Source organism: Methylomonas sp. 2BW1-5-20 (genome assembly GCF_052474515.1).
This window is the reverse complement of record NZ_CP184127.1, coordinates 1,728,560-1,959,245: the sequence shown is the minus strand read 5'-3', so window position 1 is coordinate 1,959,245 and position 230,686 is coordinate 1,728,560. Positions and strand designations below refer to the sequence as shown.

General features: G+C 51.3%; 186 protein-coding genes, 1 tRNA gene and 3 pseudogenes (2 of these 190 cut by a window edge). 102 read left to right on the top strand and 88 right to left on the bottom strand.

What is annotated here, in order from left to right:
* From bioD to ACH50O_RS08815, 7 genes are all read left to right on the top strand, one after another.
* A protein-coding gene (gene bioD / locus ACH50O_RS08845; protein ID WP_446811652.1) for a dethiobiotin synthase crosses the window boundary here: on the top strand, positions 1-494 show its 3' portion. Its footprint begins 202 nt before the window's first position; the window shows 494 of its 696 coding nt (coding positions 203-696); its start codon lies beyond the left edge, outside the window; its stop codon occupies positions 492-494.
* 54 nt (positions 495-548) lie between these two features.
* Positions 549-944: a bacteriohemerythrin gene (locus ACH50O_RS08840; RefSeq protein ID WP_446811651.1), complete on the top strand. Its 396-nt coding sequence runs from the start codon at positions 549-551 to the stop codon at positions 942-944.
* A 253-nt stretch (positions 945-1,197) separates the two neighbouring features.
* Positions 1,198-2,328, top strand: coding sequence for a cytochrome c oxidase subunit II (gene coxB, locus ACH50O_RS08835; RefSeq protein WP_446811650.1), 1,131 nt, complete (start codon positions 1,198-1,200; stop codon positions 2,326-2,328).
* Between the two features lie 53 nt (positions 2,329-2,381).
* On the top strand, positions 2,382-3,998 hold the full coding sequence (gene ctaD, locus ACH50O_RS08830) for a cytochrome c oxidase subunit I (protein ID WP_446811649.1): 1,617 nt from the start codon (positions 2,382-2,384) through the stop codon (positions 3,996-3,998).
* Between the two features lie 12 nt (positions 3,999-4,010).
* A complete protein-coding gene (locus ACH50O_RS08825; protein ID WP_446811648.1) occupies positions 4,011-4,157 on the top strand; it encodes a hypothetical protein in 147 nt (48 codons plus the stop codon).
* Positions 4,154-4,696, top strand: a complete 543-nt coding sequence (locus tag ACH50O_RS08820; protein WP_446811647.1) for a cytochrome c oxidase assembly protein — start codon at positions 4,154-4,156, stop codon at positions 4,694-4,696. The genes ACH50O_RS08825 and ACH50O_RS08820 overlap by 4 nt, the downstream gene beginning before the upstream one ends.
* 11 nt (positions 4,697-4,707) lie before the next feature.
* Entirely contained in the window at positions 4,708-5,583 is an 876-nt protein-coding gene (locus ACH50O_RS08815; RefSeq protein WP_446811646.1) for a cytochrome c oxidase subunit 3, read from the top strand.
* A 64-nt stretch (positions 5,584-5,647) separates the two neighbouring features.
* On the opposite strand, the gene ACH50O_RS08810 is transcribed toward ACH50O_RS08815, so the two are convergent.
* Positions 5,648-5,908, bottom strand: coding sequence for a twin transmembrane helix small protein (locus ACH50O_RS08810; RefSeq protein WP_446811645.1), 261 nt, complete (start codon positions 5,906-5,908; stop codon positions 5,648-5,650).
* Positions 5,909-5,996: 88 nt separating this feature from the next.
* Here ACH50O_RS08810 and ACH50O_RS08805 point away from each other — a divergent pair, with 88 nt between their 5' ends.
* The 6 genes from ACH50O_RS08805 to ACH50O_RS08780 are packed head-to-tail and all read left to right on the top strand — an operon-like array spanning position 5,997 to position 11,367.
* Positions 5,997-6,740 carry an SURF1 family protein gene (locus ACH50O_RS08805; RefSeq protein ID WP_446811644.1) on the top strand — a complete coding sequence of 248 codons (744 nt, stop codon included), beginning with the start codon at positions 5,997-5,999 and terminating at the stop codon, positions 6,738-6,740.
* Complete coding sequence (locus ACH50O_RS08800) at positions 6,733-7,320, top strand: hypothetical protein (RefSeq protein WP_446811643.1); 588 nt, start codon at positions 6,733-6,735, stop codon at positions 7,318-7,320. The genes ACH50O_RS08805 and ACH50O_RS08800 overlap by 8 nt, the downstream gene beginning before the upstream one ends.
* Positions 7,321-7,325: 5 nt before the next feature.
* Entirely contained in the window at positions 7,326-9,290 is a 1,965-nt protein-coding gene (ftsY, locus tag ACH50O_RS08795) for a signal recognition particle-docking protein FtsY (RefSeq protein ID WP_446811642.1), read from the top strand.
* 19 nt (positions 9,291-9,309) lie between these two features.
* Positions 9,310-9,966 (top strand): cell division ATP-binding protein FtsE, encoded by a 657-nt coding sequence (ftsE, locus tag ACH50O_RS08790; protein ID WP_446811641.1) that lies wholly within the window; start codon positions 9,310-9,312, stop codon positions 9,964-9,966.
* 2 nt (positions 9,967-9,968) lie between these two features.
* Positions 9,969-10,931, top strand: a complete 963-nt coding sequence (gene ftsX, locus ACH50O_RS08785; RefSeq protein WP_446811640.1) for a permease-like cell division protein FtsX — start codon at positions 9,969-9,971, stop codon at positions 10,929-10,931.
* A 37-nt stretch (positions 10,932-10,968) separates the two neighbouring features.
* Positions 10,969-11,367 carry a YcgN family cysteine cluster protein gene (locus tag ACH50O_RS08780; RefSeq protein WP_446812129.1) on the top strand — a complete coding sequence of 133 codons (399 nt, stop codon included), beginning with the start codon at positions 10,969-10,971 and terminating at the stop codon, positions 11,365-11,367.
* A 94-nt stretch (positions 11,368-11,461) separates the two neighbouring features.
* Here ACH50O_RS08780 and ACH50O_RS08775 read toward each other — a convergent pair whose 3' ends face one another.
* From ACH50O_RS08775 to ACH50O_RS08765, 3 genes are read right to left on the bottom strand one after another with little or no spacing between them, the layout of a single operon-like run.
* Positions 11,462-11,821: a hypothetical protein gene (locus tag ACH50O_RS08775; protein WP_446811639.1), complete on the bottom strand. Its 360-nt coding sequence runs from the start codon at positions 11,819-11,821 to the stop codon at positions 11,462-11,464.
* A gap of 2 nt (positions 11,822-11,823) precedes the next feature.
* Positions 11,824-12,009: a hypothetical protein gene (locus ACH50O_RS08770; protein ID WP_020482122.1), complete on the bottom strand. Its 186-nt coding sequence runs from the start codon at positions 12,007-12,009 to the stop codon at positions 11,824-11,826.
* Positions 12,006-12,314, bottom strand: a complete 309-nt coding sequence (locus ACH50O_RS08765) for a hypothetical protein (RefSeq protein ID WP_446811638.1) — start codon at positions 12,312-12,314, stop codon at positions 12,006-12,008. The genes ACH50O_RS08770 and ACH50O_RS08765 overlap by 4 nt, the downstream gene beginning before the upstream one ends.
* Before the next feature lie 349 nt (positions 12,315-12,663).
* Here ACH50O_RS08765 and ACH50O_RS08760 point away from each other — a divergent pair, with 349 nt between their 5' ends.
* Together ACH50O_RS08760 and ACH50O_RS08755 are read left to right on the top strand one after the other, a co-directional pair.
* Complete coding sequence (locus ACH50O_RS08760; RefSeq protein ID WP_446811637.1) at positions 12,664-13,293, top strand: DUF47 domain-containing protein; 630 nt, start codon at positions 12,664-12,666, stop codon at positions 13,291-13,293.
* A gap of 10 nt (positions 13,294-13,303) precedes the next feature.
* Positions 13,304-14,416, top strand: a complete 1,113-nt coding sequence (locus tag ACH50O_RS08755) for an anion permease (RefSeq protein WP_446811636.1) — start codon at positions 13,304-13,306, stop codon at positions 14,414-14,416.
* A 111-nt stretch (positions 14,417-14,527) separates the two neighbouring features.
* On the opposite strand, the gene ACH50O_RS08750 is transcribed toward ACH50O_RS08755, so the two are convergent.
* Positions 14,528-15,067 carry a gamma carbonic anhydrase family protein gene (locus tag ACH50O_RS08750; RefSeq protein ID WP_446811635.1) on the bottom strand — a complete coding sequence of 180 codons (540 nt, stop codon included), beginning with the start codon at positions 15,065-15,067 and terminating at the stop codon, positions 14,528-14,530.
* An 80-nt stretch (positions 15,068-15,147) separates the two neighbouring features.
* Between ACH50O_RS08750 and ACH50O_RS08745 the strand changes: the two genes are divergently transcribed.
* Both ACH50O_RS08745 and ACH50O_RS08740 read left to right on the top strand, forming a co-directional pair.
* Positions 15,148-16,158 carry an SPFH domain-containing protein gene (locus tag ACH50O_RS08745; protein WP_446811634.1) on the top strand — a complete coding sequence of 337 codons (1,011 nt, stop codon included), beginning with the start codon at positions 15,148-15,150 and terminating at the stop codon, positions 16,156-16,158.
* Between the two features lies 1 nt (position 16,159).
* Positions 16,160-16,831: a TFIIB-type zinc ribbon-containing protein gene (locus ACH50O_RS08740; RefSeq protein ID WP_446811633.1), complete on the top strand. Its 672-nt coding sequence runs from the start codon at positions 16,160-16,162 to the stop codon at positions 16,829-16,831.
* On the opposite strand, the gene ACH50O_RS08735 is transcribed toward ACH50O_RS08740, so the two are convergent.
* From ACH50O_RS08735 to ACH50O_RS08710, 6 genes are all read right to left on the bottom strand, one after another.
* The gene (locus ACH50O_RS08735) at positions 16,815-17,423 is read right to left on the bottom strand and encodes a chorismate--pyruvate lyase family protein (RefSeq protein WP_446811632.1); all 609 of its coding nucleotides are present in this window, start codon (positions 17,421-17,423) and stop codon (positions 16,815-16,817) included. The two genes, ACH50O_RS08740 and ACH50O_RS08735, sit on opposite strands and share 17 nt — an antisense overlap.
* A gap of 3 nt (positions 17,424-17,426) precedes the next feature.
* On the bottom strand, positions 17,427-19,514 hold the full coding sequence (gene recG / locus ACH50O_RS08730; protein ID WP_446811631.1) for an ATP-dependent DNA helicase RecG: 2,088 nt from the start codon (positions 19,512-19,514) through the stop codon (positions 17,427-17,429).
* A gap of 42 nt (positions 19,515-19,556) precedes the next feature.
* Positions 19,557-19,952: a RidA family protein gene (locus ACH50O_RS08725; RefSeq protein ID WP_036274748.1), complete on the bottom strand. Its 396-nt coding sequence runs from the start codon at positions 19,950-19,952 to the stop codon at positions 19,557-19,559.
* Position 19,953: 1 nt separating this feature from the next.
* Complete coding sequence (locus ACH50O_RS08720) at positions 19,954-22,137, bottom strand: RelA/SpoT family protein (RefSeq protein WP_446811630.1); 2,184 nt, start codon at positions 22,135-22,137, stop codon at positions 19,954-19,956.
* Positions 22,138-22,142: 5 nt separating this feature from the next.
* Positions 22,143-22,382: a DNA-directed RNA polymerase subunit omega gene (gene rpoZ, locus ACH50O_RS08715; protein ID WP_446811629.1), complete on the bottom strand. Its 240-nt coding sequence runs from the start codon at positions 22,380-22,382 to the stop codon at positions 22,143-22,145.
* A 472-nt stretch (positions 22,383-22,854) separates the two neighbouring features.
* On the bottom strand, positions 22,855-24,306 hold the full coding sequence (locus ACH50O_RS08710) for a M48 family metalloprotease (protein ID WP_446811628.1): 1,452 nt from the start codon (positions 24,304-24,306) through the stop codon (positions 22,855-22,857).
* 127 nt (positions 24,307-24,433) lie between these two features.
* On the opposite strand from ACH50O_RS08710, the gene tusD reads away from it, so the two are divergent.
* From tusD to ACH50O_RS08650, 12 genes are all read left to right on the top strand, one after another.
* Complete coding sequence (gene tusD, locus ACH50O_RS08705) at positions 24,434-24,823, top strand: sulfurtransferase complex subunit TusD (protein WP_446811627.1); 390 nt, start codon at positions 24,434-24,436, stop codon at positions 24,821-24,823.
* 6 nt (positions 24,824-24,829) lie between these two features.
* Positions 24,830-25,186 carry a sulfurtransferase complex subunit TusC gene (tusC, locus tag ACH50O_RS08700; RefSeq protein ID WP_446811626.1) on the top strand — a complete coding sequence of 119 codons (357 nt, stop codon included), beginning with the start codon at positions 24,830-24,832 and terminating at the stop codon, positions 25,184-25,186.
* A gap of 93 nt (positions 25,187-25,279) precedes the next feature.
* Positions 25,280-25,867, top strand: coding sequence for a PilZ domain-containing protein (locus ACH50O_RS08695; protein ID WP_446811625.1), 588 nt, complete (start codon positions 25,280-25,282; stop codon positions 25,865-25,867).
* Positions 25,868-25,939: 72 nt separating this feature from the next.
* Positions 25,940-26,908, top strand: a complete 969-nt coding sequence (birA, locus tag ACH50O_RS08690) for a bifunctional biotin--[acetyl-CoA-carboxylase] ligase/biotin operon repressor BirA (protein WP_446811624.1) — start codon at positions 25,940-25,942, stop codon at positions 26,906-26,908.
* Positions 26,905-27,645 carry a type III pantothenate kinase gene (locus tag ACH50O_RS08685; RefSeq protein ID WP_446811623.1) on the top strand — a complete coding sequence of 247 codons (741 nt, stop codon included), beginning with the start codon at positions 26,905-26,907 and terminating at the stop codon, positions 27,643-27,645. The genes birA and ACH50O_RS08685 overlap by 4 nt, the downstream gene beginning before the upstream one ends.
* Positions 27,642-28,394 carry a hypothetical protein gene (locus tag ACH50O_RS08680; RefSeq protein WP_446811622.1) on the top strand — a complete coding sequence of 251 codons (753 nt, stop codon included), beginning with the start codon at positions 27,642-27,644 and terminating at the stop codon, positions 28,392-28,394. The genes ACH50O_RS08685 and ACH50O_RS08680 overlap by 4 nt, the downstream gene beginning before the upstream one ends.
* 213 nt (positions 28,395-28,607) lie before the next feature.
* Entirely contained in the window at positions 28,608-29,210 is a 603-nt protein-coding gene (locus ACH50O_RS08675; RefSeq protein WP_446811621.1) for a hypothetical protein, read from the top strand.
* 358 nt (positions 29,211-29,568) lie between these two features.
* Positions 29,569-30,138 (top strand): hypothetical protein, encoded by a 570-nt coding sequence (locus tag ACH50O_RS08670; protein ID WP_446811620.1) that lies wholly within the window; start codon positions 29,569-29,571, stop codon positions 30,136-30,138.
* Between the two features lie 262 nt (positions 30,139-30,400).
* Positions 30,401-30,526 carry a hypothetical protein gene (locus ACH50O_RS08665; protein WP_446811619.1) on the top strand — a complete coding sequence of 42 codons (126 nt, stop codon included), beginning with the start codon at positions 30,401-30,403 and terminating at the stop codon, positions 30,524-30,526.
* A gap of 545 nt (positions 30,527-31,071) precedes the next feature.
* Positions 31,072-32,082: a hypothetical protein gene (locus ACH50O_RS08660; RefSeq protein WP_446811618.1), complete on the top strand. Its 1,011-nt coding sequence runs from the start codon at positions 31,072-31,074 to the stop codon at positions 32,080-32,082.
* A gap of 174 nt (positions 32,083-32,256) precedes the next feature.
* The gene (locus ACH50O_RS08655; protein ID WP_446811617.1) at positions 32,257-34,527 is read left to right on the top strand and encodes a cytochrome c peroxidase; all 2,271 of its coding nucleotides are present in this window, start codon (positions 32,257-32,259) and stop codon (positions 34,525-34,527) included.
* 144 nt (positions 34,528-34,671) lie between these two features.
* Positions 34,672-35,472: a hypothetical protein gene (locus tag ACH50O_RS08650; protein ID WP_446811616.1), complete on the top strand. Its 801-nt coding sequence runs from the start codon at positions 34,672-34,674 to the stop codon at positions 35,470-35,472.
* A gap of 13 nt (positions 35,473-35,485) precedes the next feature.
* Here ACH50O_RS08650 and ACH50O_RS08645 read toward each other — a convergent pair whose 3' ends face one another.
* The 4 genes from ACH50O_RS08645 to ACH50O_RS08630 form a co-directional block, all read right to left on the bottom strand.
* Positions 35,486-36,457, bottom strand: a complete 972-nt coding sequence (locus ACH50O_RS08645) for a 2-hydroxyacid dehydrogenase (RefSeq protein ID WP_446811615.1) — start codon at positions 36,455-36,457, stop codon at positions 35,486-35,488.
* Positions 36,458-36,509: 52 nt separating this feature from the next.
* Entirely contained in the window at positions 36,510-37,349 is an 840-nt protein-coding gene (locus ACH50O_RS08640; RefSeq protein WP_446811614.1) for a hypothetical protein, read from the bottom strand.
* A 141-nt stretch (positions 37,350-37,490) separates the two neighbouring features.
* Positions 37,491-38,015, bottom strand: coding sequence for a hypothetical protein (locus tag ACH50O_RS08635; protein ID WP_446811613.1), 525 nt, complete (start codon positions 38,013-38,015; stop codon positions 37,491-37,493).
* A 342-nt stretch (positions 38,016-38,357) separates the two neighbouring features.
* Positions 38,358-39,524: an aminotransferase class V-fold PLP-dependent enzyme gene (locus ACH50O_RS08630; RefSeq protein ID WP_446811612.1), complete on the bottom strand. Its 1,167-nt coding sequence runs from the start codon at positions 39,522-39,524 to the stop codon at positions 38,358-38,360.
* 215 nt (positions 39,525-39,739) lie between these two features.
* Here ACH50O_RS08630 and ACH50O_RS08625 point away from each other — a divergent pair, with 215 nt between their 5' ends.
* The 4 genes from ACH50O_RS08625 to ACH50O_RS08610 all read left to right on the top strand — a co-directional run bounded on the left by ACH50O_RS08625 (position 39,740) and on the right by ACH50O_RS08610 (position 47,288).
* Positions 39,740-40,693, top strand: coding sequence for an HpcH/HpaI aldolase/citrate lyase family protein (locus tag ACH50O_RS08625; protein ID WP_446811611.1), 954 nt, complete (start codon positions 39,740-39,742; stop codon positions 40,691-40,693).
* 126 nt (positions 40,694-40,819) lie between these two features.
* Entirely contained in the window at positions 40,820-42,037 is a 1,218-nt protein-coding gene (locus ACH50O_RS08620; RefSeq protein ID WP_446811610.1) for a malate--CoA ligase subunit beta, read from the top strand.
* 24 nt (positions 42,038-42,061) lie between these two features.
* The gene (gene sucD, locus ACH50O_RS08615; protein WP_446811609.1) at positions 42,062-42,949 is read left to right on the top strand and encodes a succinate--CoA ligase subunit alpha; all 888 of its coding nucleotides are present in this window, start codon (positions 42,062-42,064) and stop codon (positions 42,947-42,949) included.
* A 118-nt stretch (positions 42,950-43,067) separates the two neighbouring features.
* Positions 43,068-47,288 (top strand): DEAD/DEAH box helicase, encoded by a 4,221-nt coding sequence (locus tag ACH50O_RS08610; protein WP_446811608.1) that lies wholly within the window; start codon positions 43,068-43,070, stop codon positions 47,286-47,288.
* A gap of 48 nt (positions 47,289-47,336) precedes the next feature.
* Here ACH50O_RS08610 and ACH50O_RS08605 read toward each other — a convergent pair whose 3' ends face one another.
* Complete coding sequence (locus ACH50O_RS08605; protein WP_446811607.1) at positions 47,337-47,666, bottom strand: hypothetical protein; 330 nt, start codon at positions 47,664-47,666, stop codon at positions 47,337-47,339.
* Positions 47,667-48,122: 456 nt separating this feature from the next.
* Here ACH50O_RS08605 and ACH50O_RS08600 point away from each other — a divergent pair, with 456 nt between their 5' ends.
* The 3 genes from ACH50O_RS08600 (at position 48,123) to ACH50O_RS08590 (ending at position 52,174) form a co-directional block, all read left to right on the top strand.
* Positions 48,123-50,273: an adenosylcobalamin-dependent ribonucleoside-diphosphate reductase gene (locus tag ACH50O_RS08600; protein ID WP_446811606.1), complete on the top strand. Its 2,151-nt coding sequence runs from the start codon at positions 48,123-48,125 to the stop codon at positions 50,271-50,273.
* A gap of 101 nt (positions 50,274-50,374) precedes the next feature.
* Positions 50,375-51,064: a TSCPD domain-containing protein gene (locus tag ACH50O_RS08595; protein WP_446811605.1), complete on the top strand. Its 690-nt coding sequence runs from the start codon at positions 50,375-50,377 to the stop codon at positions 51,062-51,064.
* Positions 51,065-51,142: 78 nt separating this feature from the next.
* A complete protein-coding gene (locus ACH50O_RS08590; RefSeq protein WP_446811604.1) occupies positions 51,143-52,174 on the top strand; it encodes a S1 family peptidase in 1,032 nt (343 codons plus the stop codon).
* Positions 52,175-52,760: 586 nt separating this feature from the next.
* On the opposite strand, the gene ACH50O_RS08585 is transcribed toward ACH50O_RS08590, so the two are convergent.
* The 4 genes from ACH50O_RS08585 to ACH50O_RS08570 form a co-directional block, all read right to left on the bottom strand.
* On the bottom strand, positions 52,761-53,078 hold the full coding sequence (locus ACH50O_RS08585; protein ID WP_446811603.1) for a hypothetical protein: 318 nt from the start codon (positions 53,076-53,078) through the stop codon (positions 52,761-52,763).
* A 249-nt stretch (positions 53,079-53,327) separates the two neighbouring features.
* Positions 53,328-54,020: a hypothetical protein gene (locus ACH50O_RS08580; protein ID WP_446811602.1), complete on the bottom strand. Its 693-nt coding sequence runs from the start codon at positions 54,018-54,020 to the stop codon at positions 53,328-53,330.
* Positions 54,021-54,838: 818 nt separating this feature from the next.
* Positions 54,839-56,125 carry an esterase gene (locus tag ACH50O_RS08575; RefSeq protein ID WP_446811601.1) on the bottom strand — a complete coding sequence of 429 codons (1,287 nt, stop codon included), beginning with the start codon at positions 56,123-56,125 and terminating at the stop codon, positions 54,839-54,841.
* Between the two features lie 614 nt (positions 56,126-56,739).
* A complete protein-coding gene (locus tag ACH50O_RS08570) occupies positions 56,740-57,078 on the bottom strand; it encodes a transposase (protein WP_446811600.1) in 339 nt (112 codons plus the stop codon).
* 770 nt (positions 57,079-57,848) lie between these two features.
* Between ACH50O_RS08570 and ACH50O_RS08565 the strand changes: the two genes are divergently transcribed.
* A complete protein-coding gene (locus ACH50O_RS08565; protein ID WP_446811599.1) occupies positions 57,849-58,523 on the top strand; it encodes a response regulator in 675 nt (224 codons plus the stop codon).
* A gap of 137 nt (positions 58,524-58,660) precedes the next feature.
* On the opposite strand, the gene ACH50O_RS08560 is transcribed toward ACH50O_RS08565, so the two are convergent.
* The 3 genes from ACH50O_RS08560 to ACH50O_RS08550 all read right to left on the bottom strand — a co-directional run bounded on the left by ACH50O_RS08560 (position 58,661) and on the right by ACH50O_RS08550 (position 62,895).
* On the bottom strand, positions 58,661-60,526 hold the full coding sequence (locus ACH50O_RS08560; RefSeq protein ID WP_446811598.1) for a hybrid sensor histidine kinase/response regulator: 1,866 nt from the start codon (positions 60,524-60,526) through the stop codon (positions 58,661-58,663).
* 162 nt (positions 60,527-60,688) lie between these two features.
* Positions 60,689-61,984, bottom strand: coding sequence for a hypothetical protein (locus ACH50O_RS08555; RefSeq protein ID WP_446811597.1), 1,296 nt, complete (start codon positions 61,982-61,984; stop codon positions 60,689-60,691).
* The gene (locus ACH50O_RS08550; RefSeq protein ID WP_446811596.1) at positions 61,981-62,895 is read right to left on the bottom strand and encodes an ABC transporter ATP-binding protein; all 915 of its coding nucleotides are present in this window, start codon (positions 62,893-62,895) and stop codon (positions 61,981-61,983) included. The genes ACH50O_RS08555 and ACH50O_RS08550 overlap by 4 nt, the downstream gene beginning before the upstream one ends.
* A gap of 383 nt (positions 62,896-63,278) precedes the next feature.
* Here ACH50O_RS08550 and ACH50O_RS08545 point away from each other — a divergent pair, with 383 nt between their 5' ends.
* The 3 genes from ACH50O_RS08545 (at position 63,279) to ACH50O_RS08535 (ending at position 68,227) form a co-directional block, all read left to right on the top strand.
* Positions 63,279-64,289: an isocitrate/isopropylmalate dehydrogenase family protein gene (locus tag ACH50O_RS08545; RefSeq protein WP_446811595.1), complete on the top strand. Its 1,011-nt coding sequence runs from the start codon at positions 63,279-63,281 to the stop codon at positions 64,287-64,289.
* An 81-nt stretch (positions 64,290-64,370) separates the two neighbouring features.
* Complete coding sequence (gene acnB, locus ACH50O_RS08540) at positions 64,371-66,929, top strand: bifunctional aconitate hydratase 2/2-methylisocitrate dehydratase (RefSeq protein ID WP_446811594.1); 2,559 nt, start codon at positions 64,371-64,373, stop codon at positions 66,927-66,929.
* Between the two features lie 110 nt (positions 66,930-67,039).
* Positions 67,040-68,227 carry a DUF484 family protein gene (locus ACH50O_RS08535; protein ID WP_446811593.1) on the top strand — a complete coding sequence of 396 codons (1,188 nt, stop codon included), beginning with the start codon at positions 67,040-67,042 and terminating at the stop codon, positions 68,225-68,227.
* On the opposite strand, the gene galE is transcribed toward ACH50O_RS08535, so the two are convergent.
* The 5 genes from galE to ACH50O_RS08510 all read right to left on the bottom strand — a co-directional run bounded on the left by galE (position 68,224) and on the right by ACH50O_RS08510 (position 73,926).
* Positions 68,224-69,267: a UDP-glucose 4-epimerase GalE gene (gene galE, locus ACH50O_RS08530; RefSeq protein ID WP_446811592.1), complete on the bottom strand. Its 1,044-nt coding sequence runs from the start codon at positions 69,265-69,267 to the stop codon at positions 68,224-68,226. The two genes, ACH50O_RS08535 and galE, sit on opposite strands and share 4 nt — an antisense overlap.
* Before the next feature lie 15 nt (positions 69,268-69,282).
* Positions 69,283-70,140, bottom strand: coding sequence for a tRNA 2-thiocytidine(32) synthetase TtcA (ttcA, locus tag ACH50O_RS08525; RefSeq protein WP_446811591.1), 858 nt, complete (start codon positions 70,138-70,140; stop codon positions 69,283-69,285).
* Between the two features lie 46 nt (positions 70,141-70,186).
* Positions 70,187-71,407, bottom strand: coding sequence for a beta-ketoacyl-ACP synthase I (gene fabB, locus ACH50O_RS08520; RefSeq protein ID WP_446811590.1), 1,221 nt, complete (start codon positions 71,405-71,407; stop codon positions 70,187-70,189).
* Positions 71,408-71,417: 10 nt separating this feature from the next.
* Positions 71,418-71,933 (bottom strand): 3-hydroxyacyl-[acyl-carrier-protein] dehydratase FabA, encoded by a 516-nt coding sequence (fabA, locus tag ACH50O_RS08515; protein WP_301670843.1) that lies wholly within the window; start codon positions 71,931-71,933, stop codon positions 71,418-71,420.
* A 76-nt stretch (positions 71,934-72,009) separates the two neighbouring features.
* Positions 72,010-73,926 (bottom strand): transglycosylase SLT domain-containing protein, encoded by a 1,917-nt coding sequence (locus tag ACH50O_RS08510; RefSeq protein ID WP_446811589.1) that lies wholly within the window; start codon positions 73,924-73,926, stop codon positions 72,010-72,012.
* Between the two features lie 247 nt (positions 73,927-74,173).
* Between ACH50O_RS08510 and ACH50O_RS08505 the strand changes: the two genes are divergently transcribed.
* Positions 74,174-75,826 (top strand): ABC transporter ATP-binding protein, encoded by a 1,653-nt coding sequence (locus ACH50O_RS08505; RefSeq protein ID WP_446812128.1) that lies wholly within the window; start codon positions 74,174-74,176, stop codon positions 75,824-75,826.
* Positions 75,826-76,656: a PHP domain-containing protein gene (locus ACH50O_RS08500; RefSeq protein ID WP_446811588.1), complete on the top strand. Its 831-nt coding sequence runs from the start codon at positions 75,826-75,828 to the stop codon at positions 76,654-76,656. Before ACH50O_RS08505 ends, ACH50O_RS08500 begins: the two co-directional genes overlap by 1 nt.
* Positions 76,657-76,668: 12 nt before the next feature.
* On the opposite strand, the gene ACH50O_RS08495 is transcribed toward ACH50O_RS08500, so the two are convergent.
* From ACH50O_RS08495 to ACH50O_RS08465, 7 genes are all read right to left on the bottom strand, one after another.
* A complete protein-coding gene (locus ACH50O_RS08495) occupies positions 76,669-79,509 on the bottom strand; it encodes an EAL domain-containing protein (protein ID WP_446811587.1) in 2,841 nt (946 codons plus the stop codon).
* Position 79,510: 1 nt separating this feature from the next.
* Entirely contained in the window at positions 79,511-81,655 is a 2,145-nt protein-coding gene (locus ACH50O_RS08490; RefSeq protein WP_446811586.1) for a two-component system response regulator, read from the bottom strand.
* 2 nt (positions 81,656-81,657) lie between these two features.
* Positions 81,658-84,402 carry a response regulator gene (locus ACH50O_RS08485; RefSeq protein WP_446811585.1) on the bottom strand — a complete coding sequence of 915 codons (2,745 nt, stop codon included), beginning with the start codon at positions 84,400-84,402 and terminating at the stop codon, positions 81,658-81,660.
* A gap of 34 nt (positions 84,403-84,436) precedes the next feature.
* A complete protein-coding gene (locus ACH50O_RS08480; protein ID WP_446811584.1) occupies positions 84,437-85,084 on the bottom strand; it encodes a YfiR family protein in 648 nt (215 codons plus the stop codon).
* A gap of 16 nt (positions 85,085-85,100) precedes the next feature.
* Positions 85,101-87,164 (bottom strand): TonB-dependent receptor plug domain-containing protein, encoded by a 2,064-nt coding sequence (locus tag ACH50O_RS08475; protein ID WP_446811583.1) that lies wholly within the window; start codon positions 87,162-87,164, stop codon positions 85,101-85,103.
* A 12-nt stretch (positions 87,165-87,176) separates the two neighbouring features.
* Positions 87,177-89,144 (bottom strand): TonB-dependent receptor plug domain-containing protein, encoded by a 1,968-nt coding sequence (locus tag ACH50O_RS08470; protein ID WP_446811582.1) that lies wholly within the window; start codon positions 89,142-89,144, stop codon positions 87,177-87,179.
* Positions 89,145-89,402: 258 nt separating this feature from the next.
* On the bottom strand, positions 89,403-90,161 hold the full coding sequence (locus ACH50O_RS08465) for a TSUP family transporter (RefSeq protein WP_446811581.1): 759 nt from the start codon (positions 90,159-90,161) through the stop codon (positions 89,403-89,405).
* A 358-nt stretch (positions 90,162-90,519) separates the two neighbouring features.
* Between ACH50O_RS08465 and ACH50O_RS08460 the strand changes: the two are divergent.
* Together ACH50O_RS08460 and ACH50O_RS08455 are read left to right on the top strand one after the other, a co-directional pair.
* Positions 90,520-91,766 (top strand): annotated as a pseudogene (locus tag ACH50O_RS08460) (IS256 family transposase).
* Between the two features lie 39 nt (positions 91,767-91,805).
* Positions 91,806-92,009, top strand: a pseudogene (locus ACH50O_RS08455) (transposase); the annotation flags it as partial.
* 263 nt (positions 92,010-92,272) lie between these two features.
* Here ACH50O_RS08455 and ACH50O_RS08450 read toward each other — a convergent pair.
* Entirely contained in the window at positions 92,273-93,214 is a 942-nt protein-coding gene (locus ACH50O_RS08450; protein WP_446811580.1) for an outer membrane protein, read from the bottom strand.
* A gap of 444 nt (positions 93,215-93,658) precedes the next feature.
* Here ACH50O_RS08450 and ACH50O_RS08445 point away from each other — a divergent pair, with 444 nt between their 5' ends.
* On the top strand, positions 93,659-94,078 hold the full coding sequence (locus ACH50O_RS08445; RefSeq protein WP_446811579.1) for an HNH endonuclease signature motif containing protein: 420 nt from the start codon (positions 93,659-93,661) through the stop codon (positions 94,076-94,078).
* A gap of 74 nt (positions 94,079-94,152) precedes the next feature.
* On the opposite strand, the gene ACH50O_RS08440 is transcribed toward ACH50O_RS08445, so the two are convergent.
* Entirely contained in the window at positions 94,153-95,565 is a 1,413-nt protein-coding gene (locus tag ACH50O_RS08440; RefSeq protein ID WP_446811578.1) for an efflux transporter outer membrane subunit, read from the bottom strand.
* Between the two features lie 499 nt (positions 95,566-96,064).
* Here ACH50O_RS08440 and ACH50O_RS08435 point away from each other — a divergent pair, with 499 nt between their 5' ends.
* From ACH50O_RS08435 to ACH50O_RS08420, 4 genes are all read left to right on the top strand, one after another.
* On the top strand, positions 96,065-97,672 hold the full coding sequence (locus ACH50O_RS08435) for a ShlB/FhaC/HecB family hemolysin secretion/activation protein (protein ID WP_446811577.1): 1,608 nt from the start codon (positions 96,065-96,067) through the stop codon (positions 97,670-97,672).
* A gap of 18 nt (positions 97,673-97,690) precedes the next feature.
* On the top strand, positions 97,691-99,946 hold the full coding sequence (locus tag ACH50O_RS08430; RefSeq protein WP_446811576.1) for a CHAT domain-containing protein: 2,256 nt from the start codon (positions 97,691-97,693) through the stop codon (positions 99,944-99,946).
* Positions 99,943-103,287, top strand: a complete 3,345-nt coding sequence (locus tag ACH50O_RS08425; RefSeq protein ID WP_446811575.1) for a beta strand repeat-containing protein — start codon at positions 99,943-99,945, stop codon at positions 103,285-103,287. The genes ACH50O_RS08430 and ACH50O_RS08425 overlap by 4 nt, the downstream gene beginning before the upstream one ends.
* Positions 103,288-103,434: 147 nt before the next feature.
* Complete coding sequence (locus tag ACH50O_RS08420) at positions 103,435-104,184, top strand: DUF928 domain-containing protein (RefSeq protein ID WP_446811574.1); 750 nt, start codon at positions 103,435-103,437, stop codon at positions 104,182-104,184.
* Between the two features lie 45 nt (positions 104,185-104,229).
* Here the strand turns inward: ACH50O_RS08420 and ACH50O_RS08415 are convergent, their stop codons facing one another.
* From ACH50O_RS08415 to ACH50O_RS08395, 5 genes are all read right to left on the bottom strand, one after another.
* Complete coding sequence (locus tag ACH50O_RS08415; RefSeq protein WP_446811573.1) at positions 104,230-106,137, bottom strand: CHASE2 domain-containing protein; 1,908 nt, start codon at positions 106,135-106,137, stop codon at positions 104,230-104,232.
* A gap of 19 nt (positions 106,138-106,156) precedes the next feature.
* Positions 106,157-106,870 (bottom strand): Crp/Fnr family transcriptional regulator, encoded by a 714-nt coding sequence (locus ACH50O_RS08410; RefSeq protein WP_446811572.1) that lies wholly within the window; start codon positions 106,868-106,870, stop codon positions 106,157-106,159.
* Between the two features lie 291 nt (positions 106,871-107,161).
* Complete coding sequence (locus ACH50O_RS08405; RefSeq protein WP_446811571.1) at positions 107,162-107,527, bottom strand: hypothetical protein; 366 nt, start codon at positions 107,525-107,527, stop codon at positions 107,162-107,164.
* 16 nt (positions 107,528-107,543) lie between these two features.
* A complete protein-coding gene (locus ACH50O_RS08400; RefSeq protein WP_446811570.1) occupies positions 107,544-108,011 on the bottom strand; it encodes a hypothetical protein in 468 nt (155 codons plus the stop codon).
* 378 nt (positions 108,012-108,389) lie between these two features.
* Entirely contained in the window at positions 108,390-108,863 is a 474-nt protein-coding gene (locus ACH50O_RS08395; protein WP_446811569.1) for a DUF6538 domain-containing protein, read from the bottom strand.
* Positions 108,864-109,121: 258 nt separating this feature from the next.
* On the opposite strand from ACH50O_RS08395, the gene ACH50O_RS08390 reads away from it, so the two are divergent.
* The gene (locus tag ACH50O_RS08390; RefSeq protein ID WP_446811568.1) at positions 109,122-110,324 is read left to right on the top strand and encodes a tyrosine-type recombinase/integrase; all 1,203 of its coding nucleotides are present in this window, start codon (positions 109,122-109,124) and stop codon (positions 110,322-110,324) included.
* Here the strand turns inward: ACH50O_RS08390 and ACH50O_RS08385 are convergent.
* Complete coding sequence (locus ACH50O_RS08385; protein WP_446811567.1) at positions 110,316-111,431, bottom strand: Fic family protein; 1,116 nt, start codon at positions 111,429-111,431, stop codon at positions 110,316-110,318. The two genes, ACH50O_RS08390 and ACH50O_RS08385, sit on opposite strands and share 9 nt — an antisense overlap.
* Positions 111,432-112,086: 655 nt before the next feature.
* Here ACH50O_RS08385 and ACH50O_RS08380 point away from each other — a divergent pair.
* The 8 genes from ACH50O_RS08380 (at position 112,087) to ACH50O_RS08345 (ending at position 120,922) form a co-directional block, all read left to right on the top strand.
* Positions 112,087-112,209, top strand: a complete 123-nt coding sequence (locus tag ACH50O_RS08380; protein ID WP_446811566.1) for a hypothetical protein — start codon at positions 112,087-112,089, stop codon at positions 112,207-112,209.
* Between the two features lie 906 nt (positions 112,210-113,115).
* Positions 113,116-114,162, top strand: coding sequence for an integrase domain-containing protein (locus tag ACH50O_RS08375; RefSeq protein ID WP_446811565.1), 1,047 nt, complete (start codon positions 113,116-113,118; stop codon positions 114,160-114,162).
* Entirely contained in the window at positions 114,146-114,466 is a 321-nt protein-coding gene (locus tag ACH50O_RS08370; RefSeq protein ID WP_446811564.1) for a hypothetical protein, read from the top strand. The genes ACH50O_RS08375 and ACH50O_RS08370 overlap by 17 nt, the downstream gene beginning before the upstream one ends.
* Before the next feature lie 149 nt (positions 114,467-114,615).
* Positions 114,616-117,546: a UvrD-helicase domain-containing protein gene (locus ACH50O_RS08365; protein WP_446811563.1), complete on the top strand. Its 2,931-nt coding sequence runs from the start codon at positions 114,616-114,618 to the stop codon at positions 117,544-117,546.
* Between the two features lie 55 nt (positions 117,547-117,601).
* Positions 117,602-118,477, top strand: a complete 876-nt coding sequence (locus tag ACH50O_RS08360; protein WP_446811562.1) for a glycerol kinase — start codon at positions 117,602-117,604, stop codon at positions 118,475-118,477.
* A 195-nt stretch (positions 118,478-118,672) separates the two neighbouring features.
* Positions 118,673-120,061 (top strand): hypothetical protein, encoded by a 1,389-nt coding sequence (locus ACH50O_RS08355; protein ID WP_446811561.1) that lies wholly within the window; start codon positions 118,673-118,675, stop codon positions 120,059-120,061.
* Positions 120,054-120,392 (top strand): STAS-like domain-containing protein, encoded by a 339-nt coding sequence (locus tag ACH50O_RS08350; protein ID WP_446811560.1) that lies wholly within the window; start codon positions 120,054-120,056, stop codon positions 120,390-120,392. The genes ACH50O_RS08355 and ACH50O_RS08350 overlap by 8 nt, the downstream gene beginning before the upstream one ends.
* Positions 120,393-120,397: 5 nt before the next feature.
* Positions 120,398-120,922 carry a hypothetical protein gene (locus ACH50O_RS08345; RefSeq protein WP_446811559.1) on the top strand — a complete coding sequence of 175 codons (525 nt, stop codon included), beginning with the start codon at positions 120,398-120,400 and terminating at the stop codon, positions 120,920-120,922.
* 303 nt (positions 120,923-121,225) lie between these two features.
* Here ACH50O_RS08345 and drmC read toward each other — a convergent pair whose 3' ends face one another.
* The 7 genes from drmC to drmD form a co-directional block, all read right to left on the bottom strand.
* Complete coding sequence (drmC, locus tag ACH50O_RS08340; RefSeq protein WP_446811558.1) at positions 121,226-122,029, bottom strand: DISARM system phospholipase D-like protein DrmC; 804 nt, start codon at positions 122,027-122,029, stop codon at positions 121,226-121,228.
* Positions 122,030-123,865, bottom strand: a complete 1,836-nt coding sequence (gene drmB, locus ACH50O_RS08335) for a DrmB family protein (protein ID WP_446811557.1) — start codon at positions 123,863-123,865, stop codon at positions 122,030-122,032.
* Between the two features lie 10 nt (positions 123,866-123,875).
* Positions 123,876-127,400, bottom strand: coding sequence for a DISARM system helicase DrmA (drmA, locus tag ACH50O_RS08330; protein WP_446811556.1), 3,525 nt, complete (start codon positions 127,398-127,400; stop codon positions 123,876-123,878).
* An 11-nt stretch (positions 127,401-127,411) separates the two neighbouring features.
* Entirely contained in the window at positions 127,412-127,825 is a 414-nt protein-coding gene (locus tag ACH50O_RS08325; protein WP_446811555.1) for a type II toxin-antitoxin system VapC family toxin, read from the bottom strand.
* Positions 127,813-128,052, bottom strand: coding sequence for a hypothetical protein (locus ACH50O_RS08320; protein ID WP_446811554.1), 240 nt, complete (start codon positions 128,050-128,052; stop codon positions 127,813-127,815). Before ACH50O_RS08320 ends, ACH50O_RS08325 begins: the two co-directional genes overlap by 13 nt.
* A 24-nt stretch (positions 128,053-128,076) precedes the next feature.
* Positions 128,077-131,823 carry an Eco57I restriction-modification methylase domain-containing protein gene (locus ACH50O_RS08315; RefSeq protein ID WP_446811553.1) on the bottom strand — a complete coding sequence of 1,249 codons (3,747 nt, stop codon included), beginning with the start codon at positions 131,821-131,823 and terminating at the stop codon, positions 128,077-128,079.
* 296 nt (positions 131,824-132,119) lie between these two features.
* Positions 132,120-135,275, bottom strand: coding sequence for a DISARM system SNF2-like helicase DrmD (gene drmD / locus ACH50O_RS08310; RefSeq protein WP_446811552.1), 3,156 nt, complete (start codon positions 135,273-135,275; stop codon positions 132,120-132,122).
* Between the two features lie 729 nt (positions 135,276-136,004).
* Here drmD and ACH50O_RS08305 point away from each other — a divergent pair.
* Genes ACH50O_RS08305 through ACH50O_RS08290 form a run of 4 tightly spaced genes read left to right on the top strand, consistent with a single transcriptional unit; the run spans position 136,005 to position 139,067 of the window.
* The gene (locus tag ACH50O_RS08305) at positions 136,005-136,247 is read left to right on the top strand and encodes a helix-turn-helix transcriptional regulator (protein ID WP_446811551.1); all 243 of its coding nucleotides are present in this window, start codon (positions 136,005-136,007) and stop codon (positions 136,245-136,247) included.
* Positions 136,240-136,683: a hypothetical protein gene (locus ACH50O_RS08300; protein ID WP_446811550.1), complete on the top strand. Its 444-nt coding sequence runs from the start codon at positions 136,240-136,242 to the stop codon at positions 136,681-136,683. Before ACH50O_RS08305 ends, ACH50O_RS08300 begins: the two co-directional genes overlap by 8 nt.
* Positions 136,676-138,559 carry a DUF927 domain-containing protein gene (locus ACH50O_RS08295; protein WP_446811549.1) on the top strand — a complete coding sequence of 628 codons (1,884 nt, stop codon included), beginning with the start codon at positions 136,676-136,678 and terminating at the stop codon, positions 138,557-138,559. Before ACH50O_RS08300 ends, ACH50O_RS08295 begins: the two co-directional genes overlap by 8 nt.
* Positions 138,540-139,067: a hypothetical protein gene (locus tag ACH50O_RS08290; protein WP_446811548.1), complete on the top strand. Its 528-nt coding sequence runs from the start codon at positions 138,540-138,542 to the stop codon at positions 139,065-139,067. Before ACH50O_RS08295 ends, ACH50O_RS08290 begins: the two co-directional genes overlap by 20 nt.
* A 22-nt stretch (positions 139,068-139,089) precedes the next feature.
* Here the strand turns inward: ACH50O_RS08290 and ACH50O_RS08285 are convergent, their stop codons facing one another.
* Genes ACH50O_RS08285 through ACH50O_RS08275 form a run of 3 tightly spaced genes read right to left on the bottom strand, consistent with a single transcriptional unit; the run spans position 139,090 to position 142,435 of the window.
* Positions 139,090-139,971, bottom strand: coding sequence for a plasmid partitioning protein RepB C-terminal domain-containing protein (locus ACH50O_RS08285; RefSeq protein WP_446811547.1), 882 nt, complete (start codon positions 139,969-139,971; stop codon positions 139,090-139,092).
* Positions 139,968-140,870, bottom strand: a complete 903-nt coding sequence (locus ACH50O_RS08280; protein WP_446811546.1) for a plasmid partitioning protein RepB C-terminal domain-containing protein — start codon at positions 140,868-140,870, stop codon at positions 139,968-139,970. Before ACH50O_RS08280 ends, ACH50O_RS08285 begins: the two co-directional genes overlap by 4 nt.
* Positions 140,867-142,435 carry a recombinase family protein gene (locus tag ACH50O_RS08275; protein ID WP_446811545.1) on the bottom strand — a complete coding sequence of 523 codons (1,569 nt, stop codon included), beginning with the start codon at positions 142,433-142,435 and terminating at the stop codon, positions 140,867-140,869. Before ACH50O_RS08275 ends, ACH50O_RS08280 begins: the two co-directional genes overlap by 4 nt.
* A 272-nt stretch (positions 142,436-142,707) precedes the next feature.
* Here ACH50O_RS08275 and ACH50O_RS08270 point away from each other — a divergent pair, with 272 nt between their 5' ends.
* A complete protein-coding gene (locus tag ACH50O_RS08270) occupies positions 142,708-143,034 on the top strand; it encodes a hypothetical protein (protein WP_446811544.1) in 327 nt (108 codons plus the stop codon).
* Between the two features lie 323 nt (positions 143,035-143,357).
* Here the strand turns inward: ACH50O_RS08270 and ACH50O_RS08265 are convergent.
* Positions 143,358-143,447 (bottom strand) — tRNA-Ser (locus ACH50O_RS08265).
* Between the two features lie 168 nt (positions 143,448-143,615).
* On the opposite strand from ACH50O_RS08265, the gene ACH50O_RS08260 reads away from it, so the two are divergent.
* The 5 genes from ACH50O_RS08260 to fae all read left to right on the top strand — a co-directional run bounded on the left by ACH50O_RS08260 (position 143,616) and on the right by fae (position 148,066).
* Entirely contained in the window at positions 143,616-144,626 is a 1,011-nt protein-coding gene (locus ACH50O_RS08260) for an ATP-grasp domain-containing protein (RefSeq protein ID WP_446811543.1), read from the top strand.
* Positions 144,627-144,631: 5 nt separating this feature from the next.
* Complete coding sequence (mch, locus tag ACH50O_RS08255) at positions 144,632-145,615, top strand: methenyltetrahydromethanopterin cyclohydrolase (RefSeq protein WP_446811542.1); 984 nt, start codon at positions 144,632-144,634, stop codon at positions 145,613-145,615.
* Between the two features lie 87 nt (positions 145,616-145,702).
* The gene (locus ACH50O_RS08250) at positions 145,703-146,605 is read left to right on the top strand and encodes an ATP-grasp domain-containing protein (RefSeq protein WP_446811541.1); all 903 of its coding nucleotides are present in this window, start codon (positions 145,703-145,705) and stop codon (positions 146,603-146,605) included.
* Positions 146,599-147,465, top strand: a complete 867-nt coding sequence (locus ACH50O_RS08245; protein ID WP_446811540.1) for a triphosphoribosyl-dephospho-CoA synthase — start codon at positions 146,599-146,601, stop codon at positions 147,463-147,465. The genes ACH50O_RS08250 and ACH50O_RS08245 overlap by 7 nt, the downstream gene beginning before the upstream one ends.
* Before the next feature lie 85 nt (positions 147,466-147,550).
* Positions 147,551-148,066 carry a formaldehyde-activating enzyme gene (gene fae / locus ACH50O_RS08240; protein ID WP_033158126.1) on the top strand — a complete coding sequence of 172 codons (516 nt, stop codon included), beginning with the start codon at positions 147,551-147,553 and terminating at the stop codon, positions 148,064-148,066.
* Positions 148,067-148,122: 56 nt separating this feature from the next.
* Here the strand turns inward: fae and ACH50O_RS08235 are convergent, their stop codons facing one another.
* Complete coding sequence (locus tag ACH50O_RS08235) at positions 148,123-148,806, bottom strand: HisA/HisF-related TIM barrel protein (RefSeq protein WP_446811539.1); 684 nt, start codon at positions 148,804-148,806, stop codon at positions 148,123-148,125.
* Positions 148,807-148,826: 20 nt separating this feature from the next.
* Between ACH50O_RS08235 and ACH50O_RS08230 the strand changes: the two genes are divergently transcribed.
* From ACH50O_RS08230 to ACH50O_RS08210, 5 genes are all read left to right on the top strand, one after another.
* Positions 148,827-149,816, top strand: a complete 990-nt coding sequence (locus ACH50O_RS08230) for an ATP-grasp domain-containing protein (protein ID WP_446811538.1) — start codon at positions 148,827-148,829, stop codon at positions 149,814-149,816.
* 8 nt (positions 149,817-149,824) lie between these two features.
* Positions 149,825-150,871, top strand: a complete 1,047-nt coding sequence (locus ACH50O_RS08225) for a hydantoinase/oxoprolinase family protein (RefSeq protein WP_446811537.1) — start codon at positions 149,825-149,827, stop codon at positions 150,869-150,871.
* Positions 150,872-150,950: 79 nt separating this feature from the next.
* The gene (pabB, locus tag ACH50O_RS08220; RefSeq protein WP_446811536.1) at positions 150,951-152,324 is read left to right on the top strand and encodes an aminodeoxychorismate synthase component I; all 1,374 of its coding nucleotides are present in this window, start codon (positions 150,951-150,953) and stop codon (positions 152,322-152,324) included.
* On the top strand, positions 152,321-152,887 hold the full coding sequence (locus tag ACH50O_RS08215) for an amino acid kinase family protein (RefSeq protein WP_446811535.1): 567 nt from the start codon (positions 152,321-152,323) through the stop codon (positions 152,885-152,887). Before pabB ends, ACH50O_RS08215 begins: the two co-directional genes overlap by 4 nt.
* Positions 152,880-153,539, top strand: a complete 660-nt coding sequence (locus ACH50O_RS08210) for a DUF2959 domain-containing protein (RefSeq protein WP_446811534.1) — start codon at positions 152,880-152,882, stop codon at positions 153,537-153,539. The genes ACH50O_RS08215 and ACH50O_RS08210 overlap by 8 nt, the downstream gene beginning before the upstream one ends.
* A 1-nt stretch (position 153,540) precedes the next feature.
* On the opposite strand, the gene ACH50O_RS08205 is transcribed toward ACH50O_RS08210, so the two are convergent.
* Positions 153,541-153,975, bottom strand: coding sequence for a DUF6694 family lipoprotein (locus ACH50O_RS08205; RefSeq protein WP_446811533.1), 435 nt, complete (start codon positions 153,973-153,975; stop codon positions 153,541-153,543).
* A gap of 115 nt (positions 153,976-154,090) precedes the next feature.
* Between ACH50O_RS08205 and ACH50O_RS08200 the strand changes: the two genes are divergently transcribed.
* Both ACH50O_RS08200 and ACH50O_RS08195 read left to right on the top strand, forming a co-directional pair.
* Positions 154,091-155,830 (top strand): GTPase, encoded by a 1,740-nt coding sequence (locus ACH50O_RS08200; protein ID WP_446811532.1) that lies wholly within the window; start codon positions 154,091-154,093, stop codon positions 155,828-155,830.
* Positions 155,811-157,394, top strand: coding sequence for a GTPase (locus ACH50O_RS08195; RefSeq protein WP_446811531.1), 1,584 nt, complete (start codon positions 155,811-155,813; stop codon positions 157,392-157,394). The genes ACH50O_RS08200 and ACH50O_RS08195 overlap by 20 nt, the downstream gene beginning before the upstream one ends.
* Positions 157,395-158,108: 714 nt before the next feature.
* Here the strand turns inward: ACH50O_RS08195 and ACH50O_RS08190 are convergent.
* Positions 158,109-162,371 (bottom strand): response regulator, encoded by a 4,263-nt coding sequence (locus tag ACH50O_RS08190; protein ID WP_446811530.1) that lies wholly within the window; start codon positions 162,369-162,371, stop codon positions 158,109-158,111.
* A 773-nt stretch (positions 162,372-163,144) separates the two neighbouring features.
* On the bottom strand, positions 163,145-168,307 hold the full coding sequence (locus ACH50O_RS08185; protein ID WP_446811529.1) for a response regulator: 5,163 nt from the start codon (positions 168,305-168,307) through the stop codon (positions 163,145-163,147).
* A gap of 739 nt (positions 168,308-169,046) precedes the next feature.
* Between ACH50O_RS08185 and ACH50O_RS08180 the strand changes: the two genes are divergently transcribed.
* The gene (locus tag ACH50O_RS08180; RefSeq protein ID WP_446811528.1) at positions 169,047-169,241 is read left to right on the top strand and encodes a hypothetical protein; all 195 of its coding nucleotides are present in this window, start codon (positions 169,047-169,049) and stop codon (positions 169,239-169,241) included.
* A gap of 81 nt (positions 169,242-169,322) precedes the next feature.
* Here the strand turns inward: ACH50O_RS08180 and ACH50O_RS08175 are convergent, their stop codons facing one another.
* From ACH50O_RS08175 to ACH50O_RS08165, 3 genes are read right to left on the bottom strand one after another with little or no spacing between them, the layout of a single operon-like run.
* The gene (locus ACH50O_RS08175) at positions 169,323-170,828 is read right to left on the bottom strand and encodes a cbb3-type cytochrome c oxidase subunit I (protein ID WP_446811527.1); all 1,506 of its coding nucleotides are present in this window, start codon (positions 170,826-170,828) and stop codon (positions 169,323-169,325) included.
* The gene (locus ACH50O_RS08170) at positions 170,829-171,431 is read right to left on the bottom strand and encodes a c-type cytochrome (protein ID WP_446811526.1); all 603 of its coding nucleotides are present in this window, start codon (positions 171,429-171,431) and stop codon (positions 170,829-170,831) included.
* Entirely contained in the window at positions 171,424-171,762 is a 339-nt protein-coding gene (locus tag ACH50O_RS08165; RefSeq protein ID WP_446811525.1) for a hypothetical protein, read from the bottom strand. The genes ACH50O_RS08170 and ACH50O_RS08165 overlap by 8 nt, the downstream gene beginning before the upstream one ends.
* A 109-nt stretch (positions 171,763-171,871) precedes the next feature.
* Here ACH50O_RS08165 and ACH50O_RS08160 point away from each other — a divergent pair, with 109 nt between their 5' ends.
* On the top strand, positions 171,872-172,330 hold the full coding sequence (locus tag ACH50O_RS08160; RefSeq protein ID WP_446811524.1) for an Rrf2 family transcriptional regulator: 459 nt from the start codon (positions 171,872-171,874) through the stop codon (positions 172,328-172,330).
* 59 nt (positions 172,331-172,389) lie between these two features.
* Here the strand turns inward: ACH50O_RS08160 and ACH50O_RS08155 are convergent, their stop codons facing one another.
* The 3 genes from ACH50O_RS08155 to ACH50O_RS08145 form a co-directional block, all read right to left on the bottom strand.
* Positions 172,390-173,028: an MBL fold metallo-hydrolase gene (locus tag ACH50O_RS08155; RefSeq protein WP_446811523.1), complete on the bottom strand. Its 639-nt coding sequence runs from the start codon at positions 173,026-173,028 to the stop codon at positions 172,390-172,392.
* 68 nt (positions 173,029-173,096) lie between these two features.
* Complete coding sequence (odhB, locus tag ACH50O_RS08150) at positions 173,097-174,278, bottom strand: 2-oxoglutarate dehydrogenase complex dihydrolipoyllysine-residue succinyltransferase (protein ID WP_446811522.1); 1,182 nt, start codon at positions 174,276-174,278, stop codon at positions 173,097-173,099.
* A complete protein-coding gene (locus ACH50O_RS08145; RefSeq protein ID WP_446811521.1) occupies positions 174,268-177,111 on the bottom strand; it encodes a 2-oxoglutarate dehydrogenase E1 component in 2,844 nt (947 codons plus the stop codon). Before ACH50O_RS08145 ends, odhB begins: the two co-directional genes overlap by 11 nt.
* Before the next feature lie 140 nt (positions 177,112-177,251).
* On the opposite strand from ACH50O_RS08145, the gene ACH50O_RS08140 reads away from it, so the two are divergent.
* Together ACH50O_RS08140 and ACH50O_RS08135 are read left to right on the top strand one after the other, a co-directional pair.
* The gene (locus ACH50O_RS08140) at positions 177,252-177,956 is read left to right on the top strand and encodes a DUF2914 domain-containing protein (RefSeq protein WP_446811520.1); all 705 of its coding nucleotides are present in this window, start codon (positions 177,252-177,254) and stop codon (positions 177,954-177,956) included.
* Positions 177,957-178,018: 62 nt separating this feature from the next.
* The gene (locus ACH50O_RS08135) at positions 178,019-178,336 is read left to right on the top strand and encodes an H-NS histone family protein (protein ID WP_446812127.1); all 318 of its coding nucleotides are present in this window, start codon (positions 178,019-178,021) and stop codon (positions 178,334-178,336) included.
* Between the two features lie 9 nt (positions 178,337-178,345).
* On the opposite strand, the gene ACH50O_RS08130 is transcribed toward ACH50O_RS08135, so the two are convergent.
* From ACH50O_RS08130 to nadB, 4 genes are all read right to left on the bottom strand, one after another.
* Positions 178,346-179,122, bottom strand: a complete 777-nt coding sequence (locus ACH50O_RS08130; protein ID WP_446811519.1) for an alpha/beta fold hydrolase — start codon at positions 179,120-179,122, stop codon at positions 178,346-178,348.
* Positions 179,115-180,131 carry a M14 family zinc carboxypeptidase gene (locus ACH50O_RS08125; protein ID WP_446811518.1) on the bottom strand — a complete coding sequence of 339 codons (1,017 nt, stop codon included), beginning with the start codon at positions 180,129-180,131 and terminating at the stop codon, positions 179,115-179,117. The genes ACH50O_RS08130 and ACH50O_RS08125 overlap by 8 nt, the downstream gene beginning before the upstream one ends.
* A 14-nt stretch (positions 180,132-180,145) precedes the next feature.
* Positions 180,146-181,867 carry a lysophospholipid acyltransferase family protein gene (locus ACH50O_RS08120; RefSeq protein ID WP_446811517.1) on the bottom strand — a complete coding sequence of 574 codons (1,722 nt, stop codon included), beginning with the start codon at positions 181,865-181,867 and terminating at the stop codon, positions 180,146-180,148.
* A gap of 252 nt (positions 181,868-182,119) precedes the next feature.
* A complete protein-coding gene (gene nadB, locus ACH50O_RS08115) occupies positions 182,120-183,775 on the bottom strand; it encodes an L-aspartate oxidase (protein ID WP_446811516.1) in 1,656 nt (551 codons plus the stop codon).
* Positions 183,776-183,903: 128 nt separating this feature from the next.
* Between nadB and rpoE the strand changes: the two genes are divergently transcribed.
* The 11 genes from rpoE to ACH50O_RS08060 all read left to right on the top strand — a co-directional run bounded on the left by rpoE (position 183,904) and on the right by ACH50O_RS08060 (position 195,426).
* Positions 183,904-184,494 (top strand): RNA polymerase sigma factor RpoE, encoded by a 591-nt coding sequence (rpoE, locus tag ACH50O_RS08110; protein WP_446811515.1) that lies wholly within the window; start codon positions 183,904-183,906, stop codon positions 184,492-184,494.
* A 10-nt stretch (positions 184,495-184,504) separates the two neighbouring features.
* Complete coding sequence (locus tag ACH50O_RS08105) at positions 184,505-185,008, top strand: sigma-E factor negative regulatory protein (RefSeq protein ID WP_446811514.1); 504 nt, start codon at positions 184,505-184,507, stop codon at positions 185,006-185,008.
* Between the two features lie 4 nt (positions 185,009-185,012).
* Positions 185,013-185,957 carry a MucB/RseB C-terminal domain-containing protein gene (locus ACH50O_RS08100; RefSeq protein WP_446811513.1) on the top strand — a complete coding sequence of 315 codons (945 nt, stop codon included), beginning with the start codon at positions 185,013-185,015 and terminating at the stop codon, positions 185,955-185,957.
* Positions 185,958-186,000: 43 nt separating this feature from the next.
* Positions 186,001-187,404, top strand: coding sequence for a DegQ family serine endoprotease (locus ACH50O_RS08095; protein ID WP_446811512.1), 1,404 nt, complete (start codon positions 186,001-186,003; stop codon positions 187,402-187,404).
* A 13-nt stretch (positions 187,405-187,417) separates the two neighbouring features.
* On the top strand, positions 187,418-188,326 hold the full coding sequence (cysK, locus tag ACH50O_RS08090) for a cysteine synthase A (RefSeq protein WP_446811511.1): 909 nt from the start codon (positions 187,418-187,420) through the stop codon (positions 188,324-188,326).
* Positions 188,327-188,369: 43 nt separating this feature from the next.
* Positions 188,370-189,626, top strand: a complete 1,257-nt coding sequence (locus ACH50O_RS08085; RefSeq protein WP_446811510.1) for a hypothetical protein — start codon at positions 188,370-188,372, stop codon at positions 189,624-189,626.
* A complete protein-coding gene (locus ACH50O_RS08080) occupies positions 189,619-190,680 on the top strand; it encodes a hypothetical protein (protein WP_446811509.1) in 1,062 nt (353 codons plus the stop codon). The genes ACH50O_RS08085 and ACH50O_RS08080 overlap by 8 nt, the downstream gene beginning before the upstream one ends.
* Positions 190,667-191,395, top strand: a complete 729-nt coding sequence (locus tag ACH50O_RS08075; protein WP_446811508.1) for a hypothetical protein — start codon at positions 190,667-190,669, stop codon at positions 191,393-191,395. The genes ACH50O_RS08080 and ACH50O_RS08075 overlap by 14 nt, the downstream gene beginning before the upstream one ends.
* Before the next feature lie 213 nt (positions 191,396-191,608).
* Positions 191,609-192,136, top strand: a complete 528-nt coding sequence (locus ACH50O_RS08070) for a hypothetical protein (RefSeq protein ID WP_446811507.1) — start codon at positions 191,609-191,611, stop codon at positions 192,134-192,136.
* Between the two features lie 354 nt (positions 192,137-192,490).
* A complete protein-coding gene (locus ACH50O_RS08065; protein ID WP_446811506.1) occupies positions 192,491-193,777 on the top strand; it encodes an HD-GYP domain-containing protein in 1,287 nt (428 codons plus the stop codon).
* Complete coding sequence (locus ACH50O_RS08060) at positions 193,774-195,426, top strand: ATP-binding protein (RefSeq protein ID WP_446811505.1); 1,653 nt, start codon at positions 193,774-193,776, stop codon at positions 195,424-195,426. The genes ACH50O_RS08065 and ACH50O_RS08060 overlap by 4 nt, the downstream gene beginning before the upstream one ends.
* Before the next feature lie 401 nt (positions 195,427-195,827).
* Here the strand turns inward: ACH50O_RS08060 and ACH50O_RS08055 are convergent, their stop codons facing one another.
* Positions 195,828-196,037, bottom strand: a complete 210-nt coding sequence (locus ACH50O_RS08055) for a hypothetical protein (RefSeq protein ID WP_446811504.1) — start codon at positions 196,035-196,037, stop codon at positions 195,828-195,830.
* Between the two features lie 414 nt (positions 196,038-196,451).
* On the opposite strand from ACH50O_RS08055, the gene ACH50O_RS08050 reads away from it, so the two are divergent.
* A complete protein-coding gene (locus tag ACH50O_RS08050; RefSeq protein WP_446811503.1) occupies positions 196,452-196,658 on the top strand; it encodes a hypothetical protein in 207 nt (68 codons plus the stop codon).
* Entirely contained in the window at positions 196,655-199,315 is a 2,661-nt protein-coding gene (locus ACH50O_RS08045) for a hypothetical protein (protein WP_446811502.1), read from the top strand. The genes ACH50O_RS08050 and ACH50O_RS08045 overlap by 4 nt, the downstream gene beginning before the upstream one ends.
* A gap of 376 nt (positions 199,316-199,691) precedes the next feature.
* Here the strand turns inward: ACH50O_RS08045 and pntB are convergent, their stop codons facing one another.
* On the bottom strand, positions 199,692-201,080 hold the full coding sequence (gene pntB / locus ACH50O_RS08040) for a Re/Si-specific NAD(P)(+) transhydrogenase subunit beta (protein WP_446811501.1): 1,389 nt from the start codon (positions 201,078-201,080) through the stop codon (positions 199,692-199,694).
* 10 nt (positions 201,081-201,090) lie between these two features.
* Positions 201,091-202,647 carry a Re/Si-specific NAD(P)(+) transhydrogenase subunit alpha gene (locus tag ACH50O_RS08035; RefSeq protein ID WP_446811500.1) on the bottom strand — a complete coding sequence of 519 codons (1,557 nt, stop codon included), beginning with the start codon at positions 202,645-202,647 and terminating at the stop codon, positions 201,091-201,093.
* Between the two features lie 158 nt (positions 202,648-202,805).
* Here ACH50O_RS08035 and ACH50O_RS08030 point away from each other — a divergent pair, with 158 nt between their 5' ends.
* Genes ACH50O_RS08030 through ACH50O_RS08015 form a run of 4 tightly spaced genes read left to right on the top strand, consistent with a single transcriptional unit; the run spans position 202,806 to position 206,330 of the window.
* Positions 202,806-203,732 carry a GGDEF domain-containing response regulator gene (locus ACH50O_RS08030; RefSeq protein ID WP_446811499.1) on the top strand — a complete coding sequence of 309 codons (927 nt, stop codon included), beginning with the start codon at positions 202,806-202,808 and terminating at the stop codon, positions 203,730-203,732.
* A gap of 3 nt (positions 203,733-203,735) precedes the next feature.
* Positions 203,736-204,662: a hypothetical protein gene (locus ACH50O_RS08025; protein ID WP_446811498.1), complete on the top strand. Its 927-nt coding sequence runs from the start codon at positions 203,736-203,738 to the stop codon at positions 204,660-204,662.
* Positions 204,659-205,321, top strand: a complete 663-nt coding sequence (locus ACH50O_RS08020) for an HAD family hydrolase (RefSeq protein ID WP_446811497.1) — start codon at positions 204,659-204,661, stop codon at positions 205,319-205,321. Before ACH50O_RS08025 ends, ACH50O_RS08020 begins: the two co-directional genes overlap by 4 nt.
* Positions 205,322-205,370: 49 nt before the next feature.
* Complete coding sequence (locus ACH50O_RS08015; protein WP_446811496.1) at positions 205,371-206,330, top strand: beta-ribofuranosylaminobenzene 5'-phosphate synthase family protein; 960 nt, start codon at positions 205,371-205,373, stop codon at positions 206,328-206,330.
* 8 nt (positions 206,331-206,338) lie between these two features.
* Here the strand turns inward: ACH50O_RS08015 and soxZ are convergent, their stop codons facing one another.
* Together soxZ and ACH50O_RS08005 are read right to left on the bottom strand one after the other, a co-directional pair.
* Positions 206,339-206,650 carry a thiosulfate oxidation carrier complex protein SoxZ gene (gene soxZ / locus ACH50O_RS08010; RefSeq protein WP_446811495.1) on the bottom strand — a complete coding sequence of 104 codons (312 nt, stop codon included), beginning with the start codon at positions 206,648-206,650 and terminating at the stop codon, positions 206,339-206,341.
* Positions 206,651-207,112 carry a thiosulfate oxidation carrier protein SoxY gene (locus ACH50O_RS08005; RefSeq protein WP_446811494.1) on the bottom strand — a complete coding sequence of 154 codons (462 nt, stop codon included), beginning with the start codon at positions 207,110-207,112 and terminating at the stop codon, positions 206,651-206,653. It lies immediately after the preceding gene.
* 26 nt (positions 207,113-207,138) lie between these two features.
* On the opposite strand from ACH50O_RS08005, the gene ACH50O_RS08000 reads away from it, so the two are divergent.
* Positions 207,139-207,429, top strand: a complete 291-nt coding sequence (locus ACH50O_RS08000; RefSeq protein ID WP_446811493.1) for a hypothetical protein — start codon at positions 207,139-207,141, stop codon at positions 207,427-207,429.
* A 95-nt stretch (positions 207,430-207,524) separates the two neighbouring features.
* On the opposite strand, the gene ACH50O_RS07995 is transcribed toward ACH50O_RS08000, so the two are convergent.
* From ACH50O_RS07995 to nagZ, 3 genes are read right to left on the bottom strand one after another with little or no spacing between them, the layout of a single operon-like run.
* Entirely contained in the window at positions 207,525-208,265 is a 741-nt protein-coding gene (locus ACH50O_RS07995) for an S-methyl-5'-thioinosine phosphorylase (RefSeq protein WP_446811492.1), read from the bottom strand.
* Positions 208,262-208,807, bottom strand: coding sequence for a hypoxanthine-guanine phosphoribosyltransferase (locus tag ACH50O_RS07990; protein ID WP_446812126.1), 546 nt, complete (start codon positions 208,805-208,807; stop codon positions 208,262-208,264). The genes ACH50O_RS07995 and ACH50O_RS07990 overlap by 4 nt, the downstream gene beginning before the upstream one ends.
* Positions 208,800-209,816, bottom strand: coding sequence for a beta-N-acetylhexosaminidase (nagZ, locus tag ACH50O_RS07985; protein ID WP_446811491.1), 1,017 nt, complete (start codon positions 209,814-209,816; stop codon positions 208,800-208,802). Before nagZ ends, ACH50O_RS07990 begins: the two co-directional genes overlap by 8 nt.
* Positions 209,817-209,878: 62 nt before the next feature.
* Here nagZ and ACH50O_RS07980 point away from each other — a divergent pair, with 62 nt between their 5' ends.
* Positions 209,879-210,286, top strand: a complete 408-nt coding sequence (locus tag ACH50O_RS07980; RefSeq protein WP_446811490.1) for a flagellar basal body-associated FliL family protein — start codon at positions 209,879-209,881, stop codon at positions 210,284-210,286.
* Between the two features lie 109 nt (positions 210,287-210,395).
* Here ACH50O_RS07980 and ACH50O_RS07975 read toward each other — a convergent pair whose 3' ends face one another.
* The 5 genes and pseudogenes from ACH50O_RS07975 to ACH50O_RS07955 form a co-directional block, all read right to left on the bottom strand.
* Positions 210,396-211,520 (bottom strand): ABC transporter permease, encoded by a 1,125-nt coding sequence (locus ACH50O_RS07975; RefSeq protein ID WP_446811489.1) that lies wholly within the window; start codon positions 211,518-211,520, stop codon positions 210,396-210,398.
* A gap of 2 nt (positions 211,521-211,522) precedes the next feature.
* Positions 211,523-214,278, bottom strand: a pseudogene (rbbA, locus tag ACH50O_RS07970) (ribosome-associated ATPase/putative transporter RbbA).
* Positions 214,275-215,333: an HlyD family secretion protein gene (locus ACH50O_RS07965; protein ID WP_446811488.1), complete on the bottom strand. Its 1,059-nt coding sequence runs from the start codon at positions 215,331-215,333 to the stop codon at positions 214,275-214,277. Before ACH50O_RS07965 ends, rbbA begins: the two are co-directional and overlap by 4 nt.
* A gap of 85 nt (positions 215,334-215,418) precedes the next feature.
* Complete coding sequence (locus ACH50O_RS07960) at positions 215,419-216,825, bottom strand: efflux transporter outer membrane subunit (RefSeq protein WP_446811487.1); 1,407 nt, start codon at positions 216,823-216,825, stop codon at positions 215,419-215,421.
* A gap of 246 nt (positions 216,826-217,071) precedes the next feature.
* Positions 217,072-217,500, bottom strand: a complete 429-nt coding sequence (locus ACH50O_RS07955; RefSeq protein WP_446811486.1) for an HIT domain-containing protein — start codon at positions 217,498-217,500, stop codon at positions 217,072-217,074.
* 328 nt (positions 217,501-217,828) lie between these two features.
* Between ACH50O_RS07955 and ACH50O_RS07950 the strand changes: the two genes are divergently transcribed.
* Positions 217,829-219,193, top strand: coding sequence for an autotransporter outer membrane beta-barrel domain-containing protein (locus ACH50O_RS07950; RefSeq protein ID WP_446811485.1), 1,365 nt, complete (start codon positions 217,829-217,831; stop codon positions 219,191-219,193).
* Between the two features lie 73 nt (positions 219,194-219,266).
* On the opposite strand, the gene mepA is transcribed toward ACH50O_RS07950, so the two are convergent.
* From mepA to ACH50O_RS07930, 4 genes are all read right to left on the bottom strand, one after another.
* Positions 219,267-220,127 carry a penicillin-insensitive murein endopeptidase gene (gene mepA, locus ACH50O_RS07945; RefSeq protein WP_446811484.1) on the bottom strand — a complete coding sequence of 287 codons (861 nt, stop codon included), beginning with the start codon at positions 220,125-220,127 and terminating at the stop codon, positions 219,267-219,269.
* 37 nt (positions 220,128-220,164) lie between these two features.
* The gene (locus ACH50O_RS07940) at positions 220,165-221,301 is read right to left on the bottom strand and encodes an acyltransferase family protein (protein WP_446811483.1); all 1,137 of its coding nucleotides are present in this window, start codon (positions 221,299-221,301) and stop codon (positions 220,165-220,167) included.
* 117 nt (positions 221,302-221,418) lie between these two features.
* Positions 221,419-222,807 (bottom strand): ATP-dependent RNA helicase DbpA, encoded by a 1,389-nt coding sequence (dbpA, locus tag ACH50O_RS07935; RefSeq protein WP_446811482.1) that lies wholly within the window; start codon positions 222,805-222,807, stop codon positions 221,419-221,421.
* Between the two features lie 162 nt (positions 222,808-222,969).
* Positions 222,970-223,662, bottom strand: coding sequence for a hypothetical protein (locus ACH50O_RS07930; protein WP_446811481.1), 693 nt, complete (start codon positions 223,660-223,662; stop codon positions 222,970-222,972).
* Positions 223,663-223,764: 102 nt separating this feature from the next.
* Between ACH50O_RS07930 and ACH50O_RS07925 the strand changes: the two genes are divergently transcribed.
* On the top strand, positions 223,765-224,565 hold the full coding sequence (locus ACH50O_RS07925) for an arylamine N-acetyltransferase family protein (protein ID WP_446811480.1): 801 nt from the start codon (positions 223,765-223,767) through the stop codon (positions 224,563-224,565).
* An 11-nt stretch (positions 224,566-224,576) separates the two neighbouring features.
* Here the strand turns inward: ACH50O_RS07925 and ACH50O_RS07920 are convergent, their stop codons facing one another.
* The 3 genes from ACH50O_RS07920 to ACH50O_RS07910 form a co-directional block, all read right to left on the bottom strand.
* On the bottom strand, positions 224,577-225,212 hold the full coding sequence (locus ACH50O_RS07920; protein ID WP_446811479.1) for a class I SAM-dependent methyltransferase: 636 nt from the start codon (positions 225,210-225,212) through the stop codon (positions 224,577-224,579).
* Positions 225,213-225,593: 381 nt separating this feature from the next.
* Positions 225,594-227,468: a hypothetical protein gene (locus tag ACH50O_RS07915; protein WP_446811478.1), complete on the bottom strand. Its 1,875-nt coding sequence runs from the start codon at positions 227,466-227,468 to the stop codon at positions 225,594-225,596.
* Between the two features lie 875 nt (positions 227,469-228,343).
* A complete protein-coding gene (locus ACH50O_RS07910; RefSeq protein WP_446811477.1) occupies positions 228,344-228,820 on the bottom strand; it encodes a hypothetical protein in 477 nt (158 codons plus the stop codon).
* Positions 228,821-229,155: 335 nt separating this feature from the next.
* On the opposite strand from ACH50O_RS07910, the gene ACH50O_RS07905 reads away from it, so the two are divergent.
* Both ACH50O_RS07905 and ACH50O_RS07900 read left to right on the top strand, forming a co-directional pair.
* Complete coding sequence (locus ACH50O_RS07905; RefSeq protein ID WP_446811476.1) at positions 229,156-229,614, top strand: hypothetical protein; 459 nt, start codon at positions 229,156-229,158, stop codon at positions 229,612-229,614.
* A 1-nt stretch (position 229,615) separates the two neighbouring features.
* Positions 229,616-230,686, top strand: partial view of a toll/interleukin-1 receptor domain-containing protein gene (locus ACH50O_RS07900; protein WP_446811475.1) — the 5' portion only. 336 nt of this gene lie beyond the right edge of the window; 1,071 of the gene's 1,407 nt are visible here — the first part of the coding sequence; the start codon lies at positions 229,616-229,618; the stop codon falls past the right edge of the window.

The following is a 230,686-nucleotide window of genomic DNA, read 5'->3' as shown; positions in this document are numbered from 1 at the left end:
CGTACGACCGGATCAATCCTTATGCATTCGAGCTTGCGGTTTCTCCGCATTTGGCTTGCGGCGACGTAGAAGTCAGGCTGGAGGTTATCGGCGACGCCTTTGACCGGTTGCGGCAACAAGCCGATATCGTGTTGGTGGAAGGTGCCGGCGGCTGGTATTCGCCGTTGAGCCGGACGCTGGATAATGCGGCACTCGCCCATGCCTTGGGTTTGCCGGTGATTTTGGTGGTCGGTATCATGCTGGGTTGCATCAATCACGCGCGCCTGACTGTTCAGGCTTTACGGCAGAGCGGTTTGCCGTTTGCCGGTTGGGTTGCCGTGCAAATTGTCGAAGTTATGCCCGGGTTCGAGAGCAATCTGGATTTTTTGCGGGAAGTGATCGATGCGCCGTTGATAGGAGTTTTGCCGCATTCGGCCAATGCCGATTTTGAAAGTCTGGCAACGCATTTAAGTCTGCCAAACTGGCGGAAATTTGATTTACATCAAAATATTTGACCGGCAGATGTTCAGAATGACGACTCCATTACAAAAACAACCAGGAGACGTTTTATGGCTTTAATTACTTGGACTGCGGCTCAGTATGGCACTAATGTCGGATTTGCCGACCAAGAACATCAAACCTTGTTCGGTTTGTTGAATAAACTGTACGATGAAGCCACGGGTGGCGCTGCGCGCGCTACTGTTGGCGCTTCGCTGGATGCTCTGATTGCCTATGTGGTCGATCACTTCGCGCATGAAGAAAGGGAAATGGTCGCTAAAGGCTTTGGCGGTTACGATCGTCATAAAGCCGAACACGAAGCGCTAATCGGTATCTGTGCGGATTTGCAGAAAAAATTTCATGCCGGCGAGGCGGAAGTGACCGAAGATGTCGGGCAATTGGTGAAAAGCTGGCTGGATAACCATATTCCAAAATTTGATATGGCATATTCGGATGCGTTGAAGTAGTGACAGCTTAAAAAACCGTCCCTATCAGATGGTAAAAGGCTTGCGAGCAGCGATGCTCTCAAGCCTTTTTTATGTTTATTTTTTACAAACGGGAAAACCTCTTCTGGTCTGCCGGTGAGTCATGGGTTAAAATTACCCAGTTAATTTATGATAATTATCAGTAAAAGGAATTGTGGCCTGCTTTGTGTGGTGCGACAAGATTACGAAGATATAACGCATACAAGTTTATAACTACTAATGGGGAGGCTGCTCCGTGAAGAAAACAAAGCAACTGCTCGCTTGTCTGGTCTTGATGGCTTTGGGCCTGGGGACTGCGCATGCGGACTATACACTCAACCTGATGAAGGGCGTGACGCAACTCAGTAACGAGCTTTACGATTTGCACATGCTGATTCTGTGGATCTGCGTGTTTATTGGGATCGCGGTGTTCGGCACTATGTTTTACTCGATTTATCATCATCGTAAATCAAAGGGTCATAAAGCCGAGCAGTTTCATGAGAATACGACTGTCGAGATTATCTGGACCATCATCCCCACGCTGATTCTGGTGGGTATGGCGATTCCCGCAACCAAGGCCGTTATCGATCTGGATAAGGTGCAGGATTCCGAGATGAGCATCAAGGTCACCGGTAAACAATGGTATTGGGAGTACGAATACTTGGATAGCGGTGTACATTTCGAAAGCCATTTAGACGAGGCTAGCGAAAAAACGCACCGGGTTAGCACCATGGATCCGCGTAACGTTCCCAACTATTTGTTGAACGTCGACAAGCCGCTGGTAGTACCGGTCGGTAAGAAAATCCGCTTCCTGTTTACAGCGGCCGACGTGATTCACTCCTGGTGGGTACCGGATTTGGGTTGGAAAAAAGATGCTAACCCCGGTTTCATCAATGAAGCTTGGACTTCTGTCGACAAACCCGGTACTTACCGCGGCCAATGTACCGAGCTTTGCGGTCGCGACCACGGTTTTATGCCGGTGGTAGTGATTGCGATGGAGCAGGATCAATACGATGCTTGGGTAAAAGCGACTTTGGATAAGCAAAATCAGAAGCCTGACTTGAGCGATCAAACCCGCAATACGCTGATGGCAAAAGGCGAGTCTGTTTATCTGAAAAACTGCGTGGCTTGCCACCAAATCGATGGTAACGGTATCTCCGGTTGGTTCCCCGCTTTAAGAGGTAGCGCCAAAGTCACCGGCAATATGGATCAGCTGATCGGTTTTATTCAGGCAGGTACCAGCAAAATGCCGGCGTTCAAAAAATTGCCGGATGATGAATTGGCGCAGCTGATTACTTACATCAGAAATGCGCCGGCATTGGGTAACAACGTGGGCGATGAGATTCAGCCTAATAAAATCACACCCAAATGGGACGATGATGAGTAATTCACCGATTTTCGCGATCAACTCATTTTCTAATTTTTGCTGAGGTATAAAGTATGACTGCTGTCGTAGCTGAACATGATGATCATCACGATCACCACGATCACGGCCCTGAAAAGGGCGTTTTACGGTGGATATTCACCACCAACCACAAAGATATAGGCACCTTGTATCTGGTATTCGGTCTGATAATGTTTTTTGTCGGCGGTACCATGGCTTTGATCATTCGTTCGGAATTATTCGAGCCGGGTCTGCAATTTGTCGATCCCAACTTTTTTAACTCGATGACCACCATGCATGCCTTGGTGATGGTATTCGGCGCGGTCATGCCGGCTTTCGTCGGCTTAGCCAACTGGATGATTCCGATGATGATCGGCGCGCCGGATATGGCTCTGCCGCGGATGAACAACATGAGCTTCTGGATGTTGGTGGCCGGCGTGTTGTTGTTGGCCAGCACTTTGTTCATGGAAGGCGGCGCACCTGCCGGTGGTTGGACTTTGTATCCGCCGTTGGTGTTGCAAACCGGTAAAGCGTTTCCGTTTGCGATCTTCTCGGTGCATTTGCTGGGTATATCTTCGATCATGGGTGCGATCAATGTCATCGCGACCATTTTCAATATGCGTGCGCCCGGCATGACGTTAATGAAAATGCCTTTGTTCGTCTGGACTTGGTTGATCACTGCGTTTTTGTTGATCGCTATCATGCCGGTATTTGCCGGTGCGGTAACCATGTTGCTGACTGACAAATTCTTCGATACCAGCTTCTTCGATGCAGCTGGCGGCGGTGATCCGGTGTTGTATCAACATATTTTCTGGTTCTTCGGCCACCCTGAAGTGTATGTGATGATTCTGCCGACCTTCGGTGTGGCTTCCACCATCATTCCGGTATTTGCCCGTAAGCCTCTGTTCGGTTATGCCTCGATGGTGTATGCGACTGGTGCGATTGCGTTCCTGTCTTTCATCGTTTGGGCTCACCACATGTTTACCGTGGGTATGCCTGTGGCCGGTGAGTTGTACTTCATGTACGCTACCATGCTGATCGCGATTCCGACCGGGGTGAAGGTGTTCAACTGGACCGCGACCATGTGGAAAGGCTCGATGACGTTCGAAACGCCTATGCTGTTTTCGATTGCGTTTGTGGTGCTGTTCACAATGGGTGGTTTCACCGGTTTGATGATGTCGGTGGCGCCGGTGGATTTTCAATACCACGATACCTATTTCATCGTCGCCCACTTCCATTACACCTTGGTACCTGCGTCCATTTTCATCCTGATGGCTGCCGGTTATTTCTGGTTGCCTAAATGGACCGGCAATATGTACAACGAGAAAATCGGCAGACTGCATTTTTGGTTGTCGGCAGTATCGGTGAACATCTTGTTCTTCCCGCAACATTTCTTGGGTTTGGCTGGCATGCCGCGCCGTATCCCTGATTATGCGATTCAATTCGCAGATTGGAATATGGTGTCCAGTATTGGTGCCTTTATCTACGGTTTCAGCCAGTTGTTGTTCGTATATATCGTCATCGACACTATTCGTGGCGGTACTGGTGAAAAAGTCAGTGATGAGGTTTGGGAAGATGCCAGCAAACACAGTTTGGAATGGACTGTGCCTTCGCCTGCACCGTATCACACCTTTACGACACCGCCGGCAAGAATCCCTACCGAGCATTTTTAATGCTTAAAATGAGTGAACGAGACGCGTCATGCCTTTGTGCATGGCGTGTCGGGTAACGATATGGACACAAAAAAGAAAAACATTTTGACGGCTGTGGTACTGACTGCGATTGCTTTAACCATATACGTATTCGCGGTACTTAAGGCCATCTCGCAATGAGCGATGATCTAGGCCAAAAGAATGCCAAGCTGGTCCGTAAACTGGCTTTGGTTGCGGTGGCTATGTTCGGGTTTGGTTATGCTTTAGTACCGCTTTACGATGTGCTTTGTGATTTGACCGGTTTGAACGGGAAGGTTGCGGGTCAAGCTGTACAGGAAACCGAGTATGTAGTGGATAAGAGTAGGGAGGTGACTGTGGAGTTTCTCACGTCCTTAAACGAATCGACGCCTATGCTGTTCCGCTCCGAGGTGAAAAGTATGAAAGTGCATCCGGGTGAATACTACACGGTTAATTTTTATGCCAAGAATAACACTGATAAACCAATGATTGCCCAAGCTATACCCAGCATTACGCCGGGATTGGCGGCGGAATTTTTTAAAAAAACCCAGTGTTTTTGCTTTACCGAACAAACGTTTGCGCCTAACGAAGAAAAAACCATGCCGGTCCGATTCGTTGTCGAACCGAAGTTGCCCGATCGCTATAAGACCGTCACGCTTGCATACACTTTTTTTGATAACACTAACATCAGTAAAAAATAGAGGGGAAGGATATGTCTACACACGATAGTTATTACATACCGCATAAAGCTGTGTGGCCGGTCATGGCTACCGGCGGCCTGATGATGACGCTAGCCGGTTTTGCCAATCATCTGAACGGTTCGTCGATAGGTCCCGGCATGATGCTCACCGGCTTTGTGATATTTCTGGTGATGCTGGGCTTGTGGTTCGCTTTGCAGTCCACCGAGAGCGAATCCGGTATGTATAATCACGGCGTCGGTATTTCTTATCGTATGGGCATGATGTGGTTCATTTTTTCCGAAGTCATGTTTTTCGCGGTATTTTTCGGTGCCTTGTGGTACACCCGGAATATCTCTGTGCCGCATTTAGGCGAAGGCGGCATGCTTAGTGGTCCGGGGCGTTCTACTCACGATGTGTTGTGGCCGGCTTTCGAAGCGGTATGGCCGACTAACGGTCCAGGTAAGGTCGGCGGCGATTTCGAACCCATGGGCGCGTTCGGTTTGCCGTTCCTGAATACCTTGTTACTGTTATCTAGCGGCGTAACCTGTACTTGGGCGCATCACGGCTTGCTGGCAAAAAATCGCAGTCAGCTGATCAAAGGGTTGCTGGCTACTGTTGGCCTAGGCTTTTTGTTTGTGGCTTGCCAAGCAACCGAGTATTACGAAGCCTATCACGAAATGGGTTTGACATTGGGTTCCGGTATTTACGGTTCAACCTTTTTCATGTTGACGGGTTTCCATGGTTTCCACGTTTGCGTCGGAGCGATTATTCTATCCGTCGTTTTGTTCAGAAGTTGGAAAGGTCATTTCACCCCGGAAAACCACTTCGCTTTCGAAGCGGCTGCTTGGTATTGGCATTTTGTCGACGTGGTCTGGTTGGGGCTGTTCGTGTTTGTCTACATGATGTAAAACCGGTAGGCTAAGCCCTAAAAAGCGCGATCTTTGCGGATCGCGCTTTTTTTTTGTCGAATTATCAGGGTTGCGAGTTTGCGGCTGATAGATTTGGGTTGGAGTGAATACGTGTACCGATACCGTGCGGTTGAATCAAACCGCTGGCATAGGCAATAAACAGCAAAATGAACAAAGCCAGCGATATGCCGATACGAGTGGTCAAAGCTTTTGCGGTTTTACGCGAATCGTCGTCGCCCTTATGTTTAACGATATGAAACAGCGCCGAACCGAGACTAATGACTATGGCCAGGAATGCAACGATAGTGAGTGTTTTGATAAACATTGGGGAGCTTTAATAAATAAAAACCGGCATTCTGGACGATTAGATTACGCTTGCCAATAGCGCATATTCAAAGCAGGAGTTATTACGTATGATCAAATTTAGTATTTTCGGTACCGAATTCCGCAGCTCACTACCGGCTTTGGCGACTTATTTGCTACTGACGGGTGTGTTGTGCAGCTTGGGGTTTTGGCAGCTGAGTCGAGGCGAGCAGAAGAAAATTTTGCTGGCGCAACAACAACAGGCCGTTAGCGCGGCAGCGTTGGACTTGAATCGACAATCCGAAATCGACAAAGAAGCCTTGCGCTACCGGCCGGTATTGGTGACGGGACATTACGATACTAGTCATCAGATTTTTATCGACAATCAGATGTTGGAAGGGAAACCCGGTTATTTGGTTTTAACGCCGTTTTTGCCCGATGGCGGTCAACCCGGCATATTAGTCAATCGCGGCTGGGTCGCCTTAGGCGCTTCGCGCGAGGTCTTGCCTGATATCGCAATCAATTCGGCCATTCAACGAGTGCAAGGTAGAATCAACAATTTCCCCGAGCCGGGCTTGAAGTTGAAGGGGGCGGAAATTCCGGGGGAGCGTTGGCCGGTCCGAGTGCAAATTATCGATAGCAAGCTGCTGGCGGACAAATTGGGTTATGCATTAGCCAATTACCAGATAGAGCTGGACTCGACACAGCCCGAAGGCTATCAACGGCAATGGAAAATTGCCGTCGCAATCCCGCCTGAAAAACATCTAGCCTATGCAGTACAATGGTTCGGTTTGGCGCTGACGTTAACAGCTCTGTTTATTTGGATTAGTAGTCGAAAAACACCACGTGGATAATCAATATAAAAAAAATCGTATCACCATCGTAGTGATATTCGCCATGTCCATTATTCCGTTCGGAATAGCTTGGTTTCTGGCGAAAAACCCTGACATCGTTAAGCTAGGCACTAATCACGGCGTGTTGATCGCTCCGCCGCAAGTAACGGAAGCGGAAGAGTTTGCGGGATACGACGCCTTTTCCGCCGAGAATATGCGCGAACTGAAAGGGCACTGGGTTTTAATCAATCCCGTGCCTCGTGATTGTAGTGAAACCTGCCGGGATGCGTTGTACAAAACCCATCAACTGACGTTGATGATGGGTAAGGACATTGCCCGGATTCGGCGACTGGCGCTGCTGTTCGACAAAGTGTATCAGCTGCCTGCCGAATGGCGCGACGACGGTCGTTTATTAAAAGCCTTGCCGGCCTCATCGTTGCGGGAAAAGTTAAATAAGTTAAGTGCGCAGGCCTTGCCGGAAGGCATGCTGTTAATTATGGATCCGTTAGGGAACCTGATGATGCAATACGCCCCAGGCTACGATCCTTACAAAGTCAAAAACGACTTAGGCAAGTTACTCAGAATTTCACAAATCGGTTAAGAAACATGTTCAGAAAATTGACCCTGTGCTGCGCGTTTCTGGCGCTGCTCGTTATCGTCGTTGGCGCTTATGTCCGACTAACCCACGCCGGCTTGGGCTGTCCGGATTGGCCGGGCTGTTACGGCAAGGCCTTCGTCAGCGATAGCGCGGAATTTAAAGCCGATGCCGCTGCCGGATTCCCCCAATACGCCGTAGATACCGCAAAAGCCTGGAAAGAGATGACTCACCGCTATTTGGCGGGCGGCCTGGCGGTACTGGTGTTGAGTTGGTTCGGCTTGGCGTGGCGGGAAAAACCGCGTTTCCCCGCAGTGACGCTGACCTTACTGGTATTGCTGTTGATTGCCGGTCAAGCCGGTCTCGGCATGTGGGCAGTAGCATCGGGTACGCGACCCGGCGTGGTAACGGCGCATTTATTACTGGGCTTTTTCACTTTTTGGACGATAGGTTGGAGTTACTTACGTTTGAACCCCGCTGCCGAGTTAAGGCCGGTCAGATCCGGCCCGCTGGCATTTACCGGTCTGGCTATTCTGGTGTTGCTGATCCAGATTTTGTTGGGTGGTTGGGTGAGTAGTAACTACGCTGGCTTGGCCTGTAGCGATTTCCCGCGTTGCAACGGTAGCTGGTTGCCGAATGCCGAATATCCGAGCATTCTTGATCCGTTCCGGGATAGCGGTTTATCGGCGGATGCAAAAAGCGCGATACAGGCGTTACATCGAGTGCTTGCCGGATTGACTTTCATCGTATTAAGCGGATTGATGTTGTCGGCCACTTCCGAGCGTTATCCGAAGCCGGTACGTTTGGCCGCCAATATACTCAGTCTGCTGTTACTGCTGCAGATAGTGTTGGGGATTTTTAGCGTCAAATACCAGCTGCCCTTGGCATTGGCTGTCGCGCATAACGCAGTTGCGGCACTAATGATGCTGCCCTTGCTTGCAATTTTATTCTACAGTCGATATCGCACTGGCGCCGACGGTGAAAGTTCGGTCGGCGAAGTTGAATCTTATACCGCCGAGCAGGTACCGGAAAAAGTTTCGCAGCTAAGCAGTCAAGATTCGCTATACCTGCGTTTAACCAGTCAGCTGAAAAAGACCCGTAGCGGTCTCGGCGGCGTGCTTAGCAGTTTGGCATTCGGGCAAAAAGCGGTTACCAAGGAGCTGCTGGCGGATATCGAAGCCCAATTGTTGATGGCCGATATGGGCATCGAAACCACCACGCTCTTAATCAAACAACTTACCGATAGTCTGGAGCGCGATCAACTCAGTGACGGCAAGGTGCTGAGCCAAACCTTAAAGCAAAATTTACTAGCCATGTTGGAACCGTGCAGTTTGCCGCTGCAAATTCCGCAGCAAGAGGGGCCGTTTGTGATTCTGGTGGTGGGTGTTAACGGTGCCGGCAAAACGACCTCAATCGGTAAACTGGCCAAACGCCTGCAACAACAGGGGCATAGCGTGATGCTGGCGGCGGGCGACACCTTCAGAGCCGCAGCGGTGGAACAGTTACAAACCTGGGGCGAGCGTAACGATATACAAGTCGTGGCGCAACATACCGGTGCAGACTCCGCGTCGGTGATTTTCGATGCCTTGCAGTCCGCCAAAGCCAAAGGGGTGGATGTGTTGATTGCCGATACCGCCGGACGTTTGCATACCAAGTCCAACCTGATGGACGAATTGAAAAAAATCAAACGCATCATGACCAAGCTCGATGAGTCGGCGCCGCACGAGGTGTTGCTGATACTGGATGCCGGTACCGGGCAAAATGCCTTGTCGCAGGCTAAACTATTCAACGAAGCGGTGGAATTGACCGGTATCGCCTTAACCAAGCTGGACGGTACCGCCAAGGGCGGCATTATTTTCGCGCTGGCTAATCAACTGCATATTCCAATCCGCTTTATCGGGGTGGGCGAGCAGATTGACGATTTGCAGGATTTCAACGCGCAAAACTTTGTCGATGCCCTGTTTGTTCAAGAATGAAGCTTAAAAGATTGATTTTATGTTGAGATTCGAGCACGTATGCAAGCGTTATCCGGACGCCGGGGAGGCGTTAACCGACGTCAGTTTTCACTTGCAACGCGGCGAAATGGCATTTTTAACCGGCCGTTCCGGTGCAGGCAAGAGTACGTTGTTGAAGTTGATCGCGATGATGGAACAATGTACGCGCGGTACTGTGTCCTTGGACGGCCAAGACATTAGCCGGATCAGCGAGCGCAAGATTCCTTATATACGGCGCAATTTGGGCCTGATTTTTCAGGATTACAAACTGCTGAACGATAGAACCGTGTTTGATAATGTGGCTTTGCCGTTGGTGGTGTCGGGTTATAACCATCAGGAAGTGGCGCGGCGGGTAAGGGCATCTCTGGATAAAGTCGGGCTTTTGGGTAAGGAAAGGAAGCATCCCTTGGCGCTGTCCGGCGGGGAGCAACAACGTGTAGGTATTGCCCGCGCCATTGTCAATAAACCCAAGTTAATTTTGGCCGACGAGCCGACCGGAAACTTGGATCCGGATCTTTCCGCCGAAGTCATGTTCATGTTCGAGCAATTCAAGCAGGTCGGCGTGACGGTGTTGATAGCCAGCCACGATATAGAGCTAATTAATCATCTCGGCCATCGCGTGTTGACGCTTGATAAAGGCCATTTGATAGCGAGCTGACAATGAAACATAATCACCGCAAACAAGCAGGTAGCCGCTTAGTTGAATTGTTTCACGCCTATTTGCTTAATCATGCTCACGGTCTGTTTTCTAGCCTGGGTCGTTTAAGCCGCACGCCATTCACTTCGACGATGACTATCTTAGTGTTGGCTATTGCCATTTCTTTGGCAAGCAGCTTTTACATCGTCGTTGCCAATATCCAGCAATTGACCGGCAATCTGGAGTCCAGCAATCAAATGTCCTTGTTTCTGCACGATAACATTACCGATGCGGCCGGGCAGAAACTTGCCGAGCAAATACAACAAAACGGTAGTGTCGTCGAAGTTAAATTTATCAGCAAAAAACAGGCGTTGGAGGAATTTAAAACCAATAGCGGATTTAGCGACGCTTTAAATGCGCTGGAACGCAACCCCTTGCCGAGCGTGATTCAGGTCGTGCCGAAAAACGCGCTGGAGAGTAACGAAGACATCGAAAAATTAATGACCGATTTTAAACAATTCCCGCAAGTCGATTTCGTGCAGGTCGATATGCAATGGGTGGCGCGTTTGCAAACTATCATGTTGATTGCAGGGCGCGGGGTGTTGCTGGTCAGTTTGTTATTGGGTTTCGCGGTGACTTTTATTACCGGCAATACCATACGTTTGGAGCTGCAAAACCGGCAGGATGAGGTATTTATATCCAAATTAGTGGGTGCTACCCATGCTTTTATTCAGCGCCCTTTTTTATACACCGGCTTTTGGCTGGGGTTTATCGCAGGGTTTCTGGGTTGGTTGATCGTAACGATTATGTTGTTAATTCTGGAAACACCTGTCGAGAAACTATCGACCTTGTATAACAGTTCCTTCGAGCTGCTGTTTTTGAGTTTTTCGGAATTCGTCTTGTTATTGATGATCTCGTCGGTGCTGGCGGTAGTCGGTTCATGGGCGGTGTTACATTACCAACTGCGTCAACTCAAACCTCAATAAAATCGTGAAATTCTGGGAAACGAAGACCCTGGCGCAAATGAGCACGGAAGAGTGGGAGTCGCTCTGTGATAACTGCGGTAAGTGTTGTTTGAATAAGCTGGAAGACGAAGACACCGGCGAAATAGCCTTCACCAGCGTGGCTTGCGATCTGATCGATTTGGAAACTTGCCGCTGCACCCGTTACAGCGAACGCTGCACATTGGTGCCGGAATGTATCGATTTGAAACAGCACGACTTCGCCGAATACAACTGGTTGCCGGCGACCTGCGCGTACCGCTTGTTAACCGATGGTGAACCTTTGCCAAGCTGGCATCCCTTGCTAACCGGGACTAACGAATCGGTGAAAGAGGCGGGCGTGTCTATCGGCAGTTATGCGATCAAGGAATCGCAGGTTACCGATCTGGAAGATCATATTATCGAATGGTTGCAGCCCTGAATAAGGGCTGGCTGGGCCGCCGGTAACCTTCGTTTTCCGGCGGCGACAGGTGTGAAGTATCCGGGATGCTTATCCCTTGGATGCGGCTTTTAGCTTATCCTTTGCCGGGCAGCATTCCTACCGTGCCTGGTTTGATCCGTTTACAACTGACAACGACATCTTGCTGACGGCATTTTGCTTCCTCTGGGTTGCTGCAGGTGTCGCAAACCGTATTGCCGGTGCTTTTGACTTCATCGACATGCCAGCCATAGCCTTGGGATTGGCAGAACTTCTTGCTGAATCTGTCGATATTGTAATGCTTGGAAGCATTTTCCTTGGCTTTGCCTTCAACTTGGCAATGCTCCGGTGCCAAGGTATTTGCCATTATGTCGCGGTAAATATATTCGGTGGCCTGAACTGGGCTGACTAACAAAAGCGATGCAAACAGCGTACCGATAAAAGTTGTTTTAATCATAATTAATCCTCGCGGTTGCCGATGACACGGATATTCATTAAACGGTTTTCTTCGGCAATTTGATCTTTGATGGGCGCAAATTTTTCGTTTTCGCTCATCTTCACCGCCAGGATGGCGCCAACGACGACTGCCGTAGCCAACACCACATACAACACGAAGTTATCTTTTTCTTGTTTTACTTCTGTCATGGTTTTACCTCTTGAAATAGTAAATCGGCCAGCGCCGAACCGAAATTTAAATAAAAGACCTGATTGCCCAACACCCGGGGCCGGCACTGATTTGACGTCCGCCGAATCTTCCCTATCGATGCGACGTGCCGGTTTGGCCGTGCCGTATCGTATTTAAGGTTGAAAGGCTTGAGTTCATCAGTCAGGGTTTGCTTTACACCTCCACGGAAGGAGTAATCGGCCAGATAAAAAAGGGCTTTTGGCATTGTCGATTCTCCATTATGGTAGCGAATCGAAACAATAAAAGAAACGAGCGGACTTGTCAAACAAATATCGTATCAATATTAAAAGCTTGACAATGTTTAAGCAAGGAATTCCTGATTTACGGATTTGGAGTTTGCCGGTTTTCGCAAAACCTTCATCTTGGAGTAACCGGGTAGCAAACGGTAATTCGCTTGAGTTACAGTCTTTGACCATAACTTGCTGCATATGCGCGATTCTTAGTTGCCGTCACGCAAGGTTGCATACATCTGCCGCGCTGAGTCTGGCGGGGACTGCATGTTTTAAAATTGCGTAATAAGCCTTGGCTGGTTGAGAACGCAATTTTACTGCGCTGTTATGCGATAATTAGCGGAATTGATAAAGGCCTTTGGGCTACTAAATAAAGGAAACACCATGTTCTCACTGCAAACCATCTTCGGCAAAGGCGATAAATTTTATGGTTTACTTGAAGCGAGTGCCGAGTCGGCGTGTTCGTCGGCCAAAGCCTTAATCGAGCTTCTTAGCCCTGCCGCCACGCAACAATCGCTAGAAAAATTCAAACAAGCCCGCCGCCGAGAAAAAGATTTGTTTGCGCAAATCAGCGAGGAGTTAGTCAATACCTTTGTTACTGTGTTGGACCGAGAAGATATTGAAGCGCTGAATGGCGCGCTGTATAAAATTCCTAAAGTCGTGGAAAAATTTGCGGAACGTTACACGTTGGCGTCGGGACGTATCGGCGATGTGGATTTCAGTAGTCGCGCGGCTATGCTGGAGCAGGCATGCCAAGTACTGGCGCAAATGGTTGGACAGTTGCGGAAAGGCATGGATTTGGACGAGGTGAAGCGATTAAACGATCAGTTGCAAACGATTGAAGCTCAAGCCGACGATCAAATACTTGAATTGTATCGAGACGTCTATGCCAATGAATCCGATCCGATTCGTTATCTGGTCAAAACCAATTTATTTGAAATCCTCGAAAAAGCTATAGATCGCTGCCGCGATGCCGGTAATGTCGTTTATCACATTGTCTTAAAAAATTCATAACAGGATTGTCATGCTGACATTGCTTTTGCTGGTTGTTCTCGCAGCGCTGGTATTCGAGTTTGTCAACGGATTCCACGACACCGCCAACTCGATTGCGACCGTGGTTGCCACTAAGGTATTAACCCCCACTCAAGCGGTCATCCTCGCCGCCGTGACTAATCTGGTTGGCGCATTATCCGGGACTGCCGTAGCCAAAACCATATCATCCGGATTGGTCGATACCGGCGTGGTCAACATCACCTCCGAAGTTTTGATCTGCGCGTTGGTCGGGGCTATTATTTGGAATTTAATTACGTGGGCCTTGGGGTTGCCGTCTTCTTCCAGCCATGCTTTGATTGGCGGCTTATGCGGGGCGGCATTGGCGGCGGGAAATAATAATCCCGACGTGCTGATATGGTCGAAAACCGCATTAGTCTGGACAGAAAATAAAGGCTTGCTATGGAAAGTAGTGATCCCGATGATCAGTTCGCCGGTTGCGGGTTTTACGCTGGGTATTTTTATCATGGGTTTATTGATGGCGATTATTAGCGGGATGAATTCCGCGGGTGGTCTGATGGCGCGAATGGCGCGGCCGAAGTGGGTCAACGTAGTATTCGGCAAGGCGCAACTGTTGTCGGCGGGCTATATGGGATTTGCGCACGGCAGCAACGATGCGCAAAAAACCATGGGTATTATTGCCTTAGCCATTTTTACGGCAAACAACGCCGGCACGCTCGATCAGTTGCCGCAATGGGCCGAGTTTCTCAAGCCGGATGGCGGAGAAAAAGATATCGATACCTGGGTGGTATTTACCTGCGCGCTAGTGATGGCACTTGGCACATCGGTAGGCGGTTGGAGAATTATCAAAACGCTGGGTCACAAAATGGTCAAACTACACCCGATAAACGGGTTTGCGGCGGAAACCAGCTCGGCAACGATTCTATTGACTGCGGCCCATTTCGGTATGCCGGTTTCCACCACGCACAGCATCTCCACCGCGATTATGGGAGTGGGCTTTGCCAAGAATCCCTACACGCTCAAGCTTTCCGTAATTGAACGGATTATCTGGGCGTGGATTTTGACGATTCCCGCTGCGGGCGGTGTTGCCTGGGGTATGGTGAGTTTGTTGTTTTTATTACACTAAAGAAAGTCGAAACCCCTTATTCCCTATTCAAGTAGCCGATTTTTTAGAAAATAACAAATCTGCAGCCGCTCTTACATTAACGCCTTTCTACAGGCAATAAACCACAGGTGTTTACGGAGCGGAAGGCGATAGATAATCGTTTTTCAAGCGCACATAATGTTTGGCCGAATATTCCAGAAAAGCTTTTTCCTCATCGGTCAATGCCCGCATTTGCTTGGCTGGGGCGCCGACATATAAATATCCGCCCTCCAGCTTTTTGCCTGGCGGTACCAATGCCCCGGCACCCAGCATGACATAGTCTCCAAGTTCGGCATCGTCCATCACAATCGCGCCGATGCCTATCAGGCAATAACTTCCTATTGTGCAAGCGTGTATCACTGCTCGGTGGCCTATGGTGACGCCTTTGCCTATCGTTAAAGGATGTCCTTGCGGCGAATAATCGCCGGCGTGGGAGACATGTAAAACCGCGCCGTCCTGAACGTTAGTACCGTCGCCGATGCTGACGGCTTCCACATCGCCGCGTATCACCGTGGTTGGCCAGACCGATACATCGTCGCCGATTGTCACATCGCCGATCACGACCGCTGCTGCGTCGATATACACGTTTTTGCCGACTTTTGGTTGTTTGCCTTTATATGTTCTGATTGCCACCGCAACTCCCGTTTTTTGCCATAATTAAACCGCGATGTTACGCAATTAATCGATTCTTCTCCAGTCCAGCGAGGGTAGTAATGGCATTCATAGACGGTATCAAACGGCAACTGCGTTCGGTTATCGAATGGGAAAATCCCGATCCGGATCTGTTGTTGGCGCAATGGACTGAAAATGGCGACGAAATCAAAAATGCCTCCAAACTGATCGTCGGTCCGGGGCAGGGCTGTATTTTCGTGTATCAGGGTCAGGTCAAGGGGGTTATCGAAGACCAGTGCATGATCAATCTGGAAACCGATAACGTACCGTTCTGGACCACGATCAGGAAATTCATGCAGTTTTTTGAGAGTGAGCACAAGGTAGGGATTTATTTCTTCCGCAAAACCAAGATTCTCGATCAGAAGTGGGGTACTACCTCGCCAATCAAATATCAGGACCCTAAATATCATTTCCCGGTCGCTTTAAAAGCTTATGGCAACTATAGCTATCAGATAGCCGACCCCGGGGATTTCTTCGTGAATATCGTCGGCAGCCATAACCAAATGCGCATAGACGATTTCCGCAATATTCTCTCGGCGCGGATCATCAATCCCATTTCCGATTATCTGGCGGAATGTCAGCATAGCTTCGCCGACATCGATGCCAATCGCGACGAAATAGCTCGGGGCATAGCCATTAAACTGGCGATCGTGTTTCGCAAGTTGGGTTTTAGCATTAGCGATTTTCGCATCGAAGGGACCGATTTCGACGAATACACCTTGCGCCGTATCAATCGTATTGCCGATCTGACCGCTGAAGCGCAAGCCGCGCAAGCGGTGGGTCTGGATTATGCCAAGGTGCAACAGTTGGATGCTTTGCGCGACGCAGCGCGCAACGAGGGTGGCGGTGCCGGTCTTGGCATGGGGATGGGGGCCGGCATTGGCTTGGGGCAAGGCATGGCGCAATCACTGGGCGCGACAACTAATCAGGCCGCAGCTGACAGTAATCAAACTGTCGCCAAGCTCACCGAGTTGAAACAGTTGTTTGACGCGCAGCTGATTAACGAAGCCGAATACGCCGCCAAGAAACAACAAATATTGGCTAAGTTTTAGCATGGCCAACTGCACGAGTTGTTCCGCGCCGTTACCAGTCAATACGCAATATTGCAGTTATTGCGGGGTCCGCAATGATATCGACTTGCAGGGCAAGCACGATTATCAAGTGATTGACTCCACCACTGAGCGGGTTTGCCCTGAATGCGCAAAAATCCTGCAAACCATTAATCTGGATGCCGCCGGTTCCTTGCATATAGAGCGTTGTGCCACCTGTTACGGCTTGTTTTTCGATCCCGGTGAAATAGAAACATTGCTGGATAGCGCGGTAGCGCCGGTCGTTACCGTTAATTTAGAGCTGCTGAGCAACATCAATCAGGACCGTTATCCGCAAAATGCCACTGTAAAATATCTTAAATGTCCGGTGTGCCAGGTGTTAATGAACCGGGTGATCTACGGCTACCGCAGCGGTGTGATTATCGACCAATGCAGAAGCCATGGCATCTGGCTGGATGGTGGACAGATCAGCCACCTGTTGGAATGGAAAAAAGCCGGCGGCCAGATCTTGACTCAGCAAAAAATCGCTGCCAAACAAGAAAAAGCCAGTTCCGAGCAATTCAAAAAGGCCTTTCGGAAAGACTATTCACGGCCGCAACAAAGCTACGGCGAACAAAGCGTTGATGGGGATTTGGTGGCGTCGGTAGCGGAAGTACTATTCAAGATTTTTGAATAAACGACTTAGCTGTTTCCGGCAGGTGTTCAACTGCCGGCGCCAGCACCGCAGGTAAAAAAAACTCTGCCACCAGCAACGGTTGCCGATGGATCGCGTAAACCGTGCGACGCCCCCAAGTAGCATCTTCAACACCAACCGCCGTTTGCAGACCTGGCGACCAAATGCCGCTGTCGGCCCGGCTAAATTGCCGCTGACGGCGCTCCAAATCCGGATAGGCGAAAATCACTTCGCCCAACGGCCGGGTGCCGAGGTGAGATAGATTACGGTGGGCGATTTCTATCGTGGGTTCAGGCAGAATAGTGCGGGCCAGCACCAAAGGCACGCCATTGGCATGTAACATCACTTCGCGGATCAATTGATAGCGGCACGGCGGCAAGCCCAGTAGTCGGCATTCGTCTATGAAAGCTGGCTTCCAGCGGTGGAATAACACTTTTACGCCGAAACGGTAGCCATGTATGTCGCGCAGACGTTTGGTCAACGAACCAGTTTCATTGAGCCAGGATTGCAGATCGTTCGGTAATTGCCGTTGGCTGCTCTGTTCGTGGCTTTTCCAGATTGGCGGGCGGCTGAATAAAAAACTTTTGTCGGGCAAGCGCTAAACCTCGGCGTAATGGCGGGTATGGCCGATCCAGCGTTGGATCAGCGGTTGAATGGCGTCTGGGTGGTGGCGATGGATTAATTGCGCGGCGGCCGGGATCAGTTCCAGCAAGTCGCTGTCGCGGCTTAAATCGGCGATTTTGAACTGAATCTGCCCGGTCTGGCGGGTGCCCATTACTTCGCCGGGGCCGCGTAATTCCAGGTCTTTTTCGGCGATGACGAAGCCGTCGTTGCTTTCTTTCAGGATAGCCAGACGTTGCTTGCCGGCTTGGGAGAGTGGTGACTGATATAACAGCAAGCAATAGCTATCCTGATCGCCGCGTCCAACTCGACCGCGTAGTTGATGCAATTGCGACAAGCCTAAACGTTCCGGGTTTTCGATGATCATCAGGCCGGCGTTCGGCACGTCCACACCCACTTCTATCACGGTGGTAGCGACTAATAAATCGCACTCGCGATCTTTGAACGCTTGCATCACCGCGTCTTTTTCAGCGGCTTTCATGCGGCCATGCACCAGACCGACGCGCACGTTCGGCAGAGCTTGGCACAGATAAGCGGCGGTTTTCTCGGCGGCTTCGCATTGCAGAACTTCGGATTCCTCTATCAAGGTGCAGACCCAATAGGCTTGGCGTTGCTGTGCGACCCAATGCTCGATACGGCCGATTACTTCTTTCCGGCGTTCCGAGGAAATCACACTGGTGGCGATGGGTTTTCGTCCCGGCGGTAACTCGTCGATGATGGAAATGTCCAGGTCGGAATATTGCAGCATCGCCAGCGTGCGAGGAATGGGCGTGGCGGTCATGATCAATTGATGCGGACGTAATCCGCCATGCTGGCCTTTTTCGCGCAGGGCCAAGCGCTGATGGACACCGAAGCGGTGCTGTTCGTCGATGACGATTAAGCCCAGCTTATGAAAATGCACGCTGTCTTGAAATAGCGCGTGCGTGCCGATCACGATATTGGCCGAGCCGTTCGTCAGGGCGTCTAAAGTGGCTTGCCGGGCTTTACCTTTCAATTGGCCGGTCAGAAACAGCACTTGGTGGCCGGTTTCGGTGAACCATAGGCTGAAGTTACGAAAGTGCTGTTCGGCCAATAATTCCGTGGGCGCCATGATTGCGACTTGATATCCCGAGTTCAGCGCCAGCAAACTTGCCAGAGCCGCCACCACGGTCTTGCCGGAACCAACGTCGCCTTGAACTAGACGCAGCATGGGTTGTGCTTTGCGGCAATCGCTTTCAATTTCGGCGCTGACCCGTTGTTGCGCACCGGTCAACTGAAACGGCAAGCCTTGCAGGAACGCCTGTTTGGCAGAGGTGTTTATTTCGAAAACCGGCGACTGCCAGCTTTTATAAGCCAATTTGCCTTGCAGCAGCGCCAGATGGTGGGCCAAAAACTCTTCAAACACCAGGCGTTTTAACGCGGGCAGGGAGCCGCCGCTGATGATTTCCGCCGACAAATGCGGTGGCGGATTATGCAGGGTTTGCAGCGCGTCGTTCAGGGAAGGGTAGTCATGCGCCGCCAACAAATTGTTGGGCAGCCAATCTGTGATCGCGCTGTCGCTTGCTAAACATAGCGTTAACGCCTGTTTGATAGCTTTACGGAGCGTAGATTGGGAAATGCCTTCGGTCAGCGGGTAAACCGGCGTCAGTGTAGTTTCCAGTAGTTGCTCGGCGGCAGAAACGATTTTGTATTCCGGATGCACCATCTCCAGGCCGTTGTAGCCGTAACGAATTTCGCCGAAACAGCCGATTAGGGTGCCGGGTTTAAGTTGTTGGCTTTGTTGGACGGTGAAGTGAAAAAAACGGATCGACAAACTACCGCTGTCGTCGGCGATGCGGCAAATCACGCTGGGGCGACCGCGCTGGATGCTGTCGGTGAATTCCACCGTGCCGCAGACCAACGTGGTCATGCCCGGTAATAAGTGGGATATGGGCACGATGCGGCTGCGATCCTGGTAACGCAAAGGCAGGTGGAATAATAGGTCTTGCAGGGTATGGATGCCCAGTTTTTCCAGGCGGGCGGCGGATTGTGAACCGATGCCTGTCAGCGTGGTGACAGGCTGTTTATGCGGTTCCGGATGATTCATGAATACTCAAATGAGGCGAGTTAAAACGCCCCTCGGACTGGATCAGTAGTATTCGTTGCGCAATACCATCACGCCGTCCATTTCCACGCCAACGCCTTTGGGTAGTGCCGCAACGCCAATCGCGGCACGGGCCGGGTAAGGTTGGCTGAAATATTCGGCCATGATTTCGTTGACGATAGGAAAGTTGGTTAAATCGGTCAGAAATACATTAAGTTTGACGATGTCGTTGAAGTCGCCGCCGGCGGCCTCGGCGACTGCTTTCAGGTTATCGAATACGCGGCGAATGTGCACAGCGATGTCACCGTCCACGACTTGCATGGTTTCCGGGTCAAGCGGGATTTGTCCGGATAAATAAACTGTCTCGCCGACTTTGATGGCTTGCGAATAGGTGCCGATGGCTTGCGGTGCAAGAGGTGTCGAGATAATTTCCTTGTTCATGCTATGCCTTGATGCGAGTAATTTTTAAAACGATGGAGAGTTTTTTTAGTTTGCGAATGATATTGGCAAGATGTACGCGATCCTTCACGGCCAGGGTCAGCAAATCTACCGAAACGCGGTCGTCTTGACTGACCACGGTAATGTTTTCGATATTGGAATCCATGCTGGAGATGGTCGAGGCGATGGTGGCCAACGAGCCGCGTTGGTTTAACAATTCGATACGAATTTCGGCGGGGAATTCGCCGCTGGCTTCCGGGCTCCATTCTACATCCAGCCAGGTAGTCTGTTTTTTTCTGACTTCGTTGCTGTTACGGCATTCGTGATGATGGACGACGATACCTTTGCCGGGATTGAAGAAGCCGATAATCGAGTCGCCCGGAATCGGCCGGCAGCATTTGGCCAAGCTGACGACGATGCCCTCGGTGCCTTTGATGATTAAAGGGGTTTTATGCGTGGATTCGTTGTCGTCGAGTTTGACGGCTGCGTTGACGTCTGTTTGGCTAATGCGTTTAGCCACCAGGAAGGGCATGCGATTGCCCAGACCAATGTCTTCCAGCAATTCGTTCATCGAGTGTTTTTTCAAGACCTGCAACACCTGGATGATGCGGGTGTTATCGACATTTTCCAGCTGAATGTTCAGACTCTGCAATTCTTTTTCCAGCAAGCGGCGGCCAAGATTGATCGCTTCTTGTTGGTTGAAGTTTTTTAGGTAGGCACGGATGCAGCTGCGGGCCTTGGCTGTGGTGACATAGTTCAACCACAATGGATTCGGTCTGGCCCAGGTGGCGGTGATTACTTCCACCGTCATGCCGTTTTCCAGCTTGGTTTGCAGCGGCACCAGTTTCTTGTCGATGCGCGCGGAAATACAGGCGTTGCCGACATCGGTATGCACCAGATAAGCAAAATCGACGATGGTCGCGCCGCGCGGCAGTTTGATGATCTTGCCCTTGGGGGTAAACACGAAAACTTCTTGAGGGAAAAGATCGACTTTTAAGTTATCGATGAATTCCAGCGAATCGCCGGCGGATTTTTGGATCTCCAATAAATCGCGCAGCCATTCGTTGGCGCGGGCCTGAATGGTTTCGCTTTTATCGTTGTCGGATTTATATAGCCAGTGTGCAGCAATCCCCGATTCAGACAGACGATGCATTTCGTGGGTGCGAATCTGAATTTCGATAGGCACGCCGTAAGGGCCTATCAAGATTGTATGTAGAGACTGATAGCCGTTGGCTTTGGGTAGTGCGATGTAGTCCTTGAAGCGGCCGGGTACCGGCTTATATAAATTATGTACGCAGCCTAAAGCCCGATAACAGTCGTCGACTTGTTGGCAATAAATCCGGAAGGCGTAGACATCGAAAACATCGGTAAAGGAAATGCGTTTGCTGAGCATTTTTTGATAAATGCTGGCGATGTTTTTTTCGCGGCCGGCGACGGCCCCATCCAAGCCGGCCTCTTTTAGCCGGTTTTGGATTGCATTCTGGATGGTGTCGATAATTTCCTTGCGGTTACCGCGCGACTTTTTCACGGCATTGTTGATGGCCGTGAAACGGTTGGGGTAGAGCGCTTTGAAACCCAGCGATTCCAGTTGATGCCGCACGTCGTTCATGCCCAGCCGATTGGCGATCGGGGCGTAAATTTCCAGCGTTTCCTTGGCGATGCGGCGTTTTTTGTCGACCGGCATGTTGCCCATGGTTTGCATATTGTGCAAACGGTCGGCGAGTTTCACGACAATTACTCGCAGGTCTTGCGCCATCGCCAGAAACATTTTTCTGACGTTTTCCGCCTGTGCTTCGGCGCGGGAGCGGCTGTCGATTTTCGAAAGTTTGGTGACGCCGTCGACCAGTTCCGCAACTTCCGAACCGAACTGTTCGCCCAGTTGCTCCTTGCTGATAGGTGTGTCTTCGATTACGTCGTGCAATATCGCAGCCATGATGCCATGGTGGTCCATGTGCATGCTGGCCAACGTAATCGCCACGGATACCGGATGGCAGATATAGGCTTCGCCGCTTCTGCGGAACTGCCCGGAATGTGCGGCCGCGCCGAAATGATAGGCGCGGACGACATCGTTGATTTGTTCTTGGTCGAGATAGCTGCGCAGGACTTCGCAGAGCTGGTGAAGAAGTTTTTCTTCAGGATGCTCGATAGCAGGTAGCGAAGGAGCTGGTTTGACAGCTATCTCGGGCATGTGGCTTAGATTTCCAGATGGGTTTCCGAAACGTATCCGGTGCGATGCAAACGGTCGATGTTTTCTTCGTTGACAAAGCCCGCGGCTATTTCGCGCAACGCTAGTACGGTATCTTTGTCTTTGCCGCGCGGTATGAATTCATCGGCGCCTTTTTCCAGTTGCCGTGCTCGCTTGCTGGCGAGTAACACCAATTTGAAACGGTTTTCCACATTTTCTAAACAATCTTCAACGGTAACGCGTGCCATGATTAAACCTTGATCTGAGTTTGCGGGGGAGCTTTGCCCGACAGACTGTAACAGTATCGAGCGAAGAAGGCTGGATTATAAAATAAATGGCTGGCTTAGGCCAATCGGGCGGCTGCCTAAGAGTAGGCCGAGATAAAACGGCAGGCAATAAAAAGCCCGCTATGCGCGGGCCCGTCCTGTTTGTTGTAATTATTATTGTAGTTATGTTGGACGCCTGCCTAGGGCAGTTTAGTCAAGCAGTTACTGTTTTATTGTTATTATTATCAGCCTTTTTCACAGGCCGCTTCCCTCCCCCTCAAAGATGCAACCGGTTAAGGTTGAATGCACTCCGTAAAAGGTGGGCGAAGTTTATTTTAAAAAAAACCGGGTGTCCAACAAAAAAAGCCAATTTTTTTTGAGAAATGGTTTCGGCTCGAAAATAATTTTTTTAAACAAAAGCTTAGCAACAATCAGAGTTGTCTAATGTTTAAAATTAGCGTTCCACTCGGCGCGCTTCTTCTTCGCTTAAATAGAAATTTAAGCGTTCGTTAAGAATTGCCTGAAGTTGAAAACTCAGGTTGGTTTCTTGTTTGGCCAGTCTGATTTGCATGATTGCCGCTTCTGTTTCGCCATTGGCGTAATAGTATTCGGCCATATAACGGTGCGATTCGCCGGGTTGTTTGAGATCGGCGAAGATCTGCGCCAGCAGCTCATAATAAAAAGGTTGTTCTTTTTGACTGTCGGATAAGCTTTGCAACACTTGCTTGGCGTGCTGTGGCTGAGCGGTTTTTATCAAACTGCGGGTGTATTCGATTTTGACGGCATCGTTGCTAGGAAAACTGGCAATAGCCTTTTCGTATAATTTACCTGCTTTCTCGTATTCGTGGGCTTCCATGGCGGTTCGCGCTAACGCGGCAATATATTGCGGTTGCTCGGGATATTGCTCCGTCAGTTTTTGAAAGATTTCGCTAGCCGCAGGGTATTGCTGGGTTTCCAATTGCACCAAGCCCATACCGTATCTGGCTACGGCTCGTTGTTCCGGAGTACCTTGCATTTCCAGCGTTGTGAAATGTTGCATTGGCGTGCGTTTGTCTTCAGCTGATATCACGGTGAGTTTGGCCTTGGTCAACAAATAGGCCAAAGAGTCCGGATATTGCCGATAAGGATAGATTTCGGCTCGACCTCGGGTATCGGCGACACGGTTTTCAGAAACCGGGTGAGTCCTTAAAAATTCCGGTACGCCCTTGCCGTAATAACGCGTGGATTGCTGTAGACGTTCGAAAAAAGTCGGCATGCTGCGCGGATCGTAATTGGCGCCGGCCAAGGTTTGCATACCCACACGGTCGGCTTCCTTTTCGTGGTCGCGAGTAAAATCGATCTGAAACTGAATATTGCCGGCTTGTATCGCCATCAATGCCGCTTGACCCATGTTCGGCGATTGGGTGCCGATCAAAATGGCCGCCAGCGTCGCGGCGACGGTAGGAATCGACATTTTGCTGGCTTTTTCAATCGATCGATAGAGGTGTCGTTGGGTAACGTGCGCAATCTCGTGAGCCATAACGGAAGCCAATTCACTTTCCGCTTCCGTCAATAGAATCAGGCCCGAGTTGACGCCGATATAACCGCCGGGGCCGGCGAAGGCGTTAATGTTGGGATCCATCACCACGAAAAAATGAAAAGGATTGGATGGTGTATCGCTGTGGGCGGCTAATTGCCGGCCTATGGTTTGAATATATTGCTGAATTTCCACATCCTGATTGATCTCGGCTTGTTGGTGCAAGTTTCGAAAAAAAGCCTCGCCGAATTCCTTTTCCTGAAGCGGCGAAATTAATGCGCCGGCGGAATCGCCCATGTCGGGCAGTTGGATTTTTTCGATGTCCACCGCACTCGGTTGTGTGGAGTACAGGATTAGGCCTAGGCTAAAAATGAGGGGCTTAAGTTTCATGGGGGCTGAGACCGGAAGCTGTAAAGTTGGTTCAATTGCAACGCGATTTGCAGCAAAAACGGGCACGTCGGGCAGGCTCGTATTAAAATGCGGCGAATGCTTAGTTTATTGATTATTTTACAGCGCGATGAAGTACGCCGTACAAGTTAATGCCAGTCCTTACGCCAGCAACGCCGGCTACAACGCCTACCGGTTTATCGAGGCGGCATTGCTGGCGGATCACCAAGTATTGCGCGTGTTTTTTTATAAGGAAGGCATCTATCATGCTTTTCGCTATGCAACCCCACCTGAGGATGAATTGCAGTTTGGGCAAAACTGGTCGCAACTTGCGGAGCGGTATGGATTGGATTTGGTGGTGTGTATCTCCGCAGCTCAGCGCCGAGGCTTGTTGTGTCGCGACGAAGCCGTAAGGCAAGGGAAGCGGGACGACGATTTGGCGCCGGGGTTTCGCATAGCGGGGCTAGGTCAATGGTTGGAGGCGACTTTGCTGGCTGATCGTTGCATTGTATTCGGTTGAGAAAGTATGAAACGCTATCTGTTTATCATGCGTCGGCCGCCGCACTGCGGCAGTCATCTACAGGAAACCCTGGATGTGATTTTGACGGCGGCAGCCTTCGATCAGCAGGTGGCTTTGCTGTTTGCGGACGAAGCCGTATTGCAATTGAAAACACATCAAGGTGCGGATGGAATGGCGCTGAAAGATACCTTGGCCATTTTTAAGGCTTTACAGATTTACGACGTCAATGATTTGTATGTGGAACAAGAGTCTTTACATGCCGCTGGACTGGATACTGACAATTTGATTTTGCCGGTCAGCATTTTGCCGCGCCGGGAAATTAAACACTTGATGCGCGGTTACGATGTGATTGTTCCGGATTAAAATCGCAGGATTGCCCTGTCAGGGGCACTTATTAAGCTAAAATTCTTGGCTTGGAATATATAACTCACCAAATGTACTGAGGAAGAACGTACCATGGCGGATGAAATTGAAGAAAAAAGGCGCTATTTCCGGGTCAACGACACGATAAATCTGCTGCATAAAGTCATCGATAAAAAAAATGTAAACGCCTTGAGCCATGTTTCCAACGACGTGCTCGGGAATTGCTCGTTGACGGCGGCCCTCGACGTGTTGACTCAAGAGTCGCGTATGCTGTCGCCGCGCTTGGAGCGCCGCGATCCGGAAATGTTCGAATATTTGAAAATCATCGACACCAAGATCAATCTGATTGCCCAAGCGCTGAGTGCGCAAAACGAACAATTCTCCGAACATGACACTCGAGAGGTGAGTCTTAGCGCTACCGGCCTGGCTTTTAGCAACGATATAGCCATAGCTGTCGGCGAGCTCTTGGAATTACGTATGCTGTTGACGTCGTGCATGGCTGTGATCGTTGCCTACGCCCGAGTGGTGCAATGCAAGGATATTTCGGATGACAACCCGGAACGACCGTTTGCTATTTGTGTTGAATATGTCAATTTGACTGATGACGATAGAGAGTTATTGATCAAACATGTCATCAAAAAGCAGTTGCAACAATTGCGGGACAAAAACGAAGTTGGCTAACGGTTTGCATATTTACAGGCTGGTCGGTGGCATTTACGGCAGGCTGATGCCTTGATCTCTCCAAAACTCAAAATGCTTTTACAGGCTCTGGCCGACGGCCGATTCCATTCGGGGACCGAGTTGGCTCAGTTACTTGGCATTAGCCGTTCCGCTGTTTGGAAACAACTAAGCGCCTTATCCGAATTGGGTGTCGAGTTGCTGGCAGTGTCTGGTAAGGGGTATCGTTTGCAACGTCCCTTACAGCTACTAAATCTCCAGCAGATTGAGCAACATCTTGATGCACGTGCCCGGCAACTGCTTGGACAACTGGAAATTCACGACCAAATTCATTCAACCAACGCGCACTTGCTTGAGTCGGCACGATTGGGGGGCGATAGCGGTCTGGTGTGTCTGGCCGAGCAGCAAACTGCCGGCAAGGGGCGGCGCGGGCGACAGTGGGTTTCGCCGTTTGGACACAATATCTATTTATCCGTTTTATGGCGCTTTCAAGGCGGACCGGCAGCAATAGCCGGCCTGAGTTTGGCTGTGGGTGTGGCGGTAGTGCGCGTTTTGCGAAGTTTAGGGGTTACCGATGTCGGCCTGAAATGGCCGAACGATATTTATTGGCGGCAACGTAAATTGGCCGGCATTTTAATCGAAGTTTCCGGGGAGAGCAGTGGACCGTGCCATGCGGTGATGGGTTTGGGCTTAAACGTGTATCTGCCGGAGCAACAAGCGGAAAGCATAGAGCAGGACTGGGTCGATTTGCACAGTATCCTGGCCGAATTCGCTCACGGAAAACGCAACCGCTTGATTGCCGAGCTTTTAAATCAGCTGCTACCAATACTTGCCGACTACGAAGTGCGTCCGTTGGCGCATTATATTGAGGAATGGCGACGTTACGATTGCATGCAAGGTAAGCAAGTGAATATTTTCATGGCCGAACAGGTGTATAGCGGCGTGGTGAGCGGGATCGATGAGCAGGGACTGCTGTTGTTAAAACAGGAAGGCGGCCAAAATCGTGCGTTTGCGTCCGGCGAAGTAAGCTTTAGACAATCATGATTTTATTGATCGATATTGGTAATTCGCGTCTGAAGTGGGCTCTGGCAGATGCAAGTGCAATTCGGCCCACAGTTTTCATGGATTATCGGCAATTTGGTTTTCTCGATCATTTGCGGCAACTTTGGCGCGATCTCGACGTTCCCCGACAAATGGCGATAGCTTCGGTAGCGGAACCAAAGATGGCCTTGCTACTCATCGAGTTGGCTCGGAGTCTTTGGCCGCGCATCGATGTAATTAGTCCCAGAGCTTCGGTTGCGGCGTTTGGGGTGAGAAACGCTTACAGTCAACCTGAAAAATTGGGCGTGGACCGTTGGCTGGCCTTGCTGGCAACCCACTGTGAGTACGCCGGTGATTATTGTATTGTCGATTGCGGTACTGCTATTACCGTCGATTTTATCGACGCCGATGGGCTGCATCGGGGTGGATTGATTAGTCCGGGATTGGTGTTAATGAAAAAGGCGCTTACCCAAAATACCGCTGCTTTGCCATTTAGCGATACCATGCCCGATACCAGACTTGCTTGCGCCACTGAACCGGCGATCAACAATGGTAGTCTGTTGGCGGCTGTAGGCTTAGTGGAAGCCGCGTTACAGCGGCAGCCGCGCACTTACCGTCTGATTTTAAGTGGAGGTGATGCGGAGACCGTTGCCGAACAATTGTCCGTTCCTTCTATCATTGACCACAATCTGGTCTTCAAAGGTTTGCTTTGCTATAGCCAAAAACAAACCGCCGTATGAAAGCGCTGTTTTTTCTCGTTTGTTTGTTGAATATATGGTTTTTTTTCTGGGAGCTCCATAATGGTGCGTTCACGCCGCCTCAAGAACCGCAAACTGGCGTACCCAGTTTATTACTGGTGAGCGAAAGGGAAACGGCAAGGCGCGGAACGGAAATTTCTCGACACCTAGATAGATCCGTAATCGAATGGCAAACCAAGCTGATTACCGACATTTCGCAACGATTAGATTCGCCCCGTGATCAGTATTTACTTGCAAATGCTAAACGAATAGTCCAGCCGAGCGCCGCCGTTCAGCATGCGCCGCCTCCCGATAAATGCTACGAAGCCGGTCCATTTAACGATCCGGCGGAATTGCAGCGTTGGGCCAGCACCGAGCATTTAAAGCTGTTCAAGCCGATTTATAAAAGCTCGGTAACAGCTAGTGATTTTCAGGTTTATTACCCTGCGGCAAAAGACAGCGAGCAAACACGTATCAATAAACTGATGTTGCAAGCTAAAGGTTTTACCGATATTTGGACTGTGATTGATGGTGAGATGAAAGGCGCGATATCGTTGGGTGTTTTCAACGATAAGCAGCGAGCAATGTTGTTTAAAACTCAGTTGGCTGAGCGCGGCATCAAGGCCGAAATCCGGCAGCGCACTAAAACTCGAGAGGAGCTGTTTATTCGATTTATGGCCGGTGCGTTAGTTTCGCCTAAGCCTTCGTATGTAAATTTACCGGCTGCCGATTGTGAAAACGCCCTGAAATAGTGCCGTTTGTCATCCAAGTGTAAAAAACAGCGTAGTAAGTGTCGGTTAAATTTACGATTTCCAAAGGCTATATTTCTATGTAATTGATAATAAATAGTTTTTATTATGGCATGGTATTTGTATGATAACGAGCGGGCTGGTATGGTTTGTATACCAACCCCCCTTCGTAGCCGATATTGAGGAACAATTTCGGCTACAAAGTAAGGTGGTCAAATGGATGACCGTTTGTTAACGTTAAATAAATGGGGAAAATCAATGAAGATGATTTTATCTTTAAAACACTGGGCTGCGATTTGCCTGTTTGCTGTTTCAACCGCTAGTTCCGCTAGCGTTTGGGCGCCTACAAGCAATGTTGCTTCTTTTTTTGCGACTAATTTACTGGGTCAACCTGTATTTACTGGTACGTTTGGTATTTTTGAAGATACTGCCGATATCAGCCAAGGCAATTTTGTCGTGTCATTTACAGGGTTCGATGCAGTCACATTTACCGCTAATGGTGGAAATTATGATGTGTCGACATTGTTCTCCAAAAATACCGGTCAATTATCCGGGTCAAGTAGCTTTAAAATAGGTTACCTGTCCAATACCGGTTGGAAATCGGAGTTGTTCAATTCGGATGAAGTTGAGCCGTTCATTACTTTTGGTTTTGGAACCGGCAATAGCTTTAATAATTTGAAGCTATTGGTCGCGGCTGGAATTCAAGCGGTTGAAAGCCCGATAACGGCAGTGCCTCTCCCTGCATCTGTATGGATGATGACTAGCGCTCTGTTGGGTTTGCTCTACACAGGACGCCGTAAAGCTGTAGTTAATGCCTAATTGATTAGGCATTGAGCCGGGGGTAGCGGTTTCCGTTACTCCCGGCTTTTTTATGCGCGATGCAAATTCGCCCGGCTTTAACGCGCCAAGTTGGTGATTTTTACCCGATAACGGCGGAATCAGCCCGAATTCTGTCGGAAAAATTTACAAATATCGTGTTCTTAATTTGGTAACTTATTGAAATCATGATATTAATATGGTTGGCATATTTTTTGTTAGGTATATACTGAGCTAATGCGGGATTTTTGTTAACACCGCTCCCCCTGCTCTGTCTTCGATGTTTATAAACATCAGATGCTATAAAGCGACCAAAAGGATGGTCGTTTGTTAACGTTAACTTGCAAATTGGGCGAAATCAATGAAACCGATTTTATCTTTAAAAACATGGCTTGCTGTTTGTTTGTTCGCCGTATCCGGTACTAGTTTTGCTAGTGTTTGGGCGCCGAGCGATGGAAATAGCAATTTCTATCCTGATACGGCATCGTCGTTTCCATTTTACTCATCGGATACTTTTGGTATTTTTGAAGACAATGTAAATTTAAGTACAGACGCTCCCGTGCTAACTTTCACTGGAGCTGCTTCAGTGACGTTTGCTGCCATTGGTGCGAATTACTCGGTAACTAGCGGCTCGAGTACTGGTACATTGTTAGGTTCAAGCAATTTTCAATTGGCTTGGTGGTCTGGGTCGAGTTGGAAATTTGAGATTGAAAGTCTTGTTCACCCACTTGGCAATGTATTGCTGTTTGCTAATACGTTGAATCCGAGTAAACAAGATATTCATAGACTGCTTGCGGTTGACATAGTGCGTTCACATGCGACTTCGGATGGTCCAAGCGCAGTACCTCTGCCGGCTTCCGTATGGATGATGACCAGCGCGCTGTTGGGACTGTTGTACACGGGCCGTCGTAAAACTGCGGTTAGTGCTTAATTGTTAGATTGATTAAGCCGGGTGGCGATTTTCGCCACCCGGCTTTTTTTATGCCCGAAAATTTATGGTGGGATATTGTAAAAGTTATTCTAAATCAAAGTATTGTTGGATTTTAGAGCGTGCTTATTAGCAAAATTGCAGTCTTTGAAAGAACGCTAAACCAATCAGCCAATGAATTAATCTTTCTTTTTATAGGGAAAATGCGTGATATGCCATATTAGTGCGGGAAATCACCGGACGTTGTCGATTTTCGGCGATTTGCATGAAATGGCTGTTATCAGAAGAGGAACTTGCCAATGAATACATTTTGTACCGTCAAATTCGGTTTAAAAGCCCGGATTTTAAAGCCGATTCAATTGCTGGCGCATTTTTGGGAGTGTGTTCTTAAATAATTGGACATGCCCCGTGTTCAGTTATAGGGCGCTCGCTAGCTGGATTCGGTTGTAGGCTTCGTGCCTCAGGCTAGTTCGGCAGTTATTGGCATCTGTTGTCGAAATCTTTAGCGAATATCCGTTTACATTATGTGAATAAATGCTTTGCAGAAGTCAATAATTCATTTTATTCAATTGCTTATCAGCCGCTGCGCTGAAATATCTTTCCCATTTTGCGGGGCTTTTCCGTTTAGATACATATGCCGCGCTAAATGCGTTTTTATGTGAAGGCGTTGAAAAAGAAATGCTTAGATATGACAAAAAACATAGTTTAATTGTGTGCTTTTTTATCTTATTGATTTTAAACAATTATAAATAGGCATGATGTTTGCTTTTGTGTTGTTGCAATTGAAAGCGTAGTTGTCGTTGCCGGGAAAAAGCCAAACCTGCCGTGAGGAGGATGCGGAAAATCAGGGGTCTTGCCTCAAAGAGCGCCTGATCGCCCCTAAGGGAATGATCTACAGAAAGTTCTAACATCATATGAGGCAAGTAAATGATAGGCATGCAAAAAAATAAATTGCGTAAATCCATTTTGGCAATATTAGGCGTATCGGCAATGGCCGGCTATTCCAGTCAAGCTGCGGCGATCAGCCCCGCTACACTACCGGTATTGACCGCAGGCAGTACGGATATTTTGCAATCGTTATCCGGTGTCCCGGCCACCAACCTAGCGCCGAAAAGGGCTTGGTCCGACTACGGCACGAATTTCAATTATGGTTGGACGCACACGGCAGCATTCAGGATATTTCAAGTCGGCAATGCTGCGGATATCGCAAGCGGTGCGCGTTTTGACGTGACGGTGGATTTGCAGGCCAAAACAGGAGTTACCACGGGCGCTGCATTAAATCCGGTTGCGCCGATGAATTCGCCTGCTTTCTCTATTTGGACCAGTGGTACGAATCCGCTAGTTACGGGTGCCGCCACAGGTAGCGGTTACGGCCATGAATGGAGTCAAGTACGCGGCGCTCTTGATGGCGGCGTAGCGGGTTTTGATAGAGAAGCCGTCGATCCGAGTTTGGGAAGCAATGGCTGGCTAGGCTCGGGCGGTGGCGGAAATCTGGTCGATGGTCACGACGGCTGGATTGGGTATGCGAATGCGGGCTATTCGTTTACCAACGGCGACGGCGATAAAGTTCAAGGCCGATTGGCTGGTGCCAGCAATCCGACCAATATCGGTCAATATGGTGGCGGGGCCGGCGATCCGCTCAACGGTCAGGCTTTGACCAATGTCAACGGTTCTTCCCCATACGTTTACACTGGTTTTGCCACTTTGAGTGCGGGGAATGCCGCTTTGAGCTTGACAGGCTTAAAGGCGGGCTATTACTTGATCGGTTGGGCCGGCGCTTGCGCGGATGATAATGCAAATGGGCAAAATTGCAGTGCGGCCGCGCCACAAGCCTATAAGTTGACAATCAGCAATAATGGTTTGACGACAGTACCTGTCCCAGGAGCGGTCTGGCTGTTCGGTTCCGCTGTGCTTGGCATGGTGGGCTTCGGGCGCAGGAAAATCTGAGTCGCCTAATCCAGGGGCAAACATTGGGTTTGCCCCCTTTCTGCAAATTCGAACGCATCCCAAACGCCGAGCTTTCCGTTAGGGAGGCGGCACGGAACGTTAGACTGGATATGTTAAACGGCGTCGAGAAATTCACGAGCTCGAAATGCTGCCTGCTTACCCCCCAAGAGGTAAATGATGAAATTAAAGTTCAAACTCTTAGTGCTACTGGGCGGATTGTTCCCGACGTTACCGGTATTTGCGCATGGCCCCGTGCCGGTATCGTTGCACAATGTGCCGGTACCGCCAGTTCCGGGTCTTTTGGACGGGGCCGATCCTATCGTCATCAATAAAACGGCTGCCATAGCGTTAGGTAAGGCTTTGTTTTGGGATGTGAATGTCGGTAGCGACGGTATGGCTTGCGGTTCCTGTCATTTTCATGCCGGCGCCGACGGCCGCATCAAAAACCAGATTAATCCCGGCGCAAAAAGCGCGCTTCCAAGTGGACAAACGTTCGACACCTTACGCTCCGGTAGCGGGGGGCCGAATCACGTGCTCAGCGCGGCCGATTTTCCCTTGCATCGTTTTACCGATCCCACGGATAAATTCAGCGCCATCGATTTTACAACCGACGATGTGGTTGCGTCGTCGGGGACATTCAGCGGCCAATTCTTAAATGCCCCGCGGTTCACCGGTAACGACGACGAATGTAGCCGAAGCGCCGATTCGGTGTTTCACGTGAACGGCGTAGGTATGCGCCGGGTGGAACCTAGAAATGCGCCGACTGTGATAAATGCGGTTTTCAATCACCGGAATTTTTGGGACGGTCGCGCCAATAATATATTTAACGGCAGTAGCCCCTGGGGCGAGCGCGATCCTGGTGCCGGCGTTTGGGTTAAGGTCAATGCCCGAACTGTGTCCAAACAAAAACTGCATTTAGAAAATTCATCGCTGGCTTCGCTGGCGACCGGCCCCGGACTGAGCGACACCGAAATGAGTTGCAGGCAACGCAAGTGGCAGGATGTCGGGCGTAAATTGTTATTGCGTCAGCCTTTGCAAAATCAGAAAGTACATAACGAAGACAGCGTTTTGGGGCCGTTGAGTGCAAGTACCGTAGGCAGTTTAAAAAACGGTTTGAATACAACATACAAAAATCTGATTTCCCAGGCGTTTAACCAGAAATATTGGGCATTTAGCGGTATAGGTCCGTTTGGCGCGCCTGCCGGCCAAACGCCTTACAACCAGATGGAAGCGAATTTTTCCATGTTTTTTGGTTTGGCTTTGCAGCTTTATCAGTCAACCTTGATCTCAGACCAATCGCCTTTCGATTTAAGTCCATTGGATGCGAATTTACGTCCGACCTGGACCAATGTGGTTGGTGCGACGCCTGCCGAGACTGCGGCAAAGCGGGCCCAATTAACGCGGGGCGGCAATCTGTTTTTCAATAACCACTGTAATCTCTGTCATACCGGGCCTAGCATGAGTCTGGCGGCCGTTGCCGCCAATGCCGCCTTGTTGACGCCGACCGCCGGAGCCACATTCGGACCGCCCGCCACGCCGATAGCTTACGGCCCGAACGCCTTTGGGCCGGGATATGCCGCCAAGGCCGCGGGTATGACGCAATATGTGAACGTGGTGACCCGCGACTACAATGTGGATATTACGCCAGTGTTGATGGATTTAGGATTTGTGAACACTGCCGTCGGCGATCCGAATGCGGATCCTGGTATAGGCGGCGTTGACGATTTTGGGAATCCGTTGTCGTTCAGCGCGCAATATATCGATTACTTGTTGGATAACGCCGCTGGCGTTCATGATGCCGCTGTTAAAAATGTGAGGTCCTGCGATTTCATTGCCAGTCTGGCCATACAAACGGATTCTCCGGAATTTTATTACTTCACAACGGCCGACGGCTTGATTGCCGATGGTAGTCGAGAAGGGACATTGCGTAATCAAAATTGCGCCGACCCGGCGACAGCCTTCATTCCTAGCGTGGCGGCCGCACGGGCCGGAGTGTCGGGGCCGAAAATGGCGTTTGCCACCAAGGCCGCGTTTAAGGTGCCTACCCTGCGCAATATCGAGTTGACCGGGCCTTACATGCACAACGGCAGCATGGCAACCTTGGAGCAGGTGCTGGAGTTTTATGCGCGGCAAGGCAACTTCTACAACGAAAATCTGCATTTTCAAGTTAGTGGTATTTCTTCGTCGGTGAATTCGCCAGCCAACCGCGCCGATCTTATTGCTTATTTAAAATCGTTTACCGACGAACGTGTGCGTTATCAAAAGGCGCCGTTCGATCACCCCGAGGTCCTGGTGCCGCATGGCCAGATTGGCGATGAGCAATTCGTCACGCCGGGCAATCCGTTACACGCAGATCTTGCAAAAGACGAAACGCTCGTGGTGCCGGCGGTTGGCGCGAACGGTACAGTTGATCCGGTGCTGCCTTTCGAGCGACTGTTGCAGTAGCGATTTCTAAGTTGCCGGTCCTCTCTTTACGGTGTATCCGCCCGAGGAAGAGCGGCGATTTCAAACAAAACTGGGAGGATGGACTGCGCGGGATAAAGTTGACTTTGCCCGCGAGCGCCTCCAAATATCTAAAAGGATAGGTTTATGAATGTTTTTACCAAACAAACCAAGACGACTTTCTTGGCGTTGGGTTTCGGTCTGCTCGGGTCCGGGGGGGCACTTGCCAGCAGCACCTTTAACAGCTCGGCTGCCTTAACTTTTGTTATCGATGGTATCGAAAATCAGACTAATCCGGGTAGTTTGACGGGGCTGGAAATACTCGGAACCTTCGATCAAATAGACGCGCCCGGTTATGCCGGCGGCGATTATTCCCTGGTCGGTATTGTCGGCGACGGGCAGGTGAAGGCTAATAATCCGGCAATTGCTCAAGCCGGCGGATTTTCTAAAACCTTTACCGTTAGCGGCATCGTGTCGAACGGATCTATCGATTCTCATCATTTGGGCTGGTATGGTTTGACATTCCAAAACACAGGGATCGACGTCTATACGATCAGCGCGCATTTCGATTATGAGTTGCATGCCGGCATCGGCGGCGAGAACGGCTTTAGCAGCGTGACCGTCGATTATTTTAATGAAGATGGCCTGTTATTGTCGGGATACGATAGTGCGGATGCGGCGTTTATTGCGCCGAATGTGTTGAAATCCGGTACATCCGGCCTGTTTAACTTTAGCTTAGCGGCTGGCGCGTTCGAGGGTCTTTATGCCGATGTGGTTATCGATGCCCATTTACAAGCCTCGCCGGTTCCGCTGCCGGCAGCCGTTTGGTCGTTCTTGGCAGGGTTGTTGGGTATTTTAAAGATGAAAAAACGTGCAGCCGATGCATCAGGACTCGATCAAAAACTGGAGGCTAAATTCACTGCTGGTGCTAAAGGATGGTCGCAGTAAAATTTGTTCGAACCTAAGCCACGCGATCGGGCAGGGCTTTGCCGCTGAAAAACGCGGCCAGGTTTTCGAGCACCTTTTCGCCCATCGCCGTGCGCGTCGAAATTGTGGCGCTGCCTAGGTGGGGGAGTAGGGAGGCATTGTCCAGTGTCAAAAAGCCGGGATCTATATCCGGTTCGCCTTCGTAAACATCCAGACCGGCGCCGGCAATACGTTTTTCTTGCAAGGCTTTGATCAAGGCCTTGCTGTCCACTACATCGCCGCGCGCGGTATTAATTAAATGCGCAGTCGGTTTCATTAATTTTAAGGTTTGTTCGTTAATCAGATGTCGTGTCTCGTTGCCGCCTGGGCAATGCAAGGACACGTAATCGCAATTCGGTAACAGTTCTTCCAAAGTATTGCAGCGCACCGCCTTTAACTCGTCGACGATGGCTTGTTCCGCCGGGCTGGGTTTGAGGTACAGAATCTTCATACCGAAGCCATGATGGGCTTTCCGCGCCATGGCTTGGGCGATGCGGCCGAAGCCGATTAATCCCAGGGTGGCGCCGGTGACGTCGCTGCTCATCATATGTGTCGGGCACCAGCCGGTCCAGGCGCCGGCGCGCACCAATCTGTCGCCCTCGGCGCCTCGGCGCGCGGACATCAGTAGTAAGGTCATCGCGATATCGGCGGTGCTTTGCGTCAATACGCCAGGGGTGTTGGTAACGATCAGGCCTTGCTGTTTAGCGACGGCAATATCGATATGGTTATAACCCACGCCAAAATTACCCAGAATTTTGCAGCGCTTATTTGCGACATTCAGCACCTCGGCCGGCAGCGAATCGCAAACGCTGGGACATACCGCATCGTAATTTTGCAGCGCGGCTTTAAATTCATCGGCGCTGAAAGGGTGGTCGTCGGCATTCAGCGCGACATCGTAAAGCGCTTGCAATTTAGTTTCGACGCCCGCCGGCCAGCGGCGGCTAAGCAGGACTTTGGGTTTGCTCATCGGATTACCTATCGTAAAAACACTGTTCGCGTTTAAGCTTAAACTGGGTTCCTCAAGGGTCGACGGCCGGGTTGGAACGGGTGATCCCGCCGCTGCCGTGGTCGCGGTCATAAGCCCTCAATCGGGCGGCGCGCAGGTTGTTAATGCTGGCGATGTTTTGATCGTGCTGCTGTAAAGACCTTTGCCGTTGTAGCGTTAAGTGTTGGTCTTGCTGTTCTTGCAAGGCCATCGCCATGGCCGGTTTTTGATATTGCAGTTCGAGTTTGCGTTCGGCGAGGTTTTGTTCCTGATCGCGCGCTTCTATGTTCAGATGTTTTTCCAATAAATCCAGGTTGCGCGCCTGATTTTGCAATTGCTGCTGGCTTAGCAATTTGGCGTCGTCCAACTGTTGCTGGCTGAGTCGAAGCTCGTTTTCCTGGCGTTTTGCTTCTTGCTCTTGTTGTTGCTGGGTGGCTATTTGCTGATTATCGTGCAGCAATTGTTCTTGTCGGCTTTTTATAGTCTCGGTGGCGGCAAGCAACTGGGCGGTCTGAATATGCTCGCGTTCGGCTTGTTGCTTGCTTTGTTCGTTATTGTGATAAATCCACGACGCTATCGGAAACAGTAACAGGAGGGCAATAGCCGTTCTTTGCAACCAAGGGGTCGCGAAATTGCGGTGAGATTCAATTTCAACGGGCTGTATACGGCTGGCAGCCAGTTTACGATCATAGGCGATGCGCCGACTCGTATCGGATAGGATCACAAAGGCTTCGCGCGCCCGGTTCAGGGTATCGAGCGCGGAGTCGTCTCCGCGTTTTGCCCAATGTCGCTCCATATCCTTGAACGCGCGATGAATTTGCTGATCGTTGGCGGACTCGGGAATGTTTAACAGTTGATATAAGGTTTTTGCCATTTTCGCATCTCCCAACGCTTATCGTCTAATGATCGGGAGATAGTCGGCGGATCCCCTGAAAATGCCGGTGCTGAATCAGCCGCCGGCATTGGGGACTATAAAGAATTGAAATTCGAAGCGCAAATACCCGGTAAAAAATTGTTAATCAGTCGCGATTACCGGCTTCGCTCGGCGTCTCCGTATCATCGCTAGCGTACCCAGTATGCAACCTAAAACAAACCAAGTGAGCGTGGCTAGCGGCATCGACGATAAACTCCTGTCACCAGCCGCAACGCCGATCTGCATGCTCGGGTGTTCGTCGGCCGCTTTTTCCAGTAGCAATTGATAGCCGATGTCGGGGATAAACGACCAAGCCCCGCTACTGATGGCGGGATAATTCATTACCGACCAATTCACCGATCGGTCGTAGTCAATCTCGTTGTAATTTTGCCGGTTCGATAAAGGGGTGGGAGTGGCCATGGCCAAGCAATTCTCAATATCGCCGCCGCTATGCTTGCCGGTAGCATTGGAGGATTGCCAGCATAGTGCTTGTTTGAACAGGTCCGAACTCGGTGCCTGACTGGCGTTTAGCAAAGTTAGGCTATGGGTTTCGGTAGGATTCCGCTCATCGAGTTCCGCATGAGCAGGCTCGGCCAGTAATGCAAGTAGTAACAGGCTGTGTCTCATGATTTTCTTCCTCGCTATGGAATGAAAATATAACTCGAGATTATTTTTAGCAAATATAAGGCCGCTTCTAATAAAGCTATTTAATTTAGAGGGTTAGGATTTTTCTGGTCGTTTTTTGATGCTGAAAGACGGAGTTTTTGAGGTATTTTGGTGCAACAGACGAGTGTTTTTGGTGCTATTCGTGCAGATCGAGAGGCCCGTCTTGCGATTTTAGGCGTGGCAAACGGAAACTGTATCGCATGTAGGAGGTGAGGGCGATCAAGCCAATTAGCGAAAGAATCGCGGTTAGATCTCATGATTGGGGCTGGCAAGCTTAAACTCGCCAGCCCCGTTACGCGGGCGTTATTTTGCTGTCGAGCGGTAGTATTCGACAGCCGCAGCCACGCCGCTGCCTGGTTTAATGTCGAAGCCGTTATCAAGCATAGCCATTTCCACGCCGGCAATTGCACCCAGCAAGGAAACGTCATTCATATCGCCGACATGACCGATGCGGAACACTTTGCCGGCCACTTCGCTCAGACCGGCGCCCAGCGAGATGTTGTATTTGTTGTAAGCGGTGCTAATGACGTGGCGGGCATCCTTGTCGGCGGGTACCACGATTGCGGTGACGGTATCGGAATCCCAACCTGTTTGCGCGCAGGTTTGCAAACCCCAGGCCGCAACCGCGCGGCGCACGCCTTCACCCAAGCGGTGGTGGCGGGCATAAACGTTTTCCATGCCTTCTTCCAGCAACAATTCCAGTGCTTTACGCAGGCCATACAGCATTGGGGTAGAGGGTGTATATGGGGTGTAGCCGTCTTTATTCGATGCAGCCATATCTTTCAACGAAAAGAAAGAACGCGGAAAATTGCTGTTATCGATAGCAGCCAGCGCTTTTTGGCTAAAGCCCAGAATCGCCAATCCGGCCGGCAACATAAAGCCTTTTTGCGATCCGGCGATGCTGGCGTCCACGCCCCATTCGTCTTGACGGAAATCCAGGCTACCGATGGAGCTGACGCCATCAACGAAGAGCAGGGCAGGATGGCTGGCCGCGTCCAGCGTTTTGCGCACACCTGGGATGTCGCTGGTTACACCGGTTGAAGTTTCATTATGTGTTGCCAGAATCGCTTTGATTTCGTGGTTTTTGTCTTCTTTCAGGCGCGCTTCCAGGTGATCCAGCGGAATGCCCTTACCCCATTCGACTTGGTGGATTTCCACGTCAAAGCCCAGTTTTCTGGAGGCTTCGGCCCACAAGTGGCCGAACTGACCGAAACGGTAAATCAAAACCTTGTCGCCCTGGTTCAAACAGTTGGTCATCGCCACTTCCCAGCCGGCGGTACCGGTGGCGGGAAACACGAAGCATTGGCCGGTCTCGGTGCGGAACACTTTTTTCAGATCTTCCAGAATGGGGCTCAGCAGTTTGGGGAAAATCGGCGAGCGGTGATCTTCCATCGGCACATGCATCGCGCTCAGAATTTCATGAGGGGTATTGGTTGGCCCTGGAACAAAAAGGTGATTGCGACCTGCCATCTGGTTTCTCCTAGATCGGTGATATTGAATGAATCGGTGAAAATCGCGGGATGGTGCCACATTAGCCGGGATTCGGCAAGTCGTTTACCGGCTCGAACCGGCTGCGAAGCAGACAAGCGCAATTGACATTGCAGGCTCTGAAAGTAAAATGACGTGTTCTTTAATCCATGCTCGGCGCGGCTTCTTGGCCGGCCAACCAACCGAAGGAAACATAAATGAGTCACACACTTTACGAAGCCAATGCCCAACGCGTGCAACGTTGCGAATTGGCGGTACCGGGTTCCAGCCCGGAAATGTTCGAAAAAGCCCTGAAAAGCGGTGTGGACTTTGTATTTCTCGATCTGGAAGATGCAGTTGCTCCCGACGATAAACTGCAAGCGCGAAAAAACGTGATTCAGGCTATCAACGATCTGGACTGGAAAGGTAACGGTATCACCCTGTCGGTGCGCATCAACGGTCTGGATACCCAATACATGGTGCGCGATGTGGTCGATCTGGTCGAACAAGCCGGCGCTAAAATCGATACGCTGTTGATTCCTAAAGTCGGCGTCTACGGCGACGTTTATATGGTGGACGCTATGTTGACCCAACTGGAAATGCAGGAAGGCCTGAAAAACAAAATCGGTATCGAATGCCTGATTGAAACCGCTCTGGGCATGGCCAATGTCGAAGACATCGCCAAGCAGGGCGCCATCGGCGGCCGGGTGGAAGCCTTGCATTTCGGCGTTGCCGATTATGCCGCCAGCAACCGGGCGCGTACCGTCAACATCGGCGGTTTGAATCCCGATTACCCCGGCGACCAATGGCATGCGGCGATCAGCCGTATGACGGTGGCTTGCCGTGCTTATGGCCTGCGTCCTATCGACGGCCCATTCGGCGACATCAAAGACCCGGAAGGTTACAAAGCCGGCGCCCGCCGTGCCGCCGCATTGGGTTGCGAAGGCAAATGGGCGATTCATCCCTCGCAAATTGCTTTGGCCAACGAAGTATTCACCCCGCCGGCCGCGGAAGTCGAAAAAGCCAAACGCATCCTGGTTGCGTTGCAGGAAGCCGCCGCCCAAGGTAAAGGCGCTGCTGCGCTGGACGGTCGCTTGATCGATGCCGCTTCCGAACGGATGGCTAATAATATCGTCCGTGCCGCCGAGGCGATTGCCGCGAAAACCCGATAAAAATTATGTAGGTTGGGTTCACCCTACTGGCGTAAAAGCGTAGCGTAACCCAACATTTAATGCCTTCGTGTTGGGTTACGGCTGACGCCTAACCCAACCTACATTTCAAAAATCACGAGAGAGTCCATGGACATTCATGAGTACCAAGCAAAGCAGCTATTGGCCGACTACGGCGTAAAAATAGCCGATGGCGGTCTGGCCTACAGCCCGGAAGATGCGGTGCAACGCGCCCGCGAAATCGGCGGTCACGTCTGGGTGGTTAAGGCGCAGATCCATTCCGGGGCGCGTGGCAAGGCCGGCGGTATCAAGATTTGCAAAACCCACGACGAAGTCAGCGATGCTGCTGAGTCTTTACTGGGTAAAAAATTGGTGACCCACCAAACCGGTCCGGCCGGTAAGCAATGCTTGCGCCTCTATGTCGAGGCCGGTACCGATATTGCGAAGGAATTGTATTTCAGCCTGCTGATCGATCGCGCTCAGGAGCGTATCGTCATGGTCGGTTCCGCGCAAGGTGGTATGGAAATCGAAGATCTGGCGGAGAATAACCCGGATGCGATCAAAAAAATCTATATCGAACCTGCTGTAGGTCTACAGGACTTCCAGGCTCGGGAAATGGCGTTTGCCTTGGGCCTGCACGCCGATCTGATCCCGCAAGCGGTGAAACTGATTCAAGGTTGCTACCGTGCCATGCGCGAATTGGATGCCAATATGGTCGAAATCAATCCGCTAGTCATCACCGGCCACGATGAATTGATCGCACTGGACGCGAAAATGGGCTTCGACGATAACGCCTTGTTCCGCCGGCAAAAAATATCGGAGTTGCGCGACAAGTCGCAGGAAGATCCTCGGGAAATGGCGGCTGCTGACCGCGGCTTGAGTTACGTCGGACTGGACGGCGACATTGGGTGCATGATCAACGGCGCCGGTCTGGCGATGGCGACGATGGACATGATCAAACTGGCGGGCGGCGAGCCGGCCAACTTCCTGGACGTGGGCGGCGGCGCTTCCGCAGAACGTACCGAAAAAGCCTTTAGGATGGTATTGCAGGACAAAAACGTCAAAGCCATGCTGGTTAACATCTTTGCCGGTATCAACCGTTGCGACTGGATTGCAGAGGGTGTGGTGCATGCTGTGAAAAAAATCGATATGCAAGTGCCGCTGGTCGTGCGTTTGTCCGGTACCAATGTCGAGGAAGGTCGCAAAATCATTGAAGAGAGCGGTTTGCCTATCATCACGGCGGACACCTTGGCGGAAGCCGCCGAGAAAGCGGTACAAGCACGTAACGAAGTAGTCGCCGGTCGCTACCAGCCCCCCGCTTCACGCGACACTGTTACATCTCTGTAAGGCGCGCAAGGTAAAGGAATTCAAATGGCAATTTTTATCGATAAACAAACCCGCATCATCGTTCAAGGTTTCACCGGCAAGATAGGCAGCTTCCACGCCCAGGAAATGATCGACTACGGCTCTAATGTCGTTGGCGGTATTACGCCGGGCAAGGGCGGCCAAACCCACTTGGACCGTCCGGTATTCAATACCGTAAAGGAAGCCGTGGAACAAGCCGGCGCGGAAGCCAGCATTGTGTTCGTGCCGCCCGCTTATGCGGCCGACTCGATCATGGAAGCCGCCGAAGCCGGCATCAAATATTGCGTGTCGATTACCGACGGTATTCCGACCCAGGACATGATGAAAGTTAAAATCTTCCTGAGCAAATTCCCCAAGGAGAAACGCATGGTGCTGACCGGCCCCAACTGCGCCGGCACCATCAGTCCGGGTAAATCCATGCTGGGCATCATGCCGGGGCACATTTACATACCGGGCAATGTCGGTATCGTCGGCCGTTCCGGCACTTTGGGCTATGAAGCTGCCGATCAAATGAAAGCGCTGGGCATCGGCGTATCGACTTCGGTCGGTATCGGCGGCGACCCGATTAACGGCAGCTCGCACCGCGACATTCTGGAAAAGTTCGAACAAGATCCGGAAACCAAAGTCGTGGTGATGATAGGCGAGATCGGCGGCCCGCAAGAAGTGGAAGCCGGTATCTTCGCGAAAGAACACATGACTAAGCCGGTGGTGGCTTATATCGCCGGATTAACCGCACCCAAAGGCCGGCGCATGGGGCATGCAGGGGCGATTATTTCCTCGGTTGGCGAGTCTGCCGCGGAAAAAGTCGAAATGCTGAAAGACTTGGGCGTGATCATTTCGCCAACGCCGGCGGCGATGGGCGAAACAGTAGCGAAAGTATTGGCCAAACTGTAATTTCTTCTCGCTGCAAAAAGCCCGCTTCGGCGGGCTTTTTTATGTGTGCCGATTTCAGGTTCTTTAGCTTGCCCGGCCAAGCTGGTAACATCAACGCTTTTGTCGTTTTGCCGGAATCATGCAATCTTCACGTTTACTCGAACGCCTTAAAACTTATCGGACACTGACGGCCGAGCAACAAATTATTTTGAAGGTGCTTGCGGTCTATTACGGCTATAGCTCGCTGATCAATTTGGCCAAATGTCTGGCGAGTTTGGGGATCAGGGAAGGCGATAAAACCCTGAAATCCGAAGCCGTCAAAGCCCGCTTAAAACCGCTGATCAAAGAAGGTTTGCTGGAAGAAAACGTCAAATCGGGCGGTACCCGCTGCTGCCGTACGCTGGCCGAAGTACTTACCCGGCAAGCCGTTGTCGACAAGGAATTTGACTTGTTTGCCGGTGCGGTGCAGATGCAAAATCCACCCGGCCTCGGTTATTACCGCTATAGCACCGTGGACGATTGCATCCGCGAAGCGCGCATTCAGTTTTATCGTGGCGATTACGCTAAAGTCGACGAATGTCTGGAATCCGGTGCGCATTATTTAGGCAAGCTGCCGCCGGTTAATGAACTTTATCTGTCGTGGTTTTTGAACCCGCTGGATGTGGCCTGGTTCACCACTCATCATCCGCAATTATTGTTGGGCCTGGCGGGTTTCTCGGGTTTGCATCAACTGCTGTATCTGTATGCCGACCAAAAGTTGGATAATTTTTTACAGCAGTTGCTGTTTGTCGGCCAGGGTATGCAACAAGAACTGCTGAATCGCATCGCCCTGGAGTTGCGCTTATTGCGCGGCGAATGGGACGAGGTCGAGCAGTTGGTAACGGATCAGGACGATCCGGAACTGCAAGCCATCACGGCCGCGTTGGTTTTTTTACGCGGCGATTATGCAGCGGCCGTTAACCGCTTCGAAGCCGCCTTGCTGCGGCTGCGAAAATCGTCCGGCCAACGTACCGCCTATTTTTGCGGCTTGGCGGGAGTGTTTTATCCGCTGGCTATCCTGAAAAACAACGATGCCAAACAACGCGCCAAACTCGGTACCTTGATCAACCAGGCGATCAAGGCCGACAATTATTGGTTGGGCGTTTACCACCAACTGGCTTTGTTCCAGCGCTTTTTACAGGGCGATTTATCGCTGCGCGATCAATTATTGACCACGGATTTAAACTATAAAATCGGTAGCGGTTATCGGGAAAGCGGCTCCCCGGATACCGTGCACACGCCGCCGTTATTGCTGCATGTGTTTTTGGCCCTGATCAAATTTTGGGTTAAAGCCGATCAATTCAATCATGTCACACCGCTCAGCCAAAAACTCTATCGGCATTTGTTGGACAACGGTTATCGCTGGCCGGCGGCGGAATTGGCGAAAATCTTCACCAGCATCGAACCGTCCCGTTCCATGCAATGGGATTGCGGTTTTTTCGAGGCGCGGCCGGCATTGGCGGATTTGTTCGCCAGCCGTCCCGATTGGGATCTGGCCTTGGATGCCTTATTAAACCTGCCGAAAACGGAAAAGAAAGCCGACAGTGCCGTACAAAGCGATAAGCCTACGCGATTGGTTTGGCTGCTGAGCTACGACGATGCCAGCCATCAGCTGGATATCGAGCCGCGCGAACAGAAACAGCAAGCCAAAGGGGGCTGGAGCAAGGGTAGGGCGATTGCGTTGAAGCGCTTGGCGCACGAAACCGAAAGCTTCGATTACTTGACCGAGCAAGACCTTAAACTTTGTTCGCATATCAAAGAGTATCGCGATAGCGGCTGGTACGGTAGCGGTACTTATTTTGAATTCGACAACAGCATGCCGCAAGCGTTGTTGGGGCATCCCCTCTTATTTTGGGCCGATGCCGCGGAAGTCAGGGTGGAAGTGGTCAAGGGTGAAGCCGAACTGCGGGTGAAAAAACTGGAAGGCAGCGATAAGATCAAAATCAGTCTGGAGCCCGTGCCCGGTTACGAGCAAAAATTTTACGTGACCAAGGAAACGCCGACGCGGCTGAAGGTGCTGGAATTCTCCACCGACCATCATAAAATCTTTGCGGTGCTTGGCGCCAAGGGCCTGGAAGTGCCGGTGTCGGCGCAAGACCGGGTGTTGCAAACCCTGACCAGTATTTCCGGCCTGTTGACGGTACATTCGGATATCGGCGGCAGTTCCAGCAGCGCCGAGCAAGTTCAGGCCGACGCCACGCCGCGCGTGCATTTATTACCCTGGGGCGAAGGCCTGCGAGTGGCGATGTTGATCCGGCCGTTCGCGACCGGCGGCGCCTATTATCAGCCCGGCCACGGCGGCGAAAGCGTGCTGGCTGAAATCGACGGCCGCCATTGTCAGGCCAAACGCGATCTGGCTCTGGAAAAACAGCGGGCGCAGACGGTTTTGCAAGCCTGCGACGTGTTGGAGCAGGCGGAGCGCGATGGCGCCGGCGATTATTTGCTGGACCAGCCCGAACAATGTCTGGAGCTGCTGCTGCAATTACAGGCATTGCCCGCCGAGCAAGCCGTATTGGAATGGCCGGAAGGCGTCAGGTTTCGGCTGTTAGGGCAAACCAACGGCAGCGGCTTTAGCATGCAAATCAAGCGCGACAACGACTGGTTCGCGTTGCAAGGCGAATTGCAGGTTAACGAAGATACCGTTATCGAAATCCAGCAATTGCTGGGTTTATTGAACAATCGCGAAGGCCGCTTCCTGAAATTGCAGGATGGCCAGTTCATCGCCTTGACCGAAGAGTTTCGCCGCCGCCTCGATGATTTACGGGCCTACGCCGATTTGCACGGCAAGAAAGTTCGGATCAATCCATTGGCGGCCCTGACGCTGGAAGACTGGCAGGACGAGGCCGGATTCAAGGCCGATAAACATTGGCAAGCGCACATGCAACGGCTAAAGGACTCGCGCGATTATCAACCCAAAGTGCCGTCCACCTTTCAAGCCGAATTGCGCGACTATCAAATGGACGGATTTCGCTGGTTGGCGCGTCTGGCGCGCTGGGGCGTTGGCGCGTGTCTGGCCGACGACATGGGCTTGGGCAAGACCGTGCAAGGTTTGGCTTTGCTGGTGGACCGCGCGCCTAATGGTCCCAGTTTGATCGTCGCCCCAACCTCGGTGTGCATGAACTGGGAAAACGAAGCCGGCCGCTTTGCACCAACGCTAAACCCGCAAATTCTGGGCAGCGGCGACCGCCAGCGCTTGCTGGACAATTTAGGACCCTATGATTTGCTGATTTGCAGCTACGGCTTGTTACAGCAGGAACAAGTCGCCGAAATGCTGGCGAAAATCCAGTTTCAGACCGTGATTCTGGACGAAGCGCAGTGGATAAAAAATATCGCCACCCGCCGTTCGCAAGGGGCGATGAATCTGCAAGCCGAGTTTAAACTGATCATGACCGGTACGCCGCTGGAAAACCATTTGGGCGAGCTGTGGAATTTGTTTCGTTTCATCAATCCGGGCTTACTGGGCTCTTTGGAACAGTTCAATCAACGCTTCGCCGGCCCTATCGAACGCGACCGCAGCCAGGAAGCACGTTATCAGCTGAAAAAGTTGATCCAGCCTTTTATCTTGCGCCGCACCAAAACCCAGGTATTACAGGAATTACCGCCGCGCACCGAAATTCCGATTTATGTCGAACTCAGTAGCGAGGAAATGGCCTTTTACGAAGCCTTGCGCCGGGAAAGTCTACAAGCCTTGGCCGGCGCCGAGGCGCCGCCGGGGCAAAAGCAGTTACAAATTCTGGCGGCTATCAGCAAATTGCGCCGCAGTTGCTGCAACACCTTGCTGGCTAATTCCGCAGTTTCCCTACCCAGCAGCAAGCTGGCGGCGTTCGGCGACATCGTCGACGAATTGCTGGATAACAAGCACAAAGCCCTGGTGTTCAGCCAGTTTGTCGATCACCTGCAATTGATTAAAAACTATATCGAGCAGCGCGGGATTCGTTATCAATATCTGGACGGCAGTACGCCGGCCAAAGACCGCCAGCAGCGAGTAGACGCGTTTCAGCGCGGCGAGGGCGAGTTGTTTCTTATCAGTTTGAAGGCCGGTGGTGTGGGCTTAAATCTGACCGCAGCGGACTATGTGATTCATATGGACCCCTGGTGGAATCCGGCCGTGGAGGATCAGGCCTCGGATCGGGCGCACCGCATGGGCCAACAACGGCCGGTGACCATCTACCGGATGATTGCGAAAAATACCATAGAGGAAAAAATCGTCGCGCTGCATAGTCACAAGCGCGATTTGGCCGATAGTTTGTTGGATGGCGCCGATATTAGCGGCAAAGTCTCTGCCGACGAGTTGTTGAATTTGATGAAAGGCGAAAACTAAGCAGGCAAAAAAATCCGGCTGTTACGCCGGATTTTTTTAAACCAGAGATTAGTCCCGTCTTAAATTATGCTTCTTGCGGGCGATATTGCGGCTGGCTTTATTTTGTTGATGGGTCAGGCGGGTTCTTTCTCCCGCAGTCACCACGCCGTCAGCTTTCGCGGCTTCTTCTTGGCGCTCGATGCGCATTTGTTGGTGTTCCAGGCGGCGTTCTTCACGGTCGGTTAATGCCCCGGATGCTTCGCCTTGTTCAATGCGTCTTTCCTGGTTTGCCTGACGCTGGTCGATGCGCGGCGTTTCCAGGCCGGCGTAGCAAGGCTGTGCCAAGCCGATAGATGCCAGCAACGCGCTCGACAGTAAAAATTTGCTGATGTTATTCATGTGTGCCTCGGTAATGTAATTTTAGGTTGCCAACCTCATCCTCAAGCCGGGATTTTGCAATCCGCTGCAAGCAGCTGGCGAACTCATTTTAGTCAGAAATATTAAGCATGCCTTAAACCCTGAAGTCTTATCGGTATCCGCTGCAGAGATAGGCCGTTTGAGCGGCAAATTGTTGCGCGCTTGCCGGGTGTCCGGGGGGTATCCGCGTCAATTTGAAATTAAGTGCCGGCGCTAACTCCTTGAGTTAAAAAAACAAAGCCCTAAGCGGGGCTTTTTAGTAAAAATATCCTGCTGACAACACAATATGTTGTGCTAGAATTTTCCTATAAACACTATATGCAGTATAAGGCTGCGCTGCGGTGTTTTCGATTTTAATCCAATAAAAATTAGTATCTTAGCCGTGTCGGCGCGGCGCTACAGCCAAATAACCATTCAACTAGAAAAGGGAATCCACGAATGACCGCAAAACTTCATGTTGTGACGCAAAACACCACCGAAATCCCGCTACAAAGTGCTTCCCTGGATATTTGGGACAGCAAATACCGCTTAAAAACCAAGGACGGCAAAGCTATCGACGACACCATCGACGACACCTACAAGCGCGTCGCCAAGGCTCTGTCCAGCGTCGAAAAAACCAAAGCGCTACAAGAAAAACACTACAAGGAATTTTTGTGGGCCCTGCGCAAAGGCGTGATTCCGGCCGGCCGTATCGTCTCCAATGCCGGCGCGCTGGAACACAAACCGGCTACCTCCACCATCAACTGCACCGTATCCGGCATCATCGAAGACTCGATGGACGACATTCTGCATAAAGTCCACGAAGCCGGTTTAACCTTAAAAGCCGGTTGCGGGATCGGTTATGAGTTTTCCACCTTGCGGCCGCGCGATGCTTACGTATCCGGCGCCGGCGCTTATACTTCCGGCCCGCTGTCGTTCATGGATATTTACGACAAGATGTGCTTCACCGTCTCGTCCGCCGGCGGCCGCCGTGGCGCGCAAATGGCGACATTCGACGTGGCGCATCCGGACGTGGTGGACTTTATCCGCGCCAAGCGCGAAGACGGCCGCTTGCGTCAGTTCAACCTTTCATTGTTGATCACCAGCGAATTCGTGGAAGCGGTGAAAAACAACGGCCAGTGGCCGCTGTCTTTTCCGATCACGGAGCGGGAAGCCAATGTCGATAAACTGGACTTAACCGATACCGGCAAAGTCGTCTGGCGTGATCTACCCAATAAAAAGGGCTATGTTGTCAACGACGCCGGCCTAGTGGCATGCCGTATCACCAAAGTCATGCCGGCGCGCCGCTTGTGGGACATCATCATGTCTTCCACCTACGATTACGCCGAACCGGGCTTCATCCTGATCGACAAGGTCAACGAGATGAACAATAACTGGTTTTGCGAACATATCCGCGCCACCAACCCCTGCGGCGAACAGCCTTTGCCGCCTTACGGCAGCTGTCTGCTCGGCTCGATCAATCTGACCCGCTTCATCGATAAACCCTTTACCAAGGAAGCCAGCTTCGATTGGGAAGGCTACCGCAAAACCATCCGCATCTTTACCCGGATGCTGGATAACGTCGTCGAGATCAACGGCCTGCCTTTGGAAAAACAACGCGAAGAAATCATCGGCAAACGCCGTCACGGCATGGGTTACTTGGGTTTGGGTTCCACCATCACCATCCTGGGCATGAAATACGGCGATGAAGAATCCCTGGAATTTACCGAACAAGTCACCAAGGAATTAGCTATCGAAGGCTGGAAAGCCGGCCTGGAACTGGCCAAGGAAAAAGGCCCGGCGCCTATCATGGACCAGCTATTCACCGTTACCGGCGAAATGCTGCATAAACGCCCGGAAATGAAAGCCGACGGTTACAAATTGGGCGACCAAGTGCCGGGTAAAGTGCTGCACGCCAAATACAGCCGTTACATGCAAAAAGTCGCGCAGGAACAACCGGAACTGGTTGCGGAACTGGCCGAAGTAGGCTGCCGCTTTACCCACCACAGTTCGATCGCGCCGACCGGCACCATCTCGCTGTCCCTGGCCAACAATGCCAGCAACGGCATAGAGCCCAGTTTTGCCCACCATTATTCGCGCAACGTGATTCGCGAAGGCAAAAAATCCAAGGAAAAAATCGACGTATTTTCCTTTGAATTGCTGGCTTACCGTCATCTGGTCAACCCGGAAGCCATGCCCTATAGCGAAGATCCAGACCAGCAATTGCCGGCTTACTTTATCTCCGCCGACGAAGTCACGCCGAAACAGCACGTCGACATCCAGGCCGCTGCCCAGCGCTGGATCGATTCATCCATTTCCAAAACCGCCAACGTGCCGACCGATTATCCGTATGAAGACTTTAAGTCCATCTACGAATATGCCTATGACCAAGGTCTGAAAGGCTGCACCACCTTCCGCTTTAACCCGGAAGTGTTCCAGGGCGTGTTGGTGAAGGAGTCCGATCTGGAAAACACTACCTACCAATTCACATTGGAAGACGGCCATGTAGTGGAATTTAAAGGCAATGAAGAAGTGGAATACGACGGCGAAATCCATACCGCCGCCAACTTGTTCGATGCCTTGAAAGAAGGCTATTACGGCAAGTTTTGATTTTTAAAAAATGTAGGTTGGGTTAGGCGCTAGCCGTAACCCAACACGACGGCGTTTAATGTTGGGTTACGCTAACCCAACCTACAGATTACGGAATACCCATGACCCTACACAAAATCAACAAAAAAATCGTCAGCTACAAAGTGCTGACCAAAGAAAACCTGGAAGCGGCGGCGCAGGCCGAAGCGGAAGTGGCAAAACCCTCGCTGGAAGAAATGCACGAAAATCTGGCGCGCCCGGAGATGCTGCTCGGCTCCACCTATAAGATCAAAACCCCGCAGTCCGAGCATGCCCTGTATATCACCATCAACGACATCATCCTGAATGAAGGTACGGTGCACCAGGAACGCCGGCCTTATGAAATCTTCATCAACTCCAAAAACATGGAGCATTTTCAGTGGGTGCTGGCGCTGACCCGCTTGATTTCGGCGGTGTTCCGCAAGGGCGGTGACGCTACCTTTTTGGTGGAAGAAATGAAAGCGGTATTCGACCCGCAAGGCGGTTATTTCAAAAAAGGCGGAGTATTCATGCCGTCCCTGGTCGCCGAGATCGGCCACGCCATCGAATCGCACATGAAACACATCGGCATGATCAAGCCGGAAAAACTCAGCGATCACCACCAGCAATTGCTGGACGAAAAGCGCCGGGAATTCGAAGCCCAGCATGGCGCGTCGGAAGGGCAGGCGTTTCCTGAGAAGGCTGTTTTATGCAACAAGTGCAGCACCAAGGCGATGGTGTTGATGGATGGGTGTATGACTTGTTTGAATTGTGGGGAGTCGAAGTGTGGGTGATGTAGATTCCATCATTACGCGGCTTGGCAGAGTAACTAGGTATTGAACGCTAAAACGTAACAATTTAAGAAAGTAACTATGCAATGTGATTGGCAACTCGACAACCCTCACTTCTTTCAATTTGGTAGCGGAGTATCGCGCACGATAGTCAGGCTTGCGCGCGAATGTCTTCCCGAGTTTTTAGAAATGTTTCCAATGCAGTATGGCTGGGAGATGAGGTGTTATTGTAGTGATAGCTGGTTTGCTGCCAAAATCACTAGCAATCGTGGTTCTTCTATTCCCTCTATCAATGAGTTTAGTCAAACCGAAATGACAACAATTCGGGAGCTTCTTCCTTTTAGGCCAAGACGGCACAACGAGCTATCTGAGATTCTAGGTTCTGATTGGTTTAACAATGATGTATTTACTTATATTGGCCCGTTTCAAGCGTCAAAGGCATGCTATCAAGATGTATGCCAACATCTCATGGATTGGCTGAACACTTACGTCGTTCCAGACATTGAAAAATGGAATCGTTTACGTGTGATGAGGGCCATACCTGAGGCTCCCCAGTTTAATATTGAACTGATACGGAAACATTTATGGGTTCTAGAATGCGAGGATTCACTCAGTCAAGGTACGGCGTTTTCATTGGAGGGTGTAGGACTTGTTACATGTGAGCATGTACTCGGACCTAAAACTCACGCTTTTCGACCATCGGATTACAATACAAAGTTTCCAGTTCGCATAGTTGCTGCAAATAGAGATATTGACTTGGCTGTTATCAGCATTGATCCTTTACCCGTCGATGGGCTAAGTAAAGGAACGTCAGACAATTTAAGTGAGATGGATCACTTAGCCGTTACGGGGTTTCCAAATTATCGTATAGGTGACTCAGGGGTAATATCTCCAGGTTTGGTTATTGGGTTTCGAATATCTTCAGGTATTCGGCGGATACTGACAAATGCACCAATTGTTGCTGGTGCGAGCGGTGCGCCAGTTTTGGATAAGGGCAATAATGTTGTCGGTATTGCTGTAACCGGTTCGGATAGTATTGCTACTGCTCACAATACAGAAAAGCATGGAATTATTCCCATTGATGCAATCAAGTTTCTTGGATTAGCTGGGTAGGGTGGGCACGGTTTTTGTGCCCACGCGTAATTAAAAGCTTGCATGAATATTGTTTCGCTATCGCGAAGCCCGATTTAATGCCGGTTCGCGGACCGGCAACCGCGATACTTTTCTTTGCTTGTCCAAAGAAAAGTATCCAAAAGAAAAGACACCCGAATGCCGCTTGTTTCCTGCGCTCCTCGCTTTTGCCGAGGGTTTTCGGAATGGGCTTCCTGCCCCTCCGAAAACGAGCGACATCCCTGCCGCTCCCCTGCGGGCTGTTCTCGACAAAAGCTCCGGTGCTCGGCGCGGCATACGGGACAAAACCAACCCCCTTGAAGATTCCTCGTTCCCATGCGCTGCGTGGGAACGTTGGGCTTGCCGGCGCTGCGGGCCTAATCGCCGCGGCTTAATCATGGTTACCACTCGCCGAGCGGTAACCATGAAAAGGTCGGGCTGGTAACTAAGCTCCGGCTTGGTTACTTGGTCTTGGAAGCTCTGGCTTCCCAATCAAATCAACGAAAGCTGGAGCTTTCAAGATGGTGTTCCCAAACTGGAGCTTGGGAACTAGGGCAAAGAATTTGCCAATATCGCAGTATTTATACAATTAGTGCCCATATCCACCAATTTGCATACCACTCCAGCCAGTAAAAAATAAGATAAATAAAGCAACGCATGAATATAGGATAAAATTAAAATACCTTGCTGTATCTGAAGCCATTGGGTCGATTAATACAGAAAATGCTCCAGCCAAAAAAGCTAATAAACCAACTAACGCCACTGAGCCTTCCACAAGATTTCTTGATGGATTATCGAATAACTTTCCGTAAAGAGAAAAACAGTATCCGGCAAGTATCGGTGCCCATAACGGAGAACTAAATGCTGCAAATCGCAATATAGAGGTCAAATAATTATGATTCTTCATGCTGTGTTAAAGTCCACATAAGTTCAATTGTCGGTAGCATACTCGGATGAATATTTCCGGCTTGGTTACTCGGTCTTGGAAGCTCTAGCTTCCAGATCAAATCAACGAAAGCTGGAGCTTTCAAGATGGCGTTCCTAAACTGGAGTTTGGGAGCTAGGGCAAGGAAACGTCCATGAAATGTCCTATTTTCCTGCGCTCCTCACTTTTGCCGCTCTCCCATGGGCTAGCTAAGTCTCAAACGAGACGCTGTTAAGCGTTTTTTAGACTGTTTTTCCTGGTCCAACCGGCTAGCAGTGCTGCGAATGGCCAGATGAGGTTGGGAATGGGCACTGGACTGGCTTCGATATGATAGAGATAGCCACCTGTGAACTGTGTCGGTGTCGTCGGTTGATGGCCGTCGAAAACGATTTTATCGTCTAATAGTTGACCGCTAAGTGCCGAGATCGCGCCGGTGTTGGTACCTGAGCAACTGGAATCAGGGCCTAGAGGTTGTGAACATACGCCGTTGCTGCCAACGAAGGCGCTAAATCCAAAAACGCTGCTATAGAATCCGGGGAATTGGAAGCCGCTCGGCAACCCATTAGTGGTGAGCTGAGGATTGACGAACCGCAGCCAGTCCGAGGTATACAGATAAATGTCTTGATTTCCCGGGTCTTCGCCGCCTTGCTGATAAGTCCACCAGTAATGGAGAAACTCGACATCGAAGGTGCCTGCCAAAGATCCCAGTTGGGTTGGTTGCGAAGTAAGATTGCCGTTTTCGTCGAAGCTCAATACACCAGAGGAGTAACTTAGCTCAGAGGTATTGGTATCTATCGCGTAATGTCTGGTGACGGTATCGATTCCGGAATCGACTATCACGATGGCCTGTACTTTGGCGACTGGCGCTAAAATCATTGCCAGCGCGTATAAAGCTGGCTTCATGCCATTAAACCGCATACTCATGTTATTTCTCCAAGTTTTATTGTAAATACAGGGGCTCAAGGCAACTGATGATGGAGTATAGATTTTGATAGCTAGGATCGTCAATACGCGTGAGAATTGATGTTAAGAATTCTGGCGGTTTATTTTCTGGCTTGAGATGCAGACCCCAAGGGTGGGCACGGTTTTTGTACCCACGCGGGATTACCGGTTTGGATCAATAATGATTCGCTACCGCGAAGCCTGATTTAACGCCGGTTCGCGGACCGGCAACCGCGATACTTTCGCTACGAAAACCATTCCTGGTTTTCGCCCTTCGGGCCAGCCTATCGGCTGTTCAAATTCGCTCCAGGCGAATTTGTGCGTCGCCAAAAGAAAGTATCCAAAGAAAAGGCGACCCGAATGCCGCTTGAATCACTCGGCACATCCACGTGCCTCGCCCTTCGGGTGCAAAGCATGCAAATCGGCTATCCTGCCGATTTGTCCTGCGCTCCTCGCTCTTGTGCCCCGTGGGTATTTGCCGAGGGTTTTCGGGGGGGCTTCCTGCCCCTCCGAAAACGAGTGGCATCCCTGCCGCTCCCCTGCGGGCTGTTCTCGTCAAAAGCTCCGGTGCTCGGCGCGGCATACGGGGGAACTCCGTCCCAACTCATCAGTTTTGGGCTGGTAACCAAGCCCTGGCTTCCCGGTCATTTCAACGAAAGTTGGAGCTTCCAAGATGGCGTTCCCAAACTGGAGTTCTGAACCAGGGCAACTGGCAAATGGCCGTGGATGTGTTGAACGAATTCATTCGGCACACCCTGTGCCGAGACTAACACGGCATCTCCAATCTCTTTGGCTTTCCTTCAATCCTCAGTAGAAAGCCCTATCAATTGCCGAATAAATTCATTAACGTTTTCATTGAAAACATCGTTGTGGTCGGCAATGATTTCTTCCGCTACCCGGATATTCAGATAAGGATTTTGCGGATTGGTATTATTCAGATGCGTCAGTACATTTGAACCGAATTGGGTGGAACCGCCTGGGGTTTGGGTACTCCAGATGTTTTTAATGTTCTCGTAGCTTGCTAGTCTCATATTGGTTTCTTGCGCCAACGGTGTCAAGGTGTGGGTGATCAGTGGCAGATAATGGCCCACGGTATTTCTGTCGGCTTCACCTTCATCTAGGGCCAGCGGGTGTTTGCAGTCGTTGCGTTCGATGTTGTGATGGGTTTCGAAAACTGTGGAAAATACCCGGCCCAGCGGAAACAAAATGCCGGTGGCGTCGTCCGCTTCTGAAGTCAAAATCGTTAGACGCGGCACTTGTTCCGGGAAGTAGCTGCATCGGGCTTGTGCCAGGTCGTAAAACGGTGAGTATCTCAGTGCTTCGAAGGCCGGATTAAGTAGCACGACTAAATCGCCGAAGCCTTTGGCAGTGTCGGTAGAACCTTTGCCCTCCTGGCTGTCGACGAATCGGCTGGCGAGAATCTGTGAGGTTGCGCTAAAAACGACAGCACCGCCAAAACTGTGGCCAATAACAACCAGCCGACTTTTAATCGAAGGCTTCATTGAATTACGCACGTTGGCGATTTCTTCCAGTTTGATCAAAAGTTCGCTAATACCAAGATAACCCACATCCTGGGCTGTGCTTTTGCGGTCCCAGAACGTCATATAGTTGAACGGTGGGACGTCGATCGATTCGCCTCGCCAGCCGATGTAAACCCCGGCAATTTTGCGGGCAGGTCGTCTCAGGGTTTTGCTGCGCTGATTTTCGACTTCGCTGAGCTTGGCCAGGTTATTCTTGAAACTTTCGATATTCGGATCACCTGGGCGTGCGTTGTGGTGCCAACCGTGTACGAACACGGTCAGTAAAACGCTCTCCTTGCCGGCTTTTTCGTACAGCGTGTCCAGCAAGGCTTGCATTTGCTTGCGGTCGCGCATTTGGCCTTGGTCGTCGATTTCAACGAAACCCAGGGTGTATTCGTTTTCCGCACCGGGATTGTATAGGTGTAGGGAGTTTCGTTCGCAGGCATTGTTCGAAGAAACACTACACGGTTCGTAAATGCTGCGATAAATTTCGTTGGATGCGCATCCACTCAGTAGAGTTGTTATGCAGATCAGGATTTGTAATGTATTTATTTTTATTAGGTTCATGAGCGCTTCCGGTTGATTGGGAAAAATGCCGATTGCGGACTCGGCATTCGAAAAGTCTAGCGCAGACAAGCATAAACCGTGGATGGAAATTAGCTTATTTCTATCATTCCCATTTGTTATTTTTGGAAATAACGTAAGGCTACTTGAGCTTGCTGATCAAACACTAATAATGCCGAATAATAGTGGATGCTTCGCAGAGTGAAATGCAGCAAATGGCGGCTAAACTTCGCTAAACGGTCCATCATAGTAAACTACCAAATCCCTGCGCAGATACAGTTCTGGCAGGAAAGGCACGGCTTTTGAGCACACGGGACCTTGTTGGCTTGTAACAATAATGATTTGCTGGCAACGTTAAGAGCAGTAAACGCCAAACGGCTGATTAGGCGCCATGTTCATTCTTGAGCCGCCAAAATAATGCTTCCCGCCGCTTCCCGCGCAATCGACTTCCCAGGACGCATTCTCTGGCGTTAATTTTACATTGGAGATAGCGTTGATCTCGCAATGCAGAGCGCTTTTTGAAACTTGAATGAGATTGGGGGCTGTCGTGGTGCATCCGGCAAGTAACGCGGCGAGTAAAATGGCTGTGAAATATACTGCTCATAAAGCAAGTATTGTCACTGGCCAGCATATTGACATTCTGGGTGCCTGAAGAAAGATTTCACGATATCCGGGAGTTTCTGTAAGCGATGCATGGCAGATTGAACGAGTTTCTTTAATTCGATTTTATTTTCCGGCATCTGCTTGGCAACACGTGGCTTGATATAGCCCCAAACCTGTTCATCCGGATTGAGTTGTGGCGCGTAGGGTGGCAGAAAAACCAACTGCAAACGGCCTTGCTGTTGCTCCACAAAAGTTTTCACAATCTTAGCCTTGTGAATCGGATGGCCGTCGACGACCAAGATGATCGGCTGTTCTGCACCGCGCAGCAGACGTTTCAGAAATTCGACAAACACGTCGGCTGTGACGTTGCCTTGGTTAGATTATTTATGCAATAGTTAAGATATTGATCGTAACCTTGATTTTTGGGGTCCCCGGAAAATTCAACTATCGATCTGGCTTGGTAACCGCAGGTATCTTTAAAAAATAAGCTACTAATATTTCTGGTTGAACCTTCAAGCAAAGATTTGCCCCAATGCTGTCCATCAGGAGCGCGATAGTTTTGGCATTCGGCGGTTCTAAACAATGGGTCCACCCTCGCATGAGATGCGGCGGGATCATATAGATGTTCGTCTATTACGGCGCAGCCGCCCATGGTTATTACATTCAGTATTAATGAAGCTAAGGCGACAAGTTTTTTATTGGATGCCATTTTTATAATGTGTTTTTTATTGTTTGAATGATGCTAATAACTATTCAGCGAGTTTTCGTTTTCACCTGTTGCCGGCTTCGAAAAAAGGCTGCCGTCGAGCCGAAACCTGGTTCTCAGTCAAGGTGTTCCAAGTCCGTCACCCCACGACAGTAGGCAAGTTGGAGGTGTGGCCGTTAACCATTGACCTGGAATCAAGGTTTTGCGTAGCGGCTTGACGGCTCTGAATCTCTAGTCTTTTTGCATCGTTAGTCAAAACCCTCCGGTCAGACGTCGCTGTGACTTGGCTCGAATTTTCCGGAAACCAGCGCTGTATAGCCAGTTGCTTTTCGTACCAGTACAAACGTACTGGTACGGTAGCCATTTATCCCCGTTACAATATAACCCGCACCGATTTAAGCCGGCCTTTATACGCTTATGAACGTCCTTCTCATTGATGACCATTTTTGTGCCCGCGAGGGTGTGGCGTGTTTGTTGAAGCTAATCATCCCTGAGTTACAAGTATTCGAAGCTGAGAGCTTTGACGATGGGTTGCTGTTGGCTAAGCAAACGCCGTTGAATCTGGTCATGTTGGATGTGCAGTTACCCGGCAAAGACGGGTTGACAGGCTTGACGGAATTGAAGGCAGCCTTTCCGGATTTGTGTGTGGTGATGTTTTCCGGGCTGGAGGAAAGGGAGTTGGTATTCCGGGCGCTACGTTTGGGAGCAATGGGGTTTATCGTCAAGACGGTGTCTCGGCAGGTGTTTGTCGATGCGTTGCGGGACGTATTGGCAGGCAAGGTGTATTTGCCGGCGTCGGCGGTGGGGTTGCAACCTATCGTTGATTTGCCCGCTGGTGGCGTTACACAGCTGCCCAACGTAACCGATTCGGCCAGTGTAGGTCTGACACCGCGAGAGTTCGAGGTGTTGACTTGGTTGGTGCAAGGGATAGGCAATAAGCAGATTGCCCGGCAATTGGGTATCGAAGAGCAAACCGTGCGCAATCATTTGCGGCCGATTTATCAAAAATTTGGTGTTGCTAAGCGCACTGAGTTGTTGGTGAAGGTGTTTGAGCGGGGGATTGTGTTTGGGAAGCCGGGGGTGGGGAATTGAAGCACTCGGCAACCGCTCCCTGCGTTGTCCTACCTCCCGTATCCATGCAAGCGTCCATCAGGCGCTTAACTTAACGACATTGGGAATTGACGGCGGCGGGTTAAAATTTGTGGGTGTGATTGCCCCCAAAGAACCCGTTAGCGGGCCGACTCGCTGCTTTTATCGCAGGAAGATTTGGTTATCTGCATGGTGTTAGCCATGGCATCCATCAGGGTTGTGGCGCCGGCGGGTTTGCGCAGAATAGCGGTGTGTGGCGGCAGCATGGTTTTCTCGTGGTCCGAGATGGCGCGGGCGGATAGAATCATGGTCGGTACCGGTCCGCAAGCGGAGTGAACCGCAGCGATGACGTCATGCGCGGTTTCGCGGTTGCCCAGATAAAAGTCGGTGATCAATAAGTCCGGGTCTCTATCATTTTCGCTTAGTAACTCTAAGGTTTCCGCCAGAGACAAGGCTTCGTGTACTAGGCAGCCCCAGGTTTTCAGTTGCTTGGCGATGGCTTGTAATACCTCGGCATCGTCGTCCACCACCATCACAAAGTAGCCGGAGAAGTCGCCGCCTCTATCTAGTCCGCTGTTTACAGTCGGCATCGGCTCGGCAACCGGTAGTTGGAGTTTAAAGTCGCAGCCAAAACGCGAACCGCACACCAAGTTCAGACTGTGATCGGGTAAACATTTGACGGCGGCGGCCACGTAAGCCAAGCCTATGCCCAATCCGGGTACTTTGTTGTCGTTCTGGCGGCGCTGGTTACGAACAAATTCCTTGAATACCTCTTCGCGCAGTTCGGCAGCAATCCCAGGGCCGCTGTCGCAAACATGCAATGTCAGGTGTTGCTTGCCGGTATTGACTGCCGACACCAGTATCCAGCCGCTCTCGGTATATTTAATGGCGTTATCGAGCAAATTACCGAGGATTTGCCGCAGGATATTGATGTCGCTGCGGATGTTGTATGGCTCCTGGCGGCGCAACACAACTTTAAGCCGAACGCCGCGCTTGGCGGCTTGCGGGGCATATTGATTTTCCAGGCTGGTCAGCAATGTATTGATATCGATGTTGGCCGGTTGCGGAATTTGCCGGCCGGTTTCCAGGTTGGCGATGTCTAACACGTGGTTAAAGGCGGCATTTAATTCGTCTATTACCAAGCCCATGCGGTTGAGCATAAACGCCGCGCTATTGATGGGCTGGTTGGTTCGCGCGGTGTCCAATACGGCGGCATAGCAGGCCAACGCTTGCAACGGTTGGCGCAGATTGTGCCCCATCTGCTGTAAAAAACGGGTTCTATCTTCGGCACTGAGTTGGGCTTTGCGTTTTTCGCGGAAGGATTTGCGGGCGTAGGCTTCCAGTTGGCAACGGGTACAGACCCCAAACACGTTTACGATAAGCAGGTTGAGGATAGAAGGGATTAAATCTATCATGGTCAGCCCAAGCCAATAGCCGGCAAGCGGCATGGCTAGCGCTGTGCTCCAGCCAAAACCTATCGTTGCCCGCAACGACATGAACATTTGTCCATAGCTGAAAAAATACATGGGCAACAGGGCCGGCCAGGTTTCCGCGTAGTAGCGGGGGTTGCCGTCATATAACAGAAAGGCGATTAAGTTAGCGGCGGAAAGCCCGGCGCTGAGTTTGGCGATGGTGTTGATTTTTGAGACGGCATCCAATCCAACATATAAGTATCTGAATAAACCCAAAAGCACCAAGACGATGGGAAGCCTTAACAAGAGTTCCGAGCTGGAAACATGGCCGATGTGCAGATCAAGCAGAATATAGGCTAGGAAAGCAGTAGCGCCCAAGCCTAAGGCCCATCTTAACGGGCTTAGTAATACCAGATAGCGTTCTTCCCAAAATCGCCGTTCGCTGTCTTCGTCAAACAGTGGGATAGCAAATAGCTTGGTGGGGCTTAACGATTGAAGGGTACGCGGAAAATGCTTGAATGGGCGATGACTGACCGGAGCCCTGAAAAATGCCTTGCTGGAAAAGTGGTCGATAAACGGATTTGGTTTGCGCATACCAGGTCCCAGTCGCAACCATCGTATTCGGCGCCGCCCAATGGCGCATTAGCCTTTCCGATAGCCAAGTTATTGTTGTTTTTATTTCTTGGCTTTATTCTCTCTGTTCCGGCAGGCTTAAGCAAGCAATCTTAACTAACGCATAAACATGTTCGTCTGGTTTTAAATACTTAATCTCCAGCGTTGATAAAGAATGCTTAAAATCAATGCGCATTGCAATACAGCCGAGATCAGAGCACCGATTGCCGAATCGGCCCACAGCGGAAAAAATAGCGCCGATATACTTCTCATGCCGACCGCACTGAACAGCCCGGGTAGAATGCCGTACAGCAGTGCGGCGGACAGCAAACTTAGGCTGAATGCACGTTGCGGGTTTTTGCCGTAGCAAAAAAATAGGTAGATAGCGCAATCGCGTAAAACCAGCAAAGCGATTGCTAATGGATAAGCGTGCAAGGAAATGTCGAGCCAAGCCAGTTGTTGCTCGCGGAAACTCAGAAAGACTGCAAACGGCAGACTAAGCGCAAAACTCAATACACCCAATGGCAATTCTTCGCCAACTCGGCGCCAGTTGGCTTGTTGCCAATAATCCAGCAAGCGTTTGATGCGCATCGGCTCGTGCCGTTCGACGATGGCACCGACGTATGTCAGCGCGGTGCAAACTACAAAAGCAGCCAGGGAAAACGAATAACCGGAGCTGGGTATAAAGCCGCCCAAATAAACGATCAAAAATAGCGTAAAGCCAAACCAGGCCCAAGGCAAATTCCGTATTCCCAGGTCTTGCGCCAGCAGACGATAGTCGCCCATGATGCACCAGAATAATGCAAAAAATAGGCTTATTTGGTGCAAGGTCTGCGCGGGAACTCGTATGTTGTACCAAGAATTGATTAGCGAAGTGCCGGGCAAATAATTAGAAGTATCGGTTAAATCCGTCAATGATGGCGTGACGATAATAAAACCTACCAAAGCCAAAACCAGTATCGATCCGGTTTTCAGTTGACCGCGTTGTACGGCCAGCAAACCTATTAGCAAGCCAGCACTTTGCACCAGTAAGGCCGTGCCTATCGCATAAAAAAACAATAAAGGCAGGGTGGCGGGGTTATTGGTGGCCAAGGCATGAACCAGCAGACAGATGCTGGCGCAGTACCAGACCATACTGGTGCTGCCGAGCAGTTTGCCCCAGGCCATTTGCCAAGGTCCCAGCGCGGAGAGACGCTGGGTATCCCAGGTGCGGTCACGATATTCCTCGACGATACTGTCGAGGCTTTGCCGCGTACCCCAGAGGAGGGTGATCAGTAAGAATAGCATCAGCGCGGCTTGCGCGGTTATGGTGCCCAGACGGTAATTGTCCAGAAAATACGTTAGGCTGAATACGGCTCCCAACATGGCCGGTGCGCCGACTAGTCGGGCCTGGGAGCATTCCAAAATCAGCTGGCGTTGAAATTCGGGATTCAGATTCATGAGGCGTCGCGGATGGTTTGTAGATAAGCGTCTTGCAGATTGCTGCTGGCGGGGGCGAACTCGCAGACCGGCAAATCCAAAGCAAACAGGGTTTTCAGTGCTTGGTGTTGTAGGCTTGCGTCACCGTCGATTTGCAACAAGGCTTGCTGTTTGTCGTCGCAATTCAACACCTTAAAACCGGTTTGCGTTTGTAAAAGGCTGAGCAGGTTTTCGACCGGTTTGGCTAGCAGCAATTTAAACGGTTTGACTAACGAAGGGACTTTGACAGCGACTTGTTCGACGATACGGCCTTGGCGCAGCACCAGCATATCGGTGCAGTAGGCTTCCAATTCCGCGAGGATGTGCGAAGAAACCATCAGCGTCATGCCTTGGGATTGCAAATCCAGAAACAGCTCAGCCAGTTCGTGGCGGGCCTCCGGATCCAGGCCGGAGGCTGGTTCGTCCAGCAAGACTACCGGCGGTTTATGGATGGTGGCTTGCGCAATCGCTACCCGCTGGCGCAGGCCGCGAGATAACTCGACCGGGCTGTTTTCCAATCTATCTTGAATATGCAAGCGCCGGCTGACATCGTCAATAGCGGCAGCGCAATCGGATTCTAAAATGCCTTGGGCGCGGGCTACATAGTGCAAGCACTGCCGCACGGTCAATCGTTGATAAAGGCCATAAAAATCAGATAAATAGCCGATGATACGATGGCAATCGCGTGGTTGTTCCAGGACGTCGATGCCGGCGATGTTGATTGCGCCGCTAACCGGCTGATCTAATGCTGCCATGCAACGCAATAGCGTGGTTTTGCCGGCGCCATTAGGGCCGACCAGCGCGGTAATGCTGCCGGCGGCGATTTTGAAAGACACATCGTCCAAGGCGCGCAGGCCGGGGTACTCGAAAGTCAGCTTATCGACGGTGATCATGGCTGGTATTTTGGCAGAAATAACTGCTATCGATCATACCGCTTTTTTTACTGTGTTGATGCCGATTATTGGTCCGTGACTTATCTGTTTTAATTGGGCATGAACTTTGCTGAAATTATTGGCAGGGCGGCTAGGTGCAGTTTAATTTGAATGGAAATTTTGTCCAAGGTTCGGGTGTGGCAAATGCCGGTTCCCTGTGCGGTGAGCGGTGAAACTGTGTATCATTCATTACCAATTCGCGATTTATTGCCGGAGTGAATTTACCGCCATTTATAATATCGATGTCGTTCGATCGGGTGAGTGCGTTCATGACTACCGCTATCCGCCGATCCACCCGCGTGTAACAGTTACTCGATTTTTAAACATAAACTTAGGAGATATGAATGCATAACGTCACGTTGATTAAAGGTGATGGTATTGGCCCTTCGATCATGGATGCCGCAGTGGCGGCGATTAACGCATCGGGTGCAAAAATTAATTGGCATGAGGCGGATGCCGGCATGTCGGCTTACGAAAGAACCGGTACGCCGCTGCCGGATGCCACGATGGAATCTATCGCGCAAACGCGGGTGGCGTTTAAAGGCCCACTGACCACGATGGTCGGAGAGGGCTTTAGAAGTATCAATGTCGAACTGCGCAAACAATACGACCTCTATGCCAACGTGCGGCCGGCAAAAAGCTGGAAGGGTGTGAAAACCCGCTACGACGATGTGGACATCGTCATTGTGCGCGAAAATACCGAAGGTTTGTATGTGGGTTTGGAACATTATCTGACCCCGGCCAAAGACATTGCCGAGAGCCTGGCGGTGGTCACCAAAGTCGGTTCGGAACGTATCGTTGAATATGCCTTCAAATATGCGATTGATAACGACCGCAAAAAGGTCACGGTTTGCCACAAGGCCAATATCCTTAAATACACTCAGGGCTTGTTTCTGAGAGCAGCGCGGGAAGTGGCGGCAAAATATCCGGATATTGAATTCGACGAAAAAATTGTCGATGCGGCCTGCATGCACATGGTGATGAAGCCTGAGCAATTCGATGTGGTGGTAACCACGAATATGTTTGGCGACATTCTGTCCGATTTGACCGCTGGTCTGGTGGGTGGGCTAGGCTTAATTCCGGGTGCCAATATCGGTGCCGATGCCGCCCTATTCGAAGCGGTACACGGCAGCGCGCCGGATATCGCCGGCAAAAATATTGCCAACCCTACGGCGGTAATGATGGGTGGCGTGATGATGCTGAACCATTTAGGCGAACACGAAGCCGCCATCCGCATGCAAAACGCCATTGAAAAGGTCGTGAACGGCGGTGTTTATGTGACCCCTGATTTGAACTCCGACAGTAAATACGGCACCAAGGAAATGGGGCAAGCCATTGTCGATGCGATGAGTTAATTCGGTTGGAGGCGACAGTCATCAGTTAGTTTTTTTAACCGGTTCCCAGAGCGGGAGTACCGTTTTCTCCAGGATAAATCTATGTTAGAACAATACCGACAACACGTAGCCGAACGCGCCGCCGAGGGCGTAGTGCCTAAACCTCTGGACGCCGAGCAAGTCGCGGCATTGGTTGAGTTACTGAAAAATCCGCCCGTCGGCGAAGAAGTGTTTTTGCTGGATTTGCTGGCAAATCGCATTCCCGCCGGCGTCGATGAAGCCGCGTATGTCAAAGCCGGTTTTCTGACCGCCGTTGCAAAAGGCGAGGCAACTTCACCTTTGCTAACGCCGGAAAAAGCCACCGAATTGCTCGGTACCATGCTCGGCGGTTACAACGTAGCACCGCTGATCGAATTGCTCGACAATGCTGGGTTGGCGCCGATTGCCGCCAAAGCACTGTCGCAAATTTTGCTGATTTTCGATGCTTTCCACGATGTCCAAGAAAAAGCCGAAGCCGGCAATGCTTACGCCAAACAGGTATTGCAGTCCTGGGCCGATGCCGAATGGTTTACGGCCAAGCCGGAAGTGCCGGAAAAACTGACAGTGACGGTATTTAAAGTCACCGGCGAAACCAATACCGACGATTTGTCGCCTGCGCCAGACGCCTGGTCGCGGCCGGACATCCCGTTGCACGCCAAGGCCATGCTGAAAATGCCGCGCGACGGCATCACCAATGCCGAACAGCAAATTACCGAACTCAAAGCCAAGGGCTTTCCGGTGGCCTACGTCGGCGACGTGGTCGGCACCGGCTCCTCGCGCAAATCCGCCACCAACTCTGTGTTGTGGTTCATGGGCGACGACATTCCGTTTATCCCCAACAAGCGCGGCGGCGGCGTCTGCATCGGCGGCAAGATCGCGCCGATTTTCTTTAATACTATGGAAGATTCCGGCGCACTGCCGATCGAATGCGATGTCACCGGGATGGCGATGGGTGATGTGATCGATATTTATCCTTATCAAGGTGTGGTCAAACGTCACGGTACGGATGAAGTTGTGTGCGAATTTAGTTTAAAAACCGAAGTCATCTTCGACGAAGTTCGCGCCGGCGGCCGGATTCCATTGATTATCGGTCGGGGTTTGACCGACCGCGCCCGCCAATTTTTGGGCTTGCCCGCTTCCACTGTGTTCCGCCGCTTGGGCGTGGCTCACGACAGCGGCAAGGGTTTCACGCTGGCGCAAAAAATCGTCGGTAAAGCGTGCGGTGTCGCCGGGGTTAGGCCGGGCAGCTATTGCGAACCGAAAATGACTACGGTCGGCTCTCAGGATACTACCGGGCCGATGACTCGTGACGAGTTAAAAGACTTGGCATGCCTGGGTTTTTCGGCTGATTTGGTGATGCAATCCTTCTGCCACACCGCCGCCTATCCGAAACCGGTCGACGTGCAAATGCAGCACACCTTGCCGGACTTCATCATGACGCGCGGCGGCGTGTCACTGCGTCCCGGTGATGGCGTGATTCACTCCTGGCTGAACCGGATGCTGTTGCCGGATACCGTCGGCACCGGCGGCGATTCGCACACCCGCTTCCCAATTGGCATTTCCTTCCCGGCCGGTTCCGGTCTGGTGGCGTTTGCGGCCGCGACCGGCGTGATGCCGCTGGATATGCCGGAATCGGTTTTGGTGCGCTTTAAAGGCCAAATGCAGCCTGGGATTACTTTGCGCGATCTGGTCAACGCGATTCCGTATGCCGCATTAAAAAGCGGCTCGCTGACCGTGGCGAAGCAGGGCAAGAAAAACGTGTTTTCCGGCCGGATTCTGGAGATTGAAGGTTTGCCGGATTTGAAAGTCGAGCAAGCATTCGAGCTGTCCGACGCGTCAGCGGAACGTTCTGCCGGTGGTTGCACCATCAAGCTCAACGAAGCGCCGATTCGCGAATATCTGAACTCCAACATTACCTTGTTGAAATGGATGATCGCGGAAGGTTACGGCGATGCCAGAACTATCCAACGCCGGATCAAGGCGATGCAAGATTGGCTGGAGAAGCCGATATTGATGGAAGCGGATCAGGATGCGGAGTATGCGGAAATTATTGAAATCGATTTGAACCAAATCACCGAGCCATTGCTGGCTTGCCCGAACGATCCGGATGACATCAAGCCATTGTCGGAAGTGGCTGGTACCAAGATCGACGAGGTGTTTATCGGTTCCTGCATGACCAACATCGGTCACTTCCGCGCCGCCGGCAAATTACTGGAAAAAGCCGGCGCGTTGCCGACCCGCTTATGGGTTGCGCCACCGACCAAAATGGATCAAAACCAGCTGATTGAAGAGGGCTATTACGGCACCTTTGGTAAAGTCGGCGCGCGCACCGAAATGCCGGGATGTTCGTTGTGCATGGGTAACCAGGCGCGGGTGGCGGAAGGCTCGACTGTGGTATCGACCTCGACGCGTAACTTCCCCAACCGCTTGGGCAACGGCGCCAACGTCTATCTGTCCTCGGCGGAATTGGCGGCGGTATGTTCGCTGCTGGGCAAAATTCCGACGGTGGCGGAGTATATGCAATACGCCGCCAGCATCGAACAAACCAGTGCGGATACCTATCGCTATCTAAATTTCGATCAAATCGACAGTTATCAAGACAAAGCGAAACAAGTGGCCTAATGAGCATCGGGCAGTTCCTGTGTATGGTGTGGGAACTGCTTTTTCCCTGTGTTTTACCGCTAATAAATAATACCGGTGATATAAAGTCGTAGTCGGATTGGGAGTGTCTATTGGCCCACACTTTTTCTGCGAAAACTGCTAGTCTTATCGACTTGATTCAGCGGGTGGGGTTGAGCTTGGAACAGGATATAACGACAGATTTGCGGGTGTTGGAAAGTCATTTGGACGGAATGCTCAACCGCGTCCAACATAACAGCCTGACCTTGAAGCGTTTACAAAATTTTGAAATGCGTCTGCTGGGGCTTAATTCGCTGGCGGAAATGATCGAGTTTATTCTCGGGGAGGCCAAGGCGCTGTTCGATCTGGACGTAATTAGCTTGTGTTTGATCGACTCGAAAAACGAAATAGCCGGCTATCTGGAAGTGGATAATTATAATTACCGGGACAGGGAAGGGCTGTTTTTGGCAAGTAGCGAATGGCAATTGCGCCATAGTTTCGGATTGTCCGATCAACCGTTTTTGGGAAGCTATCAAACCACGGTCTGCGAAAAGTTTTTTTCCGAATCCAATCAACAAAAGCCGGCGTCGGTGGTGATTGCACCGCTGATTCGTCGGGATAGGTATCTGGGGTCTTTAAACCTGGGCAGTTATCATAACGAGCGCTTCATGCAAGGTATGGCCACCGATTTTGTCGAGCATATCGCCTCGGTCATCAGCATTTGTTTGGAAAACAATTTAAACGTCGAAACCATGCGTCGTACCAGCTTGGTCGATCCCTTGACCGGCGTGAACAATCGGCGTTTCTTGGAGCAGCGCATAGAGGAAGAACTGGATCGCAGTCAGCGCAATCGCGAGCCGTTGTCTTGTCTATTTCTGGATATCGATTTTTTTAAGCGCATCAACGACGGTTTTGGGCATCAGGCTGGCGATCATGTGTTGGCTGTCGTAGCCGGTATTATCAAGAAGTTGCTGCGTAATAACGATGTGCTGGCGCGCTATGGCGGTGAAGAATTTGTGGCCTTGCTGTCGCAAAGCGACGAAAGCACCGCTTCGGAAATCGCCGAGAGGATCAGATTTAGTATTGCCAATCTGCAGGTGAAATACGGCGATCAAGCCATCCCGGTAACTATTTCAATCGGTGTGGCGACTTACCGGCCCAGTCGATCGCAGAAAAAACCTGTCGCAGAGATTGCTTTGCAATTGGTGCAAACCGCGGATGCTGCCTTGTACGAAGCCAAACGCAAAGGCAGGAATCGGGTTGAAAACGGCGGTTTGGTATTAATTGCCGAGTCGGTTTAGTTATAGCCGTTGGGATTATTTTTCTGCCAGCGCCAAGTGTCGGTCATCATCTGCTTTAAATCCCGTTCCGCTTTCCAGCCTATTTTCTCTTCCGCTAAACTCGGGTCGGCGTAGCAAGCCGCAACATCGCCGGCTCGACGTGGTGCGATTTTGTAGGGAACGGCCTGATCTGTTACTTCGATAAAGGTGTTGATCATTTCCAATACGCTGTAGCCGTTGCCGGTCCCTAAATTTATTGCATCGCAAACCGCAGTATCGGCAGCTTTGCCGAGCAGGTATTGCAAGGCTTTGATATGGCCTTGCGCCAAATCCACCACATGAATGTAATCGCGGACGCCGGTGCCGTCCTTGGTGGGATAGTCGTCACCGAATACCGATAGAATCGGTAATTTGCCGATGGCTACCTGCGACAAAAACGGCATCAGATTATTGGGTATGCCATTGGGATCTTCACCTATCATCCCGCTACTGTGCGCACCGATCGGGTTGAAGTAACGCAGGATTGCGAATTGCCAGGGTTGGTTGCTATTAAATGTATCGGCATTGCTGACATCCCGCAGGATTTCTTCGATAAACAGTTTGGTGCGGCCGTAAGGATTGGTGGCTTGCAGCGGAAAGTTTTCCAGAATCGGCACACTATGCGGATCGCCGTAAACGGTCGCGGACGAGCTGAAAACCAATCTTTTCACCGCAAATTCGCTCATTGTCTCCAGCAGCACTTGGGTGCCGTAGATATTGTTGCGGTAATAACTCAAGGGTTGCTGGCAGGATTCGCCGACGGCTTTCAGGCCGGCGAAATGAATCACTGCATCGATTTTATGCGCTTTGAAAATCGCGCGCAGTGCGGCTTGGTCGGTTATGTCGGCTTGATAGAAAACGGGTTTTTGCGAGGTGATAGTTTCGATGCGTTTCAGCGATTCAAGTTTGCTGTTGCGGAGATTATCGACCACGATGACCTCGAAGCCGTTATTCAGTAGCTCTACGCAGGTATGGCTACCGATGTAGCCGGCGCCGCCCGTCACCAAAATTGTATTTTTCATCGTTGCATTCCATGGTTAGCGTTCGAGGATGTCCAGTCCAGCTTCGTCAGAGACTACTCGCGGCAGGTTTGATTCGGGATCGCGGCGTAGCCCGGCAAAATCGAACAGGCTGGCATCCGCCATTTGCGACGGTGCGATATTTTGCAGGCTGGCGAAAATGGTTTCTATACGGCCGGGGAACTGTTTATCCCAACCGGTCAGCATTTGCTTCATGGCCTTACGTTGCAGGTTTTCTTGAGAACCGCAAAGATTGCAGGGAATGATCGGAAACTGTTTGAAAGCCGCGAAGCGGTTGATGTCTTTTTCCCGGCAGTAGGCGAGTGGCCGAATTACGATGTTTTGCTTGTCGTCGCTGAGCAACTTTGGCGGCATCGCTTTTAATTTGCCGGCGTAGAACATGTTCAGGAAGAAGGTTTCGATAATGTCGTCGCGATGATGACCGAGGGCGATCTTGGTGATCTTATGTTCCTTGGCAAATCCGTACAGCGTGCCGCGGCGTAGCCGGGAACACAGGCTGCAAGTAGTTTGGCCTTCCGGGATGATGCGTTTGACGATGCTGTAGGTATCGTGCTCGATGATGTGGTAGGGCACGCCTATCGATTGCAGATATTCCGGCAGCACGTGTTCCGGGAAACCCGGTTGCTTTTGATCCAGATTGACCGCAATGATCTCGAAATTAATCGGCGCGGTTTTCTGCAGGTTCAGCAGAATGTCCAGCATCGTATACGAATCCTTCCCGCCGGACAGGCAAACCATCACCTTGTCGTCGGGTTCTATCATATTGAAATCAGCGATAGCTTCGCCAACGCAACGCCTCAGGCGTTTTTGCAGCTTGTTAAACTGGGTGCGGGATTTGTGTTCTGGATCGGACATGGATGCGATGAGGGGCGGCTGAAATTGATGTTCCAGCCGCCCAAAATTAGCCGTTATAGCGTTGGAAAATCAGCGTGGCATTGGTGCCACCGAAGCCGAAGCTGTTGGACATGATGGTGTTCAGTGTCACGTTATCTTGATATTCTCTAACAATCGGAATGCCGGCCGCGCCTGGGTCTAACTGATTAATGTTGGCGGACGCGCTCAAGAAGTTTTCTTGCATCATCAGCAAGGAATAAATGGCTTCGTTGACGCCAGCCGCACCCAGGGCATGACCTGTTAGTGATTTGGTTGAACTGACCGCTGGTACGCCGTCGGCACCGAATACCTCGCGCATCGCTTCCAATTCGCGGGTATCGCCTACCGGGGTGCTGGTGCCGTGCGCGTTGATATAGTCGATTTTTTCATGAACGGTAGCCAAGGCTTGTTGCATGCAGCGCACCGCGCCTTCGCCGGAGGGTTGTACCATGTCGTAGCCATCGGAAGTGGCGCCATAGCCGACCAGCTCTGCGTAGATTTTTGCGCCGCGCGCTTTGGCGTGTTCCAGTTCCTCAATCACCAAAACACCGCCGCCGCCGGAGATCACGAAGCCGTCGCGGGTTTCGTCGTAGGGGCGTGATGCCGTGGCTGGCGTGTCATTATATTTTGAAGACAGTGCGCCCATCGCGTCGAACATCACGGACATAGTCCAGTGCAGTTCTTCGCCGCCGCCGGCGAAAACGATGTCTTGCTTGCCCAATTGAATCAATTCCATGGCGTGGCCGATGCAGTGGGCGCTGGTCGCGCAAGCGGAACTGATGGAGTAATTAACACCTTTGATTTTGAAAGGCGTGGCCAGGCAGGCTGTGTTGGTGCTGGACATGGCGCGGGTCACCATATACGGACCGACTTTCTTCACGCCTTTGGAGCGGAGAATGTCGGCTGAATCCACCAAGTTGGAGGTCGAAGGTCCGCCGGAGCCCATCACTAATCCGGTACGGACATTGGAAATTTGCGTATCTTCCAGGCCGGAGTCGGCGATAGCTTGTTCCATAGCCAGATAGTTGTAAGCAGCGCCGTCGCCCATAAAGCGTTTTATTTTACGGTCTATCGCTTCATCCAGGTTGATGTTGACCGGGCCGTGCACATGACTGCGAAAGCCCATCTCTTCATAGACGGGAGCGTGAACGATACCGGAGCGGCCCGTTCTCAATGAATCGACCACTTCGTCCCGGTTGTTGCCGATGCTGGAAACTATCCCTAAACCTGTTACAACTACGCGTTTCATGACGGTTTCCTTAGAAATCTTGGGTGGAAGTGAATAAGCCGACTCGTAAATCGGTCGCTTCGTAGATTTGTTTGCCATCGACTTCCATCGTGGCATCGGCGATGCCCATGACCAGCTTGCGCAGAATCACGCGTTTCAAGTCGATTTTATAAGTGACTTTTTTGGCTGTAGGTAGTACTTGGCCGGTGAATTTAACTTCGCCACAACCCAGCGCGCGACCTTTGCCTGGGCCGCCCAACCAACATAAATAGAAGCCGACCAATTGCCACATCGCGTCCAAACCAAGACAGCCGGGCATGACCGGGTCGCCTTGAAAATGGCAGTCGAAAAACCATAATTCGGGGGTAATATCCAACTCGGCGATGATTTCGCCCTTGCCGTATTTGCCGCCTTCATCGGAAATATGGACGATGCGGTCCATCATCAGCATATTGGGAAGCGGTAGCTGCGCGTTCGCCGGGCCGTATAACTCGCCGCGGCCGGACATCAATAATTCTTCGCGCGTGAAACTGTGCTGCTTCTCCATTCTAATTCTTACCTGGTTGGTGGGTTCAAAAACTGCGGCATTATCTAATAATCGGCTTAAAAAATCAGCTCAATTTTTATCCGGGCATTACCTCGCGCAGTAGATCGTCGATCTTTAAACTGTCGCGTTGCAGGCGCTGCTGATAAATCAAGCTATACATTAATACCGACGCGACATAGCCTCGAGTCTCTTTATAAGGTATGGTTTCTATCCAAATATCGGCCGGTAGCGGGCGGTTTTCGGGCAGCCAGCGTTTGACTTTATTGGCGCCGGCATTATAGGCGGCGGCGGCTAGCGGTACGTGTCCGTTGAATTGCTGCAACAGCTTTTTAAAGTAAAACGAGCCGTACTTTAAGTTGAGTTCGGGTTTGAACAGGTTGTAGTCGCTGTCCCAGCTATCGTGCAAGTCGGCGGCGATTTGCTTTCCGGTTTTCGGCATGACCTGCATCAAACCCTTGGCGCCGGCCGGGGAGTCCGCCAATTCGTCGAATGCGCTTTCCTGGCGGATCAAACCCAGAATCAGGGCCGGATCCAATTGTTGCGCCGAGGCGTTACTTTGGATTTGCCGGATATATTCCAACGGGAAACGCAGATTGACGTCGTCCCAATGATTGGCCTTAGCTATCGTGGAAATCGCTAGTGCCGGCTCGTGCCACTGTTGCGCCAATTTAGCGGCGGCCGGCAACAAGCGGTTATCCAGCTTGCCTACTGCGTACCACCATTGCCGCTTGGCTTCTGGTTTACGGTCTATGGCTATCAACTCGGAAACTATCTGAAAATCGGTCTGATTTTGCAGATAATCGAGATCCTGAGCGGGAACCATTAAGGGGCGATCGACCAGCGAGATGGATTGCCGCAGTCGGCTCGCGGCCAGAAAGCCGTAAAAACTGCGATTTTTTGCGAGTTGTTGAAACAGAGTGCCGGCCGCCGCGTTCTGGCCGGTTTCCGCCCAGCCGCGCGCTTGCCAGTATTGCCATTTTTCCCGGGATTTTTCTTCTTCATTGAGGCCGGCAATCGCGGTGGCGACATCTTGCCAGTTTTGCATGTTTAAAGCCGCTCTGACCCGCCATTCCCGCGCCGATTCGTCGCTGTTTTCCAGCTTCGACAAACGGGCGTAGGCGCGGTTGTCGCGTTTCAAGGCCAATGCAACAGCTATGCGTTTTTCGATAAAAGCTGCCGTTGCCGGCGGCACAGCGATTTGCGATTTAGTGTTGTCCCAAGTTGTTGTCGCCGCTTCGACGTCGGTTTCCAGCCAGCGATCAATCGCATGCGCAAGTAACTCTCCCGCTTGGTCCACGTATTTACGCCAGCCGGTATCGGTGGCAACCGCTTCAGGTTGCCGGTGCAGTGTTAACCAAGTATTTGCTAGATCGAGTTCCGGACCGCTAAAGAATCGGGTTAAGTGGCCGGCCAGGTTTTGATTGTCGCGATTAAGCGCAGCGTGAAATCGCTGTTTTATCAGCTCGGTATTAAAATATGGCGATGCTTTAAAAATCTCGAACAAGGCATCGCAATTATCCGGCTGCGATTTGCCGCTTAACCACAAGGCGCGGGCTTGATTGAATGCTTCCAAGATTTGTCCGGTTTGGAATTGCGCCAAACCGGCATAGCATTGCAGTTCCGGGTCGTCGCTGCCTTGATAGTTATTCATTAACAGTTGCCACTGCTGCTTTTTACCCAAGGCTAGCAACCACCTCTGCCGGAGCCCGGCCGCGTATCGGCTGGCGGCGTGGTCGACAAGAAACTGCTTGATTTCGCTATCGGCATCCAGACGATTTTTTAGCCACTGGTATTGCAGATAAGGATATAGCGGGTAGCCTTTCAATCCCGGCGCCAGCGCCAGATACTCGGCATCGCGATTTTGGTTCAGCGCTTGCTCCGCGCGCAAAAATTGTTGACGTTGCGTGACTAGCGAGATTTCTTCCGCCCGGGCACTGTTCGGCAAAACGCCGGTCAGAGCGGCAAGCAGTAAAAAACACGGGATAAAATGCATATCAATTTCCACTATAGCCGGCACGAAACGCTGCGCAAGAAGTTTTTGCAAAGTAGGCCGGACCATTATAATCGTTAAACTTCATCGAATTCGTTTCATTACCTTGAAAACATCAAACCGCGCGGCGCAAGCCGAATATTCCTGGCAATACATATACCGCATCGCCTTACAGCATAAAAAACAACTGATCAACGGGCATTTGATTGCAATATTGGCAACGGCAGCCAGCGTACCGGTACCTCTATTGATGCCTTTGTTGGTCGACGAAGTATTACTGCATCATCCGGGTATGGTGCTGCGGAATCTCGATCCCTGGTTGCCAAGTGAGTGGCGGCAACCCATGGTGTATATCGCGATCATTTTGTTGATCAGTTTGCTGCTGCGGTTGTTTGCGTTGGTGTTGAACATTATTCAAACCCGGCAATTTTCCAATATCGCCAAGGATGTGATCTTTCGTATTCGTGAAAGTCTGGTGAAACATTTGCAGCATATTTCGATGTCCGAATACGAAAGCCTGGGTAGCGGTACGGTCAGTTCGCATATGGTGACCGACTTGGACACACTGGATAATTTTATCGGCACCACGATCAGCAAGTTGTTGGTGGCGGTGCTGACGGTGTTCGGTACAGCATTGATTTTACTGTGGATGCATTGGCAGCTGGGTTTGTTCATAATTTTTTTGAATCCGCTGGTGATTTATCTGGCCAGAGCCATAGGCTCCAGAGTGAAGGAATTAAAGGCCAATGAAAACAAAGCCTATGCGATATTCCAGCAAGCCTTGAGCGAAACCCTGGAAGCGATTCATCAGATCCGCGCCAGTAACCGGGAGGAACATTATTGCCAACAGCTGATAGGCAGTGCACTGGCGGTGAAAAATCATTCTACGGTGTATGCCTGGAAAAGCGACGCGACGGTGCGCCTGAGTTTTTTGACCTTTTTATTCGGTTTCGATATTTTCCGGGCGACCGCGATGCTGATGGTGTTGTATTCCAACTTGACCATAGGCGAAATGCTGGCGGTATTCGGTTATCTCTGGTTCATGATGGCGCCGGTGCAAGAGATACTCAGCATTCAGCAGTCTTTTTACGCCGCCAAGGCGGCCCTATCCAGGGTTAACAAACTGACCTTGTTGCAACGCGAACCCTATTATCCGCATCTGGAAAATCCGTTTACCGGGCATAAGACAGTGTCGGTCAGCGTCAAGGATCTGCATTTCAGTTATAAAGACGAACCGGTTTTGAACGGCATCAATCTGACGATTCCGGCCGGCGAAAAAATCGCACTGGTCGGCGCCAGCGGCGGTGGCAAATCCACCTTGGCGCAAACCTTAATCGGTCTGTATCCGCCTGGTAGCGGCATGATTTATTTCGATGGCGTACCCTTGGATAGGATCGGCTTGGACGTGGTGCGCGAACATGTGGCGACGGTATTGCAGCATCCGGCCTTGTTAAACGATACGATACGCGCAAACCTGACCTTGGGCCGCGAGATCGCCGACGCGGAACTGTGGCGCGCGTTGGACATCGCCCAGATGAAACTCACGGTCGAGGAGCAGCCGCAGGGTCTCGATACCGTAGTTGGCCGGCAGGGTATGCGCCTGTCCGGCGGCCAGCGGCAACGGCTGGCTATCGCGCGGATGATCGTCAGCCAACCGGCGGTGGTGATTCTCGACGAGGCCACCTCGGCGCTGGACAGCGAAACCGAGTACAAACTACATCAGGCCTTGAATACGTTCCTGGAAGGCCGCACGACTATCATCATTGCCCATAGGCTCAGCGCCGTGAAACAGGCCGATCATGTGTATGTTTTCGAACAGGGCCGAATTTGCGAACAAGGCAAACACGATACCTTGATCCAACAAAACGGCTTATACGCCAAACTTTACGGTGATTATCAATAGTGTCGGATATATATGATTTACACAGCCATTCCACCGCGTCGGACGGCGCCTTATCCCCGACCGAACTGGTGTTGCGCGCCCAACAACACGGCGTTACCGCGTTGGCCTTGACCGATCACGACACTACCGCGGGTTTGCGGGAAGCCACTCAGGCCGCTGAATGCGCCGGAATCCGGCTGATTCCGGGTATCGAGCTTTCTGCTAGTTTCGAAAGCCATTGCCTGCATATCGTCGGTTTAAATATCGATCCGCAGCATCCGCAGTTGCTTGAGGGTATTGCCAAGCAACAACTGATTCGCGATCAGCGCGCGCAAAAAATTGCCGAAAAACTGGCGAAGAAGGGCATAGCCGATGCTTACTCGACACTGAAGGACGTAGCGGGCAATGGCGAAATTACCCGGCTGCATTTTGCCGATTTTCTGGTTAGCCGAGGTTATGCCGAAACCGCGCAGGATGCCTTCGATCGTTATTTAAGCAAGGGTAAGCCGGCTTATGTGCCGACGGTGTGGGCCAGTCTGGCCGACTGTGTCGGCTGGATCAGGGATGCCGGCGGTGTCGCGGTATTGGCGCATCCCTTGCGTTATAAACTCAGTACAAAATGGATAAACAAGGCTTTAGTGGCTTTTAAGACGGCGGGAGGCGAGGGCATAGAAGTGGTGACCGGCCGGGCCAGCGTCGACGATATCCGCTTGAGTTATTTGCATGCGACTAAACATCAGTTACGGGCATCTGTAGGTTCGGATTTTCATGCGCCCGGCAATCAATGGTTGGAGCTCGGCCGGCTGGCGGCTTTACCGGACGGTGCCGCCCCAATTTGGCAATTATTTTAAGCAGGGCGGATATTAAGCGCCGGGATTAAACAGCCGGGCGAATTTGTCGGCGGGTAGCGGTTGGTTCCAATAATACCCTTGGGCTTTGCGGCAGCCGAGTTGTTCGAGTTGATCCGCTTGTTCGCGCGTTTCCACGCCCTCGGCCAGCGTTAGCAGGCCTAGCGTGTCGCCTAATTTCACAATGGCTTCCACGATGGCGGCGTCTTCGGCTTTGCCGGAACACAAATCCCGAATAAAAGATTGATCGATTTTTAGTTTATTCACTGCAAAGCGTTTCAGATAGCTGAGCGATGAATAACCGGTCCCGAAGTCGTCGATGGCAAAGCTGACGCCCAAATCTCGTAATTGGGCGATAGTGTTGATTACCACCTTGGTATCGAACATGAGTACCGACTCGGTCAATTCCAATTCCAAATATTGCGGCGCTAGGCCGGACTCGGCCAGCGCTGTCTTCACCGATGCCAGCAAATCGCCGCGTTTAAACTGCAAGGCCGAGATGTTGACAGTAATCAGCAGTTGCAAGCCGGCATCGTGCCAGGCTTTATTTTGCCGGCAGGCTTCGCGCAACACCCAGTCGCCTATCGGTACGATCAGGCCATTATCTTCGGCAATCGGGATAAATTTGGCCGGCGGAATCATCGGGCCTCGTTCCGGCTGCCAGCGCAGCAAAGCCTCCGCACCGATTATTTTATTCTCGCGAATGGCATATTGCGGTTGGTAGTGCAGCCGGAATTCGTTGTGCTTCAAAGCCAGGCGCAGACCGTTCTCGATATTCATTCGCTCGATCGAAGCCAAGTTCATGTCGTGCGAAAAAAAACGGAACGTGTTGCGGCCCTCGTTTTTTGCCGCGTACATCGCCGTGTCGGCTTTATTCAGCAAACCGTGAAAATTCAAGCCATCGTTAGGATACAAACTGATGCCTATGCTAAACGAGGTGCATAAGGTGACGCCTTCGATCAGAAATGGTTGATTCAACTGGTCGAGTATTTTCAGCGCGATTTGGGTGATGGTCTCGATATCGGGTATATCGGTGAGGATGATGATGAATTCATCGCCGCCTTGCCGGCAAACCGTATCCACTTCGCGCACGCATTGCACCAAGCGCTCGGCAATGCCTTGCAGCAAGCGGTCGCCGACGTCGTGGCCCATGGTGTCGTTGATGTTTTTAAAATGGTCCAGATCCAGGAACAGTAAACCTACCAGGCTGGAATTGCGCACGGCGTGAGCTATGGCTTGATCGAAGCGGTCACGCAACAAGGTGCGATTCGGCAGATTGGTCAAGGGATCGTGGCGCGCAAGGTATTCAATTTGCGCTTCCACCGCTTTACGCTCGGTAATGTCGGAGAAAATACCGATGTAATGGCTAACCGCGCCTTCACTGTTATAGGTGACGGAAACGCCAAGCCACGCCGGATAGCGTTCGCCGTTTTTGCGGGTGTCCCAGACTTCGCCTTGCCAATAACCGTTTTCGCGGAGCGCCTGCCAAATGCGTTGATAGTGGTGTGGATCCAGATGCTTTGCGTCCAGCATCGACGGCATTTCCCCCAAGACTTCTTCGGCGCGGTAGCCGGTGATATTGCTATAAGCCCGGTTACTGGATACGACGCGGATGTCCGGTGTGCATAAAAAGATCGCCTCGCCGCTGTTCTCGAACACCTTGGCCAGCAGATGCAGACGTTCGGCGGCGATTTTGCTATCGGTAATATCGGTATGAGTGCCTAGCATCCTTAGCGGCAGGCCGGCTGCATCGCGTTCGACGATACTGCCTATGGACAGTATCCATTTCCAAGCGCCATCGGCGCAACGTTGCCGATATTCCGAACGGTATTCCTTAAGCTCGCCGGCAATGTAGCCTTGGAATGTATCGAGAGCCCGTGACCGGTCATCGGGGTGTAAGCGTTTTTTCCACGCATTGAGGCTGGCTTCGAAATTCGTTGCGTCGTAGCCCAGCATGCTGGCATATTCGGTATTGACGATCAGGGATCCGGTTAGTGGGTTCAGATCGTAAAAGCCTTGTTTGGCGGCTTGCATGGACAGGCGTAAGCGTTCTTCGCTGTCCGCCAGCGCCGATTGGGTACGTCGCATTTCGGTAATGTCATGCGCCAAACCGTTTACCGCAATCACCCGTTGCGCCGAGTCGAACATTGGCGATTCGTTGAGGTTCAATAAGCGCAGGCTGCCGTCTTTACACCGTACTTCCACTTCGTAGTTGGCGGGCTTGATGCCGGCCAGGCATTGTGCGGTATAGGCTCTGGCCAGTTGATTGATCGGATTGTCGGTGACAATGTCGAAACAGTTCAGCAGTAACTCATCCGGTTTGTAGCCGAGAATATGCTCTACCGAAGGGCCTAGATACGTGAAAATGCAACCGGCATCGTGAGAGTAAAGAAAGTACTCGCTACCGATACTTTCCACCAAATCACGAAAGCGTTGCTCGCTTTGCTTAAGCAGCTTTTGTTGCTCGATCAGGGTTTGGGTCGTGCGATGCGAGCGCAATACGTAACTGATACGGTGCGGCAGCAGCGGCCATTGTATGGGTTTACCGATAAAATCGGTGGCGCCCAGCCGGAACGCATCTTCGACGGCTTGCGTATCTTCTATCGCCGTCATCATCACGATAGGCACTTTTTGCGACGCGGCGCGCATCCCTGTCAGGCAACTAAAGCCGTCCATTTCCGGCATCATCACATCCAGCAAAACCAGGTCCGGTGCGAGTGCGTTAAATATCGCCAGTCCTTCCCGGCCGTGTTGCGCTTCAATTACCTGGTAGCCGTTTGCCAGCAATACTTGATTGACCAGCAAGCGGATCATCGGGTCGTCGTCGACTACCAGAATACGCGGTCTTGCCGTCATGTCATACGTCGCTGCTTAGCACTAATTGCGAGTCGAATTTCCGCACAAAAGCCGCAAATTCATCGGCCGGCATCGGTCGGTTGAATAAAAAGCCCTGTACCACTTCGCAACCGCTGTCCAACAGAAATTTGGCCTGTCTTTCGTTCTCGACGCCTTCGGCAACCACCTCCAAGCCAAGTGCATCGGCCAATGCCAATATCGCGGCGGTTATTGCCATATCGTCTTCGTTATGCGGCAAATCGCGAATGAAACAGTGATCCACTTTCAATTCGGAAATTGGTAGTTTCTTTAGATAGGACAAGGATGAATAACCCGTGCCGAAGTCGTCGATGCTGATTTTCACGCCCAAGGCCTGTAAATCGCGCAATGTGACTAAGGTCTCCTCGATATGATCCAATAAAATGGTTTCAGTCAATTCCAGCTTCAGATAGCTAGCTTCCAAGCCAATATTGGACAATAACTCGCGCACATGATTGCCAAAGCCGTATTGGCGAAATTGATTGGCGGACACATTGACCGCCATTACCAAACCTTGACAGAGCCCGTTCTGTTGCCAGGCCAAGGTTTGCCGGCTGGCCTTCTCCAGCACCCAGTCGCTGATTTGGGCAATCAGGCCGGAATCTTCGGCTATCGGAATAAACTGCGATGGCGCAATCAAGCCTAACTCAGGATGTTGCCAGCGGATTAAGGCTTCGCAACCGATCACTTTTTGCCGGCGCAGGTTGATCTTGGCTTGGTAATACAGTTGCAGTTCGTTGCGTTCGATGGCGCGGCGCAGACTGTTTTCCATCGCCAGTTTATGAAACGCCGCGACGTTGAGCGATTTACTGAAAAATTGATAATTGTTATGGCCGTGTTCGCTGGCATGATTCATCGCAAACTCGCCATTCTTGATAAAGCTGTCTTCATCCTGGCCGTCGCCGGGATAAACCGCTATCCCGATATTGATGCCCACAAACAGTTCTGTGTGATCCACGGTAAACGCTTGCTGCATGGCATGAAAAATACGTTTGGCGACTTTTACACTGTCGCGCGTGTCCTGGATATGATTCAGCAGCACGGTAAATTCGTTGCCGCCCAGCCGCGATACGGTCATGCCGGCCAATTCGTAATCCGCATTGGTCGAGATATAGTCGCAATCCCTTAGCTCGGCCACTACGCGGTCGGCAAACATTTTCAAGACCTGGTCGCCGATTTTGGGGCCCAGTGTCTCGTTGATGCGTTTGAAACGGTCGATGCTGATAAACAAGGTCGACAACACGGTGCCGTGGCGATTGCAATAAGCCATCGCCTGCGCCAGGATTTCCTTGTACAAGGTCCGGTTCGGCAAGCCGGTTAACGGGTCGTAATAGGATAAAAATCTTACCCGTTCCTCGATATGCCGACGCTCGGTGATATCTTGCACCGTGCCGTGGATATGCGTGACCCGTTGACCTTCGAGGATGGCTTCGCCTTGGATATGCACCACATGATTAGCGCCGTTCCCATGGGTAATAGGCAGTTCCAGGCGAAAATTGTGTTTGCTGCGTAGACACAATTCGATGGCTTGTTGAAGTTTGCCGACTTCCGACGGGTGCACCGATTTAAATAAATCGTGGCGTTTGTGTTCGAAGGTGTGGCGGCTGACGCCGAGAATATTGAACACCTCTTCCGACCACTGCATGTTGTCGGTTGCCACGCACCAATCCCAACTGCCCAGCTGCGCGATTTTTTGTGCTTTACGTAGCTCGGCCTCGCTTTTTGCCAGCTCTTCCAGTGTCGCGACAGCGCGGAGTAAATAGCGTAAGCGGTGCGGCAGGGTCGGCCAGTTGATAGGCTTGGCGATAAAATCCGTCGCGCCCAATTGAAAAGCCTTATTCACGGAATCCAGATCGTCCATGCCGGTCAGCATCACCACGGGCAACATGGCGTTTCCAGGCATGTTTCTGATGGTTTGCAGGCAGTCGAAACCATTGGTGTCCGGCAACATCACATCCAGCAATACTAAGTTGGGGCGTTTTTCCGAGACCAGTTCCAAACCTTGCCGGCCGGTTGCGGCACAGATAACTTCGAAAGCTTCTCGTTGCAGAATGTCTTGCAACATCAGACGCACCATATCGTCGTCGTCTATCGCTAAGATCAGGCTGTGTGCAGGTAATCGTTCCATCGTTAAGGTCTGAGTTGCGTAAGCCGCTGAAGAATTTCTTTATATTCGCTTTGCAAATTTTCGGCAAGCCGGCTGTCGAATTGCAGGGTATTGTCGCGCGCAGTGTTCTCCAGCTTGCGTGCCAGTTCTGTCAGATAAACCGCGCCGATATTGGCGGCCGCCGATTTTAAACTATGCGCGGCTTCACGTACGGCATCGCTATCTCTAGCAAGCAAGGCGCTAGTCAGTTTGGCAATTTGTTGCTCGGCATTGTCGCGGAATAAACGCAATACGTCATTGACGAGTGTGTCGCCGCCGATCTGGCGGAGCGTATTTAACGGCGATGGATCGAGTTTAGCGACCGGCGGGTTCAGGTCGGGAATAGTCGGCGCGGTGGCCGGCGATTCCGCGACGACGGCAACCAGCGATAGAATCTTTTCGTGCAAGGTTTTTTGTAAAATAGGCTTGCTAAGATAATCGTCCATGCCCGCCAGTAGGCAGCGCTCCCGATCGCCTTCCATGGCATTTGCAGTCAGAGCGATAATCGGTATTCGGCGAAAGCCGCCGACGCGCTCCCGATCCCGGATATGTTGGGTAGCGGTGTAACCATCCATTCCCGGCATCATGCAATCCATCAGGATTAAATCAACCGGTTCGCGGCCGATAATGTCCAGAACTTCGCGGCCGCTATTTGCCAGCAGTAGACTGTAGCCGAGCTGGCGCAGCATGGCGCTGCAGACTTTCTGATTGACCGGATTGTCTTCGGCCAGCAGAATTCTTATGGTTGATGGTTCAGGCTCCGTACAGGCGATTGCTTGCGGTTTTTGGCCGAGCAATGCCAGCAAGGCGTCTTCCAGGGTGCGCCGATGCAAGGGTTTGTTCAAATAGAGATCGCAGTTGCTGTTTCTAATCTTGGCTAGTATCTCTTCTTCGCTGCTCGACGTGATTATTACTATGCGTATTCCGTTAAATCGGCTGTCGCGGCGCATCTGTTGGCTCAACTCCGCGCCGTTCATTCCCGTCATTTTCATATCGAGCACGGCGATATCGTAAAACAAGCCCAGGCGAGCCGATTGGTCCAGAATTTCCAGGGCATGAATGCCATTTTGGGCAATGCGGGTATACATACCGAAATGAGCCAAGTGGTTCTCGAGAATCTTGGCGTTGGTGGCATTGTCTTCGACCAGTAATACCTGTTTGCCCTGTAGCGAACTGCCTGGCACGGCGCTGGGCACGGTATCCAGGGCTCTGCGCAACGGGATGTGCAAAGTAAACACCGAGCCGATGTTAGGTTGACTTTGTACTTGGATGTTGCCGCCCATCAATTCACTTAACTCCTTGCTGATGGCCAGGCCCAGCCCGGTTCCGCCGTATTTACGGGTGGTGGAGCCGTCGGCCTGACTAAACGATTTGAACAATCTCGACTGAATGTCCTGGGTTATGCCTATGCCGGTATCGCTGATGCAAAACTCCAGGCAGATATCGCCGGTAGTCCCGCATTGTTGATCTGAAACTGTCGCGACGTGCAAATTTACCGAGCCGGTTTCGGTAAATTTAATGGCATTAGACAGCAAATTGGTCAATATTTGCCGCAGGCGATAGGGGTCGCCTCTGACATCCCTGGGGGCTTTGCTGTCCACCCGGCAAATTAACTCTATGTTTTTGCTGCTGGCGCGTTCGAAGAACAGGGCTGTGAGTTGCTCGGTGAGATTGATCAAATTAAAGTCAATTTCTTCCAGTTCCAGCTTGCCGGCTTCGATTTTCGAGAAATCCAGAATGTCGTTAATCACTGTTAGCAGGGAGTCCGCGGAACTGAATACGGTTTCCGCGTATTGGCGTTGGGTAGTATCCAACTCGGTACCCAATAACAATTCGGTCATGCCCAGCACACCGTTCATCGGCGTGCGGATTTCATGGCTCATGGTGGCCAAAAATTGAGATTTGGCTACGTTCGCCGCTTGGGCTTCGGTAACGGCCATGCGGAGATCGGCGGTACGCAGGTCGACTTCTCGCTCCAGCGTGCCGCGCTGGCTCTCCAGTTCGGCATCGCGCTGTTGCACCCGTTCGATCATCTGGTTGAAGCTTTTGACTAATTGGCCGATTTCGTCTTCGCCTTCGCCTTTCGCCCGCACCATATAATTATTATCGACAGAAACCTGTTTGGCTAAGGACGATAAGCGTATCAGCGGCGCGGCGATCGATTCCGCCAAGCGTCGGCCGAACCACACCGCCAACATAAACGATACCAGCATGGCCAGAAAAATTTGGCTAAGACTGATCGTCACCATGCGCCACATCGGCTTTAAGTCAATCAATAAGCGCAGCGTGCCGACGATGTCGCCGTTATCGTCGGGCAAGGGATATAGGATCACCTGACTAAATATCATCAGCCCCTGCCGACTAAGCTGTTGCTCCGCGTCCGCCAAAGTTCGCGGAAAACTGGCGGGATCGGCCTTGGCCGGATAGTGGGCAAACATTTCGCCATCGTTTTTATAAAGTTGCGCGGAGATGATTTCCGACTTGCCGCGCAAGGTGGCCAGAATCTCCGTGCCGGTTTTGGTATCGCCGAACAGCAAGGCCGCGTTGGCATTGAAACCGATCATTTTGCCCAGTGAGCGTACTTCAAGGGATAGTTCGCCTTTTTCCTGCCAGATATGAGTGAAGCTGGTTATCAACAAGGTAAATAGTAAAGCCAAGGCTAGGGTGATGGCCTGCAAGCGTTGCAGCTTATAGGTCATCGGCAGATTGGCTAGTTTGTCCCGGATCATGGGCGATTTCGCAATATCATCGGAATGGCGCTGTTTATTTGTCGGTGACGATATTTTTTGCCAGCTTCAGTAACTGGGCGCTAATACGCGTGTTGCCGGTATTGGCGATGTCGAGATTGACTTCGAAGCTGAGCCGGTTGCCGTCTTGAATTAAGCCTATCGTGCCGCCCTGGTTAATAAACCCGGGTTTATCGCTGACGGTTACTATCGGCATGCCTTTTAATTCGCGCGCATAATCGCCGGGATTGTCGGCAATATCGATGAATAAAATATGGCAGGATTTTAGATCTTTGGCGGAAATATTGCGGATTATCTCCAAGGGTTTGCCGTTCACTGCTTTACCCTCCAACATCAATAAATGATCGCCGAAATCTGTATGGTTGCTCAGGCATAAAGTGTAGCGGTTTTGACCGGTAACGGTTTCCGGCCATTCAATAAATTTAAAAAAATTGTAAAGAAACGCCACTTTTACCGCCGCTTCACTGGCCGCTTCGGCAAAACAGAGTGGGCTGGCAAGTAGCAAGGGCAATAACAGCAGCTTGCTAAAACGGGAAATAGCAAAGGTTGCCGCCGATGTGCGCGATTTCAAACATAAGGTGCGCGTTCGACCGAAATAGCGGCAAGCACTGCGCAGCACAGCGCAGGCTTCTTGCAATAGTCGGAGCGTGTTCGGCATTTGCATGAGGTTTCGTTGCCGCCTAGAAATGCCAGCGCAAGGTGCCGTAAACCTCGCGTTGCACGGCCGTGGCCGTCGAAAACATATCGGCGCCGTATTCGAAGTGACTGCTATTCAGCAGATTGCGGCCGACCACGCCAAGTTCCACACCCGCGCCCATATCCCAGGCGAGGCGGGCGTCCAGTTCTTGGTAAGCTCTCGTTTGCGTACCACTGATACCGATGGCGTCGGAATAATGCCAATTCAAATCCAGTTTAAGTTTCGGCGTTAGTTGATGCATGGACCAAAGCATGGCTTTATGTGCCGGATAACTGTCGCCCGATGTCATCGTGGTATTGGCTGGCGCCATTGGCGCCAGCCGAAATCGTTCTTCTTCATGGCTGTAGCTGGCGCGGAGTTTCCAACCCTCGCTAGCCTGCCAATCGACGCTGACTTCGCCGCCATAGACTTGCACATGCCCGTAATTGTTGTAGTCCAAAGTCATGTAGCCGGAGAGGGCATGAAGGTTAGGCGTCAAACTGGAGTAATCGTCGTAACTGTAATGGTACAGAGCCACGTCGGCGCTAAGTTGGCGATGCAATTGACCGCGCCAGCCCAATTCGAAGCCGATCATTTTCTCGGCGGAGACGTCCGGGTTACCGGTCAAGCTGAGGAGCACGGGTACCGTGTTACCGCCGATTATCTGCGGCCGGATTTGCAAGCCGTAAGAAATATTTTGTTCCACCCAATTGGGTGTGCGTACCGAGCGCGATACCGAACCCCAGAACGAATGTTTGTCGTCGGGCGTCCACAGTAAGCGGGCATTGGGTTGCACTTCGAATTGCGTGACCGGGTTGTGCTCCAGTTTACTGCCCAAAGTCAGGTGCCAGCGCTCGGGTACCAGCGTAATATCGTCCTGGGCGAACAGGCTGTAGATGCGGTCGGTGCGATTGTTTGCACTCATCGCAATCTGCGTACTATCCTGGAAGTTATTCAAATTGAAACGGATGCCGCTGCCCCAGACCAGCATATGGCTATCGTTTAGCCTGTAGTTGTGCTGAAAATCGACATCGATATTGTCTATCTGATATTTGGAAGACAGATAAGGCGATTTCCGGCTATGTCTGTCCCAATACATGCGCAATACCGTGTTGGAGTCGGCGTTTTGATATTGCTCCCAGCGGCCCTGTATAAAATGACCGGAAAATAGCTGATCGGTGGGTAATAACTGCGAGTAGGGCGGTGCCGATACTGGCGTCATATGGGATGACAGTGACGGAAAGCTTTGTAGGGCGCCGTCGCTTTCGCCAAGAAATGCATCGCCTTGCAGCGTCAATTTATTGGTGATGTCTATGGCTTTATCGTAACGAAAGCCGATTTTACTCATCTCGCCGGCGTCGGCGGCGGAATTGGCCGAGCCCTGCGTTTTCGAATCGTTGTAGTTTGAGTGGCGACCGTAGAGTTTTAGATAGGCGTCGTTGCCGAGATCGGCGCCGTAACGCAAGCCGCCGCCGTAACGTTGGTTGCCGATATTGCCAGCCAGCAGACCGCCTTGGGTGTCCTTGGCGGATTTGGTGAGGATGTTAATTACGCCGTTGACCGCGTTGGCGCCCCACAGACTGGCGCCGGGGCCGCGGATCACTTCGATGCGGTCGATGTCGTCCATCATCACGTCCTGCTGATCCCACCACACCCCGGAAAATAGCGGGTTATAGACGCTGCGGCCGTCTACCAATACCAGTAACTTATTCGCAAATTGGCTGCTGAAACCGCGCATGGAAACAGCCCATTTATTGCCGTCCACCTTGGCAACGTGCAAGCCGGGTACCACGCGTAAAGCCTCGGGAATGGAGGTGGCGCCGGTCCGGCGAATTTCTTCGTTGCTTAGAACATAAATGGCGGCGGGAACTTGATTGACGTTAGTTGGGACTTTCATAACCGAAGTTACGTCCAGCGTCATCAATTGTTCGACGCTGAGATTGGTCAAGTCGGGTAAGTTGTCGTTCTCCGGCGTTTGATTGGCGGCATGTAAAGCGCCCTGAGCGAGGCATAAGGCAGCGCCCAGGCAAACAATCCAGGGTTTTGATTGGTGGAACGCTTTGCTCATGATCGTCACCTTCTAATACGTCAGTTGCAATTTCAAACGAAACTCCCGGCCGTTCATGTGCAATAAATCATATCTATCGCTGTTGACGAGCATCTCGTAATGGCTGTCGAATAGGTTGTAAACTCCAAACGAAACATCCAAACCGTGCAGTAATCGATCGGAGCTCAAATTAAGGTTGACCAGATTGTAGGCATCGGCCTTGCCGCTCTGAAAAGCCTTGCGGTCGCCGATATAAATATTTTCGATACCGAGTTTGACAAAGTTATCGAACAGCGGCTCGGCATAATGCAGTTTGAATATGTTTTGCGGTGAACCGTAAGCCCAGATGCCTTGCCTGGCTTCGTCGGTAAACAGACTATAGGTATAGGACGCCTTGAACATTCTGCCGCTGTCCCAGCGTTTTTCCGCTTCCCATTCCGCGCCGTAGGCATGGTATCTGCCGACGTTGTCCAGCAAATAGGTGTTCGGATTGGCTTGCAATAATTGCGAAATGTCGTTGTAAAACAAAGATGTCAATATCTTCAGACCGCCGTGCGAATGCCATTCGACGATGGCTTCGTAACTTTTGATTTGCTCTTCTCGAAGTGTCGGATTGAGCCCGTAGTAGTAATTGTTGTAGTCCAGATTCCAGGCATGTGGCGCGCGAAATGTCGAACTATATAACAGCTTGAATGTGGTGCTGTCGAGCGGGTTCCAAATCAGACCCAAGCGCGGATTGAGCTGTAGACGTTTGAGCATATGGGTCTGATCTAAGCGCAGACCGGCGCTGAATACCAGATTGTCCAGTACCTGAATATCGTCTTGGGCGTAAAGTTCTACGCGATGGCCGCTAAGGTCGCTGTCTTGGTAGATTTGATAAGGCTGGGTAACATAGCCGAATTGGCGCTGAGTTTGGTCGTATTGATATTCCAAACCAAAAAGTAGTCTATGTCTATCGAATACGCTAGTCGTTAGTTGCGCTTCGCCACCCCACCAACGGCCGCTGCTTTGGTCGTGATAAATGTAATTGCCGAGATTGTTGTACGGATCTTCGGCCATGTAGTCGTAGCCTTGGTAAAAGCCCTTGGCCATAACCGTGGTTTTTGCGCTCAGGGCTTTTTCATATTTCAGATTGGTGAAAAACTGTCTGTCGTAAGTGTGAGATCTGGGGTCGTTGAAAATGGAGCCGTACGCCGCTGTCGGTACGCGCTTGTATCGATCGACAAAACCGCCGCTCAGGGTAAACTCTTCGAACTGCATCCTGCCGAACAAACGGTCCGAGCGTTCGGCGTCCATGTTATGGGCGATGCCGTTATTGGTGTCAGGCGCGTCGAAAGCCGGGAAATACAGGTTTTCGACGCCGCCGGTATCGTAATGCGATGCCGAAACCAGTACGTCGGCGCCGTTGTCGAATTGTTTGCCGTAACTAACCCGGCCTTTATAGGTGTCGAAACTGGCAACCTCACCGGCGAGTTGCGCCCCATTCACCGCTTTACCTTTCTTGGTGATTACGTTGATCAAACCCAAAAATGCGTTGGCGCCGTAAATGGTGGAGCCGGAGCCAGGGATAAATTCGATACGCTCCACCAAATCCATATCCAGCATGAATTCCTGGCCGATATTGGCGGAGTCGAAGATGTTTTCGTTCATGCGTTGGCCGTCGATCATGAACAATACGCGTGAATTGTAATCGCCGGGTTGAATGAAGCCCCGTACGCCGACGTAACTATAGTTGCGGTCGTTGCTGGTAAACAAGCCGCGCATGCTGTTCAGCGCGTCCGCCAAGGTCCGCCAGCCGAAAGTGCGGATGTCGCTGGCGGTTAATATTGAAACCGAACTTGGTGCCTGACTGGCTTTTTGCCCGAGCCTGGAGGCGCTAATGATCTCCAGGTTTTGCAGTTGCTCGATGGAAAGATTGGTTAAATCCTCCGGCGCTGTTTCGCGAGCCGCTACCGAAGCGCAACATGCCAGCAAAATGGCCGAAATGCTCAGCTCACGCATGAAGAATACGGGCGGTGGATAAAGCTAGATACGGCACGATGAGGACTTTGTTGATGGAGATTAAGGGAAATTCTATTAACTATTTAAATTTTGCTGTCGAAAGCTGTGGGCTGTCATATTATCCATTATTACCATTATGGTAGTGACGAATAATCATCGCGGATTCGTCAGTCCTGCTTTGCCAATACATGGGGCGTCGGCACGATAAGCAAAGCTATAGCCTTCTAGACGGCACTGAGGCGGGAAGCAGTCTCGATTTTACCTAAAAAACGCATCGTAGCCGGTTTTTAAGATCAAACATCCGACCACAACTACAAAAATTCGTCGCACAAAGGACGGGCCATGTTTTAACGCCAAGCGGGTTCCAATCAAACTGCCGGTAATATTCGCGCCGGCCATGATCAAACCCAGCTGCCACCAAACATGTCCCTTACTGGCAAATAGCAGCAGTGCGGCGCCGTTTGCCGCCACATTCAGCAACTTGGCCGCCGCGGAGGCATTTAAAAAGTCGTAGCCTAAAATGCGAACGAACAGGAAAATAAAAAAGCTGCCGGTGCCCGGCCCGAAAAATCCGTCATACCAACCGACGATAGCGCCGATGAGGCAGGCAATCGCTATCTCGCGACCGAGGGGATGAAGCGGGGCATGTACATGACCTAAGTTCTTTTTTGCCAGCGTATAAATAAAAACCGCTGATAACACGACCGGTAAAAAGCGCCGCAAAAAATCGGGATTGACTTGCGTCACCGTCCAGGCGCCGCTAAAGCCGCCAACTAGCGCGAATAGGGCGGCGGGAATCAGCACCCGCCAGCGCATATCAACGCGTCGCGCATATTGTAGCGTGGCAATACTGGTACCCCACACCGATGCGCATTTATTGGTACCGAATAGCGTGGCGGGAGGCGAAGACGGGAAGGTGGCAAATAATGCCGGTACCAGAATCAAGCCGCCACCGCCGACGATGGAATCGATTAAGCCGGCAAACAGCGAGGCGATGGACGCAATGAGGATTTCCATATCAGTTCAGTCGGATCTTGTCCTTAAAATTGGTCCACGATAGCATGAATTGGGCGGATGGGATTTCATCGTTCGCAGGACGCGGGGATGCTAACTGCACCACAAATGCGACTGGCGAGGTCAATTTCGACTGCCGAAAAGGTATGCGGACAAGCTACTATGGGAAGAAATTGGATTACATTTGCGCCAATTTGATTAAACGGAGCGATGTTATTTTGCCGTAGCGTCAGCGATCCCCAATAAATAAAGAAAAAGCGCACGTTGAGATACCTATCTGCCTGATCGGCAGGAGGGTGTAAGAATTTTTGTGTAAACGGCCCTGAGGTAGGAAACTACCGATTCTGATAAGGAGGAAACCATGACCGTATCATCAAAAGCCATACCGGATGACCTACTCGACGCCTTGATGTCGCACTCTCAAAAACCCGAGGACCTGATCGGTGTCGATGGCCTGCGGAAGCAGTTGACCAAAGCGATAGTAGAACGGGCCCTGGAAGCGGAAATGACCGCGCACTTGTGCCACGGTAAACATGAGGCGGTGACCAACGCCAGCAGCAATGCCCGAAACGGCAAATACCCAAAGGGCACAAGAGCCGGAAAACGCTGAAAGGTGACTTCGGCGACTTGCCTATCGAGATTCCCCGCGACCGTCATGGCGAATTCGAACCGCAGATCATTCCTAAGCATCAACGGCGCTGGACCGGTTTCGACGATAAGATTATTTCGTTATATGCCCGAGGACTGACGGTACGGGAAATCCAAGCCCATTTATTCGAGCTTTACGGCACCGAGGTATCCCCCACCTTGATTTCCTCGGTGACCGACGCGGTACTCGAAGAGGTGGGCGTCTGGCAAAGCCGCCCGCTGGATCCGATTTACCCGATTGTGTACCTCGACTGTCTGCATACCAAAGTGCGCGATAGCGGCAGCGTGCGGGTCAAGGCCGTCTATCTGGCCATCGGCGTCAATCTGGACGGCCACAAAGAAGTGCTGGGGCTATGGATTGCCCAAAGCGAAGGCGCCAAATTTTGGTTGCAAGTGGTCACCGAACTCAAGAACCGTGGCGTCAACGACATCTTTATCGCCTGTGTCGATGGTCTGAAGGGGTTTCCGGAGGCTATCAAAACCGTGTTTCCCAAGGCGGCCGTTCAACTGTGTATTGTCCACTTGGTCCGTTATAGCCTCAACTATGTCAGCTACAAAAGGCGCCAGTCGGTTGCCGACGACCTCAAGCGCATCTATCAATCCGCCACCGCCATGGAAGCCGAGCAAAAGCTGACCGAATTCGAGGCCAACTGGCTGGAGACCTATCCCACGGTCGCCCCCATCTGGCGACGAAACTGGGGGCACATCATCCCGTTTTTCGACTATCCGCCCGAGATTCGCAAGGTGATCTACACCACCAATACCATCGAATCGGTGAATCGAAGCCTGAGAAAAATCATGAAAAACCGCGCGGTCTTCCCCAGTGATGACGCCTTTTCCAAACTGCTCTATTTGGCGTTGCGCAATATCAGCCAAAATTGGACCATGCCCGTCTACGATTGGAAAGCCGCTTTGAATCGGTTTAGTATTCAGTTCGAAGATCGCTTCCCTAGCCATTAAACCAAACTACCGTTTACACAAAATTTGGGACACTCCCCTTACAAACAATCTCGGCGGGAACGTAAGAAGGTCGAAATGCTGTTTGCTCATCTCAAACTTATCTTGAAGATGGACAAACTACGTTTACGAGGATTCAGTAATGCCAAAGATGAGTTTCTATTGGCGGCGACAGCCCAAAATCTAAGGCTAATGGCCAAGAGGTTGGCAATAGCTGAACCAGTAACCCAATTGATACCCGCATAACGGCAATAGAGGTCGTATTCATGCACCAAAAAGCAAAAAACTCACCTGCCAGCTTTTGAAAAACAACGGCAATCAATCAAAACGCCCTTCCGACTTCCTCCTCTCAGAATACCGCCTTTTTCAACACAATCGATCGATTGCATTCTGTCGGCTGCGTCCGGAGGCGGCTCGTTCAAAACGTAACGGATACTAAGACGAGAACAAAAAAGCCGGTTTTACCCGGCTTGATGGTTAATGAAGATGCTACGTCTTAATTACTGATGTTAAAAAGCATAACCAAAACCGGCTCTTACAGTGGTGTAGTTTGTTTGGCTTTTGGGTTCGTAGTAGGCCGAAGATGGGCCGGACATCTCGGACTGACCGTAATCAAATCCTATGTATTCTGCTCCCGCGTTAACATGGAAGTTTTGGTAAAAAGCATAATCCAAGCCCAAGCCTACTTTATAGAAAACCGAACTGCCAAGGTGAAGCGTCCCGGCTCCTCCATCGTTACCAATTGCGCCAACGGCGAAATTATTAATGCCGGAAGAGGCCATGGTCGATGAAAACGTACTTCCAACCATAGCATTGGCAGTCAAAACCAGCTTGTTGATTGGTGAAAGCTGAAACATTGAGCCGAATGCGTAGTAATAGTTATTGTAGCTTTCTCTTGAAACAGTACTGGCAGGTGCTATTGTGAGGATCGGAATTTCGGAATCGATGTGTCGTTTCCAGTTGTGATGCCCGACTTCCACAAAAGGCGTAATCATAAAGGAATTGCTAAGTTCAAAACCCTTACCAAATCTGCCGCTAAAATCGACCAGCTTGGCATCATTTTTTTGAGTTAGACTCCCATAAGCGCCAAGTGTTGGGCCAAGAATCACAGGCACGGGGACGTTACTAGAGCCTACGTAATTAGTCTCGCCATGCAGCTGGCTGAACTGAAAAGCAAAGTAAGCGTTATCGACTATTAAGTTCTTCATAACGGATAGTGAAATTCCAAACCCTGGAACAAAACCTCTTTCAGTATCTGCCTTTATCCCCTCTTTAGAAGTTTCAGTGTAATCGACATCCGTTGTAACAAAATGGACCCCAATCTGACTGTTGGAGGAGACTATATCGGCCACGTCCGCGTTGGCTGACTGCGATAACGCCCATGCCGCACCGCCTAGTACCAAGGCGATGTTTCTGAGCGAGTTTTTGTAATTATGATTTGAATAATTCATGTGCGCAGTTTTTAGAAGTTGATAGGCAGGTGTAAAAAATATAGCAGCAAATTAAAATTATCCCCATCGCCGGTATGATTTTAGCTATCCCATGGTTAGAGTTGGAGTAGGTTTTGATGAAAAAACGCGCGATAAATCGGATGAGAGTCCCACGAAGGGATTAGGACTCGGTGCCGGACAGTTTAGCGGTGTTAAACCTTTGTGGAGTGGACTGAAAACTAAACAGCGGATTCGACACAAAGTCCCAGTATTGAAATGCGTCTAATATTGGCAGTAGCCTGTTTAGCTACTGCAATTTGTAGGGGTTTTTAATTTCAATTAAATCAAATGGTTGAAGTATATATAATATCGGCAGCCCAGCTACCGGACAAATCAACGGCTTGAGACTAACGGCCTCGGCGCATTTTGCGCTTTATCAGATTTTACTCAGAACAAACACACGGCATGAAGACACGTGCAATATTGATCATAGCAATACTGTCGGCAATATCGGCAACTTCCTCGGCAGCCCAACAAAAACGCAGCGAAGCCGCAAAAAACGCTTTTAAACATGCCAACCCTTGTCCTTCCAATGGAAGAAATTACGGGGCCTGTCCGGGCTACGTCATCGATCACATCATAGCTTTAGCGTGTGGCGGTGCCGACGATCCCAGCAATATGCAATGGCAAACCGTAACGGCGGGGAGAGCAAAAGATGAATGGGAACGGAAGGGTTGCAAAAGCTCGCCAACCCCAACCACATTCAATCGCCGTTATTCTTCGCGACCCAAGCCCGGCTATTACCTAGGTCCCAAAGGCGGGTGCTTCACCTATTCGGCTTACGGCAAGAAAAAATACGTCGAACAGGCCTATTGCAGTCGATGAATCCACTAAATACCCGTCTTATGGTGAAAACTTAATCCAGGTTCGGAGTTAGGCTTAACCGTTCGCAAAATGCGTCATTTGTTTGCCGCTATTTCGACCGCCGGCCAGCCCCCGCCCAACGCCTTATAAAGCGTGACGGTATCGGCAAGGATTTGTTGCCTGAGAACCGAGAGGGATTGCTGAACTTCCAACAGCCGACGTTGCGATTCGAACATCTCCAGCTGCGTAATCAAACCTTCCCGCAATTGATCTTGCTGTTTTTTGACAACCATACTGAGATTTTCGAAGCGTACCTTCAGTGTTTCCTGCTGAACCTTCCGATTAGCCAAACTGGCCAAGGTGTTTTCCACTTCCTCAAATGCGGCGATGACGGATTGTCGATACTGTTCTTCGGCGATTTTGGCTCTAGCTTGATTGATCTCGACTTGAGCGATCAGGTTTTGATCGAACAGCGGAATGTTCACAGCCGGCCCCATGCCGTAAGTCCAGACTTTGATAGCAGTGGACAGCAGGTTACTCATGCCGCCGTTGGCAGTAGCGGAAATGGTTGGCAGCCTTGCCAGCCGGGCTTGTCCAACCAGATTGTGCGCTTCCAGTACCCGGTATTCCGCCGCAACGACATCCGGGCGTCGCGATAACAAATCGGATGGCAGGGCTGCCGGCACGACCGGCAATTTTAGCGTTTGTGTAGCAGTATCGTATGCCGGCACACGCATCGATCCGGCGGGCATGCCCAACAGACTGGCCAAGCCATTTTCGGATACTGTGCGCCGTCTTTCGAATTCCAGCATGCCTTGCTGCAAGACCTTGTTTTCGGCTTCCTGGCTCAAAACCACCGTGACAGGAATAATACCTTCGGCGACCTGGTTACGGTAAATATTTAGAATGAACTGATTGCGCTCGATGGCTTGTTTTTGCTGGACTATCTGTTCGTCGATCTGACGGATGAAAAAGTAGAGTTCCGCCACATCGGCTGCGGTTTTCAACCATGTCGCACGCCAATCGGCTTCGGTCGCATCGTGGCTGGCCTGTTGCGCATCGACGCCCTTTTGAATTTTCCCCCAAAAATCGATTTCCCAATTCAAATTGGCTGAGGATTTGTCGGCCAACCCGGATTGCGAAACGGAATAGGTATTGCCTAAATCCCCCCCGGGATATACCTGCCGCGTATAGGTGTGTGGCGCGGAAAATCCGAGATACAAGGTGGGCCACCAACCTGCGCGAGTCCCGTTGAGGATAGCCTCGGCTTCCTCAATGCGGTGGGCCGCAGCCCGTAAGTTAAAGTTGCAGGTGATGGCTTTTTCCATAAGCTCATTAAGATCGCTGTCGCCGAAACTCTTCCACCATTCCCGGTCAACTATTTGTTCCGTCGGTGTGTTAGCGCCTAACCATTCGGCTTTTTGCGGTATGTCGGGACGCTTGTATTCCTGGGTTTCCAACAGAGAACAGGCGGCAGTCGCCAGTGAAAGCAGGGCAGTAAGCAACATGCTCCGGCACGATAGGCGACGCCGGCCCGGCGAGATTGGGCTTCCTGACCGGAAGCGGCAAACATCGGCAGATAATGTCGATTTTTCGTAAGGGCTGGACATTGCTTTTCTCGAATCAAATGGCGGAATGTGACCGCCATTGAGCCACCAAGTTTCGCAAACGGCCTATGACTTATTTCACTTCGCTATAAGCGTTCGAAATGCAGAATAACCTTAAGACAAAAAATCCGTTAATTTGCAAGGTTATTGCTTTGCAGGGTTAAATGGTTTCTAATTTTTAAAAATTCGTTGGGTCAAAGTGGATATAGTCTGAATAGCACGCTAATTCCCGATAGTCACGTAGGGAAGTCCTGTAGCTCGGTTTTCCTTCCGGAGATCGTTCAAATCGACAATCACGACAATATGGAATTGCATGAGGTCTAGTTTTTCGATAGGGGTAGTAGCATTGTCGCTGGGGTTGTCGGTGAGCGATGTCCGGGCGCTGGGTGGAGCTGAATCAATGGATCGTCCGAGCGCAAGACCCTTGCCCTTTCCCGAAGATAAGCCTGACAAAGCAGATGAGGTGTTTAGCCTGCCGCCGATAACAGGCTTGCAGCCGCGGACAGTCGATAGCCGCAAGGTGCCGATTAAGCGCATTTTGCTCGATGGCAACACCGTGTTTACGGAGCAAGAGCTCAACGTTTTGATAGAAAACTATCAGAATCGCTTGGTCTCGATTAACGACATTGAGCCGCTGCGGCAACGACTGACTCAATATTATATAGACCGCGGCTATATCAATTCCGGTGCGGTAGTCGCCGCCGACGCACTGCAAGACGGCGAACTACGCATTCATCTTGTGGAAGGCAAACTAAGCGAAGTTAGAGTCAGCGGTGAGGAACGCCTGCGCGAGAGCTATATTGTCAACCGGTTACAGGCCGATGACCAAGCACCGCTTAAGCTCGACGAATTGCGCGATAGGTTCCAGACCCTGCTATCCGATCCGTTAATAGAACGAATGAATGGCCGGATGTTGCCCGGTAATAGTCCCGGCCAAGCGATTTTGGATGTCGAGGTGACTCGCGCTAGACCCTATCAATTAAGTTTATTTGGCGACAATTACCGGCCGCCGTCGATCGGCGCCGAAGCGTTCGGCTTGAACGGTTGGGTGCGCAACCTGACCGGATTGGGCGATGTACTGGATTTTAACTTTATCTACAGCGCCGGATCGTCGCGTTACTTCGGTGGTTTCAGCGCGCCGGTCACGGATAGCGGCACACAGGTTTTCTTTCATTTCGACGAAGGCGATTCATCGGTGATCGAACAACCGCTAAAGTCCTTGGATATTCAAAGCAAGGTGCATAATCTCGAAGGTGGGTTCAGTTATCCCTTGATCAGCAGCTTTCGCAAGCGTCTCAGTGTGGGCTTGACGCTGGCGGTGCGCGAGAATCAAACAAGTTTACTGGGGTTACCGTTCTCGTTTACGCCGGGTCAAGCCGGCGGACGCAATCAAGCGACGGTCTGGCGCATTTTCCAGGATGGTTTATGGCGCGGCGAGCGTCAGGCGCTGGCGGCGCGCTCGTCATTCAGCGTTGGCATGAATGCGTTGGGCGCCACTGCCAAAACGTCAGCTCGTTATCCGTCCAGCGAGTTTTTTTCCTGGCTAGGGCAAGCGCAATACGCGTACCAGGTGTTGGACGATGGCAGCCGAATTGTATTGCGCGGTAATGCTCAGTTCAGCGATGCACCGTTACTACCGCTCGAACAAATAGCAGTGGGCGGAATGAACAGCGTGCGCGGCTACCGTGAGAATCATTTGGTAAGAGATAACGGCTACAGCGTATCGTTGGAATTTCATTATCCCTTGTTTAAAGAGAATGGTACCGATACCCGGCACCGCTTGAGCCTTATTCCATTTTTCGACTACGGTGCGGCCTGGAACAATGCCAAAGCAGTCAATAACAGGCGCGATGCGCTTTATTCGGTCGGATTAGGGCTCAGTTGGCAATTCAGCCGTCTGTCCGCAGACTTTTTTTACGGGTATGCGCTGAATCGTAGCGATATTGGCAGTCGCGGCGATTTACAAGACGACGGAATACATTTTCAGGCCCGTTTCGATGTTTTTTGAGCGCGAGGATTGGCAGCCGTGTCGGGCTATCAGAGATTTAATCTATCGCTAAGGATGTCGCTGGCAATATTCTGCGGCTGGTGTTTACTCAGCGCAATAGCCAAACCGAGTTTTGCTTATGCAAGCTTTGACAATGATTTGGCTCAGGGCAAGGCCCTCTTGCGGCAAGGCCAATTCAATCAAGCGCTGGATTTCGGGATCAGCGCCGGGAGCGCGGCGGCGACAGCCGAACAAACCGCGCAAACTGACGGTTTTCTCGGCCTGGTGCATTTCCAAATGCGCCATTATCAGCAAGCCGACACACTTTTGCGCCGTGCGCTTACTACGGAAAAAGGTCCGGACGCAGATCGCGCGCGATGGATGGCTACATTGGCCAATCTGGAATTCAATCGCGGTCGCCCCAAAGATGCCAGTCACCTATATGCGGACGCCTTAAAGTTGGCGCACAACGATCAGGCTTTAACCGCCAATATCCGCCTGGGTCAGGCCAATCTGCTGTCGCCGGTCTTGCGTTTGACGGAACTGCAAAGCATATTCGACTTGCTGCCTAAACTAAATAATCCGCCCGAACAGAGTCGTTTTCTGATTAACATCGGTAGCCAGGCCGCCAGCCTCGGTCAAGCAGGCGTCAAGTTGGCTTACAACGCGTATCGGCAAGCAGAGCAGTTGGCTACGGGACAACCGCACTTGGCAGCGGAAGCTTTGGGCGGCCTGGCGCAATTGTATGAAGACGATCAGCGCTGGGAAGAAGCGCTGCATCTAAACGATCAAGCCATCCGGTTTGCGCAAACGGTCAATGCCAGGGAATTGTTGCTGAATCTGGAATGGCGCAAGGGGCGGCTGCACCGCGCGTTGCATGAATCCGAATCCGCGCTGGCCGCCTACCAACGGGCCGTCGAGCATATTGAGGCGCTACGCCTGGATATTCCGGTCGAATATCCCGATGGCCGGTCTTCGTTCAAGGAAACCTTACAGCCCATTTATTTGGGGTTGGCGGATTTGCAAATCACCCTGGCGAAGCAGCAGCAAGGGAAGCTGCGCACTCAACTATTGCAAAGCGCCCGTCAATCCGTGGAATCCCTGAAACAATCGGAAATGGAAGACTTCCTGGGTGGCCGCTGCGCGTTGGCAAATTCCAACAGAACCGTGGTAGATGCCGTGGAAGCCAGGACGGCATTGATCTATCCGCTTATTCTTGCCGACCGTTTGGAAGTGTTAGTCAGTATTGACGGTGAGGTCAGGTTGTTCACCCAAAATCTGCCGGCGACGACGATTCAAAGCCTTGCCCGCAAATTTTCCAAGGCACTGCGTAACCTGAGTCCTGACGCCAAGAGCCTAGCCCAGCAACTGTACGGTTGGCTATTGGCTGCGCCCGAGCCTTGGTTACAAGAGCGACAAGTGCGGACTATTGTGACGGTACCGGACGGGGTTCTACGCTTAGTGCCATTTGCGGCGCTGTACGACGGCGAGCATTATTTGATAGAGCGTTATGCGGTGGCAAATTCGCCGGGATTGACGGTATTGGATCCGGTTCCGCTGCAACAAGTTGGCGGTAAGGCCTTATTGGCCGGTTTAAGCGAGCCGGGGCCGGTAGTGGCCGATTTGCCGGCCGCTTTTTTTAGTGCCGTGGGCAATCCGAGCGGTCGAGACCTCACTATTGCTCAAACTCAGTCTTCGGCGGGCGCGGAAGACGCTGGTGCAAATCAGCGCCTGAAGCAGCAGCTTCGCTTGCCCGGCGTCGCCAAGGAGATCGATAGCCTTAGCCGGCAAATGCCGAATACTGCGTTATTGAACGAACGTTTTACGGTGAACAATTTCAAGACCTTGGCTGGTGAAAACCATTATTCGATAGTCCATATCGCTTCGCATGGCGTGCTTAGGGATAGCGAGGAAAGCAGTTTTATAATGGCCTACGACGGCGTTATCCGCTTCAACGATCTGGAGCGATTGTTCCAGTCGGAGAAATTTAAGGAACAACCCATACAGTTGTTGACCTTGAGTGCGTGCCGAACCGCCGAGGGCGACGACCGCGCGCCGCTTGGCTTAAGCGGTATCGCGCTTAAATCCAAGGTACGTAGCGCGGTAGGCAGTTTATGGCCGGTGGCGGACCAGGCCACCTACGAGCTAATGGTCGAATTTTATCGGCGGTTATCTTTGCCTGGCCTAGGCAAGGCGGAGGCTTTGCGGCAGGCGCAGCGAACTTTGCTCGGCGATGCGCGTTTCGAACACCCCTATTTCTGGGCGTCGTTTATTTTGGTGGGCAATTGGTTATGACGAGGCATCCGCTGGGTTTAACCAAAAATAGATTGTCACTGCTAGTCTGTATTCTTCTATGGCAATCCGATGTTATCGCGGCGGACGGCATCGCTACGGATGGCAGCGTGGGCGGCGCTGCCCGGGTGTTGAGCGCGCCTAATGTGGCAACGAACCTGGAAATTCGACAAAGCGACGGCCAGACGCATGGGCACAATTTATTCCACAGCTTTTCGACGTTCAACATCGAAGCAGGGCAAACCGTCACCTTTACCGAAGATGTTCCAAATAGCCTGGACAATGTAATTTCCAGGGTAACCGGCGGCAGCGGTTCTCAGATCAACGGCATCCTAAAATCAACGCCTCTCGGACATGCCGATTTTTATTTGATTAATCCGTCCGGCATTGTTTTCGGGGCAGGGGCCCAGGTCGATGTGCCGGCGGCCTTGCATGTCGGCACGGCTGACGAGGTGATTTTCAACGACGGCAAACATTATCGCGCTGACTTAACGTCGGCAAGCGAACTTAGCAGCGCGGCGCCGACAGCGTTCGGATTTCTCGGCACATCGGTCGCCAACAACGGCCTGATCGAAATAACTGGCAGCCATTTTGGCGTAAAAAACGGGCAAGCCGCCGATTTCGTCGCCGGCGACATCCATATCGACAGCCAAGCGTTGTTGACTGCACCGGCCGGCGAATTGCGCTTGGTGGGCCGGCATGGTGCAGGTGAAGTTAGCCTGCAGCCGAGCGCGGAAGGTTCGCTGCTGCTACCGGTAGAGACACCCGACGATGTAAATGCCGGCTCGATACGCATCGACAACAGTTCGCTGATAACCGCCGGCAGCGGCAGTGGCCGTATCGCATTTTGGGGAAGCGATGTGGATTTTCGCAACCATGGCGCCGCGGTTGCGATAAATACCGGCGCGGCCGCTGCCGGCACCGACGCAGGTGTGTCAGTCCGGGCAAAGACCTTACAAATCACGAATGGCAGTCAGCTGGCCAGTACCGCGAATGCGGCCGGCAATGCCGGTGGATTGAGCGCTAGAGCGGAAAATATTCTTATCGACGGTCAGCAAGCCAACGGTTCCGGTATCGATACCGGGTTTTTATCTTTCGCCAATCCAGGCAGCAGCGGTAGAGCGGGGGATGTGAATATTGCCGCAACCAACCATTTTGAAATGCGGAACGGCGGAGAAATCATCAACGGCACTTCGGGATTGGGTAACAGCGGCGACACCACGGTTACTGCCCACAGTCTGCGCATTGCCGGCCCGACGTTTACCTGGTTTCGCACTACCGGCATCAAATCGGCCAGTTTCGGCCCCGGCGATGCGGGAAATATAAGCGTCGCGGCCGATAGCCTCGAAATCGACGGCGAATATGCCGCAACCGGCGGTGTAACCGGTATTATGTCTTTCGCCTCTTCCAGTAGTTCCGCCAAGGCCGGCAATGTGACCATAGACACCAGCGGCGCCGCGAATATTCTGAATGGCGGGCTGGTTGCCAGCGGCAATTGGGGCTTGGGGCACGGTGGAGCGCTTTCGGTGCGGGCGGCCGAGTTGAATATAGCCGGGCCGTCGCGAAACGGCTTCGGACTTACCGGGATCTACTCGGGGAGCTATGGCGGTTATTCCAGTCCGACCCGAGACAATGCCGGCGGCGACATAGACATTCATGTTGGCGGATTGAATATCGGCAACGGCGGCAGCATTTTTAGCGCCACATTCGGAAACGGCGACAGCGGCGAGATTTCGCTAACTGTCGATGTGCTGAGGATCGATGCGGCTGCTGGCGGTGAAACCGGGGTGTTTTCTATCGCCAAACGTAATAGTAGCGGCAATAGCGGAGCAATAAATATTCGAAGTGACGGCGCGGCGGCGATTCTTGACGGCGGCATGATCAAAAACGCCACATTCGGTTCCGGCGATGCCGGGGATATTAGTTTTACTGCCGGTAGTTTACTGATCGATGGCAGGCAGGCAAACCCCTTAGGCATGGCGACGGGAGTGTTTGCCAATATCCAGCAGGGCAGCACCGGTAAATCCGGCGATGTGTATGTCAAAGCCAACGGTGCCATAGATATTTTGGAAGGCGGGGAGATCAATCTCGGCAACCTGGGTGCTAGACAGGGCGGAAACGCAACCATCAAGGCCGCCAGCTTGAATATCGACGGCAAGGGCCATTTTTACAACGATAATCCGACCGGCATCCTGGCTAATGCGTTTCATAGCGGCAATTCCGGATCAATCGCCGTGCAAACCCAAACTTTGAATATCGCCAATACCGGCAGGATTTCCACATCGACATTTGCCGGCGGCGATGCGGGCGCGATTAATGTTTTGTCGGAAAATATATCGATAGACGGCAATGGTCAAAGCTTGCTGACCGGTATCGCCTCCCGAGCCAACCCCGGCAGCAGCGGCGCCGGCGGTTTGATAAATGTAACTGCTATCGATACGCTGAGCCTGAAATCCCAGGGAAACATCAGCACGTCGACCTTCGGTGCCGGTAGTGGTGGCAGCGTACGGATAAATACCGCAAAACTGATCTTGGACAATGCCTTCGTCACCGCGCAAGCCGTGCAGGGTTCGGGAGGGCGGACCGGAAGCATCGGCATCGCGGCCGAGCAATCGATTATATTGACTAATCGGGCGGATATCAGCATAGAAAACGATGCCTCGGTCGGCGATCCGGACGCCATAGCACCCAGCCAACTGCAGGTGTCGGCGCCGACCATCCAGCTCTATAACAGCGATATAACCACGCGCTCGACGGGCAATGTCGCGGCTGGGAATATATCAATCGATTTCAGCGAGTTGCTCTATCTTGATCCATCCTTTATTACGACCGCTGCCAACAACGGGAACGGCGGATCGATCGTCGTGACGGGCGGCGGTTTGATTCATTTGCTGGATTCCGGATTTATCACCACGGTGGATGGGGTAAGCGGCAACGGCGGTAATATCGAGCTAAGCGCGGGGCTATTGCTGATGGAAAACGGCTTGATCCAAGCCAATACCTCGGCTGTCGGCGGGGCGGGCGGTAGTATCAATTTAAGCCTGGGCGGCCTGCTGTTCAGCGGCGATACCTTAGCTGTCGGAGGTAATAGTCCGATAAGTTGGCAGCCGGGGGTTTTCGGCTTGAATGTGATTCAGGCCGCTGCGCCGAGCGGACTCAGCGGCACTATCAATTCCTCCGCGCCGCGCCTGAATCTTAGTGGTGACCTAGCCAACCTAGGGCAGCCGCAATTTGATAGTTCGGTACTTAGCCCCGATTATTGCGGCTTGGAGACCGGTAGTTCGCTAACCCGCGCGGGTAGGGGCGGTTTGCTTCCAAAAGCCGACGAATGGTCTGCCTATTAGCGGTTTACCCTACATTTTGGCGACTGTGAAAAATTTCATAGGTGCTTGCTGGCTGTCATGTCAATTTAGGTAGAAATTTATTCCGTACTGTAAATCAATAGTCGACAACATCTTCGCTGACACGCCAAGCGGAAGGAGTGCTAAATCATGCTGAGTCGCCGCCGTTTAGTTTTATTGGGATTGCTAATGCTATGTTTAGCGCCGCTTGCCGATTTGCTGGCCGGCGAGAATGATCGCACTTCGTCGCCAGCCTACAAACCGCCGCCTTTGGGTGCTCCGTCGCCCAATATATTGGTCGGAGGCGGTACCCGGACTTTGGATTTTGCGGAACAAGCAGACCCCGATTCCGCGGCCGGGCAGTCAGTCGTTGCCTTAGCACCCAAACAAACTGGCTTAACAGCTCACGCCGAGCCGACATTATTTTGGTGGACGAAGCACACCGTACCCGTCATTTTGACTCTTGGTTCTTCGACTCAATCGTCGACCGTGCAATTTAGTGTCCCTGAGCGCGATGGGGCAACAAATCAAGACTGGTCCGGACTGGGCCGGATTCCGTTGGCCGAGCAAGGTTTTCGGCTCAAGCAAAATGTTGAATATCGATGGGCGGTGGCATCCGGCGACCGGAGAATCACGACGCAGTCGTCCGGGACAATTGTCTACCGGGAGCCGTCGGCCGAATTGAAAGGAAAACTCGATCACGCCGATCGCTTGGAACAAGCGCGGCTTTATGCCCTGGCGGGCTATTGGTACGATGCCGTGCAGATCTTATTGGAGTTGACGGAGGCTAAGCCGCAAAACAGCCAAAGGCCGCGAGAGGTATTACTCCAATTGCTGGCCGATGCGGAATTGGAACTGCCGGGGTTGATACGAATTTCGCCGGTTTATCCTAATCGGTAAAGGCTTGCCTTGACTGCCGGATGGATAAACCATGCGGCGAATATTTTATTTGGTCAGTAATTCGAACACGGTAATTGCACGGCCCTTGCCGCGTAACCTGAATCTGCCCAATGCCTGCCGGGAAAAATCAGGCCCTAGTTCCGCTTCGGTGGCTTCCCCCATTAATATACGGGTAGGGCGTTGAACACAATCGGGCACGAAGGTTTTTTTATCAAGTTGTTCAAGCCGAGCGGCGATATTGACTGCGTCGCCATGGACAGCAAACTCGCGCCTCGTCGCAGTGCCCAGACTACCGGCTATCAATTTGCCGGTGTTGATCCCGATTCGCATACCTGTTACCGGTAAATTTTGGCTTTGCCATTTGCGATTGAGTTCCTGCAGCTTGCGGTTCATCGCCAATGCGCAAGCGGCGGCCTGTGCGGCTGTTTCGCCTGGCTTGGAACATTGGCTTGCGCTGAGCGGTACGCCGAATACCGCCATAATGGCATCGCCGACAAAACGAACGATAACGCCGTCGTGGGCGTGTACGCAGTTTGCCATCGAATTTAGATAATCTTCCAACCAGGCAATGGCGACGGCCGGATCGAGTTTTTCTACAATCGAGGTAAAACCGATCATGTCGGAAAATAACACGGTCGCCGTGGCCGCAACCGGTTCCGGCGGCATATTTTGCAGGATGCCGTCGCGTCCGGCCCAAATGGCTTGAGCGACTTGGGGGGAAACGAATTGTTCAAACAATCGCATCGTCTCGGTTTTTTGCCGTTTCTCCCAAACTGCGGCATAAGTGCTCATCGCGGCAAAAGCCACGCTCCAGCCGCCGGTTGGCAATATAACCGGCAACCAGTATCCGGCGCGAATCGCCAACACGGCAAAACCTATCGTCGCCGCAATCCCCATTAGCCACAGTAAAGGCAGACGCCAGAGCGAAATGGCGCGAAAACCAACCAGGCAGCCGGCGGCGATCCAGATCGACAGCCATAGCGCTTCGGCGTATTCCGGCAAGCTCGGATTCGGGCGGCCGCCATCGATAGCCAAACGCAGCAACTGGCCGATTATGAATGCATGCATGCGCACACCGGGCGTTTTACCGATTGCTTCGAGAGGGGTATGGAAATAGTCTTTGACGCTTTGGGCATCGGTACCAATCAGTACGATGCGTCCTTTTAATGTTTGCGGCGGGATGCGGCCTGCTAGCAGATCGCTTAAGGAATAGCTGATGAAGGTGTCCGGGGCGTCGCGGTAATCCAGCATAAACTGGTAGCCGGCGGTATCGGCGCCGCTATAGCCGCCGGCGTTGGGGGCGAGCGGTGGAAAGGTACTGTGGCCGAGCTTAAGAAAGGCCGGGTTGCCGGCATCGGCTACCGGTAGTATGCCGTGCCGTTCCAGGAAGCGTAAGCTTAGCGTCAATCCGAACGACGGCACCATATCGTCGCCTTGTTGCAAGTAAAGCAGGGCTCGTCGGGTAACGCCGTCTGGATCGACAATGATGTCGTTAAATCCGATCCGGCCGCTATTCCGCAATGGCGGCGGCGCGCCAACGCCGTGCAATTGCGAGCCGCTCCATTTATAGGTGGCGATAATATTGGGGTGACGCAGCAGGGTGGCGCTCAAGGCTTCGTGTCCGGGAGGTATTGCAATATCCCTGTACATGTCCAGGCCGATGGCGAGTGCTTGTTGCTCCGTTTCCAGCGTTTCCAACACCGTCGCGAGTGTGGCGTCGTCTATGGGCCAGCGGCCCAACTGTTGGATTTCTTCTTCGCCTATGGTGATGAGTGCGATTCGATCGTTCGCCGGCAGCTCGGAGCGGAAGCGTAGTAAACTATCATAGGCTTTCAATTCCGGCGCTTCCAGATAGCCGCCTTGCCAGATGCCGGTCAATAGCAGTATGGTGAAGATGCATACCAGCAATCCCGCCAGTCGCGCAGACTTGAATATGCCGGACAAAAAGTTCAAAACCGCTCGTTGGGAAATATCAGATCACTTCGGCGAACATCTTAAAATCGGGAACCCGCAAGATCGAAATGCTATCGGTTTCCTGCAGGATAATGCCATCGCTTTGCCACGCTCGCAGCTGTTTATTGACACTTTCCCTGGTGGCGCCGATCAGGTTGCCTATCTGGCGCTGGGACAGCGTCGATCTGATTTTAAGTACCTTGTTATCGCTAGTGTCCTGGTGACTGGTTTCGGCCATTTGCAGCAGCAATCTGGCCAGACGGGCGGGGATGCTGAGCAAACCGATGTTTTCCAGGGTATTGCTGGTGTTTCGGAGTTTTTCGCAAAGCAGGCTAATCAGCTGTACGGCAACTTCCGGATGTTTTTTGATATACGGCAGAAAATCTCGGCGACGGATGATTAGAAGTTGGCAATCGTTGAGCGCGACCGCATCCGCAGAGCGCGATTTGCCGTCCAAGAGTGCAATTTCGCCGAACACTTCGCCGGGATGGATAATATTCAATACGATTTCCCGGCCGTCCGCCGAAATTGCGCCGATCTTCACTTCACCGCTCAGCACGATCATCATGCTGTTGCCTTCTTCGCCTTTCTGGAAAATTATTTGACCGGCCGAAAATTTCCGTTGGATTGCCAAGGTGAGAATATTGTCTATTTCGTTTGCTTCGAGTTGGCCGAAAAGAAAATGATCGGCAAGTAAGTAGCGCTTATCGGTGGTCTGGTTTTGCAACATCATTCGCCTTATGTCACTGAACAAAAATTCCAATTTTATTCAAGGATTGTCATGACTTACGCCAAGTAATGTCAAATTTATATTCGGTGAATATTCGAATTCGGCAGTTTGGCAAATTCCACTGTTTTTACTTAACGTTGCTTTTGGCACCGGGGCACATCCGGAGCATTTGCTGGTTAAGCGGGTTGGCGGGTTGGTGTTAATAGTCGAGCAGGCTAAACGGTGGGGCTGCGGTACAAATGGATCAATATGCGGTCAAAGGCCGATCACTAAAAGACGTTGCCAAACAGCCCGCTAATCTTTCTGTTTGCCGCTGCCATTCGAAGACATTGCCAACATCATCAAGCAGAATAAGAGCAGTATCGGCCAGGAATAGGGCGCGACCAGGAATATGCCTAACAGTGCAAAACCCAGGGCGGTGAAAAATATCAGCATTCCCACGCCCATTATAGCCAACGCGGCTAGCACACCGATCAGCACCGCTACACTTAGTAAAACCGGAATAGCGGCTAATCGGTACAAGGGGTCGGCGACCGGCTGGCCGTTGATTAGCAGATTAAACTGGCCGACGTCGGGATGGAAAAAATACACCATGCCGGCAAGCAAGCTGCCGAGCAATAGCGTCTTTAACAGCAAATGGCGGTTGTCGGGTCGCGACATGGCATCTTCCTCGGGGTTACAATTGTTCTTCGATAAAGCCGTCGTCGTACAGTCTGAATCTGGTGGGGCGGTCTTTTACTTCACCTATGATATCGAAAAAGTGCACGTCGACCGATTCGGTTTCGGTGACTTTAATACCGGGATAACGTGCCTCAATTGCTTGCATTTGCGGATAGCTAAGGGAGAAATAGGGGACTTCCTTGGTTAACTTCATCAATTTACCGTTAGCGGCGACCACGATATCCCAAGTCATTAGTTCCTGCTTGTTCTCGATTTTGTCTGCCTCGATCTCGAACCTGATCAGATTGTTGTCGTTGATCTGGCTGATTCTGCTGATTTGCGACCTGTCGAGAATCTCCGACACGGTGTTTCGTACCGGTTCCGGCAACTGATCGAATTGCAAGGCGGTGGTTTCGGCTGACGCGCTTGCTGTCGAGTGCAAGAAAGCCACCAAAACGGTGGTTGAAAATAGTCTGTATTTCATCGCTGTCTCCGGTAAAAACCATAAGCCGTAAGGGTAGTTCGCCTCTGCCAATGAAAATACCATGCCAACTTTAATCCGTATCGGCTTTGTTGCGACGACATCGCGGTCGGCGTCGGATAGCGCAATGCGGCGGTGTCGATGCCGATGGCGGCTATTTATCGCCATTCGGCGAAAACCGTCTAAGCGGCGTTTGCAGGCAAAACATCCGCGATCCCGACCAATCTATCCGATCACGTACCAGCATTTATCATTCGCCTTGCCGGTGATTATCAACCAATCGCATCGGTGATAATCCCCATTCGACCGAATATACTAGGTAGCAATATGGCTGATCGTCGTGCTACGGATTGTATTGGTCAACAAAAACCGGACACCTGTTCAGGCAGTGTTTCGATAAAATTCCCGCTCGAATTCGATTGGGGATTGATAGTCCAGTGTTGATCCTTCTGAAAAAACAGAATTCGAGGCGAGTTTTTGATGTTTTCGTTCGAACATTTTTGCCTGTCGAACGGCTGACAATAGCGGCGCTTTTCGTGTTTTTATTGCTGGTGGGGTAGGGGTGGCGACAGTCTCTAGCGGCCTTACGGCTTCTTTCGTGTCGCTTTCGGCTGAAGTTAAATCAAGTGAATCAAAACAGGTTGTTGAACTTGTCTTGCCTGTGTTTAGGTCGTGCAAAAGTGCTTTGAAATGTGCTGCAAGTTTTAACTTTCGGCGCGTTGTTTCGTCGCTGTCTTCGGTTTTTAGGCTTTTGATAATTTCGCGAGATTTGACGATTTCGCGAAGTGCAACGGGAACGCCAAGACGGAAATAAAAGACATTTTTTCGTCTTACTAGGTAGGGGATTTTTGCCATGATAGCAAGCCTCTTTGTAGCATCGTTTTGTAGCAAACGTCGCTCATTGAGGCTTTAAAACAAAAAAGACCTTGATTTACAAGGCCTTTTCAGTAATATGGCGGAGAGCTAGTCCGCCTAACAAAAGTCCGATATTGTTTTTTGCCGTCCTAAATTCTTGTTAAAAAACGATAAGTTACAAATTTATTGTCCAACTTGGTTCGATAAAATATACTCCAATCCGATGTCGAAAGTAGGGTAGGAAGTAGGGTAGGATTTATGAGCCGTATTTTGAATAAGCTGAACGCACGCAAGGTTGTGACAATCAAAACTCCTGGTTATCACAGTGATGGTGGTGGTCTTTACCTACAGGTTAGTCCGACACTTTCAAAAAGCTGGATTTTCAAATTTGTCAGGAATAAAAAGGCTACCGAGATTGGTCTGGGTAGTTTTGGCGATATTTCGCTGGAAGCAGCCAGGGAACAAGCATCTGAATACCGAAAGCTGCTCAAGCAAGGTCTGAATCCTCTGGTGGAAAAACGGAAAATTGAACGCGAGCTTCATTTGTCCGTCGCCAAGTCAATGACATTTGCAGAATGTGCCTCCGCTTACATTGAAATTAATCGCCATGGCTGGAAAAATCCTAAGCATGCTCAGCAATGGTCCAATACCCTAGAACAGTACGCATATCCAACCATTGGCAAACTCCCGGTCGCAGAAGTCGATACGGCACTGGTTGTTAAATGTCTTGAAGGAATCTGGACGTCCAAAAATGAAACGGCCAGCAGATTGCGAGGTCGCATCGAAACGGTGCTGGATTGGGCGACTGTAAGCAAATATCGAGAAGGTGAAAATCCAGCTCGATGGCGTGGTCATCTTGACAAGATATTACCTAAACCATCCAAAGTTCAAAATGTCGAACATCACGCCGCATTGCCTTACACGGATATATCGGAATTTATTGTAAAACTAAGAAATCAACAAGGCATAGCCGCGCGATGTCTGGAATTTACGATCCTTACCGCTGCCCGAACCAATGAATCCATTGGCGCAACTTGGGATGAAATAGATGTTATCAGTCAGACGTGGACCATTCCCGTCGAACGGATGAAAGCCAACAAACCTCATCGAGTGCCCTTGTCGCCTCGGGCAATGGCTATCGTTCAGGAGATGAGTCTACTCAAAACGAATGAATTTGTGTTTCCTGGGTTAAAAAGAGGTTTGTCGAATATGGCCATGCTGCAACTATTAAAACGCATGGGCCTACCGGAACTGACGGTTCACGGATTTCGATCTAGCTTTAGGGATTGGGCTGCTGAAACAACCCATTATCCCAATGAAGTAGTTGAAATGGCATTAGCCCACACGATTAAAAATCAGGCAGAGGCCGCGTATCGCCGAGGCGATTTGATGGAAAAGCGATCTCAGCTCATGGCCGACTGGACTAGGTATTGCGAGCAGGGTAACCAGGCTTTAAGGTAGTGTTCCGGTTAAGTTCAAATAGTAGCGCGTATGTTTGCGTTCTCCCGTTCTAAACAATAGGCCCTTGGCGACCAGATCCTGCAGATCGCGCGTGGCCGTTGCTGAAGGTGCCCCCGTGATGCTGCGATATTTGTCTGCACTGAGTCCGCCGGTGAAGCCATCCGGACCTTCCCGAAACATTCTCGCCAACGCTTTTTCCTGTCGCGGATTCAGTTGCCCACGCACGTGGTCGTAGAGTTTGGTTTTTTGAATTAAGAAATCGATCCATTGATGGGTGTATTCCTGAGCGGCCATCACCAACTCAGCAAAATAAACCAGCCAATCAGTCACGTCGATTTGCTTGTTAGCCAGTTCCAAAGCAGTGTAGTACGCATTTCGATGGCGTTCGATGGTAAATGCCAGAGCGATTAATGTCGGTTGACCCAGGCATTGCGCCAACGCCTTTTCGGCAATGGCGCGACCGATGCGACCGTTACCGTCTTCGAACGGATGGATGCTGACAAAATAAAGATGCGCGATCCCCGCGCGCTGTAAGGTCGGCAAGGGCGTGTTTCCATCAGGTGCCGTGCTATTAAACCAATCAATGAACTGATCCATTTCCGGCGTCATTTGGCAGGATGGCGGCGCCTCGAAATAGATCTTGGGCGCATAAATGGGACCTGAGACAATTCGCATCGGGTCGTCGTGTGTTCGATACCGTCCGACATCCTGTAGGTCGCTACGACCGGCCGTAATCCAAGTGTGCCAGCGATACAACTGCTCATGACTTAGTGGGGTAGAAAAATGCTGGTACAAATCGACCATAACCTCCGCGATGCCTTGCTCGGCTGGCGGGACTTTTCGATGATCGGTGGTTAAACCGAATTGACGGCAAATCGAAGATTGCAGGCTGTCCCGGTTGAGATATTCGCCTTCAATGGCTGACGTTTTCAAGGCTTCATTGCTGATTAGCTCGATGGTCAAATGCCGCTTGTCGTCTTCAGACAAATGCTTGATCGCGCCGAATGACACACCGGCGCCGAGCAACAAGCGCTTTTCAAAATCGTCCAGCTGCGTCGCGTTGTAGGTGAAGCGCGGCCAACCCGCCAGTTGCCAATTCCAGATCATGATTAATACAAAATGATTTTATCGATCATAAATATATCATTTATTGAGCGATAAAGGACCTGTTTAAACATCACGCAGCCTGCATTGCGACTCTGGGAACACCCGAGCACTGTAACTGTTGAAAATGAGATTACTGGTATTACCGGTGTTACCACCCTGTCTGGTGTAGGCTGCAAAGGATATGTCGACGGATTACCTAGTGTTACCGGTATTACTCGCAGACGATGTCTATAAATAAAATATGCCTCCAGATCATCGAGGTCTCTCTCTTATCGAAATCGATTTTGGCGTCACCCCAGTTTTTAATACCCCGATTTTCAATGGCGGTTGGTGCGAAAGTCATTCATGTCGTTAAATCTGAATTGTCCAATAAAATCCAACGCCGTCCAGCCTGTATTCATCACTTAAGCAATTGAAATAAAATGAAAAAACCATTTGACAGTCGCTTAATTTCAACCCCAAAATATCCCCGCACGTAGAACTTTTCGGGACGAAATTTTCATAGACTGCACTTCGGCAGTATAAAAAGCGAAGAAGTACCAGCTACATAGTCCCTAGTGGGATGGCAGAGGAACGCCGCTGGATGTACTGTGTCCGTTGGGCCTTAGGGTCATGCGTCCACGCTTAAATATATTTTTTTGGTGCAGATGGAGTTTTGAAAACGCTCTATCTGGGTCGGCAGGGAAAATGCGCCTTGATGAAAGGCACTGTCGCTGTCGCTGTCGATAGTGAAGCTCGTTTTAAAATCATCAACGATCGTCTGCTGATCGCTGAGTAATCAAAAGCGCCTCAATGGCGCAAACCAATAGACCGCGCGAGTAGAGTTTCGAAAGGCGGTGTTGCCATTGCGCGTTTGCAGGCGCGCAGAAATTTTGTCTGGAACCCTGGTTCCGCAAAATGGATAACTGAAAGGTCGTTTGACCGCTTCGGTGGTGGCAATCTTATAGCTAGGGTTTTTATATCAATCGTTCCGATCTGGATCGGCGTCAGGCGACTGCCTGCCCACCAGAGCAAGGCGATTGAACGTCCCTTAAGAATCCCGTCGTCCCGTTTTCACATCGGTCTGTGCCACCGGCAGTCGCGTTTGCCGGCGTAACAACCGATTTCGTCACGCGGATTGGATCTGGATTCCCTTCAAAGTCATACCCGGACGGACGTTTGCATAACGTCTTCCGGTAAAAACCCAAGCCCGCTGTTTCGCCGTTTCTAAAAAACAGAAACAGAACGGGATTCAAGCATTTCCATCAAGTTAATCAACCGGATACCTGCGTAATAGCCGCGGGTTTTGCCGGGTCAGTCTGTCTCGAACGTGTAAGGGGCCGAGTTTAGCGTCGCAGGTGGACGCTGAATCCGTCTGGCCAGCACCCCGAGTTCGTCATCGACCGACACCAATTACTCGCCCGCGCAGCGAGTCATAAGCCGCGCACCTCACACTGGGTATACACCTCCGCCGGGTAGGCAACCCGTGCGTCAACACTCATCGTCATGAGTTTGGCCTTGTATACCAAAGTGGGGTCGGAGCCGGGGTCCCCCGCTCATGACGAAAGAAAAACTGTTTTAACAAGGCCACCCCGGCTCCCTTGTTCAAAGCCGACTGCTGATGCGCATGGCGTTGCCCATGAAATCAGTCCCAGTCCGCTTTGGACAAGGGAGTCTGTTGCCCACTTTTTTCTGGAGGTTAACCATGCCAATCGATCGACCTGACGAATACCAAGTAAACCAGACTGGCACAGGCGCGCGTGTCAGTCCTCCTGATGACCAAGCGCCAAAACCATTGATGGCGAGTCGAAAGCGAGGCCGCAATCTCGGTCTTGGCAGTCGCAATCTGACCCGAGCCGGAAAAACCTGCGCCCATCAATCGGGCAAGGCCTTCGCCACGCGCGGCACACTCGCCGAGCGCTGGTCGGTGTTTGCCAAATGGCTGGAACAGGCCCAAGGTATCAAACGCATGGAAGACATCAACCGTGAGCACGTGATGGCTTATGGCCTGGCGTTGAAAGCCAGAGTGGAACGCGACGAATTGAAAGCCTCGACCGCGCAACTGTACGTCTCGGCAGTCAACAGCATCATGACGTCTGCAACGCAAGGTGAATGGCAGACGGTCAGTCCAACGCGTGATTGCGGCATACCCAAGCGGCGCTACATTCCGGAAACCAGCAAAGCCATGCCACAGTTGCAGCACGAACAGTTGCAAATCAGCGTCGACGACGAACGCATTACCGTCTTGCTCAATCTGCAACGGACATTAGGCTTGCGTTTCAAGGAATCGGCCTTGCTGAATGCACAAAAAGCACTTCGCCAAGCACAACGGGAAGACCGCATCACCGTCTTTAGCGGCACCAAAGGCGGCAAACGGCGCCACGTGCCAGTATCTGCGGAAGCCTCGGCGGCACTGGAAACAGCAGCCAGTCTGCAGGATGGACCATCGATGATTCCCGCCAATCTGCGCTATGTCGATTTTCGCAACCACTGCTACCGCCAAGCGCAACAACAGCCATTCCAGTTTCACGGCCAGCGTCATCATTACGCCCAACAGCGGTACCAGGCATTAACCGGCGTACCGGCCCCAATCAACACCAACATTGCAAAATCAGCCTGGCATGCCTATATGGCCTCCCAACTCAACATCGATCCCGAAGTCGCGGAAAAACTGGATCACCGCGCACGAAGCATCCTGTCTCAGGAACTGGGCCACGAGCGTCTGGAGGTGGTGCGTGTCTATATTGGTTAAACAGATCCAGTCCCTGGCCCATCACTATGTCCGACAGGGTTCCAAAGCCCATCGCCGCTTGCAGGTTGGACGCATGATCAAGTTCGTGGATTTTATCGAACAGACTGAACGGCCGCACAACCTGCATGAAATCGGCAAACGCCACGTCATTGCCTTCTGGAAAGCCCACCGCGACCTGGCGCCAAAAACCGCTCATGCCTATTGGCTGGCGTTATGCGTGATCTGGGAATGGACTGACAAACCTGGCCAGCCACCCAAACCGCTGTGTTTTACTAAACCGATCACAAATGCCACAAATGACTAAAATCGCTTTCGATATTGACAGTCTAAATCCGTTTGCGTCTGTTTTTACTTTGCTTACACTGGCTTAAAAATGCTAGTTTCGTCTTTTTTGCCACTCTCGATACTTGGTAGTACTGACTTGGCAAGCGGATTTTAATAAATTAAGGATATATGCAGACGCCAAACCACTTACCACGTTACCAACTGAGTCAATGGGCCAAGTGGTTTGCTAACGATCGCTTCTTTCACGCCTTTGCTCTCGACCAAGAAACGCTGGTGTTGACGGACAAGTTTCAAAAGAAACATCAACATCACGTACTGAGTATTCAGCCAACTATTGGCATCGAATCCGGTTGGTTTTGGGACACATTGCTGATTTCGCAGATAGATGGCCAGACCTTGCGTTTTGGCGGCGTCGGGAAAAAGCAATCGGCCTTGTTACAAGTATCGATGAAACACCACGTCAGTCAACGCATCCAGCGTTTCTACCAAGAGTTTGCTCCTGCCCTGATACAAGCAGCCCAAGAAGCCATATTGATCTTTTCCGGCCAACGGTATATTCGCCGCGCCATGGCGGCTCATTGGTTCAGACGCCATGCTGCGTTAGCGGCAGGCCTCAAGCGTCCTGATGGTTTACAGTATTTGCCGGGCGCACTGCATCAAGACTATCAGCATGTCCGTCCGCTAATAGACAACACGGATGAACAGATCACCCGTTTCAATCAAGCGTTTATCGATCAACAAGCCCAGCTGTTCAGTGATTTTTTTGATCAGGTCGAAACCAATCCGCTGACCGAGGCGCAACGTAAGGCCTGCATCATCGACGAACAGCACAACCTGGTGCTGGCCGGCGCGGGTACCGGTAAGACCAGTACCATGATCGGCCGCGCCGGTTATTTGATCAAAGCCGGTCTGGCAAACCCAGAACAGATTTTGATGTTGGCCTATGCCCGTAAAGCGGCGGATGAAATGGGCGAGCGCATACAGTCCAAATTAGGGATTCAAAACCTGACGGTGAAAACCTTTCATGGCTTGGGTTTAGACATCATTAGCCAGGTTGAAGGCACCAGACCGGTTATCGACAAAATGGCGGAAGACGACACGCTACGTGCTGCGTTTGTCGATAGTCAAATTCAAAGCCTGCTGGACGATGAACGCTATCGCTCGCGGCTGTTGACCTATTTCCTACGTTTTGCCTATCCCTATAAAAGCCAATTCAATTTCAAGAGTTTGGGCGCTTACAATGCGTACATCCTCGAAAACGATATTCGTACACTGCAAGGCGAGCTCGTCAAAAGCTACGAAGAATGCGAGATCGCCAATTTCTTGTACCGGCAAGGGATTACTTACCAATACGAAGCCAATTACCAGGTCAATACCTCCGGCCCGGACTACCGCGTCTACCAACCGGATTTCTTTCTGCCGGCTTACGGCATTTACATCGAACACTTTGCGGTCAACGAGCTGAATCAAACGCCGCCCTTTATCGACCAAACAACCTACTTGGCCGGCATGACCTGGAAACGGGCGCTACACGCAAAATATCAAACCCCGTTGATCGAAACCTACAGCTATCTGAAACAACAAGGGCGATTGACCGAAGTACTCAGCGAAAAATTACTGGCTGCCGGCGTTCAGTTCAAACCCTTGCCGCAGAACGAGCTACTCGACCAACTGAATCAGCTGGGCCGGGTATCGGAATTCAGCAAACTGATGGTGCAAATCCTCAGCCTGTTCAAAGCCGCTTACCTCAGCATCAAACAACTGGTGGAAAAAGCCGATAAACACGAAGACCAGGAACGCATGCGCGCCGCCGCGCATTTATTTGAACCCATCTACCAAGCCTATCAGCAACAGTTGCGCGACAACGCCACCATCGATTTTGACGACATGATTGGCCGGGCCATCGACTACGTCGAATCAGGCCGTTTTTCATCGCCGTACCGATATTTGCTGGTGGACGAGTTTCAAGATATTTCCGCCAGCCGGGCGCGCTTGCTAAAAGCCCTGATGGCGCAGCAAGCGGAGGCCAGCTTATTTGGCGTTGGCGACGACTGGCAATCCATCTACCGTTTCACCGGCAGCGATGTCGCGCTGACCAAACACTTTCAAGCCCACTTTGGCGACACGGCAACCAGCGTGCTGGATCAAACCTTTCGCTTTAACAACAAAATCGGTGAAGTGGCGTCACGCTTCGTCATCCAAAACCCCAGCCAGATCGACAAGCAGATTCGTAGCCTGCGGCTTGTCGAACAGTCGGCCGTATCCCTCATCAAAACCGAACAGGATTTGACCGGCATACATGCCGCACTCGACGTCATCGCCGGCAAGGCCAAGCCAACCGCCAGCGTGTTAATGCTTGCACGCTTTAACTTCAAACGGCCCGATATCGCAGCCTTAAAGCGCCGTTATCAGCAATTGTCACTGCAATTCATGACTGTTCACGCCTCCAAAGGCAAGGAAGCCGATTACGTGATCGTGTTTGGCTTGGAGAAGGGCGAACATGGCTTTCCGTCAGAAAAAGCCACTCATCCCTTGCTGGAATTATTGCTGCCTAAAGCGGAGGCCTTCGCACATGCCGAAGAGCGGCGCTTGTTCTATGTGGCTCTGACGCGGGCAAGGCATCACGTCTATTTAGTCACCAACGGCCTGAACCCGTCGCCATTCATCAGAGAGTTAGTCGACGGCGACTATGCCGTCAGCATCGACGAATTTACCGGGCCCGGCTTTCAAGAGCAGATCGCCGACATTCCCTGTCCCGCGTGCAAAACCGGCTGGATGGTACCCCGAGACAGCCAGTACGGCAGCTTTTTTGGCTGCAACCAATATCCACTCTGCAATCACACAGAGCGGGCTTGTCAATGGTGTGGTGGTGGTTTGAAAAACCAAGGCCGCTTTCGCGTTTGTGAAAATCGCCGTTGCGACTTTGTCGAACCGATCTGCCCGCGTTGTCAAGGCGCCATGGTGTTGCGTAAAGGACCGCACGGCCAATTTTGGGGCTGCTCGCATTACCGCAAAAACGCAGCGTTTTCCTGTTCACACACCGAGCAATTTATCGATTTACAGGCGGCCAAGGTTAAATCAAGCGTCAACGCTGCTTAAGAGCGGCTCCGGGCATGGTCTAAACTTGGTCCGATCTAACTAGAGAACTACAGAGATGAGTGACGAGAAACATCTATCCACCACCCAACTGGCCAAATTGCGCGGCGTGTCCCAAGAGCAAATGTTCGGGCAGTTGACTGCACTGGGCCTAATCGAAAAACAAGACGACAAATGGCAGTTAACCGACGCAGGCACAGCTGCTGGCGGTGTCTATCTGACTGGTAAATACGGCCAGTACATCGCCTGGCCCGAAAATTTTCAATTGCCAACCGCCGCTGCCAAACCGGAAGCGGCTAAGTTGCTAACCGCCACGGTGTTGGGGCAACACTTTGAGCTGTCCGCCAACAAAATGAATTACATCCTGTCGGAACTGGGCTGGATTAAAAAAGGTTTGAAGGGCTGGTTGGTCACCGAGCAAGGATTGGCTATGGGCGCCGAACAAGGCGAAGACAGTCGTTCCGGCATTCCCTACGTGCGCTGGCCGGAAAAAATCACCCGCAACCGGGCGCTGAAAGACAATATCGACAACATTAAGGGCGTCGACAAACCCAAAACCGACGCCGATAAAATGGACAGCTTCCGCCACAAATTCGAAGCCACCCACCGAACCACCGATGGCCACTTCGTCCGCTCCAAGGCTGAAATGCTGATCGACAACTGGCTATACATGGCGGAAATCGTACACGCCTATGAACGCAAACTGCCGATCGAAGAGGAAATGTACTGCGACTTTTACATTCCCACCGGCAAAGTCTATATCGAATTCTGGGGTTACGAAAACGACGCCAAATATCAAGCCCGGAAACAGGAAAAACTCGCCATTTATCAGAAATATAATTTCAACCTGATTGAACTGACCGATAAGGATGTGCTGAATCTGGACGATATTTTGCCGAGGTTGCTGTTGAAGTTTGGGGTGCAAGCGTATTGATTTAGCGTCTAAATACTTAGTAGAGTTATTATATTTAATATTTGAGGCAACAAGGTTGTAAGTTACTAATCGTCCCCTTCACGATTGATGAGCATCGTTATCGTTCATCTTATCCTACATCCCTGATTTCATGATTGTGTGACGAGAAAATATTTGTGGATCATTATATTTTATAAGCGATAGAAGGAATTTAACTTGAAAAATAAGAAAGTTCTTTTGCGACTTGAGCAAAGAAGATTTGAGATAAGGCTCAAGCGAAAAAGAAAAAAAGCTCGAATTAGGCGAGTAGTTCATCAACGTTATATAGCGACGAAACATGTCTTACACAATGACTTTTCATACGAAAACATTTTGGCTACATGGCTCCCAGTAAATATCAAATATTTGTTAAATTCCGACAATACTAGTTTTTCTTATGCAAATCTAAAGAAAATTGCTTCGAAAACATATCAAGTTTTAAAAGTCCCTTCTGTTTTTTCGATAATTGACAATAGACGTGATAGCTATAAATTTATAGAGATGCTTGCTGCCTCACTGATAACTCAAAAATACCGCGAGATAAAAATTGATTACAGCGAATGCGTAAAATTAGATTTAGGCACACAGGTTTTTGTTGACATAATTATTAAAGAGATATTTGATTTTTTCAACAAATGCGATAGCTGCCAAAAAACAAAAGCGAGGGTTTATGCGATTCAAGGTGTCAATATCAATAATATTGATGTTAAAAAGCTATTGTTTTCAGTTGGATCACCTGCGATTCATGCAAATAAATGTTTAAATTTTGATGATATTATTCCATACAAGCTTTGTTCCTACAATAGAAAGCAATGTGCTTCTAGAATCAGTAGTGAACAAAAAGATATTGATACAACAAAATTGGTCGATTATGTGTTGGATAGCCTAAAGGCTGTAAATAAAAGCTTAAGTCCAGAAAAAATCGATGATTTATGTACTGTTATTGGTGAAACTCTGATTAATGCGGAGGAACATTCAACTACAAAATGTAGATTTTCGATAGGTTATTTTCATAAAACAAATAATGATGATGCTCATTGTGGCATTCTTCGGTTGGCAATTTTGAATTTTGGGAAAAGTATTTACGAAAAATTTAAAGATCCAGAATGTCAAAACAAATACATTGTTAACAAAATGAAGGAGCTTTCGGATAAATACACAAGAAAAAATCTATTTCAATTTAGAACTTTTGAAGAAGAAACGTTATGGACGCTTTATGCCCTTCAAGAAGGAGTTACCTCGGTTGCTCCAGAAGAGTATAGAAAAAGAGGTAATGGATCTATCCAGTTTATTGAAAGTTTTTTTAATATGAAGACACCTGGAAAAGATAAAATTTCAAGGATGACAATTTTATCTGGAAACGCAAGTATAATTTTTGATGGGACCTATAAAATCGTCGAAAAGACTGTAAATAATGATCAATATAAGTTTATGACTTTTAACAAAAGTGGCAACATTGAGGACTCACCTGACAAGAGTTTTGTGAGATTTGTGGATGATTATTTTCCTGGAACCCTGATTAGCGTAGAAATACTATTTAATGGAGATAATATGCATCATGAGTAACGACAAATGTTATGCGATTAATTTGGAAGATTATAGAGCAAAAGACTCTAAGGTTTTCACTGGAAGAGATCGTGGAAAAGCTGTAAGAGAAGCGTCAAAAATTGATGAGATGGAGAAAGTATTCTCAGAAATTAATATTATTATTCCTGATAACATATACTCTATTAATCCATCTTTTTTTGAAGAGTTATTCTTAAATGTTGTAACCAGTCTTGGTAAAGACAATTTTTTGAAAAAATTTAAGTTTACATCGCTGGGTAGCTACGCTTATTCAAAACCTCTCAATGAGGCCATTGATAGGATTTTAAGAAACAAAACAGCGATAGGTTAATAAAAATGTCATGCATAATTCAGTACTTGGATGTTCTTTCTAAATTAGCTATTGTTTTAATTGCGGTCATTAACTTTGTTTTTGCTGTTTTTGTGTTTTTCAAGAAAAATCATATCGATAGGTTGGAAAAAGAATCTGATAGAAAGATAAATTGGCTTAAATCCCTAATTCTCGATCATAATTTGGATCACTTTTACGAATTTTTTGATCGCTTAGATGCCGAGCTTGCTAAATTAAAAGTACCTGGTATCGATGAAACTGCTAAGCAAGAGATTAACGATTCTGTTTCTGAGGTTTTTATTTATTTCAGGAGAAACCTCATAGATATGTTTTTGGCTGTTGATATAGAGCTTTATAATTTTTTTATTGCTTCATCGGACTCGCTTCAGGACCATATAACTGAATCTATTTTTGATGCCGGCATAAACTTGAGCCACACAGCAAAATTTGATGAAGTGCTTAACAATAAAGTGATGGAGACAAAAACCAATTTAATAAAGAGATTATTTGAATATCGGGGACATGTATAATTATCCTTCCAAAGGAATTCTTAGAGAATCGTAGGGACAAGTAAGCGAAGAGCTACCGAAATATCAAATACACATTGAACAATGTTATGTATCGTGACTTATTAGTCTTCGGCAAATGCTGGCTTCGATTTGCTAGCGGCAACGTTTAATCTTGTTTGTGGTGAAATTATTGTAGAGGTTGTTAACAGGCTGTTGAAAATCAGTTGAGTAGCCGTTAGCTGAGCTGAAAAGTCACTATATATTGTGTCCCTGTAGATGGCTTGTCACTAAATATGGGCTACCTGACGCGTCGATTATAGAAAATCAACAACCTGTTAACCGGCTTAAAATTCCGCATGAAATCAGCGACCCAATATAGTTATTCGTATTTATAAGAAACTCGTTGTTTTGGGCCATGACGCCAACTTCCAAATTTCGATTAAACGCATCGTCCGTCAGGTTTGCACTGGAAATTAAAACCGTATCGTCAACAATTGCTAACTTAGCGTGAAGTTTTCCTGGACGCCCCGCCTGGTTTCTTTCGCGCTTCTCTAATGGCCAACAATAAACTTCAGTATTCTGAACAAAGGTTTCTGGAAATGCTTTCAACGCATCGTAGCTTAATTGCCCCTCAGAGCTTTGTTCGAACTCAAGGATCATTCGGATTTTTACACCACGCTGTCGAGCATTGACCAACTCATTAACAAGCCGCTGAATTCTCGATGCAGCAAATGTAACCAACAAGATTTCGCTTTTAGCATTAGCAATTAAATCGTATAGCGCCTGATCGATTCGGCGGGCAGGAATCTGTGCAACCGGTGTTGGGCCTGACCAAAGTAATTCGATACGTTGAGAGGCTAAGGTTTGTTGATAAACTTCACAACTCGAATCAAGAGCCCAGCTCAATGCCTCCCACGACATGATGTTGGAAGCCATTCGCACCGTTTCGCCAATCAAAAATGAAAGATCGGCATTATTCGTTGACGGTAGTTTTTTGATAACCCAGTCTGATGATGCATCAACATCAATCGACTGAAGTATTTCGCATGCGGCTAACATCCAATCAGCCGGTGCTTTCTTGACTAGCTTATCAATCAATGCAAATAAATCTTTGCGCACTTTGGTCATTCAAAAAAACGCTGTGCCGCGGGCGGAAAATGTATCGACAAGTACTGATCGATCCAGATACCTATTGCCTCGTTCGCATGACGTTTCCGCGGCAAATTGGCAAGCGTGGCAGCAAGCACCGTGAATGCCGCGACCCAACGTATCGGGGCGGTGTTCGGAACACAACGGATCAGACGCACATAAGCGCATGCTCTCTAGCGCTTGTTGAAGGTGCCGGCCTAAAGTGAGTGGATCACCCAATTCGACTAAACCTCCCAACGTGCCTTCACTATCCGGCGCCGCGGTGTACAACAATATGCCAGCCATGGGCCCGCCATCCTCTCCAGGGTTACGTGAATACAAGCGCTCACGAACACTGGAAGCCGTATACCCACAGTCCAAAACGATTTGACGCATCAACGCATGGGATAACGAGTGCAAAAGAATCAGCCGGATACCTGGAAAGCCATCTTGCACGGGTTCAAGTTTTCTCAGTCGGCGCCATGCCTTATGTGACTCCAAAAACTCTTGCTCAAGTTGCTTGACCTCATCTTTGGCTTGCCAAGCCAGAAGTACTTCTTCTCGGATACGCAAAAACAAGCCTTCGCCACGTACTTCCGCTGCGGGCAACCAGCTTGGATTTTCGCGACAAAGTTTGGTCATACGACCATCTTGAATGATTGTTGCTTCGGCAAAATCAGCGTTAGATTCGATGCGGGTAAATCCCAACAAGGTCCGCACTTCCCGGATTCGTTCCACTAAGACCGTGTCTTCGAGAAACGCCTCAAACCCTTTTGGCGGTGATACTCGCTTTAATTTGAAATCTCGATTTTCCTTGGATGAATCCGGATTTGAGAAAGCCATCCATTCCGGCAGCTTCAAATCTTCTGCAGGCAGCGCACTTTGTTGGCCCGCGCGTTTTTCTTCAATGGCCACCCAGATTTCTTCGTCAGAAAATTCCGCCAATAACGGAATCAGCGATTGGTAGTTCTGCTGTTCCTCTCGATAAAAACCCAGCTTTGCTAACGAATTCGCATTCATCAGCTTGGCCCACTGTTCTTCAACCAATTTCCCCAATTTGTCAGTGGCACGCGGGATGGATAACGCGGATAGAGCAATTGGAAACCAACTATTCGACGCGCCAAGCAAAATGGGTTTTGCTTTTTCTTTGCAGTCATTTTCAACCAGGCGCAAATGCGGATGATGACCTGCGCATGCATATTCGGCCGCCGGATCAAATGCGTCGGCCATGCGCCGTTCAGTTCCACAGGTATGACACTTCACAATAATGTCAGAGGCGTCACCTGAGGCGCCAAACTCCCGCATGCTCAATGTCGCCGGACGACATGGGACATTGCCTTTGTGAACAAAACTTAACCAAGAAAAATCGGTTAAATGCCCCTCGCGACATGCCAATAAAAATCTCACCGACAAAGCCGATGGAGAGCGTCCACCTAGGCTTTTCAAACAACCTTGATGGACATATTCCGTCCGATCCGGGCGATAAGGGTCTTGAATCAATTTAAAAACCCCGGACTCCACTGTCGCCAAGGTGTCACATAACGAACAACGCAACCAGCGCGGAAATGGCACCACCGGTACGCCGATGGCCGGCGCAGTCGGATCACGATCCATGCTGTCCAATTTAATCGGCGGCATGTAAAGCCTATTCATCTGAGCACCGAGGCGCTTTTGTACCGCGGCGACCAAACGGTCTTCTTCGATCTCCTTGCAATACCGGGTATCCCAGTCATCCAGCCCCATCACCAAAGCGGACATATTCGGCAAATCGACTAACGAGCCAATGCCAAAGGTAAAAATTAACTGGCTGGGGCGCAGTTCTCCAAGTTCGTTCATCGTCGTTTCCTTAATCCGTGTGTAAACCTGTGGTGCGCTGATCCAGCACCAGATCGACTGTGCCTTCCACGTCACGCAGCGAACTCAGACAGGTAAATAGCTTCCACTCTTTGTCATCAGCCAATTCGAGCAAGCCGACAGTCGCGCCTCCCTCGGAGCGGTAACAAAGCTGATGATCTTTTTGGTTATGCACCCGACACAACCATTCATCCCGGCGTCTATCCAGCATATCCTTGACGCGTTCGGCGACAGCAGGATCATGAGTGGCATTAACGCCTCGCTTGGCTAAAACATCAGCCATCATGTTCCAAAATGCGTCAGTATCCGCTACCAGGCCAGCCGCGGCATTTTCGTTCAAATGCTCATCCCATAAGCGCATCAAACCGACCATGACACCTGACAAACCACGATCCAGCGCCCTCGCGGAAAATGGCGTTACGGACAAGGCCTCGACATGCTTGTAAAAGGTTTCATGATAGTGTTCAAAGCGTTCGTAATGCGATAGATCGCGTGGACGCGCCCAGTTGAATACCGTGCAGACCAAGCCAGGCCCGTCCGATGAACGTCCCACACGGCTGGTCGCCTGAATATATTCAGATGTGTTTTTGGGTTGACCGGCGACCAGCATGAGACCTAAACGGTCAATATCGACACCGACCGAAATCATGTTGGTTGCCAGAATTACGTCGTATGGCATCGAAGAGCTAACCGGCTGATTGGCTTTACGCTCCGCAGCACGCTGTGCTTCCAATTCCTTATCAAAAACAGCTTCCAGCCTGTCCATTATCTTTGGAATATCCGAGCCGGATTTACGCGAAGTCAGCTCTTCCACCGCACCCATTCGCACACGACGCTTTGCCAAGCCCCGTTGATCGGCATCGCGGAGACGGGAGCGGATATCATCTTCGACCAGTCGACGCGTACCGGCCAATTCGCGTATGGAATTGAAGTATCCAGCCAGGGTCATCCATGGATCAGCCAAGCGACCGTATTTATCATAAAGCGCTTGCGCCGCAGCCATATGCGCCACATAGCTACGAATCATCGCCACCGGATAACGCCGACCAAAGGCATTGATACCTAAATACCGACGACCAGGATACTCGGCTCCCGTTGGTCTTTGAATGGCGAAAAAGCTATCCCTAATACTGGTACCTTGCGACGGAAACACTTCCAGTTTACGCACAAACAGTTTTTGCACCTGATCAGGCGCACGACGAATCGTCGCTGTCGAAGCCACGACCTTAGGTCGCACTTTTTTGCCGTCGACTTGCCAAGAGCACAGCTCGTCAACCGCCGATTCGTAAAGCCCGACCATTGAGCCCAATGGCCCGCTGATCAAATGTAATTCGTCCTGAATAATCAAATCCGGTGGCCGTAATGCGCCATGGGGCCGATTTTTGACTGACGGCAAACCATTACGGGAAGGATGGGATTGCCCATCATCGATTTCCGGCGACAAAAAGCCGTGCCGATCACACACCTCCGTAACCTTTCCAAACAGCATTTGCGTTTCGCCTTTCCAGGGCATTTGCGCAAATTTATCGACAGTGGCAATTAATAGCGAGGGCGGCCGGCGATAGATTTCTTCATCCACCACCATCACCGGCAAACCTTCCTTCGGTGCTTTGGCTTCGGAAAATTCGCATCGCCCTAAATCGTCGCCGCAATAAGTAACGCAGCGGCCAATGTCGCTTGGTGCTTCATAGACCCGCAAATGTTTTTCCTTGATCTCACAACCACACCAAGGACAGGACGTGATTTGTTGCGGTGTACCGGAAGCCGACGGTCTGCCGCCGACATTGCGCTGCCTTAAAGAATTGGCTGCAGCGGCAAGGGTATTGGGAGTGGTTTTATTACCCACCCACAGTCCCAAGCGGAAGGGTGTTTCACCCCATTTGCCAATATCAGCCCGGCGAATCGACTCGCAGGCACACATTAATGCCGCAGCCCGTTGAAACTGCTGTAACGTCAACAAGCGGAGGGTATAGCGCATTAAAACCGCCACGCCATGATCGCCGCGTCGACCCTCGATTTCGCCTTGTAAGCGTCTTAATGCCAGGGTATAAGCCGTCAAGCCCAGATATGCCTCGGTTTTACCACCACCCGTGGCAAACCACAGCAAGTCTGCAACCGCATCGGTTTCATGACTACGATCGGAGTGATGTAAATCAGTCAGGCTCGGCAAATTCAATAATACGAATGCCAACTGAAACAAACGCCAGCTGCGGTTTTTGGCAACGTCCAACGAAGAGGTGCCATCTTCCAGCGTGATTTCCTTTTTCCGTACCTTTCGGGAAAAAGTGGTGTGAATCCGCTGTTGCCACATCGCCCGATTGGCAAATCGAAATGCCTCCTCAGCCAGTGGGTTGTTTTCAATCAGATCGATACCGGCCTTGATCCGTTGCAGTGCCCGAGTACAACGCTCCACGGCTCGGCGCGCAGTTTCCTCATGACCATCTAGTTTCTCAGACGGCAAAGTCAGCTTGTTGGCCTCTGCCTTGATCCACACCCGGTAGGCGGTCTCGATATGGCGCAAGCTGGCAATCAAGCCTTCTTTGGGTAAATCCGCCAGGGCCTTCATGTCCATACTCAAACCGGCGAGGTTTTCATCGTCTGCCGCAGACCGCGGGGTTTGTTGCGGCACTTCAAAACAAGGCACCCATTCGGTTTCCACCTGGATGGCACGCTCTGCCAATGGTTCGGCTAACGAAGCATGCACTGAAATGCCGTGACCGACGGCAAACTCGCGTTGATGCCGGTAAAGCATTTCCAAGGTTTCGGATTCCTCCCGCGTCAACGGGTCCATTTTCGACAGATCAAGTTTGACGTTTTTGCGCTGCACAAAAATCGGCTGACTATCCGCGGCATACACTTTTAGCTTGGGTTGAAATACCCACACCTCGTCTTTTGGTTCGTTCCGGCCTTTACGTTCTTCCTGTTGATTGATCATGAATAACGTAACGACCCAACCGTCAGCAGTCGAACGGATGCGTCCTTGCAGCAACACTAAGGGGTGATCGGGATGAAGCGCTTGTGGGGCAATATTGCCTTCCTTCAACACTAACGGTAACTCTGGCGCAACCACCGGCCTGCGTTTCCAGACATTGGCAGGATTACCGTCTTTGTTCTGTTGATTATCGCTTTTGATCCGCAGGTACTGCCCCCATTCGGCAGCAACCAGAATGTCAGCCGTTTCGGTTGCCACCACAAAACTCAAACCCATTGACGACGGAAAATAGGTGCTGCCCGCGGGTACGCCGGCATCGGTGTTGCCTTCTTCCCCCTCGTCACCGTCGCCCGTTGCCAATTCGTCCAGTTCGCCGCCGGCTACCTCCTTGTCCTTCGGTGCCAACATGCCGACCAAATAGCGCTGGTAGGCATGGTCTTCGTATTGGTTTAATTCTTCCTCAACACCACGGGCAGGGCCGAGAAGATCGCGAATGACCATCTGTGTGAGTTCATCGCGAATCGTCGTGGGGGTTGGGTTAGGCAAGGTTGCCAGGGCGGTAACAGCGGTGCTGTGATCGGTCATACTTGGCCTATTCAATCCGTAAATGGGTTTAACAATTTGACGCCGGAGCGCTGTACATCATCGACATTGCGTGTGACCAGCGTTAGGTCGTGTTCCAACGCCGTCGCGGCAAGTAACGAATCAATGACCGGCAATGGATCAGGCGCATTTAGTTGTCCCCAGCGATCAGCGATAGGTGTGGTCACCGGTAAAATCCGGCCAGCCATGTCGTTTTCTACCTTGGACAACCAGCGATCCAGGTTTTCGGCGGCAGCAGGATCGCGACGACGCAAGCGTTCAATGCCATTACGCACTTCGCCGATAACCAATACTGACAAATACAGACTTTTGCCATCGACACTGGCAAACCACTGTTTAACTCCGGTATTGGCGCGATCCTTCTTGCGTAATTCGGACAGGACGTTGGTGTCAATCAAGAATCCCATTCCGGTACCTCTCTGCCCATGTCACGAGAACGAGAAAAATCCACATCGTCGCCAACATCCGGCATCGCGGCCAGCAGGTTTTTGATGTCTTGTCCCGCGGTATCGATAACACGATCATAAATAATCGCGACTCGCACCGGGCCAGCAGGTATTTCCGGCGGCAGTTGCAAGTGCAGGCAATGGTCTAACGGAATCTCTGCAACGGCTTCGTAATATTGGGCGGTCATAGTGGTTCTCCTTCTGAATGGCATTCAGAAAAGTTGGAATTGTTCGGGTTCATTGGCTGCAGCTGGCTCGGTTTGTTTCTTGCGGCCACGGCCAGTTCCGGCAGATTTGGCTGATTTCTTGTCGTGCAAACCGGCGGCGACTTCTTCGGCGTAGCGTTGGTGATTGAGTTCTAGCAGGCGGTCGAGGATTTCGCGGCGGGCGGCTTCGCTGATGGTGTAGCGAATGCCTTGTTTGGTTTCATAAAAATCATGATTCAAATAAATATCCTTCCAGCCATACAGTGAGAGAATATTTATATCCATTAAGGAAAAAGCATCTCTTAATTTATTGATTTGTACAGTACTACTATTAGGGCTATCAAATTGGTGCTGCAATTCATTTGGGCTCAAATTTTCCTTATAAAAGGATAACCGCAACTCATGAAAGTCCCTCCCAAGTTCGCTGACTGGAGATGTATCAATTGGCCATGGAAATGTATCAAAACATTCACTTGGAACGTACATTTTGTTTCCGCTTGCCATCGAAGCAGATTTTGAAAAAAACCATTCAGTATGCAAAGACGACTGTAAAACAGAAAAATCCCCCCATTCTTGGGTGCAAAAAACAACTACGTTAGCTGAATAAACAGGGCCAATTTCAACTGGCACGATAATATGAGCACGGCTTACAACAGAACGTGCAAAGGCAAACTCAAGGTTATTTAAACTTTGATAAAGTTCACGCGCGTGTCTTTCGAACTGCCACCAATACGTTCGCCTGACTCTGTCGCTATCTTTAATTCTCTCCGGAAGTACATTTTTACGTACTATTTCCATGCACTCGTTATATTTTTCAGCCACATCCAATGACCAATCTTTGAAATTAATAATCCAGCGTGCATCATTAGGTGGGAAGTTTGCATTTAAATCGGCACCAACAAAAAACTCAAATAAACATTCTGAAAGAATTTTGTTTTCAAAAAGTAATTTTTGAGCCTCATCTTTTTTTATTACAAACCCTTCTCCATAAGGCTTTGCTCCTATGCCGCAATAAAACGGCTGTTTTGATAATGACCTGACCAATGATAAATCAACTTCATCAGAAAGATTGGAGCCAAGAAAATCAACTTTTTTATCATCATAAAATACATCTCCATTCCATTTTGATTTTGAAACCCAGACTAATAGAACTCGAACACCGGCAGATCCTGGCCAAAGAAATTGACTCGTTGCTCTGTAGGGGCAAGCACCACGACTGATCAAATATTCCAATGCGGCACGTCTAGTATCACCTTCAACAATAGCATTAGAAACGATCAGTCCTATATATTTGGAATGAGATACTAATTTAAAAGCTTGGCGAACAAAATATGCTATTAAATCTGTTCTGTCACCAGTCATGGGATAAATTTTAACCAAACATTTTAAATACTCTTTTCCCAAATAGGTTGAAATTTTGGTCCCTCCTTGAAATGGAGGATTTCCAATAAATGCATCAAATCCACCGCGATGAATGATCTCTGGAAAGGTTAGTGCCCAATGAAAGCAACGGCGTTCGCCTAGTTGGTGTCCTGCATAACCTTGTAATTCTGATAGCCCTTGCGCCCAATAAACCATCATATGGTCGGCCAATTCATCACGCTTGGCTTCGTAAGCTCTACCGCTTAATCCCTGCAATTCCAGCGCAATCAACACATCGGCGGCGGCATTCAGTTTAGCGACCGATTCCTCCGCTTCGGTAAACAACCCCATTTTGGCCGCGATCTGCTCCGGCGTATCCGACGGCATCGCTTCCAGGGCTTCGCGTTTGCTTTTCGCGTCGTCGATATGCCGCCACAAATTCAGTGTCGCAAACGAAGTTTGCTTGGTTTCGTCCGGCCGCAAGCTGAAATTTTCCAATTGCGATAATGAAGTAATGCCCAACAAGGAATCGCCGCATTTGAAGGCATGATCCAAAAACGTAAATGGGCGATGTTTATCGACGGTAATCAACCACATCGACAATTTGGCCATTTCCACGGCCATCGGGTTGATGTCCACGCCGTACAAACAACGATCAGCTACGACCCGGCGGGCGATGGCAATGCGCTCTGCTGAATCTTGCGGAATCAAGCGTTCGCTGGGTGCGGCTTTGGAAAACTCGCCTTCCGGACTGGTCAATACTTCGCCGGGATGGCGTTTTTCCTCGCTCTCCCAGGCCTCCACCAAACGTTCGGCCAAATAGCGGCAGGCTTGTACCAAAAAGGCGCCGGAGCCCATGGCCATATCGCAGACTTTGAGTTCCAAGATTTTTTTGGGTGATTTGAGTTGCCATTGCTCGCGCGGCCAGCCTTCGGCAGGGCCTTGATACACCAAAGGCTCCAGGGTGTGCTGAACCACCGGCTCAGTCAATGTCGGCGGGGTGTAATGGGTGCCGGTGCTACGGCGGGTGGTGCCGGCGGTGACATAGGTGCTGCCGGGCAAGACCACCAGCGGCCGTTCAAAGGAATCGTCGCGGATCATGCCAACAAAAGGGCGCAAACGTTTCAACAAGGTTTGATCCTGTCCGCAGGCGAGCAATAGTTTGTGTTCGTCCAGCAAACTGCCTTGTTCCATGGCTTTACGCAACGCCGACGCGGAACGGCCGGTTTCGTCTTTGAGAAAGTTGATGAGTTTATCTTGGCTTTCCGCCAGTAGGGCTTCCAACTCGGATAATGGTATTTCCGGCTCTTTTTTTCGGGTGCCGGCAATCCCCAACACGACCTCTTGGGCCCGCACCGCGGTGTGATCGAGCAAACCTTCGTAAACATGGCCGATTTGTTCCACGCCCAAGGCACGAAACGATACGCGGCGGGTTTCTGCCATGCCTGTGGGACCATTTTTACTACGCAGTCGTTGCAAGGAGTTGAGCAGGTGCAAAACCACCCGGTTATTTACCGCCAAGGGCTCGGCGACGCTATTGCGCCAAGTGCTGCCGATGCTACGCCCCTCCAGGAAAGGATAACGGTCAGGATCGAACAGCGAACCGCCGTAGGCTTGCATCATTAAATCCTGGTGATCGACACCGCCATGGACCGCGCGAAAAGTGGCTAATAACCGAGTCCAGGCATCGTAACGTCTTTCCAAGACTTCTTCGCCATAACGGTCGGCCACTTCCTGGAGTTGTTCCTGCAAGGTGGAAACGGCATAGTTTTCGTCATAAAGCGGTTTGCCCAAATGCAGCAGGTCGCGTTCTTCGGCAGAAAACAGGAACACCAAGCGCATCATGATGGTGAGTGCGGCTTCGTACTGGCTTTTAGCGCTGACACCTTTTAATAAGACGCGGTTGCTTTCCTTGTCCAAGGCATCAAAGGATTGCACCAATACTTCAACCGCTTCCCGGACTTGGTAACCGAGTTGGTCGGTGACTTCCTGCTGATCTTGTGCGCTTTCTTTAAGCATGGCTTGCAGCGTGCTGCCTTCGGCGACACCAAAGAAGCGACGGATGCTCAGCAGGGAATGGAAAGCGCGCAGGGTAATGGGTTCATCTAGCCAAAGGCTGGCATACCATGAGGTATAGCCTGTGATTTCACCACGGGGGGCATAGACCAACATCCATTGTTCGCCATTACTGACCAGCCCCAATGGCACATCGGCACCGTGTAGCAATTCCATCATGCGGGTGGCGGGGGTGGCTTTCCAGAGTTTTCCCATCACGGGTTTATCCAGCGACTGCTCGAACGGGTAAATCATTATCAACATTTGTGCTTTGCCCGGTTTGTCGGAACCCGCCGGGCTCACCAAGGCAAAATCTGGACGCAGGGTTTCAGCCATTTCCGGCAAGCTGGCTTCGATGCCAGCAGGTAGTGTTTGACCTTCGGCAATCAGATCACTCGGATACCCCAAGAGTTGGGTCAGGACATGCAGTATCCAGGTGCGCTGTTTGCCGGGGCCATTGGGGTTGTCTTGCCATTCCTCATAGGCGGCGCGTAACACTTTGGCTTGCGCCGGATCGCGAGCGTCCAGACCATGTGAAAAGGTTTTGAGTAATACCGGCAGCGAGACGAATGGCCCTGAGACTTCGACCAGCGACAGCCAGTCCGCATGATGACGCGAAACGTTGGGCTGGCTCATGCTTTACCCCCGGTGATTTCGAGTACGGCTTTACGCGGGATTAACCAGGTAACGGCGACCGGGAACAGTCGGGCATGGGGATTCGTGAAGCGCGAGCGGATATGTCGTGATTCGCGTTCAATTTCTTCGGGAATTTCCTCTAGCCGTCGACGCAATGCGGATAGATCGCGTTCGCGCTGTTGTTTGCCAAGATCGTCACCCAGAAGAAACAGATCTAATTGTTCGATTTGGTGTGGGGCGAGTTCTGCTTGAATCGAGCGTTGTAGTTCGGTCATGATGGCGGTCAGTTTGCTGACTTCTTTTTCGGCGCGTTCTTCGAGGGTTTTTTCCAGATTTTTGGTGCGGTCGACGCGTCGCGCTTCCAGGGCAGCCAGTAAGCTATCAGCGTGTTTTGGCCATAGCGCTTGGAAGCGGGCTTCTATTGCAGCCGGTACGGGTGTATCGGTAGCTGATTCTACAGCGGCTTTGGTTTCGCCGACATTCAAACGATTAAAGCGGCCTTCAATCAAGGCACCGCCGGCGGTGATGATCTCTTCATGTAGTCGGTGGTTATCGCCACCCAAAACTACAATCCGGCCATGGGCAATCACCACGGGATGGCTTAACGCTGAATCATCGACGATGCAGGCCGATACGCGCGACAAATGCTGGGTTTGGGTGTCCAGTGACCAGATTTCCGCTCGCAACAGTCGCAAGCACATTTGCACCAGACGATGATTGAGATGAGCCAAAACTACATCGTCTCGACCGGTTGCCAATGCGGCATCAAACACAATCGGGCGAATGGCTTTGCTGTGTGGATGGGCCAGACCATCGGTACATTGCGCCCAACTATTCGATAGCGCCGGTAAATGAAATACCGGGCAAGTTTTCCGCAGACCGGTCGGGTCGGGCCAAATGCCGTCTATCTCGACCGGAATCAGTGCAGGCTGACCGGCGAGCTCCAGGCCAACTCGAACCACGTTTTCGATATGGTCGGGCGTGAGATTGAGGTCGTGCTGGGTTTCGTGTAATTGAGCGGCCAGTTTTTCGAGTTGCTCGCGGAGTTTGCGTTCGAATTTCAGCATGCGGCGCACGGGTTCTGCTTCCTGCTCAGCACGGCTGGTATCAAGGCGCTGGCGTTTGCCGAGCATGGCTTCTTCGACTTGTGTGGCGATTACCGGGCCAACTTTGCCGAGGTCTTCGCGTATGGTTTCCACCTTGAGTGCAGCGCGCATCAGAAACTCTAAATCGGCCTCCAGGTCGCCGACCTTGGCAGTAGATTGAGCCTTATCAAAGCCTTTGCCGACAAAGTGATAAATATCCACTTCATCCGCTTTTTGGCCGTGGCGATCCACCCGGCCGTTGCGCTGTTCCATACGGTTAGGGTTCCAGGGGATTTCAAAATGTATCAGCTTGGAACAATAATTTTGTAAGTTGACGCCTTCCGACGCCGCATCGGTTGCCAGTAGAATCCGAACTGTCGAATCTTTGGGGTGAGTCTGGAATGCGGCTTTGATGGCTTCGCGCTGTTTGTTGTCCATGCCGCCATAGATCATCTCCAGGCGTTCATTTTCGGCAAAGCCTTCGCGGGCCAGAAGGTCATAAAGCCATTTTTGTGTGGCGCGGTATTCGGTGAAGATAATCACACGCTCTTCATTCCATTGCCCGCCTGGACGTAAGGAGTTTTTGAGCCAATTGATCAGGGTCTCGGCTTTGCTGTCCGGCCGCAAACTGGTTTTGACAGCATAGTTGCTGAGTTGGCTGAGCAGGCTTTGCTCTTCGCTGGTCAAGGCTGATAACGATTGGCTGACTGAGCTGACGACTTCGCCGGTTTCGAGTTCGTATTCATCGTCGTCTGCATAATCATCGGAAAAGTCGGCAATGTCGCGGTTGGCAATTGCTTTACCACTTTGCTTACCGACGGAGGCGATGTGCTTTTCCAGAGTGCTGCCGAAAGCGGCTGGCGAAGAGAACAAGCGTTTTTTGAGCAGCTTCAAGACAAATTCGGCAGCCATGCGTTCGCCGTCTGAGCTGGCGTGTTTAAGACGCAGTTCCGAATAATGCTGCAAGGCTTGGTGAGCCAGTCGTTCTTCATTTGTATATGGCACTTCCAAATGTTTGACGAGTCTTTCGGCAAAACGACGACTACCATCCCAGCGTAATTTAAGTTCGGATTTCATTCGCCGAACCATCACGGCGTCTAATTGCGAGCGATCAGGGGTAATGGCGCGAGCAAAGCGCTGGCTGTCCAACAATTCCAATAGCGCCGCAAAGCTTTCGCGGTAACCGTTATGCGGTGTCGCGGAGAGAAATAATTTATGCTCGAAATGCGGAGTTAATGAGCGAATGGCTAAGGTACGCATCGAGTCCGTGGCATATTTGCCGCGGCCAGATGGGGCAATGTTGTGGGCTTCGTCGACGATGAGTAAATCGTATGCCCGCGGGTAAGTGGGTTGATCGCCTGCTGGCAAGGTTTCCCGAAAAGTCCGTAACGGACGCTCACGTTTCAGATAGTCAACCGAAGTGATCAACCGCGGAAAATGTGTCCACGGATTGACATGAATGCCGCGCTTACGGCGCAATTGACTGATGGTATTGCTATCGATAATGCGGAATTCGAGACCGAACTTATCCCGCATTTCTTCTTTCCACTGCACTTGCAAAGACGAGGGGCAAACGATCAATACTGAACGGACACGGTGGCGCAGAATCATTTCCTGTACGACTAGTCCTGCTTCTATAGTCTTGCCGAGACCGACATCGTCGGCAATTAACAGATTGACTCGAGGCATGGAAAGCGCCCGGACCACTGGGTCGAGCTGGTAATCGTCTACTTCAATGCCACTACGAAAAGGTGACTGTAACGCTTTGTCATCAGCTTGCGAAACGGCTCCCCAGCGAACTGCATCCAGAAAGGCTTGCAAGCGTTTGGGATGATCAAATGAGTCTGGGTTTGGAAGCGTAGACTTTTCGTAAACCGAGGTGCCTGGCTCCAGCTCCCATATAACTTGCAGCTCCTCTCCCAATCCATCGTCTTCGACCGACGAGAGTTTGATCAAGTGGTTGGGGTTATCTCGTCCAATTCCGGGTGCTGCCGGAATGATTTCCGTAACAACGAAGGGGCGCTTGCGAACGATAGCAAGTTGACCAATTTCCGGTGTTGTCTGCATTTTCTTCCCTAATTCAAAGCTGTGCTAGTAAATAATGGCAAATGCTACACCAACATCAATTATTGCCTGCGAGAAAATTAATCCGAGGGGTCAGTAACGAAGGTTCAGGGGGGGATTCAAAGTGTTTGGCGAACCAACAACAAGGTGGAGTCGGAGTCACTTGTTCATCCGCTACCAATGCGCTATCAGCAAGTGGTTTCGTATCTCGGTGTCAGCTAATCAAAACCAGCTAATTTTATAGACGCTTTTACGCAGTCGGGTTAGTACAAAAAATTTTGGCCAATTATCGAAATCGCAATAATTATCGCGATTTCGAAGACGACCTTCCAAATTTACTCTTCACAATATTCCCCAGGACGTTTCCGGACGGCTGCCATCGAGTTGAACCCCGTTTAACAGGCATTGGCCGGTACCCATCGAAAATTTTTTTCGTAATCTTGCAGTAAATTGCGAAATCGCAATTTACTGCAAGCAGCTTTCAAAATTTTTGCTGAAAAATACGTCCTCAGATCGCATCAGACAAATTTAATTTTCCGATCTTGCAGCTGATGGCAAATTCATCGTCAGCTGCAAGTGAGTGCACACTCGATTTGGATATTCTGTCCGACGCGACATTACGCAATCCCATGGATTGCAGACTGGGCCGGCAACGGTCTGAGTAGGGGGGATAGGTCTCTTGTATTAATGACTATCGCCCCATTTTTTCCGATGATTATGAGGTTAATAGACATGAGTAAATTGCCCGAAACTGGCTTTCTGCGTTTGAAACAAATTATTGGCGATCCAAAGGCCAAGCCGCCCATTTCTGGATTGCTGCCCATGAGTAAATCATCCTGGTGGGATGGGATCAAAAAAGGCATCTTTCCTAAGCCGATCAAAATGGGCACCAATATGACGGCCTGGCGGGTGGAGGATATTGCCGAGCTCATTGCGCGTTTAGGTGCTCAATGTACCGGCAACGCGAATGCCTGATCAACGACTGCCGTTGCCGCCGTTTGCTAAGGAGCTGATCGCACGACTGCAATCTACGTCGCCGCCCTGGCCGATTATGATTTGCTTTGGTCGTGATGCCTGGCAACGCGCGCGGCAATGGCAATCGAATCCCACCGTATGGGCACTGGTATGTCCGTCTAACTCAGCGCCGGCTCATTTTCGTTGGCCGGTGCTGGGCCTGATGTTAATCGTCGACTGGCAATGTGATCACGCGACTGGTCGTGATGAAGTGATGGCGCTGGTCAAGGTGCTGCTGGGCTACGGCGCCGAATGGGTGGCCGTCTGGCCAAGTTGGGTGGATTTCAGTCAACCCGCGTTTGAATACGATCCACGTTTGCCGGTGGGCCAGCGTTGGGTTCAGGTGCGGGACGAGATTGTTGTTTATCGGCTGAACGAGGAGTCAGGCGGTGGATGATCATGCTGAATCACTAATGTATGAAGAGGTTGATGGCGGATTGGCATCCGCCATTAGCCGATTTCTGCCTGAGAAGTTGTCGCCTTCGGATTTGGCCGAGATCCAACAAGCCCGTCAATCAATGGTTGCTGCCAAATCCGAGAAGGATGCGGCAGCGCTATTTCCCTGCGCCGACAGTCGGCCATGTTACCAAGTGTATGAACACACCTGCGGCCTGGATCATTGCTGGCCCGCCGGTGTGTATTACCATTTTCTCGGCAAATCGTCTGCCAAGGAGCCGCCGGCGCTGCGCGATGTCAGAATCTGTGGCGTGTTGAAGGCGGTGGCCATTGCCCGCAACCGACAAGGTGGCGACTTCGGTTTATTACTGGAATTTCGCGATCGACTGGGGCAACTCAAACAGTGGAACATGCCGTTCCGTTTAGTCGCCGGCCGCGGCGATGAGCTGCAGAAAGCCTTGTTCGATCAAGGCCTAGATATTCACTATCCGCAACGCAGTCGGCTGGCGGATTATCTGTGTCAGCAACATCCAGATCGAACGGTCTGGATCACATCCACACCCGGTTGGTTTGATAACGTTTATGTGCTGCCGGATCGTAGTATTGGTGATTCAAGTGATGCCGTGATTCTGCAGTCCGAGGGAAATATACACAGTAGTCTTTATCGGCAAGCTGGTACCTTGTCCGCCTGGCAACAACAGGTGGCGGGTTTATGTCCCGGTAATCCTTTTTTGCTGTTCGTTGTCTCGCTGGCCTTTTGTGGTCCTTTACTGGCTAAATGCCATTTGGACAGCCTGGCCATTCATACTTATGGTCCTTCCAGTCAAGGCAAAACCAGCGGCATGCAGGCCGCAGCCAGTGTCTGGGGCGAACCAAAAAGTTTCCAGCGTTCCTGGACCGCGACGTTAAATGGCCTAGAATCAGCGGCTGTTCAAGTCAACGACGGTTTGCTGTGTCTGGATGAGATGAGTAAAGCCGATGCTCAGGATGTCAGCAAGTCGCTGTATCTGCTGGGCAATGGCGTTGGCAAGCAACGGGCCACGGTCAGTGGTAAAGCCATGGCGCATCAGCATTGGCGGGTAGCGATTCTGTCTAACGGCGAAGATTCGATTGAAGCGCATCTGAGTAAGGCCGGGATTCCGGTCAAAGCCGGCGAATTGGTGCGCTTTCTGCAATTGGCGGTGTTTGGTCAGCATGGCGCCTTTGACCATCTGCATGACTATGGCAGTGGTCGTGCCTTTGCCAGCGAGCTACATCAGCACACATCGCAGCAATATGGCACAGCCGGCATCGCTTTTCTGGAACGCTTGACCCGCGATTCACGCGATTTTGCCGCCTACCTGGACCAGTGTTTACGCATTTTCGAACAGCGCTTCGGTCCTTTATCGGCTCAGGAAGCCCGCGCGGCTCGTAGCTTTGCTTTGATTGGTCTGGCGGGCGAATTGGCCAGCGAATATGGTGTTACGGGCTGGCCGGAACGCATAGCGATGGAAGCGGCATTGATCTGTTTCAAACATTGGCGTCAACAGCGTGGAACCGGTGAACTGGAACCTCAGCAATTGGCCAATGCGTTACGGCAGTACGTCGAACTCTATGGCGACAGCCGCTTTACCAAAACCGACGATCCCAACCGACTGCATGGCGAGCGTTCCGGCTATTGGCGTCCAACCGAACGAGGCCGACAATGGTTGTTCAGCACGGCCGGATTTAAAAAGGCGATTGGCCATGCCGATTTGGCATTGGCGGTCAAACTGTTGATTGGTCAGGGCATCCTGAAATCCGGTCCCAATCCGAAAAAACATGTCACTCAGGTCAAAGTCCACGGCGGTTCAGCCTGGTTTTACGTGATTCAGTTTGATGACGATCATGTTGGCTGATGTGATACGGCATTATCTGGCGGAGGCAACCGACCTGCAGTCTCAACCAGACGATGAACGTCAAGCAACGCAAAGTAAAAATGTTGCAGCGGTAACGCCGGTGTTACCTGACTCGGAATCGGTAATACCGCCACAACCCGCGCCAGAATTGACGGTAACACCCGTAATACCGGTAACACTTCAAAATAGCGAATACCGACAAAACAACGTTAACAAGCTCAACGCCCAAAACCAAGCCAGACTTATGGCCTATCTGAATGCCATTGGTGAAACCGATTCATCGGTCATCGACGAGTTTCTCAGCGAATGCGCGGTAAGCCCCGACATCCTGCATTACGCCTTGCAACTGGCCGAAGATACTCTGCGAATTCACCATGGCGATACTCATGGTTTTGTGCGCTGCGCCAGTTGTCGATTCCTGCAAGTGTCAAAACAACGATGCAGCCAATTCGGCTGGCGGATTGTGGTGGATAAATGGCGGCGATGTAGGAATTTTGAGCAACGCTAAGTTCCATAACAACTAAGGCTCATCATTGATCCAGTGATACTGTTTGAACAATGGCCTCGAATTCCGCCAAGAATTCCGGCTGCCTGTGCTGCAGAAACCTTTTTATTGCTGGGTTTTCAAGTAATTTGGCTAAGTAGCCCTTAGCCAATACCAAATTGAGGACATCTTGCCCGTAGGTCTGCTCAACCATTTTGTATCGTTCTTGAAGATTGCTCATTTCTCGCTCCATTTTGGCTATTTGCTCCGCAGTTAGACCGCTCAGCTTTTTGGGCTTTTTGCCCTCAACCAACATCGACAAAGGAGTGGCAACCAATAGTGCTTCAGCATAATTTATGGTGATGGTATTGGCTGATATCATGAGCTCGACACATTCAAGCTGACGGGTCGGTTTCATTTTTCGCAATACCCGTGACAGATCTGTTGGAAATTGGTGATCTTTCAACAATTCTGCTGCCTCGGGGCATATGCCTTCCAATAATGCCGCTTTGCGCTCAATGGTGCGGGGATCGACACTAAGCGCCTTGGCCAGCCGTTCTGGGGTGACGCCACGTTCGATAGCCCGGCGAATCATGTGATGTTCCTGTATCGTCGACAAACGGTTTATGCGACTGTTATACGTGTAACTCTCGTCATCAGTAGCAATCAGACATGGAACCTCGAGATATCCCAACTCCTGCAATGCGATCAGTCGGATGTGACCATCCAGTAAAATGAGCTGGTCAGTTTTCGCATCGGCAGGCCCGACCGATAGAGGCTCAATCAGTCCAATTTCCTGAATTGATGTGCGTATCTGCAAATATTTTCGCGAGGTGGTAACGCCAGTAGGCGTTCTCCGTGAAGGCAGGATATTATCTACGGGCACTGAAATCGGTTCGAGACTGAATCCCAGAAATATATTGGTCATATCGTGCGGCCTCCCGACAAGACGCGTTCAGCGAGATATTTCGGCAGAGAGTCCAAGCCCTCTGCCCGCAGAAGAGTCGAGAAATTCTCATCGTCAAATAGTTCTCGGAGGGCACTGACGACGAACAACAAGCGTTGTTGAGTCAATTGAGCCTTTTTAACGACCAGTTTTTGGCGGTCGACTTCCTTTTGGTAGACTCTGACCAAACTTGCGGTCGTGACATCTTGCGCTTTTCGCGGCGTACCTTTGGCAACCGATGGTCCTAAAGTTTGTCGGCGTTCGATAACTCGTCGCGCCTGTATCAATTGTTTTCCGCGTAGTTTTCCAGTTTCGTAGGCTTCCTGTAGGGCAGCCTGGATGGCTTGATCGTCATCACCAGCGCCGACAATGGATAAGGCTGCATTCAATGGGATTTTGCCTTTTTCCACGGCAACCAACAAACGTTCTTCGCCTTTCATCAGCAAGGTAAGTATGCCATGTACATACTCGACGCAGAGTCCGGTTTTTTGGGCGATGATTTTTTTGTCGTATCCCTGTTCGTGAAGTTGCTGAATACCTGCCAATAACTCTAACGGTCGATAATGGCGGCGAGCGATATTTTCGGTCAAGCTCATGATGAATGCATTTTCGTCGCTGACTTCGATAACCAGGGCAGGAATTGTTGCTTCACCCAAAGCATGAAATGCCTTCATTCGGCCTTCACCGCACACCAAAAGATAGCGGTCGGTGCCGTCTGTTGCGGGTCGCGGTGTCACAGTGATCGGCTTCTTAAGCCCGATTGTTTGGATATTGGTGACGATCTCCTCAAATACACGCTTGTTTCTTTCTCTTGGATTGAGGACATCAATCAAATTAATTGGGATCATTTGCATTTGGCCAGTCTTGATTGTTTCTGTCATGCTGCTCTCCTCAAGCGCGTGTGTTCCGCCATTCCGTACAGATAGTCCAAACTGTCGAAACGGTAGCTTTCGAATTCTATGGGATTATGTTCGGCAAGGCGGATGCGAGGTTGATCGAAATCCAGTCGCGGTAATAGGTAGTAATCGAGCGCGGCATGATTTGTCTCATCAAGGCGAACCGCCACGGTAATGTCAGGGGCCAAGCTGGTATCAAACCGGACCTTCCAATGATGACGACCACTATCGGTACTCTGGCAGCGCGCCAATACTATGGAAACACTGAATTCATTATTGACTTGCAGCAGATCCGTGCCAGCGTCGCGTTTGACGGTGCCGCCCAATGCCATGATCTGGCGTTCAGTTTCATTGACGGTTTCTGGGTGAAAACGACGGAGGAATTGGTTGATCTCCAGATATCGATAGTCGCGGTCTGGTGTGAAACCGACCATTTGGTAGGCTCGCACCAGGCTGCCGAAACGATGCGCGTAAACGGACGTGGATGGCATGCCTTCGGATTCGTTGATGATCAACCCCGACAGAAATCCTCTGCGCTGGTAAAGTTCTCGCAGACGCTCGATTAATTCCTTGTCGGTATATCGGTGAACTCTGGCTCGAATGATTCCTTGCGCGGTGTAAAACAGTTCAGGCGGTACGATAGGTTCGAATGCGCCTTCTTTTTTGATCCACATATCAGAAGGATTAACCACTCGCAGCTTTTTGAGCTTGAAGGAAATGCGGTTATAGACATTGTTACCAATGTATTTTTCGTTGGTCAGGATCTCTTGCACCGTTGCGCGAGTCCACTGCCGGTCCAGGTCAGTCTGTATTCCCATGCCGTTCAAGCGTTCGGCAATTTCGGACTCGACCAATCCTTCCTCGATGAACCAGTGATACATCAAATTGACGGTGCGGATTTCCTCCTCGGGACCAGGCATGAGGATGACACGGTCGGTTTGCAGGCTTTTATGTTCGCCTCTGGCCAGTTCGGCTTTAATGGAACCGTTTTGATCGAGTAATACCCGGCGGAGGCCATATCCAGCAGGGCCACCTTGACGAAAACCGAGTTCAATTAGTCGAGACTGACCGGCGAAAACCTTAGCCGACAATTCTCGGCTGTATTCACCCGCCATAGCCCGTTTAACGCCTTTGACAATAGTGGAAACAGGTGAACCGTCGTTTTCAAACTGTTCGGCACAGTAAGTAACTTGAATACCAGCTTTCCGACACCGATATTCATAATATGCGCTCTCATCAGCATCCTGGAATCGTCCCCAGCGGCTAACGTCATAAACCAAAATCATTGAAAAGTCGGCAGAGCCACTTTCAACATCTTTCAACAACTGTTGTAGCGAAACTCGGCCATCGATGCGCAAACCGCTTTTTCCGGCATCGGTGTAGGTTCGGACGATCTCAATATCATGACGAGCGGCGTATTCGCGGATTTTGTCAGACTGATTTTCTGTGGAGTACTGCTGGTGCTCGGTCGACATTCGCACATATTCCACTGCGCGTAATTTGACGAACGTTTCTGGCTGTTCTTCGTTGGATTCAATTTGATTTATCAAACCTGATGATCCCCGATCGCATGAAAATTAGGCTCTCGCTAAGCCACTTGCGGATCGGAGCAATCTTCTAAGCAGGGACAGCCAAATCCAGGGTTTACCAAGAGCGAACTGACAATACGGTATAAGAATCAGATTGGTTTGCCGATCAAGTCATCTATTTGCAACACTGGCTTATGGCCGACATTCGCAAGCATGTACCGTGATTTCTACGGTCCAGACGTCCATCTTTGCAATATTGGTTTCTGTCACCAAACTTAGTCTGTAAATCCCTGATGGCAGCAGTTTTTCTGGAGTTGACGCGTCCATATTTGCAATTCGAATATTCTTGGCTTTGGCGTTGCGTGTCCGTTGCAAAGTACGATTACGATCAACATACTTTGGATGAGATTCACGGTATTGACGCCAATAATCAGGATTGCGCTCTATCCACGATTGTTGAGCCCGTTGTTGGTTCTCTTGATAATCAGGGTCTGTTTGCAGTTTGTTGCGGTGCCATTGCCGTTTACGATGCTGTTGGCATGAAGGCGCTGAGCAATAGGTTTGCAGTGGAACTTGTGGACGTGGTTGAAAAGACTGGCCGCAAGCGAGGCATTGTTTAATCGCCATTGAAGGCTCCCTACACAAAAATGCGTATTGAGCCGAATCAAATGAGTTAAAAGACTAAAATAAGACTTTCTTGTGATTGAATTTTTGCTGATGTCGTAGCTATGAGTTAGTTTCGGCAGGGGGCTAATAATTTTTCTAGCCTTGGCTCAAATGATGTGCAGATTCAACAAATGGCAGATAATGATTCTGTCTCAAATAACGCCGACTGACATGGAGTCAGTGAAAGTTATTAGAATCAAAAGTAGGGTAGAGAGTAGGGTAGAAAAAATTAAGGCCTTGATAAAACGTTATTTATCAGGGCCTTAACTATATATAATGGCGGAGAGCTAGGGATTCGAACCCCAGGAAGGGATAAACCTTCAACGGTTTTCAAGACCGCCGCTTTCGACCGCTCAGCCAGCTCTCCAACAGCCGCATATTATTACAGAAAATTTTTTAAAATCCAGCGTTTTTTGTCGCGCTAATTTTACATGGTAGTCGAATGCAGTCCTCTTTAACGTCCAAGTGTTTGTTAGTCATCGCCAAATCGGCACGGATGCTGGTGCAAATGTGCGTTAATTTGGGTTGCGAAGTTGTGGCTATCGATTGTTATGCCGACAGCGATACCAAGCAAATGGCAAAGAAGGTGTACCAAGTGACTTCGCTCGCTTTGAGCGATGTGCGAGCCGCCCTGGAAGCGGCCGGTCGGACTTATGGGGTTATTGAATTGCTCTATGGCAGCGGTCTGGAGTCGCAACCGGAGACGTTGGCGTATTTGGAAAACCATTGGCGGATAATTGGAAATTCCGCTGCAATTTTTCAAAGTGTGCAAGATAAGTGCAATTTTTTTGCCCGACTTGCCTTGTTGTCGATACCGTACCCCGAGGTTGTTTTCTCTCGGCCCGCAGAGAATGAGGACTGGTTACTAAAACCATGGCGCGGCGAGGGTGGCTTGGCGATAAGGCGTTGTTCAGTTGACGATAAAGCTGTACCCGGCTACTGGCAGCGATATATTAATGGCCGTTCGATATCGGTGTTGTTTGTGGCCAATCCCGGTGGGATTGAGCTGATCGGTTTTAATGAACAGTGGCTTGCCGATTGCAATAGCGAACATCCTTTTATGTTCGGCGGGGTTTCGAGTAGCGTAGAAGTTCCAGACGCCGTGCAGATGCAAATGACTGAGTGGCTATTAAAACTATCGGCAGCCTACGGACTTCGAGGATTAAATAGTCTGGATTTTATCCTCGATGCGGGGGATTGTTATGTGCTGGAAATCAATGCAAGGATTTCCGCCAGTGCTCAGCTTTACGGCAAATCGGTGCTGCTCAAACATTTTCAAGCCTTTCAATATCACCCGGATGACAGTGTTGAGGTATCCGTTTTGCCGAGCGCTTATCAGATTGTCTATGCGCGGAATTCTGTGACGATTTCGGAGGGATTTGAATGGCCGCCATGGACTGCGGATAGACCTAATCCCGGTGCAATTGTTGCCACAGGCGAGCCGATATGCAGTATTATTGCCAACGGAAAAAACTCGGGGCAGATGCTGGATAATCTGCATCGCCAACAACGCATCCTTGCAAATCTTTTGGAATCAGGTCTTTAAAACTCATGCAATACCAGGCAAGCGTCAATAAATTTTCCCAGCCCTTGGTTCAACAACTGTTGGATAACGCGGATAAATTACGGTTGGGTATCGAAAAGCTGGAAAACGGCTGCACCATTATCGATGCCGGCATCAAAGTGCCGGGCGGTCTGGAAGCCGGACGGATTATTACCGAGATCTGCATGGGCGGTTTGGGTACCGCAACGATCTCGCAAAGCCCGTATACCACCAATTGGCCGCTGACGATCAATGTCCATGCCAGCAATCCGGTGTTGTCTTGCCTGGGTAGCCAATATGCCGGTTGGAGTTTGTCGCACGGCAAATATTATGCTTTGGGTTCCGGTCCGGCGCGGGCTTTGGCCACCAAGGTTAAGGATGGTACTGTCGAGCCGGTGGAAGAGCTTTATAAAGAACTGGAATACCGCGATAGCGCCGAGAAAACTGCGTTGGTCATCGAAAATGACGCGTTACCACCGGTGGAAATCGTCGAGAAAGTTGCGGCGGCTTGTGGCGTATCGCCAGCCAATTTGACCATTATCGTTACACCAACCAGCAGTCTGGCTGGTGGTGTACAAGTAGTCGGAAGAGTATTGGAAGTGGCGATGCACAAGGCCCACGCGCTGCATTTTCCGCTGGAAAACATTGTCGACGGTTCCGGCAGCGCGCCGATTTGTCCTCCGCATCCGAATTTCGTTAAAGCTATGGGCAGAACCAATGACGCGATTTTATTCGCCGGACAAGTGCATTTGTTTGTTAAAGGTAGTGACGAAGCGGCGGAAAAACTGGCTAAGGAATTGCCTAGCTCGACATCAAAAGATTACGGCAAACCGTTTGCCGAAATTTTCAAAGCCTACGAATACGATTTTTTCAAAGTCGATGCGATGTTGTTCAGCCCCGCCAGCGTTATTGTCACCGCGGTCGAGTCCGGCAAAAGCTTCCGGGCCGGCAAGCTTGACAATGCCTTGCTCGATCTATCGTTCGGCGCTTAATTCGCTTTAACTCTCTTCGACGGCTAGCTGCCCTTGTTAGGCAAGGTCAGTTAGCTTGTATTGCTAACTTTTTCGACTTACATTCCCTTGCGCCGAATTGCAATAATTACCGATGACCCGGGTTGGCACGGCAAGCAATTGTGCTTGGCTTTTGCCGAGCGCGGTTATGCAGCCGACTACGTGTCGCTGACTGCCTGCAAATTGCAGTTAACGGTCGCCGAGCTGCCAATTGTTATTCCCGGATTTGAGCAAGAATTGCCGGAGGCGGTCTTCGTGCGGGGCGTTCCCGGTGGTTCGCTGGAAGAGGTGGTGTTTTATCTGGATGTTTTGCATGCCTTAAAAATACTGGGCGTACCGGTTTATAACGACGCCGGCGCGATCGAGCGTAGCGTCGATAAGGGCATGACCAGTTTTTTACTGCAGCATGCCGGATTGCCGACAGCGTTGACCTGGGTGTTGCGGGATCATGACGCAGCACTGATGATTGCTGCGCAACAGTTACGCGAGGGCTATTATCTAATCAGCAAGCCTTTGTTCGGTTCTCAAGGCGAAGGCATTCGGCGTATCGAAAAATCCACCGATTTGTTGTGGTTGACCAGCAGTCGCGGTATCTATTATTTACAGCGCTTTGTCGAATGCGCGGGCGACGGTTATTCGGATGTGCGGGTGTTTGTGATTAATGGCAGGGCGGTTGCCGCTATGCGGCGGCGCGGTATTTCCTGGCTGAATAATGTGGCCAGAGGCGCGTCTTGTGAATGCATCGAGCTGGAGCCTGACTTAGCAGAGTTGGCGATTGCCGCTGTCAATGCGTTAAAAATGGATTACGCCGGTGTGGATGTCATTCAGGATGCGGACGGTTGTTATCGCATCATCGAAGTAAACAGCGTGCCGGCCTGGAAAGGCTTGCAAAGTGTTTGCGAGATCAACATCGCCGAATGCCTGGTGACCGATTTGCTTGATCGTTACTGCGTTCAGGACAAAGTATGTTGAGCAGGCAGCAATTGATGAACGCTTACCTGCAAGCTTGCGAAACCGAGTTACAAGCCTTCAAGCCCGGTAATGTCAGCGTTTATAGCGCTGCCGACGATATGACGGTTGAGGATTTTCGTGTCAGCGCCCAGGTCAGCAGCGCGCCGATCACCGATCCGCAATATAGCTTGGGTGAAAAAATATATTACGCAGTCAAGGCAACCCGTGAAGCGGTGGCTTGTAATACCAATCTAGGTATTATTCTGCTCTGCGCGCCTTTGTTGCAGGTGGTTGCTGGCCTGAATAATGGCGAAAACTTGCGCGATGGTTTACGACAACTCTTGGAAAATACTACCCGCGAGGATGCCGATTGGGTTTTCAAGGCTGTAACCTTGGCCGCGCCGGCCGGCTTGGGTGAATCCGCGCAACACGACGTACAAAAACCGGCCGATGTAACGCTGACCGAGGCCATGGCTTTTGCCGCTGACAGGGACAGAATTGCGCTGCAATACACAACAATTTTTAAAGACGTTTTTGATTTTGGCGTTTTACGATATAATCGTGCTTTCGTTTTGTCTGGCGATTGTGGTTGGGCTGCGTTAGCGGTTTTTGCCGCTATGTTGGCTCAATATCCCGATAGTCATATTGAGCGGAAGTATGGAGAGCGGTATTCAGAGTGGATCAAGGCTGAGATGGAGAAGCTCGAGAGAGCGATGCAAACAGCCTGTGAGCCTAAAGAGCTTTTGCCAGTATTGTATGATCTGGACAAAGCTTTTAAGGCACAAAGGATCAATCCGGGTACAACAGCTGACATAACTGTAGCGACAGTACTGGTGGTGCTTCTGGAACAACTTATCGGTGAAGGAACCGGTGAGTTATAGAGGGAACTAAGCAGAAACTACAATCTTGAGACATGAATGTGTCTATTTTTTTGGTTCAATCTTATCTTTAGGGGATAAATTTAAAATGGCAAAAATCAATAACTTGCGTGTTGGCGAATCTTTGGTTGGTGAAGGCAACGAAATTGCTCACATCGATTTGATCATCGGCCCACGCGGCTCAGCAGCTGAAACTGCTTTCGCAAACGCTTTGACAAACAACAAAGACGGTTTCTCTACTCTGTTGGCTGTTGTTGCTCCTAACCTGTTGGTTAAGCCTGCAACCATCCTGTTCAACAAAGTAACCATCAAAGGTGCAAAACAAGCTGTCCAAATGTTTGGACCAGCTCAACGCGCCGTTGCTATGGCTGTTGCTGATTCCGTTGAAGACGGCACTATCCCTGCTGACGAAGCTGACGATTTGTTCATTTCTGTTGGTGTTTTCATCCACTGGTTGGCTGAAGACGATGCAAAAATCGAAGAATTCAACTACAAAGCCACCAAAGAAGCAATCGCTCGCGCTGTTGCCGGCACTCCAACTGCTAAAGAAGTAGTTGCTGCTAAATCTGGTGCAAAACACCCATTTGCAACTAACAACGTATAAGTTTTTAGTTTCAAAGGCTGTCGAAAATACCTCGGTTTACCGGGGTATTTTTTTGTCTAAATTTTTTCCAGGGCGTCGGCGTCGATACTGCCGTTATGCAAGGCGCTCGCCAGTAACACAGCGGCAATTCCGATAGTTTTCAGTCGTATTAAATCGTTAATATCGCGCACACCGCCGGCCGCGACAAAACGTTTATCGCGATAATCCGTGCAAAGCTTGCTTAGTTTTTCAAAGTCCGGCCCCTTATTGCTGCCGACCAAATCCAAGGTCATCACCACAATAGTTTCCGGCCACAGGTCCGGGCTTTCCAGCCAGCCCGGATGACCCAAAGCTTGGTTATGTTTAAAATCGAGGGATAGGATGAGATCAGCGTTTTTTAAAGATACGGGTAGTCGTTGCGATTCGGTGCCGATGACCGGTTTATAGTTACTTGGACGAGTGGTCGTAGTTAGAGCTTGATAGCTACTGCCGTTATCCAGCCAAAATTCCTGGTTTGGATATTGGCTAAGCAAGTTGTTGATGCCGTCATCGTGATTGCCGTTGCCGCCGATAGCGTCAAGGTCTGCAATATAAAAGGTTTGAAAGGGATACAGTTTTAAAAAACGGGCTACCACGTGGTATATCTCGCTGCTATCGCATAGTGACGAAGTGCGATGTACGGGTTGATAGCCACTGCGGTCACCGCCGGCGGCATGCACCACTTGGTCGCCTTTTAAATCAATGACTGGAATAATCTGCATAAGCCAAGCGAGTTTTAGATTTGAGAGTTCTGGTATTTGAATATATCACCGGCGGCGGTTTGGTCGGGCAGGCGTTGCCCGCTTCGCTGGTGGCGGAAGGTGGGATGATGTTACAGACTTTAATCGCCGAACTAAAGTGTCTGGACGCTATTCGGCTTTACGTACCGCTGGACGAACGCTGCGCTAGACCGCTCACGCTGACAGAGCGCGAAATCGTAAAGGTAGGCCCGGATTGCGACATCTTCGCGCTATTGCGGGATTTACTGGTAGACGTCGATTTGTTTTGGCTGATTGCGCCGGAAAGCGACGGCATTTTGCTAAACTTGGCCCAACTGGCTATTGCAGCAAATGCCGAGGTTTTGCTATCCAACCCAGCGACGCTGGCAATCTGCGCCGATAAATTTGCAACCTGCCAAGCACTGGTAAAACGGGCAATTCCGATTGTGGAAACTCGCTTGCTCGGCCAAGGGGCGGATGGCCTGGACGATAATGTCGTAGTGAAAATTGCTGACGGCGTAGGATGCCTCGATAGTTTTCAAGTCAACGCCGAACAGTTACCGGCCGCTGTTGCCGAATTAAACGATCCGCAACGTTATGTCTTGCAACCTTATATCAGTGGACAGGCCGCCAGTTTGTCCTGTTTGTTTAAGCACGGCCAGGCTTGGCTTATCTGTTATAACCATCAGCAAATCGTTTTGGAGCAGGGCCGATTCAGTTTGCGAGGCTGTTTAGTCAATGTGCAAACCGATAAGCTGGATTTTTATCGAAACCTGATAAATGAAATCGCAGAAGCGATGCCCGGTTTGTGGGGCTATGTCGGTATCGATATTATCGAGAGCGCCGAACTGGGGTCACTTGTGCTGGAAATCAATCCGCGCTTGACCAGTTCTTATGTCGGCATCCGGCAGGCGACCGGCATCAACGTGGCCGAACAGGTTTTGCGCATACGACACGCCGAACCGGTGTTGCAGGCCAGTCGAAACGAAACGATTCAGATCAGTATCAATTAAAAGGCATAATGAATAAACAAATAGCGGGTTGGGATATTGGCGGCGCGCACGTCAAACTGGCATTGCTGGATGAAACCGGCCAAATTCAGGCAATTGCTCAGCAAGCTTGTCCGCTATGGAAGGGGGTGGACTATCTGCATCGCGCGCTGGCCGATTTGGCCGGCCAATTCGATTTGCAAGATTGCCAGCATGCCGTCACGATGACTGGTGAACTGGTGGATTGCTTTACCAGTCGCGAACAAGGCGTCGATGCCATCGTTCAGGCAGTTTGCGAGCATTTTATTGCGGAGCGAGTATCGGTATTTGCAGGCTTGCGCGGCTTTTTGCCGGCAGAGCAAATTCAGCCTGCCGATTGTATGGACATCGCGTCTGCTAATTGGCTGGCCAGTCTGTTGCTGGTAGCAAAGCGCCAGCCAAATGCCTTGTTTGTGGATATAGGTAGTACCACAACCGATATTCTGCTGGTCGAAAACCACCAACTTAAAGTGCAAGGTTTCACCGACTATCAGCGCCTAGTGTCCGGCGAGTTGGTGTATACCGGCATTGTGCGAACTGCGGTGATGGCGATTGCCCAAGAGGCAGAATTCAACGGCCAGCAAATGGGTTTGATGGCCGAGTATTTCGCGACGATGGCCGATGTGTATCGTTTGACCGGCGACCTGAACGAAGCGCACGATCAGAGCGACACCGCCGATGGCGCGGAAAAGTCGGTTTTGGCCAGTGCCCGCCGTTTGTCGCGGCTGACCGGTTACGAATTCGCTGAGGGCGATCACGCGTTATGGTTGGCATTTGCCCGGCACTTAAAAACCAAGCACACAAGCAAGATTAGTCAGGCTTGCGTCAGGCAGTTACAACGGGCGGAAACCCGCTCGGCGATTAAATTAGTCGGCGCCGGCGTCGGCCGGTTCTTGGCGCGAGACATTGCCCGGGATTTGGGAGTTGATTATCTGGATTTTACCGATTTACTACCGTCAATCGATAAAACCGAGGCTATCGACGCCGCCGACTGCGCGCCGGCCGCCGCCGTAGCTTATCTTGCCGGCGGGTTTGGTTAAAGTTTGCGGCTGAGTTAAAATCGACATAATGCAAATCATGTCCTTGCGGCACATTCCGGCTGCTTAAAATCACCTCTTAATGCCTTTAGCAAAACCCATTAAACAGTTGCTGCCGTATTTTCCGGACAGTGCGCAATTATTTGCCCCGCTAGCGTCGAGATCTTGGGCGGTTTTGCTGGATAGCGCTCAGCCGCACAGCAAGCAGGATAGGTTCGATATTATCGCTTACGCGCCAGTAGCGACTTTGCAAACTCGCGGCAATATCACCCGCATCGAACGTGACGGCGTGGTGAGCGAAAGCGCAGCGGATCCTTTTGAATTATTGAAACAGCAGTTAGGTACCCCATTAGCCAGTGTCGACGGTTTGCCGTTCAACGGCGGGGCGATCGGCTATTTTGCTTATGATTTGGCTAGGCGCATCGAACGTTTGCCGGCCATGGCAAGCGATGCCGAAAATTTGGCCGAGATGGCGGTAGGCATTTACCGTTGGGCGGTGATAGTCGATCATCAGCGTCGGCAAAGCTGGCTGGTCAGTATTGACCTGCCGGAAAGCGAGCAACAAAGACTGATCGCCGAATTCAGTACAATCACTACTCCGGCAGAGACAGCGCAGTTTAAAGTGCTGCAAGCGCCGCGCGCCAATATGGACAGGGCGGCGTACGCCACGGCTTTTCAGCGCATCAAGCATTATCTGAAAGAAGGCGATTGTTATCAGATTAATTTGACTCAGCGTTTCGAGAGCCCTTGCCAGGGCGACCCATGGCAAGCCTATCAAGTACTGCGGCAGATCAACGCCGCACCGTTTAGCGCCTATCTGAATTTCCCGGATGTGCAGGTCTTAAGTTCTTCGCCGGAGCGCTTTTTAAAAGTCACCGACGGCGCTGTGGAAACCAAACCCATCAAAGGTACCCGGCCGCGCCGGAGCAATTGGGAAGAAGATCAGGCGCAGATAGAGGACTTGGTATCCAGCACCAAGGACCGGGCCGAGAACGTGATGATCGTCGATCTGCTACGCAACGATTTGGGCAAGAGTTGCCGGAAAGGTTCGGTGTGGGTGCCTAGCCTGTTTTCGGTGGAAAGCTATGCCACCGTGCATCATTTAGTCAGCACTGTGACGGGGCAATTAGCCGCCGGCCAACATGCCATCGATTTATTGCGCAGTTGCTTTCCGGGCGGCTCGATTACCGGCGCGCCAAAGATTCGGGCGATGGAAATCATCGAGGAACTGGAGCCGCATCGGCGTGGTATCTATTGCGGCGCGATCGGTTACATCGGTTTCGACGGCAATATGGACACCAATATCGCGATTCGCACGCTGGTGCACAATCAAGGCACGATACGCTTTTGGGCGGGCGGTGGCATCGTTAACGACTCGGTATTGGACGAGGAATATCAGGAATGCTTTGATAAGGCCGCCGCCTTATTGCAGTTGCTCAAGCAGTTTGGCGTATGACGTGTGTGATCAAGTTGGGTGGCAGCTTGATGGAAACAGCCGCCTTGCCTGCTTGCCTGGCGGCGATTGCAAATCGAGCCGGCCCCATTGTCATTGTGCCCGGCGGCGGGCCATTTGCCGACCAAGTGCGCACCGCGCAAGGTCAGTGGCATTTCGACGATGTGGCCGCGCATCGAATGGCAATTCTGGCGATGCAGCAAATGGCCTTATTGATGCACAGCCTAATGCCCGAATTTGCTATTGTCGCTGATGCAGCGAGTTTACGTTTCGCATCGCAAGTAAAGCCTGTTCTGATCTGGTCTCCACAAGCCGAGCAATTGGATGAAGCCAATATAGCCGCCAGCTGGGATATTACCTCCGATAGTCTGTCTGCATGGCTGGCTGGCTTCATCCAAGCCGACGAGCTAATTATTGTTAAATCGGCGCACATTCCGGAGCAAGCGAGTTGGCGGGATTTACAACTGCGAAGCATCATCGATGCCGCTTTCCAGGGTTTCGCCGCCCAGGCTAACTACAAAATCACCGTGATGAATAAAGACCACTTTCTATCCCGCCATGATTAATTTTATAAAAGCTATTCTGAACAAGCGTTTGCGCAAGGCTTACTATCAAAGTCGGGAATCCTTGCTGGGCCATCAAAAGCGTGACATTGTGGTGATGCAGGTCGGGCAAGCTTGCGAGAGTTTGAAGGAAAGCCGGGATCAATTCGTCGATGCGTTGGATAAATTTAAAAGCATCGTCCACTTGCCGGATAGTTCGCTGGAACAGCGCTATCAACAACTTAAGCGCCGTTACGATCTGTGCAAGGGTAAGGCCGATCAAGTCGGTCAGCGCATCCAGGCGGTGGAGGAAATTAGCGAGGCCTTGTTTGCGGAATGGGAAATGGAACTGGCTTTATACAGTAACCGGGCTTTGAAGGCGCGCAGCCAGCAGCAGTTGAAAAAATCCAGGCAGCAATACGTGCGATTATTAAAAGCCTTGCAGACTGCGGAAACTCGCATGCAACCGGTGTTAGCGGCGTTTCAGGATCAGGTTTTGTTTTTAAAGCACAACCTTAATGCGCACGCCATTGCGGCTTTGCGGCACGAGTTTATGGAAATTGGTGTGGATATTTCGAAATTGATCGACGTGATGGAAAAAACCATCAGCGAGGCCAGCCAGTTTGTTGCGGTTCTGGTGGAACAGAAACAACTGCCGGCCCCGGTGCGCAAATAAATTACATGGAATGCATTTTGTAATCGACTCGAGCCGGCGGGTTTTTATCGCGGGCATCAGGGGTTTTTTTGCGGTTTTGGTCGATACGTTCTTGCGAGTACTGCGCAATCATTTGGTCCCAATTGGCGTACTGTTCATAGTCCTTGGCGCCGGCGGCTTTGCGTTTGGCAAACAGTTCTTTACCGTTCTCTATCAGCTGCTCCGGTGTTTTGCCGTCGATCGCGTCCAAAAACTCCTTGTTATTACGGATTTCATCGCGTAATGTCCAGAAAGACACTTCAAACTCGATACGCTGATCCAGTGGCAGTTTTTCCTTGATTTGGCTTATCGATCTGTTGACCGTTTTCAAACTACTGCCGTTGATTTGATTGCTTTTATTGCAACCGGCTAATAACGCACAGAGCAAAAAAACTAAAACAGTTGACGCTTTTCTCATGATGCAGCCCCCCAGTGGCTAAATAAACAAACCCGAATTTTGTATTTATAATGGTTGCAACGCGGGTTACCAAACAAACCAAATTACTCGGTAATTAAAAACACAAGCTTACCACATGCTGGAATTTATCCAACTTCTCAAACAGCGTTACCAAACTGTGCTACAGCAGCTGGATAAAAAAAATCCCCAGTACCTGGATTATCAGCAACGTATCGAACAATTATTATACGGTGAGGCCTTTATTCGCAGAGGCGAACTGCTGGATGGCAATCCCGGTTTTCCGCTGCAAATCGCCGTCATCGGGCCGACGCAGGCCGGTAAAAGCTCCGTCGTGAATCTGCTGTTAAATGCCAATGCCGCCGGCGTGAGTCCGCTGGCCGGTTATACGGTGCAGGCTCAGGGTTTTTGCCAGGGCCTGACGCCGGACGACTGCGACGGGATGCAACATTATTTCGGCCGCTTTCAACGTTTGGAGCAAACCGAATTACGGCCGGGAAGATACGATTGCTATTCCCTGAGTTCAAGCGCCGCTGCTTCCGCTTTGCTGCCGCCCTGCGTTTGTTGGGATACCCCGGATTTCGATTCGATAGATGCCGCCGATTATCGGGAGGGAGTGATTCGCACCATTGCGCTGGCCGACATCGTGGTATTGGTGGTGAGTAAAGAAAAATACGCCGATCAATCGGTGTGGGAAATGATGAAAGCCATCGAGGTTTTCCAGCAGCCTACCTTGATTTGCGTGAATAAACTCAACGAGGGCAGCGAGCCGGTGATTCTGGATTCGCTGCGGCAAAAGTGGTTACAAACCCGGCAAGATCCCTTGCCCAACCTGGTGCCCTTGTTATTCCAAAAAGCCCCGGCCGTACCGAGCTGGCCGCAATCGGCCAGGCAAGCATTTAACGAGCTGGCGAAAAAAGTCACCCGCCATAAACATGCCGCACGCCAGCAGCAATTACTTAGCCGCTATTGGCTGGATTGGCTGCAACCGGTGTTTGCCGAACATTATGCTCAGCATCATTGGCAAACCCTGGTCGATCAAGCGTTGGCGCAGGCGGTTAAGGAGTACCAGCGCGATTATCTTAACCATCCGCATCATTACGAAACCTTTCAAAACGCCTTACTAAATTTACTGACATTGCTGGAGATCCCCGGTATCGCCAAAGCTTTGGGCAAGACCCGGCGGGCCATGACTTGGCCGTTTCGTAAATTATTCGCGTGGGGCGGCGGCACGCCTATCAATCCTAATCAGGAGCTCGGGGTGCTGAATCAGCTGGGCGAACATCTCTTGATTCAAATCGCCGACCGCTTGTTGGAAAAAACCGAAACCGAACCGACGGATAGCCGCTGGTGGAAAGAAACCGCGATGGCGCTGAGACAAAAGCGCGTCGATCTGTTGCAAATTTACCGGCAGGCGGTAACGGACTATCACAGCGATTTTCAACAGGATGTGGAAGCCTCGGCGCAGCGTTTATATGTAAAGCTGCAAGAGCAGCCGGTGATTCTGAACAGCCTGCGCGCTACCCGCGTGACTACCGATGCCGGCGCCTTATTGCTGGCGATCCAGGCCGGCGGCATCGGCATCCACGATTTAGTAATCACGCCGTTGATGCTGACCATTACTTCCTTATTAGCCGAAAGCGCCATCGGCAGCTATATGCATAAAGTCGAAGCCGAATTAAAACAGCATCAGCTCAACACCGTGAAAACCGCACTATTCGATGTCTGCCTGAAACAGCGGCTGTACTTATTGCCGCAAGGCGTGCAGTCGCCCACCCGTTTTAATATCTCCGAACAACAATGCCACGTCGCGGAACAGATGCTGAAAGAGAAGAAACATGGCTTACGATTACTCTGAATTGCTGACTCAAGCCCTGCGCTGGGCCGAATCCGCGCAAGTCGAAGGCCGTTTGAGCGCGGAACGGGCGCAATTATTGGTCACGATAGACGCGCGCAGCACGGACAGCCTGTTTGCTGCGAGTCAATCCGATCCGGATAGCAGACCGTTGATTGTGGCTTTTATGGGCGGCACCGGCGTCGGCAAAAGCAGCTTATTGAATCGGTTGGCCGGGCAGGCGATAGCCCGGGCCGGCATCGAGCGACCGACCTCGCGGGAAGTAACCTTGTATCACCACCAAAGTCTGGCGATTAATAAATTGCCGGCCGGTTTGCCCTTGGATAGCATCAAGATCAGCCAGCACAAAGATGCGGCCAACAGTCATATCGTCTGGATCGACATGCCGGATTTCGACAGCGTCGAACTTGGCAACAAACGCCTGGTACTGGAGTGGCTGCCGCATATCGACGTGTTGTTATATGTCGTCAGCCCGGAACGCTACCGCGATAACAAAGCCTGGCAACTGCTGCTGGCGGAAGGTACGAAACACGCCTGGTTGTTTGTGATGAATCAATGGGATCGCGGGCAGCCGGTACAATATGACGATTTTAAACGGCAGTTGGGTAAGGCCGGTTTTACCGATCCCTTAATCTTTCGCACCAGTTGCAGCGAACCGGACGGCGACGAATTTGCCGCATTGCTGGAGCAGTTGCGACAACTGTCCGGACAGCATAGCGTTGCCCAATTGGAGCAACGCGGCGAGCAATTACGTTGCCAGCATTTAAAACAGACATTGCAGGAATTGGCTGGCGATTTTTCCGGCCAAGACTACGCGCAATTACAGCAAAATTTTGCCGCGCTGTGGCAGCATACCGAAGCTAGCTTGCATCAAGGTCTGGCCTGGCCGATCAAACAACTCGCGCAATTCTGGGCGGAAAACCTGGGGCAAGCAGCGGACATCAAATTGTGGGACGACTGGGCGCAAAACCGTCTGAACGATTTACTGGATGATTTGGTGTTGCAAGCGGCGCAAGCCAACATTCCTAGCAAACCCTTGAAAAGCGCATTGCAAAATGTGCGCGAGCAAACCGAGAAAAATCTCACCGCCCAGACCGAGCTGGCCGGCAGGCAGGCTTTACTTAAGCCGGGTAACGGCGCTCAGCGTTTCCTGCTGAAATTCACCGCAATCTGTGAGACTGTTTTGCCGTTGGCGGCGATGAGCGTGGTCGGCTACCAAGTATTCTCCGGCTATTACCATAGCGCCGCCGACGCCACCGCATATCTGGGCAGTGATTTCGCCATTCACAGTGTGTTGCTGATTGGCTTGAGCTGGCTGATCCCGTTTTTCCTGCACAAAAAAATTCAACCATCCTTGCATAAGGCCGCTTTAAAAGGCTTGCAGAAAGGTCATCAACAAGCATTGTCGATGCTTAGGACTGAAATCGAGCAAATATTGCTGGCCGAGCAGCAACGCAATGAACGCTTACAGCAGCAATTACAAAACATATTGGTAAAGTGCGGCACGGGGCCCGCGGTAGCGATAGAGCAGGGCAGTTTGTTGGGCCGGGTTTTGTTGGCGGAGTGAAACTCCTAGCGGCGTCGCAGCTAATTTCTTCAACGTTTCAGTTCCGAACCACATCGTTGCAGTTATTTTGTCCAATGCTCAAGCTCCGAGCCGCAACGCTTGAGAAACTTTCTTGAATGATCGAGCTTAAAGCTCGGACGACCGAGAAATTTTCTCCAACGTTTCAGTTCCAACCCGGAACGTTGGCGTTATTTTGTCCAATGCCCGAGCTCCGAGCGGCAACGATCAAGAAATTTTCTTGGATGATCGAGCTTGGAGCTCGAATGACCGAGAAATTTTCTTCAACGTTTCAGTTTCAACCCGGAACATTGGCGTTATTTTGTCCAATGCTCGAGCTCCGAGCGGCAACGACCGAGAAGTTTTCTTGAATGTTCATGCTCCGAGCTCGATCATTCTGGCTATTTTCTCCATCATTCCGCCTCAGAGCCTCATTGTTTGAGCGCCGACTTAAAACACCTGCGTTATTTTGTGAAATGGCCAAGAGAAAAGCACGATCTCTGCGGAAAATGACTGGAATAGATGGCGATCGGCCGGGTGTGTTCCAAATTTTGTGTAATCGGCGGTTTAGCCAAAAAGCAGGGTATGATGCGTTTACGTGTTGCACCGATCGCGGCGATGAGTTTCACGCCGTTCAGCTGTTCCCGCGGCCTCTCATTTACGTATGAGTTTTTAGAAGGGTGCTGGCAAGTTGGCGGGCTTAATTACCCTAATGAATCATGTAGCCCGCCCAACCTCCTGCAATACGTTTTGCAATGCCTCTATCAACACAGACAGTTCTAGGGTAAGGCCTTTGCAAAGTTGTTCAAGCTCAGCTCGCGCTGTACCTTGCTTAATTGCGAAATTTACGGCTTCAGCCGTTTCTTCGATCCCCGTCGCTCCGAGGTTACCCATAGCCCCTTTTAGGGTATGAGCCAGACGTTTTACTTCGATTAAGTCGTTATCTGCCAGAGCTTCCGTAATCCGCTGAGCATCGTTACCGTGATGCTCGACTAACAGCCTTAACACTCTGAGATAAGCTGGCATTTTGCCGCCGACATTTCTTAGGCCGCGTTCAACCTCCAAACCGGGAATTTCCAACAAACGCTGCCGCCAGTCGGATGGCTCGACTGCTTCGCCATTTGCGGACGCGGCGTCGCGCTTGCTTGGGTTAATTGAAAGCCATTTTGCGAGTGTGGCGTAGAGTATTTTGGGTTCAACCGGTTTAGCCACGAAATCGTTCATCCCGGCGTTCAGACAGGCTTGTCGATCCTCATCGAAGGCATTCGCAGTCATGGCGAGAATGGGTATGTCTTGTCCGCCGGGCAAGGTGCGAATGATCTTGGTAGCATCCAGCCCGTCCATCTCGGGCATCTGCACATCCATCAGAATAAGATCGAAATGATGGTTGCGGGCATTTGCCACTGCCTCGAGTCCATCATTGGCGGTCTCGAGGATCAGCCCCAGTCCGCCTAAAAGCGTCAACGCCACTTCCCGGTTGATAGCGTTATCTTCGGCCAGAAGCAGGCGGGCTCCGGCGTGCCGGCTTCGAAGATCGGCTTCCGCCGATGCCGGAGAGACTGAGATTTCGACGGTGGCAGGTCCTCGACCTCGTTGCAAGCATGCGGTGAACCAGAAAGTACTGCCGTGACCGGGTCGGCTTTCCGCACCCGTCTCTCCGCCCATCAGTTCGGCAAGACGCCGGGTAATGGCCAGCCCCAAACCGGTGCCGCCATATTTACGCGTGGTGGAAACATCGGCTTGTTCAAAGGCATGGAACAGGGAGGGTAGTTTCTCCGGGGCGATGCCTGGGCCGGTGTCACGGACCTCGAAGCGTACCCATAGTCTGTCCGTGTCCTCATGCAACAGACGCGCGCGCAGGCTGACAGCCCCATGGTCGGTGAATTTCACGGCGTTGCTGGCGTAATTCAATAACGCCTGCCGCAGCCGCGTGGGATCACCTTTGAGCCAGAGCGGCACGCTATCGGTGTCAACTTCCAAGGTTAAGTCTTTACATAGTGCTTGCTCCTTGATGAAGTCCCGCACCTGATCAAAAATTGAGGCCAACGGAAAATCGACGTTTTCCAAGACTAGGTGCCCAGCCTCAATTTTGGAGAGATCCAAAATGTCATTGATGATGGCGAGCAGGTGCCTGCCGGCAGTGTCGATTTTGTTGATACGCTCCATTTGCATGGGGGTGGGCTGTTCGAGCTGCAGAATGTGGGTCAAGCCCAGAATGGCGTTCATCGGTGTGCGGATTTCATGACTCATGTTAGCCAGGAAAGCGCTTTTGGCATGATTGGCGGCGTCCGCCAATGCCTTGGCTTTTTCCAGTTCGGCTGTCCTGCTGGCTACTAATATTTCTAACTGATCACGGTGTTGCTTGAGTTCTTCCTGAGCCCGTTTGCTTTCCGTAATGTCTTGAACGATGCCCACGGCGACCTTACTTTTACCATCCGTTCTAGTTACGCGAAACCGCCCGGCAACCATAATCCAGCGAATCTCTCCATCTGTTCGGCGAATTCTGCATTCGAAATGCCTTTCACATCCAGTGCTATACGCTTCCTGGAGTAATGCCGAGACGTTGGGCTGGTCATCCGCCAGCACATGTTCCAGGAACTTCTCGGCGGACCATGCAGACTCTAAATCAGAATAGCCAAAAATACGGGCATGTTCTATCGAACGATACGCTGCATGCGTTTCCAAGTCGACTTCCCAAGCACCTGTATTACACATCTCCAGAGCGAAGTGCAGCCGTGCTTCACTCTCACGTATCGCAAGGTCCGCTTCTTTTAATTCTTGTATGTCGGTACAGGTGCCGTACCACTTTTCAATCCGGCCTTGCTCATTTAACAGCGGCACGCCGCGGATCAACCACCAGCGATAAACGCCGTCCGCCCGCCGCATGCGGCATTCGATGGAGTAGCTGTCATTATGCTGGGTCGCACGCTGCCAAGCCTCCCATGCGAAATGTCTATCCGCCGGGTGTAAAACGGAAATCCAGGCATGACCATAACTTTCCTCGAGTGTAAGCCCGGTATATTCGACCCAGCGTTGGTTGTGGTAGATGTTCCAGCCGTCTGGCCGTGTTGCCCAGACCATTTGCGGCATTGTTTCCGCCAAAGAACGAAATTCGCGTTCCGCTTCTTGGATGCGTAACTGGGTTTCGGCTTCATTGCGCAACCGGGAGACGCCAATGCACGCGCCAACATGGGCCAGTAATTCGCGGGCGCTGAAGGGTTTTGTCAGGTAGTCGTCGGCACCGTGTTTCAGTCCTTCGATGCGCGCTTCTTCGCCTGCCCGAGCAGACAGTAAAATGATGGGAATCGTGCTGGTTTCTTGATTTTCCCGCAGGGCGCTAAGCAAACCGATGCCATCCAGGCGCGGCATCATAATATCGGTCAGGACAAGCGCGGGGCGAAGTTCGCGCACGGCTGCTAAAGCGGCTTCGCCGTCATGCACGGCAGTGACATCATAGCCCTGTTCTTGCAAAAGCCGGGTAATATAACTGCGCATGTCGGCGTTATCGTCAGCGAGAACGATGCGAGTACCGACCCTGGAATTTAGCGCTGTTGATTGATCTGTTCCGGTTTGCTCGCTTGTGTCATTTTCAGTCTCAAGTTCCCAGTGGAATGCTTCATCGGCGAAAAATTCGGCTCCAATCGAATAAGAGTGCGGTGCCAAGGATGGATGGATGTGCTCCGCTGGCAAATGCGCGGTGCCGGTGAGGATCATTAAGGTAAAAGTGCTTCCAACACCTGGCGTGCTCGTTACACTGACTTGGCCGCCATGCAATCGGGCTAATTCCTGTACCAGCGCCAGACCGATACCAGTGCCCTCATTAGTGCGCGAGTGAACGTTTGGAACCCGATGGAAGCGGTCAAATACATGTTCAAGCTGGTCTTCCGCTATACCAACACCGGTGTCGCGCACTGTCAGTTCAACCCAGTGTCCGCACCAGCGCAGTGCCAGCTCTATTTCGCCTACGAAGGTATGCTTATAAGCGTTGCTCAGCAGATTGAGGACTATCTTTTCCCACATTTGCCGATCCACATACAGTGGTTCCGGCAATGCGGGGCAGGAGACGATAAACTGCAAGCCCGCCTTGTCGGTGGCAGAACGGAATAAACTGGCGAGTTCGGCGGTATAGGAGGCCAGATCGGTCGCTTCATAAGCCGCTTCCATTCGGCCGGCCTCGATGCGCGAAAAATCGAGGAGCGAATTCACTAATTTCAGTAGACGCAAGCTATTCCGATGCACGAGGCTAAGCTGCTCGTACTCGGTTGCGGCGGGGTTCATGCCATCGGGAGCGAAACGGGCCAACAACTCCTCAAGCGGTCCCAGCACCAGCGTTAGCGGTGTGCGAAATTCATGGCTGACGTTGGCGAAGAACTGTGTTTTTAGGTCATCCAATTCCAGCGTTTTGGCATACAACCGGGACAACTCCTCGTTGGCAGCCTTTAATTCAGCACTAGCCGATGCGATCTCTTTACTGCGGGCGAAAAGTTCAACTTCCATTTTTACGGCCTGGGCGCTTAAGGCTTCGTTGAGCTGGCTTTGTTCAACGCCCTGCTGTTTGACGCGGATAAAATCCGTTAAATCTTCAGCCCGATGTATAACGTAGGCGACACGACCGTCCTTGCCGAGAATGGGGATATGCATCGGACTCCAATAGCGCTCCTCAAAGCCATCACCGTCGGGTTTGGGAATATCGTATTTCTGCACCGGCATGGTGTCCGGTTTGCCTGACAGCAAGACGCGCTGCAAGGATGCTCGTAAATTTCGCTGACCTTCCGCGGTAGGGTCATCAGGATTATCGGGAAATATTTGAAACATCGTTTTCCCCAATATATTCTCCCGACAGGTTAAGGTAGCGCGGGCGTAGGCATTACTGACTGCGACAATCTCTAATTTCGCATTTAAAACCAGATATAGATCGGGCGAAGATTCGAATAGCAAGCGAAAATCCAAATCGTCATCTATTGGTTTGAAATTATTCATTATTTGAAACAACCGTTACCTAATTTCCATTAAAGATATAAAAAACTGAAATTCCGATTTGTTGAATGCCATTTATATCGTCAGCTTTTTTGTGCGTTGCAAAATTGGATTATGGTGCTGCATGGTCGATTGATATTAAAGCTATTTTTCATTATTTATTTCACACGATATATCCACCTGTGACACAAATCATGAAAAGCTTCGGATTTTGTGCCACGAATATTGAAAAATTTCGAACCCTTAAATTCTGACAGTGCAGGGTCGGCCATTAAAAAACGATCAAGATTTTCAATGTTGAAAGTTAGGCTTTCCTGACGCCATACCACAGGCATAGCTTTCCCCATAAGCGTAAGCTAAGGTCATTTCGGATTTTCGATTTCTCCCCTAATGCGTCTGATTGTCTTATCAAAACTCATTGCTGAACGGTCATCGACCGAGGGGATAAAGCGAGAATATGTAAATGCTCAACCCTCCAATTGTCGGATATTAACTGGTCAACCAATTAATTACTGTCAAAGGCTGCTCCGGATCGGTTTTGCTCCTTCAGCTCTGATAGAGCAAGTATGGCCATTAGGTTGGCGGTCAGGGATTTTAAATTTTCCGACTGCTGAAGGCTCTAGAGCGGCCGCCGGTCATATTGCAATGGTGATCGATTGATCATAATGCTCACGAGAGAAATTAAGTTTCTTCAATACCGTCACAACCTTTCCGAAAGAAGCTTGAAGAATTTAGCTGCATTATTTCTAGTCAATAAAGGCATTCTTTCCGTCGAATCAGCTCACTCGCTCAGCTTTTGTCAGTACGCTTTGCAGGGCAGCAATTAATGCCGACAGCTCCGTGACAAGTACTTCAATAAGTTGTGCGATATCAGCATGAGCCTTCCCTTGTTTAATTGCAAAATTGACCATCTCGGTCATTTCTTCGACCCTTGTCGCTCCGAGGTTACCTATGGCCCCTTTTAAGGTATGCGCCAGTCGCTTTACTTCGGTTAAATCATTAACTGCCAGAGCTTGCGTAAGTTGCTGCGGATCGTTCCCGTGATGTTCGATCAACAACCTTAATATCTTGAGATAAGTAGCCATTTTGCCACCCACATTTCTCAACCCGCGCTCAACATCCAAACCGGGAATGTCCGACAAATGCTGTTGCCAATCGCTTAGCTCGACGACTCCGTCGCCTCCGGGTTCGGTGTTAAGCTTATTGCGAGCGAGCGAAAGCCATTTGGCGAGATTGGCGTATAGAATTTTGGGTTCCACCGGTTTTGCCACGAAATCGTTCATGCCGGCGTTCAGACAGTCCTGCCTATCTTCATCGAATGCATTCGCAGTCATCGCGAGAATGGGGATCTCTTGCCCACCCGGTAAAGAGCGGATAATCCTGCTGGCATCCAGTCCGTCCATCTCAGGCATCTGTACATCCATCAGGATCAGGTCGAATGACTGGCTACGTACCTTTTCCACCGCTTCCAGCCCATCTTTAGCTGTATCAAGGATCAAACCAAGTCCGCCTAAAAGCTCTAACGCCACCTCCCGGTTGATTAGGTTGTCCTCCGCCAAGAGCAATCGAGCACCGGCATGCTTGCTCCGCAATTCGGCTTCCGCCGCTTCCTGAGAGATCGAGTTATCAACGGTGGCTTGCTCTCGACCTCGCTGCAAACGCGCGGTGAACCAGAAGGTACTGCCGAAGCCAGGTTGGCTTTCAGCGCCCGCTTCGCCGCCCATCAGTCCGGCCAAGCGCCGGGTGATAGCCAGACCCAAACCCGTGCCGCCGTATTTACGCGTGGTGGAGGCATCGGCTTGTTCGAAAGCATTAAACAGGGTGGTTAGTTTCCCAGGCGCGATTCCTGGGCCAGTGTCCCGGACTTCGAAACGTAACCCTAGCTCTTCGGCATTCTCACTCAGCAGGCGCCCCTTGATGCTGATCGTACCGCGATCCGTGAACTTAACGGCATTACTGGCATAGTTCAGCAGCGACTGACGCAATCGGGTTGGATCACCCTTAAGCCAGAGCGGCAAATGATCAGTGTCGATCTCTATTGCCAAGCCCTTGCTCAGCGCTTGTTCCTCGATGAGGTTGCGGACTTGGTCAAAAACAGCGGTTAGGGGAAAGTCGATGTCTTCCAGAATCAGGTGGCCGGCTTCGATCTTGGACAGGTCCAGGATGTCATTGATGATGGAGAGCAGATGCCTGCCAGCGGCGTCGATTTTGTTGATGCGCTCCATTTGAGTAGCATTCGGCCGGTCACGCTTCAGAAAGTGAGTCAATCCCAGAATGGCGTTCATCGGCGTGCGGATTTCATGGCTCATATTGGCCAGAAAAGCGCTCTTGGAGCGATTGGCGGCATCCGCCGACGCCTTGGCCTGTTCAAGTTCAGTCGTCCGGCTTGCTACCAACTTTTCCAGATGATCGCGGTGTTGCTTGAGTTCTTCAAGTAGTCTGCGCTGACTACTGATGTCCGCTTGCGTCCCAATCATGCGTAGCGGTTTACCATCCGCATCCCGGCTTATCACCATACCTTGGGAATGTGTCCAAATATATTTGCCACTGCGATGTAGCAAGCGGTGCTCGGATTCAAAGAATGCTGATTCACCACGCTGATGATCTTGTAATGCCGTTAATGCCATAGGCAGGTCATCCGGATGCACAAGGTCAAGCCATTCCTCGTATCGGCCGGAGAGTTCACTTTCGCTAAAGCCCAACATGGCCTGCCACTGCTTGGAAAAAAATACAGTATTGCTTACCAAATCCCAATCCCAAACTCCCTGATTGCCGCCTTCCAGGGCAAATTGCCAACGCTTTTCGGCAATATTAAGTGCCGCCAGTTCTTCGGTTCGAGCCTTTATATTTGCCTCAAGCTCCGCATTCAGTAATTCCAATTTTTCCTGTGCGCGCTTACTATCGGTGATGTCTTGGATAATGCCTACTGCAACTGTTTTATTGCCATCCAATCTATTGACGCGAAATCGCCCAGCCCCCATAACCCATCGAATCTCGCCATCTGTCCGGCGAATTCGACATTCGAAACGCCTTTCGCCGCCGGTGCGAAACGCTTCGGTGATTAATGCAGCCATGTCTGGCCGATCTTCCTCCACCACATGTCCCAGAAATATTTCGGCCGACCAGGGAGACTCCAAGTCCGCATACCCAAAAATACGGGCGTGTTCTATCGAGCGATAAGCCGTGTGCGTCTCCAAGTCCAATTCCCAGGCACCTGTATTGCACATTTCCAAAGCATAGTGAAGCCTGGCTTCGCTTTCACGTATAGCGAAGTCCGCTTCTTTCAAATCTTGAATATCGGTACAGGTGCCATACCATTTTTGAATCTCACCTTGTTCATTTAGCAGCGGCACGCCTCGGATCAGCCACCATCGATAGAGGCCATCAGCGCGTCGTAACCGGCATTCCACGGAATAAGTTTCGTTATGTTGCGTCGCACGTTGCCATGCTTCCCAGGCGTGTTGTCTATCATACGGATGAACTGCGTTTATCCAGCTATGGCCATAACTTTCTTTAAGCGTAAGGCCGGTATATTCCATCCACCGCTGGTTGTGATAGACATTCCAACCGTCCGGCTCAGTCGCCCAGACAATTTGCGGCATCGTTTCCGCCAGTGCGCGAAATTCGCGTAAATTTTCTTGCAAGCGCAATTGAGTTTCCGCGTCCTTGCGTAGCTTAGAAATTTCCAGGCATGCACGGACTCGCGCCACTAATTCGCGTGCCCCGAAGGGTTTAGTCAGATAATCGTCAGCCCCTTGCTTTAGTCCGTCTATGCGCGCTTCTTCTCCGGCCCGAGCTGACAGCAAGATAATAGGGATCGTGCTGGTTTCCGGATCTTCCCGTAGCGCGTTAAGCAAACCTATCCCATCCAGACCCGGCATCATAATATCGGTCAGGACCAGGTCGGGGCGATGGTCGCGGACCGCGGCTAAGGCGGCTTCGCCATCATGTACAGCAGTCACTGCATAGTCTTGCTCCTGCAACAGCCGGGCGACATAACGGCGCATGTCGGCGTTGTCATCGGCTAATAGGATGCGCGCACCGGCGCTGGAGGAGGGTGCTTGAAATTTACCCGTTCCGATTTGTTTAGCCGGGTAATTCTCATGTTCCGTGCCAATTGCCCAACTGGATGCTTCATCTTTGAAAAAGTCAGCGGCGGTCAGATGGGCGTTAGGTGTCTGGGAAAGATGGATGTGTTCTGTTTGCAAATGCGCCTTGCCGGTCAGGATGCTCACGGTAAAGGTACTGCCAACGCCCGGCTGGCTTTTTACATGAACTTCGCCGCCGTGTAATCGGGCCAGTTCCTGTACCAGCGCCAGACCGATGCCGGTGCCCTCATGGCTACGTGAACGAACGTTTTGTACCCGATGGAAACGGTCAAAAACATGTACCAGCTGATCTTCCGCAATACCGATGCCGGTGTCGCGCACAGCCAGTTCCACCGATGTTCCGCACCACTGTAGCGTCACCTCAATCTCGCCTTCAAAGGTATGCTTAAATGCATTACTCAAAAGGTTGAGAACAATTTTTTCCCACATCTGCCGATCCACATACACCGGCTCCGGTAAGGCCGGGCAAGACACGATGAGCTTCAGACCGGCCTTGTCGGTGGCCGACCCGAATACGCTGATAAGTTCGGTGGTAAAACCGGCCAGATCGGTAGGCTCATACGCAGCATCCATCCGGCCGGCCTCGATACGCGAAAAATCCAGCAAGGCGTTGACCAGCTTAAGCAGGCGCATGCCATTTCGATGTACGAGGCCCAATTGCTCGTATTCGTCAGTGGCGGGATTGAGGTCATTCGGAGCGAAGCGAGTTTGTAACTCTTCAATCGGCCCGAGCATCAGTGTGAGCGGCGTGCGAAACTCATGGCTTACATTACTGAAAAATACCGTTTTCGACCGGTCCAGTTCCATTAGGGCTTCGGCCCGACGGCGTTCTTCCTCATAGGAATGCGCCTTAACCAAGGGAATTGTGGCCGAAGCTCCCAGCATTTCATAAAAATTTCGATAAGCGTCGTCTAGCTCACGGCGCGAGCTTATTCCCGCCACCAATAGAGCATCGGGACGATCTTGGCCCTTAAAGCATAACGGCAGTATTAGCGCGGACTTGGGTGGTTCGGGATAAGGTTCGCAGCAGAACGGTTCAAAGCGCACCTGTAAATCGTCCACTTGCTTGCACTTCCCGGTTTGCGCTACTTCGGCAAGCGGCCAGCCTGATAACGTCTCCAATGCCATGTCCACGTGTTCAGGGGTACAGTCATTGTTATGCTGAAGCCCAACGTTTTCGGCCAATATAGCTTGCCGGTTTTCATGATCCAGCTTAAAAAACAGCGCAAACGGGACATCAAGAGATTGTCCGGCAAGGGTTAGTGCAAGTTGAGCCAGGGTTTCGTCGATATTCCTCGCATCGGCGGTGTGGCTGGCAATGTCGCGCAGTATCTGCAAGCGGCGCTCGGCCAGCGATTGTTGGGTCAGTTCGACAACCGGATGAAATAAACCGCCTATAGCCCCGGATTCATCGTGAATTGGGCTGAAAGAAAAGCTAAAGAAGGTTTCTTCCAGATAGCCGTTTCGATCAATAAACAGCCTTTGGTTGGTCAGGAACGCACTCTTTCCGTTGGTTGCGCTTTCAAAGGCTTCGCCTATTACAGGCCAGGCGGAGAGCCAGCATTCCTTGAAATCTTGACCCATCGAATACGGGTGTTTGGCCCCGCAAATAGGCCAGTATCCATCGTTGTAAATTTGCGTCCGTTCAGGGCCCCAGGCGATAGATATTGGAAAATTGGAAGAAAGACAAAGGCTGACCGTGGTTCGCAAACTTTGCGGCCACGATTCGATCGGTCCGAGTGGGGTTTTAGACCAATCCTTCGCAGCAACGACTCTACCCATTTCGCCGGCATTTTGCAGCCAATGTGGTGAATTGATAACGTTTGTCATTGTTTCCTTAACCGGCAAGTAATAGAGCCTTTGGATAAAGGTAATTTAATTAGACAGTATAGATCGGCTTCCGTACGCTGCTAGGGAACATCTGATTAATGCGGTTTTCAAAAAAATCGATGCGTACATCATTGATTTAATTGGTTCTTAAATTCTAGATAACGAATTCATCATAGGTTTTTTAGGGTTTTGTCTTGAGCATTTGCTGAGTTTGGAATTTGTAGCCAGACGAAAAAAATTTAAGTGATTCTTTTAATTTTCAATGAGCGCAAACTAATTTCCTTTTTAAACATTTGTTTTGATTACCGGCTTTATGTTTATTAGCCGCCGATGCAAGTTAAATTATAATTGGCAGTGAGGGGCGATACCGCCAATCCACTAATTTTAAAAAGCAGACATTCAACCAGCACCATCATATCTCTGAATGCGCGGCCTGTGGCGTGAACGATATTAGCAGTTGTTTTCGAGCGGAATAGACAGCCGTATTAGATAAGCATGCGCTCCGTGGATCCGCTATTTTCAATTGGTTTTCAGTTGTCCCGGTTTATTCTGTCTTTTGGTATATCTCTTGCTCCGTAGCTAGCTGAGCTTTGAAATGGCCGGAAATTCAAGCATTTCCTGTCGTCTTCATAACATTGCTCAAGCTCGAATGTTCGATGGCCGACAGCCGCTCGGTGGAACGAGTGGGCTGGCGGTTGCAAGCGAATGTCCGCATAACAAATTTCAAGAGGATTAGACCATGGCTGAATTTTTTATTGAGATAAGTGCCCAGGAAACCGGCGAGCATCTGGTTCACAAATCGACTTGCTCGGCGCTGCCGGCCAAGGATGCGGTTTACTACCTGGGGTCGATCAGCAATGTGGTAAGCGCGGCGAAGAAAGCCAGTGAGCGATTCACCAAACCTACCGCATGTCCGCAATGTTCGCCGGTGTGATTGTGTCGATGCCACGCGTTATTGCAAGTTGAATAGTCTTTGACGGGCGGATTGCCTGCCGGCAATTCGCCCGTCACTGCGTTACGGATTAACGGCTTCGCTATCGATTACCGCCGCCGGCCTTTGCTCGCCCTTGCCGATTTCCAGTAAATCCCAGAATAACAAGCCGCCACCCACCGCGGTCATCAAACCGAACACCATGCGCCAGACCATTGCCTGTATGAACCACGGGTGATTTTGCGCGGCAAAATAGCCCGCCCAGGTTGAGCCTTCCACGGCCCGTTCGATAAAGGATTGTTCGTAGCCGGCGATCAACAAGGCTACGGTCATGCCCATCACGCCAAGATTTAATAGCACTGCAGCGGTTTTCCAGCGCCAGCCATTGGCAAGCCCGCCGCCCATCCAGACGTTACCGCGCGCGTGCTGCGCGGCCAGATAGAAGAAAGCGATATTGATCGTGGCGTAGGCGCCGAAGAAGGCTAAGTGGCCATGCGAAGCCGACCATTGGGTGCCGTGGGTATACAGATTGATTTGCGGCAGCGTGTGCATGAATCCCCAGACGCCGGCGCCGAGGAAGTTGCCGAAGGCGTGAGCGATGATCCAGGCCAGGGCTGGGTGGTTGCTGTTTTTAAATTTATGCGCACCGGCGTCGTAAATAGAATGCACTACCATCGCCACCAGCGGAATCGGTTCCAGCGCGGAGAAGAAACCGCCGATGGTAAACCAGTATTCCGGGGTACCGATCCAGAAATAATGATGCCCAAGGCCCAAGATGCCGGAGCCGAACATCAACGCCACTTCGATATACAGCCAGGTTTGCACGACCTTACGGCGTACGCCCAGCAATTTCATCAAGCTCCAGGCCATGATGCAGCCTACCAGCACTTCCCAGGTAGCTTCCACCCATAAATGGATTACCCACCACCACCAGTATTGATCGACGGAAATGTTGGTGACGTAAAACATGCCGGCCATATACAAGCCGGCCAAGGCTACCAAATCCAGCGTCAACACCCCGGCTATCCCCGACCATTTGCCTTTGGCAAAGGTCGCCGCCACGTTGTAAAAGAAAGTCAGCATCACCACGACGATGCCGATGTCGGCCCAGCGCGGCGCTTCGATGTATTCGCGGCCTTCGTTGATCAGCCACAATGAGGTGTCGGTGCCGCTGCCGATTTGAATGAGCAGGTAAACCAGTACAACGATGGTGACAGCGCCGGTGAGCACCCAGAATGCCAGTTGTCCCCATTTCAGGCCGACAATTTCGACGCCGCTTTCGTCTTCCAGAAACCAGTAAACCGAGCCGAGAAAGCCGTACAGCATCCATACCACCATGGCGTTGATATGCACCATGCGATTGACGTTGAAATCCAGGATTTCATAAAGAAAGCTCGGGAAGATAAATTGCAATCCGGCCAGCAGGCCGAAGAGCAGCTGGGCCATAAACAGTACCATGGCGACGGTGAAATAATGTACCGCCAGTTTTTGGCCGCCGCTTAAATGCGGATTGGTCATGAATGCGGCGTAACCTTGCTTGCAATTGGCTGCGCAAACCCCGGCTTTTTCTTGATAGGCTTGTAGCGTCATTTATTGATCCTCTTCGCCGAGTGCGATGAAATTATGCGGGAAGCCGTTGGTGTCGATAGACGACATCCATTTCAGGAAAGCGACGATGGCTTCTGCTTCCGGCGGCGTGATGTCCAGATTCGGCATTTTGCGATTGGAGCCGTAAGTGCGGGCGTTTTTCTCAGGATCGAGCAGGAAATTCACCATTAATTGTTCGCGCGACTCTTTCGCTCCCCAGCCCTGATCCAGCCAGGCTTTGGTCAAGTCCGGCGCGTAATAGGCGCCGTTGCCGAGTAGGGTATGGCAGTTCATGCAATTTTTGGCTTGCACGGTTTTTTTGCCGTGATCGACCAGTCTTTCGGCTTCTGCTTCGCTCAGGGTTTTGCCGAACAATGGCGCGTCGTCGCCTATAGTTGGCTGATAGCGCTGCTTGGCCTTATCAAAACGATAACTGACATCTTTGTTAATCACGCTGTACGCCGGCACCCGCGGCCCACCGGCGCTGATCTGCTTTAGCGAATCGAAGGTTAAAATCACCAACAGCACGAAGGAACCGCCGGTGACCCAAATCGCGGTTTTTTTCCAGAATGTTTCCGACGCCCAGCGCGGGACTTGTTCAGTCATGACGACCTCCAGATTGATGTGAGTTATGAGTGTCTTCGTCGTGCGTCGCGGCGCACAATTTCCAGATCAGACGGGGCATCCAGCCGTAGCCTAGTACCATTAACAGCGACAGCAGCAGCCAATAATCGTTAAAATGATTAACGTAGCTGAACACGCCGACGCAAATCAGCAGTGCGGCGTAGACTAACCAGGCGGCCATTCCGAATACGCGGCGCCCGCTGATCTTGCACCAGGCGTACAACGCGGCGTAGATAGTGGCCAGTAATATGATCAACGCCGCGCTGAAAAAGCTCAGGAAAAAATCGGACAAGGCAACGGGTTCGATCAACATTAAATTTACCGCCGGAAAGTTTTATAACATGCTTTTAGAATGCAACTTTAAGCAAGTGTAGGCGTCATTAACATTTATTTCAAATACAGCTTTAACTGAACTCATCGACATGCAATTGACTGCACACACCGATTACGCGCTCCGCGTACTGATTTATCTGACTATCAACACCGATAAACTGGTGACAATTACCGAATTAGCCGAATTTTTCGGCATTTCCAGAAACCATCTGGTCAAGGTGGTACACAAATTGGGCGTCAGAGGATTTGTGCAAACGGTGCGGGGCAAGGGGGGCGGCATTCGTTTGTCGCGGCCGGCAACGGAGATTAGCGTCGGTAGCGTGGTGCGGGAAGTGGAAGGGCACTTTCAGATGGCCGAGTGTTTTAATCCAAAAAAGCAAGGCCATTGCGCCCTGCAAACCGGCTGCGGCTTGATAGGCCTATTAGGTGGCGCGCTGGAGCAATTTTTACAGACGCTGGATAAAGCGGTATTGAGTGACTTGGTGACCGGGCCTATTGTCGGGAATGAAATACCCGGCCTCGTTGAAATACAGCGCCATTCGGGTTAAGGCGCGAATGTTGCGGCAAAGGTAGCTGTCGTGCCTGTGGGGTTGATTACTCGGACTTGTCAGCGATACGCGCCTACATAAGGATTACTGCGCATTTCCGCGCCAAAGGTAGACATCGGGCCGTGGCCGGGGATGAATTTCACGTCCTCGCCCAGGGGCCAAAGTTTTAACTGGATCGAGTCGATCAAGGTTTGATAATCGCCTTTCGGAAAATCGGTACGGCCTATCGAGCCTTTGAACAACACATCGCCGACCAGCGCCAGGCGTTGCTCTTCACAAAAAAACACTACATGGCCGGGCGTGTGGCCGGGGCAATGGATCACCTGTAACACTTCGTTGCCAACCTTTACCGTATCTCCGTCGTTCAACCAACGCTGCGGGGTAAATCCGGCCGATTCCGGAAAGCCGAACATCCGGCATTGCTCCGACAAGGCCTTGATCCAGAAATCGTCTTCGATATGCGGGCCGATGATCGGCAACGCGAGTTTTTCAGCCAACTCGGCCACGCCGCCGACATGATCGAGATGGCCATGGGTGACCAGAATCGATTCCAACTCCACGCCTTGCTTTTTGACTTCCTTCAGCAATACATCGATGTCGCCGCCCGGATCGACCAGGGCAGCTTTATTGGTTTGTTCGCAGACCAGTAAGGTGCAGTTTTGTAGATAGGCGGTGACGGGGATGATGGTGTAGCGCATGCTTGGCGAATGTTGGATTTGCGGGACTCCCGTTTGCACGGGAGCGAGAGTTCGGTATTTATCGGTATTTAGATGTTCAACAGCAAATGCGCCGGTGCTTCCAGGCATTCCTTGATAATACCTAAAAACTGCACCGCTTCCTTACCGTCCACCAAACGATGATCGTAAGACAACGCCAAATACATGATTGGCCGGATAACGATTTCGCCGTTTTCCACGACAGGCCTGTCCTTGATTGCATGCATACCCAGGATCGCGCATTGCGGAGGATTCAGGATGGGGGTGGATAGCATCGAACCGAAAATTCCGCCGTTGGTGATGGTAAAGGTACCGCCGCTCAGGTCTTCGACGCTGATCGAGCCGTTACGGGCTTTGTTGCCGAAGTCGTGAATGCCTTTTTCGATGCCGGCAAAATCCAGCTGATCGGCGTCGCGCAGAATTGGCACGATCAAGCCGCGTTGGGTGGTGACGGCAATGCCGATGTCGTAATAGCCGTGATAAATGATGTCGTTGCCGTCGATGGAGGCGTTAATGGCCGGGAAGCGTTTTAGGGCTTCTATCGAGGCTTTGACGAAGAAAGACATGAAACCCAGCTTGATATTGTGTTTGGTCTCGAAACGGTCTTTGTATTGATTACGTAAATCGATTACCGCCTTTAAATTAACTTCGTTAAAAGTGGTGAGCATCGCCGCGTTTTGCTGGGCTTGCAGCAAGCGCTCCGCGACTTTGGCACGCAAGCGGGTCATCGGCACGCGCTGTTCCGGGCGCAAGCTGGCGATAGCGGTAGCCGATAGCGGCGAATGCGTGGTCTCCTGAGCGGACGTTGATGTTTGCGGCACCTCTTGCGTTTGCTCGTTCAAGAATCCCAGAACATCGCTCTTTAGAATTCTGCCGTGCTTGCCGGAGCCTGAAATGGCTTGCGGGTCCAGGTCTTTTTCGGCGACTAATTTGCGCACGGAAGGGCTCAGGATAGCCTCTTCGGATTTTTCGGCCGTGGCGACAGGTTTAGCTTGCTGTGCGTCCAGTTTTGCCAATAGTTGGCCGCCGATCACGGTTTCTCCGTCCTGCACGACGAGCTCGACCAGCGTGCCGGATTTCGGTGCCGGCACTTCCAGAATGACTTTGTCGGTTTCGAGATCGGCCAGATTATCGCCTTCGTTAACCCACTCGCCGGCTTGTTTGTGCCAGGCGACCAAGGTGGCGTCGGACACCGATTCGGGAAGGCTGGGGACCAGAATTTCAAAGCTCATGTGTATTTCCTTCGTTGCTGCCATAGAGCGCGGCGTGGACCACCGCGCGTTGTTCGTTGAGATGGGTTTTGTAATTGCCGACTGCCGGCGCCGCCGAGGCAACTCGGCCGGCGTAGCTAATCGGAATATTCTTATCTATCAGGTCGAAAAAATGGTGTTTGCTTTGGTACCAGGCACCTTGGTTTTTCGGTTCTTCCTGACACCAGACGATATGTTCAATATTAGGATATTTATCGATTTCCCGTTTGAATTGCTCGTTGGGGAAAGGATACAACTGTTCGATACGGATGATGGCGACATGGCGCAGTTGTTCCTGTTCCAGGCGGCGAGTTTCCAACAGATCGTAATATACTTTGCCGGCGCACATGACTAACCGAGTCACGTGGTAAGGATCGATATCGTCTTGTTCGCCTATTACATTCAGGAATTCGCCGTCGGTCAAATCGGCTAAGGTCGATACCGCCAGTTTATGGCGCAACAGGCTCTTCGGACTCATCACGATCAACGGCTTGCGGTATTGACGCAGCATTTGCCGGCGCAGCAAGTGAAAAATTTGCGCGGGCGTGGTGGGGATGCAGACCTGGATGTTTTGATCGGCGCACAGCTGTAAATAGCGCTCCAGACGGGCCGAGGAGTGCTCCGGGCCTTGACCTTCGAAGCCATGCGGTAACAGCATTACCAGGCCGCTGAGCTTGCCCCATTTGGTTTCGCCGGAGGCGATGAACTGGTCTATCACCACTTGCGCGCCATTGGCGAAATCGCCGAATTGCGCTTCCCAAATCACCAGTTTGTTCGGTTCAGTGGAACTGTAACCGTACTCGAAACCCAATACGCCGGCTTCGGACAATAGCGAGTTGAAAATCTGCGCTCGGCCCTGATTTTCGCTTAAATGTTTCAGCGGGATGTGGTTTTCGCCGTTGGCCTGATTCAACAAAATCGCGTGGCGGTGCGAGAATGTGCCGCGGCCTATGTCCTGGCCGGTTAGGCGCATATTGTACTTTTCCAGCAGTAAGGTAGCGTAAGCCAGATTTTCCGCGAAGCCCCAGTCCATGGGAATTTCGCCGGCGGCCATTTTATTCCGGTCTTCCATGACCTTGGCGACTCTTGGGTGCAATTCAAAACCGTCCGGCAAGCTTTGCAGTCGTTGGTTACAGAACTGGATATAGTCCAGCGTTACCGAGGTGTTGGCCGGGGTATCCCAATGTTTGTTTTGATAAGGTACCCAGCGCGCCGAATAGGAATATATGTTGTTTTCAATAATCGGCCGCGACACGGGCTGGCCTTCATTGAGCAGTTGTTGGTAATCCTGCTCCATTTTTTGCACCATGTCTTCCGTGATTACGCCTTCCGCGATCAATTTTTGCGCGTAGATTTGCGGTGGGGTTTGGTGGTCGCGGATGGATTTATACATCATCGGCTGGGTAGCGGCCGGTTCGTCGGCTTCGTTATGGCCGTGGCGGCGGTAGCAAATCAGATCTATTACCACGTCTTTATGAAAGGTGTTTCGGTAATCCAGTGCCAGCTGCGTGACGAAAATCACCGCTTCCGGGTCGTCGCCGTTAACGTGAAATACCGGCGCCTGGATCATGTTGGCGACGTCGGTGCAATACAGGGTCGAGCGGGCATCGAACGGGTTGCTGGTGGTAAAGCCGATTTGATTGTTGATGACGATATGCACGGTGCCGCCGGTAGAGAAGGCGCGAGTTTCCGACATGTTTAAAGTTTCCATCACAATACCCTGGCCGGCAAAGGCGGCGTCGCCATGGATCAGTATCGGTACGATGGCGTCGAAGCCGTCGACGCCATGTCTATCCTGGCGGGCTTTTACCGAACCTTCCACTACCGGATTGATGATTTCCAGGTGGGACGGATTGAAAGCCAGTGTCAAATGAATCGGGCCGCCCGGCGTGGCGATGTTGGAGGAAAAGCCTTGATGATATTTGACGTCGCCGGTCAGCACGCCGGGAGAGGAGGTGTGAGTGCCTTCGAATTCGCCGAACAGCACCGCCGGACTCTTGCCCAATATATTAATGAGTACGTTCAAGCGGCCGCGATGGGCCATGCCGATCACGATTTCCTTGCCTTTATGTTCGCCGGCGCGCTGGATTAATTCGTCCAGGACCGGAATCAAGGACTCGCCACCTTCCAGTGAAAATCGTTTTTGGCCGACGTATTTGCGGTGCAGAAATTTTTCCAAACCTTCAGCGGCAATCAACAACTTTAAGAGCCATTGGCGCTTTTCTGGATGGCTGCTGAAATCGGGTTTGGCGCCTTCCAGTTTGTCCTTGATCCAGCGTTTTTTCTCGTCGTCAACGATGTGCATGTATTCGCTGCCGATGCTGCCGCAGTAAATTTCGTTCAGCGTCTGGATAATGGCTTTTAAGGGCAGGCGATCGACGCCGCAAAGGCCGCCGGTGTCGAATAGCGTGCTCATGTCCGCTTCCGTTAAGCCGTAATAGACGGGCTCCAAATCGGCGGGAATGCTTTGCGATTTGCCAAGCGGGTTATTAGCGGCTATCTGGTGACCTTTTACGCGGTAGTGATTGATCAAGCGCGCGACGGCCGATTGCTTTTTCACGCTTTGCTCGGTGAATCCCTGCATCCTGGCCAGCCGCCCAGGCTCGGCGATCGCCAACTTTTCGAAGCGTTCCACAATGACGCTATGCGGCGTGTCTTCCATCGCGCCGCTGCGAATGTGGTCGAAGCGCTGTCGCCAGCTTGGGCTGATGGCTTCGGGATCGCTCAGGTACTGTTCGTACAAGTACTCGATGAAGTGGGCGTTGCCTCCGTACAATGAGGAGGACTCTTCGAATTGTTTAAGCAAGCTACTCATGCAAACATCCAGGTTTTCGGCAAGTTGAACCGATTATGTTAGAACTAAAATGTTATATTACCAAGGACAAAGTGTAGCAACGGGCTAGTGAATAAAATGATTCCAGTATTATCTGGTCGATTCAGTATCGGGAAAAAAACATGGCTGATAATAAAGTAGTTATCAAAATAAATTACGATAAGAAACCTGCAAGCTTAAACACGGTGCCGCAAACGGTAACGGTTTGGCATATTCGCCGGATAGTGATTGCGGCTCTGGTAATTGTATTGCTGATAATATTATTAATTTCATGGTTTAGCGGCGATAACGAAGGTAGCCATTCTCAGATCGATTCCGCGGAAAAAGTTCAACAATTTAATAACCCCGTGGCTGAGCATGATGATCGGCAAGCGCTTGTCGCGCCTGTTGCGCCGGAAGTGCCGGCTGCCGTTATTGCACGAAAGGAACCGGCGAATCTCGAAAGTGTTAAAAAAGTCGACACTATAAAAAGGCCTGCAGCCGTTATATTGGACAGCAAAGTTATCCGGGCTTCTTTGAATGGCCGGCCGAAAGATAACGAGCCGGGCGAGCCGATAAAGTCGCCGGTTAGAATCTTGCCAAATCAGCCCTCCGAGTTGTTTTATTTTAGCGAAATAAGAAACATGCGAGGTAAGACGCTGTTTCATCAATGGTTGCGCAATGGCCAAATCGTGCAGCAAAAACAGTTGGATATGAAAGATAAAATATCCAAGGTCTGGTCTAGTAAAACCTTGTTGGCTAAAGATAAAGGCGCATGGCAAGTGCAGTTGACGGACAAAAAAGGCAAGGTATATTCCGAGGTCAATTTTTTAGTAAACGCCGAATAATAGTTTTATTTGCAAACGCCGGGTGATAGAATCAGTTGCGTTTTTTGATTAACGAGGAAAATATGACTGACTTTAATAAACTCTCCGAGGCCGAATTACAGGCTGTTATCGATAATGCCGAAAAAGCATTAAAAGAAAGACAATCCAGTAAACGCAAAGAAGTTATTGCGCAAATAAAGGAATTAGCGGCTTCTATCGGCGTAACTGTCGATATTCAAGACGGCGAGAAAAAATCTGAAAGAAAGACCGGTAAAGTTGCGGCAAGATACCGCAGCCCTAACGATGCTTCCCTAACTTGGTCCGGTCGCGGATTGGCACCAAAATGGATGCAGGAACTGTTGGCGGCAGGTCGCAATAAAGCCGAATTTGAAATTAAATAATCTTCGGGTTTAAACCGTTGGCTGGTTCAGCCAGTCTTTTAAGCGGTTTGCTACCCAGGCTCCATCGTCCAGACACAGATCATGGCCCGCCCACGGGTGCCTGAGGATGTCGATTTGCCATTTTTTATGAATGGCGTCGGAACAAGCCGGTGCGACTAAACGGTCGCCCCGGCCATTCAATAACAGCAATGGCGCGTTCGGTTTTTCGGTACCAGGCCTATACCGAGCCGCTGCTGTTATCTGTCGCACACAATTTGCAAAACTGATTGGCCGCGCGTGTTGTATGGCCGTCCAGGCGTCAGCCGTTTCCGGATATTGCTCTCGCCGATTGCCGACCAGTCGAATTATTGCCAATTCTCTTTTGTATAAATCCCGCTCCAGTAATAGACCAAGAAATTGCGGATAACTTTGCCAACGCATACGCCGATAAAACGGGCTTAAGCCGGCAAAGCTGGTATTGACCAGAACAGTTGCCGCAATGTCTTGCGGGTAGCGCTGTAACCATTCCCACGCCACCATGCCGCCGAGGGACAATGCCAGTATTGTAACCGGTCTTGCTAACAGGCCGTTTGCTAAAGCTTGGCGGCGGACTTGTTCCGTTATGGCTTCAATGGTGTCCGGGCTGCATTCCTGATAATACTCGCCGGTGCCCGGCAAATCGATGGTGCTGACGCTTGATTCCTGAAATGTGTTTTGCAACAACTCCGGAAACTCCCCCCAATGCGCCGCTTCTCGACATAAGCCGCGCAGCAATAGCCAATTTTGACCGGCTAAGGACTTAGGCATACCAGAGATCCATAGCCTGTAGCCGATTATGCTCTTGTTGCTGGTTGTTTAACATCGCCCATTGCTGCGGGTAGAGTAGGCTGCGGTACAAGAAGTCGAATAAGGTTAAATGCCGGCGCAAAATGCGTTGTTGGCGATGCGGCAGCAAGGGGTGGAACAAACCGTGGCGTTGAAACAAATGCGTCGGACTCTTGCGCAGCCAAAGCCAGGAACCCATTTCCAGCGTTAAGGGCAGAAACACCCGTTGCTTGCCGTGACGGTCGATAAACTCGTCGTACAGATAATCCCATAAATCGCCGCTAATCACGTATTCCTGGCTCATAGGCTCGATTTTATAGAAATGATGCGGGTAGCAGCGGTCGAATAGCCGTTTTAGCGCGTAGGCTTGAGCCACGCCGGGAAACGGCGTCTGACATGATGCATAGGGAAACCATAGCCTATCGTGGATACCAAATCCGGAATGTAGATCGATAGCGATCGACAGAGGGGCGTCGAACAGATGTTTATGAACTACCCGGCATAAAGCTTGTGCTTCTTTTTCCATTTTCGATTCGTCGCCACGATACCAGGGTAACTTGGCACTGAAACGCTGGCCGCTGTATAGCCGGGTATTGCCGACACTTTCGATCGGCGAATTACGCATCAAATCCACACCATGGCCGTTACAGCGAGTGCCGCGATAAACACCGACCGGGTTGACGATGGGTACGAATACCAGTCGCGAATGTTGCAAGCGGGCATTAAATTCCTCATCCCAATCCAGTAGTTGCAGGATGGTTTGCAAGTAAGCCAATATTACTTCCGAGCCGATTTTCTCCAAACCGTGTACGCCACCAAAGAAAGCCAAAGCGGGGGCGTCGGGGCTGCTTGAGCCCAGGCTGATACAATGGATCGGAAATTGCGACTGTTTGTAAGGTATCCATTCGACGATCTCGCAATAAGCGCGGTCACCGAACTGCTCGATCAGCTTTTCCAGCTGCTCCAGCTCCGGGAATGAGCGGTTTTTCATGAATGTCAGTATCGCTAACCGGCCAGCGTCTTTTCGATATAGCGCTGTCTTTTCTTGGGTGCAATTTTATCGACTTCCACCATGATCAGGCTGTCGATGCAGTTGTTAAAATCGGGATCGATGTTGAAATCGATGAAATGGCAGCCTTTGTCGACGCATAATTCCACGTATTGTTTGTAAAGTGTCGGGACTTTTACACCCAGTTTTTTCAGTTCGCTGTTTAGGATTTTGAAGCTGGTGGAGTAGTCGGCGCTAAATTCATTGGTGGCAAATGCCTTGCCTTCCTGAGAGATTACAAATGGGGTTCTGGCTTTGGTGTGCTGCAAATCGGAGGCAAACTGTTGTTGATAAAAACCGATGATCAGTTCCTTGGCGGCCTGCGGATAGGCATTGCTGATACTGACCGGACCGAATAGATATTTGATGTCCGGGCGTTCGCGTAAATACGCGCCGATGCCGTACCAAAGATAATCCAGGCTGTGTTGTCCCCAGTAGCGCGGTTGTACGAAGCTGCGGCCCAGTTCGATACTATAGGGTAGATAGGCTTCAAATTCGCTGCGTAAATCGAACAGGGTCTGCGTATAAAAACCCTCCACACCGTGGCTGGCCATAATGGCCGGACCTTCGCCGACCCGATAAGCGCCGACGATTTCCAGATCGTTGTCGTCCCACAGCACGATATGGCTGTAGTAAATGTCGAATTTGTCCAGATCCAATGCCAGGCCTGTGCCTTCTTCGACGGTTCTGAAGGTCAATTCGCGCAAGCGTGCAATCTCACGCATCACCGGGCAATCGTCTTGAAACTGGTACAAAAAGATCTTCTTGCCGTCGCGGGTTTCGCCAAGTAGGCGCGATTGGTACAGCGCTTTTTTAACGGCTTTGGTGTCGGAAGGATGTACTACGGTGGCGACGGTTTCGAATAGTGCCGGCTTGTTTTTTTTGCCCAGGTTTTGCACGTGCTTACGAAAGCGTTGACTGAGCTGTTTATTGCTTTCCTCGCTGTCGGCGATGACCTGGTAAGGTACCGGCGCACCGACCATGAATTTGATTTCCTGGCCCTTTTTATTGAACATCTCTTTAACCAGCAGCATCGTACCCAGCGGTTTGTAAAGCGTCGAGGCGCTATAGAACAAGGCCGAGTTCTTGGCCTTGATAAAGATTGGCAGGATAGGGCACTGCGCTCTGCGGGCCAGCTTAATAAAACCGGATTGCCAGGCACCGTCGCGGATGCCTTTGGGTGTGATACGTGAGACTTCGCCGGCGGGAAAAAAGATGATCGCCTCTTCGTTTTCCAGCGCGTCCAGCATGACTTTATAAACATCCTTCAGTTTTTTCTTATCGGACAGCACGTCGACCGGTAAGAATATCGATTGCAAAGGCTCCATATGTGACAAGACCCGGTTGGCGACAATGCGCACGTCGGGCCGCACGGATCGAATCAATTTCACTAAGGCCAAGCCGTCCAGGGTACCAATTGGGTGATTGGCAACGATCAGCAAGCGGCCTTCGGAGGGGATATTGTTATAACAATCGTTGCTGACGTGATAATTGAATTTGAAGTAATGCAGCAATTTGTCCAGAAAGGCAAAGCCGCGTAGGTGTTGGTTTTTACGGATAACGTCGTTGAAGTCGTCTTCGTGGATCAGTTTTTTTAAAGCTTTTACTACCAGCTTATTGTCTTTGCCAAATTTAAAGTCGGGATAGGTTTCTTGCAGTATGCGTTCAGCATCGATCATCGCTTAGTGTCCTGAAAAAAGGCGTATGCGGGGATTCTAGAGAGCGAATATGTCAGAAATATGTCAGCCGCTGACCGATGAAACAGTTTGCCAAGCAAGGGTGGTGGGCGCGTGGCGAAGTACGCCAAATAGCTGGCGGACTCCTTGTTGATGTCTATTCTGAAGAGAAGAGTGCGGATCGGAATATCTAACATTCACGGGCCGGGACAGGATGTCCGACCCGCTTTTACTGTTACAAAGCCGCAACCACAATCAGTGCGTTTTTGGGCTGGGTTTGTCCGGTGTCAATACGGTGTTTTGCGGCGGCTGGCTGCTATCCAGATCAGGATAATCCTTGGTGTAGTGCAGGCCGCGGCTCTCTTTTCGCTGTTGCGCGCAGCGGATAATCAGCTCCGCGACAATAACCAGATTACGCAGTTCCAGCAGGTCGCTGGTGATGCGGAACTGGCCGTAGTATTCGGCGATTTCCTCTTTTAAAAGTACCAGCCGGTTCATTGCGCGTTCCAGACGTTTATTAGTGCGGACGATGCCGACATAGTCCCACATGAAACGGCGCAATTCGTCCCAGTTGTGAGAGATCACGACTTCTTCATCCGAGTCGCTGACTTTGGATTCGTCCCAGTCAGGTAAGGGCAACGGTGCCGGTAATTGAGCGAATGTGCGGCGAATGTCTTGATTGGCTTGTTCGGCGAATACCAGACATTCCAGCAATGAGTTGCTGGCCATGCGGTTAGCACCGTGCAGTCCGGTGCAGGCCACTTCGCCGATGGCGTATAGGCCGGGGATGTCGGTGCGGGCGTTGGCGTCGGTCAATACGCCGCCGCAGGTATAATGCGCCGCCGGTACCACGGGAATCGGTTGCTGACTGATGTCGATATCCAGTTCCAGACATTGCATATAAATGGTGGGAAAGTGTTTTTGAATGAACTCCCGCGATTTGTGGCTAATATCCAGGTAGACGCATTCGATACCGTGTTTTTTAATCTCGCTATCGATGGCGCGGGCGACGATGTCGCGTGGCGCCAGTTCCATGCGTTCGTCGTAGCGGCGCATGAAGCGTTCGCCGTCAGGCAGGATCAAATGCGCGCCTTCGCCGCGCACCGCTTCGCTGATTAAAAACGAACGAGCTGTCGGATGATAAAGGCAGGTCGGGTGGAATTGCATGAATTCCATATTGCTGATCCGGCAACCCGCGCGCCAGGCTAGCGCGATGCCGTCGCCGCTGGAAATATGCGGGTTGGTCGAATACAGATAAACCTTGTTGGCGCCGCCGGTCGCCAGCACCACGACTTTGGCGGCTATCGATTTGATGCTGCCGGATTTGCTGTTTAGTACATAGGCGCCGCAGATTCGTTGTTCGCTAGCGCCTAATTTGTTAGCGGTGATCAACTCTACTACGTTGTGGTATTCCAGCAGCGTAATGTTCGGGTTCGCCTGGGCGCGTTCGATTAAAGACAGCGATACCGCTTTGCCGGTAGCGTCGTCGGTATGCACGATGCGGCGGTGCGAGTGGCCGCCTTCGCGATTTAAATGCAATTGCTTGGCGCCGTCGGCGTTACGCTCTTCGGTAAAATTCACGCCCTGTTGGCGTAGCCATTCGATGCTTTGTCGACCTTGAGCGACGGTGAGGCGGACGATTTCCGGATCGCAAAGACCGGCGCCGGCGATCAAAGTGTCTTCGATATGCGATTCGATGGAGTCGTATTCGTCGTCGAATACCGCGGAGATTCCGCCTTGGGCGTAATAAGTGCTACATTCGGTCAGCGCGAATTTGGCGAGCACAGCTACTTTATAGGTATCCGCCAAATGCAAGGCCAGACTGAGTCCGGCACCGCCGCTACCGGCAATAAGAATGTCATAATAAGATTCAGCGATGTTGGTGAGTGGGTTTGCTGTCAATGTGGTCAACTTTACGGACGGATGAGTAGGTTTAGCGATTTTTGAATAATATCTCGTTTTAATGTTGCGGTAATTTTTTTTGTGTTGCTAGAACTAATGCGGTTTAATTCTGTCCATCTCATTATCAAAATAGAGCAGTGAACGAACAAGTTAGGAATACCGAAGATCTCGATCAAGAATTGGTGCAACGTGTGCAGCAAGGGGATAAATCTGCCTTCGATCTTTTGGTGATCAAGTACCAACATAAGATTGTTCACTTAGTGAATCGCTATGTTAAGGATCCCAGCGAGGCGCAGGATGTCGCCCAGGATACTTTTATCAAAGCTTACCGGGCCTTGGGCGATTTTCGGGGCGAAAGCGCGTTTTATACTTGGTTGTACCGGATTGCGATCAATACGGCCAAAAATTACCTGTTGTCTCGTTCTCGCCGCCATTTTGATTACGAGATTGATGTTCAAGATGCCGAACAAGTAGAAAACTCACCTCAGCTAAAGGACATCGAAACGCCGGAAAATTTGTTGATGAATGAGCAAATAATCGCGGTGATTAAATCGGCTATAGAGAGATTACCGGAAGAAATGCGGATTGCAATTACGCTCAGGGAATTTGAAGGGATGAGTTACGAGGAAATAGCGGAAGCGATGGATTGTCCGATCGGTACGGTGCGCTCACGGATTTTTAGGGCTCGCGAAGCCATAGACCAAAAATTAAACCCATTGCTCGACTAAAGGTGTATCGATGCAGGAACAACTTAACGAAAAACTTTCACAATTCATAGACGACGAGCTCGATAGCGAACAGGCGCTGTTGCTGTTGAAAGCGGTGCAGGACGATGAATTGCTTAAAGACAAGCTTCGGCGTTATCAGATTGCTAGTCAAGTGTTAAAGAGCAACGAATATTCGCAGGTAAGCAGCGATTTTGCCGATAAAATCCACGAACAGATTCGCCAGGAGCCCATTTACTTCATGCCGCGTAAAAAGCCGATGCTTAATTGGCAAAAAGCGGCTTTGGCAATCGCCGCCTCGATAGCGCTAGCGGTAGTCTGGGTAAGCAACAAAGTCGATAAGCAGATGAGTAGTCCTTTCGCGACTGTCGAAATCGTCGCGCATAGCAAGGTGCCGGGTGACGCGATGGACGCTCGTTTTAACGAGTATTTACAAGCGCATGATAACGCGCTGTACGTAAATAATATGCAAACGGCGCAGCCCTATGCGCGGGTGGTCGGCTATCATCAGGAATAAGGGCGTGAGATTTATAACGGCTTTTTTGCTTTGGGCGATTTATAAAATTGCTGTTGCCGACGGCGAGCAACTTTCAGCCGGCCAATGGTTGGATAAAATGAATCAGGCCATGAAAACCCTTAACTTTCGGGGAACGGTGATTTTCATGAAAAACGGCCAGCTCGATACGATGAAGTATCAACACACTGTTGAAAACGGTGTCGAACAGGAGCGTCTGGCTTCGCTCAATTCACCGATGCGAGAAGTGACTCGAAAGTCCAACGAAGTCACCTGCATATTCAAGGAAACCAGTCAAAAGGTGGTGAACCATCATCCGTTGGACAGCTCTTTTATCGTTAATTTGCCGCAGAACACCGGCGTATTGGACAAGTATTATCAATTCGGATTGGCGGGGCAGGAATCGATCGCGATGCTACCCACGCAGATTATTAATATTCAACCCAAGGATGAATTGCGTTACGCCAGAAAAATCTGGATTGATAAACAGCACTTTTTGCCTTTAAAAGTCGAAGTTTACAATTCGGACGGCAACATCCTGGAGCAAGTGGTCTTTACGGATTTAAATACCGATGCTGTTGCCGCATCGAATATTAGCGATATCGATGAAAACAAATTTCAAGTCAAACATATTCATGCCACCCAGGCCGAACCGTTTGAAAATGCCTCATTCTCGTTGAAAAATTGGCCGGCGGGTTTTGAACCGGTATTTTTTATCCGCAATTCCATCCAGCAATCTCAGAAAGCCGTGGATCATCTGTTAATCAGCGATGGCTTCTCCACGGTTTCCGTTTATCTGGAGGCAAAGGAATCGCAAGGTATCAAGGGTTTACACAGTCTAGGTTCGGTAAACTCATTCAGCATGGTAATTGGCGATAAGCAATTTACCGTACTCGGCGAAGTACCCGCCAAAACCGTTGAGCTTATCGCCGACGGCATAGCATCGCGCTAGAGCATCCTTTTTAGTAACAAATCAATGTATGACTGGAGATTACATGCTTAATAAGCTGTTTTATGGAGTTTTGATGTTTTTATTGGCGATCGACGCGAGCTATGCGCAATTGCCCGACTTTACCGAAATGGTTAAAACCAATGGCGATGCGGTGGTGAATATCAGCACCACCCAAAAAGCCCCCGATCCGCAAGCCGGTGCCGATCAGCAGCAAATGCCCGAGGATATGCCGCCGGAAATGGAAGAATTTTTCAGACGTTTCTTCCAGGGGCCGGGGCGTGGTTACAGTCCGCGGGAAACTAACTCCCTGGGGTCGGGCTTTGTGATTTCCAAGGACGGTTACGTATTGACCAATCACCATGTGGTCAATAACGCTTCCGAGATCGTGGTTAAATTAAAAGATCGCCGGGAGTTAATCGCAAAACTGATCGGTTCCGATGAAAGCACCGACGTAGCCTTATTGAAAGTGGAAGCCAAGGACTTGCCGGTCGTGGAAGTCGGCTCCCCCGAGCAATTGCAGGTGGGCGAGTGGGTGCTGGCAATTGGTACCCCCTTCGGTTTCGATCAATCGGTAACCGCCGGTATCGTCAGCGCGAAAGGCCGCAGTTTGCCTGATGGCAACTATGTACCCTTCATCCAAACCGACGTGGCGATCAATCCAGGCAACTCCGGCGGCCCCTTATTTAATATGCAAGGCAAGGTAGTAGGGATAAATTCGCAAATTTACAGCCGATCCGGCGGCTATATGGGCTTGTCGTTTGCGATACCTATTGACGTGGCGATGAATGTTGTCGAACAAATCAAAAGCAAAGGCAAAGTCTCGCGCGGTTGGTTGGGTGTGCAAATCCAGGATGTGACCCGGCAGTTGGCGGAGTCGTTTGGCATGGATAGACCGCATGGCGCACTGGTTTCGAAAGTGATACCGGGCGGGCCGGCGGAAAAGGCCGGGATACAAATCGGCGACATTATTGTGGAATTTAACGGCCAAGTCATTGAAACTTCCGGCGAGCTGCCGCCTCGGGTGGGCATGACGCCGATTGATGAAAAAGCCAAGGTTAAAATAATAAGGCAAGGCGATAAGCAGGATATCAGCGTCAAAATCGGTTTATTGCCCGCGCAGGCTGCGGCGGCGACAAACGCCCCAGCGGCGGTGCCTGAAACGGCAGTAAATCGTTTGGGCCTGGCGGTTGCGGATTTAACCGCCGAACAGCGTCAACAATCTCAGGTTGAAAAAAATGGCGTATTGGTACAAAAAGTTAACAAGGGCATTGCGATGGATGCGGGGATTCAGCCTGGCGACATCATTTTGCGGATTCAAAATAACGTAGTGCGCGATGCAGCTGAGTTCAATTCTATTGTTGCGAAATTACCGGTTGAAAAATCGATAGCACTTTTGGTACAACGTAACGGCAGTCCGGTATTTTTAGCGTTTAAAATCGAGAAATAATTGAGGTAACTCAATGCCTACCGCCAGTAATGTAACGCAATTGATCGGCAATACGCCGCTAGTGAAATTACATAAAGTCGTTTTGGAGAACTCCGCTACGGTACTGGCAAAGTTGGAATCGAGAAACCCCGGCGGCTCGGTCAAGGACAGAATAGGTCTGGCCATGATTCAAGCCGCCGAGAAAATGGGACGCTTGCGCAACGGCGGCACTATCGTCGAGCCGACCTCGGGTAATACTGGGATTGCCTTGGCTATGGTGGCCGCCGCGCGCGGTTATCATTGTATATTGACGATGCCGGAAACCATGTCTGTCGAGCGCAGACAATTGTTGGCATTGTACGGTGCTGAAATTGTATTGACCCCCGGTTCCGAAGGCATGTCAGGCGCTATTGCCAAGGCGCAAGAAATTGCCAGGCAAACGCCGGGGGCGTTTATGCCGCATCAATTTGAAAATCCGGCGAATCCGGAAGTACACAGACAAACAACTGCCCAGGAAATTTGGTCGGCTACCGATGGCCAAGTCGACGCTTTTGTGTGTGGGGTAGGTACCGGTGGTACTATTTCCGGGGTTGCCGATGTGATAAAAAACCGGAAACCGCAATTTCAAGCGATTGCGGTGGAACCGGCCGAGTCGCCTGTCATCTCCGGCGGTACGCATTCGCCGCATAAAATTCAAGGCATAGGTGCCGGCTTCGTGCCGAAAAATCTGGAAGTCGATCTGCTGGACGGCATTGAATTGGTCACGACCGAGGAAGCCTTTGCGATGCGCAGACGACTGATAGAAGAAGAGGGCATTATGGCCGGTATTTCATCCGGTGCGAGCGTGTGCGCCGCCGTACGAGTCGCTGCAAAGTTAGGTGTTGGCAAGACCGTGGTGACCATTATTCACGATACCGGCGAGCGCTATTTAAGTATGAGCTAACGACGTTTTACCCTGCATTCTGCTGGAGCAAAAAATAATAACAATGACAAATCCCAGCATAAAAATACGTTCTACCGGCCTTGGTTATTTTATTAACCGCATGCAGACGCTGTTCGTCAGCATGCTGCGGATCTGGACGATACCTATCGTCTTGATGCTCAGTCTTTCGTCCGGCTTTACTACCTATTACGGATTGTCGCACTTCATCACCCCCTGGATTGCGCTGGTGATTACCGTCGCCATTCAGTCCATCATCGTGATCTGCTCCCTGGAAATGGCGGGTATTCACTGGAAAGCCAACAGAATGCGCTACTTTACAGTGGTGGCGTCGTTGTCGGTGGCGATTGCTGCATCGGTGACATTTTCTTATTTCAAGTTCTACGAAATATCCGAGCAGGAAACCCTGCATATCAATCGATTGAATCAACTGCGGCAGCAAACCAAGGATTATCTGGACAGCATATTGCTGGTCAAAAGCCAGATGTTGCACCAACAAAAACTGGATTTGGAAAAAGCCTCGCTCGACGCCAGCCAGGCATATTTCGGCACGCATGACCAGATCGGCCCCGGCTATAAAAATCAGGTGGGCGAGGGCCCGTTTTGGCGTCATTACAACCAGATTTATCAAGAAAAAAAGCAGTTGTTACAACAGCAGGAGCAAGCCTTTCAGGCTCTGGATAACAATATCCGCCTGTTGCAAACCAACCTGAATCAGCTGGACGTGACTAGCGATCCGGAAGCCACTTATTCGCAGTTTTTAAAAAATTATCAGGATATCCAGCTGGATGTGAATCAACTGGCCAGCAGCATGGGTATGGCATTACCCGATGCACCGTTGCTGATGACGTATAAGCAGTTCATCGAGGAAGTAAAGCCGTCTTTTGCGATGTGGCGCGGTTTTTCCTGGTTTGCGTTTGCTTGCGCGGCGATGGTGGATTTTTTTACGGTATTGTTGTCCTATCGGTTGGAGTTCACAGCGCCGGGCCCGTTGACGATTCAGGAAGAGGAGCTGGTTTTCGAATGTCTTCGGCAATTTACCGAGTTTCGGATCAACGAAAACGACGAACTGGAAATGGTCATCGAAAAGTCGGAACTGGAAAAAGCCCGGCGCTACTCGGATTGGTCGCGGATGTTTGTGGTCGGGCTACTACTCAGTCGCGGATTCTTGCGCAAGGTGGACGACAGGACCGTGGAGTTTGCGCCTAATCTTTATCCGCTGATTGCGGAAAAGATGTCCGACAAAATCGCCGCGCTTAAACAAAAAGCCGCTGCCGCGGCAAGCGCTGTTAGCCATGAATAGCCCCGGAACCGAATTGGAAGCCTGGCTGGCGGGCGGCGACTTGTTCGAAGAGTCGCTGGCCGATACCGAGCAGTGGGTTGCCGGTTTCGACGCCGATCGGCAAGTGGTGCAGCTAAAACTCGGGCCGTATAAAAAACTGTATTTACGGCCGAAGAAATTCGTTAAGCGCTTTTATCACCATATTCACCCGCTGACGATAGAAAGCTGGCAGTATCGGCGCCAGCTACATATGTTCGACGACTTTTGCACCGTGGACTTGGCCTTGGATTTGCGATTTCAGGCCACCTTGGCTTATGTGCTGAAAAACAGCGAAATGCTGTCCACGATTAATCAACACATTAAGCAGCTTTACGCCGAGATTATCGACGATGTGGTGAATCTCGAGCTGCAAGCGCTGGCCGATGGCAACTGGATTCAAACCGGCCTGATCGACATCGAAAAGCGCATCGCGCTGGCCATTAATCAAATGTTGATGCAGCAACAAATTCAGTCGCAAGCCTTGTGCAGTTTGACGGCTAGTTTTAACGAATTTCCGAATGTGCAGTTGGGCCGCGACAGCGTTTACCTCAATGTGTTGAAAAAAACTTTCGAGCTAAATGAAGAACGCACTAGGGAGCTAGCCAGGCAGCAACGAATGTTGGAACAGGAAGAGTTACTGGAAAAGCGCCGTCAACTGGAGCATTTGCAACGAGTGTCGGATCTGGAATTGCAGATTCAAGCGCAGGAAGCCGAAAAACAGCGGCGTTTGTTGGAAGACAAACAAGAACAGCTCGTGCAGCAATTGGAGCTTGAACGCCGCTTGTATGCGGAACAGCTGCGCCACGAAAACGAATTAAAAGAAATGCGATTGGAAGCCGAATTGATAGGCCAGGAAAAACAATCGGCCAGACAAAGACTAACGGAAAGTCAGCAGCTCAGCGATCAATTAGCCCATCAAGCCGTGTTACACGAAAAAAAGGTACTTGCCGATATTCGTTTACAACAACGTACGAAAAGCTTGTGGGAGGATAACGGTGCAGAGGACGAAACAGGGAGCGATCATGCGCAGCAATAAAATGACAGTTTTAAGTTACCGTATCTTGGTTTTGGTATTAACCGCGTTGTTGGCAGCCTGCAGCATGGCGCCGCGCCCCTTGCAATTTCGGGCGGAAATCGATTCGCTAGCCGCCGTTAATAATTCGCAGAGCAATATTCGATTTGTGCTGTTGCCGGGCAATGCCGGCGCTAATGAACAGGATTTGCAGTTTATCGAGTTTAAAGCGTACATCGAGAAAGTACTGGCCAATCGCGGCTATAGCAAGGCCGCTAGTATGCAGGACAGTAATTTGGTGATGTTCTTGAGTTATGGCGTCGGTGCGCCGGAAGTGCATCAATACAGCTACGAGGTGCCGTTATGGAACGACATGGGCTATTACTACCCATACCGAATGTCCAGGTTCTACAACGGCTATTACCCCGGTTTTGGTGTCGGCGGTTATGCGCAACGTACCGAATCCTATACCACCTTTCGCCGCTACTTGGTGTTGGAAGCGTGCGACAAGGACGCTTACCTACAGCAGCAGCAACGTAAGCAGCTTTGGAAAACCAGTGTGCAAAGCAACGGCGCCAGCAACGACTTACGTCTGGTGTTTCCGTATATGGCGGCGGCGATGCAGGCCTATATAGGTAGTAACACCGGGCACATGATTACCGTCGATATAGACGAAACCGACCCCTTGGCGCGCAGCCTGCTCGGCCCTTATCAACCGAGTCTACCGCAGGCTCAATAGCGCTTGGCGATGCTTTTCACGCCGCCTGACGTTCGTATCCAGGCAAAATCTTGACAAATACCCAGGGCTGGACGCAGACTGCCCATGCAGCCTTGCAAGTCACGCTAGCGCTCCCGAAGGCTTTAAGTTGGCGTTAGATAACACCTCGCCAAGGCTCGCGATAGAACCGCAAACTTAAGGATAAAAATTAACAATAATAATCAGGAGGGCACCATGAAAATAATCGTTTTGGGGTTGATTCTAGCGTTCAATAGTCTGACCGTTCATGCCGCAAAATATGGCCTTGAGCCCGGCGATGCGGTGCTGACCAATTGTCACGAAATTTATACCAGAGGCGTGGTCAAAGCCAAGGTCGATGACGGCTACACCGTGCATTTTCCGAAGAACAGCGGTCCCATCCAATGTCCGCCGTTTCGTTGGCACGCCGAGTTTGTGCTGCCGTTTCAATCGGTTCCGGAATACCGTCTGAAATTTTTGGGCGGGTTAAAACGCGACATCGTGTTTCAAGTCGGCGAGCCGGTGACTTTTCGGGTCGATACCGACAAACGCGTCGTCAAGAACAAATCCAGCATCGATATAGACGCGCAGATTACCGACATCAGCAGTAACGGCGCTATAGCCGTGAAATTAATCAGCACCGACCCGGAAGCCGCGGCGACCTTTTGGCAATGGATAGGCGGCAACTACGTGGATTTACGGCACAAATATTTGGAACTGGAACGGGATAAAAGATCGCGGTAATCCGGATGAGTTGAGTTAAGGATTTTCATGTATTTGCCAACTCAAGCGTTGGCAAGTTTTAGCTATTTAGTGAATCGCAAAACTCTGCAAATCGCCGAGAGACTCGTGGGAAGGAGAGTTACTTGTCATTCCCATAGTTCCCTAGCTCTTGATTGAAAGGGAGATCAACTCAACTTGAATCCTGGTTTGCTTATTTTCCTTATTTCCCATACGCTTTCGGTCAAACACACTGAGGCGACATCACCATCCATTTAAAGATGATCGTAAACATTTCGAGTGGCCGGGTGGGGAATATTGGTGGAGACGGCATGAGTTCAGCATTTTTCCATTTGACAATAGTTGATCGGGCCGTCGATGCCGGTGAAAGATAACTTCAACATTACCATGGATCAGTTGCGGATCGGGTTGTATATCCAACTCGATCTCAAGTGGTTTGATCACCCTTTCTCGTTCAGCAATTTCAAGATTAAGAACGAGGCACAGATCAAGACCCTCCAGAGTCTCGGCCTCAAGTCGATTCGCTACGATCCGGCCCTCAGCGATTTCAATCCATTACCTCAAAAGACACAGCAGATACAAGAAACACAGGTACAGGTTGCAGCCAAACCGGATATGTCGCCGGCGTTGGCGGCCAAGCTCGCGCTAGTCGAGCGAATTCAGCTGCAGAGAGAGGCGGCGGCGCGGATTGAGAATGCCTTTGTCAATACCGCTAAAACGATACACAGTATCGAGAAAAACCTGTTCACCATGCCGGCGGAAACTGTGCGAACCGCGAGAATATTGGTAGACCAAATTATCGACTCGCTTCTTTCCGCGCCTGAACTCGCTATTCACGTCATGATTGGTAAGGCAGGTGCCGAGGAAATGTATTATCACTCCTTGAATGTCACCATGCTTTCCCTGATGATGGCTCGCGACATCGAGTTGCCCCAAGAGGTCGTCAGCACCTTGGGCATAGGCGCACTTTTCCACGATATCGGCCATAAGGAGATTCCCTCCAAGATACTAATGAAAAAGGACCCGTTCAATCAGGCTGAGCGCCATTTATTCGAAATGCATTGCGAGTACGGCGTGGGTATTGGTCAGCGACTCGGGCTTGCACCAGCCGTCTTGACCATCATCCGCGAACATCACGAATTGTTCGATGGGACTGGCTACCCCAGTAAACTCAAAGGCGAAGCTATCGGTTTGCTTTCCCGCATTGTCGTCATTGCCAACCATTACGATGAACTTTGCAACCCGGTGAATATTAACGATGCGCTGACGCCCCACGAGGCTCTTTCGACGATGTTCGCCAAGTTGCGCAACAAATTCGATCAGAAACTGCTTCAGGTCTTCATCCGCTGCCTTGGGGTTTATCCTCCCGGCACGATCGTGCAGTTTTCCAATGGTGTGATCGGCATGGTTGTTACGGTCAATACCGCCAAACCGATGAAACCCTTAGTACTCATTTACGACGCAGATATTCCCAGGGATGAAGCAATCCTGGTGGACATGGCGTGCGAAGCGGATGCCAATATTGCGAAGGCGATCAGACCGGCACAGGTGCCGCGGGAAATATACAACTATCTCAGTCCACGCAAACGGGTCAATTATTATTTCGATCCGAGCCAACCCGGGCAGGAGCAAGCCGCCAGATGACCTGCCTAGAACATTTGATGATGGATTACAGCCAGAACATGATGCTGCTGGTCGAACCCACTGAGTTGCGGATCATTGTTGTCAACAAGGTGGTAGAAAAGATGCTTGGCTATTCGGAAGAGGCATTGCTTACCATGGCCATCACCAATATCGAAAGTTCATTGCAAGATGTCTTTTATTGGGAAGATGTTCGTAACGGCCAATATCTCGATATCGAAACCCAGGATGGACTTTACCAATGCGCCGATGGTTCGTTGCTGACGGTAACGAAATCCGTCAAGGTCATTCACCATGAAGGGAACCCTCTGATTCTGATACAGGCCAGGGATGTACAGAACGAACACAAGGCTGAGGATGCCTTGGCCCAGATATTGTCCCAACTGAGAGCCACGCTGGAATCGACCGGCAACGGCATTCTGGTCATCGATTGGCATGGCAAGATCGCCAACATGAACCGTCAGTTTAGTAGCATGTGGGGTATTTCGGACGATTTGCTGCTTGAGCGGGAGGAAGCGGATATTCTCGAGTCCATTGTCGGCCTCGTCGTCGAGCCGGAAGCATTTCGTGTTCGCCTCCAGGAACTCGTCGGCAACAGAGAAACCGAAGATATCCTGTATCTCACGGATGGCCGGATTTTCGAATGCCGATCGCGGCCGCAATATCTGGGTGAGCACATCATTGGCCGCGTCTTCGGCTTTAACGATATCACCGAGCAAAAGCGGGCCGAGGAAGCTTTGCGCGATTCCCGAGACGAACTCGAAGAGCAGGTGCATAAGCGTACTGCTTCACTGCAAATGGCGAATACGCAATTGCTGGCCGAAAAGGCGCGGCAAGAGGATCTCATCAGGCAGCTTGAAGAAACCCAGATGCAACTACTGCAATCCGAAAAAATGGCGTCGATTGGCCAGCTCGCCGCCGGCGTGGCCCACGAGATCAATAACCCCATTGGCTTCGTCAACTCCAACTTGAGTACCTTGCAAGAGTATGTCGATGGGATGCTCAGGCTGCTGGCGGCTTACGAACAGATCGAAGGTACGTTGGTGAATGAGGCCTTGCAAGATATCACGCAGCTGAAGCAGGAAGTTAATATTGGGTATCTGCGCGGAGATATCGGCGATCTTCTGACAGAATCCCTAGACGGCTTGCAGCGAGTGCGGCGCATCGTAAAGGATCTGAAGGACTTCTCTCACGTCGGCGAATTGGAACAGCAATCGGCGAATCTTGAGTCGGGTCTCGACAGCACGCTTAACGTAGTATGGAACGAAATCAAATATAAAGCCGATGTCGTCAAGGAATATGGCGGAATCCCCGAGGTCAACTGCATCGCGTCCCAACTCAACCAAGTGTTCATGAACCTTTTGATCAATGCGGTGCAAGCGATAGAGGATCATGGCCGAATTACGATTCGCACCGGTCATGACGAGAAAAATGTCTGGGTTGAGGTGGAGGATACCGGCAAGGGCATCAAGCCCGAACAGCTCGGAAAAATCTTCGATCCGTTCTTTACCACCAAATCGGTCGGCATGGGCACAGGTCTGGGTCTATCGCTATCCTATGGGATTGTTAAAAAGCACAATGGCTGGATAGAGGTGAAGAGCGAACTGGGTAAGGGCACTTGTTTTCGGGTATTTTTGCCGCGGACTAGCTGACAGGCGTTCCGCCATTTTGCCGTTATGCCTATTCCCCCCCGCAAATGGCGGACAGCTGTTCGGTTCTGGGGAATGGTTTCGGAATTAGACTTCGTGATTTCGTTTCCAATCGGCAGCGCTCGAGTTATTTTCTCCATCGATCAAGCTCTGAGCTCGGATGACCGAGAAATTTTCTTGAACGACCGAGCTGCGAGCTCAATCGGCCGAGAAATTTTCTCAATTGATCGAGCTCTGACCCGGAGCGGCCGAGTTATTTTCTCGATCATTTTCACTTAGAACTGCATCGTTCAGGCTTCAAGCTAAAACGTTGGAGTTATTTTGTCCAATGACCGAGAAAAAAGCTTGGCCGTTGCAGAAAATAACTCCAAGGGCCGAGAAAATAAGTCAAATCGGGGGGGCGATTAGTGAACGGACGGGGTATTTGCCGCAGCCGTCGCGCTCGTCGATCTTCTGACGAAGCGGAGGCTTAAACCGTCCAGGTGTTGTTCCAGGGCGCCATTTTTGCCTGCCAGTTTCGCCGCTTGATAGACCGGCAAGGTCTGGCTGTAAATATCGCTGCCCGTAGCCAAAAACGTATCCTCCAGCCGGCCGTGCAACTGCGCCAAGGCCATCACCAAACCCTAGTCCACAAACGCCCGGCGCTCGTCGGCGTTTAAATCGATCAAAAACGGCAACAGGTTTTAAATTTGATTGATCAAATCCATCGCGACATTCTGCTGGTCGGCGGAGAGTTTGCCCTGGATTAAATCTTTGTTCTTAATCGCTCCTTGTCAAAAAAAATGATACCGATATGCCTGTCGATGCCTGCATCGAATGGATCGAATTCCGGTAAGTTAAAGGGAGGGTAGGGAGATGGCAGTCGCTGCATGCTTAAACTGCCTATTTACACAATCGAGCAGCAAAATATGTTGAATAAGAGTCTAATATGAGCCGCCCATCGGTTGCCAGCCGGGTGTAGTGGAAAATCGGCAAGGATTCAAACCTATCCGAACCCGAATATTAAGAGGGGTTGATTTGTTAACGGATTGAAATTTGGTCGTAATGCTGGTGAGTCGTTTGGTTGGGCTGATGGCTATCAAGGTCAAATGCTCGAGTTCGGCCATATTGCGACACTCATACTGGTGAAAAATATTACTCAAGAACGGCAGGTTTTGAGTAGAAAGCTGACTGATCGCTTCGCCAAGTCCGCAGATGAATTAAAGATGCTACGCTTATACGGCGAATTAGTTTGAAAGCTTGGTGTTGGAAACAAAAAATTAACGAGAACTGCATGTTCATTACAAATGGAAAAAATCTTGGCACAGGATTGTTAACACTCCCCACTAAATTCATCGGTGGACTCGAAAGTTCCTTTGTCCTCGTCATTCTAGCTATTGCGTTGCAAGCGCCGAGCACGACGTTGGCAGCTGGACCGTCAACTTCAAGTTCCGATGCCAAGTCGCCTACTGGGTTGGATACACCAGTGCCCGATCTGGTCTCGCAATACCCAAGCCCGCCAGTTGCTGCTGGCTTGGTTGAAAATGCCGACTGGCCGAAAAACCGCTATGCCAAATGCCGCGCTCAACCCAGCATGGCGTGTCTATTCGAACAGGTGTCCGAAAATTTACCGTATGATTCACCTGATGGGCTTGCTCACCGCAACGGTTTTAGTCTTACGGCACTGGCATTAGGGATTCCTGAGTGGGCGCGGAAAACATATCTATTGGATACCAATAGTAACTATAACCGCTATTCCTGGCTTGCCGAACCGACCAGCCTTTTGGCGCGGGCGGAATGGGCATTGGGATTAAATACAGAGGCTCAACTTTCGACAAAGCAAGCCTTCGACATCGCTTTTACAAAGCGAACCGGCACCTCCACATCAACGTATCTCAATGACATGGAATCCGTTTTGCCGTTGTTTTTAGCAGGTGATAGCCCGGTGAGTGCCGATAACGCCATCAGTTATTTCAAATTTGCCGAAGCCGAACACGTTCCGAATGCCTTTAGAATTCTGGAAAACGCCGGCATTGCTCAGGCAAGACACGGTGATATCCAGGAAGCATTGCGTTTGGCGGACGCTTTGTCTGCGGATGCCAACGAGGACGCTATTTCTGTTACCAGTCTGCGCGTGTTGAAAAACAAAAAGCCCGATATTTATACTTCCGTGATATTGGCCCTGGCTGAAGGCCGCCTCGACCGCGGTGACGCCGCCGCCGCCCGTGAAGCATTGAGCGAATTGGAACAAGGCGAACCCAATTTCCTAAAGGAAAGTCAACTCGCCGCGCGTCCAGGCGTTTTGTATGCGCGATTAGGCGAAACTGACAAGGCCGTTGGCGCCGTAAAAAACATAACCCGGCCCCATTTTCAAAGCGGTATGGATGACGTTGCGGTTGCGCTTTGCAAAGCCAACAGATATGACGCAGGACAAGCTTTAGCCGAGAAAATAATCGAACTTGAAAAAGCGATGGGACTTAAAAGAGTTTCGTTCATAACCAAAGCCAAATTGGCAAAGATAGCGTTTTTCTGCGGAAATCCGAAAAAAGCCAAAACCGATTTTGTCGAGGCATTAACCGAAGCCAATGGCTTTCATTGCTCTACAGACAGTTGCACTAGAGAATACCGAGACATAAAGAATATGAAGCTCGATGTTCTGGCCACCGGTTGGTTGGAGCCGATTTGGCAACGCGGTCGCTTCGAAGATCCACTTATCAGCTTAAAAATTGCCGTGCAACGTGCCGAGCAGGGCGACGCCTCGGCCGCACTGGCTCGCCTGGATGATCTAGCTGCGATATACCCAGGAAACCACGGCGATGGTTTTCCTCATTTGTTTGTATTAGCCAAAGCGCAGGTATTCGCCGCTCTCGGCCGCAACAGCGAGATGGAAACCGAACTCGCCACAGCGCGAAGCATCGCAGTCAACTACGACCATCACCGTAGGCGTGCGCGTGGTTTGCTAGAGGTAGCGGAAACACTGCTTAAACTAAAACAAACCGATAAGGCACAGACATATGCCATGGAGGCGGCTAACGAGCTGGCGAATAATATGTCTACAGGCCAAGGCCAATTCGTATATAGCACGCCCGGCGATGAAGGTATCGTCAAATTACTCGCCCAAACCGGAGCTGATGCCGATGCGCTGAACACGGCTTGGTCATTTCTGGAACCTGATCGCCATGGTCAATTGGGAGGGCAAAAGCAAGCTCGCCAGAGGGTTTTAGCCGAAATTGCCTTGGCGCAATTTAAACAAGAGCCGAATACGCAGCTTCTCGACGCGATTTCTAAAATCGGGTCGCTCAGTGATCGTCTGAGCAGTTGGCTGCAGGCACTGACTATCGCCGCGACCCCAGAAAACGAAGAAGGACAAGATTTTGTCAAATCGGCCCTTAGAGGTGAAATGCAGAAATTAGCAGATTCGCTGAAGGCCAGTATGAAACCCTCGGATCGGCGACAAGCGATACATTCGATTGCCACGCTTTTGCAAGCGGATACTCTGGTACTTGACGAAGCCCAGAAATTAAAAACGATTGGAACGCTCGCCGAATCTGCCCGCGCGATGACCGAAAGCCAATATGGAGCCAAAGCCTTATGCGAATTGGCTTACACCGCTCATGCCATTCGGCAGCGAGCGTTGGCAAGCGCTTGGTTTGAAGAAGCAAAAAATCGAGCGGACAAAAAATATTACTCATATAGCTATCCCATTGAAGAATCGCCGCTAGGAGCCTGCGCTTATTGGGCGAAGACTGCGGGAAATACAGAGCTGGCAGACATGTTCGTAGCGGAACTGCTCAAACCACTGCCAGAAAAGCTGGATAACATTCATTCTCAAATTCATACCTTGCTAAACGTTGCGATTGCCTACGCCGAATACGAAAAAGGCGAGGTTTTCTGGGCGGAATATGGCCGGTAAATCCGCTTCGTGTTTCAGCATGTATTCAGTAACTAAGTCTAAACAGGTTATTTGCAACACGGTCCGAACGTCGGCTTTGACCAAAGCTTGAGACATTCGATTTCCGAATGTCATCAGGCAGCTTAGGGTCGAAATTTGCCCGTCAAAATCATCACATGGCTTTTGGGCTATCTAGCCATGGCAGTTTGAATGTCCCACCAGCGGGACAGAATATCAACTCCCATGCCGAACCCCTCAATTCATATTGCGGCAATGGAAAACGTTCCGGGCGGGCTGAACAATCCGCCCGATTTTTAAAGAGAAAGCCCGCCGTCGTGTTCGACGTAATTGCCAACAATTAAAGTTGGCAATTACGGGCCGATAGTCGTTCTCAGCGTTAATCCTGCAAAGCTTTCAACAAGCCTTGCAACTTGTCGTTGGCATCGCCGAACAGCATGCGGGTGTTTTCATGCACGAACAGCGGGTTGCCGACGCCGGCGTAACCGGAGGCCATCGAGCGTTTCAGCACGATGGTAGTCGCGCCTTTCCAGCATTCCAGCACCGGCATGCCGGCTATCGGGCTGTTGGGGTCGTCCAAAGCGGATGGGTTGACGATGTCGTTGGCGCCGATAACGATGGAGACGTCGACATGCGGAAAGTCTTCGTTGATTTCGTCCATTTCAAACACGATGTCATACGGGACTTTTGCTTCGGCCAGCAAGACGTTCATATGGCCCGGCATGCGGCCGGCGACCGGATGAATCGCAAATCGGACTTTTTTACCGTGGCTGGTCAGATATTTGGTGATTTCGTTGACTGTGTGCTGAGCTTGCGCCACCGCCATGCCGTAGCCGGGGATGATAACAATGTCTTTAGAGTCTCGCAGTAATTGAGCAGTCTCTTCGACTTCGATAGCTTGCACCTCGCCGACCACTTCCGCCGCTTCGCCGCCGGCACTGCCGAAACCGCCGGCGATCACACTAAGAAAGTGCCGATTCATGGCCCGGCACATGATGTAACTCAGAATCGCGCCGCTGGAGCCGACCAAGGCGCCTGTAACGATTAATAAATCGTTGCTGAGCATGAAGCCGGTGGCCGCGGCGGCCCAACCCGAATAGCTGTTCAACATCGATACCACCACCGGCATATCGGCGCCGCCGATGGCCATCACCATATGCACGCCAAACACCAGGGCAATTGCGGTCATGATCGCCAACGGCAGCAAGCCGCCGCCGGTTTCGGTACCTTCGAGAAAGTTGCCGCCCAAGATAAAAGTGACAACGAACATGGCCAGATTCAGCCAATGCCGGGCCGGTAATAGTACCGGTTTGCCGCTGATGCGGCCGCACAGCTTGCCGAAGGCGATCACCGAGCCGGAAAATGTCACTGCACCGATGAAAATGCCGATGTAGATTTCCAGTTCGTGTATGGTTTTTTCCGCGCCTTCCAGACTGGTGGAATGGTCCATGAAGTTGGCATATCCCACCAGCACCGCCGCCATACCGACCAAGCTGTGCATTAAAGCCACCAGCTCCGGCATTTGCGTCATTTCCACTTTGGCGGCGGCTTTGGTGCCGATAAAGCCGCCAATCAGCAGGGCGATGGTCAGCATCGTATAGGCGGTGACGCTGCCGCCTAACACGGTGGCGACAATCGCAATCGCCATGCCGGTCATGCCGAAGTAATTGCCGCGCCGTGACGTATCTTGCTTGCTCAGGCCGCTAAGGCTGAGAATGAAAAGAATCGAGGCTGCAATGTACGCCATTGTAACTAGACCGTTTGACATGTAGCTCTCCTTATTTTCTGAACATTTCAAGCATGCGGCGCGTCACCAGGAAGCCGCCGGCAATATTGATGGACGCGATCAGGATGGCCAGCGCGGACAAGATGCTGACGATGGCACTGGGCGCCGATACCTGCACCAATGCGCCGATCACGATAATGCCGCTGATGGCGTTGGTGACGCTCATCAGGGGTGTGTGCAATGACGGCGAGACATTCCAGATCACCTGATAACCGACGAAGCAAGCCAGTACGAATACGGTGAAATGGGATAAAAACGAAGTGGGCGCGACTGCGCCGACTCCGAATAGTGCCAAGCCTGCCAGCAAGATCGGCAGCCATTGCTTAACCGGTTCCGGTAGCAGCGATTTGGTTTCGGCGGCTGCGGCAGTTTCGCTTGCCGCAGCTTGTTTGGGCGCCGCGGAGAGTTTGGGTGGTGGCGGCGGCCAGGTAATATTGCCTTCCTTGATCACGGTAGCGCCGCGAATCACCTCGTCTTCCATATTGATGACGGTGTTGCCGTCTTTGCCGGGTGTGAGATCGGTCAGCAGATGACGCAGGTTGGTGGCGTAAAGTTGGCTGGATTGATTGGCCAAGCGGCTGGGCAAATTGGTGTAGCCGATGATGGTTACATCATGTTTGACGACGACTTGGTTTTTCTCGGTCAACGCGCAGTTACCGCCTTGTTCGGCGGCTAAATCGACGATGACGCTGCCGGGTTTCATCGATGCCACCATCTCGGCGGTTATCAGCTCGGGAGCGGGCTTACCGGGGATCAAAGCGGTGGTGACGATGATGTCCACTTCCTTGGCTTGCAGGGCAAACAAGGCCATCTCGGCTTCGATAAACTCCTTGGACATGGTTTTGGCGTAGCCGCCTGTACCGGAGCCGTCTTCCTGGAAATCCAGCATCAAAAACTCGGCGTCCATACTTTCGATTTGTTCTTTCACTTCCGGCCGGGTATCGAAGGCGCGGACGATAGCACCCATGCCTTTCGCGGCGCCGATGGCAGCCAGACCGGCGACGCCGGCGCCGATCACTAACACCTTGGCCGGTGGGATTTTACCGGCGGCGGTTATTTGACCGGTAAAGAAACGGCCGAAGTGCTGAGCGGCTTCCACGATGGCGCGATAGCCGGCGATATTGGCCATGGAACTCAGTGCGTCCATTTTTTGGGCGCGGGACATGCGCGGCACGCTGTCCATCGCCAGCACCGTGACTTTCTTCGCTGCCAGTTTTTGCATCAGCGCTTCGTTTTGCGCCGGCCAGATAAAGCTAATTAATTGCTGGCCTTCGCGCAGCAAATCGGCTTCGTCGATAGCCAGTTGCGGATGAAATTCGGGAGCCCGGACTTTCATGACGATATCGCTGTTTTGCCATAATTCCTGCGCCGATCCGACAACCTGTACGCCGGCCGCGCGATAAGCCTCATCGGGAATATTGGCATCGTCGCCGGCACCGCTTTCCACCAGCACTTCAAAACCCAATTTGATGATTTTTTCCGCAGCCTCTGGCGTGGTAGCGACGCGCTTTTCGCCGTCGTGAACTTCTTTGGGAACACCGATTTTCATGATTTCTCCTTTAGTGTGGAGGGAAAGAACGGATGGTTATTAGGCCGAAAAGCCAGCGGGCGAGGATAGGGGATTGAACCGGTTTTATCAATTGTTTTCTGTGAGCGTGGCGATTTACGCTAAAATCCAGGTGCCCGCTTAAGCCAACTTGAACAACAATGAAAATTTTGGTGGTCGACGATAGCAAAGTGATCAGACAGCTGGTCACTGAATGCCTCAAGGAAATGGGGCACGAATTGGCTTATGCTGAAAACGGAGCCGAATCTTTACAGTACGTGGCTGACCATGATGTCGACTTGATTTTGATGGATGTGGAAATGCCGTTTCTAAGCGGTTTCGACGCCACCAAAGCGATCCGCGAGCTAAAAAAAGCCGATTGGTTTCCAATCATTTTTTTAACCGTGTACGACGACGATGAATCGTTTGCCAGCGGCATTCTGGCCGGCGGCGATGCCTACTTGCCAAAACCGCTGAATCCCGCACGTTTGCGACTAACCGTTATCGCCATGGAACGGATTTACGTGATGCGGCAAAGACTGCAAACAACTCAGCTGGAATTGGAAACCGCCAATCAGGAATTGGAGCGTTTGTCCTTGCGCGATCAATTGACCGGCCTGGGCAATCGCCGTCATTTCGATAGCAATTTAGGTATGCAATTTGCGCTTTCCCGGCGCAATAAGTCGCCGTTGTCGCTGATCATTTGCGATATCGATTACTTTAAAAACTACAACGATTCCCTGGGACATCCGCAAGGCGATGCTTGTCTGATAGAAGTTGCCAAAGTGATTAGGGAACAGCTGGAACGTGCCAGCGATCTGATTTGCCGTTACGGTGGCGAGGAGTTCGTGGCTATATTGCCGAGTACGTGTTTAGCGGAGGCGAGAACCTTGGCCGACAGTATTCGCGAGCAAGTCTGCGAAAAAAACATTGTATACGGAGAGTCGGACAGTAGGTGCATCAGCCTGAGCTTGGGCTTGGCAACTTATGTCGGCCAATATAAAACCGAGCGGGAACTGTTGGAGGCGGCTGATGCGGCCTTGTACAAGGCCAAGCAAAACGGCCGTAACCGTGTGGAAATCAATTAAAGCGTGTATCGAGCCAAAGACTTTATAGAAACCGCGGAAGGTTTGATTTTCGCGGTAGTGGCCGAAGGCCTGGAAGCGGGGAAGGCGTTATGTTTTCTCCGCTACCTGTGTCTGGATGATGTGTGGCGTAAGGTAGATACCGAGTACGCCAACAATTATCTCACTCAGCATCATCCGCAATATCTACACTATTCGACATCGCTCGACGCGCATTTGCATGCAGTGCCTGTTGCCGCCATCGTTCGGCATTACCGGCCGCAAAAAGTCTTACAAGACTTATTGGCTGATCAGCCTGCGGACCAAGTAATCGCCGATTTGCATCGTTTGTGCGATTTGTTGCGGACCCACGGTTTGGGGCTAGATCAATTTGGTGTGACCGGGTCGCTGCTGGTGGGCATGCAGAAACATAGCTCCGATATCGATCTGGTCTGCTACGAGCGCAGCGAATTTCATCACGCGCGCAATATCGTTCAAGCTTTAATTGGCGAAGGCCGCTGTCAGGCATTAAGCGACGAGGATTGGTTGGAGGCGTATAAGCGGCGAGCATGCGACTTTGCCTTTGACGAATATGTCTGGCACGAGCAGCGCAAGTACAACAAGGCCATGATCAACGGACGGAAATTCGACTTATCCCTGACTATTTCCGCGCCGGGTGCGGCGGGAAGAAAATATCGCAAACTGGGTTTTGTCAGTATCGATGCCGAAGTCAGCGATGATCGCTACGGTTTTGATTATCCGGCGCAATTTTCCATCAAACATCCGGAAATCGAAAGCGTGGTGTGTTTTACCGCCACGTATAACGGCCAGGCGCAAACAGGCGAAAGAGTGCACGTCGCCGGACAATTGGAAGCCGATCAAAATGGGACACGCCGCGTAGTAGTGGGCTCGAGTCGGGAAGCGATAGGCGAGTTTATCAGGGTGATTCGGTGAGTGCCCGCCGCTTGCGTGCGGTCATCTTCGACATGGATGGCTTGGTACTGGATAGCGAGCCGACTTACGTGCATGCGTGGCGGCAGGCTGCCGCCGAGCTTGGTTTCCCGCTTCCGGATTCATTTTGGACGGATTTATCCGGCTGTTCCGGAACGATGGTCAGCCGGCGCTTACTGGATAGATGCGGTCTTGGGTTCGATCTGGAACGGTTTCAGACCTTAAGTGGCGCTTACTGGCTTGCTCATGTTCAGCGATATGGCATAGCGGTAAAGCCCGGTTTTTTTAACTTATTGGAAGTGCTTTTCCAGCGTGACTTGCCGTTTTGTCTGGCAACCAATAGTGCGCTCACGGCGGCGCAAAAATGTTTGGCCAATGCCGGTCTGGCGGACAGGTTTCCTTGTATCGTTGCCGGCGATACCGTGTCTGCCGCAAAGCCGGCACCGGACATTTTTTTGCGCGCGGCCGCCGAAATGGAGCGGCCGATTCAGGATTGCCTGGTGTTGGAAGACTCGCCTATAGGCATCCGCGCCGCGCTTGCCGCCGGCGCGCCGTGCATTTTCGTGCCGTCTTTGAAACCGGCCGATGCCTGGGCTGCCGAGCATGCCGATTATCTGATGGACGATCTGCAGCAAGTGGCCGATTTTATCTCGGCCGGCTAACATCATCCGCTATAATGCCCATTCCTTAGTGTTCGACGGAATCCAGGTAGTGAAAGCGCGGTACCAAACAGTTACAGTCATTGCTCCTGCTCGCTTGCATATGGGCTTTATCGATTTAAGCGGGGCGTTGGGCCGGCATTTCGGTAGTATCGGTTTGGCGCTGAACGAAATCAATACCCGGCTGACCATCGCCGGGGCCGATGACTTGCAAGCTAGCGGCCCCAGCGCCGACCGCGCTCTAAAATATACCCGGCAATTTTGTAATTTACTGGGGGTTTCCGACTTACTCAATATCACTATCGATAACGCAATTCCCGAACATATCGGTTTAGGGTCCGGAACGCAAATGGCTTTGGCCGTCGGTGCCGCATTAAATGCCTATTACGCTTTGGGGCTGTCGGTACGGGAAATTGCGCAACTTTCCGATCGCGGCGTGCGTTCCGGTATCGGTATCGGTACCTTTGAAAAAGGCGGTCTGGTGGTGGACGGCGGCCGTGGGCCGGATACCAAGACCCCACCGATGATTGCGCAGATGGATGTCCCCGAAGACTGGCGGTTTATTCTGGTGTTCGATGAGCGCGGCCAAGGTTTGCATGGCGAACAAGAAGTCAGCGCCTTTCAGCAATTGCCGCCGTTTCCGCAAGCGCAGGCGGAGCGTTTATGCTACCGCTTGCTGATGCAAGGTTTGCCCGCATTGGCCGAGCAAGATCTTGATAAATTTGGCGAGGTGATTAGCTCGTTGCAACAAGCGGTCGGGGAACATTTTGCGCCGGTGCAGGGCGGCGTATTCACCAGTCCCGATGTTGCTGCGGCGATGGCGAGTTTGGTCGCGCAAGGCGCGGTAGCGGTTGGTCAGACTTCTTGGGGGCCGACTGGATTTTGCGCGGTTGCCAATCCGCAACGCGCGGCGGAGTTGTTGGCGCGGACGGCGCATCAATTTGCCGAATCGCCATTGAGTTTCCTCGTAGCCAGCGCCAGGAATCAGAAGGCGGAAATCATCCTCAGCTAGCGTTTGCCTCAGTCGAGTATATGTTCGACGCTGTCTCGGGTTTGTTGATTATCCGTCCACTCGACAGTTAGCCTGTCGCCGCTCGTTCCCGCTTTTAATCTAAACGTAAAAAACGGATTTTTGGAAATACTGCCAGCCATGTTGGCGGTTAGAATGATGTCGCCGTTTAGTTTAATCAGCACTTGCTCGATAAAATGCGCCGGAATCAACTCGCCGTTGGCATCGCGGTTACGGCCATTTTCCATCGGATGCGCGATCAGCAATTTGATTTCCGTATAGCGCTCCCGCCGCTGGCTTCTAATTTTAATACTGTCAGTCATTTAGCCTGTCCCGCAGCCCCCGCGCATCACATTCACCCAGCGGCTGGCGCGCAGTAACTGTCCACGGTGCTGAGCAAGCAAAATCACATTGCAAGATTCAGCCAATTTAATCCTTGCGGTAAAGTACGGGGCGAGTTGCGGCGTAAGCTCGAACTCCGCAAGCAGCGGGGTCGGATTTTTGTCGGCGAATAGATAAAATTTCTCGATACCGTCCAATTTGCTGGCGACGCTCACAGGCACCACGGCGCCATCTTCGGCAATCTCCGGCAATATCAGATCGATTTCATCGCTATCCCTAACCGGTTGGTTATCGATAACTTGCTTATAAATTTTAGTAAAGTCGTTAACGGCGAAATGATCCGCCAATCTGCGGGTAACCGCGGATACAGGTTTGCCGGCCAGCAAAGCGCCCAGCATCAAAATGCCCGAATGTTTCAGAAAAAGACGGCGAGAGCTAGGCATGGACTGCAATAACCAGATAAAGCTTGATGTATATCAAAAAATTTAGAGGCTTGTTTGTTATCTTTTGCCGCGTTGAAATTTTTTCAGCACCACCACCACAAACAACAAAAGGAAGGTACAAAATGAGTGAAGTACAAGAAAAAGATAATTTCTGGCTCTATATCGTCATTGCTGTCGTATTAGTAGCTGGCGCGGTGTTGATGGTTAAAAACGCCGAGCACGATAAATATGCTACTGCCGCAAAAAATATCGCCGAAGACTCTTCCAATTCAGCGTACCGCAATGATGTACTTCACAGCGGCGGCAACAAAAAATAAAGGCGCTCCTGTCTTGCGGGAAATGTAATCCACATCTCCGCACTCGCGGATTTTGGCGGGCATCCGGGTCCCGTCAAAATCCGTTTCCGTTTCTGCTAGTCGTTAAACAATACCGTTGCTTTCAGTAAGGCGATGGCATTGGTCATGCCAACTTCCAAGTTTTTCTCGATCTCGGCCATGGTGATTTCACCCTCGACCACACCGGCCGCCCAATTGGCGACGACCGAAATATTCGCATAAGCCAGGCCCAACTCGCGCGCCAAAGCGGCTTCCGGCATGCCGGTCATCCCAACCAAATCGCAACCGTCGTTAGCCATGCGTTTGATTTCGGCAACAGTTTCCAGCCTCGGTCCTTGTGTGCAGCCATAAGTGCCTGAGGGCGTTATTGAAATGTTTGCCTGCTGCGCGGCTTGCATAATGCGCGCGCGAAGCGACGGTGTATAGGGCTCGGTGAAGTCGATATGCGTGACATGCTCTAGATCGTCGGCAAAAAAAGTATGTTCCCGGCCGTAGCTGTAGTCTATCAATTGCTCCGGAATCGCTATCACGGCGGGAGTCATGTCTGCACCAATACCACCCACCGCCGCGACGCCGATAATCTCGGTCACGCCCAGCTGTTTTAAACCCCAGATATTGGCCCGGTAGTTGATCTTGTGCGGCGGAATCCGATGCGGATTGCCGTGTCTGGCCAGAAACACCAGTTTTTTGCCGTTTAGCTCGCCAATCAAGTACGGCGCGGAGGGTTCGCCGAAAGGGGTGCTCACGCGTTCTTGACCGGTGATGACTAATGCTTCGATTTGGGTGAGACCGGTACCGCCGATAATTGCCAATGTCATAACACTTCCTTGCAGGCAAACACGCCTGGCGCATTTCTAAGATAACCCTTGTAATCCATGCCGTAGCCGAACAAGTAATGATTAGCGACCGTGAGGCCGATAAAATCCGGATCGATAGGTTTGGTGACTTGCAGATCCTTGTCGAACAGCGCGGCGGTGTATACGGCGCTGGCGCCTTGTTCCCGGCAATATTTGACGATGGCATGCAAGGTATGGCCTTCGTCGAGAATATCGTCGACTATCAAGACCGTGCGGCCGGCCAACGGTGTCGTGGGTTTAAACAGCCAATGTATGTCGCTGCCCGAGGTGGCGTTACGGTAACGGCTGGCGTGGACGCTATCCAGATTCAACGGAAAGTCCAGGCGCGGCAGCAACTTGCCGGTGGCGATGATGCCGCCATTGATCACACACAGTACCAAGGGATTGCTGTACTGTAATTTATCAGTGATCGCCGCCGCCATGCTATCCAGCGCGGCTTCGACTTCCTCTGCACTATGCAGCAATAGCGCCTGCTGTTTAACGATGGCGATTTCTTCAAGCATGGGATTCATAGAACTCCGAAATTTGTTTGGAAACTGTCTGCCATTTTTCATTTTTTACCAGGGCGTCCTTGTCGAGCTGACATTTGCCGCGCATGGCTTGCAGGCGTTGTTCGCGTTTACTGTTTTGGCTGATAGGCAGCTTGTCCAGCACTTGTTCGGCGGCTGCCGAATTGTTGCAAACCAGCAGCATGTCGCAGCCGGCTTGCTGGGCGAGGCCTGCTCGCTCGGTGAAATCGCCTATGCTGGCCGCGCCTTCCATACTTAAATCGTCGCTGAAAATCGCGCCGTCGAAAGCCAGCTCGCCGCGCAAAATAGACTGTAACCAAATACTGGAAAAACCGGCAGGGTAGCGATCCACTTGCGGATAAACCACGTGAGCCGGCATGATGGCTTCCAGGCCTTGCGCTATCAATTGTTTGAAGGGTAGTAAATCTTGCTGGCGGATGGTTTCTAAGTCGCGCTCGTCGACTGGCAATGTCAAATGCGAATCCAGCGCGACCGCGCCGTGGCCGGGAAAATGCTTGCCGGTGGCCGCCATGCCGGCGCTACGCATGCCTTGCCTAAACGCGCCGGCCAGTTGTCCGGCCAACGCCGCATCGCGGGAGAATGAACGGTTGCCGATAATTTCGCTGACCCCGCAATCCACGTCCAATACCGGCGCGAAACTGAAATCCACATCCACCGCCAGCAGTTCGCTGGCCATCAGCCAGCCCGAGGCTTCGGCCAGTTCGGGTTGCTCGGCGTAAAAAGCCGCTGCCGGCAGACGGGTAAAACCGGTTTGAAAGCGTTGTACCCGGCCGCCTTCCTGATCGACGGCGATCAGGATGTCGCCATTGCGCGCTGACCGGATCTGTTTTATCAAGTCGGCGACTTGCCGCGGATTGTCGTAATTTCTGGCAAACAGGATTAAGGCGCCGGTATTGGGATGAGCGATTTTTTCCTTGTCCAGCGCGCTGAGGCTGTGGGCCTCGATGTCGATCATGACCGGGCCGATAGCTTGTGGTTTCATGGTGTTAAATGTCGAAATTGGAATATACTTTTGGTCTCACCATTACATTATATGAGGAATCCGTGCGAACATTTATTTTGTTGATCAGTTTGATGCTGTTGCCGATGACGGTTTGGGCCAATTCCGGCGAGAAGAAAGCCGACGAGAGCGCCGGTCCGGTTATTGAGTATGTGGAGATGAAACCTAAGTTCACTGTCAATCTGGCCGAGCCTAAAAAATATTTGATGCTGAATGTGCAACTACTGGCGGAAGGCGCCGAACACGTCGAAAAAATCAAAAAATATATGCCGGTTTTACGTCATGAGATGATCATGATGCTGAGCGGCATGAAGAGCGAGGATCTGCAAACCATGGAACAGCGTGAAGCTCTGCGCTTGAAAACCAAACAATTGATAACGGATTTATTGACCAAAGCTAAAAATAGTGACGGTTTTCGCGACGTATTCTTCTCGGAGTTCTTAATCAATTAAGCCGCGCAGCGGTGCAAGAGGCATCGAGGATAACAAGGCTTGCAGCGATGTGAGCCTTTTTTATTTGTGCTTACCCGAGAATATTATCGCTAAGCGCCGGATATACTTTTTAGGTCATCGAGCCTATGGTTTTTCGAAAGCGAGTGAGTGCAAACAAAAAGAAAACGCCGCCTATCGCCAACAGTGCTAGAAATTGCGGCCAGACCACGCTGAAACCGGCGCCGCGATACAGAATGGCTTGAGCCAGCGCCACGAAATGCGTGGTCGGGGCCGCGAGCATGATATTTTGGATTAGTGCCGGCATGCTCTCTCGCGGCGTCATGCCGCCGGACAGCATTTGCAACGGCAACAGGATGATCAGCAATAATAATCCCAATTGCGGCATCGAGCGCGCCAGCGTACCCAGCAGAATCCCCAACGAGGTGGTGGCAAACAGATAAAACATCATGCTGGCAATGAACAAGCCCAGCGAACCTTGCAGCGGCACGCCCAGCCAGCCTTTGACCACGATCAAGATCGACGCGGTGGCCACCACCACCACAATCAAACCCATAGACCAGACTTTTGCCATCATGATTTCCAGCGGCGTGAGCGGCATCACCAGTAAGTGTTCAATGGTGCCGTGTTCGCGTTCGCGGATCAGCGCGGCGCCGGTGAGGATGATGGACAGCGCGGTAATACTGTTGAGTAATTCCATCACCGAACCGAACCAGACCGAATTTAAATTGGGATTGAACAGTGTGCGGATTTCCAGTTCAACCGGCAAGGTCGATACCGCGCGATGCCCTTGAACGAAGGTAGCCACTTCGCCGTTGACGATGGTTTGGACGTAGTTATTGCCGATGAAGGCTTGCGAGATGCGGGTGGCATCGACATTAAGCTGCACCGTGGGCCGCCGCCCGGCCAGAACGTCGCGTTGAAAATTGGGCGGAATATCCAGTACAAAGGTATACAAACCGGCGTCCATGCCAGGATCGGCGGCGTATTGATCGATGATGGCCGGCGCCAGAAAATGCGGTGGATAGAAAGCATTGGCAATGCGCTCCGACAACGGCGAGCGGTCTTCGTCGACAATGGCTATCGGCGCCTTGTTTAAGGATTGCGGCAGGCCGGTGGCTATCACGTAAATCTGGCCGCTGAACGCAAAAACGATAATTACCAGCATCAGGGTATCGCGGCCCAGACTGCGGATTTCCTTGATACCCAGATGAAAAATATTCGACAAGGCGTGCATGCTTAACGCTCCTGTTTGTCGAGCAGGGTGACGCTCAACCCAACTACCACCAAAACAGCTATGGCCAGCGGCATTAGGTAAGGGCTTAATTCTGCGAAACCCAGCGATTTGGAGAAAGTGCCGCGGCAGATGGTGAGAAAGTGTGTGCCAGGGAAAATTTCGCCGACGAAGCGTGCGCCGTCTTCCAGCGACGAAACCGGGTCTATCATGCCGGAAAAGCGATTGGAAGGAATAAACGTGGCAATGAAAGTGCCAAAGATGGCCGCCACCTGGCTGCGGGTAAATACCGAAACCAGTAAACCGAACCCGGTGGCGAAGGTTACGTACAACAAAGCCGCCACACTCAACATTAAAAAATCGCCTTTATGCGGCACGCCGAACACCCACACCGCCATCGCGCAGAGCAATAGAAAGTTGATCATCCCCAGCGCAATATAGGGTAATTGTTTGCCGACCAGAAATTCCAGTTTACTCACCGGCGTGACATATAGGTTCAAGATAGAGCCGAGTTCCTTTTCCCGGACTACGCTCAATGCGCTAAGCATGGCCGGAATCAGCATCAGCAAAATCGGAATCACCGACGGCACCATGGCCGGCAGGCTTTTGACATCCGGATTGTAGCGGAAGCGGGTTTCGATATTGATCAGTCCGGCCGATATTCGGCTGGCATTGCGCCGAGCCTGTTCCAGTAACCAAGTTAGATGCATGCCTTGGACGTAGCCGACGATATTTTCGCCACGAGTCGGCATCGCGCCGTCGATCCAGGCGCCGATTTTCACGTTCTCGCCGCGTTGCAGGTCGCGAGCGAAGTCGGGCGGAATTTCCAAGGCCAGACTCAGTTCGCCGCTCCGCATGCGTCTATCGAGCTCGGCGTAATCGTTGATCGGTGCGTGGGCGACGAAGTAACGCGAGCCGCCCAAGTCCAGTGCATAGTTACTGCTGAGTGAGGTCTGATCGCGGTCCAGTACCGCGAAACGCAAATTTTCCACATCCATGGTGATGCCGTAACCGAAGGTCAGCATTAGAAACAATGTGCCGAACAAGGCAATCGATAAACGGATCGGGTCGCGGCGCAATTCCAGCGCTTCGCGGATGCTGATGCTGAATAGGCGCAGCAGGCTGAAGCGGTTGTCGACTTGATGACGGGTTGCCGGTGCGGCGGCCGGCTTAGCCGAATCTTCTGACGTATTAGCGGCATCAAGCTCGGCTTGCGCTTCGACGCCGCCGGCTTGCTTAAGATAGGCAATGAAGGCTTGCTCCAAGGTATCGTAACCGCTATCCGTCACCAGTTTTGCCGGGGTGTCGCTGGCCAACACTTTGCCGGCATGCATCAGCGAAATCCGATCGCAGCGCTCGGCTTCGTTCATGAAATGGGTGGAGATAAACACCGTAACCTTGTCGCGGCGGGCCAAATCTACGATCAATTCCCAAAAACGGTCGCGGGCCACCGGATCGACGCCGGAGGTCGGTTCGTCCAGGATCAACAGGTCCGGACTATGGATCACTGCGACGGCCAGCGATAGACGTTGGCGCATGCCCAACGGTAACTCGTCCGGCAGGCTGTCAAGAGCGTTCTCCAGCATGAAACGCTGCGCCATATCGGCAACACGCGCGGTAATCCCGGCTTCGGGCAAATGAAACAGCCGGGCGTGCAGTTCCAGATTTTGCCGTACCGTCAATTCGGCATACAGCGAGAAAGCCTGCGACATATAGCCGACTCGTTGCCGAGTCGCCATGTTGTTGGCGTCGAGAACCTGCCCGAACAGTTTGGCTTCGCCGGTGCTGGGCGACAGTAGGCCGGTGAGCATTTTCATCGTGGTCGATTTACCACAGCCGTTGGAACCGAGAAAACCGAAGATCTCGCCGCGCTCGATGCGCAGGCTGACATTATCGACCGCGACAAAATCGTCGAAGCGCATCGTCAGTCCCCGCGCTTCGATGGCGATTTCTGCAGCATTGCCGTTGCTGCTGCGTGGCGGAATGACCACGGCTTTGTGGCCTTGGCGTTTTGCCGCCGGCAATAAATCGATGAAAGCGGCTTCCAGGGTGTCGGCATTGGTTTTCGCACGTAACTCGGCGGCGCTGCCGGTCGCCAGTACCTTGCCGTCGTCCATCGCGACCAGCCAGTCGAAGCGCTCCGCCTCGTCCATGTAAGCGGTCGAAACCAGTACGCTCATCCCGGCACGCCGAGTCCTAATGCGGTCTATCAATTCCCAAAATTGCGCGCGCGACAACGGATCGACGCCGGTAGTCGGTTCGTCCAGTACCAATAAATCCGGATCGTGAATCAGCGCGCAACACAAAGCCAGTTTCTGTTTCATGCCGCCGGATAATTTGCCGCCGGCCGGTCGCGGAAAGGGGTCAGACCGGTGCTGTCCAGCAATTCGGCAATGCGTTCCCGGCGCTCGGTTTGTTGTTGTCCGAACAGGCGGCCGAAAAAGTCGACGTTTTCAAATACCGACAAGGTCAGATACAGATTCTTGCCCAGTCCCTGCGGCATATAAGCGATGCGCGGACAAACCGCGCGCCGGTGTCCGCTGTCGGCAATGTCGCCGCCCAGGGTCTCTATCGCGCCTTCCTGCAATTTACGTGCGCCGGTCAGCAAGGACATCAGACTGGATTTACCGACGCCGTCCGGACCAATCAGGCCAACCATACGGTTACCGGGAATTTCCACGCTGATGTTGTCCAAGGCCAGCATATTGCCGTAGCGCAGGTTGACGCCGCTGATCCGAATGACGGGGGCGGATGCGCTCATTGCGGCAGCTTGATTTCCAAGTTTGCGGGCCAGGCCGCGGCCGAGTCGATTTTGACGTAAGCCACGCCCGGTACGCCGGTTTTTACCTGATTGATATGCTGTTTCAATAATTCGACATCGATACGGGCGCGGACCCGGAACATCAATTTCAGGCGTTCGCTTTCGGTTTCCACGGTTTTGGGTGTGAACTGCGCGACGCTGGCGACGAAGCTGGCCTTGGCCGGAATCACGTAGCCGGGCAGGGCATCGAACACCAAACGGATGTCGCTGCCCAGGGCCACCTTGCCGGCGGCTGCAGTGGGCAGGAAGAAAGTCATATACACGTCGGACAAATCCACCATGTTCAGCACCCGGCCGCCGGCGTCCAGTACTTCGCCGGGTTCGGCGACCCGGTACTGAATGCGGCCGTCTATCGGGGCTTTCAATTCGCTGTCGTTGATGTCGGCTTGCAGCCGCACCACCGTGGCTTTAACCGCTTCGATCATCGATTGCGCCTGCACCACTTGCGATTTGGCGGCGGCGATGCCGGCCTTGGCCGCTTCGACCTGAGCCAGTGCGGTATTGATCGCGGCCTGCATGCCCAATACCCGGGCATTGTTGTCGTCAACCTCCTGCTGCGGGGTGGCGCCTTCGCCAACCAGTCGTTGCGATCTATGCAGGCGCTTTTCCGCCGCATCGAACTCGGCACGGCGCTGGGCGACCACGGCTTGCGCGGCGGCATATTCGCTTTCGCGCTGCACGACAATGGATTTGGCGGTTTGATAGGCATTTTCGGCTTCGCGCACCTTGGCTTGCGCTTCGGCTTGTTGAGCTTGCAACACCTGGGTATCCATGCGCGCCAGTATATTACCCGCCCGTACAAAATCGCCTTCCTTGGCACTAATATCGACAATGCGGCCGGGGATTTTGGTGGCGATATTGATTTCGGTGGCTTCGATTCGGCCGTTGCCGGTGGCGATGCCGGCCGGCAATCCGGATGGGCGTAAACCCCACCATAGTGCCGAAGCCGCGATAATGGCGATCAATACTAGCGTCAATGTGCGCTGTTTGCTCATTAGTCCTCCTTGGAGCGGGTTTATAAACGAGGCTGCATGTTCGAGGTTTGCGTTAACAATCGAAAATTCATTTTTCAAAGGCGTTTTACGATAGGTCTATCGCATTGGCGCCGCCACCCAGCGCTTTGTACAAGGCAATTAAATTCGTCGCGGTTGCCGCCTGCGAGCGGGCTAGATCGATCTCCGCGCCGTACAGGCCTCGCTGCGCGTCCAGCACATCCAAAAAGGATATTACCCCTTCCTGATAGCGCAATTGCGACAATCGCACCGACTCTTGCAAGTCGGCCACCGCACGCGCCAGCGCTTGCCGGCGAATTTCTTCTTTTAAATAACGCGTCAGTATGGTTTCGGTCTCTTGCAAGGCTTCCAGCACCGATTTTTCATAAGCCAGATAAGCTTCTTTTTGTTTGGCTTCGGCGATGTCGATGCCGGCTTGAATTCGGCCGAAATTCAATAGCGGCTGTACCAGGTTGGCGGCCGTACCGTATGAGAATGCGGCAGATTTGAACAGGCTTTCGATGTCGGTGTTGCGCAGCCCGAAAAATGCCGACAGCGATATTTTCGGAAACAGTTCGGCGATTGCCGCGCCTTGCATCGCGGTCGCGGCGGCTAGTCGGCGTTCGGCGGCGCGCAGGTCGGGCCGATGCCGAATGACGTCGGAAGGCGACGCTAAAAACACTTGTGCCGGCGCCACCGGCATTGCCGCAGAGTCCTGCAGTTCGGCGGCCAATGCGCCGGGCTGTTGGCCCTCCAATACCTCCAGTTGCCGCAGGGTAGCGGTCAGGCCGGCTTCCAAGCTTGGAATCTGCGAGGCCGTGGTCTCGACTTGGGCGCGGGCGCGCACCACATCGTGCCTGGCGCTAACGCCTTCGTTGAACAGTTTTTCAGTCAGCGCCAGCGTATGCTGCTGCGATTCCAGATTGGAGCGAGTGATGCGCAATTGATTTTGCAGGCTCCGGTACTCGATGTAGCTGCGCGCCAATTCGGCGCTTAAAGTCACAATCGTCTGCCGATATTGTTCGCTGGCCGCATCCAGTTCGGCCGCCGCCGACTCCGAGCGGCGTTGCAATCGGCCGAACACGTCGATTTCCCAAAGCGCATCGAACCCCATTTCGAACATATTGTATTTAATGCCGGAGGCCAAACCGGGGAAGGGGTTGTTTTGCCGTTGGGCACCGGCCGTAGCGTTAACGCTTGGGAATAGTTCCGCGCGGGTGCCGCGGCGTTCGGCGCGAGCCTGATCGACGCGCGCCAGGGCTATCTTGATGTCGAGATTGCCGGTTAAGGCCCGCGCCATCAAGCGATCCAGCTCGGCGTCGCCAAAGTGTTTCCACCAGGTTTGCAAATCTTCCGCATTCGCTTGCGGTAAAGGCTGTGCCGGAGCCGCCTGCCAGTGATCCGGCACTTCAGGCGTTACCGCGCGGTAATCCGGTCCCATCATGCAACCGGTTAAGCCGCTTAAAATCAACAAATAGCTGGTTTTACGCATCATAACCATGTCCTTTTTAAATTGAGGCATCGCAGCGAAGATTAGACGCTGATTTGCCGTTTCGCTCAGGCCGGTTCGGAAACCCGCAGACCGCGAAATTGTTGGCTGACTTTTAACATGTCCAGAAAAAATCGGCTCGATTTTTCCGGATCGGCGGCGGCAAAATGTCGTCGGCTTTGTCGATGGAAATATCCGTAGCAGCTGCGAATAGCCGAGTTTAGGTACTACCGCTGATAATTTGGGGTTGGGTTAAAAGCCGTCATGTAATTCGTTAGCCAGCGCGGTTCGGAGCTGACTGATGCGCTGTTCGGGCTGATCGCCGGCGTACGGCAATTTCGCAAATTTTCCCCATACCGGTGCCGGCCAGGCTATATCGGTTTGGTAGCGCACGACATGATGCAGATGTAATTGCGGGACGAGATTACCGATGGCGGCGATATTTAATTTGTCTGGCCGATAAAGATCAGCCAGGGTTTCCGCGAGCAGGCAAGATTCGTTTTGCAAAGTTTGCCTATCCTGCGCACTAAGTTGATAAATCTCTTTTACATTGGCGCGCCTGGGCACCAGGATGAACCAGGGATATTGGCTGTCGTTCATCATCAGCAGTTCCGATAAACTAAAACTACCCACTTTAAAGCAATCTTGCGCCAGTTGTTGATGGAGTTGGAAATTGGACATTGCCGCCTCTGCTTAGGATAAAGGTTCATTGTAACGATTTAGCAAAGATCGCAGTTTGGTTTTTGCACTGGCCCGGAGTCTAATGGCCGGCATTATTATCAATGCAAAACGTTGGCTGTATTCGAGCATTATTTTTTTGCCGGAATATATTCCGGAGTAATCCGGTAGGTATTTTTCTAGTCGGCTAGGCTATTTAGCGCGATAATCGGTTCATCAGTATTTAAAACGTGTGTTAATAGATGAATATTGAAATATATCCTTATCCATTGGCGTTGATTATTCGCAACTGGATTTAGGTTAAAAGCAATTTTTAAGGGGGAGAAATTTTATGAAAATACAGTATAAGCATGGGGTAACACCGATCAAGACGCGATTTGGCGGCAGTCTGCCGGTTTGCCTGAAACTCGGTGCCGCGCTGCTGGGCGTTGCCGGAACCGCAAATGCGGATACGATAATAGGGCTGATTCAAGATACGCCGGGGATTAACAACACCCAAACCAATATGGCGCGGGTGATCGAAATTGCCTGTCCGTCCGGCCAGAACGAAAGCGAATTTCAGGCGCGCTGCAATGCGTTGGTAGGAGCAGCTTTGCAAGAGGAAGGCGCCACCGCTATCAATACCAATCCACTGCAACAGGTCTCCCCGGAGCAAATACCTTCGCAAGGCATCACGGCAACCCGTACCTCATTCAATGCGATAGCCGGCCGGCTCGGGGCGTTGCGGGCAGGCGCCAGGGGATTCCAGGTCGCCGGCCTGGGTAGCGGCGCTTTGCCTGTCAATTTGGCATCGCTGGCAAACCCTTTGGGCGGCGCGGCGGGCGATAGCAGCGGCGTTTGGGACAAGTTGGGCGGTTTTGTCAACGGTAACTATAACACCGGCAACGTCGATTCCAGCTTAAACCAATTGGGTTACAACCTGAATAGCGGCAGCATCAATGCCGGGCTTGATTACCGGTTTAGCAGCGATTTGATTTTGGGGGCGGCATTTACCTATACGCGTGCGGAGTCCAGTTTCGACCACAACGGCGGCAGTCTCGACAGCAACGCATACACGGGCGCGCTCTACGGCACCTACTACGCGACTGATAATTTATATTTCGACGCCATTACCAGCATCGGCGCGATCGATTACGCCTCCACCCGGCAAATATCCTATGTGGTGCCGGAAGTAGTGAACACTCAGGCCAAGGCCGCGCCTACCGGCAATCAATATTCGGTTAGCGTCGGCAGCGGTTATAACTTTGCGGTAAAGCAATGGCTGTTCAACCCCTATGTCAAAGCCAATTACATCAAGCTTGACGTGGATAGGTTCAGCGAATCCGGCGGCAATGGCTGGGGCATGGCATTTTCCGATCAAGGCGTCGAGTCCGTCACCACCACGGTCGGCAACCAGATTTCATACGCCTTCAGTACCTCGTGGGGCGTGTTCACACCCAATGTGCGCGGCGAGTGGCATCATCAATACAAGGACGGCAGCCGCAATATCGCGGTACGGTTTTTGGGCGACACCACCAGCGGCTTGTCTTTTAATACCGTCACCAACTCGCCGGACCGCAATTATTTCACGGTCGGTACCGGGGTATCCGGCACCTTTGCCCGGGGATTGAGCGCGTTCCTGAACTACGATGCGTTAGTCGGCTATCGAGACGTGGAAAGTCATTTGTTTACCATGGGCGCCCGCCTGGAATTCTAGCCAAGTAACATACTTGGTTTGTACCGGCGGAGTTGACCGGCTCTTGCGGTTTGAATCGGGTAAGCCGGATGAATTAAGGTTGGCGTAACAGCTGTTCGCACAACGCCGGCAACGGCGGAGGTGGCAGCGGTACGTTTTTCGACGGCGCCTTGGCTTCGGCGGAAAACCACCAAGCCAGGCTGGCGTCGCAACCGTCGCCCGCCGGTAGTGGATCTTGCGCATCGCACTGCGGACTATGCGGTGGGCATTTCAAACGCACATGAAAATGATCGTCGTGTTTCCACCAAGGGCGAATCTTGCGCAACCATTCCCCGGTTGAGGCGGCTTTGTTGTTACATAGTTCCTGTTTGATACTGGGATTGACGAAAATCCGGTCAACCTCCGGCAAACGCGCCGCCGCTTCCAACACCTTGGCTTGATCCAGCGACCAATGCTTGTAATCGACCGTATCGTTTTGTAAATCGACGACCGACGGCGCGCTCCAGGTTTCACGCTCGTTGGCGGTTAACGGCCGATTACTGGCTGGTTCCGATAACAAAAACCAAATATCCACGTCCAAGCCAGTTTGATGGCTGCGATGTCCGCTTAAGGTCGGACCGCCGCGCGCTTGCCCTAAATCGCCGATTAACAGCGAGCCCAGCTTTTGTTCGACGCTGAATTGGCCCAGTTGCTGGATAACGCCGATTAAACTGGGATGGCCGTAGTAGCGATGGCGGGACAAGCGCATCACTTGATAGCCGGGGCCGTCCAGGGGTAGGGTGGCGGCGCCGCTGATGCAGCCGCTGGTGTAGGTGCCTATGCTTTGGCTGGGGGTATGGGTGGGCGTGTTGATTTTTGCCCAATCTTGCGCGGTCGAGCCGGCATTAGCCTCGCTAATAAAGCCCAAGGCGGCAAGGCCGAATAATACGGATGGAGTGACGGTAGCTAGTCGCATGATAAAGTCGGGAGTGAAAAAAGGCTGCAGGGCACGATTATAACTTTGGCGTACCGATGGCAGCTATAGCATCGGTCACGCGCCGTCCCAGGCTCATGCTGGGTATTTCCAGCCAGTGATAAAAGCACAAGGAGATGCCTTGCACGCAAGCCACCGTAATAAGCCAACCGCCAAACCAGAGTGCCAGCCGGTTGTCGATAAAGCCTTCGAGAACTTTCAATACATACGGCGTAACGCAAATCAGAATGGCCATATGGCTGAGATAAGCACTGTAAGACACTTTGCCGATTTGCCGCAAAACCGGTTGCGATAATAATGTTTGTGCATCCGTAGAGCCCAGCACGAACATTAATATCAAACCCGCCCCTAAGCCGGACCCGAGCCAGACCGCCGTATCGCCGAATAGGCCGGATGGTACATAACTGCCGCAGGTATAAAGCGCCAAGCCGGCCAATAACAATAAACGCCGCTGCCAGCGCCGGCCGGACAGGTAACGCGTCAAATCGGTATAGTGTCTGGCGATGGTCATGCCCAATAAGAAATGCAGCAAAAAAATCGATACACCCAATAAACTGGTAGCCAGCAGGCCAAAAAACACCAACCAAGAACTGCCGCGCCCGGCCAACAACAGGCCTACCGGCAATAGCAGCGAAAGCACCAGCTCGATACTCAAAGTCCAGGCTTGCGGCAGTAATACAATTAAATCCGGCAATTTCAGTAAAAAGCTCTCGCGCAGCATATCCGTTGGGGTTAACGGAAAGTTATGCCACATGCCGGTGATCCAATCGGTGGCCGGCAACTGAGTCTTCAGGATTTCGCCGTGGAAGACGTTGACAAACAAGCCGGCACAGATCGTCAGTACCAACAAATACGGCAACCAGATTCTAAACATTCGGTTTATCAAGAAACGCGCCAGATGAAATTGGCTGAGATCGGGTATGTGTCCGGTGCGAAAATAGCGCAAAGACAACACCACGCCGCTGAGTACGAAAAACATCGATACCGCCGCCGAGCCGTCCCACCAGATATGCAGCGGCGAAAAATCCAGGAGCTGCTGGCACAAGGGTGCTTCGCACGGCAGGCCGTAGGCGATGACGAAGTGTTCGCTGATAACGGCCAGCGCCGCCAGGCCGCGAATGGTATCCAAATAACTGATGTGGGTTTTGGGAAGCACGCGTGAGAGTTTCTTAAGGTATAGAAGAAGTCAGGTATAGCAAGGCTTTGAGAATTCGGTTGGCTATCCGCGCGTTATCGGCTTGGTCGCAGTCGCGGGCGCTGAACGCATCGCGGCTTAAAGCCATTGCGACTTGCGCACATTGAAATTGCGGCCTTTGATTTTGCCGGCCCGCAAACAGGTCAAGGCTTTATCGGCGCTGCCGCGTTTCACGGCGACGTAGGCGTGTTTATCGAAGATGTCGATTTTACCCACTTCGCTGCCGCTTATGCCGTTGGCGCCGGTCAGCGCGCCCAAAATGTCGCCGGGCCGCATCTTGTCCTTGCGGCCACCGTCTATCCACAGCGTGATCATCGGCGGCTCGAACCGGTGTTCGCTGCCAAGTTTGAAAGGCGCGACTTCGTCCCACTTGACGGCGCTGGCCAAATATTCTTCGATGGCTTTGACCCGGTTCAACTCCGATTCGCTAACCAAACTTAGCGCCAGGCCTTTGGCTCCGGCCCGGCCGGTACGGCCTATCCGGTGCACGTAAACTTCCGGGTCCCAAGGCAGCTCGTAATTGATCACCGCCTGCATGTCTTTAATATCCAGTCCGCGCGCCGCCACATCGGTGGCAACCAGAATCGAACAGCTTTTATTCGCAAAGCGCACCAATACCTGATCGCGGTCTTTTTGCTCCAAATCGCCATGCAGAGCCTGCACCGAAAAACCGCAATTGCTCAAGGTATCCGCCACGTCCTGGCATTCGCGTTTGGTGTTGCAAAACACTACCGTCGATTCCGGGCGGTGATACGCCAGCAAATAGCCCAGCGCGTTCAGGCGCTTGGCTTTATCTACCTGATGAAAGCGCTGTTCGATAGGATTGTCTAGATGGCTGGTTTCCACGCTGACCGATACCGGCTTGAATTGAAACTTGTGGCTTAATGCTCGAATCGGTTCGGCATAGGTGGCGGAGAACAGCAGGGTTTGCCGGTGCGACGGCGCATAGGAAATCACGTCGGAAATGATGTCGGCAAAGCCCATGTCCAGCATGCGGTCGGCCTCGTCCAGCACCAATACTTTTAAATGATCCAGACGCAAGCTGGCTTTTTGCAGATGTTCCTGCAACCGGCCCGGCGTACCCACCACCACGTGCACGCCGTGTTCCAGCGAGCTGCGTTGCGGCGCAAACGGCGTGCCGCCGCATAAGGTCAGAACTTTAATATTTTGCGTGAAGCGGGCTAATTGGCGGATTTCCTTGCACACCTGGTCGGCCAGTTCGCGGGTAGGGCAGATCACCATGGCCTGCACTTTAAAGCTGCTCAAATCCAGCCGTGACAATAAACCGATGCCAAACGCCGCAGTCTTGCCGCTGCCGGTCTTGGCTTGCGCGATGACATCCTTGCCTTCCAGAATATGCGGCAGACTTTCGGCTTGGATGGGCGTCAGCCGGGTATAGCCCAGCGATTCGATGTTTTCCAGCAGGGCGGGTTTTAATGGTAGGGACGAAAATTCAGGTGTGTTCACAAAGACTCTGGGCAATCAAACGATGCGGCCAAATCGCCGGCATCCGGTCAGCAATGATAACAGAATTAAATGCCTTGCCCCGGCCGCCATTGATGCTTGTTCTAGCCGTCTTATCCTAAAGTGCTTTATAGGCACGCTGGGGTCAAAATAGATTTATCGGCACTAAAGGCTGCCGATTTTCGTGGCAATCTTTTGGAATTCGTCTTCCATGGACCAGCTTATTTGCCCATTATCCAGCTCCAATTCCAACTCGGTCATTCTTTTTTTCGCGGAATGGGCGCCTTCGTAGCCGCCGGAATTGGGGTCGGTAAAACTGCGGCTTTTACTCTTTGCCAGCTCTTTATTCAGGCCGATAACATAGTTAATGTAAGTATCGCGGCCGGCGGGGATGATATTTTTTGAGGAAACGTCTTTCAAATAATCGTTTTTGAATTTGGTCTGATAACTATCGATCACTTTGTCGGGACCGACGTTATCGCTTTTTAATTGCGGCGTAGTCGCGCCAGACACCGTCCGCAGTTTTTCGCAGTAACTGCGTAAAGTAGGAGAAATCGGTCCCGTGATATCGGTTAAAAACAGATCGCACAAAAAGCTGGTATTGCAAAGATGGGCCGCATCGATTTTTACGCCGGTGTCTTTGGAATACACGCCCTCGCTGACTTGCACTGCCGCCGTGTCGCTCAGATATTTCTCAAACGATTTGGAGGGCTTGTATTTAACACAAAGATGCGCAACTTTATGCAGCAGATAACAAAACATCTCGGCGCGCATTTTGACATGATCGGCGTATGTCGATTTATCGTCATTTGGCATCAAATAAAAATTGATGCCGCTTTCCTCCATTTTGCGCTTCATTCTTGTGACTCCCGATAAATTGGATAATGGCATTAACGCCGCGATTGGGTCTGGTGATAGAGTTTAGTCTGTTTTAATTAATCCCTTAAAACTGGCAGCGTGATGTTTCAGATAAACGACTACTTGCAAAGAATAGGCCTTAACCAACCGGAGCTTAATGTGTCCGGCTTGGCGCAATTGCAGCAGGCGCAACTGCGGGCAATTGCCTTTGAAAACATCAATCCGTTATTGGGTATGGTGCCCAAACTGGAAACTCCGGCCTTGGTGGAAAAACTGCTGATTGACCGCCGCGGCGGTTATTGTTTCGAGTTAAACGGTTTGCTGGGATTGGCGCTGGATGAGCTGGGCTTTACTTACCAAACCATCATGGCCAGGGTGCGGATGGGGCGTAGCGAGGGCGGTCCGCGACATCATTTGGCGTATCTGGTGGCCGCGGAAGGGGAGTCCTGGCTGGTGGATGCCGGCTTCGGCGGGCCGAGCCATTTTTATCCGCTGCAGCTGGATGGTGGACAGGCGCAACAACAGGGAGATGATACCTTTCGTCTGCGTTATGAAGCGCATAGCGGCGAAACCGTGCTGGAACGGCGGCATAAAGACGGCTGGTTTGCGCTCTATAGCTTCGACCGGGCGGCGGTGCGGCGCTGTGATCTGGAGGCCGCGAACGTGCTGTGCGCCACCTGGGAGCAATCCTTGTTAGCCAAAAACCTGCTAATGTGCCGCAATACCGAGTTTGGGAGGATTCAGCTATACAACAACACTTTTTCCGAATTTCGCGGCGGTGAGCATTTCAATACTGCCGTCGAAACGCCGGAGCAGTTGGAAATGCGGGTGCGTCATGATTTTGGTATCGCGCTGACCGGCGCGGAACTGAACGGCATTGCCAGGCATTTGGGACTGATTTAGCGATAACCGTACTAGCAACTGTCATCGCGCTTTTTGGCGGTAATTGCTAACCAGGGCTGCTCCGGTCTTGGTTTGCCCGGCGGCCGGTAATAATGATCCAGGATCTCGAAGTGCGCGTTGGTCAAAAACACCCGGCTGGCGTCGAGTTCCATGAAGTTTCCATAGCGCTGCCCGGACCAGCCTTCGCCGCTGCCGCGGGGGTTGGAAATAAACAAAATTCCCGCCGGTCTTAATGCCGCGTATAGCTCGTTCAACACTCTGGGGAGTTCCCGGCTCGGGACGTGGAAAAGGGACGCATTGGCAAAGACGCCATCGAAGCCCTGTGCCGGCAAATCCAGGCTAAGCATACTTTGCTGTAAGATCCGGCAGCCGCTGTAGGCGCGCGCCATCCGGCAAAACGCCTCGCTGCCGTCCAGACCGACCGGCCGATGGCCCAGTGACTTGAAATAAAACACGTCTCTGCCCGGTCCGCAGCCCAAGTCCAAAATATCCAGCGTTCCCGATTGCGGCAACGCGCCCAGGAAGGCCGTATAGTTTTGCGTCACGTCGTGGTCCTTGGTGCCTTGCCAATATGATTCGGCGTTTTGGTTGTAATGATTTAGCGTAGCGGCTTCGATCTGCGCTAATGGCGAGGTTTGCGTTTCCATATCGATGGTTTGGTGTTGCGTGGCGCTTAAGTATCTCGCGCAAAATCCGCTTGGCCAAATGTTTTACAGTGACGCCATGGTCAAGGCTAGTTGGCTGGGTTGTATCGTTAACACAAACCCGGAAATGCCGGCAGCTGGGTCTCGTGTCGCACCACTCAGCCTAATAAGCTACGAACTTTCCTATTGCCTTCATGCGGATGAAGAATACCGGCGTCCTGCCAAGCATTTGCCAACAGGTCAACATACGAGGTAAAAATCGGGGGAGATCGAAAAGTGGAAGCGGGTCGAAAAAGCCTTTCCCTCTTAGGTGCCGCGTAGTCTTCGACATGAGCCGGAGAATACGCGGCGAGAGGTAAGCGTAATACCGTTACTCAGGCACCGTTATCGGCAAAACGCGATCTGATCCTGCACCGTAGACAAATTGTTGTCTCCGGTGGTCAGCAGGTATGTCGCGGAAAGCGTCACCAGATAAGCGCACAAAGGGTCGGCAGCGGCGAAGGTATGGGTCACGGTACCGAACATGTCCGGAGTAACCGCTGGTAACGGCAACGGGATGGTGCCGGTTGGGCCAGTCAGGCTCAAACTGGCGGCGCCTAAATTGGGATGGGCGCAACTAAATAACACATCCACCTGATTGGTGATTTTGGCACAACCGGCCACTTGCAATTGCTGGATATCCACCATGCACACGCCATATTCGTTGCTTCCTCCCCAGGGGCCCCATTCCGGGTGATGGCTCATGCCGTTGTAAAGCGTATTGTCGATCGCCAACCGCGTGCAGCGGCCGGCTTCTGTGATCGTGGCGTTATTGCCTTGTTGCCTCACCAGCATCCTGACCGCAAAGACTTCGTCAGCGACTAGCGGCTGGCCGGTGTATGTGGCGGAATTGCCCGCCACCAGGCCGCTCAAATTTACCGGCGCGAACGCATCCAGTTTTACCGAATTCAAGTTGATCTGGTTACCGTTCGCGACGAACATGCCAACGCCGGCCGGATTCAACGGATTGTCATTCTGTTGCGGTACCAAAATCCAACCGTCGGCGGCGATGGGGACTTGAATGGAACCCGGCACCGGCACCGGGCTGACGATACAATCCGTGTAGTCGTAGTGGTACCAAGGGCTAGGATGCGAAACATCGGCCGGCATCAATGTAGCCTTCTCGACGTAGCCGATATTGGTCTGGTCGATTTTATCGGCCAACACTCTGGTCCAGTTGATCGGCTGTCCGGCGCCGTTATATTGCTTGGTGTATTCGAAGCAGTATTCCAGCGCAACAGCGCTCAAGCGCTGTGCCAAGATGCCGTTCAGGCGCAGACTGCTGAAAAACGCATAGTTTCCGGTGGTCAAACCGGTCTCGCCGACGTGACTGCGAACCTGCGTGTCGTAGTCGTAGCCGCCCACGCGCAAAAAGGCCGGAATCGGCGTCGGTTGCGGCGGCGTGATATCGGTTTTGGCGCACAGATTTACACATAAGCAATAGCCGACGTTTTTCCGATTGTCCGCGCTGGTTTCGCCGAGGATTTCCACGCCGCCAATCTCGGCTTTGAAATATACGTCCGGCCCGCTTTGAAAAGTCAAGGGCAGGCCGGGGTCGGTTTCCACGTTAATCCAGGGCGAGAGAAAGGTCTGCTTGAATTGGATGGACGTATAATCTATCCGGAAACGGCCGCTGGCGTCCGTTACCGCACTGCCCAGATTGTCGTCGGTCAGAAAATCCGCGTCCCAGGCCGTAACCCTGGCATTGGGGATGGCAGCTCCGGTATCGCATGCTCGCAAGTACCCGCAAATAACCCAAGCATCGAAATAATAGCCGCGGATATAGCACCACCATTTCTCGGCGATACAGTAGTCCCAGCGGAAGAAATAGTTTTCCTGTTCCCTGTCGATACGCCATTGCGGCAACACCGTCGTCAGGTGAAATTGAATTGGCTCGTTGCGCGGCGGTTTTGGCGGCGTGCGCGGTACGTTGCCGCAGCTGAAGTCGATATCAAATGCCGATTCCCGATATTTTTCGTCCAGCTTGAACTCGAAATTTCCGTTTTCGTCGGTTTGAGCCGTGGCTAGCAACAGCCCTTTTCGACTCTCGGCTTCCTCTTTCCCGACGACGTGAAAAGTTTCCTTGGTAGCCGCCATCGCAGTCGCCAGCAATCTGTCCTGCCGCCATGGCAGGTACAGCAAAACCTCCATGCCGGACAGGGCTTCCGAACACTCCCGGCAGATCAAGCCGCACAACGAACCTTTAAATACATATGACATGACACGTTCCTCCCGGATGCACAAGACAGTGCTTCCGTCCGTTTTATATGATCCGCGCCGACAGCGGATTCCGCTGCCGGCCGGTATTGTCTCGGATGTGGGGCCGTGCCGGGCTGCAGCATGGGCCTAACATCGAAGCTGGCTGCAGTGTAGGTGGATGTGAAGTCCCCGGCAGTTAGCTAATTCACCGCGAACTTGTGAAGAAATGCCAATTTCGAAGCGCCCGGCTCTCATTACCTGGTGATTACGGCGTATTGCCTTGCGTGCAAAGCATAAAGGCTAACGCGCAAGCCGTTTTGGTTTGCGTATAAGGCTAAATACCTTGCCTGACAGGATTTATTAACTTGTGATTGTGGCAAAAAGCCTTGCGCGGATGGCAAAAAGGCTGGCGACGGCATTTGCTAAAGGGGCTTTTCGCTTTAGTCGGTACCTCTGCGGCCTTATTAGGTGATGATTTCGATGTCTAGTCGATGTATTCAAGCATTTTTGCCATAAGCGCAAGATTCAGAGCTATGCGTGCAAGCAAATTAGAGCTGTGCGCAAGGCATTTCTTGATTCGCGCAAAGTTATTTGCCTTGCGGGTGAGGCTTTTTTCCTTGCGCGCAAACCATTGAAGCTAGCGTGCGAACCAAAGAAGGTTGCGGTTTGGCCTCAATGCTTTGCGCTTAAGCCATTTAGGCTTGCGTTTATTGCAAATCTCCTTGCCCGAAGCAATTTACCTTGCGGGCAAGGATTTGAAAGTGGCGAGCAACTCTAATAAGCTTGCGGCTTTAGCGGAAAGGCTTGCGAGCTATGCTTTTATCTTTTCCGCTACGGGATAGAGCTTAGGCAGCAAGCCGGAATGCCTCGCCGGGTAGACATTATGCTTAACTAGTTTAGCCGTTAGGTTGGGTGGCTTGGGTTTTTGCCTTGGCGCCACGGTTAAAGCGAACAGACATTGCCTGTCGCAGCGTTTCCAAGCCCGCGCCTTTGCCGGCGATTTTCAAAGAGGCGTAAGCATCCAGGCTAAAGCTATAAATATCGCTGCCCAGCGCCATGTCGGTATCTTCGCCTCTGCTCATTAAATCACGCAAGCGGTGTAGGCGAGGGCGGAGCTTATCGAGCGTCACCAAATCGGCTTGCGCTTCGACGACATCGAGACCGGGCGGAATGGCATGAGTGTTTTGGGTGGCCACCGTCAGCGTCTGGCGGCAGAACGCTTCGGTTTTATCACCCATCTTGAGGATGGTGCGGCGCTCTTCGGGTGTTAAGACCAGGAAGCCGGCGAAGCGGTCTTCCAATGTCTTCAGGGCGGCGTCGATGTCAGTCAGATCATTGTCGGAAAGGCTTAAAGAAATCAGATGTTGACTCATGTTTATCTCCTTTTAGAGTGGCTGATAGTGCGGATGATGGGGCGGTGTCCGCAGAAGAAAAGCGTAGGCTATATTCGGAAAAGCGCGTTATTTTATTTGTTAGATACTTGGTTTGTTTTTGGTTGATTCTGGTTTCCAAACTCTGGCTTGAAAACTGGAGTTTTTAAGGCTAAGTTACCAAGGAAGAGGTTATTAACTATTGAATTCAAAGCGCGGAAGGCTAACGCCGGAACATGAGAATGACAAATTTTAGCGCGTACCGGGTTCGGTTGGATTGCCAAACTGTTTAAGTTCCTGACATAGTATCGGCTAAAGAATTTTACGAGGTGATTATTATGGCTGAATCCCAAGCAAACGGACATGGTGTCTTGTCGGCCAACGACAGTGCGGTTATAAAAACCCTGGAAATGTATCAGGCCATCATCACCCGCATGGCAACTAACAGCGCAGCTTGTAAAAATTGGTGTACCCCTTTGATTACCGCGATCTTGATTTTCGCTGTCAAGGAAAATAAGCCGCAATTGATCGGTTTAACGCTCATTCCACTGCTGATTTGTTACCTGCTGGATGCATACTATTTGATGCTGGAAAATCGGTTTCGCGCAGGGTTTCAGTTAGCCGCAACCAAAGTCGCAGACTCGAGTTTTGGCTATGATGATCTTTTCAAATTGATGCCTACAGGCAGCAAGTCCGGGTTATGGCGCAAAGCCCTGTTTTCATTGGCGACTTGGCCGGTTTACTCGGGCTTACTTCTACTGATTGGTCTTGGGTACAAAATAGCTGGGGGATGCTGAGATGGCGGCTTATCCCATCCATGCTTATCTGTCCTATCGATGCGCTTTGGATCAGGATAAAACTGCACGCGACAAATTGAAAGGGATTTGTGAGGCCAACAAAATTGCACTTATTTACGACGAAGTCGAAACCCAGGAAGGGGATAGTTTGATCAAGTTTATGGATGACTTGACCTCCGCACGGTTTGTGTTTTTGTTCCTTGGCCCCGATTACTTTAAATCGGCTTATACCCTTTACGAACTGGTCAAGATCAATGAGTGGGCAGATATAGAACAACGCTTCATCCTGCCAATTCGCATTAGCCAGGATATGGTCACCTACCAATGGACGTCAGCAAAGAACTATTTTGACCAAAATCCGGCTGTACAAAACGAATTAACACGGTTGTTAAAAGTTCAACCGTACTCTGCCAACGAAATTTGGCTGAGAATTGACAAGGCATGGAATCGGCTGATTTTTCCCTATTTGGACAACTTGCATACCGCTTTGACCGATGAGAATAGCCAAATCTTGTTGGCCGATCAGGTTAAGCAAATTCAGCAGCTGATAGAACAAGCGATAGCAGACGAAACTCAAACTCTGCAAATAGTAGTTACCCAAAAAATCGTCAAAATTCTTAACCGAAAGCAACTGCGTATCGATCTATGCCGTGACGAAATGGATTTGAGCGATAACGCCGCAGAACAGGATGTCGCTAAAACCTTAGTCGCTGGCGACGTGGGTACGGCGTTGGTGACGCTTACTAGAGTTATCAAGCGTTTAAAAATACTGACCGCCAAAGAGCAAAGCCTTTGGCAGGCGTGCTGCCTAGACGCTGAACAGTTGTGCGGCTGGTTGCTCCTAAACAGTGTGGATCCGGCTTGGTGGTATCACAATCAACAAGCCTTAAAAAAAAGTGCGGAGACGGGAATCAATCAAGAATTGACTTTAGATGATCCAGCATACTACGAAGTCATTGTTTCCCGGAGTTTAAAGCAGTGCGCTCAGTACACGCTATCGGATAAAAACAAAGCCAAACCGGCGGGCGAAAAGACCGATTTTTTGCTGTTCGATGCGATTTCACCCGATGCT

What these genes read in the sequence shown, in the direction of transcription:
- ACH50O_RS08445 (WP_446811579.1), top strand. Translation starts at nt 93,659, where the DNA reads ATGAAGACACGTGCAATATTGATCATAGCAATACTGTCGGCAATATCG.
- ACH50O_RS08350 (WP_446811560.1), top strand. Translation starts at nt 120,054, where the DNA reads ATGAGTAACGACAAATGTTATGCGATTAATTTGGAAGATTATAGAGCA.
- ACH50O_RS08420 (WP_446811574.1), top strand. Translation starts at nt 103,435, where the DNA reads ATGCTGAGTCGCCGCCGTTTAGTTTTATTGGGATTGCTAATGCTATGT.
- ACH50O_RS08405 (WP_446811571.1), bottom strand. Translation starts at nt 107,527, where the DNA reads ATGTCGCGACCCGACAACCGCCATTTGCTGTTAAAGACGCTATTGCTC.
- ACH50O_RS08550 (WP_446811596.1), bottom strand. Translation starts at nt 62,895, where the DNA reads ATGATCACCGTCGATAAGCTGACTTTCGAGTACCCCGGCCTGCGCGCC.
- cysK (WP_446811511.1), top strand. Translation starts at nt 187,418, where the DNA reads ATGCCTACCGCCAGTAATGTAACGCAATTGATCGGCAATACGCCGCTA.
- ACH50O_RS08815 (WP_446811646.1), top strand. Translation starts at nt 4,708, where the DNA reads ATGTCTACACACGATAGTTATTACATACCGCATAAAGCTGTGTGGCCG.
- ACH50O_RS08095 (WP_446811512.1), top strand. Translation starts at nt 186,001, where the DNA reads ATGCTTAATAAGCTGTTTTATGGAGTTTTGATGTTTTTATTGGCGATC.
- ACH50O_RS08360 (WP_446811562.1), top strand. Translation starts at nt 117,602, where the DNA reads ATGAGTGACGAGAAACATCTATCCACCACCCAACTGGCCAAATTGCGC.
- ACH50O_RS08235 (WP_446811539.1), bottom strand. Translation starts at nt 148,806, where the DNA reads ATGCAGATTATTCCAGTCATTGATTTAAAAGGCGACCAAGTGGTGCAT.
- ACH50O_RS08300 (WP_446811550.1), top strand. Translation starts at nt 136,240, where the DNA reads ATGCCTGATCAACGACTGCCGTTGCCGCCGTTTGCTAAGGAGCTGATC.
- acnB (WP_446811594.1), top strand. Translation starts at nt 64,371, where the DNA reads ATGTTAGAACAATACCGACAACACGTAGCCGAACGCGCCGCCGAGGGC.
- ACH50O_RS08635 (WP_446811613.1), bottom strand. Translation starts at nt 38,015, where the DNA reads ATGAGACACAGCCTGTTACTACTTGCATTACTGGCCGAGCCTGCTCAT.
- ACH50O_RS08035 (WP_446811500.1), bottom strand. Translation starts at nt 202,647, where the DNA reads ATGAAAATCGGTGTTCCCAAAGAAGTTCACGACGGCGAAAAGCGCGTC.
- ACH50O_RS08485 (WP_446811585.1), bottom strand. Translation starts at nt 84,402, where the DNA reads ATGATCCGGGACAAACTAGCCAATCTGCCGATGACCTATAAGCTGCAA.
- ACH50O_RS07975 (WP_446811489.1), bottom strand. Translation starts at nt 211,520, where the DNA reads ATGCACGCCTTGTCGAATATTTTTCATCTGGGTATCAAGGAAATCCGC.
- pabB (WP_446811536.1), top strand. Translation starts at nt 150,951, where the DNA reads ATGCCTTTAGCAAAACCCATTAAACAGTTGCTGCCGTATTTTCCGGAC.
- ACH50O_RS08820 (WP_446811647.1), top strand. Translation starts at nt 4,154, where the DNA reads ATGAGCGATGATCTAGGCCAAAAGAATGCCAAGCTGGTCCGTAAACTG.
- mepA (WP_446811484.1), bottom strand. Translation starts at nt 220,127, where the DNA reads ATGCGACTAGCTACCGTCACTCCATCCGTATTATTCGGCCTTGCCGCC.
- ACH50O_RS07910 (WP_446811477.1), bottom strand. Translation starts at nt 228,820, where the DNA reads ATGAGTCAACATCTGATTTCTTTAAGCCTTTCCGACAATGATCTGACT.
- ACH50O_RS08190 (WP_446811530.1), bottom strand. Translation starts at nt 162,371, where the DNA reads ATGAATAATTTCAAACCAATAGATGACGATTTGGATTTTCGCTTGCTA.
- ACH50O_RS08085 (WP_446811510.1), top strand. Translation starts at nt 188,370, where the DNA reads ATGACAAATCCCAGCATAAAAATACGTTCTACCGGCCTTGGTTATTTT.
- ACH50O_RS08175 (WP_446811527.1), bottom strand. Translation starts at nt 170,828, where the DNA reads ATGACGCTACAAGCCTATCAAGAAAAAGCCGGGGTTTGCGCAGCCAAT.
- mch (WP_446811542.1), top strand. Translation starts at nt 144,632, where the DNA reads ATGCAATACCAGGCAAGCGTCAATAAATTTTCCCAGCCCTTGGTTCAA.
- ACH50O_RS07930 (WP_446811481.1), bottom strand. Translation starts at nt 223,662, where the DNA reads ATGAAGCGCAAAATGGAGGAAAGCGGCATCAATTTTTATTTGATGCCA.
- ACH50O_RS08280 (WP_446811546.1), bottom strand. Translation starts at nt 140,870, where the DNA reads ATGACAGAAACAATCAAGACTGGCCAAATGCAAATGATCCCAATTAAT.
- recG (WP_446811631.1), bottom strand. Translation starts at nt 19,514, where the DNA reads ATGAATCATCCGGAACCGCATAAACAGCCTGTCACCACGCTGACAGGC.
- ACH50O_RS08290 (WP_446811548.1), top strand. Translation starts at nt 138,540, where the DNA reads ATGACGATCATGTTGGCTGATGTGATACGGCATTATCTGGCGGAGGCA.
- ACH50O_RS08315 (WP_446811553.1), bottom strand. Translation starts at nt 131,823, where the DNA reads ATGGCTGAAACCCTGCGTCCAGATTTTGCCTTGGTGAGCCCGGCGGGT.
- ACH50O_RS08285 (WP_446811547.1), bottom strand. Translation starts at nt 139,971, where the DNA reads ATGACCAATATATTTCTGGGATTCAGTCTCGAACCGATTTCAGTGCCC.
- fae (WP_033158126.1), top strand. Translation starts at nt 147,551, where the DNA reads ATGGCAAAAATCAATAACTTGCGTGTTGGCGAATCTTTGGTTGGTGAA.
- ACH50O_RS08580 (WP_446811602.1), bottom strand. Translation starts at nt 54,020, where the DNA reads ATGAGTATGCGGTTTAATGGCATGAAGCCAGCTTTATACGCGCTGGCA.
- ACH50O_RS08140 (WP_446811520.1), top strand. Translation starts at nt 177,252, where the DNA reads ATGGCTGATAATAAAGTAGTTATCAAAATAAATTACGATAAGAAACCT.
- ACH50O_RS08725 (WP_036274748.1), bottom strand. Translation starts at nt 19,952, where the DNA reads ATGAACAAGGAAATTATCTCGACACCTCTTGCACCGCAAGCCATCGGC.
- ACH50O_RS08775 (WP_446811639.1), bottom strand. Translation starts at nt 11,821, where the DNA reads ATGATTAAAACAACTTTTATCGGTACGCTGTTTGCATCGCTTTTGTTA.
- ACH50O_RS08245 (WP_446811540.1), top strand. Translation starts at nt 146,599, where the DNA reads ATGTTGAGCAGGCAGCAATTGATGAACGCTTACCTGCAAGCTTGCGAA.
- ACH50O_RS08840 (WP_446811651.1), top strand. Translation starts at nt 549, where the DNA reads ATGGCTTTAATTACTTGGACTGCGGCTCAGTATGGCACTAATGTCGGA.
- ACH50O_RS08505 (WP_446812128.1), top strand. Translation starts at nt 74,174, where the DNA reads ATGCCTTTGTTGGTCGACGAAGTATTACTGCATCATCCGGGTATGGTG.
- ACH50O_RS08060 (WP_446811505.1), top strand. Translation starts at nt 193,774, where the DNA reads ATGACCTGCCTAGAACATTTGATGATGGATTACAGCCAGAACATGATG.
- drmD (WP_446811552.1), bottom strand. Translation starts at nt 135,275, where the DNA reads ATGCAGACAACACCGGAAATTGGTCAACTTGCTATCGTTCGCAAGCGC.
- ACH50O_RS08195 (WP_446811531.1), top strand. Translation starts at nt 155,811, where the DNA reads ATGGCTTACGATTACTCTGAATTGCTGACTCAAGCCCTGCGCTGGGCC.
- ACH50O_RS08805 (WP_446811644.1), top strand. Translation starts at nt 5,997, where the DNA reads ATGATCAAATTTAGTATTTTCGGTACCGAATTCCGCAGCTCACTACCG.
- ACH50O_RS08645 (WP_446811615.1), bottom strand. Translation starts at nt 36,457, where the DNA reads ATGAGCAAACCCAAAGTCCTGCTTAGCCGCCGCTGGCCGGCGGGCGTC.
- ACH50O_RS08470 (WP_446811582.1), bottom strand. Translation starts at nt 89,144, where the DNA reads ATGCGTGAGCTGAGCATTTCGGCCATTTTGCTGGCATGTTGCGCTTCG.
- ACH50O_RS08695 (WP_446811625.1), top strand. Translation starts at nt 25,280, where the DNA reads ATGGCGGATGAAATTGAAGAAAAAAGGCGCTATTTCCGGGTCAACGAC.
- ACH50O_RS08120 (WP_446811517.1), bottom strand. Translation starts at nt 181,867, where the DNA reads ATGATCGATGCTGAACGCATACTGCAAGAAACCTATCCCGACTTTAAA.
- ACH50O_RS08410 (WP_446811572.1), bottom strand. Translation starts at nt 106,870, where the DNA reads ATGATGTTGCAAAACCAGACCACCGATAAGCGCTACTTACTTGCCGAT.
- ACH50O_RS08425 (WP_446811575.1), top strand. Translation starts at nt 99,943, where the DNA reads ATGACGAGGCATCCGCTGGGTTTAACCAAAAATAGATTGTCACTGCTA.
- ctaD (WP_446811649.1), top strand. Translation starts at nt 2,382, where the DNA reads ATGACTGCTGTCGTAGCTGAACATGATGATCATCACGATCACCACGAT.
- ACH50O_RS08620 (WP_446811610.1), top strand. Translation starts at nt 40,820, where the DNA reads ATGGACATTCATGAGTACCAAGCAAAGCAGCTATTGGCCGACTACGGC.
- ACH50O_RS08225 (WP_446811537.1), top strand. Translation starts at nt 149,825, where the DNA reads ATGAATAAACAAATAGCGGGTTGGGATATTGGCGGCGCGCACGTCAAA.
- ACH50O_RS08400 (WP_446811570.1), bottom strand. Translation starts at nt 108,011, where the DNA reads ATGAAATACAGACTATTTTCAACCACCGTTTTGGTGGCTTTCTTGCAC.
- ACH50O_RS07995 (WP_446811492.1), bottom strand. Translation starts at nt 208,265, where the DNA reads ATGACATTGGCAATTATCGGCGGTACCGGTCTCACCCAAATCGAAGCA.
- ACH50O_RS08055 (WP_446811504.1), bottom strand. Translation starts at nt 196,037, where the DNA reads ATGGCCTTGGCGCAGTTGCACGGCCGGCTGGAGGATACGTTTTTGGCT.
- ACH50O_RS08745 (WP_446811634.1), top strand. Translation starts at nt 15,148, where the DNA reads ATGGCATTCATAGACGGTATCAAACGGCAACTGCGTTCGGTTATCGAA.
- ACH50O_RS08270 (WP_446811544.1), top strand. Translation starts at nt 142,708, where the DNA reads ATGGCAGCAGTTTTTCTGGAGTTGACGCGTCCATATTTGCAATTCGAA.
- ftsX (WP_446811640.1), top strand. Translation starts at nt 9,969, where the DNA reads ATGAAACATAATCACCGCAAACAAGCAGGTAGCCGCTTAGTTGAATTG.
- ACH50O_RS08810 (WP_446811645.1), bottom strand. Translation starts at nt 5,908, where the DNA reads ATGTTTATCAAAACACTCACTATCGTTGCATTCCTGGCCATAGTCATT.
- nagZ (WP_446811491.1), bottom strand. Translation starts at nt 209,816, where the DNA reads ATGAAACCACAAGCTATCGGCCCGGTCATGATCGACATCGAGGCCCAC.
- tusC (WP_446811626.1), top strand. Translation starts at nt 24,830, where the DNA reads ATGAAACGCTATCTGTTTATCATGCGTCGGCCGCCGCACTGCGGCAGT.
- ACH50O_RS08155 (WP_446811523.1), bottom strand. Translation starts at nt 173,028, where the DNA reads ATGCGCTACACCATCATCCCCGTCACCGCCTATCTACAAAACTGCACC.
- ACH50O_RS08125 (WP_446811518.1), bottom strand. Translation starts at nt 180,131, where the DNA reads ATGAAAAACCGCTCATTCCCGGAGCTGGAGCAGCTGGAAAAGCTGATC.
- ACH50O_RS08205 (WP_446811533.1), bottom strand. Translation starts at nt 153,975, where the DNA reads ATGAGAAAAGCGTCAACTGTTTTAGTTTTTTTGCTCTGTGCGTTATTA.
- ACH50O_RS08780 (WP_446812129.1), top strand. Translation starts at nt 10,969, where the DNA reads ATGAGCACGGAAGAGTGGGAGTCGCTCTGTGATAACTGCGGTAAGTGT.
- ttcA (WP_446811591.1), bottom strand. Translation starts at nt 70,140, where the DNA reads ATGTCCGATCCAGAACACAAATCCCGCACCCAGTTTAACAAGCTGCAA.
- ACH50O_RS08710 (WP_446811628.1), bottom strand. Translation starts at nt 24,306, where the DNA reads ATGAAACTTAAGCCCCTCATTTTTAGCCTAGGCCTAATCCTGTACTCC.
- ACH50O_RS08065 (WP_446811506.1), top strand. Translation starts at nt 192,491, where the DNA reads ATGCCGGTGAAAGATAACTTCAACATTACCATGGATCAGTTGCGGATC.
- ACH50O_RS08365 (WP_446811563.1), top strand. Translation starts at nt 114,616, where the DNA reads ATGCAGACGCCAAACCACTTACCACGTTACCAACTGAGTCAATGGGCC.
- ACH50O_RS07960 (WP_446811487.1), bottom strand. Translation starts at nt 216,825, where the DNA reads ATGATGCGTAAAACCAGCTATTTGTTGATTTTAAGCGGCTTAACCGGT.
- ACH50O_RS08375 (WP_446811565.1), top strand. Translation starts at nt 113,116, where the DNA reads ATGCCAATCGATCGACCTGACGAATACCAAGTAAACCAGACTGGCACA.
- ACH50O_RS08170 (WP_446811526.1), bottom strand. Translation starts at nt 171,431, where the DNA reads ATGACTGAACAAGTCCCGCGCTGGGCGTCGGAAACATTCTGGAAAAAA.
- ACH50O_RS08565 (WP_446811599.1), top strand. Translation starts at nt 57,849, where the DNA reads ATGAACGTCCTTCTCATTGATGACCATTTTTGTGCCCGCGAGGGTGTG.
- ACH50O_RS08325 (WP_446811555.1), bottom strand. Translation starts at nt 127,825, where the DNA reads ATGGGATTCTTGATTGACACCAACGTCCTGTCCGAATTACGCAAGAAG.
- ACH50O_RS08720 (WP_446811630.1), bottom strand. Translation starts at nt 22,137, where the DNA reads ATGCCCGAGATAGCTGTCAAACCAGCTCCTTCGCTACCTGCTATCGAG.
- ACH50O_RS08145 (WP_446811521.1), bottom strand. Translation starts at nt 177,111, where the DNA reads ATGAGTAGCTTGCTTAAACAATTCGAAGAGTCCTCCTCATTGTACGGA.
- ACH50O_RS08510 (WP_446811589.1), bottom strand. Translation starts at nt 73,926, where the DNA reads ATGCATTTTATCCCGTGTTTTTTACTGCTTGCCGCTCTGACCGGCGTT.
- ACH50O_RS08495 (WP_446811587.1), bottom strand. Translation starts at nt 79,509, where the DNA reads ATGACGGCAAGACCGCGTATTCTGGTAGTCGACGACGACCCGATGATC.
- ACH50O_RS08650 (WP_446811616.1), top strand. Translation starts at nt 34,672, where the DNA reads ATGAATGTTTTTACCAAACAAACCAAGACGACTTTCTTGGCGTTGGGT.
- ACH50O_RS08600 (WP_446811606.1), top strand. Translation starts at nt 48,123, where the DNA reads ATGACCGCAAAACTTCATGTTGTGACGCAAAACACCACCGAAATCCCG.
- ACH50O_RS08215 (WP_446811535.1), top strand. Translation starts at nt 152,321, where the DNA reads ATGACGTGTGTGATCAAGTTGGGTGGCAGCTTGATGGAAACAGCCGCC.
- ACH50O_RS08000 (WP_446811493.1), top strand. Translation starts at nt 207,139, where the DNA reads ATGTATATCAAAAAATTTAGAGGCTTGTTTGTTATCTTTTGCCGCGTT.
- ACH50O_RS08030 (WP_446811499.1), top strand. Translation starts at nt 202,806, where the DNA reads ATGAAAATTTTGGTGGTCGACGATAGCAAAGTGATCAGACAGCTGGTC.
- fabB (WP_446811590.1), bottom strand. Translation starts at nt 71,407, where the DNA reads ATGAAACGCGTAGTTGTAACAGGTTTAGGGATAGTTTCCAGCATCGGC.
- ACH50O_RS08075 (WP_446811508.1), top strand. Translation starts at nt 190,667, where the DNA reads ATGCGCAGCAATAAAATGACAGTTTTAAGTTACCGTATCTTGGTTTTG.
- ACH50O_RS07950 (WP_446811485.1), top strand. Translation starts at nt 217,829, where the DNA reads ATGAAAATACAGTATAAGCATGGGGTAACACCGATCAAGACGCGATTT.
- birA (WP_446811624.1), top strand. Translation starts at nt 25,940, where the DNA reads ATGCTTTTACAGGCTCTGGCCGACGGCCGATTCCATTCGGGGACCGAG.
- ACH50O_RS08670 (WP_446811620.1), top strand. Translation starts at nt 29,569, where the DNA reads ATGAAACCGATTTTATCTTTAAAAACATGGCTTGCTGTTTGTTTGTTC.
- ACH50O_RS08595 (WP_446811605.1), top strand. Translation starts at nt 50,375, where the DNA reads ATGACCCTACACAAAATCAACAAAAAAATCGTCAGCTACAAAGTGCTG.
- ACH50O_RS08180 (WP_446811528.1), top strand. Translation starts at nt 169,047, where the DNA reads ATGGCTGAATTTTTTATTGAGATAAGTGCCCAGGAAACCGGCGAGCAT.
- ACH50O_RS08395 (WP_446811569.1), bottom strand. Translation starts at nt 108,863, where the DNA reads ATGGCAAAAATCCCCTACCTAGTAAGACGAAAAAATGTCTTTTATTTC.
- ACH50O_RS07905 (WP_446811476.1), top strand. Translation starts at nt 229,156, where the DNA reads ATGGCTGAATCCCAAGCAAACGGACATGGTGTCTTGTCGGCCAACGAC.
- ACH50O_RS08770 (WP_020482122.1), bottom strand. Translation starts at nt 12,009, where the DNA reads ATGACAGAAGTAAAACAAGAAAAAGATAACTTCGTGTTGTATGTGGTG.
- rpoZ (WP_446811629.1), bottom strand. Translation starts at nt 22,382, where the DNA reads ATGGCACGCGTTACCGTTGAAGATTGTTTAGAAAATGTGGAAAACCGT.
- ACH50O_RS07915 (WP_446811478.1), bottom strand. Translation starts at nt 227,468, where the DNA reads ATGTCATATGTATTTAAAGGTTCGTTGTGCGGCTTGATCTGCCGGGAG.
- ACH50O_RS08305 (WP_446811551.1), top strand. Translation starts at nt 136,005, where the DNA reads ATGAGTAAATTGCCCGAAACTGGCTTTCTGCGTTTGAAACAAATTATT.
- ACH50O_RS08660 (WP_446811618.1), top strand. Translation starts at nt 31,072, where the DNA reads ATGCAAAAAAATAAATTGCGTAAATCCATTTTGGCAATATTAGGCGTA.
- ACH50O_RS07925 (WP_446811480.1), top strand. Translation starts at nt 223,765, where the DNA reads ATGTTTCAGATAAACGACTACTTGCAAAGAATAGGCCTTAACCAACCG.
- ACH50O_RS08005 (WP_446811494.1), bottom strand. Translation starts at nt 207,112, where the DNA reads ATGCCTAGCTCTCGCCGTCTTTTTCTGAAACATTCGGGCATTTTGATG.
- sucD (WP_446811609.1), top strand. Translation starts at nt 42,062, where the DNA reads ATGGCAATTTTTATCGATAAACAAACCCGCATCATCGTTCAAGGTTTC.
- ACH50O_RS08080 (WP_446811509.1), top strand. Translation starts at nt 189,619, where the DNA reads ATGAATAGCCCCGGAACCGAATTGGAAGCCTGGCTGGCGGGCGGCGAC.
- ACH50O_RS08210 (WP_446811534.1), top strand. Translation starts at nt 152,880, where the DNA reads ATGATTAATTTTATAAAAGCTATTCTGAACAAGCGTTTGCGCAAGGCT.
- ACH50O_RS08480 (WP_446811584.1), bottom strand. Translation starts at nt 85,084, where the DNA reads ATGCAAATGCCGAACACGCTCCGACTATTGCAAGAAGCCTGCGCTGTG.
- drmA (WP_446811556.1), bottom strand. Translation starts at nt 127,400, where the DNA reads ATGACCGATCACAGCACCGCTGTTACCGCCCTGGCAACCTTGCCTAAC.
- ACH50O_RS08130 (WP_446811519.1), bottom strand. Translation starts at nt 179,122, where the DNA reads ATGCCTAAGTCCTTAGCCGGTCAAAATTGGCTATTGCTGCGCGGCTTA.
- ACH50O_RS08590 (WP_446811604.1), top strand. Translation starts at nt 51,143, where the DNA reads ATGCAATGTGATTGGCAACTCGACAACCCTCACTTCTTTCAATTTGGT.
- ACH50O_RS08450 (WP_446811580.1), bottom strand. Translation starts at nt 93,214, where the DNA reads ATGAATTATTCAAATCATAATTACAAAAACTCGCTCAGAAACATCGCC.
- ACH50O_RS07955 (WP_446811486.1), bottom strand. Translation starts at nt 217,500, where the DNA reads ATGTCCAATTTCCAACTCCATCAACAACTGGCGCAAGATTGCTTTAAA.
- ACH50O_RS08575 (WP_446811601.1), bottom strand. Translation starts at nt 56,125, where the DNA reads ATGAACCTAATAAAAATAAATACATTACAAATCCTGATCTGCATAACA.
- odhB (WP_446811522.1), bottom strand. Translation starts at nt 174,278, where the DNA reads ATGAGCTTTGAAATTCTGGTCCCCAGCCTTCCCGAATCGGTGTCCGAC.
- ACH50O_RS08585 (WP_446811603.1), bottom strand. Translation starts at nt 53,078, where the DNA reads ATGAAGAATCATAATTATTTGACCTCTATATTGCGATTTGCAGCATTT.
- ACH50O_RS08160 (WP_446811524.1), top strand. Translation starts at nt 171,872, where the DNA reads ATGCAATTGACTGCACACACCGATTACGCGCTCCGCGTACTGATTTAT.
- ACH50O_RS08440 (WP_446811578.1), bottom strand. Translation starts at nt 95,565, where the DNA reads ATGTTGCTTACTGCCCTGCTTTCACTGGCGACTGCCGCCTGTTCTCTG.
- ACH50O_RS08105 (WP_446811514.1), top strand. Translation starts at nt 184,505, where the DNA reads ATGCAGGAACAACTTAACGAAAAACTTTCACAATTCATAGACGACGAG.
- tusD (WP_446811627.1), top strand. Translation starts at nt 24,434, where the DNA reads ATGAAGTACGCCGTACAAGTTAATGCCAGTCCTTACGCCAGCAACGCC.
- ACH50O_RS08685 (WP_446811623.1), top strand. Translation starts at nt 26,905, where the DNA reads ATGATTTTATTGATCGATATTGGTAATTCGCGTCTGAAGTGGGCTCTG.
- ACH50O_RS08345 (WP_446811559.1), top strand. Translation starts at nt 120,398, where the DNA reads ATGTCATGCATAATTCAGTACTTGGATGTTCTTTCTAAATTAGCTATT.
- ACH50O_RS08200 (WP_446811532.1), top strand. Translation starts at nt 154,091, where the DNA reads ATGCTGGAATTTATCCAACTTCTCAAACAGCGTTACCAAACTGTGCTA.
- fabA (WP_301670843.1), bottom strand. Translation starts at nt 71,933, where the DNA reads ATGGAGAAGCAGCACAGTTTCACGCGCGAAGAATTATTGATGTCCGGC.
- ACH50O_RS08675 (WP_446811621.1), top strand. Translation starts at nt 28,608, where the DNA reads ATGGATGACCGTTTGTTAACGTTAAATAAATGGGGAAAATCAATGAAG.
- ACH50O_RS08755 (WP_446811636.1), top strand. Translation starts at nt 13,304, where the DNA reads ATGCTGACATTGCTTTTGCTGGTTGTTCTCGCAGCGCTGGTATTCGAG.
- galE (WP_446811592.1), bottom strand. Translation starts at nt 69,267, where the DNA reads ATGAAAAATACAATTTTGGTGACGGGCGGCGCCGGCTACATCGGTAGC.
- ACH50O_RS08630 (WP_446811612.1), bottom strand. Translation starts at nt 39,524, where the DNA reads ATGGCAGGTCGCAATCACCTTTTTGTTCCAGGGCCAACCAATACCCCT.
- ACH50O_RS08740 (WP_446811633.1), top strand. Translation starts at nt 16,160, where the DNA reads ATGGCCAACTGCACGAGTTGTTCCGCGCCGTTACCAGTCAATACGCAA.
- ACH50O_RS08625 (WP_446811611.1), top strand. Translation starts at nt 39,740, where the DNA reads ATGAGTCACACACTTTACGAAGCCAATGCCCAACGCGTGCAACGTTGC.
- ftsY (WP_446811642.1), top strand. Translation starts at nt 7,326, where the DNA reads ATGTTCAGAAAATTGACCCTGTGCTGCGCGTTTCTGGCGCTGCTCGTT.
- ACH50O_RS08560 (WP_446811598.1), bottom strand. Translation starts at nt 60,526, where the DNA reads ATGCGCAAACCAAATCCGTTTATCGACCACTTTTCCAGCAAGGCATTT.
- ACH50O_RS08390 (WP_446811568.1), top strand. Translation starts at nt 109,122, where the DNA reads ATGAGCCGTATTTTGAATAAGCTGAACGCACGCAAGGTTGTGACAATC.
- ACH50O_RS08665 (WP_446811619.1), top strand. Translation starts at nt 30,401, where the DNA reads ATGAAATGGCTGTTATCAGAAGAGGAACTTGCCAATGAATACATTTTG.
- ACH50O_RS07990 (WP_446812126.1), bottom strand. Translation starts at nt 208,807, where the DNA reads ATGCTTGAAGAAATCGCCATCGTTAAACAGCAGGCGCTATTGCTGCAT.
- ACH50O_RS08605 (WP_446811607.1), bottom strand. Translation starts at nt 47,666, where the DNA reads ATGAATAACATCAGCAAATTTTTACTGTCGAGCGCGTTGCTGGCATCT.
- ACH50O_RS08760 (WP_446811637.1), top strand. Translation starts at nt 12,664, where the DNA reads ATGTTCTCACTGCAAACCATCTTCGGCAAAGGCGATAAATTTTATGGT.
- drmC (WP_446811558.1), bottom strand. Translation starts at nt 122,029, where the DNA reads ATGACCAAAGTGCGCAAAGATTTATTTGCATTGATTGATAAGCTAGTC.
- ACH50O_RS08555 (WP_446811597.1), bottom strand. Translation starts at nt 61,984, where the DNA reads ATGAATCTGAATCCCGAATTTCAACGCCAGCTGATTTTGGAATGCTCC.
- ACH50O_RS08490 (WP_446811586.1), bottom strand. Translation starts at nt 81,655, where the DNA reads ATGGAACGATTACCTGCACACAGCCTGATCTTAGCGATAGACGACGAC.
- ACH50O_RS07920 (WP_446811479.1), bottom strand. Translation starts at nt 225,212, where the DNA reads ATGGAAACGCAAACCTCGCCATTAGCGCAGATCGAAGCCGCTACGCTA.
- ACH50O_RS08680 (WP_446811622.1), top strand. Translation starts at nt 27,642, where the DNA reads ATGAAAGCGCTGTTTTTTCTCGTTTGTTTGTTGAATATATGGTTTTTT.
- ACH50O_RS08465 (WP_446811581.1), bottom strand. Translation starts at nt 90,161, where the DNA reads ATGGAAATCCTCATTGCGTCCATCGCCTCGCTGTTTGCCGGCTTAATC.
- ACH50O_RS08320 (WP_446811554.1), bottom strand. Translation starts at nt 128,052, where the DNA reads ATGACCGCCCAATATTACGAAGCCGTTGCAGAGATTCCGTTAGACCAT.
- ACH50O_RS08655 (WP_446811617.1), top strand. Translation starts at nt 32,257, where the DNA reads ATGATGAAATTAAAGTTCAAACTCTTAGTGCTACTGGGCGGATTGTTC.
- ACH50O_RS08385 (WP_446811567.1), bottom strand. Translation starts at nt 111,431, where the DNA reads ATGATCTGGAATTGGCAACTGGCGGGTTGGCCGCGCTTCACCTACAAC.
- ACH50O_RS08185 (WP_446811529.1), bottom strand. Translation starts at nt 168,307, where the DNA reads ATGACAAACGTTATCAATTCACCACATTGGCTGCAAAATGCCGGCGAA.
- ACH50O_RS08610 (WP_446811608.1), top strand. Translation starts at nt 43,068, where the DNA reads ATGCAATCTTCACGTTTACTCGAACGCCTTAAAACTTATCGGACACTG.
- ACH50O_RS07965 (WP_446811488.1), bottom strand. Translation starts at nt 215,333, where the DNA reads ATGAGCAAACAGCGCACATTGACGCTAGTATTGATCGCCATTATCGCG.
- ftsE (WP_446811641.1), top strand. Translation starts at nt 9,310, where the DNA reads ATGTTGAGATTCGAGCACGTATGCAAGCGTTATCCGGACGCCGGGGAG.
- soxZ (WP_446811495.1), bottom strand. Translation starts at nt 206,650, where the DNA reads ATGACTGACAGTATTAAAATTAGAAGCCAGCGGCGGGAGCGCTATACG.
- ACH50O_RS08640 (WP_446811614.1), bottom strand. Translation starts at nt 37,349, where the DNA reads ATGGCAAAAACCTTATATCAACTGTTAAACATTCCCGAGTCCGCCAAC.
- pntB (WP_446811501.1), bottom strand. Translation starts at nt 201,080, where the DNA reads ATGTCAAACGGTCTAGTTACAATGGCGTACATTGCAGCCTCGATTCTT.
- drmB (WP_446811557.1), bottom strand. Translation starts at nt 123,865, where the DNA reads ATGAACGAACTTGGAGAACTGCGCCCCAGCCAGTTAATTTTTACCTTT.
- ACH50O_RS08135 (WP_446812127.1), top strand. Translation starts at nt 178,019, where the DNA reads ATGACTGACTTTAATAAACTCTCCGAGGCCGAATTACAGGCTGTTATC.
- ACH50O_RS08070 (WP_446811507.1), top strand. Translation starts at nt 191,609, where the DNA reads ATGAAAATAATCGTTTTGGGGTTGATTCTAGCGTTCAATAGTCTGACC.
- ACH50O_RS08545 (WP_446811595.1), top strand. Translation starts at nt 63,279, where the DNA reads ATGCATAACGTCACGTTGATTAAAGGTGATGGTATTGGCCCTTCGATC.
- ACH50O_RS08475 (WP_446811583.1), bottom strand. Translation starts at nt 87,164, where the DNA reads ATGAGCAAAGCGTTCCACCAATCAAAACCCTGGATTGTTTGCCTGGGC.
- ACH50O_RS08165 (WP_446811525.1), bottom strand. Translation starts at nt 171,762, where the DNA reads ATGTTGATCGAACCCGTTGCCTTGTCCGATTTTTTCCTGAGCTTTTTC.
- ACH50O_RS08435 (WP_446811577.1), top strand. Translation starts at nt 96,065, where the DNA reads ATGGATCGTCCGAGCGCAAGACCCTTGCCCTTTCCCGAAGATAAGCCT.